Origin of the sequence: Rhodococcus sp. 14-2483-1-2 (assembly GCF_002259405.1) — a bacterium.
Lineage (GTDB): Bacteria > Actinomycetota > Actinomycetes > Mycobacteriales > Mycobacteriaceae > Rhodococcoides.
Genome location: NZ_NPFW01000023.1, coordinates 287,413 through 459,466 on the forward strand (window position 1 = coordinate 287,413; position 172,054 = coordinate 459,466).

The following is a 172,054-nucleotide window of genomic DNA, read 5'->3' on the forward strand; positions in this document are numbered from 1 at the left end:
GCGGCAGAGGAGTGCTGTCCTGCGGGAGGACGTGCCACAGAGCAAAAAAGACGGCTTGCCCGGCAACTGCCAGATCCTGGCTGGGCGCGCGCCATTCTCCCGAGCGCCTGACCGAGCCCGAGTCTGCGGCGGCATCGATTTCGATTGCTTCTTGATGAAAATCGATCGCGGCACGCCGCCGAAGACGGAAGCAGTGGTAGCAACCAGTCTGGCCGGGGGCGAAGACCGGTCCGATGACGCTGCGGTGCCCGTCGTAGGGCAACACTTGCATCCAATCCACACCTGTGGACAGCGCCCAGCGATTGACATCACTCAGTGCGCGGGCGTACGGCGAACCGGGGGCCACGAGCACGTGCGCTCCAACCCACCGCTCCTTGCCTTCGGCGAGGGCCGCAGGACCCTCCCTCTCCGAGAGCCGATCGACCGAGCCGACACCACTCGTGACGAGCAGCGAGGCAATGGCCTCGGCCAGCGGTCCGTCACCGATAACGACAAAGTTTGCTGAGGCAAGGCGATCGTCGATTTCGTCCAGTGTGAGGGCGGGTCCGGCTGCGACCTCGGCGAGAGCCCGGGCGCTGCGCCGACGCTCGGTACCGTCGACGGCCGTCGAGTCCGATTCGTGCAGTAGGCCGTGCCCCGCAAGCTGGTGCAACGCCTGCAGTACAGCAGCTTCGGCCGGCTCGCCGAGCTCTGACACCAGCTCTGGGACAGTACGTGATCCGTCGAGACGACTGAGCAACTCCGGCAGCAACGTGATGCTCGCCCGACCTTCGAAGACAATCGCGCCCTCGGCGTGTCTCAAAATTACGCGGTCGGAAGTGACTGCGTAGTCCCTCCACGGCTGCAACAGTGGCCGTGTCGGTAGCACAGACTCATTCATTGACGTGGCGCTCTCAGACAAAGACGCTCCTACGGTTGCGGCGTGTGTTCGCGCATGCGGCACCGCCCAATTGACGGGCGACGCAAAGAGATTGTTTGTGCAGAGAATCTTTTAGCGCACACTAGACCCGCGCTGAAATCCCAGAACTCCCGTACGGCAGGCCTTTCCACGCCGATAACGAACGTGGAGCGAATGGTGTAACTACGACTCCGGCCATGAGCAACTGAACTAGATCGCGCCATCCAGGACCGACTGCTGGACATCCCGCTGATGAATCGCGAAACATCCGGTCAGTTGAAGGGATTGCCGCAGCAGGAGCAGCAGCAGACCTTGCTCGATGAACAGCAGAATTTGCAGCTGCAGCAGCACTTGGCTGCGGCTGTGGCAGCTAACGTCTTGGCGCTACCGGTTTCGTATGAACGTAGATCCATCAGGTCCTTGGTTAGAGTGTCGAACATTTCATCCCCACATCAGACGTAGTTGGTGCGGGTTAGACGGCGACCTAACCCATCGCTTCTTAAAGAGAAAGTAATGGTGTGGCCTGTTGCTGTCAAGGGCTTGTGCCGACTTGTTCAGAGTTGTCTTCGCGGCCCCATCTTCACCGACTTCCGTTCTTGTGCAAATCGTTTCGACACCGACAGCCCCGACCCAGGGCTAGCGCGCCCGACAACGCCCTTCCCGCATGCCGGACGGGAAATCCCGCTTTCCGGCGCGGTTGCTATCAATGCCACCGCCTCTACCCTGCCACGGTATAAAGGCCCGGTGATCGACGGTGCAGTTCGAGTACCCCGACGACTACTCCGTATGCGGCGGGTTAGGCAGGCCAACAATGCGGCCGAAGCATTGACCCGCCTTCGCCGATCGCAAATTGCAGCTCGTCGATGCTTACGGCGTCGGAGTCGTCGGCGTGCAGGAGATCCCGCACGGCTACGCCGTCGACGGCGGCGAGACAGCAGTCACGCTGTCGGGACAAGGCGCTACCCCGCAACAGCAGCCACTCGCCCCGGCCTGACTTCCCGGGGTTCGTACGTAGATCCCGTCTTCAACATCGTGTAGAGCACATTTGTTCGACGCCTGGCCAGACGGACCAGCGCCGATCGGTGGTCTTTGCCTTCTGCTCGTTTGCGGTCGTAGTACTCACGCGAAGCTGGTTCACGGAGCGAGGCGAACGACGAAAGGTACAGTGCACGTTTGAGTCTGGTGTTGCCGCCGCGTTGTCGATCCTCACCGCGAATCAAGGTTCCCGAGCGGTGGGTGCGGGGTGCGACGCCCGCGTAAGCGGCGAGGTTTCCGGCACTGTCGAACCGATCGACGTCAACGATCTCCACCAGGATCGTCGCGGCGATCCGAACGCCGACGCCCGGCATCGAGGGCCAGGATCAACCCAGCTGGGTGTTTGTTCAGTTCGGACTCGAACTGCTCCTCGAGTTCGGCGCGGGCACGACGTACCTCGCTCAGCTGCCGCGCAAGGGTTTTCAGTACGAAGTTCGATTTCTCCGCACCCGGCACGATCACGGTCTGCTCGGCCAGTGCGGCGGTGATCGATTCCGCGATCTTGTCCCCGATACGCGGTGCCGACCGCTTCGCGACCCTCCGCAGCTGCGGCGGAATCACCGGCCCGCGCAACGGTCTGAGCTGCGATGAATACCCATTCGCATCGACAGACCAGGGACCACGCTCGTCAGGCCCGAACGCAGGAGGTCCGGGCCGCACCTTCGCCGGGTGTGGCGACATCAAGGATGACAAGGCCAAACCCGGCATCAACAACTCGAGCGGATTCAGCGTGTGCCTGATCACCCAGAGCGAGAACAGCCGCGCAGGTTCTTACCTATCCTGGTTCTTCACCAAGAATAGAGTTATCGAAGGCGACGGTTTCTACATCGAGGCTGGGGCGTAACACCCCGCAACAGCACAACAAGCGGTGTCGGCTGGTCGTCGGATTCTCGGCGACCAGCCGGCGCACTGTCGAGAGGAATAAGCCCTGATGGACACAGCAACTATCTCGGTGTCACACCAGCAGTACGCGATCGTCTCCGATGGCGTGGTGAGCTTGTACGAGGGCGATGGGTCCGCGATGACGACGCCGTCGCGGGGTTATCTGACTGTGACGCCCAGTACCGAGTACGGGTGGAAACGACGGACGGTCAGGTTTGGACGCAGTTCCCGAGTCTGAAAGGCATCCAGTTTCCGTCCAATGTTCTGTACAGGGCGTATCGGCAGTATTCGTCCGGCGGATCGATCGAGCGGCATCGTCTGGAGTTGACACCTCGGTTCATCGTTTCGACGCACGAGGTCGACGAGGGTGACCTTGCCAACGAGATCGGAGATGATGCGCCTTCGGTGTTGGGTCTGCACGTCTTCAGGGAAAACTGACTTCGTCGATGTCCGCCAATGGCACGGGCTCACACTCCTGAGTTTGAGCCCGCATCTTCTGTGAGGGCGCAGCAGACACGTCGCTGCAACCTTGGCTGGGCAGCGGTGGGCCGGTGAGTGTTCTGATCCGCATGACGTCGAGCATGACAGTGGGTGCCGACGGAAACTATTCTCCTGCAACGGCTTTAGGGGAGTCCGGGGCTGCACGGTTCTAGATGTAGAGCAGGTGGGTAGCGGTGCCGTCGAAGCGTTCGAGGTTATCGAGGACACCGGTGTAGTTCCCGGGGCGGCACGCTCCAAGGCTGACGATGAGGGCGCAGGCGCCCGCAGGGCCGGAGCATCGCGGAGTCAGGGGTGGGTAAGGCGGGCACGGGTGACGCAGACTCGATGGCAGCCAGATGCCCGAAAGAACGATGCTCTTCTACGGTGCGGAGCGCAGCGGAGCTCCACTCAGGGGACACCGCAGGTGGCCGGCACCGCCGGCAGGCGGAATGCGCGACCGCTCGTCGATGTCGCCAGATGGCAACCTTCCACCTGTGGAGCACTTCGGGTAACTGTGCGGGAGCGACGGGGACCGACCACGCTCGGTGTCGCGGTAGCGCCGCGAGGCTCGCTGGTGAGGCATACTTCTGCGTGCTCCAACAGGCATGATGCTTCAGACTATTAATAAAACTAGCTATAGTTCGTGCCACGAAGCTGGATAGTTTGCTACGTTCTCGGCATGACAACCAACGAAGACACAGTGGCAGTGTTCACCGGCAAGAGCCTCGACTCGATTCTGGGTGAGGGTGGGTCGCAGTCGTGGAAACTGGATGCAGCGCGAGCCAGGAAGTGCCAGTACGTGGTGTGCACGCAGAATGCACACAACGTCGAGGCGTATGCGGACGGCACCGAGGATCATGGGAGCGCTTTTTTGGTGGGGCGGATTTCTCGGCTGGTTCCCGCGACGGACGATAGGCCCGACCGGTGGAAGATTCAGTTCAGCGAGTACGCCCACATCAGCGTCCCTGATGTCTGGACGGGTGACCGAAATCCGGTGCGGTACACCACGTTGGACGATCTGGGAATCGACCTGGCGGATGCGAATTTCGAGAAATTCGACGATCAGTCCACGAGTACGCAAGCACCGACGACGGAGGTCGCCGCGTTGACGATCCGGCAGGCGAAGGCCGGTCTGGCGAAGACGTACGACGTCGATGTCGACGCCATCGAGATCGTCATCCGCGGATAGCCGAACGTCCGCCTGACTGTCGCAGGCGGCACCGGAACGTGTGTCGACTGCCTTACCCTCGCCCGTACGACGGACTGTGGGCGTCGATGACGAGATCTGTGTAAATAGGTCGGCGCTGGCCGGTAACGTCCGCTCTCATCGACCCAGAAGGGATCCACCGTAAATGGCGACGACGGACGCAGGCGATGTCGAGGTGCTCGTCGGTTACCTCACGGCTGAGATCACTGAGATGCACGCTGCCCCGGACGGATGGCCGGGGCATGTGGAATTGGCGTTGATCGATGCGGTCCTGTCGATCAGAGCGGTCTACGGAGTCTCTGCCGACACGGGCGTACGCGGCGCGATCAAGCGGTACAAGGCCGAGTCCGGCAGGCAAAGTTGGGACGACCTCGGTGTACTGGGCGAGGCCGACCCGCAGTGGCTTCAGACGGTGCTCGGCAATAAGCAGAAGACCGGGGGTGTGCCGAAGGCTGAGGCGATCGTCTCTGCTGCCGGCCGGCTCGCAGCGTCGGGCGCGCGCCACGCATCCGACATCGATCGGGACTCGGCAGCGCAGCGAGCCGCGTACTGCGGAACTCGCGGCTTGGGCCCGGTGACGTGGGACTACTTCCTCATGCTGGTCGGCCACGACGGCGTCAAAGCCGACACTCTCGTCACTCGATTCGTGGTGGAGGCGTTGGGTCGCAGACTCGGGAGCGAAGAAGTCTCACGGCTGGTGACCGACGCTGCGAGGCGAATGGACATGCCGGTGTCGGCACTCGACCACTCGATCTGGCGGCACATGAGTAGACCTCGGAAGAGCTAGTTCCGTTCACCTGTCCGATCGAGGGAGAATTTTCATGGCCATCGATTTCGAGTTCATCGGCATGTCGACCCATCGAGTGCGATGCTGCACGACCACCACGGGACCCGGTATGCGGCCGACGTGGCCGAATGCTCGTCGATCGAGCTCACGAACCGCTTCGACTCACTCGTGACAGCACCGAAGAGTGGCGACGAGCCCTTCACGCAGCAGGGGCAGTCGATCGGATCGGATCTTCACCAGTTCTGGCGTTGGGCGTGCTCGGATCTCATCGGGAACGCCCAACGCGGTGTTCTCGCCGAATACATCGTCGGACTCGCACTCGGATGCGTAGCCGATGGAGTCCGAGTGGAGTGGGATGCTTCTGATCTACTGACCGAAGGGGGAATTCGCGTCGAGGTGAAATCGTCTGCGTACCTGCAAAGTTGGAAGCAGGAGAGGTTGTCGACGATCAGCTTCGGGATCCAGCCAACGAACGGCTGGGACGCGACGACGAACACAATTGCCGCGCAACGGAAGCGGCAGGCCGACGTCTACGTCTTTTGCGTCTTCAAACAGACTGATCGGGCCACCGCTGACCCGCTCGACCTAGACCAGTGGGACTTCTACGTGATGTCCACCCAGCGCCTCAACTCCACGTTCGGGGAGCAGAAGTCGATTGTGTTGAGCAGTCTGCTCTCGCACGATCCCGTCGAATGTTCGTTCTCCGGACTCGCCAGTGCTGTCCAGGCCGCCGCGCGCGAACAATCCTGACTCCGACCGAGCAGGCTTCGTGGCGGCACGCCCCTTCGCACTCGAGGATTCGACACCGGAGCGTCCTGCGTCTGCGGCTCGACCAGGAAGACTCCGCTGGGCCACGACCTCTTCAGTGACCGAAACGCCGAAGAGTCCCCGTGGATGGCGGTTGTCGTCGATGTAAGCGGCATACTCGGTCTGATCGTCCCCGACGTTGAGGTGGTTTCGGTAGTCATGGCGAGTGTGCACGAGGTTATCGAAGCGTTCCGCGGTGAGCCGTCGAATTCGGAGCGGGGCACCAAGTTCGAGCAGCTGATGGTTCGATACTTCGAGCTCGATCCGACGCTGGCGCAGCAGTACGAGCAGGTGTGGCGGTGGATCGACTGGCCCGACCGTCAAGGTAAGGCCGACACCGGCATCGACCTGGTCGCCCGCGAACGCGACACCGGCGACTACACCGCGATCCAGTGCAAGTTCTACGAACCGACCACCACGTTGAGCAAAGGCGATCTCGACTCGTTCTTCACCGCCTCCGGACAAACATTTCCCACCGCCGATGGGGATCGGTCGTTCACCAACCGCGTGATCATCTCCACCACCGACCGGTGGGGAAAGAACGCCGAAGACGCCATCAACCACCAGACCATCCCCGTCCAACGGATCGGTCTGGCCGAGATCGCCGAAGCCCCGATCGACTGGGACATCGCATGGCCGCAGGGCGAACTGACGGTCGAGTTGAGTGAAGCGATCCGCAACGAACCCCGCCCACACCAGGTCGAGGCGATCGACGCTGTCTTCGCCGGATTCTCCGCCGGCAACGACCGCGGGAAACTGATCATGGCCTGCGGAACCGGAAAGACGTTCACCGCACTCAAGATCGCCGAACGCACGGCAGCCGAAGCCGGCGGCAGTGCACGCATCCTGTTCGCCGTCCCCTCCATCTCCCTGCTCTCGCAGACACTCCGAGAGTGGACCGCACAAACCCAGCTCGACATTCGCGCGTTCGCCGTGTGCTCGGACTCGAAAGTCTCCCGCTCCGCCGAGGACTACAGCACCGTCGACGTCGCGATCCCGGTGACCACCGACCCCGACAACCTCGCATCGCACATGGCGCACCGCAAACGCTCCAAAGGACTGACCGTGGTGTTCACCACCTACCAGTCCCTGCCGACGGTCGCTGCGGCGCAAGGACTGGGGGTGGATGCGTTCGATCTGGTGATCTGCGACGAAGCGCATCGCACCACCGGTGTCACCGTCGCCGGCGCGGACGAATCGAACTTCGTCCGCGTCCACGACGCCAAGTTCCTCAAAGCATCACGGCGGCTGTACATGACGGCCACGCCCCGGATCTTCGACGACGCCGTCAAGGAAAAAGCCGCCGACCACTCCGCCGAGTTGTCGTCGATGGACGACATCGACATCTTCGGCCCCGAGATGCACCGATTGTCCTTCGGTGACGCCGTCGAGCGCGGGTTGCTCACCGACTATAAAGTCATCGTGCTCACCGTCGACGAGGACCTCGTCGCAGCCCCTATGCAGAAACAGCTCGCCGGCAACTTCGCCGAACTCCAACTCGACGATGCCTCCAAGATCGTCGGCTGCTGGAACGGTCTCGCTAAGCGCGCCGGCCGCTCCCCTGACGGCGACGGGTTCGCGATCGGCGCACCCCCGATGAAACGGGCCGTGGCGTTCGCCAAGGACATCGCCGCCTCCAAGCAGGTCGCCGAAGTGTTCCCCGACGTAGTCGACGCCTACCGCGCCCTCCTCGAGGAAAACGAGAACGACGGCGAACAGGTCGACGCCACCAACCGAGACCTCGTCGTCTCCGCCCGCCACGTCGACGGCACTTTCAACGCTCTCAAGCGCAACGAGCAACTGTCCTGGCTCAAAGCGCCAGTCCCCGAGGGTGAATGCCGCATCCTGTCCAACGCACGCTGCCTGTCCGAGGGCGTCGACGTCCCGGCCCTCGACGCCGTGTTGTTCCTGCACCCCCGCAACTCCGTCGTCGACGTCGTCCAGTCCGTAGGGCGCGTCATGCGCCTTTCCCCCGGAAAGGACTACGGGTACATCATCCTGCCCGTCGCCGTGCCCGCCGGAGTGTCACCGTCGCAGGCCCTCGCTGACAACCGCCGCTTCAAGGTGGTGTGGCAGGTCCTCAACGCCCTTCGAGCGCATGATGATCGGTTCAACGCGATGGTCAACTCCATCGCCCTCAACGCCACCACAAAACAAGCAAAAGCCGGCCAGGGGAACGATCGCCTCCTCGGCGGACACATCGGCCCGACCACCGACTCCGACGAAACGATCGGCGACGGACACCCCACCCCGGACACGGATCCGAAGCAGGACAACGGCGAAGGTGGCGGTGGTGGGGTGGCGTCGCAGATGGCGTTGTTCGCACTCTCGGAGTGGCAGGAAGCTATCTATGCCCGCATCGTCGACAAGGTCGGCACACGCGTCTACTGGGAACAATGGGCCGCCGACGTCGCCGACATCGCCGCCGCCCAGATCGCCCGCATAAACGCGCTTCTCAGCGGTGCATCCTCCCAAGTGACGGAGCAGTTTGAGAGGTTCCTCACCGGACTACGTGACAACCTCAACGACTCCATCAGCCGCGACGACGCAATCAGCATGCTCAGCCAACACCTGATCACCAAGCCGGTGTTCGATGCCCTGTTCGCCGGCCACGACTTCGCCGCGCACAACCCCGTCTCGATCGTCATGCAGCAGATGCTCGACACTCTCGGCGACGCCAACCTCGAATCGGAGACCAACGGTCTCGACTCGTTCTACGACTCGGTGCGCATCCGGGCCTCCGAAGTGACCAGCGCTGAAGGCAAACAGCAGGTCATCGCCGAGCTGTACGAGCGATTCTTCCGTGTTGCGTTCAAGAAGCAATCCGACGCTCTCGGCATCGTCTACACCCCCGTCGAGATCGTCGACTTCATCCTCCGCGCCGCAGACCACGTCTCGAAGGAGCATTTCGGGAAGGGCCTCACCGACACCGGCGTACATGTCCTCGACCCGTTCACCGGGACCGGCACTTTCCTCACCCGACTCCTGCAATCCGGGCTCATTCTCCCCGGCGACCTTGCACGCAAGTACCGGGAAGAGTTGCACGCCAACGAGATCATGCTTCTCGCGTACTACATTGCGGCAGTCAACATCGAGACCACCTATCACGCTCTGGCTACCCCAAATGGCGAGGACGGGCAGTACGAGTCGTTCGAGGGAATCGTACTCACCGACACGTTCCAGATCTCCGAAGACGGCGACAGTATGGACGCGATCATGTTCCCGCAGAACAACGACCGCATCGTCAAACAGGTCGAAGCCCCGATCAATGTCATCGTAGGTAACCCGCCGTACTCGGTCGGGCAGGACAGCGCCAACGACAACAACGCCAACCTCAGCTACCCCACTCTCGACGCCCGTATCGCCGCGACCTACGCCGGCCGCTCGACGGCGCAGCTCAAGAACAGCCTCTACGACTCCTACTACCGCGCCTACCGATGGGCCACCGACCGCGTCGGCGACCACGGAATAGTCGCATTCGTCTCCAACGGAGGATGGATCGACGGCAACACGGCCGACGGAGTGCGGCTGAGCATGGCCGACGAGTTCGCCCACCTGTGGATTTACAATCTACGCGGTAACCAACGCACAGCCGGCGAACTTTCCCGACGAGAAGGCGGCAAGGTGTTCGGCTCCGGAAGCCGTTCCACCATCGTCATTTTCGTCGGTGTTAAGAACGAAAAGCACACAGGACCCGTACAGATCCACTACCGAGATATCGGCGACTATCTCGACCGCGCCGAAAAACTCCGTCTCGTTGACACGAGCACTATCGAGAACCTCGAATGGCAGAGTGTGCAGCCGAACGCGCATGGCGACTGGATCAGCCAGCGAGACAGTGCTTTCAGCTCATGGCCGGCGATCGCGAGCCGCGGTGCTACGGGAGCCGTCGTCTTCCGAACTTTCTCGGGCGGACTTAAGACCAACCGAGATAGCTGGGTTTACAGCTTCTCCTTGAACTCGCTCCACGAACAGGTCGGCAGGACGCTCACCTTCTATCAAGCGGAACTTCATCGCGCAGAGGCTCAACGGGGGAACGAACGCCTTCAGGACGTGGTGAACCGCGATCCCCAAAGTATCTCGTGGAGCAGCTCGCTGTTGTCATCTATCGACGCGCGCAGGGTCATTCGCGAAGAGACTTCTGCATACCGCGAAAGCGCCTACCGGCCATTCCAAGGAAGCCATGTCTACTTCGACAAGTCCCTGAATGACCGCCCTGGCAGGCTCCCTTCGATGTTCCCAACGCCCCACCACCGGAACTACGGCATCGTTCTGACTGGACCGGCATCACACTTCGACTTCACTCCATTTGCGACCAATCTGATTCCCAACCTGCACCTCCTGGACACTGGTCAGTTCTTCCCTCGCTACACCTACGAACGCATCGACGGTGCTGCGGGCGGCGGGTTCGACTTCGGATCGACGGCCGATACTTTTGGGGTCGATGAGTGGGGTTACCGGCGGGTGGACAACATCACCGATGAGATCCTCGAGGTCTACCGGACCGCGCTTGACGCTTCGGTGACCAAGGATCAGGTTTTCTGGTCGGTGTATGGGCAGCTGCATGTCCCCGGCTACCGGGAGACGTACGCGGCGGATCTGAAGAAAATGCTCCCCCACATCCCCACCCCTGAAAGCTTGGAGCGCTTCACCCAGCTCGCTAACGCCGGCGAGCAGCTCGGCACCCTTCATATGCAGTACGAGGACGTCGATCCCTACCCACTCGATGTCGAGATAAAGGCCGGTGTCGACGAACACGATCGTGAGACATGGCGAGTACAGAAACTGAAGTGGCGCAACAAGGCCGACCACACCGCAATCGTCTACAACTCGAAGGTCAGCCTCACCGGCATTCCACCCGAAGCCGAGGAGTACATGCTCGGTTCGCGGTCAGCGCTGGCATGGATCATCGACCGCTACCAGGTCAAGACCGACAAGCCATCGGGCATCGTGAACGATCCGAACCTATGGTGCGACGAGCACGACAACCCCACCTACATAGTCGAACTGATCAAGAAAGTCACCACCGTCGCCGTCGAGACCATGCGCATCGTTCGCGAACTCGACATCGAGAAGGCTGCCTGATGGTCCGGGCTCAGACAATCCAGATCTATCTACCCGGTGGGGATCCCGCCGGTATTCGGGTCGCGAGCCTGACCACTAGGACTGTCCGGGTCTTCGACATCCCGCGATCGCTGCTGAGCGAATTTGCAAAGCTACCGGCATCGATGCAGGTCGGGGTGTACTACCTGTTCGGAGGTAGCGATGACGAGCGGACCGCGTACATCGGCCAGACCGGGAACGTCGGTAAACGCTTAGGTGAGCATGGCGAGAAGAACTGGACCCGCGCGATGGTTGCAGTGTCGTTGACCAATGAATGGACGTCCACGCACGTCTCCTATCTGGAGTGGTTGTCGATCCGAACCGCCCAACGCGCAGACCGGTACACGCTGACCAATGGCAACGATGCGAGCAACCCGTTCACACCAGCACCGCTCGAGGCGGATTGCCACGAGTTTCTGGACACGATCTCCGTCCTGCTGACCACCCTTGGTGCACCGATCCTCGATTCGATTCGTCCAACGAAGGGTGAATCCAGAGCAGGTGAAGAATCGCCAAACCAGCCTCTGTTCTTCCGTGAGTCCGGATGCGACGCGCAGGGATACTTGACTTCCGAAGGCATTGTTGTGCAACGAGGTTCCCGTGGCCGACCGGATCTACGTGGCGCAGCTACCGAGCGCGTCAGGACTACCCGCGAGTCTCTTATCGCCAGCGGCCGCGCGACGATCGAAGATGACGCTTTCATTTTTCGCGACGACGAGCTCTTCGACAGTCCATCCGCTGCCGGCGCAGTGCTCGTAGGTGGAAGCAACAATGGACGCATCAGCTGGAAGAACGAAGCCGGCGAAGATCTGAACGTGTTAGAGGCCCGTGAGCTGGCCAGCGCTCAGGCGCAGCGTGAGGCGTCACCGGCGAGTGATTCCGTCGAGGTCGGAGCGGGAGTGCCAACCGCGTAGTTCTCCCCTCAGCTCTAGGATTGCGTAAAATGGCGGTACAGGGTTCGCCGACTCACTCCGAGGATTTCAGCTATGTCGCCGATAGTGCTGCCCTGGTTACGCATTCGGGTTGCCTCCCGCTTCTTGGTGACCGTGAGCGCGGGTGGGCGACCGCCGACCTTCCCTCGCTCGCGGGCTGCGGCGAGGCCTGCGTGTGTGCGTTCGCGGAGAAGTTGTCGCTCGAAGCTGGCGAGTGCACCGAAGATGTGGAAGATGAGTTCTCCGCCGGCGGTGGTGGTATCGATCTGTTCGGTGACCGATGCGAACGCCACTCCCCTGGCCTTGAGGTCTGCGATGAGCTCGATGAGATGGGGAAGGTTGCGGCCGAGCCGGTCGAGTCGCCAGACTGTGAGCACGTCACCGGGCAGGAGAATGTCGAGCAGTTCCGTCAACGCCGGCCGGGTGGTGGTGGACCCGCTCGCAGTGTCGGTGAAGATACGTTCGCAACCGAAAGCTCTCAGCGCGTCGCTCTGTAGATCGAGGTTCTGTTCAGCGGTCGAGACTCTGGCGTACCCGTATTTGTGGCCCACAGCGGTCAACTGTGCCACAACTCATCTATTCAATGGTTCTGACACGCCAAGGTTTAGCCTACGTTTTTGACACCATCCAGCGGCTGGTCGCTCGGTCGGCCGATTGTCAGTTTCAGAAGTCGACTGCACTGTTTCAGAAGTGGACTGCACTAATCACCTCTCGCGACCGCTAGGGCGTCTCGTTCTTCCCGCGCGAGGGTGAGGTTGCTGTAGAGGGCGGATCGTTTCAATCCGGTGTTCTTGCAGAGTGTTTCGATCTTGAACTGCCGTGTTTCGTATACCTGGAGTAGGTATGCCCGCTCTTCAGGGGTCAGGGTATGCGGCCGGCCCTTCATCTTGCCGGCCGCTGCTGCGGCCGCGATCGCGTCGCGGGTGCGGGCTCGGATCAGGTCGGACTCGAATTCGGCCATGAGACCCAGCATCCCGATGAACATTTTGCCCATGGGATCAGCTGGGTCGTAGACCTTGCCGTCGATCAATAGTGCCACTCCCCTGGCGGCGAGGCGGTTCACGGTTTCGTGGAGGTCTCCGGCTGATCGAGAAAGTCTGTCGAGTTTGGTGACGCAGAATTCGTCGCCTTCACGGCTGGCGTTGATGGCGTTTTCGAGTCCGGGGCGTTTCGCTTGACGGCCGCTGACAGCGTGGTCGATATAAACCCGATCGCGTTCGACACCGATCTTGGCGAGCAGACCAATTTGGACGGAGGTGTCCTGTCTGGCGGTGCTGCACCGCGCGTACCCGATCTTCATGCTCCTCCGGCCTGCTGGACTCGATCTGTCCAGTAGAGACTACGGGAAGCCGGACCAATCAAGTGGACACTTCCAGCGGACGGTTCAGCTGAGAGAACGTCGTGGTCAATCACTCTCAGTAGCCCGTTCGCACTCGTCCGGTATGACGATGGTCAAAACGCACACTCGAACCCGTAGAAGACAACTCAGCCGCATGTCGATGAAATCGGCGAGACTCGGCCACTGGATCCCGTCAGCGGTGTCGCTGCGCAGCCCTATGCTCTCGAGCATGACCTTCACCGCGCTGCACCGTGTCCTGGGTTTGCCGCCGGGACCGTTGACCGATGCCATGCTCGACGAAGCGGTAGGCGCAGGTGCAGCCGAGACCGACGATCTTGACTGGAAGTCAGAGCTCCCGCCCATGAAGGGCCTGTCACAGACGGACTTCCCGAAAGATGTTGCTGCAATGGCGAACAGCGGTGGCGGCGTCATCGTGTTCGGCGTTCGTGAGACGCAGAAGGCCGCAACCGAACGAGTCGACGTGGGCGATCTCGACGAGGCCTACGAACGCTCCTTGAGGAGCGCTGCAATCACCGGTATCTCGCCACCGGTGTTCGGGCTGAACGTGCACCGCATCGGAACCGACCCGCGGGCCGTCGTGGTGGAAGTTCCCGCGAGTATCGACGGACCGCACCTGATCTACAGGAACGACTACTTCGGAGCTCCGATCAGAAACGACTCGGACACCGTCTGGATGAAAGAGCGCCAGATCGAGGCGATGTACCGGGCTCGCTTCGATGAGCGCCGACATGCCACCGAGACGTTGGACGCGCTCTACAGCGAGGCGGCAGCGGGTCGTAACTTCGGTGAGCGTGCCTGGCTGATCGCAGTTGCTCACCCGCGCATCCCTCGCTTCCGCGAACGACTGACTCGTGAGGAAGCTCGAGCCGTGTTGGCCGAGGCAGAGGAGCTGACCCTGACTTATGCCGATCGCAATGGCGTCCACCCGATGGAGAACGTCGACCGCACCAACCTGCGTCCTGGTTTGCGTCGCTGGGTGGCCGTGAACACGGCAACAGGTGAACGCTCGACCTGGAAAGAAGCATGGATCAGCATCCACCATGATGGTTCTGTAACGGTCGCCACCGCTGCCGGCGCGCATCGCATGAGCATGGACGGTTACCGCGAGGGCTGGCAGATCGAGTCCTCCGCCGTCGAATGCGCCATTGCTGATCTGATGGCACTGGTGAGAAAGGCCGCGAAGGCGACCGACAACGACGAGTACGACTTACGCCTGGGGATCGAGTGGACAGGTGAGCAGCCGCTGACGCTCCTAACCGAAGACGCCAGCGGCCGAACCTACAACGGCGTTTCGATCCCTCTGCACCGTTACACGCCGGTCGAGACCACCGTAAACGCAGCAGAGCCAGAGGCGGACTTTCACTGGCACGTTCACGACTTTGCTCAGGACTGCGTGAATCAAGGGGGTATCTCAAACGTGTTGCGCATCCGGCCGCCTGCCCATGATGGGTCGGCGTAGCGGGATCTCACCGCAAGCGATCTCTACGTTGCCCGCCAAGCGACGCCGCTTACGCAGTCGTACAGCGATTTTGCGAGCCCGGTCCTGCTCAGCCCGGCTGGCCGTAGGAGACCAGCGCCACCAGGACGCGATCGATGAAGTCTCCGACTTTGTCGGGTCGCTGATCGGGAGCTTCGACCGAATGCAGAGTGAAGTCCTTCTTTCCGCTGAAGGTAAAGGTGGCTCGTCGAGTCCATTGGGTCACTCGCCGCGATACCTCGTCGTAGTGCTGGTCCTCGATGGCGATGTCGACTTGTTTGAGTTCGGACAGCGGTATCACCGCACCGGTGATGGCAACGTTCGAGTCATCGTTGCTTCCCTCGCAGGTCAACACCCCGTACTGGGATCCGTTCAGCCACGTGACCGTATGAATCCCATGTTCGGAGTTGGTGTAGCCGACGGCATGTGCGCTGGGGTGAACGTGACGACGTGCGACATTCAAGAACACCCGGGGGATGGTGGCGGTATTGTCGTCGAAGACTTTGCGCTTCCAGTCCCGCAGTGCGTGATCAGGATCGTTTTCGGTCATCGGGTCCCTTCCCCTCATATCTGTCATCTGTCATTATGGACGATAGACATTGCAGTCGGGAAGGGCAACAAACACCCAATGGACGAGACCACAACCAAAGCAACATTGGCCGATCTACTGCGCCAGGCCATTGATGACCGCACCGGAGCCCCGCTGCGCGACATCCAGGCCCTCGTTGAGGCCGAAGAGGCAGCCAGGCCACGGGGAATGTCACTGAACCGCAGTACCGCATCCCAGATTTTGCGCGGTGCCTACCGCGGGACCCCATCTGCCGCCACCGTGCGTGCGATCGGTTGGCTGGCCGGCGTTACCGAGCAAGTGGCGTTCGCAGCGGCCGGCCAACCGACACCTGGCCGCCCGCTGGCCGACGAACTCCCAGCCTCCACAGACACGCTCAACGACCGCGAGCGAGCCGTCGTGATCGACGTCGTCCGAGCGCTACTCGCACAGCGCCAAAACACCGACGCGTGGAAAGCCATTACCGCCGAAGCCTTCGGTCAGATAGTCGACGACTTGGTGACTGTCCAGCAGACCCTCGACGACGTTGCTAGTGAAAAAGACGCAGCCCAAATCATCAATGCCGCAACCAATGAGCTGACAAACGTAATCGCTCGTACCCGCCGGCTCGCTGAACGGTGCGCAACCGAGCAAGCAACCCCCGCCTCCACCAACTGAATTGCCACGACAGCCAGCATGGGCCGTCTCGTTCCCAGCTGGGGCGGCAGAACGCCGTCGTTGTCTACTGCCGAACTCGGCCTTCTAGCCGGGTGCCAGCCGTCAGGCAGCCCGCCACCGTAGCGGTGGACTCTGGGTGAATCGCTTAGAGCCAGCTCACGCCCATTGGTCGTCCATGCCACACCGGAAGGCACCACCATGACCCAACACCGATGGAACCACAACACCCACTACTACGACATCGTTCTCGACGCGGCACCACCCACCGCGCACGCCGCCCTGGACGTCGGTACCGGCGACGGTCTACTGGCCGTCCAACTCGCCGAGAAGATCCCCGAAGTCATCGGCATTGATTCTGACGCCGACATCGTCAACCACGCTCGGTCCAACACCTCCGCCGACATCACCTGGATGACCGGCGACGCCCTCACCACCGCCTTGCCCACAGCGCACTTCGACCTCGTCGCCGCCGTCGCGACCGTACATCACTTCCCCGATCTAGCAGCTGGCCTGCAGCGCCTCGCAGACCTCACCGCCCCCGGTGGCGTGCTGGTCGTGATCGGCTGCGCCCGTAGTTCAACCCTGTCCGATTATGCCTTCGAGGCCGTTGGGATTGTGCAACATCAGGTTCTTTCACGCACTCGAGGCTTCTGGCAACACAACGCCCCCGTTCGCATGCAGTTTCCGCACACCTACACCGAGGTCAAACAGATCGCGGCGACGGTGCTACCAGGCATGACGTGGCGCAGGCTCCCTCTCTGGCGATACGCCATTACTTGGAGCAAGGCGAAGTAGCAGCACACGCACGCCCGTGTGGTCCACTGCTCCGGCCGCTTAGTGAGCAGCCGAAAACCGTGTAGGAGGACGTTCGGCTTCTACGCGGCCTCAGTCAGTCGGCGACGTCGCGGTTCGCGTTCAATATGCGGTCGACTTCTTTGCGTACTGCGGCGTGATGGAAGCCACCGAGATTCGTCGCTCTTGCGATTCGATCGGCCAGCTCCTGGAACAACTCAAGTGTCGCGGTGAGGGCCTGGCCGCTGTCGTCGCCGAACATGGCCCAGCACCCGACAAGGCGGGCCTGTATGTCTTGGTCCATCCACTGGCGCATTCGCGTGCCCAGATACCGCACATCGCGTGTCGTTCCGTACCGGATGTTGTGATCCCATTCGATCATCCGCAACAGCTCGGATTTGAGGTCCGCATCCCGTGTGATGACGGACCACGGTTCTTCTCGCACAATGGCTTTCGCTGCCATCAGCGCAGCAGCCGAAGCCCAGTTGCAACACTCGTCGAACTGTCCCTGGTCTGGGAGATTGGGCTCGTGCGCACGCAGTGAAAAGGATACGGTCAGATCGTCCTTGTCGAGAAGGACCTGGAACGGCCGATCGTATTCGCCGGCCGCTTCGACTGCGTTCACCAGTGTGAAGTCGAGCTTGCCACCAACGTAGTAGACTAGGCGTGTCGGCTGGTCGTCTCCGTTCTCCAACCGTTCCACGGCGAGCACGTCACCGAGGTCGAGCCACCAGGAATCGTCGTTCTCCAGCGATTCTGCGTTTCGGACATACAGTTCGAGGTCCCGGTCCGACAGCGGATGTTGCGCCTGCGTTGCGGCGGATCCAGTGAGAACGACGGCCCTGACATTGTCGTTCTGCATCGCCCAGGTCAGTACCGATCGGACAGCCAAGTCATAGTCCACGGTCTCATTATCCGTATGCGCGGCGCGATTACGTTCGCCCCGCAGGAGTTCGATGTTCAGGCCGGTTCAGGGTTGGCATCGAGCCACAGTTTCCGCTCTAGATTCAGTTGCCTTGCCATGTGTCGACCTTCATCGCTCCCGTATCGGGGTCGACTTGGATGTATGAGGCGTGCGATAGGTCTATTCGGAGTTGAGCAGCATCGGGATGGTCCTCGTCTATGCGGTCGACGTATATTTCCGCCTGGCCCGAGAGCTTTGCGTCCACCGGCATCCCGTCCGTTCCCGCTGCGGTGAGTGTTGCTGCGTGCAGGGCCACGCGGGGATCCCGCTGGATGTCCGCAAGTTTTCGCGAACCGTGCATCATGCCGAGCTGGATTTCACCGTCCAGAAATGCGATCTCGATGCCACTGACGCGAGGGGAACCGTCTGCGCGAAGAGTGGCCAGCACGTGGTCGCGCCCTTGCTCGAATCGTGCCCGGATCAAGCCCGCTAGCTCTGGCCGATCGCGCTCGAAGTCCGCCCAGGTTGCCATTTGTACGTACTACTCCCGCGTTCGTAGGTGCAAGCAAGGTGCCGGTCCAGTCTCGATATAGCTTGCTTGAGACGTCAAGGCTAGAAGCCGTATTCGATCGAAGGTCAGCGCCAGACACGCCCCGCAGTATGCACACCGCGCACCGCCCCCAGCGACGAAATGTTCGACGAGGCACCCCCACCGGTGCCCCTGATACCGCGAACGCTGCTTTCCGCTGTTTGGCAACCGGCGATATCCGATCGCTCAGTTTGCCTCGCCGAGTGATTCGGTTGTCGGTCCACGTTCCCACTGCGTCGCTGTGATCTCGTAAAGCACCTCCCCATGATCCGCGCCGGGCAGCGGGTCCTGCCACTCGCGGACCTGTGTGCGCACGTAGTCCATCCCGATCTTGCTCATCACACCCCTAGACGCGTAATTGACCGCCATCGTCTCGGCCCAGATACGTTGCAGTCCGAGCGTGCCGAATCCGTAGTCGAGCAGCAACAAGGCCCCCTCTGTAGCCAGTCCCTTCCTCCAATGCTTCCGCATCACCCGCCAGCCGATCTCGGCCTGATCGGTGCTCACGGGCGCGTCAGTTGCCGAACCACTACGGCCGAGGTCCCACCAGCCGAGAAAAGTGCCGCCCTCGAAGCCGACCCACCACCCGAGCCCCACTTGATCGGCAACACGGTCGGCGCATCGGGGTGCCCAGAATTCATCGATCTCCTGGGACGTTCGTGCTCGCCCCAGGAGGAACTCCATCACCAAGGGGTCTGAGTCGAGGCCGTGCAGCAAGGGCAAGTGCTGCAGGGTCATTGGGCGCAATTCGATCCTGGACGAGTTCAGCACCGGGCGGCTCATCACCTTATCCTCACCTGCCGTCCGGTGCAGCGCCAGCGAGATGTGTCCGCAACGGATCAGTCGCGGCTAGGTCGCGGTACGAAGAGAGCTTCGATAGCAGGTCGTGAGCTGCTGGCTCTAGTCGGATATGTCCTTGAAGTAGCGTGCGACCGGCCACCGCTCGAAACCGTCGGACTCGTAGGTTCGGCGGGCGGCAGTGTGGCCGGGGTCGTCACCTGTCTCAACCATTACCATCTGCATGCCAGCGGACTTCGCGCGAGCTGTGGAGTGATGCATCAGCAGACGACCAACTCCTTGACGCTGCCAATCAGGATCGACGGCAAGTACGTAGATTTCGCCCATGGTGTCCTCCGGATGTAGCCGTGTGCAGACCCACCCCACCAGCGTCGAACCGTCGATCGCGACATCTATGTTCTCCGGTTCCTGCGCGAGAACCGTTGCCAGATCGTCGTATTGACGCTTTCTCCACCCTTCTGGATAGAAGGATTGATAGACGAAAGTCGGTACAGCGCCCTCGAGGAGTAAGAACACCGGCCCCCACGCGCGAAGGGCAACATCGAGGGCTCCAGCTTGATGATTTGTCTCAAATGGGACGATTCGCAACACACCTCGAACCTAGCCTCATCAGGCCACGGACTCGAATGAATTACGTCGACTGGCCCCCTGTGCGCCCCGCCCCAGGTCGCCCGGCACACTGAACCGACCATGGACGAAGACTGGCGACAATGGCCCCTGGTGAGGGTGCCGTCGAGTTAACCTCCACAGGAGGTAGGCAAACCAGTACTAAGATCTCGGCGTCTTTACCCGCTGATTGATCACCCGCGGGCGCGGCCATCACGTCGCGGCCGTGTCGGTACGGACAATGCCCGATTTCGCATCCTCTAGTCCAGTCGAATGCCCAGCTCTACGAAGGCATAGGCCAGGTCATCGATGTCTTCTTCGGTGCGGCACCCCGTTCGAGCGAATCCGAACAGAGATCGGGCGGCGTCGCTGTCGACGCGAGCGGCGGCGACAGCGGCATCGATCGCCGCAATCACACCGTCCCAAGCGCTGCGGGCGGGTACCGGACTGAGAGACCCCGTCGGAGGGGTCCCCGGATCGACCGGCTCGTACCGTCGCGGGCGCAGCAGGCAGGCGTCAGCTCCGCTCGCGGTTATCTCATCGTTCTCCACCGCGATGATCGCGGTCGCGGCAGCAAACAAAACCTTCGCTTGCTCGTCCCACGGCAGTTGCTCGAACGGAACCCACGATGTCCGCAGCGGGCGGGAACAACCGGTGGACTTCCAGATCGCGCTCAGTGGCTTCGCCCACCATCCGGTGCGAACCAGCGGTGTCGATACCTCATCGACGACGGTGCGCAGCAGCCTGAACCACACTGCTGCATGAACACGGCCCGCGACGAGCTCGACCGACCCGCTCGTCATGGCGGCGGCTGTGCGCCGGTCGATTTCTGCGACGACTGCTGGTACCGGTATCGGTGGTGCGTGTTCGTCCGAGCCTGCTGGTGTTCTGTCCCAGAAAACCAGTCTCCCGGGTATCACAGCGCAGAATTCCAGTCGACAGTGATGTTTCGTGCAGCTGGTCAACATCGGGTACTGCTGAGCCATCGTGACCGCGATATCGGCGTCTGTGTCGAGGTCGTCGATGCATAAGGGGCATGCCCGCGTATCGAGCTTGCTCACCCAGGGAAGCCACGTGCCAGCGGGCGGTGCGCGTCGACGTCGATCAGCCATCGCCAGTCCCGGTGGCAGTAGGACAGAGAACTGATGGACGTAGGTGTCGAAGTCGCATTCCCCGGGGTCGGTGCTGTCGAGCAGCCAGGGCGTGCAGCCCGCCAACGTCATCTCCCGCAGCCGGTCGGCCGTACAGGAGCTTCTCTGGGCAAGCGCGAATAGCACCGGCTCGGGTGTGTGTCGGTCCAGGTTCACGCCCGAGGTATCGACACCGAGCCCGTCGAGAAGGTCCGCTGTATTGATCAACGAATACAGTGCGCTGGTTCGGGCCAGCCACGACATCAGAGTCTCACCAGGTAGTGGTTGCGGGTGCAGCGGCCACCGCGGATGTGCACTGTGGTCGAGCGCTGTATGCGCTGCAGGAGTATCGGCTGGTGTCATGCCAGGTGCCGTTCGAAGTGGCGGCGGCGTTCGGTGGGCCCGGAGTAGGCGGTCTGGGTCAACACCTGCGAGGTGATTGATTCCTCTCCGGCTTCTATTGCGGTCACTGCGGCCGCGGTCAATAGCGTGGCCAGTTCGCCGATGGTGCCCTCACACCGGGTGAGGAGGTAATCGGTCATCTCTGCCGATGTCAGGTGCGAGGGCGCACGCAACGGGAAGCTGGCGGTGAAGCTCGCCAGCAGGGAGCGGGTGTCTGTGTCGTTGGTCCAGATCGGCAGCGTCATGGGGTGAAAACGGTTCTCCAACTGTGTATCGCTGCGGATGGCGAGGTACGCCTCGCGGGTGCCGACTCCAACGAGAGGAATGCGCAGTTCGTTGCCGAGGAACCGCAACAGGTTCAGGAATTCTCGGCGTACGTTGTCGCGGCCGGCGAGGACGTTGTGCAGCTCGTCGATGATCAGCATCCGAACCCCGGTCGCTCGTAGCAGCGTGATCGCTTGCTGTTCGAGTTCGTGGACTCGGCTCCGTGGCCGGATCGGCGTTCCGAGTGCAGCGAGCATCGCCAGGTAGAACCGTGCGGGTGCTGGGTCCGGGGGCATCTGCATACACAACACCGGTATCTGCTCGCGATCGGGCAAGCTGACAGTGGGGTGTGCGCGGCGGAACTTCTCAACGATCATCGACTTGCCGTTGTTCGTCGGTCCGATTAGAAGCAGGTTCGGCATGCGTTGTCGATCCGGCCACCCCAGCAGCGTCTCGAGATGCTCGATCACCGACCGTGCACGCGGATACCCGATCCACCGTTCGGTGCGAATGTGCCTGATACGTTGCGCTGCAGGCAGAACCGCGATCGATCTGACCGAACTTCGCAGGTGGGTGAGATCCATACGATCAACGTCGATGTCGTCGCCGATACGGTCGGTGCCGTGGCCTGCCGAGGCGTTTCGGGGGTCGTTGTTCACCGTTTCACCACTCTTCGATGTCGTCGAATAGTGGAACCGACACGTCGTCGGTGCCTTGGCAGGGCTCGGGCGGGCTCTGCGCGGCCGGTGGTGTGGCGATGCTGCTCAGATGAGAGCGGCGGGTACGATTACGGCGGGCTCGCTTGGTGTCCCTCTGTGCGGACGTGGCTATCTGACGCATCTGCTCGATCATCGCGAACAGCGAGTGTTCGTCGATGCTCGCTCGGCCATGTTCCCGAAGGCGAGTGATCGCTGCCCGGTGTTCCCACGACGTCACCGCCGGATGCGACATCGTCCGGTACGGCACCTCGACATACCCGCTGCCACTGTCGGGGTCCAGGACCCACACCCTGCTCAGATCTCGTGGATCACGGCGGATCACAAACTGGCCCAGCTTCTCTCGCCTGGCGATCCATGGTTTCAGAGCATTGGCGAAGTACTGGATGTGGTCGATGACGAACCCTGTCCGGGTCAGGCGGCGCCGCATGACCGGAAGGAAGTCCACCAGGAATGCGGTCTCGTCCACCACTGTTGACGTCGACAGAGCAGTGTCGGCGTCGGTGCTGCTGGCCCACTGCGCAGCCGGGCTCCGGCTCAGGCCGGTGTGCACGTCCGCGTGATACGCCGCGATCGCCAGGATCAGCCAGCGTTCCAATTCTCGTAAGGTCAGTGCTGCTGCGCCCTCCGAGTCGTAGCTGCCCCGCTGCATTGGGTTCGAGAACGTGGTGCCGGGCAGTTCGTGGACCTGGGTCATGACGGTGCCGATGATGCGTTCGACGATCCCGCCGTAATGCGGCCGGCCGGGTGGTCGGTAGCCGAGGTCGATGCCGTGTTGCTCGCAACCACGCTGGAGCGCTTCGCTTTTGAACTCAGAGGCATTGTCGACGTACAAGCGGTGCGGCTTTCCGGCCATCGGCCACCGCACATCCGCGCCGAGGCCCAGTGCGTCGATCCATACGCTCTTGTCCGAGCACACCCTGCCCAGACACAATCCGACCGACACTGCGGACGGAGGATCGAGTGTGACGACGAACCCTGGCACGCAGCGGCTGAAGACATCGATGGCAATCGTGAGATAAGGACGTCCGATCGGTGCCCGGTCGTATTCGTCGACGATCATCAGATCGACCACGGTGTGATCGATTTGGACTTGCTGAAGAAAGGCCGTCACTGGCGGCGGGACGTCGCCGGCGGATTGCCGCGATCGGGCGGCGTCCGGTCCGCCACGAGAGCGTGCGACGCGGCCCGGGTGCATTGCTGCGATCCGCGCGTTGACTGTGTTGCGGGCTGGAATCGGCAGTCCAGCGCGGTGGCAGGCCAGCGCGATACGACGATGCAGTGCGGCGACACTGAGTTTCTGTCGAGCCAGAAACTCACGGTTGATGTGCTCGGCGATCACGTCTTCCACCTCGGCCGACACGCGGAAGTGTCCGCGCCCACCTGCAGGAGCGGACACCAACAGATCGGTAACCGACCCTCCCCCATTCCGGAGCCTGGACAACAGCACGTACACACGCCGCGGCGAGACCCCCAACTGCTGCGCTGCATCCTCGACCGCAGCGGCACCGATCGAGCCTCGATCCGACAGCCCGCTCAGCACTTCAAACCGCGCCCGTGCCGGCTCCCACTGCTCGGCCGACGCGGTCAAGACACCCGCCTCTACGACGTCGAACTTGTCCGCATCCATCTCAGCCTCCGAACACCCAACCCAGGTGACCGATTGTGAAGCCCACTCCTGCACTCAGAATGTCAGAAGACGACTTCAATCAGAGGTGAAACCCCAGGAAAACATGACGCCCACTTCTGAAACTGACACGGATTGTCAGTTTCAGAAGACGACTGCACGATGTCAGAAGATGACTTCACTCCGCTATCTCTGCAAACATTTTCTAGTCACCTCAGGTGCGCCGCGACTGACTGCCCTTCTGCATGCAGACATTACGAACCTGTCGTTACGGTTCGTTGTTCGTTAGCTCCCTGCGGTGGGTGACCCGCGCTCTGGCGGCGAGGACCGAGAGGAGCGAACGACACAGCGTCTGCGCTCAGCGTGTGAAGAGTACGACATGTTCGGCCTCGGCGGCTATCTGCTGTGCAGTTGCTCGAATGTGGACAGGCCCGGTTCGGTTGCGGTCACCTTGCGCGTTTGGCGGTCAGCTGGATCGGGTTGACGTTGCACCAACGCGTGTCACCGAGAACATATCTTCAACCGGGACGTTGAGGGCCGAAGCCAGCCTCATGGCTACGTCGAGCGACGGCCCGCGAGATTCACGTTCGAGTTCGCCAATCGTATATGCGCTGACACCGGACAGTTCTGCGAGCTCAACTCGACTCAGCCCAAGCTCGGTGCGTAATTGTCGCAGGCAGCATTTCATTGACTTCATCAATTGACTTTGACTGTTCTGCGGGTAAGTTCTCGACCCTCCGCTGTCCGTTCCTCGGCCAGTTGATGCACGCCAAAATCATTGCCAGACCGAGCAACCTCCCGTACCAATTCATCGAGCCTGGCCAGGGGCATGACCGGTGTTTGATACCAATACCTCCCACCTGGCAAAAACAATCGGCCTGATCCAACTTTAAACAGGCGTTGGACACCCTCTGACCGAACCTCAAGCAGCTCGGCTCGCCTTAAGTCGATCAGGTCGATATTTCGCCACACAATTCTTGAGCGTATCTTCGCCCAACCCTGACAGAACTCAGCTCTAAATAAGTATCGCCGCACAAAAATTATGCCTGCCCATACTGCGCTCACCAATGCAGAATAACGCAGATCGAAACGCGGGATAAGCTGCGTCGCGACAAACGACATCGCCGTGACAGTCGTGGTCGCTAGCAAAATGTCGCCAATCACTGCGGCGAGGTAAGCTCGCATATCTGGACGTCTGAGCTTCATGCTCAATACAACCATTGGAACTGAGAATCGCGAGACCAGGTCCAGCGCTCGGACCGTCGGAACCAGTGGGAGTACCATCGTCTCCGCACCGTGCTTCGTTCCACCGATCCCGCTGACGATCGCGTCGACTCGACTGAATGTGAAACCAAAAAAGGATGGCGATTTGATCTCCAAGCCGACGACATCCGCAAACGCGACTGCGATTTCTCGCTGAGCATATAAACCGCGAATAGAGGTGAACTCGCCGGCTCCGATTTCGGCCCGCAGGTTATAATTTTGACAAAACGACGACAATATACTGAACGCCACTAGAATCACGAACAAGGAAACACCGGCGGTCAACCAACCGGAAAATGACGCAATACTACTAATGAACAATTTGATATACTGCACAGCCTCGGTGCCACCAAACAATTCCGTAACTGCGAAATAGATTGCGATCGCCAGTGCCAAACCGGGGATGCTGATAATGTTGGCCCCGGACCAGCGATTTTCGAATTGAAATTCATGGGCACTCTCAGATGTGCGCCTGCCCTCTGTTGCATGGGCCACGGCCACCTCAACCACGCGTGCATCTACGGAACCGATCCCTACGAGGCGCATCGCGCATGCGTCCCCGCCGGCAGCTCGTCCCGAGATACGAAGCTCACGAAGGCCCAGCGTGCGGTGAATGACCGTCGAGGTGACACGCACCGTGCTCACGTTAGCCAGCGTCAACGAAAGCCGTCTTCGGTGGAGACCTCCTACGTGAAGCTGTATCGTCTCGTTGCTGATGCCCCAGCGGGTGAAAAACCAACGCCAGACCGACACGACTCCTACCAACACGCCAGGTATAAGGGAAATAAGCGCATGCCCTTGAACGATCCCGAAAACCAAAAATGCAAGGATTAGCGGCGAGACGACGATCAGGCCTCGAAGTAGGAATCCGACCAGCGCAGCGGTGGGCAGTCGTTGTGTCGTCTGGGAATTGTTCATTGCCCGGCCTCCCGGACTGCAAGGCGATGCATGATCTCAAGTTTCAGTGATTCTGCGGCCTCCGGAGCAAACCCCGGTATCGTTACGGTGCCGAACGACGATCCTGTACGTATAAGCACCCTTGCAAGCCCTAGCGACATTTCAACCGGTCCTTGGTGGACCTCAACAGCCTGTACCCGGATCAGGGGAAGGCATTTATACTTATGGAACCACAATCCAGATTTGTACTCCGCTGTCACCCCACTAACCGACCATCTTGTGGATGCGAGCCGTCGGAATAGGTAATACCAACCCAGAAGAAACACGGCAAAGCAGGCAAGTAGCCCAGAGATGATCGAGACTGCGGGACTGAAGTCCAACCAGTTGAGCAGAATCAAGATCGTCGCAATTCCAGTGATTAGAACTGCAATGTACAATCTGCGATGCCACAGTTTCAAAACATCAGCATTCACGGGTAGCCAATCAGTGTTCACGCCGCACCGGCCCCAATCTGCGCGTCGTCGATGACAAACTGGCTGCCTCGGTAAATATCAGCGATGACCCCTGTGACGTCTTGTAACGTGCATCGTTCGATCGCGCCGACGAACGAACTCAACGAGTCCGAACATCCCGAGTCCACTAGGAATCCGCACGTCGCGTCAAGATACTCATTCATCCCACCAACTGTGGAGTACAGGATTTTCACCGCTTCCACCTTCGCCCTCGATAGATCGGACTCTACGAACTGGTGTGATCCGACAGCGTCGATAGCTGCTCTGATTTCGCGGTTACGATGTTCGGCCGCTGCATCGCTGACAAGATCAAACTCTATGAGCAAGACATTGCCGTTTTGCGTGGATTCGACAGTAGACACACAAGAATGCGGTCGTAGACCAACTTCTTCGAGACTGCGCTCGATCAAGGATTGGGTAGGGCTGTTCACCATGAATTCGGCAATTCGGTTCACGATGTAACGTGGGTCTTGTGCAGAGTATACTCCAGTAGCGGCAACCACGACCTTAGCTTGCACTATTCTCGCCGGCCTCCACGCTGTTATTCTTAGAACCGGGCAGCATCTTCTGCGATACGGCAATCAGAACCACCATAACTATGGTCGACAGGATCCACGGCGTGTTGAATGCAAAGATGGCTATTAGATATAGCACGACGATGGCCAACCGAGAAACGATTTGTGGATTCATTGTTTACACTCCATTTCACAGGGCCTCAAGGGAATATCGCGCCTAGAGCGCCCATAACTATTGTGGTCGCAGATAGCCCGCCAGTTCCGAAGGCAGCGGCTGCGGAGATACCTACGAGCACGTCCTCTCGTGACGGTGTCGGTGGCTCAACTGTTTTGGTAGCGAACTTGAATGGGAGCGACCACATCACATCGATCGCCCCTCCATAGCCCCGCGTCAAGACTCCAAACGAGTTATCGCCACGATCAGATCGACCATCCAGAAGGAAACTCTCTTCGAGGTCTTTGGCAGCCAGCGTCAAAACCCGATCGTCGAACTCGATGCCGACTCGGTAAGAGCGCTTGAGGAGTCTCGCTCGACCTGGGTTCAGGGTGATGGTTCTGCCATCGATTGCAGCCTGCACGGCTGAGGCAGTTCGTGTACCGATCGGCGTCTTTTTGTGGGTACGCTCGCCTACACGAGAGATTTTGACAGTGGTGTGCGGACTTTCCTGGTACGCAGCCTCGACCTCGCCGTCGCTGTAATGCAGATTGACCTGACCGTAAAGAAGCGTGTCGATCACCATTGATTCGATGCTTTGGTCTTCGTTCTCGTTCAAGCGTTCCATGATTTAACTCCTGTCACATTTCCGCCGACAACTACAAATTTCGTTTCTCTCCATTTTACGTCCGAAGCCTCGTTTTTGCATTGGTAATTGTGCGAGTTCAGTGTATAACGGGAGTTCTTTATCGCGTCGCAGATGACTCTGACACGCGCGTCAGAATGTGATGGTTCCAAAGTCGGCCATGTAGCCACGAGATCCCCTATTTGGCGAGCGGGTTCGGGCACGTCGCGGAAGGTGGGGCTATTCACACGCGGGTCTTGCCGCAGACTATCACCCGATTCGTATCGAAGCCTCGACACGAGGGTTACGACGTCGCAGAACCAGGCCACAACCTCTTGGGATGTTTCCCCAAGGCAGCTGACGGCCAGTATCGCCAGATCTGCATCGCCGCTGACTGCGACCAGCGCACCCCGTTCGGAAAACCACGAAAACCATCTTCCGTGCTTGCTTCTCTCGGCTACTTCCGTCTCGATTGCGATGAACGTCCGATCGGTGTCCAGCGTGTCCAGGTGGCTCAACCGAACTACGAAACGTAGCTCCACGTCGTTCGTGGAACGATCGATAGCAATGTGCATCGGCAGATCGATGTGGTCTCGAAGCTCTGCGATATCAATGGACAACATGACCCCTTTCGGCGACCCCGACCCAGGTCGGCGACTGAGAGATCAGTCCGGCGACCAGTCGCATTAACCGGCCTGCCAGCGCTATGCTCGCAACTTTATCTCGCGCACCTCGCTGCAGGTGTGGGTGCTCGGGTATGCCTAGTGCTTTGCCGCGATTGGCAAGGACGGTCCGCTGGTGAATGTGCTGAGTAGCGCGAGATTCGTAGATACGTCTGATTCGGTCGATATAGGTCAGGAATTCGCTCGAATCGGCGTCGGAGAACGAGGTCAAGAGTGTCAGCGTGGCATCGAGTACGGTGTCTACGTCGCGACGCATGCTCTCGATCGAAGCTGGACTCTTGCCGTCTACAGCTATTACGAAATAGTCGGTATTCCGCGCCGTGTACAGCTCCCCGAACTGACCGGCTCTGAACATAATCGTCGCGGCAGAAGTGTCGCGCTTCAGGCCCGGCAAGACCACCCTCGTGAGAATGTGGCGGAGGTCTTCCAGATCTCTCAGGCATCCGGGGGAATGGGCCGTAACGCGCCAACCGAAGTAACACGAAGACACCACCGCGGAGGCATCTCCTCGCGGTACGTCCCCTCGATTACTTGAAATCGAAAGATCCTCGAGTTGCGTTTCGGTGATGCTGGTGTTCGTCTCAAACCCCTGTCCGCCTATGTCGCAGGACGCTGTGCAGTGCACTTTCGGTGTGCTCCATGTTGCGCCGACGGCCTTCGAGACGGCGTCGGCGGTATAACGGCCAATGACCATCCGATCACCGAACCCCCAATCGGTCCCCTCCCCATAGGCCAGAAGAAGGCGTGGCAGCAACTGGTCGATCGCCACGTTCTTCGGGTCCGACTCGGCAAGAAGGATTTCGTCATGAATTTTGCCGAGTTCATGGTGCAAAAACTCGTTGGTCAGATCTACCCATTCGATATCGACGATTGGCGCTGTTATGGAATGATCGAGATACAGAATGAACTCGGTCTGGTAATGCAATGTCTTCGCGGTGGAGAACACAAGGTTTTTTCCAAGGCGAGCCTTCATCGATTCCAAAGCCCAGTGTTCTCTGATGTGCGCGAACCCAACACCGTGTGAGAGGTCATCACACGAGCCGCCTTCGATAATGACCGAAAGTATCAGACCGTTTTGCGACCTGCGGGCCTGGTAGGCGGGATAGCTGAGGTCGAGGAGCTGTTGACTTGTACTCATGCCGCACCAGCGAGCAGGTTGGATGACAGGTCGTCAGGGTCGATTCGGTGCGATAGACACGAGGCGCGGATTGCCTTGTGGAGCGGGATGGCGGTACTCAGGTGATCGATGACTGCGTGGGCTAGTGCTTGGCAACGATGCTGGCCGAAGCTCAAAAGTTCGGCACCCGGATCACGCCCGGGTTCGTCAGCCACGCGAAGCCCCGTCGATATGTAGCGACAAAGCGAGGAACCCGTGGTGAGATGAGGTCTGTGGTCCTCAAGGAGAGCGCTCACGGCAGTGAGCAAATTCGGATGTACGTCTTCGACGTAAAGGACAATGGCGTCATTACGTGGGTAACTTACAGAGTCCGATAGGATTTTCGCATCGAAGGATATCGTGGCGTTGTCGAGGTACTTGACCGTCTCGACAAAAATCGAGTACGCAGCGTCTGCATTGCTGACCGAGATGTAAACTCTTTTGTCTTTCGCTTTCATCGCGAAAGGATTCAAAGAGTGGCGTCCGTAAATGTAAAAGTATCCGGGAGATACAGCACCGGAGTGGTGAACAATCGCTATGTCGACCTCCGTGTCTCGTTGGGCTGTAACGTTAGAAGACGACGCACGCACCCTCAACCCCCCTTCGGAATATGTTATCGAATCCCGATCGATCGACAACAACTGTCGAGTGATGTTGAACCGACGGCTGCTGTACTGCTCCGCTAATCTGGTTGACAGATCGGACCTTTGATTTTCCTTCTTCCCCAATGCCATCGCATGCCCGCCGCGGTCAGGATGCCGGGCCGCCGCTGTGCCCGCGTGCATCAGCCCGTAGAGGTCGTAGGCCAGCCGCACGCGCAAGTCACGAGCGGGCCCTTCGTACTTGACGTTGTTCAGCTCGAACAGCAGACCGCCTTCGGTAAGGTGCCCGGGTTCGATCAGTGCCGACAACAGCTTGGCAGCACCTGCTGCATCCAAAGTTGCGTTCATTCAGACCTCATCTCGAGACCGAAATCTGGCAAAAACTGTTCTGGATCCACGATGAGGGCGTGCCCGATGCCTGCCAACGCTCTCGCCGCCGGGGCAGTCGCGATCAGCCCTTCTGAGCTGGTCACGAGACGATCGAATTGGTGCCACCCTGCGTACCGCACGATCGATGCTCTGAGCGCCCTCGAATCGCGGATCGATCCAAGACTCTGCGCACGGCCGAAATAGCCATGCACAAATGCGCGGATCAGCGCCGAAGCGCGGGAAACGCCAGTAGCTACTAGGTCGTCGATGTCGTTCTCGATGCGGCCCGATTTGGAGTACAGGGCACCGATGACGGTGACGTTGAGGATGTCACCCGCCAAAGAGCCGAGGTCACGCGCAATCGAGCCGTATCCGAATTCCTCCCAATCGATTATCCAGCACGTGTTCTCAGCGTCGGGGGCAGCGAGGAGCTGATCAAGCCTGAGGTCTCCATGAATGGTCGACATCGGTACGTGTGTTTTCTCGGTGTCTCCCAGCAATAGATCAACACACGCCAAGCGGAGTTCTTCCTGCCGATGGATAATCGTCCAAGCCTCGAGCTGTGCCGCGGACATACCGTGAAAGATCTCCACGTCGATCGCGTCGGCCCCAAAGCTGGAGGGGAGTGGACTCGCTGCGTTGTGGCGGGATCGTTCGCTCTGACCGCGGTGATGCAGCCACGCAAGCCCTGACCCCACACCCTCCAGCATTTTCGTGTCGAGCTCGCCGGCGACCGCCAATTGCTGTCCGGTACGCCCCTCGTGAATCGCCGGATAGGCCTGGATGTATCCATCGGCTGACATGGCGAGTGGGCGGATGACGGGTAAATCGGTGTCGTAGAAGTCTGCGTCCAACCAATCGAAAAATGTCATAGTTCGCGAAGGGCCCCTGCTCTGGTCGCCCAACTCTTTCTTGACAAACAACCCCTGTCCGGTGTTGGTTGACCCCAACCAGTTCAAGTTGCGCCCCGATAGCTGAACAGGGGTAATCATGTCACCGAATCCGAGCTGCGCGACCAATGCTGCGGCAGTTGGGTGTGAGGCGAGGTCGTCGGCCGCGTACAGGACTCGGTGATCGCCGACCTCTAGGAGACTGTCTGCCACGATATTCCTTTCAGGAGCTGTGAGACATCATCGGGTAGATCCATCTGTGCGGTCATAAACGAGGTGATGTAATCCAAGGCGTGAAGCACCTGTCGGTGGGCTGCATATCGCTCGACAGTGTCCCGATCGCAGTCGACAGCAGCTGCGAGTACCACCGAGCTCAGACACGACCCTGCTTGCTGGTCGGAGCTGATACCCCCCGGCTTCGACTCCAATTCCCTGACCTCTCCGAGGAGATGTCCCCAGTCGAACTCACGCATACCGACACCACAATCTTCACCGGAGAGCAGCATCGTCCCCGCGCCAGCCGCTGCGTAAGTGAGAGCAAGCGATGGCGCACCATGCAGAACGTGGCGGTCATCTGAATGATCTGCCGGATACATATCGGCGTCCATCTGCGCAAAATAGGAGCCGGGAATGAGGTCGCAGACTAGCTTTGACGTCCAACTCGTCCCACCCGACAGCTCTTGCCCGTACCGTGTCAACCTGCGCATCCATGGTCGAAGACGGCCCGCGTCGCGCGTCCCAGTTGATTCTCGAGGCTTTGCGTGGTGGAGGTCCTGAAGCGTCTGGCATACCGAAACAAGCGCACTCTCGACCGTGCAGTGATTGTCTCCATCTTGGCTGTGTGTGTACCCGGCAGGGACCACGTAACGGAACTCGTTTCCTCGTTGCGTACCAATCAATACGCCGTGGGTGGACCCCATTTCGCCAGGAAGCGAACCACAGTCCGCGTATTCGTCGAACCGGAGTCGCGTAATCTCAAGTGTCTGATCAGGTTTACGTGAGTGGACCGCGACCAAGTTGTTGCTGAATCCAGCGTATTCAACTACCTCCATCATTTGCCCCATGCGGAAGTTGCTTCTGGAACGCTTTCAAGCACATCCATAAAGCTGATGATCCCTCCTGTGGACGGTGCATTGAGCGCGTGACTGTGAGCCATCTCAGTCGGCTGTAGACGCACTCGAGGGTCTGAGGTCAGGGTGTGTGCTGACGTTGCGAAGGCGCGTGATTCTGCGCCACCGGGGGGTAACGATGGAGCGATGTGAATAGGTGCCTGGGTACACTGCAACGCAAGCATCATGGGAGTGTCGGACGCCCCACCGGCGAACCGCGTCACGAAATTTAGAGTGGCTGGGTACACGATTACGCAGTCAGGCCACACTGTTAGATCGACGTGTTCAGCCATATGCACTTCGGACCAATCATCTATTACGACGGTTTCGCAATGCAACGCGCAAGCGTCAGGGGTCACAAAGCGGAGGGCTGTCCTCGTCAACACCACTTTGACGTCGGCATACGGTCTCACGAGACGCAGCGCGTGCAGATTCAAAACTGTCGTTGCCGCTGAGCCTGCGCCGGTTACATACAATAATATTTTCATGAAAGTCCATATCGGACCGGGCAATCGAGTAACCGCCCGGTCCGATATTGATTCGACTAGCAGACCCGCTTGATGGTGTTTCCGATGTTCGGAGTGCCACCCGCGATCCCAGCTGCGCACTGGGTCGAAGAGCGCGCCGAAATCATCGTGGCGCGCATCAGCAAGATCGCCAATGCGGGTGTGGACGCGGGAGCCGATGCGCCTGCGATGCCGTTGGAGGCTAGTTCTTCGTCGGAGGTGTAGGTCTTGTACGCTGTAGCGAGCGACATTCTTTGTGCCTTTCACGAAATCGGACGGACTGTTTTCAATCCGGGTTCTACCGTAATGCTGGATTATTCTGTTCGGTGCGGAAAATTGAATGGTGTCCGCATCTGAGACATTTACCGTCTCATTCTGGGACGGGTGCAGTGCAACCTGGGGCCCGTTCATACATTTTCCAAGCCGTATTTTTCAATTTTTCGGTAAAGCGATGACCGCGCAATTCCGAGGCTTGCGGCTGCTTGAGCTCGGTTTCCAGCACATTCGGTAAGCACAGAGAGAATTGCCGATCGTTCAGCTTCCCTGATCCGCCCGCAGCCTCCACCTTTTTCGTCAACCGATGTGGCCGCACTGCTCGGACGCGACACATCGGTTCGGGAGGTGAGACTTACCAGGATCCCGATCCGCTCGGACCTTGTTTCAACCGGCCTGACCCGCAGGGTAACCCGTTGGCCCGCAGCAGTATCGAGATGCACAGTTCGGGTCCGTGGCAGGTTGCCGGTACTCAGGTAGCGCCTCAACTCCTCGATCTCTCTCGCACTCAGGAGCTGTCTCATCGCAATGTTGGTAATTTCGATCGACAATCCAATCGCAGCACAAGCAACGTGATCACTGTCCGAGTTACCTCGGTAGGCTGCAACCAGCATGTTCGCTTCCTCGTCTCGAGTAGCGGACATTTCTGTCTGAATATTCCTAGCGGTCTGAACAGTGATGTTGTACAACAGATTGGTTGCCCGGTCAGCGCGACACACCAGACCTACCAACCCCTCGACCTCACCCGTTCTCGGATGAAATACAGGCGCTGCGTAGGTAGAAAAGTTGCTTAGTGAACTGTGATAGTTCTGCGGACCGTGCAGATGCGCTGGACGGCCAAGACGTAGGGCGATTCCGATCGCTGATGTTCCGATGTTGTCCTCACGGTGCAGCCGTCCAGGCGACATGCCGATCACATCAAAGTCTTTACTGGACGCTCTGTCGGCATCTGTTTTCAACAAGATCAATCCCTGATGATCCGCGAACAACATACGAAACGATTCTCCACGACCGTATGCCACCACCGAATCAAGTTCCGCAGCTGCGGCAGCTGCCACTTCGGTGTGTCTGTCACCTCTACCGAAATGCCTTGGCAACGCAGGTCCAGTCGGGGCAATCCCCGCAGACAGGGACCGCCGCCATGATTCGAGAACAACGCGAGGAAGTATCTCGTCCAAAGTTGCAGGTTCGACTTCCGAGTGTATGAATCTAGTCTTCGCTCGCACGATCGACTCGTGCTGCAAGGCGGTGTGCACGTATTGCTCCTCACTCACGATATCCACATCGGGCTGCTGGCTTGAAAGGGTCGTATCCTGCAAAGGGCGCGAAGGCCGGGTCATCGACAGTCAGAGCATGGGAACCGCGAGGATCCCTGGGTAACGGCTGGGAGTACGCACTAGGTCAAGGTCGGTCGAAGCATGTTTCGCAGACCGCCGAAAAGTTACATCCGAATTCCCGATGTAACGCCGTTTGATTCGCTTCAAATGGGCCATGGCGATCCCATTCTCAAGGTATGCCCGCAGAAGCCGGCCTGTACGTACGAGAGCTCCAAGACATCGTTGTTCGAGACTCCGCCCCGCAGGAACCGGCACAGAACCCTTGACGGAGAACCCCGTAAACGGACTACTCAGTAGCATTGAGATGCTTGACCAACAAATGACCACGACATGATCATTGGGGTGAGAACGATCGATCGCTACGCTTGTCACGTCAACGGGAAAGCGGTTGACTACGAGGTCGCAAGGTGGTAAGGGGCCACGGCGTCGAGCGCCCCGGAGATCCAGTGACGCCGGTCCTACCGGCCCCAGCTTGGAACCAGCCACCGCGAACCTTGAACTCCCTGGCCGCCTCGGATTCTTTGAGCATGTCAGATGTAGCGCTTTTGTCTGAAGCAACCACCAGCACCCTTTCCAGGCTGTGGTTCGACAGCGCTTGGTTGGACAAGATTTCTGGAACTACCTTGCAGAGCCTGTTAGCAGTCATCCCCGGCCTCATGGACTATGTAAGCCACCGCAGCAGGACTCGCAGGATCGACAATGCACTGCGGCAGTGCGTCGATATTGGACTCGAAGTGTCCGCGACTACCATCGATGCCCTCGTCAGACAGGGCTCTGGGATTCACGTGGCAACGGCGCTCGCCGCAGCAGCAAGCGTGGTTCATGGCGACCACCGTTCTGCATACGCGAAGCTCACACGCTGCTGGGGTGCCCAACCCGACGCTGCCCTCGACGCACTGTTCAATTCAGGACCGGAAGCGTTGTTGTCAGATCCCGCCTCCTTCGTCACACACGCAGCACGCATGGTCGAGACCAACACCGGCAATGAAAACTCTCTGCACAGAACCGTTGGTTCGGGGATTCTCGTCCACAAACTGACTAAGATGGAAGGAGCCCCTCCAATCGCGACCTCCCACGAAACACCCCAACGCAGCTCCGCTTTCTCATACCGAAGTGCCGCCATCGGCGTCATCTTGAACAGCGACGATATAGCTGAGTCCGTTCGCTACCGGTCCAATTTGGAGTCGAGTTCACTACTGCAACGCAACGAAATTTGGTCGATGGCCTCGTACAGTACGGACCTAATCCAAACGTCAGACTTCTCGATTCCCTCGACTCTGTCTCTGAGCGACACGGCAAATATCGTATTGTCCGACGTAAATAGCAGAAGCGAAGCCTACCTCCATTACCTCATCACAGCCGCAATCCCCGCAGTTCTGGCCCATGACCCCAAATTCGGGCACGCGAAAGCCCGACTGATAGAAGCTCTAGAGCTAAGAATAGACCATGGTATTTCAGATAGAAATGCACTCACCGCTTGTATTGCACTGCTGAAACGAATTTCCTGAACCTCCAAACCAAAGGATGCCAATGCTGGGTGACACCGAAATTTCGTCAAGGTATCAACGAAACGCGGCCTACTGGACAAAGATTGTTCGAGACGGTTTGGACACATTTCAAACAGACCTGACAGATCCTGCTCTGCTCGACCTCATCGGGCACTGCACAGGACTCAATGTACTGGACGCCGGTTGCGGCGAAGGATACCTGAGCAGGGAACTTATCAAACGTGGATGCGGCCAGGTGTACGGCGTCGATACGTGCGAAGAGCTCGTAACAGCGGCTCGAAACCACCCTGACTCCGGTGGAGCACGTGCCACCTTCTACCACGCAGACGTCGCACAGATCCCCTTGCCTGACGCCAGTGTCGACCTCGTGGTAGTAAACAGACTACCCAACGGTATTGCGGATCCATCTCGACGATTCACCGAATTTCGCCGCGTGCTAAATGAGCAAGGAAAAATGATTGTAATGTCTATGCACCCCTGCTTCTATGCAGCGCGCACCGATAGAGAAGACATTGAAAGCAACACCTCGATCGACGACTATTTCGGAATCAGAACGGTCGAACAACATTTTCAGGTAGCAGGCCGTAAATCACCCGTGGAATCATTCCAGCAATTTTTTTCCCTTGAGGAATATCTGGGAATGATCACAAGCGCAGGATTTGCGATAACCACACTTCGAGAACCCAGACCGACCGCACAACAACGCGCGTCGGACGACTTCTGGAACCAAAATTTCACGCGCCCATTGTTCATGTTGATCGAGTGCGTGCCTCTCAACGCCGTCTTTCGAGGCCAAACCACGACGGGCGCGCGCCCTTCTCCCACTGTTACATCATAGCGTCGACGTTCCCGGGTTCCTACGCGTGAACCGCCTGCTGAAGTAGGGATCGTCAACTGTGGATCCCACTGCAGGGACGAGGATGCGGGGAGGCATTACGAGCTGCGCTCCGCCGGTATGAAGCGTGTCGTCGCTGACGCCCGAAGGCCGCACTGGGGGATCTCGGTCTTGCCTTGTCAAGATCGAAGGGCTCGAAGTCCTCGAAGCAGCCTAGAAGCCGGCCATCCAGGCGGCCTCGGCGTCCGTCTTCGCCACCTGGCGTACGGAGGTAGTAGGCAGCCTGGATGGCCGCCGGCGCACACCCCCACGAGACCTCGACACTGGCCAGCCTCTTGGTCAGCAGCATCGAAGGCGCAATCACCCCCCGTACCGCAGCGCCAAATCAATTCAGTCACTCGCCGACGTTAGATCCTGGCTCTCCATGGTTTTGCACAGACGATAGCGCCTCCCCAGCAGGAGAGCTGAACTGGTTCAGCGGGCGCGCTGTGCACCCGCCAACAGCGCACACGAGGACGAGCCCCCTCGAATCACCTGGCCGCGGACAGATCGCATGTGCAATTTACGCAGAGCTCACGTGCGACTCCCTGACACACCGACCAGCATCCGATCGTTTCATGGGCGAAGCCGGAGATCTCGGCCTGGTCGAACGCTCCTGGTCCACGCTCGTGTCTTGCATCGGTTTTATGTACCAGCCCTGCTCAGCGTCGCCTGCCGAGCATGGCCGCGCGGGTATGTCAGCAGTGATCGTCGTCTTCGGGGACATCGAGAAGTTCAGAGAGCGCAGCAAGTAGAGACGTTGCTCGGTCTTCGACGTCGTCGAGGACCGACGTGAGCGATCCGAGATGTGCATGGGCGGCGGCACGAGCTGCGATTCCTCGTTCGTAGTACTGCGTATCCAGATGCACTGCTGGCGAATATGATTCGCTTTCATCAAGCGCGATACCGGACTCGATCGAACTGCCGGTTGCTCGCGCCGGCAGAAGGTGGTCGGGTGCAGCATCACGCAGATGCGCTGCGACGATGTCAGCGACAGCGTGGGCGCTGATCGTAGGAGCGATCAAGGGGGTGTGGCCCCATCGATCGATCGATGTCAGCAGCGGCCTACCACCGTGCGAGAGAACGTTCGTGTCGTACCCGATCAGCGCTGTCTCGTTGCCCGGCCGCAGCCGTTCACCCAGCATGGTCGTGCTTGGGTACCGGTTCAGAAAGCCGAGAACTTCGCACCACCGTCGCAGCACGAGAACCGGTGATACCCCAGCTACTGCGACAGCAGGCGGAGTACGTGTGCTGCTTCCGTTAGCTGTGCCGAGGTGCAGGATATCGTCGGTCAGGTCCCAGGTGACGTCACCGACCCGTAGATCCGCGATGTACGAGTACGGCACACCCGTGGATGCGAGCACCAGTATCAGTGCATCGCGGCGCGCGAACATTGCTGCAGGCCAACCAGATACCGGAAGCTGGGCGACGATCGCCCCGAGTCTCGATGCGAGCTCGTTCAACCGCGCAGTGCGTGTGGTGTCGATGGCGGCACGGACGGTCTCACTTCGACCCGGCGAGGAGTGACCGAACCTGTCGTGCAAGGCACCGATGACGGCGACACGTCTGCGGTGTGTGGTGTTCGCGGCGGGGTGCGCGCCGAGAAAGAACGCCAGTGTCTGCGGCGTTGCCGGCAACGCCGACAGATCATGGGCAGTGCACCAGTCCTCGAACAGCGTCCAGGTGTGCAGATCCCTCTGCAGGAGCATCGATGTGGCCGGCATTAGCGGGTCAGAGTCCGAGATCGGTGACGGCATTACCGAGCAGCGGTGCGTTCTCGCGGGCGTACATCTCGACCATGCCAGGTGTGACGTGCCCGGTTTGCCGCATGATCGCGTGGGCGTCTGCTCCGTTGCGGAAGGCTTGGGTGACGAACCCGGCACGCAGCGAATGTCCACCGAGCTGGGCGACAGTGTCGGGGTCGTAGCCGGCGTGAGCGGCGCGGCGGCGGATCGCCGCATGGACTGCCGCCCCGGATAGGGCGGTTTCGGAGAGGTTGCCGTTCTTGCGAACAGACCGAAACAGCGGAGACCGCTTGTCGGCAGTGGGCAGGGTGCCGCGACAGAGATGGGAGTCGAATTGTGCTGCGCGGGTCAGTAACCGAATGACGGCGACTCTGCCGCCGGTGTCGAACGCGGCGACGATCTGCAGCCAGCGCACCCACGCGCAGACCGGGCAGGATTCGTGGCGACCGGTGAACGGGAGTGCCTTCACGGTTCCGGTGCCATCCTGATCGGTCTTGGACTTACGGATTCGTACGTGCGCGCCGTCGAGGCGGTCGCGGCGGACATCGCGACATTCCAACGCGACGAGTTCGCTACGACGAAACGCGCCGGTGTAGCCCATCAGCAGCAGCGCGGTGTCGCGGCGTTCGAGCACCTCCGACGCCCACCCGGCCGCACTGCGTCGTGCGTGGTCGACGATCGTGGTGATGTCGGAGGTCAGCAGCGGCGCACGGGGGTTGCGGGGCCGCTCCCCCGCCGACGCGTAGTCCCGGCGGATACCTGCGAAGGTGGCGCGCACCATTTCGTGCGCGGCGGGGTTGTCGTGGCCGGCCCCGCGGTGGCGGTCGGCGATCGCGGCGACCCATTTGCCGAACGTCGACGGCGCGTACGCCCGCGTCCCGTCGACGGTGACAGTGTCGGCCGCGGCCACGAGATAGGCAGCCACCGTCGCCGGATGCGCAGGCAACGCGTGGTGCCCGGCGACGGCACACCAGGTCTCGAATCGTCGCCACGCCGAGGTGTAGGCCCGCCGGGTGCCGGCGGAGCGGGATGCGGCCATCGAGCGCTCGATTCGAGCGGCAACTTCCGGCGGGAGATCAGGGAACACCGCCGCACCACCCGACACGACAGCCGGAACCGTGTTCGAGCCGTCCGCGAGCTGGTGTTCTGTCATGGGCAGGACTGTAGCGAGCACCTCCGACACGGTTTTCGGACCGAAAACACGCTCACCTGGCGTTTCCTCAGGGACGGTGCGGGAAGGAAAATTCTCGTTAGTCACCGCACACAAACCGTGGGTGACTACACACGTCCGTCGAGGTCGGCTGAAAAGCGTGAAGAACGCGCGGCGATCTCGCGTGCTTCAGGCCCAGTCCAGTCGGATACCGAGCTCCAAGAAGGCGTAGGCCAGCTCGTCGACGTCGTCTTCGGTGCGGCATCCAGTACGAGCGAATCCGAACAGCGAACGGGCGGCGTCGCTGTTGACCCGCGCCTCTGCGACAGCAGCGTCGATCGCGGCCACCACATCGTCCCAGGCACTGTGAGCGCGTGCCTGGAAGTGGGATCTCGTCGGCGCGGTCCCCGGATCGACCGGTTCGTACGGTCGTGGTTGCAGCAGGCAAGCATCGGCTCCGCCGGCGAATATCTGATCGTTCTCGACTGCGATTATCGCCGTCGCGGCGGCAGCCAGGACTGCAGCTTGCCCGTCCCAGCTCAGGTTCTCGAACGGAACCCGCGATGTCTGAAGCGGCCGAGAACGACCGGTCGACTCCCAGATCGCCCGCAATCCTCTCGCCCACCACCCGGCATGAATTAACGGTGTCACAACTTCGTCGACGACGGTGCGAAGCAGCCGGAACCACACCGCTGCATGAACACGGCCGACGCCGAGCTCGACCGATCCGTTCGTCAGCGCGGCGACACTGCGTCTGTCGATTTCGGCAACGGCCGCCGGTACCGGTAAAGGTGGTGCGTGGTCGTCCGAACCGGCTGGTGTCCTCTCCCAGAAGATCAACCTGCCGGGTATGACCGTACAGAACTCGAGTCGGCAGAGATGCTTCGTGCAGCTGGTCAGCATCGGGTACTGATGAGCCATCGTGACGACGATGTCGGCGTCGGTGTCGAGGGCGTCGATACATAGAGGGCATGCCCGCGTGGTCAGCGCGCTCACCCACGGAAGCCATGTGCCGACGGGCGGTCTGCGTCGATATCGATCCGGCACCGCCAAGCCCGGCGGCAGGAGGACCGAGAACTGGTGGACGTAGGTGTCGAAGTCGCACTCGGTGGGGTCGGTGCTGTCGAGTAGCCAGGGCGTGTATCCAGCCAAGGTCATCTCCCGCAGCCGATCCACGGTGCACGCGCCTTTCCCGGCGAGCGCGGTCAACACCGGCTCGGGTATAAAGCGGTCGAGATCGACACCGGTGGTGTCGAGACCGAGCGAATCGAGAAGGTCGGCGCGGGTGATCATCGAATACAGTTCGCTGGTCCGGGCCAGCCACGACGACACGGTTTCACCGGGCAGCGGTTGCGGATGTAAGGGCCACGGCCGATGCTCGCCGTCATCGAACTCTCCCTGCGCTGCAGAAATATTGGTGCGTGTCATGCCAAACTGCGTTCGAAAAGTCGGCGGCGCTCGGTCGGACCGGAGTAAGAAGTCCTCGTCAGCACCTGCGCGGTGATCGCTTCCTCCCCGGACTCGACGGCGGTCACTGCGGCTGCGGTCAACAGCGTCGCCAGTTCCCCGATGGTGCCTTCGCACCGGGTCAGGAGGTAGTCGGTCATCTCCGTCGGGGTCAGGTGCGACCGCGTACGCAGCGGGAAGCTGGCGGTGAAGCTCGCCAACAGGGAACGGGTATCGGGGTCGTTGGTCCAGATCGGCAAGGTGATGGGGTGGAAGCGGTTCTCCAACTGCGCATCGCTGCGGATAGCGAGGTACGCCTCGCGGGTGCCGACTCCGACGAGCGGGATCCGCAGTTCGTTGCCGAGGAACCTGAGCAGGTTGAGGAATTCTCGGCGCACGCTGTCGCGGCCGGCAAGAACGTTGTGCAGCTCGTCGATGATCACCATCCGAACCCCGGTCGCGCGCAACAACCTCACCGCTTGCTGTTCGAGTTCGTGGACTCGGCCGCGCGGGCGCACCGGAGTTCCGAGAGCCGCAAGCATCGCCAGGTAGAACCGCGCCGGTGCTGGATCGGGCGGCATCTGCATGCACAGCACCGGAATCTGCTCGCGATCGGGCAAGCTGACGGCGGGGTGCGTGCGGCGAAATTTCTCGATGATCATCGACTTGCCGTTGTTCGTCGGTCCGATGAGAAGCAGGTTCGGCATTCGTTGTCGATCCGGCCAGTCCAGCAGAGTCTCCAGATGCTCGATCACCGCTCGTGCGCGCGGATACCCGATCCACCGTTCGGTGCGAATGTGCCTGATGCGTTGCGCTGCAGGCAGGACCGCGATCGCCCTGACTGCACTGCGCAGGTGTGTGAGGTCCGCGCTGTCGACCTCGGACTCGTCTCTGCTGCCGACATCGCCGTCGTCGTCTGCCGGGACGTGTGTGGAATCGTTGTTCATCGGTTCACCATTCTTCGATGTCGTCGAAGGCCGGAGCGGCATCGTGGTCGGTGCCGAGACCAGCGTTCGGGGGACACGGCACCGTCGCTGGTGTTGCGACGCTGGTTAGATGGGTTCGACGGTTGCGGTTACGTCGAGCCCGTCTGGTGTCTTTCTGCGCCGATGTTGTGATCTCGCGCATCTTCTCGATCATCGAGAACAGTGCGTGTTCATCGATGTTCGATCGGCCGTCCTCGCGCAGTCGTGTCACTGCTGCCCGGTGTTCCCACAAGGTCACCGCCGGATGCGACATCGTTCGATACGGAACTTCGATGTATCCGCCGCCGCTATCGGGGTCCAGGACCCACACCCTGCTCAGATCTCGTGGGTCCCGCCGGATCACGAACCGACCCAACCTCTCTCGCCGCGCGACCCACGGTTTCAGCGCGTTCGAAAAGTACTGGATGTGATCGATGACGAACCCGGCGCGGGTCAGGCGACGCCGTATGACAGGAAGGAAGTCCACCAGGAACGCGGTCTCGTCGACCACTGTCGCCGGCAGCGCGCCACCAGCCTCGGTACCGCTGTTCCACCGCGCAGCCGGGCTCTGCCGCAGGCCGGTGTGTACATCTGCGTGATACGCAGCGACCGCCAATACCAGCCAGCGTTCCACTTCACGTAACGTCAACGCTGCCTTGCCATCCGAGTCGTAACTACCCCGCTGCGTTGGGTTCGAGAACGTCGTCCCGGGTAACTCGTGGACACGGGTCATGACAGTGCCGATGATGCGTTCGACAATCCCCCCCGTAGTGGGGACGCCCAGGGGGCCTGTAGTCGAGGGCGATGCCATGTTGCTCGCAGCCTCGTTGGAGGGCTTCGCTTTTGAACTCGGACGCGTTGTCGACATACAAGCGGCCCGGTTTACCGGCCATCGGCCACCGCATATCCTCACCGAGCCCCAGTGTGTCGATCCACACGCTTTTGTCCGAACACACACGGCCCAGACACAGCCCGACCGACACTGCCGACGGTGGGTCGAGTGTCACCACGAACCCGGGTATGCAGCGGCTGAATACGTCGATGGCAAGCGTGAGGTACGGGCGCCCGATCGGTGCCCGATCGTGTTCGTCGACGATCATCAGATCGACCACTGTGTGATCAATCTGGACCTGCTCGAGGACAGCTGTGACCTGCGGTGGTTGATCGCCTGCGGACTGCCGGGACCTGGCGGCGTCCGGGCCGCCGCGTGATCGGGCGACCCGTCCAGGGTGCAGTGCCGCGATCCGTGCGTTCACGGTGTTTCGGGCGGGGACCGGCAGGCCGGCCCGATGGCAGGCCAGCGCGATACGACGATGTAGTGCAGCGACACTGAGTTTCTGGCGATCCAAGAAGTGGCGGTTGATGTGCTCGCCAATGACCTCTTCGACGTCGGCCGAGACGCGGGGGCGGCCGCGCCCACCTGCAGGAGCGGAGATCGGTAGATCGGTGACCGCCCCTCCCCCACTGCGAAGTCTGGACAGCATCTCGTACACCTGCCGCTGCGAAACCCCCAGCTGCTGCGCCGCATCTTCGACCACTGCGGTACCGATCGAGGATCGATCCACGAGCTCCACGAGTACGGCGAACCGCGAACGTGCCTGCGCCCATTGCTCGGCCGACGCGGTCAGGACGCCAGCCTCTACGACGTCGAACTTGTCCGCATCCATAGCAGCCTCCGAACACCCGAGCCCAGGTGGCCGATCGTGAAGTCCACTTCTGCACTCAGAATGTCAGAAGACGACTGCAATCGGAGGTGAAACCCCAGCAACCCATGCAGCCCACTTCTGAAACTGACAGTGTGGGTGGAGACGGCGAGTGGGGCGACGACGTCTCGGCCGGAGTTGTCGGACCTGTTCTCGCATCTGCGGTACGGGGATACTCTGGTGGTGTGGCGGCTCGATCGTCTCGGGCGATCACTCCCCCACCTTTTGCAGACTGTCGAGGATCTCGAATCCGACGGTGTGGGGTTTCGGTCGTTGACTGAGTCGATCGGCACGACCACGTCGGGTGGAAAGTTGATCTATTCGATTTTCGGAGCGTTGGCGGAGTTCGAGCGCAACCTGATCCGTGAACGAACTCAGCTCGGGTTAGCGGCCGCGCGTGCACAGGGCCGCTTGGGTGGTCGGCCGCGAGCGATGTCGGACGCGAAGATCAACCAGGCCAAGCGAATGCGGGCCGGCGGCATGTCATTGGCCGACATCCGAGACGTCGCGGGCGTCTCACGGTCAACGCTGTATCGGTACCTGAAATAGTTCGAGCGCGAACGCTTACACCAACTCACGAACGCAATAACCGCCCGACCATGCGGCCGGGCGGTTATTGTTCTATCGTTTGTCTCCGGGGGGAGGCTTACGCCAACGAGGCCCAGAGCTAGTGATACAAACTATAGATGTCACAGACGACGAGCGCAACCGGCGACGCAGTCAAGACCTCTACGGCGGTCAGGCAGGCTCTGTCGGTCGCGCGAATGACCACTTATGACGCTGCCGCGTCGGGCGATAGTGGCCTTGCTCTGGACCTTTACCGTTGGAACGCGGAAGTCAGCGGTGCATTCATGACCCCGCTGCATATATGCGAAGTAGCTACGCGGAACGCCGTCTCGGAAGTTCTCGAAGGACTCTATGGGCCGCAGTGGCCGTGGTCACGAGGCTTTGAGCAGAGCCTCCCGCGCCCGAGCCGCGGGTATAAACCCCTTCAGGATCTACTGAACGCACGACGCGGACAGCCGACGTTGGGCAAAGTTATCCCGGAGCTGAAGTTCGTGTTCTGGCAGAAGATGTTCACCGGTCGTAACGACGCCCGCTTGTGGATACCTGCCCTCAGACACACCTTTCCGAACATCGGCACTACACAATCGGTACGGCAACAGCGGCATGGAATCTACGACGACCTCGAGCAGATCCGGAAGTTGCGTAACCGCATCGCTCACCACGAACCTATCTTCAGCCGGGACCTTGCGCAGGACCTCGCGGTCATCTCAAAGCTGTTGGGTCTTCGGTCATCCGAGAGCGAGCTATGGCTCGGTCAGATAGAAACGGTAACGGGACTGCTATCGAACCGACCCTGCTGAAATCTCGGTTGAGAGCTGGCTTCGAGGGTCTTCGACACCGAGTCACGCAGGCCCGGTCGCGGTAGGTCCTCGCGATGAATGGCGGCGAGGCGGACGGCCGTGACCGCTGGTGCTCGGTGTTTCGAGTGGTTCGTGTGCAACGTCAGCAGCGCCATCGGGTGATCGTGCGAGCTCACCGTCCGGTGGAAGGGTTGGAGCCTTTCGATGCGCTTGATCAAACTCGCTACCCCGTTGCAGAGAGGGAGGCCCGTTCTTTGCGCGGCTTTTCAGCCATGTGCTGAATGCATCGTAGGTCTGCGCCGCCGGCATCTCGACGACCTTGGCTGCCTTCTCGTCGAGTGTGCCATCGCGGTACTCGACCTCGGCGAACAAGGTGTGCTCGATCGCGTTTCGTAGAACGACCAGGGCGTCGGCGACCAGGAGGACGATCTTGCGCGGCATCGGCGACATGCTCACTACGACAGTCTGACTGTGCGTGATCATCGGCACCTCTCGCAGCTGGATGGTTCCTTCCGGCTGCGTCTGATAGTCGAAGAGAAGGCTGGCGACTTCTCCGATGAGCTCGTCGGCGTGTGCGAGCGTCGCAGCCACGGCCAGATGGTGGTCGGGCAGCCATGCGTAGCTCGAACTCAGCCTGGGTCCTTCTGAATCGGCGTTGTATGTGGAGTCAATGCTCCGCCGGCCCTCACGGAAACCGCGGCGAATCGGTGTAACAGTTAGTTCCTGCAGCGGTCCTGCCCGTTGGACGCGGCGCTCCGGAGACTTGCTCGCGACTTGCAGTGGCTGCGATCCCAGCCCGCACTAGATGGAGGTGAATAACGTTCGGCAGGAGGGGGTGCTGTCATCATTTGGGTGAGGATGAGCGGTCCACCCAAGCGCTTGCCAGAACCCATCTGATGTTTTGCCAAGAGACATCGCAACGACGGGCTCACCGAAACGCTGGGCAATCCCCTGCAACAGCCTTTCGCCCGTATCCACTGCCCGAATTGCGAAGGTCGACGCGAACTTCGATGAGGTCAATTTCGGTAGCACCACCAGGAGGGCAGACCCACGATGTGTAGCCCCGGTACTCACCGGATCCCGGAAGCACCTTGGCGCGCGCCACCTCGATGTCTCCATCCAAGAAGCGGCAGTATGCAACTGGACTCTTCACGCCGCCAGCTACCCGAAGGCGACCCGCTCCTCATGCTTACACGGGAGGAAGACGTGGAAATACACGCCCTGCATCAACGAGGCTGGAAGATCGCCGACATCGCGCGCCGTACCGGCCGCGACCGCAAGACCATCAGGTCCTACCTCAACGGGACCACCACCCCTGGAGTGCGTAACGCAGCATCCCCGACCCCTTCGAGGTGTTCCTGGCCTACGTCATCGCACGCTTGATCGACGACCCGCACCTGCGGGTCCGCACGTTGTGCGACGAGCTCGAAGACGTCGGCTATGCGATGTCGTATCAAACGTTGCACCGCAAGATCCGTGAACTGAAACTCCGTCCGATCTGCCAGGCCTGCCTCACCGTCACCGCCACCGTCACCGTCACCGCCACCGAGCGCAGTCATCGATCACCCGCCAGGTGAAGAGACACAATGGGATTGGGTCGACCTACCGAACCCGCTCGCGTCTTGGGAGTGGGGCTCGATGGCGCATCTGTTCGTCGGAACCTTGGCGTGCTCGGGCAAATGGCGCGGGTCCTCGCGCCGAACATGACCCAACCCCACGTCGTCGACGGACTCGACCGCATCTGCCGAGGCCTCGGCGGGGTCAGTCGGGTGTGGCGGTTCGATCGGATGGCGACGGTCGCCTAAGCTCGATGAGACGGGCCTCCGGGTCCGTGTCTGAGCCGTAGACGATTTGGCGAAGCATCTCGAAGACGGTGTTCATGCGCGATTCGGTGCCCACGAATTCGCGCTCGCGCAGGCCCTTGACCCAGCCGAGGGCGCGCTCGATGGCCAGGGTTGCGTCGTAGTGCGGCTCGTCACTTCCGACGACATAGTACTTGCGCAGCCATCGCCTGTCCGAGGAGTACCAATCGGCAAGATAGTCCTTTGCCGTCCTTGGGTAGGTTCCGTCCCCTAGGCGCTGATTTAGTGCGTACAGCTCGTCGTCGAGCCGGTTCACCAGATCGGTCTCGGCAATCTCCCGGACGTTTTCGTCGACGAAGATTGCGCCTAGGAACGACATGACCAGTGGCGCGTTTGCAGCGCTCAGCAGCCGCCAGGCGGGATTGAGCCGCTGGAGCGACGCGATCTCATCGTGCTGCATGACGCCTATAGTGCCGCGGCCCTCCGACATCCGCAGCCGTTATACAAGGCTGCGTCTACTTATTCGTGGTGGACCCCGCCATGACTGCGGCACGCAAGCCGGTGATCTCACCCTGCAGAGCGATACAGCTCGTGCCTGATCGTCAGCCAGCTGCCGGGATTTCGCGTGCTTGCGCTGGGAAGTCTGAGCCTCCTCGATCCAAATATCGCGGATAGCGCGCAAGTCGGCAAGCGCTGCCTGCGCTGCCAGGAGCTTCTCCTGAGCTTGCTCGGCAAAGACCCGCGCCGCGGCGGCCGTTCTCTCTGTCACCACGGCCGATTCCATCGCTGACTTCATCGCGTCATTCGCGGCCATCAGCTCGTCAGGCGCAGTGTGAGCTCGGTGTTATCCGGCGCGGCACCGCAATCACGAACGCTGGCAACATAACCCAACCGCGAAGGGTACCGCCCGCATCTGGTTCTACGTCCAGGACCGAACGGTGTTCTTGGATCAGGTGCACACAAGCCACCCGAACGAGACAAAGTAGTAGCTCGTACCAGCAACGGACACCCGACATCTGGAACAACACCATCGGTTCTACACCGCCAGGTAACTGCAGGTCCGAGTTCAAGCCCTAACCGTTCGAACCCTGGGTCCAGTGAATGGGAGTCAAGTGACGGGTGTCGAAGAATTTCAGCGATGCGTCCCTACAGCGAAGGCGCGCCGCGGTGGGTTACAGCCCTCTCCAGCGCTGTAGCCCGGTTCGCGTTGTACGTCCACGTCTCAGCTCAATCTGGTCGGGCCGGCCGGATTTCATCCGACAGATCGTTCATATGCCACTGAATCGGCCAGGTATAGAAACTCGACCGAGCAAGTTGCGACTAAGTTGTCCCGCGCGCTAAACCCCTAGCCCAGTCATCAAGCTTGCCAAGGTGGTCCGCATCTTCTGCCCGTTGGCGATCTCGGCCAACACATTCGGATCGCAGCGTCGATTCACACCGTCTCCTAAGTGAGGATAGAGACACCTAGTGGTGTTCAGTGCCAGGTGACGTCGATGCTGTCGATGGCGTCGAAGTGGAATCCGAATTGGTCACTGTAGTCGTCGAATCCCTTGTTTTCTGGGTAGTCGAGGGTGGCGTGCCGTTCGAGGATGGCTACGACTCGGGCTTGGTCGTCGGTGGCGAGGGCTTCTGCCATCGCACGTGATTCTTCTTCGGAGAACGGGGTCTCGGAGTTGCCGAAATCGAGTGTGCGGGTGCGGTAGTCGTAGCCTTGTTCGTCTCCGTTGCGTACGTGCACGCGGCCGGTGACCGAGATGGTTGCGATTTTGGTGGTGCCGTCGGGTTTGAGGATCCCGGCCGTGTGCATGACGTTTTTCGCTTTGGCCGAAACCAGTTTGGATTTGGCGTCGTTGCGCAGTTCGTTGGTCTGGCCGGACTGATATTTGCGGACCGCCGAGGGGCTGCGGCCTATCTGTGCCGCAACGGAATTGATGCCACCGAGACGGTTGATTGCACCGCGGCGTTGGGCTCGTTCGGCGACGTCTGCGTGCGGGATGCGTCCTTGTTGCGCCCAGCGGCGCAAGGTTCGGTTCGAGGGCGGAGTTCGGCCGGCATCGATGGCAGCTTGCCGCAAGCCTTCGCTGCCGATCTGGGTCCGCAGCTCTCGCACGGACACTTTCGAGGTCAGCCCTTTGAGCCCTCTGCTGGTTTCCTGCGAGTGAGCGACTCCGGCCGCGGCCGCGGCCGCGATCTTGACCTTCATGCCGTCGATGCCGGTCGTGCTCTTCTGCGGGGTCGATGTCGACCGTGGCTTGGGAAGATGCAGCGCCATCTACTGCCCCTGCTCGTCGAGCTCGTCGAGCTCGTCGATGGAGGCTTCGTCGACGTCGGCAGTCGGGTGGTTGGCGTAGGCCGCGGCGATCGCAAGTCTGACCTCGTGGGTGGTCTCGGCCGACGCAAAGGCAAGGATCATCTCGTCGGTGAGTGGCACGTGCTTTTCCAGGGTCATTTTTCCTAGCTGAGGGCCGTCGTCGGCGACGTTCTGTCCCTCCCCCACTAGATACACCCAGGAGTCGGTCATGGTGCGGATAGGCCAACGTCCGGTCTCGCTGGCGATGCGCATCGCGATCCGCCTTCCACGCCATCGACTGTGGGCCATGATTGCGGCCCGCCACAGTGGTTGGTGGTGATGCTGCATCCGGGTGGCGGTCCACATGTCCGGGTTGACCATCCGTCCGACGTAGCCCTTGTAGCAGGCACCGAGGAAACGTTTCATGGGAGCGTCACCGGTCTCGACCGCGGTGTTGCGGGCTGCTCGTAGGACCTTCGCCCACTTGTCGAGGGCGCGGCCCTGCTCGGGGTAGACCCACGCCTGATCGATGTCGAGGTCGTCGATGTCCAGGCCCATGCCGCCGTCGACGACCGGGGAGCACAGGCCATCGAGGCTGACGGTGGTGATCCACGTATGCACCGGCCGATCGCGGCGTATCTCGGGGTGCGGCAGCGGCAGTTTGGCGGGCAGGGAGTATTGGTCGGCCGCGGGCAATGTCACCCGCCAGAGTCCGAACGCCATCGGCGCGTTCCTCGCCGCGGCTACCGCGTCGTCGCCGGTCAGGTGGCGCGGGGTGCCGTAGCCGAGAGAGAGCATTCCTGCCGATGCCAGGTAGGCGGCGCGCTGGTCGATCGTCACCAGCGACTCGACGTCGTCGAGGTCGTCGGAATCGAGCAGTCGTGACCAGCCGGCTGCGGGCTCGAGGTCACCGCGGGGCAGGTCGGTGATCGGCGGGAGTGTGCCGGCGGTGGTGACGGCAATTCCTTTGCCGGTGCGCAGACGCTCGCGGCGGATCTTGTCGACGATGGCGGCAGCGGTTCGGGCCGGAGTCGGGCCGGGCAGAGTGTCGAGGTGGCGGACGGACCATGCCAGGCGCCGACCGAGTTCCCTCGCGGCAGCGTGATCGTCGTCGGGCAGGTAGGTGCCGGCGGTCGGGCTGCCGAGGATTCCCATGTCTCCGACCCGGTTTCCCCAGCCGAAGTCTTTGTTCCAGTAGGTCCAGACGTAGGGCTCGAGGAGGACGTCGACCATCTGTGTCGCATTCCCGACCCGGCGCGTCAGATGGGTGACGAAGCCGGGGTCCCCGCGCAGTTCCCAGCCTGCGGCGATCAGCGGTGGGAGGGTCGCGGCGATCGCTTTCGTGAGGTCTTCTGCGGCACGCACGCGCAGCTGCTCGAGGTCGTCGACGTCGTCCTCGTTGCCGGGGTCGATAGTCCATCCGAGCTGTGCACAGGACTCAACGCCGACGAACCAGATTTGCGCGGTCAATCCGTGCGGTGTGAGTGCTGCCCAGGCAATCAGTTTCACCAGATTGTCGACCGATTCCACCGGACCGGTCAGTCGCTCTCCCGAGGGGCTGTAGGTGCCGGCGGCGGTGACGATTATGGCGTGACCGTCCGCATCGGCGCTGACTGCCAACGATTCCCATGACCTCTCCGAGCTAGTTGCTTCGGTGCCAGAACTTGGGGTCTCGTTCGGGTTCTCTTCGTCGGAGGGGTCGAGATCGTTGTGGTCAGGCTTCGGTTCAGGTGCGCTGGACGATTCTCCTGGGGTCGACTTGGGGGCCTGTGACATCTCTGATGCTGAAACTTTTGGGGATGCGTCGTCGTTGACGACGCCGGCGGGGTCGACTGGGTCGACGGCGATTTCGAACAAGGGCATTTGCCCGTCAGCGGGTGCGAAAAGCTTGCCGTCCTCTTCCGCTGCCATCGAGGGTTCCTTCCCTGAACATGTTGCGCGCCTGTACGAGTGGGTATTGTGTGACACATCTAGATGCCGACTGGGGAGTCTCTTGGCTAGAGCGGCGCACATTTCTGGAAGCTGCTCAGCGTGGCGCTGGGGACCGCGGACGGCGGCGCTGCCCCTATGCGAGCACTGACAGTCGTGCACGTTCGTCGAGCATGCGGGCCGACTCGACTTCGACGGTCTGGGATCGACCGCCACACTGCTGAGCTGTCTCCTTCTGTAGCTCGAACCAGTCCGCGAGGTGAGCAGAGACCGCTGAGGCGTCGACTCCAAGCTCTTCGGCAACATCGCCGTAGGACCAATCGGGGTGTTCCAAGTAGACAAGCACGGTCGCCCACACAGGCGGAGTGAGACCTCCACTCTCGAGTGATGGATGTGTACGCGGTGTGGAGCCCAACGCGTCCTCCCTTGATTGCGGCTGTTCGCCGCCGGCTCGCACTTTCAATGCCTGGTACGTGCGAGGCGCACGCAGGATGACCATCAGTACTTCTGTCATCGCGAGGAGAAATACTGGTGCTACAGCGGCGATTCCGGCCGCTACAGCAGAGGGTAGTGCGTCTGGTTCGAGAATTGCATGGTAGCTATTGCCGAGAATCGATGCGCCGGCAGCGGTGATGAGAACTACCTGGATCAATCGTCGCCCACCTACTGTTTGGCGGTCTGTGTGCTGGGAAAGACCGAGCGCAATCACCGTCGTGGCCACAATCGCGCCGTCGATGACCACAGGAAGTAGCCACGCTAGCCGGGGATCGGTTCCGGCCAACACGGCCAAGTCTCGGAGTGCTGCGAACGACAGCCAGAACGACGACAGGGCAATGATGCTCGTCAGTGTGATGCCGGTGATCAGCGCCGTGTTCAGGACGTATGGGTGCGTCGTGCCCGTTGGTGAAGGTATGACGTCGTCTCCATTGTCGCTGCGAACGTTCACGCGAGTTCCGTTCAGGTTGTTGTTGATAGACATTCGAGTGACATCGATGAACGCAGGTCGATCATGGGACTCGAACGTTGGATCGGTCATCGCCCGACCCCGGTAGGTGAGCGCATGTCGGTTCAACGGAGGTTGGTGTGCGGTTGAGTTTGGTTGACCTTCAATCAACTTCGAGGTACAAGCGTAGTGCCTGCTCAACAAGCGCACTTCTACTGCCTGCCCCCCAATCGGTGGCCAGTTGGTCCAGAACCGCCGCATCGGTGTCGATTACACCGGCAAGTGGGACACGCGCCCGTGGTGCACTGTGGCGGCGACGGGTGGGGCGTCCCACTTCTGCTCTTCGGAACAATCCTGTATTTGGCACGGGGGCAGATCTGGACCAGTAGGCCTTCAGATCATCGGCGTGGTGCTCGACGGCGTCGAGCACCACCTGACCGTAGGAACGTGCGGTAGCTGGATTAGCACCTCGTTCGGAGAGCGTTAGCGAACGGAGTGCGCTGTAAATCTCCTCTGGTAGCGCAACTTCGGGTGGAGCGACACGGTTCGTATTGGTTGAGGCGTCCCGTTTGGTTGTCTTACGTCGCGCGTCCGCACGTCTCGACGCGGTTTGCTTGCTTCCGGCTTCGGTTCGCGCAGAATCGGTCTGGGTTGATTCTCCATGTGAGGCAGGTTCGTTTGGGGTGTCGGTCGGTAATTGCGACCGGTCGAGTTCACCGAGCTCGTTCGATGTGGCCTGATCCTGAGCTCCCCCAGCTGCCAACTCGGCCGGAGCGCCTTCGTTACCTTCAGCATCACCATTGGAGTCGGCCTGAGCAGACTTTGCCTGCGCGGGCTTTAGGACATCGACCGAAGAACCTTGGCTGTTGCTGCCAGCCGCTGCGGCATCACGAACAAGATTGAGTGGCGGAAGCAGGTCATCAAGGTCGTCGAGTGCGTTCGGGTCGAACGCAGCGCGACGTTTCCTGGCGCTCATGCAACACCGCCCTCGACGCGATTGCGCTCGGCGTTTGCCACTCGACCGAGGATCTCCCGAGTCAACGCCTGATAGTCGGCCGCGAGACCGGAGGGATCCCTGGACCACAACCGATCTGCCGCCTTACCCTTTTGCCGCAAGCGCTGGAGGCGGTTCTTCTGATCCGTTTCCGCAACTTCCACCAGCTCGAGCGGTGTGAGGTGACGCGTGCGAAGGTCGACGGCCGCAGCACGGTCGGATCTGATGAACGTCTCGAAGGGATCCGCCCCGCTTCCTTCGAGTAGGTCGTGGACCTGGTCGAACACCTCGCGATTTCGAGCTGTTGCTCGAGGATTCGTATCGAAGAGCACAACACCCAGCAATTGAATCTCCGATCCACTCTTCCTGGCGCGCAGGTAGCGCTTTGCGAGCAACTCGACGCCGGACAGGCTGGCATCGTCGTCTTTGGTCGGCACGAGAAGGTACCTGGCCGTGCCCAGCAACGCCTCGAGCAATGGAGCGTCACCGGGACCGGAATCGATGAGAACCAGGTCGTACTGTTCAGCTTCTCGCAAATCGTTCAGAGTCCGAACCAGGTTGCCGCGCAAATCGATTCCAGTCTGCTGAGCAGTAGCAGCTACAGAAGTGACCACTGCGAGCGCGGGTCCACCAGGAATCACGTCCAAGTTGGGGCGCACTTCTTTCATCGGTGTGAGCGGCTCCGCGAACTGCAGCGCCATGCTGAGGCCACGCCCGTTGTCCCCCGCGACACCCAGATCCGAGGAACTGACATTCGCCTGCTGGTCGGCGTCGACCACCAACACGCGCCGTCCTGCAGCAGCGACCATGCCTGCCACGGCAGACACGATAGAACTCTTACCGACACCACCCTTCTGGTTGGCGACCAGCACTGTCCGCGAAGCTCCTATTGCAGTCACGCGGCTGAGAGTACCGCACAGAAGCCTGAAGCGCAGCCTTTGACGCGTTCTGATGATGCGCTCTACACACGGTCTTGGATCCAGTCGGCATTACGGCTATGAACATGGTCCTCGCAATGACCGTAAATCCGTCTTTTTAAACAGCCTTCTACACAGCTTGTCATACAGTCGGGTATACGACGTTGCGTCAAGCTCGGCAACCGGCGTTATTGAAGGCCCTGTACGCGACCATGGTTGTAGCCATAGCTACGTCCATACCATCGCTCTGATGTAGCGCGTTATCACCAGCCTGACATACGAGAAGTCTTACGGCCATACAAATAGTCATTTGACACCCCTTAACTAGGTACAGCACTGCAGCCGATTTAATGCTCAATGCACAGCACTTACTCCGGTCCTGGACACAGCCCTATCCACCTGCCATACCAACCACCCTGCGTATGCCCATGCATATGGGCTTGCGTATGGGCTTACGACTGGCCGGGACCCTGACTCAGTATAAGTGCACGTCAGAGGCGGCGTCGAGGTCATATAGCCAACTGGGCTAGGTCGAACTGCCGAACACTACAAACCATGTCGAGAACTCTACCCAAGTAAGTTCGAGGCGCATACGCGAACGATCATCCGAACCGGGACTGTCAGCAATCGACTCCTCGCCCCGCCACGCTTGGATCGCGAGGCCACCACGGAAACGGAGGTAAGACTACTTGTCGGCAAGCCACAGACAGTGAGAGGGGCTGATACACGGACTGGCCAGCCGTCAGACTAGGGGAGGGGTTTCGCTACCCTCTTGCACGGTGCGGTCAAAGATTTCGAGTGCGGACCGCGACGCTCGACCGGGCAGGCCACCTCCCCTGACACGCGCTCCAAGCGCAATCTCCGCGCCTCGATCAGCCCCGATCGACGGCCATTCAAAACAACACCTCACCGAGCACTGACCCTGGAGTTAGTTGGTCAACTTCCGCTCTTTGATGACGAGACCGACTTTTTCACGAACCGACCCGCCTATGACACCGCGTCCCTCCACGCCTTTCGCATAACCGTACATATAGCCGTACACCTACCCGTACATACAGCCATACCTACACCCATGCACTCACCCATACGTAGACCCATACGTAGACCATCTCAGTTGAGTGCTGTGGTCACCCGCGCGGATGACCAGACAGTCGAATAGCCCTAGGACTCCGAACACGCACCTGTTTCGTCACTGTGACAGCGCGGCCGTTCATCACTGACGCCCACCGAAACTCCGCACCGTGTTGACGCCATCAGTGTCATCAACTGATCGCCCGCACCAACGATCCGGAAAGATGCTAGGCGATGACCGGGGCTCTTTTTGTAGCATCACGAAAAAATCAGATGCTTTGGTTCAGGAGAGTGAGAAACGCATTCGTTGACGAAGTGGGCACCATAGAGCGTGAGCGGTGATGCGCGTCGATAATGAACACCATGCCGAGCCGTCTGACTGAGCCTGACCATCAACTCGTGTGGTCGCGTGCCATATTCGTTGAGGAAGCATCCAAACTGCTTAGCCGCAAGGAGCGCAGAGACTGGACCGACCGTTGCCAACTGCTCCTTGAGGACGCATTTGTCGGTGGATACAGTGACGGCCCTGCGGTCGCCTTCAGAACGGTCGGAGAAGAAGCGAACACTCTGTCAGGCGGGTTTGGTGATCCATGGTCTTCGTCTCGTCCACAAGCAACCTCCGCCAAAGCACCTCGGCGGATTTTCACCCCAGAGCAGGAGTACCTCAAAGATCTCATGACCCGGGCCGACCAGCTCCTGGAGGACAGCCAACCTCGTCGACCATACTGGCGTGAACGCAAGGCAGGCCCAGCAGATAGATCTGCGATCAGGCTCAGCAGCTCCGCGGTAGTTCGCGAGTTCATTGACCTCATCGACGAACTGAGCCAGAAAGGCTACTTCGAGAAGAACTTCGGCAGCGACTGCCCGGACGAAGAATCGTACGTCGACCCCAACAACGTGCTGTGGAAAAAACTGGGCGTGGATACCCTTTGGCCACTCGATCGATCTGCGCTAAATGAAGATCTTGACATGTTCTTCGACGTGGTCGAGGTCCTTCATGACCTCATCGCGCGTCCGCTGACTCGCTCCATGCACGGGTATGCCGGGTGTAGTTGGCATTACGGGAACTTCGATGTCAGCTCCGGACGCGGCGTTTACATCTGGCGCGTCAACAGAATCTTCGACAACAGCACCCTCGGATTGCGGCTTGCGGAAAATGGGGACGATTCTGGTCGACTGGTCACCACAACCGATGACGGGCGCGCTGCGCTAACATCGGCAGTTTCGGTACGTAAAGACGATGGACCAGCGGACCAGGTCCGACACGCTTTAGAGTTGTTCCGAAGTAGAGGCTCAGATCGAAACTCAAAGCGGTCAGCGATAGCCGTGCTCGCATTGGTCTTGGAAGAGCGGCGGCGCGGCGTCATCGCAGAATCCATGGGATCCGATGATCGAGGGGCATTATTCAACATTGCCAACAACTTTCATATCAGACACCAGGATGCGAAACAGCGTCGGGACTACGACGACTTCTACCTCGATTGGATCTTCTGGGTCTACCTCGCCTCAATCGAACTTACGAATCGCGTCCTGGATGAACAGAGCGCCGCTGCAGGGCATCAGCCTCAAGGGTAAGAATTCAATGCACCCGCGAGCCAACACACTCGGTCGCGGGCCGTCTGGGATCTGGTCGGCCTTCGCTAACGTCCGTTAAGATACCTGGGCGGTGCGGTAACTGTGATTCAAGAAGGGCCGGCGTACGTCATGAGGTGCTCGTCGGCTACGAAGCCCTTGCACGCTGTCCACAGCATCCTAAGGTCGACCCCAGCGTGGTGTTCTCAATATCGCCACTGAACGAGGCGCAATCGAAGAGGTCGACTGGGCCTACCGCCGAAGCCCTTAGGCGCGCCTCATCGGTAAAGATATCTCTCGTGCTGTCCGTCGTCAGTTCGCCGGCCACGCCTCGCTCGATTTCGGCTTCTCCAGCTCGACGTGGCTACGGCCACCGAGGCAAAGATCTGGTTGCCATCGCACGCAGCGGAACAAACACTCCGCGAACGGTGGTTCTCGCCGAGGACCTCGGATCAAACCCGCAATCGATGGCACCGCACTGTGACTCATGCATACCCAAGGACTCATCTGGTCTCCCGCCGCGGCCTGGTTGCGTTCGCCATCCCCGGAATGGCGGCCTTCATCCGCCGCCAACTCGACGCACCGGTCATTTGACCTACACAGCAGGAATAGAACTGGGTCAAGTCGAGCACACCGCAAATAGGCGGTGACAAAGTGGCTGATCACACCATCACGGTGAATCACGGCCGACAATGACAGCCCCGAGCTGATCATGCAACAACTCGAGTGCCTCTGCTGTCGGATCCCTGTCCCTTGGACCTTCTGCCACTACGGACGCCAGATATCTGTCGAGGTCGGAGTCGAAGTCACCCACGTGCTGCTGTAGCGGAAACTCTCGTTCAGGAGCGATGTCAGGCGGAGGGGGGCCAAACCTTCTGTCCAGCCAGACTTGCCAAAGCAGTCGCTCAGCACGGTGTCGGATAACCCGGTCGGTGGCGACCGTCACGAGGCCGTGGGCGAACGCTACGTCGTCCAACGAACGCTTGCCGAGGGCGAGGGTTGTGCCATCGCGCTGAATCAACCCAGAGACAATGAGGTCCATCAGAATCGCGTAACCGGTGGACTGCTTGAGATGTGCGCGCGTCAGTACATCTTCGACGTTGTTGGCCAGTCCGGCACTGATCAATTCGTATGCGGCGCGGCCACGCAACCCCAGGACGCTCCACGCTGGATGTACTGGTTCGACCCGTGCTCGTACCAGATGAGCAGAGTCCGGCTCTGAGGTTACTGGCGTGGTCAGCGCGTAGCGATCGGCATCTCGGCCAGTCCCGTGGGCGACGAGCAGTACAGGTGAACCTGGCGCATCTCGGAGCACTCTCAGTGCGGCCCACACTGAATCTTCAGACAGCAACCCTGCTGCATGAGACAAGCTCCGGCCTCCGATAGCAACTACGGGCACGCCCTCGACCAATTCTCCGGCCAGAGCGGATCCGTAGGCAAGTGCTTGCACGACAGCTTGTAGGGCCGGGCGGTTCCTTCCTGAGAATTCTCGGTCGATCCACAGTAGTGCTCGTGCAAGCCAGTTGGTTCGAACTAGATCTTTCAGGAAGGAACCGTCACCCCCTGTGTGCTTGTTCTTGTGTTGTATTACATGGAATTGGTGTGCGTTGGCAGCTGCCCAGGTCAGAGCTTTGTTTACGTCGCGTTCGATAGCGGCTGGGGTTTGTTTACCGTAACGGTCGTATGCGGCGCTCACACCTGGCCATTGGTCTGTGCTGATGGCTTCGCTGATGTCTGCGGTGCTGGCACCGCGAAGGACTGCATGGGTGATGACGGATTGACGTGCTTCGGATTTGGTGCGCCATCTTGGGTCTAGTTTTCCGGCTGTCGCGAAGTGTTCGACGGCAGCCGGCATTGGGGTGGCACGGTGGAAACGGGGATGTAGGCGACGTTCCTTGCCTGCACCGATGAGTCGTTCGTCTTGAATCAGCGAGGCTGTTACTGCTGCTACCGGGGTGAGGTGTCGACGTTCTGTACCGCCTCCCAGCATGGCGACCAGACGGGCTACAACGCCCGGCTCGGACCGGTCATTGAAAGCGGCAATGGCATCGTCGAGTGGGCCATCGAGTCGTCGGTGGCCGCCTTCGCGACATTGGGAGCCGGGTGGAGTGATGCAGCCGGTGGCAGCATTGAGCATCGGAGTGCAGTCGAACGTAACGAGCCGGTCGGCCAGAAGGCTCATCAATTCGCGAAGATTGTCTACGCGCAGTGGTGCATTGGCTGCCAACGGAACCAATACGTGGCGGCCGCCGCTGGTGGAACGATCTGTAACCGTTCGTGCGCCGCACTCGTGAAGCCATGAGAGGACGAGTTCGACATCAGCGTCCACCTGAGCAGGAGAGCTGTGTTTGGCGTCGAAGTCCAAGGCCAACATAGTGGTGCGGCCGCGGGCGTAGATGGGCACAGCGGCAGGTACTGCCGGCCTGCGGTTGGTCAAAGTGCGCGCGGTATCGAAATTTCCGGCTTCATCGCACACACGCATGGACCGCCGAGCGGCCACGAGCGGAGACAGAGATGTCCAAATGTCGTCGGGCGACGACATCGACGGGTCGACACGTGCACTAAATCTTGTACCTATATCAGGGCGCGATGTACCCTGAGACCTGTCCAGCAAGACAGTCCCTTTCGTGGGGAAGCGCAACACCGGGAATCGAGTTGGTAGCTCGGTTCTTCGATCTCGAGAACCCTCGGCCTGCACGCCGGGGGTTTTTCGTTTCTAAGGTGCTGCGTAGATGCAGTTCTACAAACCCACTGTTGGTCAGTGGGTCATTGTCTACGCGGTTAGTGGCAGCACCCCCTGGTCGTGGACCCGGTTGAGTTCGAGCGCAAGGTCCTCTCGATCACTGGCAATTGCCAGTAGGTCGGAGACGTATTGGCTGAGAGAAGTAGCACCGGCAGAACTGCGCTGAGCCTCCAGCGACTTGATCAGCTCCGAGGGGAGTCTGACGGTCAACGGCTTCCGGTCACCCTTACTGGGCATCGGCATGACGCGCCTCCTTCTGACTGGCTAAGTTCGGTCCCGAGCTGCCTGTCATCCTGATGCAGAATCAGGATGAGCTGTGGATGACACGCCGAGCGGGACCAGCAAATTACACATTTGTCATTCGACTGTCTGACTGCAGGTGACCGCCACCTGCAAGGGGATTGCATGATGCTCGCTCGCTGTATGCGTGAAGTACCCCGCATCGTCGGCACCGGGCGTTCGCGGCGCGTCTCTGGAGCTCTGCCTGCCTCGTTGCTTGTTCGGCCATCCGAGCACGATCGGCGTCCACTTTCAGTTCGGTCGGTGTGGATTTCGACCAGTTCATACGCACGAGTCTCGACCGCAGGAACGCAGCCGGGTCAGTGATCGTCGACGGCCAGACCCATCCGCGCTGCTGCGTGTCTTCGGTCAGTGCGCGAGCGATATCGCGGCCGGACCAGCGTGTGGTGTCAACAGCGCAACTGTCGAGAACATCGCAGATGATCCCGACATGGCGAGCTTTGTTCAGCGCCGGGGCGTGGGCAAGGAGCTGCCCAGCCGCGCGCTGTAGGTGAAGCGGTCGGGGGTCCGTTCCCGGTTTGTTCGTTGTGCCCGTGCGCATTTGTGCGCGCATTGGTGAGTACTTCGAAAAGAAAGATCTAGGAGAAGATCCCCCGGAGGGGGATAGGGGGTCACGACTCAGTTTCTGTGGATGAATTGCATCGGCCGCGATCCGTGCTCGGTATGCGGCAGTCCGGCGTGCCGCGCGGGTGATTTTCTTGGCGGCGGTGGCGCACGCAGGTGCGGCCGCAGCGCGCACCATATCGGCAGGGGAGCTGAGAGCCCACACCGACGCAGCCCGGATCTGTCGCCGTCCATGGTGAGCTTCAGCGGCCATCGCCTCCAGCGTGGTGAGGTACCGGCCGCGTACCAATTCCACGGCCACGCCAAGAGTCGTGAGAACTCTGCGTGCACGTTTGACTACCGTGTCGCTCACCCCGGCCCGCTGAGCGATCGTCGTCCGCGCAGCTGTGACACCGCGCCCGGTGCGGGTTTCGGCAAGCCCGGCGTGGACGACCGCGACTGCGAACGTCGCCTCTGTGCTGACGCTATTGGACTTGCAGAGCTCGGCCCCGGTGTCCGAGTGCAGGAGCGCACGAACTTGCCGCTGCCATTGCGCGCGCCCGGACCAGGCAGGTACCCGTCCGCAGTGGCCAGGCTCGACGGGAATTGCCCACGAGTTCCCGCGTTGAGCGCTCTCGGCGTTGAGGGTCTCGACTCGTTCGACATTGGCAATCGCGGTTCGGACAGCTTTGTCCCACGCATTGTCGTCAGCTGTCGTCGGGAACGACAGAAAGTCGGCGGCGGCGCTCGAATGCGACGCGCCGAAAATAGAAGCAGCTTGATCTGTTGCTGATTCAGGGTATGCGCTACCCTGAGACATACCACGCATTGGTAAGTCCCTTTCGGGGGATAGCACGAACCGGTAGTCGAAGCGTCAACTTCGTCTACCAGCCCAAGACAACTGAAAATGTCGAAAACCCCGGCCAGGGTTTTCTTTGATTCCGACACCCCCTCCAGTCACGGTGGGGGTTTTGTCGTTCTTGGGGGTGGTTCGCGCTGTGCAGTTATGTAATTGCTGGGGCCGCTCTCGTTCAGGTCACATCGGGCACTGCGCGGGCCGTCCTCTCTGGTGGGTAGACATATGCACTCGACATCCAAGCTCGAGAACCTCCACTGCCGGGGGAGGCGCACCGTGAGCAGCGGGGACTGCCTCCGAGGGCCGATCAGTGCAGCTGGTGGTGGGTGCGCCGCCGCCGAACACAGCGATGAACCCACCGACAAGGCCCGCGGCACCCAACAGCGCTGCCGCCCACATCCCGCTCATCCGACCTGGCCTGCTGCCGTCGACGGACCCTGCGGAGTCGATCCGCACACGGTGCGTGCGGCCTCGACGTCGCCGGTGGTGACCGCGAGCTCGTAGGCATCGGCGACAGTCAGATAGCGGGTGGCGTAGTCGCAGCCGAACGCGGCGTTCGGAGGTAGCCAGGTATCGAGCCCAGAATCGGACTTGGAGTTGTTCGCGGGCCCGTCGACGGCGAGCAGGTTCAATGCCGTGTCGTTGGCGAATGCGGTTCTGCGATCGATCGGCCAACTCGCAGCACCGGCGTTCCACGCTCTCGACAACGGAAAGACGTGATCGATCTGCACCGCGGCCGAGGTATCCCGGCCCGACGTGAAGTCGATGACCGCTCCGGTGTACGGGTCCGCCAGCGTTCCGGAGACGACTTTGCAGTCCCGAGTACCGGGTTTGAACGTCACGTTCGTCAGCTGTGCGCCCAGGACATCGTTGCGGGTGTCGCAGCCGTTGTGCGAGGACGGGGCTGCGCTGTCGTCGGTCCAGGCCGGACCGAACACGCATGCCTCGTGCCTACCGGTCTTCTTCTCCGTTCCGCAGCCGCGGTCGTACCCGTCGACATCGGGCAACGCATCGACCACGCGCAACCCGGCGATCAGGTCTTCGAGCGAAGTGCCTCCCGGAGACCTGTCCGAGACCACATCCGCCCAAGGGGCCTCTCGTGGCGCTGGTGTGGACGAGGCAGCGACTGGGCCGATCGCTGTCGTCGATGCTTGCGAGGTTGTCCATGGCGACCACTGCTGCACTACGACCGCAGCAGTTGCTACAGCGACGAGGCCGAGCGCGCTGCGTCGACCGAGGCTGGGTGCACTCATGATGCGGCTCTCTCGTGGATCGCGTGCGCGCCGGCCGGGACGGGGACGGTGCCGCGAACGTCGACGCGGGAAAAGTGCGCGGGGTAATCGGTGAGGGTGTGGGCGAGGAGCGCTATGAGCAGTGCTCGGCCCACAGCAGGGGAGTGGGCGTGCAGAAGCGCGTCGAACGCGGCGACTGAGACTTCCAGGCCCACGGCAGGTCGTCCATGGAGCCACTCGAGGGCATCGGTGGCGATCTCGATGATGGTGTCGAGTGCCTCGAACACACCTCGGTCGCAGGCAGGGGCGTTGGTCGCCCTGTCGGCAGGGGTGGGGTCGTGATCGCCGATCGCGGACATGACCGCTGCATCGACGGCCTGCCATTGCTGCTGCAGCTGAGCGTATTCGTCGTCGGAGTCCGTGTGAGTCGACCCGGTGGGTAGGGCCGACATCGTTCGGCACAGTTTCGCGACCGCGAGGCACAGCTCGCGGTGACCGGTTGCGATGGTGGCCATGCCCCACAGGGGTGAGTCGAGGATCTGCGCGTACCACTGCCAGCGCGCTGCCGGGTGGTCCGGCACGAGGCTGTCCACCCATCCGGCGGCGAGTGCACCGACCCATTCACGTGCGGGCAGACGGCCCCACAACAGGTCGCAGGTGCGCTGGTCGACGTGGTCGATGTCGGAGTGCAGCATCGCCGCCGTGGTGGGGTCCGAGAACGCTGTTGTCGGCAGCAGGGGGCCGCAGGCCTCCAGTAGCGCTGTGGCCGTTGGGGTTCCTGCCGGCGGGATCAATTGGTTCGGACTGGCCAGCGGACGAGCCCGCAGCTCTCGGTCGCCGTGGTCGCCGACAATCTCGACGATCGTCCATCGGCGCTGGTGTCGATCGAGCACGACCGGATATGCACCGACTGCTGCGATCAGGGCAGTGATGTCGGCGACGGTGCACAACCATGCGGCGGCGTCGGCCGGCGTCGGTGTTGGAATCAGGGTCGGGGTGCTCTGGTGTTCGTTCACAGCTCACGCTCCTGGGCGTCCGATACGGCTGATGGGGTTGGCTGGGTGCCGGTAGTGCGGTGGGTGTGGGCGGTGCGTTTGTCGGCGGTAATACGTCGGCGATCGACGCGTCCCCGGCCGAGGGCTACGGGTTGGTGCCCGAGGTGAAAGAGATCGGTCTCGTCTCCGGTGCGGTGCGGGCAGGTGAAGATGGTCAACCCTTTGCCGCGGTGGTGTTTGCGAACCGCCTTGGCGTCGGATCGCGTGTGGTAGCCCCGGTGACCGCAATCGGTGCACCAGATCCAGCGGGAAGCAGGCTTGTGCGCGCGGGGGCTTTGGGCGCTCATGCGGACACCCGCTCGATCTGCAAGTTCAGCCAGTCCGACAGCCAGTCGATGGCGTTGCGGCCCGCGTTGTCGACGACCATCGACCCGTAGGACTGGTGGGCACCGGAGGCGAAGAACGTCGCAGCGGTGAGGCCGTCGCTGACCAGGGTGGCCAGATCATCGGCCCCCGGCGAAGCAGCCATCTGCGTCAGCGAGCCGGTCAGACCCGCCAGGTCCAATTTCTCCGCGCTGTCGGTGATCGAGGTGACCGCCGGGTTCGACTGCTGCCCCAACAGCTGTGGGGAGGTCTTGGAAACCTTGCCGGTCAGCATCCCCACCGCGACCGAGGCGAGATCGAGGCCGAGGGGGACCAGTCCGGTCATCGCCGCGGCTGCACCGGCAAGGTCCGGAACGCCGCCGGGCGGGGGGAGCAGCTTCTCCACTGCCTTCCACGCAACCTCTTGGATTCCCCCGACGATGTTGGCCAGCTTGATCACATCGACCTTCGACAGAATGTTGACCACCATCGCCGCGATCTGGGTGTACCCGGACGGATCCGGAATGACGGACAGGACCTGAGAAACCCAGGACAGATCGACACCGGACGCCATCTTCACCAACGGCGCGAACTGGTTGTTCAGGTCGCCGGCGATCTGGTGCGCGCCGCGGGCATCGAGCGCTGCGACCCGTGCCGGGAGCTTGGAGAGTCCGTCGAGGATCGCGGGAACGTTCAACGAGGTCACCCCCGTCGCGACGTTGAGGGCCTGATCGAGCACCACAGACGGTTTGAGAGTCGAAAGCACCGGAAGCGCCGACGAGAGTGCATCGGTGTTGGTTCCGTTCAACGGCGCGATCTGACCGGTCAACTTCACAGCTGCGTCCAGAAGCCCGTCCGCCTGTGTGGCGGCGGAGCCACCTGCAGTACTCGTCGACGCCAGTTTCGACGCAGACGAGGCGATGGACGTCGCAGTCGCGGCAGCACCGGACAGATCACTGCGGGCGGCACCGTCGAGAACCGTCGCGGCATTGCGCTGAGCGCTGCCGGCCGGAGCGGCGGCAAGACTGCTGGTCGCCGCAGAGTTCGCAGCCCCACTCGAGATCAGCTCAGCCAACGGAGAGACGGTGTTGGCCACCGAGGTCGCAGCCTGAGCGACCGAGGCGGGATCGACCGTGCCCGTGGACAACTGATCGCGCAGGGAATTGACCTGGGTGCCCAGGGCAGGCAAATCGGCCTTGGAGAAATCCGAGGTCAGCGCCGCAGCCAACCGTCCGGCATCCGGGCCGGCCGAGCTGGGCACAGACGTCCCGGCCGTGCCCGTACCGCTCTCGGCTGATGTACCGGTCGTGGTCTTGGACAAGACGCTGCCCAAAGTCCCCAACACGGGGTTGGTGCCCTTCTTGATCGAGCAGTACATGTCGGCGGGGTCGCAGATCGACGCCACCCGACCGGACAACGCACCCATTCCGGCAGGGCGAGGGTCGGCGATTCCGTTTCCGGAGGCGCGGGGGCCGACGGTGGCCTCACCGGTGGTGCCCGAACCTGGATCGGCGAGCAGGCCTACAGCAAGTACCTTCTCGGCCGGGACAGGGCCACCGCCGTTACCGATCTGCGAGGCGAGATCTCCGACGATGTCCGCGCCCTGGGAGTACCCGGTCAAGGTGTAGTAGGTGTTCGGGCACGATGCCGCGATTCCCTTGAGAACGTCTGTGGCACGGCCGGTTCCATCGGTTTTCGAGTCACCGTAGGTGTGACCGTTGTCGAACGCCCGGGCCAAGTAGGGGAGCGTGTAGACCTGAGCATTCGAGTTGCGGCCGGAGATGGCATTCGCGATCGGGGCCAGCATCCCGACCGGCACCGCCGGGTCGGCATTCTCGCTGGTCTCCCACGTTCCGGGAACGAACAGATTGAACGTCCCCCCGCACGAGCTCGACGGAGCAGGCGCAGCTGACGCCTGCCCTGCAGACGTCACCGACCCGACCACTACCGCGACTGTGAGCGCGATGGACCACAGCACGTAATGCGCTGCACCCAAACGCTTTACGGACCGAACTTGAGGAAGAAGGGATGCTGATCCGATCACAGTGCTCTCCTGGCTACGAGGGGCTCGACGTGCAGAGTGCGAACCGGTGCCGACCCCGGCACCGTGTAGACGCGGCCATCGGCGAGCGTCAGCTCGAGATAGCCGGTCTGCGGGGAATCGGGCAATCCCATGAGCGACTGCACGCGGGCCGCGCACCGAGGGGCGTACGCGGCCATCTCCGCCGAAGTGGCACGCAGATTCAACGGCGTCTCGATCCAGGTCCCCGGCTGCAGATCGACTACCCGCATGTCCTGACCGGGCAACCACGCCGCCCGGTCTCGTTCACGACGCCGGGAGAGCCGAGCGATCACGGAGTCGAAGGCGATGGCAGACGCGACGAAAACGACCAGTGCCCATCCGGCCCCGATCTTCGTGGACCATGTCAACGCTGCGAGCGCGGCGACGACGAGCGCGAACACCGTTTGCGCTCGTACCGCCCCGAACGCGGTCTCCACCCGTAGCGGTGCACGCCGCAGCGGAACAGCATCGGCTATGGTGGGAGCTGGAATGCCGAACTCGGCTGTTACCGGTGCTGTGGGTAGCGCGGTGGCCCCCAACGCACACCGGACCTGTTCTTCGGTCAGGGGAGCACCGGACCCACACCGTGCGCAGACCAACATGGGTGCACCGGATGCATCGACTTCGAGTTTCGACAGCGGCCCGTGCGCTGCGTGTCGGCAATACGCGGTCGGCATATCCGGGTTGAGCTGCATAGCGACCACCGCTGCGGCAATCTCTGACTGCAGACTCTCGTTCATCGCTCAGCCTGTGCGCTGCGGGCCGAGCCGTCGACCGAATCAGACCCGCGTGCGAGAACAGCGCGAGCGAACTCACCCAATTCACGTATCTGCTCGATCGTGACCGTCTCCGGGAACCGGACAGCTTCGTTGGCCAGGGTTACCAGGTGCTCGCGGCTGATCGTCTCGCTGTGGCCGGTCATGAGGCGATGCCAGTCGCCATGACAGGTGAACGACGACCCCATGCCCGGTTGTGCCGCTTCCAGGTCCGCACAGTGGCGGCATCGACGGCGTTTCCATGCTCGTCGTAGATGGTCCCGGCCCACACCATCGACGCAGCAGCGCCGGCCTGGGCGTCACGCTCGCATTTCGCGAAAATTGGGCACCCCACGCACTGCTCCGCCGCAGCAATCAGTTCGGACGGCCGCGCTACATCGACATCCCACGACCCCGGGCTCTCGGCGCAGGGAAGTGTTGGGGGGTAATCCTGAGGTACTGAGGTGCGTGGAACTGGGCGCGCAGATCGCGCGCCGACTAACGTGTTCATTGCAGTTGTCCTTTGCTGGGTGCTGCATTAGAAGCCAATGGGGCTCCAACCCCGGCTTCGTCCGCTGACCCACCGTTTAGGGACGGTGGGCTGGTGGGAAGGCCCTTCGGCTTCTAGTCGGGGGGCCTTTCTGATTTCACTTTTCTCTCCTCGAAGGTCGCCCGTTTGAACTCAGGTCGCGTGGTTAACTGTGCACGTTCTAATTGAACGGCTTGAGTGGATGTTAGGGGAGTTGCTGCATGGTGTCCAGACATGACGCTGAGGGACATGTTGTGAGCCGTCGTGTGCTCCGCGGCTTCAGGCCGGATCTCTTGGCTGATCGACGGAAAACGTCGGGCCTGTCGATCTCCGAACTCGCGCGGCTCGCTGAAATCGGGAAAACCACCTTGCGGCAGTGGGAAGAGGGTGCCGTATCCCCGCAGGTCGATCTGCTGGCACGAACCATGCAGGTCTTGGACGGCAAAATCGGAGACGTCGTCGTCGTACCCGAAAACGAGCGATACCCAGGAGACCTGCGCATCCTCAGAGGACTTCTGCAGCCCACTCTCGGTCTGCGAGCGGGAGTGAGCACATCGACCGTTGCTTTGGTTGAACGCGGTCAAATTGGGCTGACCGATTCCACTGCCACCAAGTTGGCGGCAGCGCTCGATCTTCCCGTTGAGGAGTATCGCACCGCGTACGAGCGCGTCAGACATCGTCCACGAGACTCCGCAGTCTGACTTGTCTCTCGTCCACCGATAGCCACCAACACGTGGGATTGGGCCGCGAGGAACTTGGGTCCATGGTGCCGGCGACTCGCACGCTGCATGCTGCGCATCCCGAGATTTCATTGAGCATCTCGCGTATCGACTAACGATCGCATCGACCGCCGTGGCTGTGAAGCCACAAAGATTGCAACCGTGCCCTCACGTCTGATGTCTACCGTCATGAAATGCTGGCTGAGTAGCCTCCTGAGGCCTTCCTCTGTGTCATCGACATTTCCGAAAGCTCCCGTCCGATTGCACACACCCATCACGATTCGTCCCAGCGCATTGTGCTTTTCGGAAGCACCCAAAACTGTTGCGCCGAAAAGCGTTCCGTCGTCTACAAGTAACGAGGCCAGATTCTCTATCGCAATGTCCTTTTCAGCCATTGGGCCAGGAAGGCAATGTAGGACGTAGTTCGCCGCCACCGACTGGAAGCGCACCGACGGGAGTGTTTCGCATCGTAAAATATCGGCATTGTATTCGACACTCAGCGTTGCAGGCAGGCGACGTTTGACGAATGACAGTGCGGACCTATTGGGGTCGATCAGCGCAAGAGACTCCCACTGCTTCCGGGGCAACCTCTTCAGGAAATAACCCGAACCCACACCAACCTCGGCATGCCGCACGCTAACGCGTTGACGGTAGAGCTCGCTGATCGTCTTCTTGCGGCAACCCCACGCAAATGGAGATGTGAAATTGAGCACAAATGCGTCATACAGGCGAAGTGCGATCCCGCTGTACGGAGAGGCGCTCAACGGAACTGGTATCGCGACGGAACGCCTTGACATTATGGCTGACATTGTCACTCACTCCTGACGACACTTACGCATGGTTCGACTACCACAGAAGCATCGCCGGGTGGGACTCAACCCGAACGAATACTCAGACTAACAATCTGAGCGCACGGTTACGGTAAGACAACACTCAGGCGGAGTCAACTCATATCGGCATCCGTTATGCGCACAACTGCCGAGGCCGGATAGACGCCCTGAATGCGAGCTACATCAACAGACACTTCGTGCCATCGTTGATCGACCCCCCAGACGCGTAGCTCTCCCTCGACGCGGCCCGCGCTTCCAGCTTTGTCGAGAATTTGAGTCCAGCGTCGAATCAGCCCGCGATCAGAGGGGTGCACTCTGAATCGCATTGTCGTCGAGTCCACCCAAAACTGCTCAGGCACTTTATGGTTAAACCATCTGACGATCTGTACGGGAGCGGGCCAGACTGGGTCCCAGATCACTGTTGCAACCCAGCCGTCCATGTCCTTCATGAGGACGCCGAATGCGGCGTACTCGGCGATCTGCTCCGGGTGGTCGTATTGGGTCACATCCCATGTCACTCCCGCCCAGACTACGTGACCGTCACGCTTGAGGATCTGGGTCGCGGCCTGGAGCATCACAAGGTCATCGACCTGTCCGATGCCCTGTCTGCGGATCGCAAGCCGTAAGCGGTGCCGGCTTCCCTCCTGCTGTTCTTCCAGGAACCTCGCGGACTCCGACTGCTGTACAGCGACCGCGTTGTCGACAGTCTCGTGGACCGGATACTCGTTGCCCACCACCCACTCTGGATGCCCATAGATATCTGGGATGCCGGGACCGTAGATAACGACAAAGGCATCACCGTCCAGCCGCCATTCCCAAGCTCCGGTCGGAACATGAGAGGAAGCGGTCTCACCGGCCAGCCCCACCCAGACCCACACGGCGTGAACGTGGCCAGTTCCCGAAACTACCGGTTCAGCGATTGATGTCATCTTCTGTCCGCGATGAGTCAGGTCTTCTGTTTGATCCTGAGCGGTGGTAATAGCCTTCATGACCGGTTTGACAATGAGGTTCAGCCGAATGGGCTTAGGAAACGTAAGCCGGTCCACTCTTTGAAATCCTGAATTGGAAGGCGTCTCGGCGGGGTCTCTTCCGTACGCGATTACCACCAAATCGTTGGGGTCGTACGTTCCAATCAGATACCATTCCCCTGAAGTGCGCGAACGGTTTTCGGGTGACGTAAAGGCTGTATCAGGCACTACCGTGCACCCTGTTGACGGCCGAACATTCTGCTGTTGATGGCTACTAACAAGGCGTGGTCCGAGTCGAACGGACCCCCGAGATCGCGGCGAGTACGTTGTTCATGCGCAGATGGGGGAGTGATCGGCTCGCGCAGAGAAGTGCTAGAGGCGAATTCTCTTACGCCTTTGACAACCATCTCCGGCGCAGTGAATTGATCGAAAACAAGGCGTATATTGTTGGGTCGCTGACTCTCCCAAATCCGGCATTGCGTGTTCATGGTCCACGTAATGTCGTCGATGACTTCCGCGAGGGTCTCATCGACAAATAGCCTGCAAGCTTGAGGGGAGTCCGCGCCACTCTGAATGATTCTGGTATCGGGCGACTGTATCGATTGCGGGATATCGATGCGAACGACGTAAGTTGCGCCGATAGCTATAAGCGATTCATATGCCTCAATCGAGTACACATCCGTCATGCTTCACAACCCTCCGACTGTCCAACTTGGCTGCAGGTTACCAGTGAGTATTGCACCACTAAATCGAACCAGGTGGTCCGTGTACTTGGAATACCGCCGAGGTTTATCGAATTTGACGAAATGCAGCTTCTGCATACGAAAGTGCTTCGGCGTACCTGGTTCGGACCGCATTTTCGTCGGCGAATCGGTTTGGTTCGCCACGTTGGGTGACCCGGTCTTGGTAATACGTGACGGTTGCGTCACCCAAGCTTGCCGGTCGTATGTCGGTGGTCTGGACTGCGATGGCGTAGTCGACCGGGTCGTCCGTTGTGAGGTTCAGATCGTGACCTCGCTGGTAGAAGCGGTTGATCGCACCTGTGATGTACGGGGCTTCGTTCCGCTGGGCGCGGTATCGGCCTGCGCCGGGAACCACGACCGCAGGACTCTTCCATCCGAACAGATCTTCCGAAGTCCCGTCGAGAGCTGCCCACCACGTGACCTCGCCGTACGAAGCAGTGAGGGCTGCGAGTACGGCCGTGTCGCTTTCGTTGCGCTCGCGGCCGATGTCGATAATTCGGGTGACGGTGTCTTTCTTCCAGTTGTTGACGTCGTACTCGAAGGGATCGAGTTCGGGCGTGGCTTCGACGCTGCTGGTGGCGGTATCGGGGGCGGCAGGTGCGGTGTCTTCGCCGCATGCTGTCAACGCCGACGCCGTGATCGCCACAGCTACGAACAGGCCGAGCGCCGCTGAGGATCTGTGCTGAATCTGCATGTGCCGTCCTGTCTTGTCGTAGTCGAGTGGTCAGTAGCGTAGTTCGTCGATCAACCAGCCCGTGTCGGTGCGGACGAGGGTCAACCAGATGGTGGTCTCCGGTTCGACTCGCGTGGTTGTGGTCTCGGTGGTTGTGGTCTCGGTGGTTGTGGTCTCGGTGGTGGCGGTCTGGGTGATGGTGGCGACGCGGTGGGCGGTGTTGTCGGTGTCGGGTGGGCAGCCGGAGCAGCCGATGGTGGTGTCGGCGATGATGCGAGCGTGTTCGGTGGCCCAGTTCTCCCATTGCAGGCTGGGGGGCACGTCCGTCCCGGTGTTGGTGGTGATCAGGTCGGTGAGGCGGGGTGTGAAGTACTCGGCCGCGCGCCGGAATGCGTCGTTCGGGCTCGTGTCGAGACCCGGAGTCCAGGTGTGGGCGATTGTCATCGCCTGTGCTGCAACAGCATCGGGTGTTCCCGACTCCATCGGATCGGGTGCAGTGTTGGTCGCAGAGCTTTCTGTCGGTTCCGGGGCCGTCGTCGACGGCTGTGTGGGTGCGGGTGTGGCGGTGGTGTCGTCCATGGAGTTGTGCCGCCAGAGCGCGGCCGCGAAGACGACTAGCATGATGAGGCCGCAGACGGCCGCGAGCTTTCGGTAGGTCATAGGACTCGGCGCGCTTTCATGTCGGAGCGGACGGGGGATTGTTTGACGACGTCACCTGTTTGGGGGGCTTCGATCATCTGCCCTCCGCCTAGGGCTAGGGCGACGTGCCCTGGCCCGGTGGATTGGAAATTGCCGAACAGTAGATCTCCGGGGCCTGCCTGGTCGACGGGAATCTCGGTGCCGACGGTCCATTGCTGTTCGGAGGTGCGCGGCAACGTGACCCGTCCGCCGGTGCCCGAGTAGATGGCGTAGCTGGTCAGGCCTGAACAGTCGAATCCGCCGCCGCTGGGGCCGTTGATGTTTCCTCCGCCCCAGACGTAGGGCAGCCCGAGGTGTTGACGGGCTGCGGTGATGACCTGTGGGCCAGCTGGGGATGCAGGGGAGGCGATGAACGCTCCGCCTGCGTTGGGGTCGGTGAATTCTGCTTCGTAGGCAAGGACTTTGGCTACGTAGGGTTTTGTCTCGTTCTCGTAGTCGGGGTGTCCGGATGGCATGCCGCCGGAGCTTTTGACGGCACCGGATCCGGCGTTGTACGCGGCAATGTAGAGGGACTTGGGGTCGCCTTTGACTGATCCGTCTGCGATCCAGGCGTCGATCTGAGCGGCGTTGTCGCACATGTAATGGCCCTGTGCCATCACCGCGTCGCCGATGTCGGAACGGGAGATGACGCCGTTGCCGTCCTCGTCTTTGCCGTAGCTTGCCCAGGTGGAGTCGATGAACTGGGTGTACCCGCGGGCACCGGATGGACTGGTCTGGACGCGAAATCCGCTTTCTGCTTTGGTGTCTGCGGCCAGCAAGGCTGGGCTGATTTGTGGGCACAGTGATCCTGCTTTGCGGAACCATTCCTCGAATTCCTTCGGTACGGAGCCTGCTTTGAGCTGGCCCGCGCCTGGGGTGCCGAAGCCGTTGTTGGTGCAGCCGGCCGATGCCGACGCCAAACGTACGGCCGCTGTCGAGGTGGCGGCGTCGGGACCGGCCGGTTGAGAGGCTGAGGGGGCGGGTGCGCCGTCCGGTGCCGGAGCACCGGAGAGTGGCCCCATCGGGTCGATCGCTGCGCCGCCGGTGAGTTTGCCGCCGGGCCAGTACTCGAAGTGCAGGTGTGCACCGGTGGATCCTCCGGCATTACCGATCTCGGCGATGTGTTGTCCGGCGGTGACCTTGTCGCCGGGTTTGACGTGAATGCCATTCGGCCACATGTGTCCATAGACCGTGGAGACGGCGCTGCCGTTGACGAGGGAGTCGATGACGATCCAATTTTCGAAACCCACTCCGGGGCCTTCTCCGGACGATCCCGCGAGGATGACAGTGCCGTCGAGGGCGGAGTAGACCGGGGTTCCTTCCGGTCCGGCGAAGTCGACGCCGCGGTGCATGGTCCCCCATCGTGGCCCGAATCCAGAGGTAACCGTGGTGGTTCCGGGTGCAGTGGGTAGCCGGATCGGAGCGGATTCGGTGAGATCTGTTGCGGCAGAGGGAGTGCCGTTGCCGGTGGAGCCGCGACCGGGACTGTCGGCGGAGGTGCTGCGGGTGGTGGGTATGCACGGGTGGGGTAGGTCGATCACAGCGCCGGTAGTGCATGCAGACAACACTCCTGCGGTCACCGACAGAGCCAGAGCGACTGCTGCGCAACGTGTTCGGGTAGCGATCGCGAGGTTGGTCATGGGCGGGCTCCGGGCAGGGGCGTGTCGAGATCCGGAATTGGGATAGGTCCGGGAACGGGGGCGGGGGCGAACGTCGGCGCGGGTTGTGTCGACGGAGGTGAGGGAATGGCCGGGGCTGGCGCGGGCGTGGTGCTGGGCAGTACCGACGCGGATGTCGTGGCGGGCCGGCTCGGTGACGGAGGCGTTGTGGCGGGACGAGGTGTGGTGGTCGACGGCGCGGGTAGCGCGGTAAGGTCGATGGTCGGCAGCGGTGACTTCAGTTGCCAGCGGTCATCGGTCTCGGTGAGTGTGGCGGTCAGTGTGCCGGCGCTGGTGTCGATCGCTACTCGTGTACCGGCTTCACCTGAGGTGCGGGTGGTGCGGGTGGGTCCGAGAATGGTCACTGGCGCGGTCGGGCGTGCGCCGGCGATGCGGTCGGTGATGTTGCCGGGGTCTGTGACTGTCGACAGGCGCACCGTCCACTGAGTCGGGGTAGCGGCGGTGTCGAGGAATACGTGTGCGTAGAACATCGCGGCGCGGGCCGGGGTGTCGGTGACCGACGTCGACGAGAGTCCTAGAACCTCGGACTCGGTGACCTCGGCTACCGCCGAGGGTGCCGGGGTGGTCGATGAGGCTGAGTCGGCTGCCACTGTCTCGGTAGCGGAGCTGACTGTGCCGCCTGTAACGGCGGTGATCACGCCGCGGATGGCGACCAAAGCGACCACGATGATGAGCAGTCCGAGTGCCAGTCGAGCCGGGCTGCGGAGGGCCCAGCTTCGTATGGCGGTGGTGATCGGATTGGCGGTGTGCCTCATCGCGAGCTCACGTCGGTGACGGCCGGTCGTCGCCAGGACTGCGGTGACCCAACTGCGCACGGTCGAGGTGCGCGCGGCCGAGTTGATCTCGTTCGAGTACAGCGGTGCCGCTGCTCGGACGAGTGCTCGCAGAAGCTGGTTGTGCGCGAGTAACGCTCACCCACGGTCTTCCGGTACCCGAATTGCTTGTTTGTGCCTCAGATGAGCTGTCAGGCCGGTAGACGGTGACCGGTGCAATGACTGCCCCCGCTCCGCCGCTCCACCGATCACGAGTGGGCTGCGGAACATACAGTTCTGCACCGTCGCCGGTAGAGGCCAGGTCGTAGCCATCGGTGAACGGCTGACCATTCGAGTCGACGGTGGTGTCGCCGCGTAAACCATGTACCGAGGAATGGTCGAAACGGGTGGACACCGAGGACAGGTCGATACCGGGCAACCGGGTGCCGGCGACATCGTCGAGTGGGGCCTTACGCAGATCTGCGGTCACCGAACTGCTCCGACCTGGAGCGTGCAGTGCTGCCATCTGCGCTTCCCGGGAGCGGATGCGATAGTCGTCGGTGCGAGCCTCAGCTTTTGCGCGTCCCTCCTGTCGAACGTGCGCGATATTGGGGTTGATCAGCGAATCCCATTGCCCACCGAAACCTTTCGAGGCGTTCTGATGACCACTGCGGCCCAGCTCGATCGCCTTCTCCGCAATACCCATCGCAGGATTGGCGATCATCGACCCGGCTGTGATCAGGTTCTGCTTCCACGATCCGTGGCGTCGACCGTGCAATGCACCGCCGATCGCTCCGCGACTGTTCTGGGTGATGGTCTGCGAGAGTCGTTTGAACGGGCGCATCACCATCCAGAACACTGCGGTGAGGATGATCAAGAACCACAATCGCCACGTCCCGTCGACCTGGACCGCGTCGTCATAGAGCTTGATCAGGGCGAACAGATAGATCGACATGATCACTGCGGCGGCGAACGCCCACAGATAGATCGAACCGACGATCCGCCCGATGCGGGCGAGCAACGACCCGGAAACCACGGCCATCGGAATCCACACCGGCGCGGTCAATACAGCCAACCGAATCGCCAGTAACGCAGATATTTTCAGCACCGACGCGCCGATCCACAACAATGACGGCATGGCGGTCTTGACCATCGACAGGAACCCGATGGAGACGCGCGAGGAGTCTTTTCCCTGAAAGGTGTAGTAAGACAGGCCATTTTCTTCGAGCGGCGCGACCACCTGATCCTGGAACATCTTCTTCTTCGCCTCGTCGATCTCCTTCTGCGCGGAATTGTCATCCTTGATGCGCTGTTGTTCGTCGTAGGTGTAGGCCAACGACATTCGCAGCGTCGGCCACAATTTCGCCATGGTCTCTTCGCTGGCGTTGGAGCCGAAATAGCCTTTCCGAATATCGGGATTGATGATGTGGTCAGTGATCACCAACCGCGGATCTTGATCGGGACCGCCGACTCCAGCGGCCTCGAAGATCTGGCCCTGGGTGTCGGTGACGAACGACATCAAGGTGTTGTCAGCAATGGAGATCGCCTTCTGTGGCGCTCCGACCATCAACCCGCCGAGCGCGAGACCGGCGGCACCGATCGCGAGCTGCCGGGTGACACCAGCGGCATCCGACCGCAATGCCCGGTAGAGCACGATCAAGCCCGCCACACCGATACCGATACCGAGCCAGGGCCCGAAGATCGCCGGCCGCAGTGCATCCGACATGGCATACACGATGCCGTCGAACTGAGCGATCGCGCCCTGACGTCCGTTCTGCTCCCCTTCGGCGGGCGTATTGGCCTGGTCGTCGAGCCAGAACGCGGCCGCGGCGAACGATTGACCGATGGTGAGGAAAGTGTTGCCGAGGTCGGTCTTGCTGCGCACCAACGACACTCCGGTGATGTCTTCACCGCAACCGAGGTCGTAGGTGTACCACTTGAGCCCGGCCCATCCATGGGTGCCGTATCCGGTGCCGTCGAAACCAGGTCCGGTCGGAGCCTCAGCAGACGACGAGTCGAACACCGCCTGTGGGGTGGCGTTCGGTGACTGCGGGGCGGGGACTTCCTTGCACTCGAACCCGTCCGCCCACGCCGCCGGAGCGGGACCGAACACCAACGACAACCCCAGCAGTGCCGCCACCACGGCCAAACGCACCAGCTTCAATACCAGGGGCACACGCCGTAAGCCCGCGCCGTCGCAGTACGACTGTGGCGATCTTGTGAACGCTCGTGGCATGAAGTGTCCTTCGGCAGGTGCGGCAGTCGGTCGGATGGGAGACAAGGCCGAAAAGGGGCCAGGGTCAGTGGGCTTTGGCGCGCGAGTCCAGGACAGCGGCGACGTGGGCGAGGTGGGTGAAATGGGTCCAGGAGGTCCGCACGAGCTCGATGTCTCCGCCGAGCCGCACCAGGTAGGTCCGGGCCTGGTCGGTGCCGTCTCGCTCGGCTCGCTGCCGGCGGGCCTCGTTGGTCCGCTTGTCGTAGGTGCTCGACCGGCCTCCGCCGAGACGGTCGAAGACAGCCTCGAATCCTTCGTCGGTGTCGAGCCCGAGCAGCTTCAGTGCATTCTCCCGAGCGCCGGCCGACGAACCGATACGGCCGATGATGATCTCGTCGGTCTGCTGCGATTGGTCCTGGTCACTGTTTCCCTCGGCCAGATTCAGGAAGTCCGCCGCGAGCTGGGAGAGCACGAACGCCCGCACCCGAAACTTGCGGTTGTCGCGGGACAGACGCATGTTCAGGGTGCGCCCGGCCGCGGACTGGTTCAGATACCGGTTCTCGTCGAGGAACAGCAACTTCGCCAACGCAGGAGGCTTGTCGTAGACCAGACGCATCGCCAACCATGCCGCAAGCCTGATCAGCGGGGTCGCCATGCGTTCGGTGGCGGTCTGGCGACTGGGATCGCCGCTGTCGTCGATCTGCAGACCGGGCATGGTCAGGATCGTCACGCGGGAATCGGCAATCGCGGAGTAGGTGTGATCGCTCGGCCCAGCGCTCTCGCCGCGGAAGAGAACCTGCGCGGCAGCGAGTTTGGACATGGTGCGAAGTTGGCGTCCTGCCCGCCCGGCCGCAGCACGTACCTCGGCCGAGGCGACGGCCGAACCGGGCTCCGCGGAACTTCCGTCGTTGATGCCGGTGCCGGAGGGCACGGCCGCGAGGTGGTCGAGTTGGTCGAGAACGTCGTCGAGGGCGTTGTACGGTCCGCCGCCGACAGCGTCGATAGCGGTACGGATGGCGTCCTTGGTGTCGCGGTCGGTGCGGTCGTCGGAGTCGAGCATGTCCAGCAGCACCGATTCGGCGAGTTCTTTGCGTTCGGCTTCGGCAGCCTCGCACGCGGCGCGGTAGGCGCGGGCGGCGGAGGCACGGGGATCGGGGGTGTCGGCGTAGGCCGGGTGATCGCTTCGGTAGGCAGCATCGTCGGGGTTCGGCTCTGCCACGACCTGGTAGACGTTGAGCAGGCCTCGCCGTGCACCGCTGCCAGTGAGTTCGTAGACGGTGGTGAACGGTGCCAGCTCGGGCAGGTGGGCGAGCTTCTGCAACCTGCCCGACGGGTCGAGGATCACCGCGTGCGCACCCATCCGCACGGCTTGGTAGGTCAGCATCCCGGCGAGGTGGGTCTTGCCGGCACCCTGGGTTCCTACGATCGGCGTCAGCCCTGATTTGTCGAAGAAGTCGTGCGCGGCGTACAGGTTCCAGCAGACCGGCCTGGCGCTGATGGAGGCCGTCTCGCCGAGATAGACACCTTCCTCGTCACCGATGCGGTCGGAAGCAGCGGATTGGCCTGCAGAGGCGGTGATCACGCTCATGCGCCGCTTGTGGGCGGTGTTGGCGATGGCCTCGCCCGGCATGAACTCCTTGAGCAGATGGAATTGACCGTTCTCGACGACAAGTTCGATGTTGGGTCCGTAGCGTTTCTGTAGCGAGGAGACCCGGTCGCGCACCTGCTGAGGGGAGTTGCCCGACACCGCCACGCGCCACCATCCCGACACTCTGGTCGAGAGTGGGCCGCCGTTGCGCATCTCGGTCTCGAGCTGACGGGAGAGCTTGTGCTGCGAGGCCAGGGAATCGGGAGGTGTCTCGTCGTGCTCGACCGTGTAATGCCGGTACTGCGATTCGATGGCGTTGCGTTGTTTGCGGATTTCAGCGAGGGTTTCCTCGCGGGTGTGCAGGGTCAACCGCTCGGACCATTCGATCGGTACTCCGATCTCGTCGCCCTGGATCTGCCACGGCGAGGCCTGCTCCGGTATCGGCAGTGCCGCCATGCGGCCGACAGTCAGGACGGTGACGTACGAGCGGTGATTGCGGCCGTCGACCTGAGTTTCGACGACCGTGTGACCATCGCCCGGTGTGTAGGTCATCTCGGAAATTTCGCTCAGTGCGGGCAGGTCCTCGAACGCCCACCCCGCGGGTGCACCTGCAGGGGCCGGATCGGACAAGGCGGTGCCGACCGCGGCCGATCGCCGCAGAAGGTAGTCCATCGCAGCTGCGTCAGCGGGAATGGCTTCGACACCGGGGGAGAGCATGACGCGCTCGAGGTCGACGATGTATTCGGCGGCTGCAGCCTGTTCGTCGCGCAGCACCTGCTCGGACCACTGTGCGAGACGCCGACCCAGCCAAGGAACGCCGGCGGACATGTCGGCGGCGTCGACGATGGCACGGGCCATAAGCGAACGCCGGTGCAGCTCGATGCCCCAGTATCGCCGTTTACGGGTCGGGGACCCGTCGAGCATCGCCATTTGGTGCCCGACCAGATAGTCCCCCCACGGCAGCCCTTCGGGGGTGTCGGGCAAGGGATTCTCGGCCAGCGCAGCATGTGCCTGCGCCCAGTCGGTGACCGGCCACGGTTCGAGCACCGTCCGCCGATGCAATCGTGTGACACCTTTGGCGCGTAGCTCGGCGAGCACGAGCGCTTCGTCACGGATGAACTGGGCTTGTTCGGTCATCGGACGCATGTTCCAGGTGCCGGGGGACTGGACGAACCAGATCGTGGCGTGAGTATCGGTGACGGTGACGTTGCCGAGTACAGCCCGCAGCCGCCAGCGCATCGACTTCTTCAACCGTGCTCGTCCACCCGGCTGTTCGCTGGCACGGGCATCCGAGGAGTGTGCACCGGCCTGCTTGCCTGTCTTGCGAGCGCGGCGACGTTGCGCACGACTGAGCTTGTCCGACGGCGCGTCCTGTTCGTTGCCGGCGACGCCGTCGTCGGTATACGCGATCGGGGCAGAGTGCTGCGCGAGAGCGGAATTCGACCACGCGTACTCGGCGTCTGCGCCGGAATCTCGGAATCGGCCCTCGCGCCGGCCCTGTTGGCGCTCGGTGGCCCGGTTGTCGGTATCGGCGGTGTGGAGACCGGCGTTCTGCGCGGCACGTAACCACGACGCGGGAAGCACCGGCGGCAAAGCACCGGGCGGTGGCACCAAATCGGGGCGGTCATAGCGATCGTTGGGGTAGGTCACCGGGAGGCCGCTTTCTCGCTGCTACGTGTAGGTGTGGGGTCGATGCGGATACGTGCGAGCTGTTCCGAGAGCGCCACAGTGTGTGCCTGGCGCGTGGACCGTTTCGTCGATTCCGGCCGCGGTGAGGTCAGGTCGTTGAACGCTGAGCGCACCATCGAGGTGGTTGTTCGTTCGTGGCCGAGGTATTCCAGGGATCTGCGCGTGAGCCAGTAGGTGGCCCCGCCCCATGCCGTGAGAGTCCACGTGTTGATCGGCAGACTGATGATCGGATACAGCACCAGATACATGCCGAAGGCGACCACTGCACCGAACCCGACGGCTTGATGTCGTATCGGCCGGGGAAAGGCTCTCCCCGGTGGCCCGAGGTAGTGCTGGTCCACGCGGAACATTTCGTCGTCGGTCTCGATCACGATGCGCTCACTTCCACCGATGGGGTGTGGGGTGTGGGGTCGATGGCAAGCGGAAATCGTTATCCGCGACGTTCTTTGATGGCACGACGGATGGCTATGACAAGTGCGACGCCGATGACGACGCCGCCGAGGATGGTCATGACAGACATAGGGTTCTTCGCTCTCTGCGGTCAGGGATCGGGGAATGGCGCTGTGCTGCTGTACTCAGAGGCCGGGGACGATCAGCCGTGCCAGCGCTGTACCGGTGTTCAAGGCAATGTCGGGTCGGGCGGAGAACCCGAACCACATCAACCCCATCGTCGACAACGCCACCACCGTCACCACACCCGACCAATTGGACTTCATGCCCTTGGTCAGAAGCACGATCGCACCGAGCCCCAACAGTGGCGGGAGAACCTGCGACTGGAGGAACGTTCCGACGCCCTTGGTCTCGATCCCGCCCCCTCCGTCCCGAGCCTGCGCGAGGACAGACACGCCGGTGTCGATGGATTCGCTGACACCCACCGTGGAATGCACGGCGTGTGCCGCGTCGAGAAGTTGGTAGAACATGGCCGCTCCCAATTGGATTCGAATAGCTCTGCAACCACGACCGTGACAGGGAACCCACCCGACACCAAGAACACGTGCACGCGCTCGGGCGTGTCGCGCACAACGGTGCGGCCCGTGGCGGGATGGGATGTGTACGGGGGGTGCGCATTCGGAGATGTGCACGTGAAGGAAACCTGCGGTGGTTGGTGATGCGCACTTGGAGGGCAGTTGTCATGCCGCGCGCCCCGGCCAGAAACCAGTCGGTCGAGCCGAGGTGTGGCGTTCTGTATTGGAGCGCGTTGTGTGTGAGTGCTGCAACGGACGCGGGCAATGGCCGGGCCGTGAACGTCACCTGCGTCCGTCTCGGATCGTCGTCGGCGCGGCCTGCGGCGTATGTGAAGTCGGCGGTGCGTGTACCCGTGCGGGGCTACGCTGTCGGCCTCGACCCCTAGGAACTGTTGAGTCAGTTCGGGTTAGCACTGGCGCGCTGTCGCGAACTACGCCGGTGTCCGGCATGGGAGTCAACGGCGCGGACGTGGGTGTGCGTAGACGGTGAGCACGGGAGTGGGAACCGGGCCGTGCACGACGCGTGTGCACAGGGGTGGATTCGGCGGCGGTGCAAGCCTCCCCCTTCGGGGATCACTCCCCCCGGCGTTCCTTGGGGGGAGTGTAATTCCAAAACAGCGCTCGCGAAACCTCTTTGGGCAACACCCAGGTCAGCAGGGCGTCGGCCGAGGTGCCGCCAAGGGTACGCCCGACTGCGCAGCATGGGTGCGTTCGGTGCCTGCCACGGGCTTGCGCAACCGTGAAATCGTTGTGTCGCGAACTGGGTGCGGCGGTGTGCGCACCACATGTGCACCCCCATCTGACCGCATGTATTTCCACAACGTACCCAGCGTGTGCACCGCAGTGCGGACGCGGTGTGCACACCCCAACGAGACGATCGAAAAGCGTTCTGCAAAGGCAGGTTCGCCCTCCGCGTGGCGGTAGCGAAGACCGCGACACGCCCGACCGCGTGCACACGTTCTTGGTGTCGAGTTGCTTTGCGGTTTCACTGGTGCCCAGTTCGATGTTCCGCTCGGACACGCCCCGATGTGGCCCAGCGGTTCGGTTGCGAGATTCGAGAGAGGAGCGGGGCATGGCATCGAAGGACCCAGTGGGCGCGTTCTTTCAGGACCTGTTCGGTGACCAGAAGCGCAGCCCTGTCAGCTCCCGATCCAAATCCGCCAACAGCAAAGAGCCGAGTTGGATTCGCCCGTACGTTCCGCTGTCTGCATTCGCGGCCGGGCTCGCGGTGTTGGTGTGGTGGGCACCGAATGTGTTGACAACCCCCAACATCACCGACATGTATCCCGGTTCGATCACGCTCGCAGAAACCCTCAGCGAGATGCGATCACGAATGATCGCGGTAGTGATGATCGCAGTTGTCTTCGATGCAGTGCGCGTGGTCCGCCGTCGCCACAGGCGAGTGTTCGCAGCGGTCTGCGCCCAAACCACCGGGCGAACCCCGCAAGCAATCCGCCTGGCACCAAAAACATCTCGACACTCGACGCCACGCGCTCAGATTTCCTTGGACCCAGGTTCGGTGATTGATGAAAAGAAGCTCGGCTACCTCCGGTCTGCCGTCACCGCCCTGTACGACGGTGTCCCGCCCGAGACACGAGCACGAGCACGTGCCGTTGCCGTGGTCGACATCGTCGTCGGTGGTCGCCTGAGCAGTTGGACCGGTGGCCGCAGCGAAGCATGGGCAACCCTGGGGCAGTGGGAATACCGTGTCGACTACGCGGCGGCAAAGGCGTCGATCTCGATCACCCGGACACTGATTGCACCGGACCTGCGCAGCGAGCGACACATCATGATCGCCGACCTGTTCAGCGACGGAAAGACACTCAAAGACGCCCATGTCTTGGTCACGGATACGGGCGAGGACGGCGACGACGTGGGATTCGAGATTTCCTACAAGCGGACCTTCGCCTCCGGCGACAAGGCAAACCGCAGCAAACTGACCGGCTCGCTACTGGAAGCGCTCGGTGACCACCCGTCCGGACAACTGTGGCGGGTGCAGTGGCTCAAGGATCGCCCGGCCATCACAGTGGCGCTACGTGCACCGTTGCCGACGATGATCCTGCACCGCGCCGCAGTCATGGCATCGCAGCTTCCGGTGCCTGCTCTCGACGACCGAGGAATCGGCCCGCAGGATCTGGCGTGGCCCTTGGGAGAGGCTGCCCTCGGCGCTGGCGCATCGAGCGGAGCGGACGGCAAGTCCGGTGCACTGTCGCTGAGCAAGGCGACGGCACTGTCCGGTCGGCGTATGCACATTCCCTATGCCACTGCCGAAGTGGACGACGAACTGGTTGTCGCGTACTGGAACATTTCCTCGAAATCGAACGCCCCACACATGCTCGTCGTCGGCCCGACCGGTGGTGGCAAGACCGTTCTGCTCACAACCTTGATCACCGAGCTGTCGCTGCGCGGGGTGGCCTCGATCCTGGTCGATCCCAAACGGATCGAACTTCATCAGTTCCTCGGCTACCGAGGTGTTGCCGCGGTCGTCTTCGACGCTCTGCGCGCAGCGCTGCTTATCGAAGCGCTGTATGCGGAGATGATCACCCGGACCCGCTACATGCAGAAGCACCGCATCGACGGCGGTGAGATGCCGCCGCTGGTGGTGATCCTCGACGAGTTCTTCATCCTTTCCGCCGCCTGGTCGCACCTGAAAGCCAACGGCAACGACATGGAGAAAGAGATCATCAAGCGCGCCGACCCATTGGGCCGGATCGGACAGCTGGTTGCCTTGGCTCGCTCGACCGGAATCCGGCTCGGACTCGGTGTGCAGCGCCCCGACGCGCAACTGTTCGGTAAGGACGCAGGCGGCGTGCGCGACAACTTCCAGTCCCGGGCATCGCTTGGACGGATGAGCACCGACGGAAACATCATGGTCTGGGCCATCGCGTCGGCAGGTGACGGTGTCGACACGTCCATCGCAGGGCGCGGAACTGTCGGCGTCGGTGGGGAACCGGCGGTCGGACAGGTGTGGTTCACCCCCAGCGTCGACACGCACTCGGCGGTGCGCGGGAAGCTCAGCGCCGAACACCTCTCGGCGGTGGAGTCGCTGCTCCCCGACTCCGACGCCCCGGTGTATTGCTTCTCCGACGAGCTGGCGGTCTACCTCGCTGACGAGCACGCTCTCGTCGAGGTGATGGGTGCCGATGTGCATGAGCCGATCGCGGTCACGGCCGGCACGTCCCGCGCGGAGATCGAGGGACGCTACGCGCTGGCTGATTCCATCGCAGACGGCGTCGCCGTCGACAGCCTGGAGCCGGGAATGTCGATCGTCCTCGAGCTACCCGGAAGCGCCGAGCCGCGCGTTGTCGACGTTCTCGCAGTCGACGTCGTGCGACCTGTTGTCCGGTCGGGCCGCGAGTCGGGGTACCGGGTCGAGGACGAAGGCGAAGTGCGCGTGCAGGTCGCCGCCGAGTCCGGTGGTTCCCGCCGGACAGTCGATGTCATCACCTACAGCGGCCTCGACACCGTCATGCTCGCCGCCCCCGAACTCGCCCCGACCCCCACCTGATCCAACCGACCGACCCTCACGGGTCACCGCACACCCATCCAGTTGAAAACCGAGAAAGGCACCCAACAATGGCCGCACGACAGATCGAACGAGCAGTACTCCTCAACCGTGAAGACATCGACACCATCAACGCGCCCTTCGTCAGCAAGGGACGCTCCGATCCGTTGATCAAGGCGTTCGGAGCGGCGCTGCGCAAGTCTGCACCGGAATGGCTTCGTAACCTGAGCCCCGACGGCGACACCATCTCCACACCACGGCTCGAAGAACTACGCGCGGGGATCGAACGCCGCCGAGCCCTGATCGACCTACTGCCCGACGGCGAAGAGAAAGACGCCAACCTTGCACCCCTGTCCGAGCTGGAGCAGTTGGTGCGCGAGCTGCTCGGTGAACTCGACGGCGGGATCGGGGAGTCGGTGGCCTCGTGATGACAGCAACACCGATCAGGGTCGCCATCGACTCATCGGGTCTGCACGCGACAGCCCAAGTTCTCGACGGGCCGCAACCGAGTGTCGATCTACGCGGCGCGGACAACGACGCACTGATGACAGCGGTGTTCGAGCACGCGAACGCTCAAGCGCGTGCAACGGGCACGACGGTGACGTTGGAGATCGACGCTGGACCCGAGACCGCACCGGTGCGTGTGGAAGTCGACCCCGACCAGAGCGTGCGCACCGTCGCCACGGGTCTGTCCGAACATCGAGAGCCAGCCACCACCGGGATGGGTACCGCAGCCACCCGCCCCGCCTCACGCCCCTCATCGGTGGTGCGCGTCCCCGGCGACGCTCCACCTCCCGACCCTGAGCCACCACCACACGAGGCACCGCGACGACGTTTCGACAGCGAGGACTCCGACCGTCGGCCCGCAACGCGCCAACCGCGCCCGACCTCGGAGCACTACTCCCCACACCACGACACCATCGGCACCGCGCCGCAGGCGTCGGCAGCAAGCCTTCGAGGCGTGGTGCCGACAGGCCCTGCGCGCCGGGGAATGCGGGGGCGGCTCAACGCTGCCCTCGGACTCAAGCTCACAGCCAGTGTCGACGAGCAAGGCGTACGGGCAGCGGAGTCGACGATCTCCGGCCCGGTCCCGGACAGGGCGGTTGTCTCGGTGATCAACGTCAAAGGCGGGGTCGGCAAGACCCCGCTCAGCTTGGCTCTCGCCTCTCAGATGGCGACCCACCGTGGACCGGGAACCGTTGCCGCGGTCGATCTGGGGGAGTCGAACAACTCGTTCGCCGACCGGATCGTCACCCCAGGTCATCCGAACTACGGCACGGTCGGCTTGCTCGACCTGCACGAGAACACCGGCGGGGCGATCACCTCGGCGATGTTGAGCCGTTACTTGACGCGTCAACCGTCCGGTGAGGACGTTCTCATCGGACGCGACGATGTCGGGTTCGACCTCGGCTTCGACGACGCCGACGCACTGGCCACGCTGTTGTCGCATTTTCGGGATCTGCTGGTTGTCGATACCGGCAACGGAGAGAACGCCGGCCGCTGGCAGTGGGCAGTCGCGACGGCTCAGGTCGTACTCATTCCGGTACCGCTCCGCGCCGACGTCGTCGCGGTCGCTCGCCGCATGATCGGGCGTATCGCGGCCCGCCGACCCCACGGGCTCGCCGGGGTCATGGTGATCATCACCGACGGACCAGGAGACACCCCGGACATCGAAGCCGACCAGATCGAACAGCTCACCCGAGGCGACGGCATCGAGGTCGTGCTCCGCATGCCGTACGAGCCGGTCTTCGCCTCCGGCCAGCCGATCACCTCCGCCAGTCTCGCTCTTCCCACCCGAGATGCACTGACGCGTCTGGGAGCACACGTCATCACCGCGCTGACCGGACCGAGGACGACATGACCCAGCCGAGCACACCCCACGCACAACGCGCGCCACGCAGCATCGCGCGGCCGATCCACAGCCCTGAGGGCTCCGTCACCGACCTGAACGCGGTAGCTACGACTCGATACGAGAGAACGTGCGCCGTGCTGCAGGAACGGGCGGCGATGGACTGATTCGGTCGACCACCCGAGGCGATAGCTCTCGCTGTCGATTGGTGGTCACCCACGACGAACAACCCTGTCCAGAAGGGACATTCGATACCCATGCAACCACCGACAGCTACCACCGCCTCACCGAACTACGCACTCTCGGCTGACCGCGTCGATGAGCGAACCGCAGCAGACGGTCGCCACCATTTCCGCGACGAACTCCCTCGACCCCGCCCCGGAGTCGGCCGGCATCGTCGACGACCGGCCTCTCGCGTCGGTGTGGCGATGTTGGTCGCCGCCGCCGCCACTGCGGCCGGTCTCGTTCTGGCCCCCGTCGCCTCTGCCGATCCCGGCCAGGGCGGAGTCACCGGCGGCACCGCCGGACAGGGCGGCGTCACCGGAGGGAACAGCGGTCAAGGTGGAGTGACTGGAGGCGGCAACCCCGCACCCGCACCGGCACCGGCTCCGGAACCGGAAATCATTCCGGCCCAGAACCAGAACTACCTGCCGGGCTACACCGCATCCCCCACCGTTCAGGAATACGGCTACCGGTCCTACAACACCGACTACAGCAGCGATTCCTACGCCGCCGACTACGACACGGCCTACTACGCCGCGCCCACCGCGCCGACAGTGACCACCGACGCCCCGGACGCCGGCCCCGCAGCCGCACCCGAGCCCGCACCGGCACCGATTCCGACGGTGCAGAAGAAAGTCATCCGTCCGGTCAAAGCACCGGAGAACACGGTGATCATCGGCGGAACCGCCTACGCACGTCCGGATTTCGTGGACCCAGTGTTCGCCGACCAGTTCAACAACACCACCCAGGCGATCCAGGCCGACGGTGCCAACGCTCTGATGAACGCCGGTCTCGCCGACGCACCACAAGCTGATCGTCTCGCGGCCGGCACCGCGGCCGGCGCACTGACCGGTGCCGCGGCCGGATTCGCGGTCGGTCTCGTCCCCGGAGCAGCGATCACCGCGGGTGGCGCTGCGATCGGTGCAGGACTGGGAGTCGCAGCCACCCCAGTGCTCACGCCCGCGATCGTGTGGGCCGGTCCGATCGGCTACGTCTTCGTACCGGGTGCTGCAGCTCTCGCCGGTGCTGGTGTCGGCGCAGCGATCTCCGCGCCGATCGTGGCCACCACCACCGCTGTCGGTGCCGGCGTGGGAGCGCTGATCGGGGCCGCAGCAGCCGGCGGCGAGAACGCCGTCATCGACGAACCCGCGGTCATCGACGAACCCGCGCCGTTGCCGGCACCCGCGCCTGAGGCAGCCCCTGCGCCCTCAGCGTCCCCTGCGCCCTCAGCGTCCCCCGCACCATTGGCTGACATCACCCCGGCCATTCCGGGGGCTGCACAGGCCGTAGAGACCGCCCAGAGCACGATCGAGCAGGCAGTCCAGCAGGCCCCCGCAGCGGTCGAGACCGTGCGGGATGCGGCAGCGTCGACACCGGCAGGCAGTCAGGTGCTCGAGGCGGTCGATACGGCCGACACTCAGAATGCACCCGCGATCGACCAGGCGCGCTCGGCGATCGACGCCGCCATCGCCGGTCTGCCCATCTGACCCCAGCAGCACCCGGTCAGATATCGAGACCGCCACCGGGTCCCCGCTCCACGCTCCCCGCCGCAGAACGGGGACCCGGCGGCACCCGCGCTGGACCGGACTACACCCACACCCCCTGGGACGGTCCGGCCCAGCGCCCACCCAAGTTCCATTCTTCTTCTCGACGACGAGGTGACCGATCCCGATGCGCCGCACCACCCGCCACCCCGCAGTAACCGACCTCCTCCACGACGCTGCCCCTACGTCGTCGACGTCGGCCACGCAGCCCGGCCGCAAACGACTGCGCCGAACACCCGTACTCGTGGCAGGAGTCGTGGTGGCGATAGCGGTGGGCACCGGATTCGGTGTATCGGCACTGACCGCCGACGACACGACAGCACCCGAGACAAACACCGTCGATAACGCTATGCCGGAACAAGATTCGGGACTCCCTGTACTGAACCTGCCTTCCGCTGAACCCACCACCACCGCCGCTACCACCACGGCTACGGCTACGCCGACCGCCGAAGCCAGCATCGGCGGCGACTGCGCGGCCGAACGAGGCGACCAGAAGAGCGGTGCCGGAGTGATCCGTGCGTTCCAGTACGCCTACTACATCCGCCGCGACGGAGCCGCCGCACGGGCATTGGCGACACCGACATCGTCGGTCCTCGATGCCGCAGGCCTTCAACAGAACATCGACGCCGTCCCAGCCGGGGCCACCTACTGCCTGGCGATCACCGACGTCGACGCCACGATCCACCTCGCCCGCATGACAGTCCTGCAGCCCGGCCAACCCCCGAACTCGTTCACCCAGACCATCACCACCGAAAACCTCGACGGCACATGGTTCGTCGCCACATTCCAACAATGACCACCCAGCCAACCGACAACGACGACAGCGAAAGGAGGCGAGAGAAGAGACATGTGGATCTACCAACAGATCTGGTGGCTTCCGAGCGTGCTGCTCAGCTGGCTCCAATAGTCCGCTGAACACGGACACACCGAATACGCCCCCACCACAACCCCCGAAAGGACACACGATGACCGACGCCACTACGGAACTCGTGCACATCGGCACCGGTCATCGTGCCCACCGGCACTGCTTCACCAGAGCAGTGCCGGTGGTCGCAGCACTCGCGATCGCAGCAACAGCAGGCTGCAGCTCGCCCAGCGATGACCGACCAGCGACCGTTACCCAACCCTGGACAGGGGTCTCGGTGACCGGCAACGCCCTCGACCTCGCCGCGATCGTCGCCGGCACCACCGACCCCGACGGCACCGACCGCAGCGGCCTGAGCGTGATCACACCCGCAATCGCCGCCGACCGCGTGCACGCCAGCTGCACCGACGCCTCGGCCGCACACCTCGATATCGACGACTGGCACATCGAAATCAGCACCGACACCGTCACCGTCGACAACACCAGCCGCGGCCTACCAGCGTCCGAACTGCACACCACACCGATCGAAGGAGCCGACCAGGCGGTCACCTGGCACCCGGACGGGCGCGTAGACATCACCGCAGCCGCCGACACACCCGCCGCCTGGAACACCCACGGCCGGATCTACATCGGAGCCACCATCGCCTGCCCTTCATGACCTACAACACGACCTGAGCGGAGAAGTGGCAATCGTTGTTACAGAGAGGATTACGTGAATGAGTCTCGGCCCCCACGCCGGTCGTAGCCATCTAGGCCGTCCGTACCGCCCCCGCCGCCCCGACACAACAGTCGATCGACCACAGGCCGCACCCCTTGGGTTTGCTCGATACGGAACAGCTCGCCCCCCGCTCGACCGCCGATCGGTCTCGGACTATTCAGAGCAGGCCGGTGATCTGCAGTCGACGACCGAGCGTATCCACCGAACTCTGTTCAGTCACTACAGAAAAGGCTGACCATGACTGCTCGCAATCTCACTGCCCGCTTAGGTCCGGTCGCTGCCGTTGTCGCCGATCTACAGCTCGCGTCGAGTGCACCTGTCGTACCCGATCCCGATGCCATTGTGACCGCCGCGACGCCCCCGGAGCAGGTCGTCTCGATGATTGTCGACGCGCAGAATCAGTGCCGCATCGCGTTCGGCCACGACTGTGACGACATCGACGTCGAGAACGCAGCGGCGGAGGCCCTCCGCGTCGTCGACGCACTCGTATCAGGGCAATCGTGCGGCTACACCCTGAGCAAGCGGGAACGCAGCGAAGGCATCCGCACCGCTCGGGTGTACGGCATCGCCCGCAACACGTTCCTCGACGTCACCGGCATCGTCACACCAATCGATATGTTCCGTCGTGTCGCCCAGCTGATTCTCTGGATTGCGCTGCTCGTCGCGACGTCGGCCGCGTTCAATAACGTTGGCTGGTCGAACATGCTGCGTCGCGGCGGCGTCTCGGCCGACGCGTTCACCTCATCGTTCTTGGCAGTGCTGCAGGAGAACCTTGTGGTGGTCGACCTCGTCGGCGTCGGCTGCCTCGCCCTGTCGATTGCGCTGGCAATAGCGACGGTTCGAGCGCGTCCCGCTGTCATCCGGATCGGCGTCCTGATCGTCGACATGGGGCCACGGGTGCTGGCAGGTCTGGCCGTCGCAACGGTGATCGGGCTGGCCATCGTTCACGGGCCTCGATACATCACCGGGATCTATCAATTCGGTGCTCAGAACTGACGAGATGTCCTCGAACTTGCGACTCGTTCAACGATTGTCGTTCGTCTGATCTGTCGCAAAAGAAATTGAGCATCAGTCGATATGAGAGGAGCCAGCTATGCCGCGTCTGATGTCCGTCGCCCTCACCACCGACCAGGTGCTCGACCGGAGCAAAACCGTCACACGGCGAGCCGGTTGGACGGCGCTCTCTGTCGGAGATCGGGTCACCCTGTGCCGCAAAGTGATGGGCCGACGTGCGGGGGAACCACTCGACCGGATCGTCACGGTCGACGTGGTGTCCGTCCGCCGAGAGCGACTCGACACTGTCACCGCCGAAGATGTCGCCGCCGAGGGCTTTCCCGACATGACCCCCGAGCAGTTCGTCGACTTCTTCTGCGCCGCCCACCCCGCGATCGGCCCTGCCGACCTGGTCACCCGAATCGAATGGTCCTATCCCACAGACGAAGTAGAGGAGCGATGATGTGGGCGGCCGTGGTAGCAGGGTGGGCGTTGGTGTCAGTGCTCATCGCGGTCACCGCGGGTAGGGCCATCGACGCTGCGGAGTGCGCTCGAATCACCGACGGCGCTCACGCCGCGGCCTGCGCCGGATGTGGTGCCGCGATGAAGGGCCGCATCGCCGGGTGGAGCATCGTCGTCGACGAGAACTACTGCCCTGACTGTGCTGCGGTGCGTGAAGACACTTGGGGATACCGATGATTCGGCCGTTACCAGCCCATATCGACAGCGATCATCAGATCATCACCACGCTGATCGGCCGCGCTACACACCTTCCCGCCGGCGATCCGCGTGCGCGTCGTTTGGCCACCGAGGCGCTGGCGCTCGCAGGGGCAGTCGGGCTGCCGCTGCTGATCGAAGAGGCCGAGGGAGTTCTCGGCCGTATCGACCACGACACCACCTGCTTGTGGTGCAACGAGATCCCAGGTGCGCAGACCCCGACCGAATCGTTCTGGTGCTGTAATTGATCCGAATTCGAGTGCTAGGCAGCAGGCCTTCTGAACTGGTGAAACGACACGTCCCGCAAATCCCCGGCCGCAGCTTGTTCCCGACCCGACCGTAAGCGAGAGTCTGACCAACGTCATTCTTCCTGCGTTCTCCGCCGCATCAGTCATCATCCTCGTCCGCCATTGCCTTACCCATCCTGTACGACACGTAAGCTGCGACGATCAGCCAGAGCAAGACCAGGGCTGACAGCCCTGCTGGGAGGTACGGGATCTCCACCTTGCCGTCGCTTGCCTTCGAGTTGTAGATGCCCAAGCAAATCACTGCGCCGACCAGCACCACACCTAAGCCGAGCCCGGCGAGCGGATTTATCTCGCTACCGGTCATCTGAATCCACAGCCACTTAAAGAACGGTTCCTCACGGGACTTGTTGAGGCGGTCCAGCTTCCGAATCTCGCGTGCGACCGAGACCTCGATCACCGCTCTTTGAGCGGGGTCGTCCAGCTTGCCGACGATGTCGACCAGAGACTTGAGATTGTCGTGCGGCGTTTTCCGCGCATTCCGAGTCGCAACCCACCCCGCGAACAGGCCCACCATCAGCGGGATCAGGACCTTCAGCACCTCGAGCATGTCGCAGATCATGCCCTGGAACACCCTCAGCGGGATAGCTCAGTCGGTAGAGCGCCTGTCTCATACGCAGGATGCTGCGGGTTCGAGTCCCGCTCCGGCGACCACCCCCTTGCCCCGCCCATCCCCGGCTGTCGATCCGCGCGGCGCAGCAGAAATCCGGCAGAGGGTGGCTCGAACCGTTCGTGTCGGTGCCGTCGGGAAGACTCCATATCGAGATGACCGCGAATAACGGGTGTGTGGAGGAGCGTCGCATGGTGAGGGCTACGTCGGGCGAAATCCTCTGCGGTGCGTCCGTCGACGAGGTGCGCACATGGGCGCGGGGGATGGTCGCTCCGGGCGCAGCGGTCATCGTCGATGTCGAAACCACCGATCTCGACGGTGCCGTGATCGAGGTCGCTGTCATCGACGCGTCCTCCGGTGATGTCCTGCTCGACACCCTGGTAGACCCGGGACCTGTCCGAATAGCACCCGAAGCGGCTGCTGTGCACGGCATTTCAGCAGTCGACCTTCTTTACGCCCCTCCCTGGTGCGACGTAGCTTGGCGGATGTGTGCGGCAGTGTCGGGGCGGGTGATCCTGGCCTACAACGCAGACTTCGACCACGGCCGCATCGCTGCGGCTTGCCACCGAGCGAATGTCGTATGCGACATGACCGATCGTGCCCGGTGGCAGTGTGTGATGGCTGCACGATCCGTGGCCGCAGGAACGCGCCTCAGGCTCGCAGGCGGTCACCGGGCCCTCTCGGACGCGCACGCCACCCGTAGCGTCCTGCTCGGGCTCGCAGAGGGCCGCGCAGCCGCCTAGCGCCGTGCGTTCGGACCACACCGCATCACGCGCTCGCTCGGAGCTGTCGAATGCCGGTTTCCGATAGAGGCAACGACACACACTGAGCGTGTATTGTTCGGGTATGCACACTCATCCGACAACCTCTACCGATCGGCTCTGACATGGTCGGCAAGAACCTGTTGACGACCGCCGAAGCTTTGGCCCTGATCGAAGAGGTGTCAGGCTCGGCGATCAAGCCGGACACCTTCTACAGCTACAGCAAGCGCGGCCAAGGGCCAGCCCCGAAAGAGAAGGTCGGGCGAACGGTGCTGTGGGACAAGAAAGAAATCGAGAATTGGGCGCGGAATCGACCGGGCCGCGGCACCAGAACCGATCTCACCCGCACACGATCCGGACGACAAGACGACCGCCCTAGCACGTAGGCAGTCGCGGATTCGCGACGAGCTGGCCGCGAACGTGAAGGGCAGCACACAGATGACCGGACAAACAACGGAGAGCAGGTCACATCAACGTCAAGTGGTCATGCACCCCAGTGGGTGCGATACCCAACGAGAGCATCCACGCGCAGTGATTCGATCGAGAAGGTAGGACATCACCGATGGCGTTCTGGTGGGCGAGCCAGGGAAGCAACTACCCGGCCGCGATCGCGCAAGGCTCGTTGTGGACGTGCGTCAACGTCAACGGCCGGCTGCCGCAGGATCGAGCATTGCTCCAGCAGATACGTCCGGGCGACATCGTCTTTCACCACTATCGCGAGTATCTGCGCGCAGTCAGTACCGCGAGCTCGCGGTACAGGGAGGCATCGCGGCCACCGGACTACCCGACCGAGCACGAAAACCTCGACGACGGCTGGCAGGTGGACGTCGAACCGATCGTCACCGACCTGCAGCTGCATTTCAGCCGAGTCGCCGAGCTGCTACCCCACGGGAAACCTGGACCGCTCAACAAGAACGGCGTCCCGCAGCAGAAATACCTGTCGGCTCTGACCACCGAGCAAGGGAGTGCACTGCTACGTGAACTGGGCCTGCTCGACTCCGTCGACACGGACGACGATCACGGTGTCGGCACCGAGTGGCCCATAGCGGCCACCGACGTCGCAGGATGGACTGCGCGTCGGGTCGAGCAGACCGCGCTGCGTCTGAGCCTGTTCGAGGGACGTACGGACGGGGAGTGCGGGATCTGCGGTCGGACTCTGCCGGCCTCGTTGCTGGTGGCCGGACACATCAAGCCTCGCGCCCTGTGCACCGACGCAGAGCGCCTCGACTTCCCCTCGGTGGCGATGTTGACGTGCACCCTCGGGTGCGACGCCTTGTTCGAAAACCGCTACATCACAGTCGATTCGAGCGGGACCATCGTCCCAGGGCGTGCATCCGAACATCCCGCGGTTGCTGAGTCCGTCTCTGCGCTGGCAGGGCTGCGCTGCCTCGCCTACACCGAAGCGCGAGAGGTCTACTTCAACGCTCACCGCGATCTGACGTTCGTCGGCGTCGGCAACAGCACGGTGGCAGCGAGCGTGGCTCTGTAGTCGGTGGCTCCAGGCGGTCGTGGACGTGTCGTTTCCGCTGGTGGACGCTATCGGCTCTGCACGGTCTCGAGGCGGCGGGCAACAGCGTCCGCCGGCACCAGCCAGCGAGTGCCGACGCGGCGTGCCGCCAGGTTCTGGGTGGTGATGAGCTTGTGCACGGCCTGACGGGAGATTCCGAGCTGCTCGGCTGCCTGGGCGGGGGTGAGCATGGGCGCGTCCACGCGGTCGACCATGCGGTCGTAGTCCTCGGTGGTCAGTACCCGCAGTGAGCGCGCCCCCCACGGGGTGGTGTCGAGGATGGCCAGTGCCGTCGTGCTCGCCTGCTTGAGGCCGGTTGCGGGGATGGTGAAGGTGACCTCGGTCCACCCGAAGTCCGATCGAGCCACGGCACCGGCGTAGTCGGCCACCAACTCGATCGCGCTGTCGGCAGCGTCTTCTCCGTACGGCACATCGAGCTCGGCTACGACGTTGTATGTCGTGGTGGTCATCGCTGGTGCTCCTCTCGCTTCGTGGGTGGTGTCGAGCTGTGCGACGATCACGGTGGCCGGGTCGGGGATGCTAGGTCCATCCCCGACCCGGCCACCGGTCACCGTGTTGGCGGCCACTGAAAGCCTGCTCGCTTTAACGGAGCCAACGCGTTCCGGAAGGAACGGCGGTCACTCGCCGATCCGGAGAACGTCGTGATCCGCACGCCGTCCTTGTAGATCATCGGGTGGCCACCCTTCGAGATCCGCACCGTGAAGCCTTGCCGCTCCAGCTCCTGCAGAACCTTCCGTGTGTCCTTGTCCATCTTCTCACCTCCCCATCTGTTTGTAAACCAAATGCTATCGTTAAGGTTGACAAACGTCAACCTAAAAACGGCGCGAGTTTCGGATCTGAGGAATATATGTCCGCAGCTCGAGTGTGTTCGTTGACGCGGTTGACGCATCGTGCGCCGACGGGGATGATGGGGTCATGTCAGCACCACGAATCGATGTCGAGTCCGACGCCCTGGTCGAGCGCATGACCGGGGTGTTTGCATCCACGCTCGGTGACGCCGTGGGTGCCGACGATGTCGACTACGTCAAGGACGGAATCGTTCACGTGCTCAGTGGCCTTCGAGCGCGCCGTGCATGGGCCGAGCGTGTCGGTGACATCCTCACCGCGACCCAGACTCGCGAGCTGGCGGGATGGGCCACCCGCCAGGCGCTGCACAAGGCTGTCGGCGAATCTCGGGTACTGCGACTGACGGGAAGTAACGGCGAATATGGCTACGCCGCTGCGACATTCACCGATCAGCGACCGGCGAAACCGATTCTCGGTATCCCGGATGTTCTGCGGGCTTGGTCCGGCAGTGATCCCCGAGGCTGGGCGACGGCGTCGTGGTTGACCACAGCGCAGCCCGAACTCGGTGGGCGCACACCCCGCCAGGCGTTGATCGACGGCGACGATGTCCCCTCGGTCGTGCGAGCTGCTCGGCAAGCCGCCGACGCGTACGCCGCGTGAGCGCCGAGCGCGCCACGAACCACCTGTCCGAACCGAACCCGCCAGCGCAGCTGGCCGGGTTCCCGACGCACACGTATTCGGCCGGCACCGTGTTCGTCCGGTCGCACAGCAGTGGTCTCGGTCCGTGGTGGTTCGCGAGCAACGGTGCCGGCCGTTTCGACCTGGCCGGCACCCACGGCACCTGTTACGTCGCCGAAGACGAAGTGGTCACCCTGCTGGAGAAGTTCGGTGGCATGAAGTCGGTGCCGGACTACTCGATCGAAGAGGTGTCCATCTCGTCGGTGTCGTCGGCAGGCGATCTCGTCGTTGCCGACCTGACCAGCAACAAAGCAGCGGCGTACGGGGTCACCGCCGAAATCTTCGACACCTCCGACTACCCCTTGACGCAGCGGTGGGCGGCATCGCTGCTCGCGGCCGGCTTCACAGGAGTGCGGTACTGGGCTCGGCACGACCTCGAGCACGACCACCGCGCCGTGGCGATCTTCGATTCCGCCGGTGCCCGCGCGGATTCGGCGACTCACAGCGTGAACTCGACCGATGCGCTCGTCGACCGAACCGACCTCCTGGAGCGATGGCAGAAAGAGACCGGCGTCACGGTCCTCGTCGTCCCGCCGCTGTAGTTCTTTGTACTGCCGCCATGGGAGCCGCTAACCGCGACTCGGGGTAGTTCTCGAGGGTGTGGGCTGCACGGGTGTCTCGATCAATGCGTGATGGGCTGCATCGCGTACCCAGCTTGTGATCCTGTCGAGGGTCTCGGATGGCAGGTGCCACCGTTGCCAATACAGGGGGATGGTGACGTTGTGGTCGGGGTCGAGGTGCACGAGTGTCCCGTCGGCGAGGTCGCGCGCGATTTGTCCTTCCGGTAGCACGCCCCACCCGAGCCCGAGTCGAGCTGCAGTCAGGAATTCTCGGTTCGATGGGAGGTAGTGGATCGGGGGCTCGCGGTGCGCTTTGATCTTGCGTAGATAGGCGTGTTGTAGGTCGTCTTTTTTGTCGAATCGCAGCATCGGGAGGCGGCTGGGATCGCAGTAGTCGGCGTCGGCGTCGCGGATTAGTGAGGGTGCGCACGCGGGCCAATAGACCATGGCTCCGAGGGGTTCGACCGTGCAGCCAGGTGCTGCGGTGCGTGAGGTCGTCACGGCGGCCATGACCGCGCCTTGACGCAGTAGAGCGTCTGTGTGGTCCTGATCTTCGATGTGGAGGTCCAGCAGTATTCGTCGGTCGACGGCTATCGCTTTCATCACCGGTTGGAACCACGTCGAGACCGAGTCGGCATTGATGGCCAGCGAAAAACGCAGTGGTGCAGCAGTATTCGTTGTCGTGGAGCCGCCGCGGAGCTCGGCGTCGGCGTCGACGGTGAGGACTTCGATCTGTCGCGCGAGTCGGAGCAGAGCTTGCCCGTTTCTGGTGGGTAGTACCGGCCTGGTTCGCTGCAGCAGCGCGGCCCCCGACGCTCGCTCGAGCGAAGTAACACGTTGGCTGACAGCAGAAGACGAGATGTGCAACGCCGTTGCAGCCCCCTCGAACGACCCGGAATCGCAGATGGCGGCCAGTGTGGCGAGCTGATCGTGGTTGTACATCCACAAATACTAAACCTAGATCAGCGGTACTTAGGAAACGTGCATTGAAACCGGGGTGGTCGTACCGTTCTCGCCGTGAACAACCCCGTTCTGGCCTATCTCCCTGTCGCTATCGTCTTCGGAATAATTCCAGGCCCTGACGTCATGCTGGCGGTCAAGCATTCGCTGACCGGCGGTGTGCGTCACGGCGTCGCCGTCGCGTTGGGTGCGGCGACCGGGTCGATGGCGTGGGGCATCGCTGCGGCCGTGGGGCTGGCATCTTTGCTCACCAGCGTCCCCGGGGCATTCGACGCGGTACGTATCGCAGGTGCCGCCTACCTGGTGTACCTGGGAATCGAGAGCATCTGGCAACGGAAGGGCAGCTTCACCGACGTCGATGCCGCGACTTACAGTGCGCACCAGCCGAAGTGGTCGCGGGCCTTCATGACCGGTTTCGTCGCAGACCTGCTGAACCCGAAAATGGGTGCGTTCTACCTGGCGGTCCTTCCTCAGTTCATTCCGCGCGACGGGAACGTCTTCGTGTGGTCCATGCTGCTCATGTCGATCGAGTTCGTGGTGGCGCTGATATGTCTGTCCTCGTACGCACTTCTCGCCTCGTCCGCTCGCCGGTTCCTGGAGAAGGGCCGCGTGGGGGCCTGGCTCGAGCGTGGACTGGGTGTTGTTCTGGTGGGCTTCGGCGTCCGGCTGGCCTTCGAGTAGACACTCCCGCCGTCCGAGCCCTTCTCCCTTCGCTCTTTCAACTACTTGACCCGAGCTCGACCTGACTGCGTAACGACGCCCGGTCGGGCTCACGCCGCAGCCAGTCCAATCCCGGCAGGTCTTGGCTTTGCCGTGCCCTGACCCGAACTTTCCTGTACCGAAACCGAACATCACGCACACAGAGGGGTACCGATCAATGAGCGAAAAGCTCTGGGGTGGAAGATTCTCCACCGATATCACCGACGATGTACTTCGCTACACGGAGACAGCCGGGCGCGCCGCAGTTCATTATTTGTCGCTGAAGCTGAACGACTGTTGGGACACTGTGAATGACATTGTCGTGTTCCTCCGTGAACACTTCACTCCCGTCGTCTCGATCGAGCAGCTGAAACCCATCGACGAAACAGTTGAACCGTACGGCTGAACCGGCGCTGGCGGACCGTCCAGCAGAAAGTTCGAGGCGCAATCGAACCGCGGCGGTCCGTCCGTGCGGATGACGAACGTGGTGCCCCAGTCTTTCAGTGGGCAGCTTGGAGGCGGGGGTGGCGGCGTAAAGCGGCCAGCTCTGACGTCGCAGCGGACGAATCTTCCGAACTGGTCGGCGCCGATCGCGCATCCGATGTTGTTCGAAGGTGTCATGAATTGAACGGGTTCCACAGTCCCGGGCGGGCTAATTTTCACCAGGTCAGATATCAACTGCATCAGTGATGGTCCCGCGCTCCACGACGCCGCCCCGACGAGTATCACCACGACCCCAGCCGCGCAGGCCTTTCGAGGGATGCGAAGGCGGCGTACCCATCTCCGCAACCACCCCGGAAGTGACGCCCACTTGCGGACTTCGGCTGCGAAATCTACAGCTGGCTGTGGGGTGGCACCCGCATCCTGAGGCGTTGATGATGCGGGTGGGACGTCTTGAATGGAGGTTGGGTTGGACACCACCGACGGTGTGTCCTTCGGCACTCGATTCTGAATGACCGGTGATCTGTCGACGAAAACTTTCCGCGCCGCAGGATTGTCTGTTGATGAGACGGGGGCAGCTCTCGAGGATTGTTCTGCAGACTTCGCCTCCAAACACTCTGTCGGAGTTGTCGGGTCGAGTCGTTTCGCTATCGCCGGCTTCAATGCTCCCTGACGTTCGGCAGTGGCAGTGTCGGAAAAACCCTGTGCACGTAACACTTCCGTCGAAGGGAGTCGATCGGGGGCCATTCCCAGCTTTTCCATAGCTTCGAGTACCTTGTCCACAGTCCAGATGCGCGAATCGGAGGGTAAATACCCCAACGATTGTTCCCAGCGGGCAACATCGGTGATAGACGTGGAAATTGACCGAACCATGTTCTGACGCTTCTTTGGTGGTTCTGGCGTCTCCAGCCGTTTCCCAGGTCGGGGAACCAGCACTACCAGGGCACTGATGAAGTATTTGCCAACGCCACCTCTGGCGAGTGTGTTCTTGATGGCTGTGGCTGATTCCTCTGTCTGCGAAACGGGATTGGCATCGCCATCGTGCAAATACAAGTCCAGCGGGGTTCCGTCCACCAACCACGGCCCCGTCGGATCGGTGGTCACATGACCGCAAACCTCATTTTTTACGCCCTTCACTTCGATTGCAGCAGCCAAATGCGGCGTCCACAGCACGGCGTCGATCTGTTGCGCTTTCCCGGATTGGGTGCGCGAGGCCTGCGCTTCGAACATCACGATGCCTGGCAATGCCAGCGTCGAAAGTACTTGTGCAACGTCCTGCTCGCTAGGCCAGAGTTGGTCGAAGGACCTACGAAACGTGACCAACACCCGACTGCCACCGAACCTCTCCGCTGTCTGAACATATGGAACCAATTCAACATGAGCTCACCGACAGACTCGAACAATCAGTGTCATTACCGGTCTCCACCTGCAGCGATGATCCCGTGCACCCGAAAGATTGGGAAAGTGTCGGAAATATGATCCGTGGCTCGATACGGCGAACTGAGGTCGCCCACGCGTTCCGACCGGCGCGTCGAATGGCCATACGACACAGTCGCAGACCGCCATGGCGGCGCAGCTCCAGAAAGTTATCCACAACCACGTTGGAAGCTTTTTACACGTGCGTAGCGTCCTGCCTCACTGACGACCGGTGAGCAGATCGAAGATAGGAAGAGGAACATGGCCGAACCAGATCCCATCAGAGGCTTCAGCGTTGGTCTGTTCAGCAGCGGTACCTCGAACCGTCGCAGGGACGCCTGCGGCGCTCGGTGCGGACGCCGCAAGAGCCGCGACAGGTCGGGCGACCGCATACGCGGTGCGCCAGCAGAGCCTCAACGCCCACCCGCAACCGACCCCATCAGTGACCCGCAAAACCGAGAGGAACCGCCATGTCCTGCCGCCGCATCTCGCAATCCATCTGTCCCACACCCGCCGATGTCGAAGCACTGCGAGGACCGTTCGTGGCCAAGGGAGCCAACGATCCGGTGATCCTCGAACTGCACACCGTACTGCGGGAATCGACCCCGGAGTGGCTGCCCAAGCTCGACGAGAAAGTGGAGCTCACACACGAACGCCTCGACAACGTCAAACAAGCCGTCTCAGTACGCATGGCCATCATCGAAGCTTTGCCGTCCAGCGAGGCTCAGGAGAAGGCGCTTCAGCAACTTGGGCACACGGACCAGATCGTCGAGGACATGCTCAGCGAACTCGGTGGCGTCGCACTCGGAGCGTCGACTAGATCGTTACCCACCCCAGAGCCCCAACGAGATCACTACTCCGGTATCGCGTGCCGCAGACGTCGCCTGATCGCCCCAGCAGCCCCACAGACCGCCCATACGCCACAAGGGAGCATCTACGACCGAGAGCATGACCAACCGCCACGGAGACGAACTGAAGATCGGACAGAACTGGCTCGACCATCCGGCGCGGACCACCCGCCGCACACTGCGCATCGACCGTTTCGAGGCCGTCGGAACCGCGTACGCCGCAGCGGTGTGCACCGTTGTCTCAGCGTACGACCAGGACACCGGTGTGGTCACCGAACCCGGCCGCGTGGTGAGCATCAAGATCGACAGCCTGCACACCACCGCGACCGGCAAGGGCTACCTGCGAGTGGACACCGACGGCGCGTGACGAACCCCGGCGGCTGGATCGAACCTGTCGGGCCCGACCGGCACCATGACACCTCGATTGCGGATCGACTCGAGGGGCGAGAGATGAAGTCCACGTCGAAGCACGCACGGCACCAGGCATACAACATGCTGTCCTGGATCTGCCTCGTGCTGGTGATCGCGATGTCGGCATACGCAGGAGCGGCCGGGGCGGTACCGATGTGGCTCGCGGTCACCAATGCCATCGTGTTCGGGGCCATCGCCGTACATGCGATCCGCACAACCCGCCGGTGAGCGCACTGTGCCGCACTCTGAGCAGCGAATAGAGGCGCACCTGTAGCGGTGCGATACGCAACGAAAAGCCCCATCCACGTGGACGGGGGCTTTTCGGCTGTCTCCGGCACGCGTCAGGGTGCCGAATTCTGGGGTGAGCTGGGTCAGTGCGCGGCGTCGTAGGCCTCGACGATGCTCTCGGGGATCCGGCCACGATCGCTGATCTGGTAGTCGTTGTCAGCCGCCCACTGCCGGATCGCACGCGTCTGCGCGGGATCACGTCGGGTGGCGGCGGTAGACGTTGTCGGCGTGGACGCCGCGACAGCGGGGGATGGCTTGCGTTTGCGGCCACCGACACGGGTGGCGTGCTGGATGTAGTAATCGAGCTTGCGGTGAAACTCGGTGGCGTTCTTGGTCTTCAAGTCGATTACGTACTCGACGCCGCTGACCGCGAACTCGATCGTCCCGCTCGACTCGTCGTCGATGACCGTGCCGTCAATATCGTCGACCAATTGAGTTGTTACCTGTTTGGCCACAGTGAAAAATCCTCTCATTGAAGAAATACGTTGATGTGTAGACCAGTTTAACGGGCGTGCGAACCAGCCGCTCCGATTGCGAGAGAAGTGGGAGCGCACTGTCGACGTCTCACTGGATTACGGCCCGCCTCGACCCGCACTACGAACAAACGTCAGCCTAGTACGCTGTATTACTTGCCATGCAGATAAGATCTTGCACTTAATAGGAGAGGTAGGCTGTTTTGTCAAGTTTCGCAGTAGGGGATCCATGGGTCTGGCGCGTTCCTGGTTTGAATGGGCCAAGGCGGGCTACTCAGCTTTTGGAAAGAGCTCGTAGAAATGCGGATCGCGGCTTGATCACCGACCTCACTAGTCTAAGTAATGTTTACTCCAACGGGGCAGTGCCGTTCGCGGCGCACCTGGCCTATCTTAGAAAGGACTCGGTCCTAAAGATCGAAATGCGAAATGCCCGTCGATCGTCGCATCCGCTGTATCGAGGATCAGTTGACAGTAGAGTTCGTGCGATCGAGCCGTAGGAGACACTTTGACCCACTCGGTGTGACGTTACGACAACGAATCTGACGCTCAAAAGATTGCAGGAATGTACATGGAGGCTCTGACGGAGCAGGTGCAATGCGAGGAAGGTGTCATTGACGCCATCAACTGGTGCCTGTATGAAGTTATGGATAATGTATTCGCGCACAGTCACGCCGGCTCGGGATTTGTCATGATGCAACTCCACCGATTTGAACGACGCTGTGCCGTAGCCGTCGCTGACACCGGGATAGGAATTCAAAAATCTCTGTGGTGGTCCGAAAGAGCCAAACTGCCTCTAGATGTTCTCAAAGACCCCTCTAATTCGATCGAATACGCGCTTGAGCAAGGTGCAACAAGCAAGGGGGGTGCACATCAGGGGAACGGTCTGTATGGGCTACGCCGCTCTGTCGAAGTTAACGGCAGTTCTCTCAATGTCACTCCCGGATGGGGTCATGGTCGTTTAGGGATGGTGTCAGCGCATTGTCGACCGACCGCTGGCGAGCGTTGCCCGATAAGGAAGATAATGAGTCCACTATTGTAGATTGACAGCTGGACTGCTCTCAGAAGGTGCGAATCGACGAAGCTCTGGGTAGTGCATATCCCATTAATGATCTGCTTGAAACTATTCAAGACGAAAGCAGTGTGTACCGCGTCTCGGTTAGTGAGATAGAAGAATCGCTTGGTTCGAGGAAACGCGGCGCTGAGATTCGCACACGCTTGGAGAATTACCTAAAAGCTGCTGCAGGGCAGCAATTTGTGGTTCTCGATTTCAAGGGTGTTGGGGTAGTTTCATCCAGTTTCGCTGACGAAGTTTTGGGCAAATTGGCGGCGGGAATCGGGGAGTTACAGTTCCGGCGGACGGTATTCATCGATAATGCATCGGTCACCAATCGATCGCTTATCGAGCGCGCTATTGCCCTCCGCATAAGTGAGATGGGTTAGCGAAAGTAATACGTATCGCAGGTGAACCAATCCGCCGTTGTGATAAAATGACCTCTGATTCAAAGTCGCTGATACTTCACCCAATGCCCGGCTAGCTGTAGACCGCTTCGGACACGCTCGATTTCTTTAAATTCGTGCAAGGGTGTTGTCACGGACGCGCTAGTAACTTTGACCCGTCGCCGAGCGCGAGTCGAGATGGCCCGCAGTGGCGGCAGTCCGGTGACTTGGCGGGTTCGTTCTCCACGACCTCGTCGGTCATTGGGTGGTAGGTAACCCAGTGGTCAGCGCTTACATCCGGGTCTGTGAGGCCGCCGATGGTCATGAGCCAATCGTCGACGGCGCGTGATGCAGCGACGGCGTTGAGAGTGATTACGCTCGGTGCGTGGACGGTGTCATCGTCGACATACCGTTGTCGGCGGCGTTGGACCTCACTGGTGGCTTCCTCGGTGAGTCGCGATGCGGGGATCAGGCCGTTGCAGAGTAGACACCCGCTACCTGGGCTGCTCATCCTGGAGACGGAGAAGATGTCCGCAATGTCATTGTCGATAACTGTGACTTTCGAGCCCACTTGTGTGTTGGGAATAAGGTATTGGTGGGTGACGGAGTTGACCAGGCGGCGGGCGAGCGCGGAGTCGGCGGCGAGGAAGATATGATCGCAGTCGGTCAGTAGTGCGGCGTTGTCGGCGTCGACGACTGAGCGCGGTACGGCGGTGATACGTGTCGTTTTTGATGCCTGGTGGGCAACTCTGGCGGCGATCTTCACTTTAGGGGTCGCCAGGCGGGCACCGAGTCGTTGCATCCAACGTGGGCGCGCGTCGTCCTGGAGTACGGGCCAGGTATCGGCTCGGCGGGCACCGACGACACGGGGTAGGTTCGTCGGATCGATTCGGTCCGGGTCGATGAACACGAGTTCTCCTACCCCGAGTCGGGCTAAGTACTCGGCGATGAGCGAGCCAATGCCACCGAGGCCGACTACGGCGACTTTGGAATCGGCCAGGATCGCTTGTCCGCGGTCACCGAAGATACGGGTCTGACGGTCGTATGTCGGATCCGCCGTTCGCGCCGGTACCGGTTCGGGAGTGATGGTCAGCTGGGGCCGCCCTGTTACGCGCAGATGTGTGATGCTGTGGCGGTTACCGTCATCGGTCCAGATATCCCCAGCGACAGCGTTTTTCGCAAATACTAGGGCACCGACGGGGACGCCGTCGTTGATGTCCAGCAGAGCGGGGTACCCGCGTTCATGGGATGACATGTCCGTCCTGGAAAAAGCGACGCCGTCGCGTCCGCCGTGGTTGTGCACCGCGAGGTAGGCGAGGCCTTCCTCCGCACAAGAATCGATGGTGTCGGCGACGAACTCCGCCGTCAGCTTCCGGTAGCCGCGGCTGCCTTCGATGTAGTCGATGCCATCGACTGCCGGCACCACATCATGCACGAGAAGCCTTGTTCCGCGGGCACTTCGGGCGGTACCGCACCGCAGGATCGCACCGTGCTCGTCCCCGTCGCCGGGGAACAGGTGCGCATGCAAAACTGCCCACTGGTCCCCGGTTATTACGACCGACCATGGGCCGTTCACTGTTCGTTCAGCCATTTGAGTACTTTCAGTACCTTCGTTGCGGCCGTGTCGATAGCAGGGTCGAGTCGGTTGCTACGTCGAGATAGCTGTGTTCCGGGCACACCATGGGGGCCCCATGTAACCGATTGGAACCCGTCTCTATGGGCGGCTCCGTCTTTGCGACGAAGGTCAGGTCGTACGAACAGCGGGTACACATCAGCTTCCGGGTACGGAAAGGTGATCTGAAATGCTATCCAGGAGGTCTCCTGCTCGTAGACCGGCCCGAGGTCTACGGCGTTGATCGTGACCCAAGCTCCACCCGCACCGTCGCTGTCGAAAGTGACGGTGCCGTCCGAGAATGTCTGCCTGAGCTCCTCAATCGCCTCCATGATTGCATCGGTCGTCGTCGTGCTCACGAGTTGTCATCCCCATCGTTGGCGCGGAACTCGTCATCGTTGCGGACACGAATCTGCTCGTCGTCGCCGACCGGCTTGAACTTTGGACCGTTCTTGCGGGCAAGGAGGAAATCGGCTTTGATAGGCACCCCCTGATCGACCGCGGACTTCTTGATCGACGCGCCAGTCTGCCGGATGCCATCGAGGACGACGGCACGGCGATTGATGGTGACTCGAATCTCCCTCTTTGGAAGAGGTTTGGTAAAGAACCGATCTCCGTTGACAACGGAAACGAGCTCACCGGCATCGATCGGATCGTCGAGGTCGTCCTGGATGTCCTTCCAGATCCCGTGATCATCAGGAACCGCGGGTGCAGGCAGGGCCCGGAGTTGGCTCTCGGTCAGCACCGCCGTGCGAACTTCGTAGGGAGTCTTGTCGATGTAGATCGTGCGGGGCCGGTCTGTGAAGAACCGCATGTCGTGCGTGAGAGCGACCGGCTCCGTCGGGGAGACTGGGTGATCCTGTGCGCCATCGATATCGAGCCACAGGTTCTCTGGCTGCGGGGAGACGAGTGCACGCAGCTGAGCGCCATTGAGGCGTTGCTCTTTAAGGTCGATCGGTTCGCCGTCGATGTAAATTCGGGCGTTGTCCTTGGGGGCCACGGTGGGCTCCTCTCTGTCTTCTCTGCCGGGCGGTGTTGCCCGTTCGACAGCTATAGACGGGACAACTTGCGTATCGTCCACGGCTCGGTACCTTCGGATCGCGAGGCTACCTAAGGCTTCTGGTGAGAACGTGTTCGATGCAGTGTCTCCACTGCTCGTATTCTGTCTTCTGAGCGCGGTATTGGTAGGCCTCGTGTCCAAGAAGTGTCCGCGCGTAGTCCTCGTCGCCGTTGGTAGTTCGCTCGTGGACATGGGGACGCCAGCGCGGTTCTTGCAGCTCCCGTCGAAGGTCGTCCGGTAGTGGTGCAGTTCGCTCAAGGACTTCGCTGACTGAGATTTTGGCGGCGGTCGCGAGTCGTTCGGCTTCGTCGAGGGCCAATGGTTCGTTGCCCACCTGAATTGCGGTGGCGCGTGACTGCGGCACCTGCAGAGCGCTCAAGATGGTCGTCAACGGGAGGTGTGATTGGGGGATAGAAGTAGCCGCGGCGGCGGCTTGCCACGACGGTGCAGTCTCGAGCACGTCGAGCGCGTCGAACAGGTTGGCGACGGCGAGCGCAGCGCCGGAGGAGATGTGGGGCTCGGCGTGCCCTCTACGAATTCCTGACATCACCTGGTCGTTTGACGTGGCTTCTTTAACAAGCCGGAGCAGGGGCTTGGGGAGCACTGCAATTTCCGCGCCCAGGGTCGCGAAAGGAACCGAGGCTACAGTGTCCGGCCAGACCACAATGGGGCCGTGGAGAGGGCTGGCATCATCCTCGATTACTACGGCCGCAAGATTCTCGACCTTTGGTTCCAAGGTGGCTGGAAACACCACGGCCTGCGCAGCTGCATCGTCGATGCTCTCAACGATGACCACGACGCTGACATCTCGCCAATAGGCCTGACGTAGCTGACCTGGCGCGACGTCATCGGTTGGCTGTGCGCTTCGGAGTAGGCCGCTGTGCCGTTTCGGGCCGATCGGAAAACGTTCGGAGATCGCGAGCCATCGCTCGGATGCATCAGACGGCATGAGAGTCCTCCATCTTCACACGGTCCCGTGACGGGACATCGAGCGAATCGTTCAACACGAGAAAGAGCAGGATTGTCAGAACGTCTCGGCTTCGGCCGTTGTCGCCCGCCAGCTCCGTGAGGCGGGCCCGAAGCTTGCCGATGACGTTGTAGGCGCTGGAGCGCCCGATTCCTAGTTCACTGGCCAATTTTGCCGCGTCTACGCCGACGCGGAGCGCGATGACTTCGTTGTTGCTCAGGAGCGGAAGCAGCTGTCGGGCAAGGTACTCATTGCTGAGTTGCGCCTCGGTGGTATCAGTGCTCTCGAGACTTGGAGTGGTGCCTTCGATGATCTCCCAGTCCACATCGACCGTTGCGGTGAGGGCATCTCCGGTTTCCAAAACTGAGGGAAACCGTTCTGCGCAAATGCGAGTGAGAGTGCTCACGTGCAGTCTGCCTGCTACGACGAGGAGCCGCCGCAGCATCTCTTCCAGCTGACCTACGCGCCCAAGCCTCATGGAGCCGCTTCCAGTCGGGAAGACTACCTCAACCGTGGCTTCGGCTGCGAGTATGTGGAGTTCGGTGTCGGTAACCGGGCGGTCGATGTCCTCGTCGCCAGTGAGGAACCAATAATGTTTCGCCGCTGACGGAGTGAACATATCGGAGCGTTCGAGACGCTTCTCGAGCCGGTTGCGAAGCGCGCCCCAAGGTTGCTTTCGTGTGCGGTCGATAAGCCACCGCTCGACCCATTTGCGTGTCTCTTGTTTGGCGGCTCTGTCATCGGGCAGTGAGGTGATGACGTTGGCGAAGCCAGCACCTTTATCCTCGAAAAAGCCGTTGACGAAGTCGTCCACGTCCCCAGACTCCCGAAGGAGAGGAAATCTGGGAAGTTGTTCTGTGACGACGGTGCGCATCATGTGGAGCGCGGACCGCCCGAGGGATCCGCGGGCGAGCGCTTCGTCGCGGATGAGTGTCGTCGTCACGTCGATGCTCCGTGTTAATACCAGGCGCTCGAACGACTGCCACGCAGCCGGACACGACCTGCGACACGCTGAACGGGTCGAAGAGCCGCGAACTGCGTTGTGACCTCGTCGTAGAGTGTGCCGCTGGTTGTTGGGTCGCCGACGGTCACGAGAATTGCAAACGGTACCTCGGTGGGTGACCCGTCGAGTGCGCCCGCGCGTCGCGCAACATATCGCACTTCGATTCGGGCGTCGTCGACTTCTCCGGCCGGGAAGTTCACCCGGTGATGCCGCAGGGTCTCCCACTTGCCCGCATCGCGTAGGTCTGCCTCGTTCAAACTGGCCGAACTCGACAGTGTTTTGGTCACCGGTTCCTGGCCGCTTGTCCACCCGGATACCAACAAGGTGCGTGCGTCGGTCGAGGTCAAGTCGACGGTACGCGGCTTGTCCGAGGAACCTGACGGAGGCGAGAAACGGAACATGTTTCGGTTCGGCCGCAGAGTGAGCTCAAGAGACGCTGAGGTATATTCGGTCGGCTGGGTTGGTTCCACTGGGGACGCGTAGGCCAGCGTGATCGACATCTTCACCGGCCCAGGGAAGGATCTCGGCAACGGCAGTTGGTAGCCGAGGGTGTCACCGCGAGCAATTTGGTCGACGAACAGTACGTGGACCTCGTCAGGTGTGCAGTCCAGCGCATCAGCGAACGAGAGCGGCAGACGGCCGAAACCAAGTTCGTCCCGTCTCGCCTTATAAGCGCGATGACGCTCGGTGAAGTGGACGGCAAACGCACGAAGTACACTGCTGTTCACTCGAGGGAGCCGCGTGGTGAGATCTGCGAGGGCATGGGTAACTACCGGCGCGGAGAAGCTTGTACCGCTGGCTTCGAGAAAGCTTCCATCGACGCGTAGGACATCGAACAAGCGGCCGTCCACACCACCGAACTGCACTCCCAGCGGCTGGGTACGGCTACCAGGTCGGCCCGGTCCCATTGATGAATACGGTGCCCGTGCCCAGGGCCGGTCCGGGGCAGGTACGTCGCAGGCACCGACAGACACCGCATTGGCCATATCGGCCGGCACCTGAACCCGGTGCAACCCAGTTGCCTGGTCCTCATTTCCGTAGTTGCCGGCTGCGACGACGAAGACAATGTCTCGCTCCCACGCCAGGTGGTCCAGCTCGGCCGTCCACCTGTTCGGCTCCATGTCGTCCTCAACCGCAAGAGTGGGGCCCAAACTCAAGTTCACCAGCTTGTGTCGGTCCTCGGCCAAAGTTTCCTTGATCTGGTCAAGGACCCAATACCCGTCGAGGTCACCCGGGTCATATGGAGGCGGCATGATTCGGAAACTCTCCACCGGCAGAGGCGGTTGCGGAGCCTGTTCACCCGATTTCAGCAATCCATACATCACGGCACCGGTCACACCAGTGCCGTGATCAAGGGCGTCAGCTTCGGCCTCCTCAGGAGTGAGATCGAGAACCGGGATCGGAAACAGCCCTGATGAGTCCGGAGTGTGCACCCCGCCGTCGAATACCGCAACGGTGGTCACATCAGATACTGCGCCACGAGCGGCCGGCGGAGTGACAGGACTTCCACTACGCAGCCCGAAGCTCGGACGCGGCCGAATCGCGGGCATGGGCCGAAGTACTCGCAGAGGATTGAATTGCGCTAGCACAGACACCTGGGTCGACGCTGCACGTATTGGTACGAATGTCAGCCCGCCCACTCGGCGGACGAACTCGCGGTGCACTGCACCGCCCCGCGATTCCACCAACGAGACCCAACGCTCCAACCCGTTGTCGTCGATCGGCATCGGTTCGCCGGACCGCACCGCCCGAGGGTGCAACACCGACTCCCACAGCGAAATCTGTTCCCCCGCGGCGTCGTGATCGGAACCTATTCGGAGAACGGTACTTACGGTGGGCGGTGAGACTTCTTCGAGACGTCGTATCTGAGCGAACGCTTGCTGCGCGCTGCGGTCAGCGCCAGGGGCATCGACTAGCTTCTCGAGCCGTTCGAGGGCCGCATCGTCGAGGGAGAGGATGAGCCGACGCGTACCACTTTGCCGCACCTTGGACGCTGTGCGGAGTTGGCCGACATCGGCGCGTGCGCCTACGGGGACAGCGCCGATGAACCCGAGGAGAGCTTCCGGGTAGTAAGTCGGGGCGAGGTAATTCGGGATCAGCTTAGCTTCGACATAAACTCGGTCCGGCCCCCGAAAAGAGTCCGAAAGCATGTGAATGTCGGCGCGCGTCGAACGAATTTGCGGGAGGAGCCACTCGCGGGCTTGTTCGGACGTGAACGGTTCGTATTTTGGGCCGCCACCAGTCGGAGGGGGTTCGATCTCCAGACGGAGCGCTTCTCCATTGACCAGCAATCGGCGGACACCACTGCCACCGGCACCGCTATCGATCACGCCGTTTCCTTTGCTTGCCGGATGCCGGCGGCGATCGTTGGGTGGCTGACACCTGCGAGTGTCGCGATTGAGCGGTTCGACATAGCCATCCGCTCATGAGCGTAACGCCACAGTTGATTTCGACTCTCACTCGTCGAGAACTGCTCGGTGAGTTGGTTTACCACGACCTGCTCTAGCGCAAGGTCGTGAAGAATCGCCTTCCTGCGGCAAAGCTCCCAGAAGCGCATGATCACAGAATGACTCCGCCCCTCCCACATTGCTGCGGCGAGATCAACTAATTCCGAGGGCACGTCGCCGCGATTGGCGTTGCTCAGAAGCATCTTCCGCTCCGAATCGCCAGGAAGCCGAAAATTCAGTACGCGGTCGAACCGGCGATCAATAGCCTCGTCGAGCAGCTGAGGATGGTTTGTCGCAGCAATCAGCAGACTCGTCTCGGACCACCGGTCGAGCTCAACGAGCATCACGTTGACGACCCGCTTCAGCTCACCGATGTCGGTGTCATCGTCACGTCGTTTGGCGACGGCGTCGAACTCGTCCAAGAATAAAACGCACGGGCCTGACTTCGCGAACTCGAGAACAGACTTGATATTTCGGCCCGAACTACCCAAGTAACTTGAGACAACGGACGCGAGATCCAGAGTAACCAACGGAAGTCCGAGTTGCTGTGCGATCCAACGGCTGGCGAGCGTTTTGCCGACCCCTGGTGGACCAGAAAACAGTACCGTCCGGCTTGCCGAGACACCCGCCCGAGCCAATTCATCGCAACGCACGCGTTCAGCCACGATTTCGCCCAGTTGTGCGATTAGGTGGTCGCTGACCACCAGTTCATCAGCTACCGGCATGGCATCGACATTTGCCAGTGGGTGCGTGCCCTCGGCATCTGCCGGAATTGCGCCGCTGTCGAATCGCAGACCGGTGGAGGGCTGAGCTGCAGACAGTGCTTCGTGGACTGCGACTCGGAATGCTCCAGCATCGGAAACTGTCGGTGGAACCGCACGCATCAGGCGACTGGCAAGCTGACGCACACCAGCTGCATGTCCGCGCGCACCGACACGAACTAGGTCGATCAGTGCCCTTTCGAGTCCGTCCGCTTCCTGGTAAACGACGGACCTTGAGGCTGTCATATTTACCACCATACCGGTTCGTGCGGGTGTTGGTGTCCTTTGTTCTCGGGGTGTTGGTGGGTGAGTTCGTTGCCGGCGGCTCTTTCGGACGCGCCACCGCGGATCTGCCGGCGGGTTCGTCGGTGGGATCGCGCCGGCGGATTGTTGGGGGTCTTTGACGTTCGGTTGGGGTGCCTGGTGGCGTGTGTGCGGTGGTGGGGATCCGGACAGGGTCTGGCTGTTCGATTTCGGTGGGGGTTTCGCTGCTGTTGCAGGTTGTTTAGTGAATAATGTGGCAAGACAACATATTCGACGTGCATGATAAACTGTATCGAATAGCTTTTCAGCACGGACGGGGCGCGTTCGATCCCGATCCCGATCCCGATCCCGATCCCGATCCCGATCCCGATCGCGGATCCAGCGGAGACCTGGAGAAGATGCAACTGATCGACCCAGGCCAAGCAGACCCCCTCGACGCCGCGAGCATCTGTATCGAGGGCCTCGATCTGGTCGTGACGACCGTGCACGGACGCGACGTACCACCGACCCGAGCGCGTGCCCTGCTGGCCCGAAACCGTACGCACGCAAGGGTTCTCGCGATCACGAACGGACATGTGCCCGGTCTCGACCTGACAATTTCCTCGAGGCCTGTCGCGTACGGCGGAATCGAGCAGCAGGGTAGGGGCCGTATCCGGTCGATCACCCTCGAGACCACCGTGCGCGGTCGCGGTATCGCCGAGCGCACCGGCCGCTACACCCTCACCGCGCCCACGTTCGGCGAACAGGGCCTGCGCTGGACCCCGACCAGCGTCGACACGGCAACCGCGCACCGGCCATATGGTCTGGCGGTCGCGCAATGAGCCCCGACCTGTACGAGAACTGGCCCGTCACTTTCGAGCCGCCCACACGCCGCATCGTCGATCCCCCTCAGAGAGTCCTGGTCAGCGTCGCGCTCACCGTGGCTGGCTCGCTCGTCCGGAGGATCCTTCCGTGACGGGGTGCCGCTCAAAGTCCGGTCCGAGGGTCTCTAGCCGCTTCGGTGTTGTTGTACGTAACCGCGCCAAGTGCGTGCGCGTGATGTCGGCGAATGACGAGCCCGACCAGGGGGCGAGTCGTGCATCGTCATGCGCGACATCTAGGAAACGAAATTTGCCTCGATTCGAGTGACCTCCTGGTTACACGTCAACGGGCCATTCGGATCTCGGGTAGCAGATCGGCTGCTCGCGTTCCGTCCGCTCGGAATCGATTGCGTTCGTAAAACTTTCGCGCTCGCTCGTTCTCGTCGGCTACCCACAACTGGGCGCGTCGATCCGCGACCACATAGTCGAGCAGTCGTTGGCCGGTGCCGAACTCGCGGTACCCGTCCGCTACGTACAGGGAATGCAGTTGCAGGGGCCTTGCTGGCAACTTCTCGAACGGATTGCCCGCGTGCGCGAACCCAACCAGGGCACCCGCGTGTTCGGCGACGACGAGCGAGGTGGATGGATCGCAGTTGCGGAGAATGATCGACCACATCTTTTCGCGGCGCTGTACGGCAGCGGAGTCGAAATGGGACTTCGGAAGACGATGTCCATAGGTGGAGAGCCACACTGCCACATGTAATTCCGCCAATTCGACTGCGTCCAAGAGGTCCGGAACCCTCAGCGTCACATCCTGTTCGTTCATACTCTCAACGGTATCGAACACTTGTCGACGCTGTATCGGCCCGTTTGTTGAGATGTCGAGGCATCACGGAAGCGACCGGGCCCTCCGATGTGGTCTTTCAATACGTCTACAACACCTCTGAACACGCGAGAGATCGGAAGGTCTCGCGATGGACGTCAAGGCCCCTGGGCTTCTTCACGCATGGGCGAAAACTGGACGGGGACAGTGGATTTGTTGTAGCTACGGTTTGTTGTTGACCAACTGACCGGTCAGGGCGCGCATGGTTGGTCAGCCTCTGTTGCAGTATTAGGCCTTTTCAAGTATACGGGGAGGGGGTATGGTCCAACATGTCAACAATGTACCCCCGGGGGGTATGCATTCACGATTGAAGGAGCGGACATGATCACCACTAACTACCGAGTCACCGGTATGACGTGCGGGCACTGCGAAGCCTCGGTTCGCGAAGAAGTCAACGCCGTAGCAGGGGTCGGCTCAGTGGAGGCATCGGCGTCGGCGGGAACCCTGACGGTGACAAGCGCAGCCGAGCTCGACCAGAACCAGGTCATCGCCGCTGTTCGCGAGGCCGGATACACGGCCGAACCGCAACCCTCGGACCCGCGCACTGCGTAACCACCGAACTCGGTGGACGGAAGGACTCGCACGATGAACAACCACACACATGCCGGCGACGACACTGGGATGGCCGAGACTGCAGACCCGCACTCGGGCCACGACATGTCCGGGCATCGCGCGCCCCCCTCGGGACGTGGCGAGCACATGGAGCACGGCGGTCACGACGGCCACAGTGGGCATCCCGGCTACGGCGATCACGTCGGTATGTTCCGTCGCCTGTTCTGGATCATGGCGGTCCTCGCAGCCCCGGTCATTCTTGCCTCCGATATGTTCGCGATGCTCGTCGGATACTCACTGCCCGACGCGGCGTGGATTGCCTGGATTTCCCCAGTGCTGGGCACTGTGATGTTCGCGTGGGGTGGCTCGCCGTTCCTCACCGGAGCAATCAGCGAAATCCGTTCACGTGCACCAGGAATGATGATGCTCATCGCCCTCGCGATCACCGTCGCATTCCTTGCATCGATGGGAGCGAGCTTCGGCCTGCTCGATCATCAGCTCGACTTCTGGTGGGAACTGGCCCTGCTGATCGTGATCATGCTGCTCGGACACTGGATCGAAATGCGATCTCTCTCGCAGACCACATCCGCGCTGGATTCGTTGGCAGCACTGCTACCGGACACCGCAGAACGCGTCGACGGCGACGATGTGGTGCCGGTATCCCCGGACCAGCTCCAGCTCGGCGATGTCGTCGTCGTGCGCCCCGGCGGGCGAGTACCAGTCGACGGCATCATCGTCTCCGGCTCGGCGAGCATGGACGAGTCGATGATCACCGGCGAATCACGCACCGTCCGTCGCGGCGACGGCGAGCAGGTCGTCGCCGGCACTGTCGCCACCGACTCCGGTCTCCGAGTCCAGGTCACCGCAGTAGGGGAGGATACCGCCCTCGCTGGCATCGGCCGGTTGGTCGCCGACGCCCAGAACTCGACATCGCGGGCCCAACGGATCGCCGACACCGCAGCCGGATGGTTGTTCTGGTTCGCCCTCGGGGCAGCGGTCATTACCGCCGCCGTGTGGACGCTATTCGGGATGCCCGACGACGCCGTCATCCGCACCGTCACCGTGTTGGTCATCGCCTGCCCGCACGCACTCGGTCTGGCGATCCCGCTGGTGGTTTCCATCGCCACCGAACGCGCCGCCCGCGGCGGCGTCCTGGTCAAGGATCGGCTCGCGCTCGAAACCATGCGCACGGTGGACACCGTGCTCTTCGACAAGACCGGGACCCTCACCAAGGGTGAACCCACCGTCACCGCAATCGAGGTGACGAACGGGCGCACCGCCGACAATGTCCTCGCTTTGGCTGCTGCCGCAGAAGCCGACTCAGAGCACCCACTCGCACGCGCCATCATCGGTGCCGCACGATCACGGAACCTGACCGTCCCGGCGGCCACTGACTTCCAGTCGTCCCCCGCTGTCGGGGTCTCTGCGAATGTCGACGGTACCCGCGTGCAGGTCGGCGGGCCCGCGCTGCTCGAGCAGGAACACGGATCCGAACTTGCTGTCGCCGACCGGTGGCGCGGTGACGGGGCGATCATCCTGCACGTCCTCGCCGACGGTGCCGTGATCGGTGCCCTTGCGCTCGCCGACGAGATCCGGCCCGAATCACGCACCGCGATCGACGCGCTCCACGCCCGCGGAGTCGCGGTGGTGATGATCACCGGTGATGCCGATGCCGTCGCGAAGTCCGTCGCCACCGAGCTCGGTGTGGACCGCTACTTCGCCGGGGTGAAACCGGAAGACAAGTCGCACAGCGTCGCTGAACTCCAGAGTGAAGGACGCACGGTGGCGATGGTCGGCGACGGAGTCAACGACGCCCCAGCGCTCGCGCAAGCCGATGTCGGTATCGCGATCGGGGCCGGCACCGACGTCGCGATCGCATCGGCGGGAGTGATCCTCGCCAGCGACGACCCGAGGTCGGTGTTGTCGGTGATCGAACTCTCGCGCGCCTCGTACCGGAAGATGAAGCAAAACCTCTGGTGGGCAGCGGGATACAACCTGATCTCCGTTCCGCTCGCGGCGGGGGTGCTCGCACCGGTCGGGTTCGTACTGCCGATGTCGATCGGCGCGATCTTGATGTCGCTGTCGACGATCATCGTCGCCGCCAACGCGCAGCTGCTGCGGCGGCTCGATCTCGCACTCGACGCCGTCACCGGCACTCGGAGCGAAGGCAGCCGGGTTGCAGAGTCGCTGGGCGAGCCGCACTTGCGTCACTAATCCCAGTACGTACGCAGTCTTGGAAGTGTCACTGCACGATGGTGAAGGCCGCACTCGTCCGATCGGACCTGGGACATGGAGTCGTTTGCGGCCCCATGCATCGCCGAGCGCGCCCATGCCCACAAGGACTGCAGCAAGTGCCAATGTGTAGACGTCGACGACCCAGGACATCGCGCCGGTACTGCCACCGAGATCGACGGCAATGCCAGGCACCGCGATCGTCGTGATCGTGGCATAGATCAACAACAGGAAAGTTCCGATGCATGCGGCCTCGAGCGGCAGCCATCGACGTGCCGACATGGTCGACCTCCGTAGTCAGGCGATAAGTTCGCCCCAACTATGGAGGTTCAAGTGAACTTGAAGTCAAGCGCCGCTTGGACGTCTACATCGAGCTGTTTGAGCAACCATGGACACTGCATCGGTCGCTCCTGCTTGCACGTCAAGTGATGCTCTAGGACACGTTTCGCGCGCGTGGTGGCTGCGATCTGTGCCTCGAGCGTCGAGACTTGGTCTGCGAGCACTACGTTCGTCACTGCGTCATGCAGTGGCCGGCATCCAGGACGCACCAGCAATGATCCTGAACGAACGCAACGACGTCCTCGCCTGGAACGACCTGGCGACTGCGCTGATCGCAGAACTTCCCGAATGTGCCGGCTGCGCAACGTAACATGGCCTGGCACATCTTCCTCAACCCGCGAGCACCTGAGATTCACCCGGACTGGAACGATGCGGCCCGTACCACGGTCGGCATCTTGCGGATGGCCGCTGGACGCCGTCCCCGAGACACAGCACTCGAACATCTCATCGGCGAACTCACCGTAGGAAACCGGATATTCGCAAAACTGTGGGCCACCCAACACGTCCACGAGAAGACCCATGGACCAAAGAAGTTCCACAACAGCATCATTGGGGAAATCAGCCTCAGCTACGAGACCTTTCACATACCAGCGTCCGATGACCACCACATGCTAGTCATCTACACATCTGCGCCGAACAGTCCAGAACGGGACCTCCTCGACCGGCTGGCGGCGGCCACGACCGCAAGGCGGGAGACGCCAGTCGACGCGTCGACAACATCCTGACCCACCCGCCACATCCAACCGTCCACCCGCCCTCTGGATTCTCCAGCCTCCAACGTGCCCCGACCGATCGGGCGCGTTCGGTCATTGCCACAAGTCCCGCCCGGACTTTCATACCTGTAGCCAGTCATCTCGACGATCTCGTCCCGGCTCTCGCCGCACACCGACCGTCGACATCAGTGATGCGTTGACAGGTTGAGACCAAGGATCGGAGAATGGCAAGGAACATCTCCAGGTCCTATGAGGGTCGTTCGACTGCGTCATCGTCCAAGTTGAACTCGAAGCTGCTATCAGCGACTCCGCACGGTCTCGAGTCTCTGCTGCGCCGAGCCGACAAGGGCATGCGGGGCCGCGCAGACGCTAGTGGCTCCTGCGTGCCCACTTGCTACGCGGTTCGCCACGTACCGGATCGTGATGCACGATCCGGAGTGCGCGCTCGCCTCACAGTGCGGAGGTTCGGGTATCGAAGTCCTCGCGGGCGCGGGCGACATCGTCCATGTTCTCGTCGGCCCAGTTTTTCAGTTGTAGGAACACGCCGACCAATGACATTCCGAGAGCGGTCAATTCGTACTCGACCGTGAGTGGGACAGTGGGGGTGACAGTGCGGGTGAGGAGGCCGTCGCGTTCGAGGTTGCGCAGAGTTTGAGTGAGCATCTTCTGACTGACGCCGGTGATCCGACGCGCCAGCGCGGAATGCCGCGCCCGGCCGTCCATCAACGCGCACAACACCAGGGTCACCCATTTGTCGGCCAGTCGAGACAGGAGCTGTCGGCTGGTGCAGGTGACCAGAAACGAATCGTGTTCGACCGCGGACGTATCAACCGTTGCCGTGTCGTCGTGCAGTGCGTGCATCGTGGATTCCTGCCGCTGGCGAAGTAGGGCACTTTCAGGTACCTACTTCCGAATGGTTCCCTTATCGGTCAGAGTAGCGGACGTCCGGTGTCCCGCAGAGACCAACTATCAGGAGTCCCGTGACCGACAATCCCGCGGCGTGGCGCGACCTCGACAACCGATCCACCAATACAGCATTGAGACCGGTACGGGCCTGGGCCGCCGTCACAGCCCTCGCATTGGCGGTGTTCGCTGTGACCGCCACGGAGATGCTGCCCATCGGGGTCCTGCCTGCGATCTCGGACGACTTGGGGGTCGGTGTAGGTGTCGCAGGTCTGTCCGTCAGCCTGTACGGCATTGTCGCCGGCGTCCTCGCGCCTGTGGCGACCAGGTGGACGCGTGCGGTCGACCGCCGCACCGTGGTGCTGATCATCGTCGCTGTGTTCGTGCTCGGTAACGCTGCGACTGCTCTGGTGACGTCGTATGCGCAGCTTCTGGCGGTGCGGTTCGTGGTCGGGATTGCGCACGGGTTGATATGGTCGGTCGTCGCTGCGGTAGCAGTGCGTCTGGTTCCGCCGCCTCAGCGGGTGCGGGCTACTGCGGTGTCCTTTTCGGGTATCTCACTTGCTCTCGTCTTCGGTGTTCCGGCAGGAACCTGGATGGGGGAGTGGGTGGGGTGGAGAGGGGCGTTCGCGGCCCTCGCCGCTCTGACGGCGGTGGCCGGTGCCGCCGTCGTCGTGTTGTTGCCGGCCTTGCCCGCGTTGCGATCCGCCCAGGCTGCCAGCAGCGTCCGAGATGTTCTGCGGCGCAGTCGAATCAGGCTAGTTCTTCTGATCACCGCAGCGGTGGTGGTCGGAAACTACGCTGCCTATACCTATATCGCGCCCTACCTTCTCGGCGGTGTGGGTGTTTCTTCGGACGTGGTCGGCGGGTACCTGGTGGTCTATGGGATTGCCGGGGTTGCGGGGAACGCGCTAGCGGGGTTCGTGTCCGCGCGCTCGTCGATGATGCTGATGGTGGGTGTTGCCGTCCTGGCCGCCGTGCTGCTGGTTCTCTCTGCTCCGGTGGGTGCACCGAGCGTGTTGGCGTTGGTCGGTGTGTGGGGGCTGTCGTATTCGGCGCTACCGGTGCTGTTGCAGACTGCTGTGTTCGATGCTGCACCGGCCTGTCGCGAAGCGGCGACGTCGTTGTACGTGTTGGTTTTCAACGTCTCGATTGCCGGCGGCGCGTTGGCCGGTGCTGTCGGTATCGATGTGCTCGGACCGATAGCGCCGATGGCTCTCGGTGCGGGTTTCTGTGCGCTCGGGGCCGTTGCAGCTGTCGGTGCGCGCCGGTCGTGACGACAATGCCGGGACGTGATCCCGCCGCCCCGGGCGCGAGCCCTGATGGCCCGCAAGCGCGGCCCTATCCGGACTGAGAGGGAGCGTCCACTGAGGCACCTTTGCATGTGTGGAGCCGGCTGGTCCGGTAGTAGTTGTGTCGTCGACGGCGCGCCTGAATTCACCATCTGATCAGGGTGTAGTTGCGAGTATCGCTTGCATGTCGTGGGTTTCGAGGAGTTGTCGGTAGTTTGCGTCGGGCATTGCGTTGATCAGTAGCCGTCCACTGATGTCGGCTTTGATGTATTCGACGGCGAGCAGGCCTGTGACCGGATTGGTGGTCAGCACTGCTTCCGCTGGTGAGCGGTCGCCGAATTCGGCCACCACGGTGTCGACATCGTCGGCGACGGCCACAGCGAGGCGTCGACCGGACAGCCTCAGTCGTGCACTGGCCCCACATTTGGAGAGGTCGTAGACCTTCGGACCGTGGAGGGTGCGTGGACCGTAGATCGCCACATGCGTCTGCACCCCGCGCTGCGCCGCACGCTCGAGGGCAGGGCCCAGAGCGTCGAGCTCTTCATCCCAGATACCGGCGAACAGCTGCGAGTGCGCAGTATCGACGAGACGCACGAATGCGTCGAGAATCGATTCTCGTGTGTAGAGCGACCACACCAACCCCGCGCGGTCGGCAGCGGGCATGGCATCGAGCTCGTCGATCGCCGCCGCGACATCGGCCTCGAATCGCGCTGCGAGCCCGGTGAGTAAATCGTGGTGCGGAACGGCGCCGTACAGAACAGGTTCTGATCTGTTCACCACAACTGCACCTTTGGTTTCGAGGCGGGCGAGGGTCTCGTACACCTTGGAGGGCGGCATACCTGCTCGCTTACTGACTTCACTGCCGTTCATCGGAGACTGCCCCACCAAAGCGGTGTAGGCCTTGGCTTCGTATTGGGAGAATCCGAGCCGCATCAGCGCCGATTGCAGCTTCGATGTCGGTGTGTCGTTCACACGAGCAGTGTATTCCTCTTGCCCATCTCCTTACTACCCTGGTAGTACTGTTGACGTTACTACCGAAGTAGTGAAATGGAGAATGATGCATACACGTATTTCGTCGGGATCGCCGTGGGAATCATCGGTGGGCTATTCACGTGCCGTGATCGCAGGCGACACCATCTACATCTCGGGCACTGCGGGCGAGGGCCCGGATGTGTACCGGCAGACTCTCTCCGCGCTCGCCTCGGTGACCACGGTCCTCGCCGAGTCGGGGTTCGAATTGTCGGAGGTGGTGCAGAGTCGCCTCGTCGTCGCCGATTTCGAGAATTGGGAAGATGCTGCCCGTGCTCATGGCGAGGTGTACGGCGAGGTCAAGCCGGCATTTTCGTTGGTGCACGCGCTGCCGTTCGTCGACGCGGAGATACTCGTGGAAGTCGAGTGCATCGCGGTACGTCACCGTGCCGTCTGAAAGTGTTGCACGCATTGCTGATTCGGCCATAGATCGCCCACTGACCAGCGCCGAACTTGCAGTATCAGCGGTAGTAGCGGGGATCGCGATCGCCAACGGTTACGCCATCGCACCGGCGTTGGGCGAGGTGGCGGCCGATCTGGAAACATCGTTGACGGTCGTCGGGTTCGTCACCTCCGGATCGCTCGTCGGGTATCTCATCGGCGTGCTGATGCTGGTTCCGCTCGTCGATCGGATGCGGCCCGCTGTAGTGATCGCGGTGCAGTTGCTGGCACTCTCGGCGGCTCTGACGTGTGCTGCGTGGGCTCGCAGCGCTGCGGTGCTGATTGCAGTGTTCGTCCTGATCGGGGCGCTGACCTCGGTGTCGGGGCAGTCCAGTGCAGTGGTCGGCCGCTTGGCCGACCCGGTCAAGCGGGGTACCGCACTCGGCGTCGTCGCGGCCGGGATCTCGGCGGGCATCGTCTCCAGTCGGCTCGTCGGAGGAATACTTGCATCCGCGTGGGGGTGGAGGGCGATGCTGGCGATCTTCGCCGGATGTTGCCTGGTTGCAGCGTCGGCAGCTCTGGCAATCCTGCCGAGAGACGTGCCGTCGGGCGCAGGTCGTCGGCAGTCGGTAGTGCGGACCGCCCCGGCACTGTTGATGCGTCACCGATCGCTGCGGCTGGCGGCCGCGAGTGGAGCACTCTGGTTCTTCGCATTCAATCTCATCTGGGTCGGCTTGTCCCTGGCACTGTCGGCTGAGCCGTATTCATTGAACGCGAGGACTATCGGTCTGTACAGCCTGGCAGGGCTTCTCGGTTTGGCCGCGACATGGCCGGCGGGCAAGCTCACTGACCGTTGGGGAAGCCGCCGAGTCATGCTGGCTTCGTTGAGTGTCGCAGCCATTGCTGCGCTCCTTCTCACCGTGGCCCTCGGCAATCCGGTCTGGACGGCGGTGGCACTCGCTGTATTCGACGCCGGATGCTTCGGTGCCCAGGTCGCGAATCAGGCCGCGGTTGTTGCTGTCGACGACCGTCGCGCGGGCACTCTCCTCGGGGTCTACATGCTGATCTATTACAGCGTAGGTGCGTTGGGAACCGTCGTCGCCAGCATGCTGGCGACCTTCGGCGGCTGGCCTGCAACGACCATGGCCGCTGCCTCAGCTATGGCCGTAGCCACGGCGCTCACGTACCTCTCACCACGCATCCGTCCGGTATCCGCACGACCCTGATCATGAACCCGACTCGCCCCAGGGGGCACGCGCCGCGTACCGGACGACGAGGCTTGTTCACCGACGGCATAGACAGGAGAATCAGCATGACCGCATGGAACCTGGATCGACAACTACATACAGACGAGGGCACCGTGCGATGGTCCACCTTCGGGACCGGTGATCCCATTGTTCTACTTCACGGAACACCGTTCTCGTCGCTGATCTGGAAAGACATCGCTCACGGTCTGGCCCTGACCCGGCAAGTGTATGTGTGGGACATGCTCGGGTTCGGGCAATCCGACAAGAACATCGGCCAGAACGTCGGTTTGGCGAAGCAAGCCGACATCTTCGGCGACCTCCTCGACGAATGGGGTCTGGGCAGCCCGAGCGTGGTAGCCCATGATGTCGGAGGTGCTGTCGCGCTCCGATCGACTCTGTTGGGACGGAGAATGTTTCGTGACTTGACGCTGGTCAACGCGGTCAGCGTCGATGGATGGTCTTCCGGGGGATTCTTCAGCACTGTGAAAAACAATGCTGCAGCGTTCTCGGCCCTTCCCGAGTACCCACACAAGGCATTGGTGACCAGCAAGATCAGCGACGGAAGCCATGTCGGTCTCAGCGCAGGTGTCCTCGACGCGTTCGTCGACCCATGGACCGGCACTGCAGGTCAGGATGCTTTTTACCGGCAGTACGAGCAAGCCGACGAAACCGACACCGACGAGTTCCATGAATTACTGGGTGATCTCGCGACACCGACAACGATCCTGTGGGGCCGACGCGATCGATGGCTCGACGCAGACTACGCGCTGAGACTCCGTAAGCGTTTGCCTCGCAGTAATTTTCACTGGATCGACGACAGTGGACACATGGTGCAGCACGATGCCCCCGCTCGACTCCTTGCACACTTGCTCACGCCACCGGATCAGGCAGCATCGTCCCCCTCGACAGTCACGCTCCAGCAACAGTGACAAATAGGCGAGAAATCCGAAGGTCTCGCGATGGACGATCTGCCCGACGTTCGACTGGCCTGCAGCGGATTGACCTTTTCGCGGTTTCGCGCACTGTTGCCTCGTGAATGACCACTGTTGGCCGCGTCGTATTCAGCTAGCAGTCGACTTCGGTGTTGCTGCGTTCAGGGGTCGAGCGCCGAGTTGGCGATGGTTCCGTCGATTTGAGCGGTGATCGCCGCTCGGAGGTCGAAAGCTGCGGAATGCTGCGGCCATCGCGGCAGCATGCCGGCGACGGTGGGTGCAGACTCTGCGATGGCGGCAGGGTCGATCTTTTCGAACCACGAGCGTTCGTCGTCGGGGCGTGTGGCGAGCTCGGCCTGCCACATCAGTTCGGAGGTGGCGAGGTACCACGTCGACCGCCAGAGCGACAGTGCTCGTAGCTCGGTCATGCCGGTTTCGAGCGCCGCTGCAAGAAAGCGATCGGCCAGCGCGAGAGCCGGTGTGCCGACGGTTGTTCCGGTCCGGAGGATGGGCACGATCCACGAGATGCATGAGAGTTGCCGGTGCATGTCCATGACGATCTCGACCATGCGTTCTCGCGGCGACCCCGTGGGTGTGGCCCATTCGATCTCGGTCGCGATGTCGGTGAGCACCAATGACAGGAGTTCGGATTTATTGGCCACGTGGTAGTAGAGCGTCATCGGCTTCGATCCGAGTTCGACGGCGAGGCGACGCATCCTCAGCCCTGCGACACCGTCGCGTTCGAGCATCCTGCGCGCGGCGGAGACGATGGCTGCCCGGTCGACGGTGCTGTTCGCGGGCATCGGTTCACCTACTTGTCGTAGCTCTTGCAGTTCAGGGGTGAGCCTACTACCGTCTCGTACGCGTACGAACAGTCGTACGCGTACGACATTGGAAAGGCGCGATCATGACCGATCCCGAGGTGGCTGCGGGCGAGCTCGCGAACGGCATTGGCCGGTCGGCGGCGTGCTCATCGAGTCGGGGTCGAGTCAGACGGTACTCCTGCGCATATCCGAGAGTGCGGACGAGTCGGGGGTCATTCCTGCACCCGCTCGATGAGCCACTGCCGCCGTACACACCTTGACGCGTTGTAGCGGCCTTAGCTAGATCGACTCTTCCGGTCCTCTGCGTGCTACTCGTTCTCGGATTGTTTGGTTCCGCTGCGTGCGCCTCTGACGGGTCGATACCGAATGTCGGGGTGGCACCTTGTTCAGTGCCAGGGTTGAACAACAGCCGCTAGAGCAGGTCCATGAGTGCCATACGTTCGGCAGGATCGAGTGGTCTGAGCAGATCGCACTTGCGCGGCTTTAATGTCCTCGTCGAGTTGGGGCAGCTTGTCCCGGCCGTTCGGCGTCACCGTGATCACGTTGCGGCGCTTGTCCGGTGTGTCGGGTTCGTGGTGCGCGAGCCCTTCTTCGGTAATCCGGTCCAGGAGTTCGACGAGGTCACCGCGATCGATCGCGAACCGACGGGCGAGTCCGGCCTGGCTCGCGGGGCCACTTTCCTCGAGGGAGGCGAGAACGGCGTGGTTGCTGCGACGTCCACTGTGTTCGAGGTGCGACGCTACAACTCGGTTAGCGTGCATCGCAACATGGTTGAGCACCCAGCTCGGCAACCTTCGCACCCGCTCCGCCGGCTCACTGGTGGCCATGGCGCGGTCCGTGCTGCGTTCGCCATCGATGGTGTCGAGTGGCGTGCTGAAGGGTCGTCGCGGCGACTCGGGTCGTCCTCAATCCTCATGATCTGACGCCGAGTGCTGTCATGACGGTTCCGAACTTGGTGATCGTTTCGCGGAGTTCCGCATCGGGATCGGACTCTGCGACGATGCCGCCTCCTGCGTAGGCCGTGATCGTGCGACGGCTCTGCCCGATCTCTATACACCGGATCGAGACCATCCACTCGCCGTCGCCGTCGGCTGTGCACCAGCCGACGGCACCGGCGTAGAAGCCTCGCTCACCTTCGAGTTCGTCGATGATCTCGTACGCGAGGTCGGTCGGTGTACCGCAGACCGCAGGTGTCGGATGCAGGGCCAGCACCAGATCCAGAGCCGTTGTGTCGAGGCTTCGCAGAGTGCCTCGAACAGGTGTGCCGAGGTGCCAGAGTTGTGGAGTGGTCGTCAGTGTCGGGCCAGAGGGAACGTCGAGTTCTGTGCACAGTGGAGCGAGAGTATCGCGGATGGCGTCGACGACGAATGCGTGTTCGCGCAGGTCCTTCGCGGACTCGGCCAATTCCCGTCCGCGCCGCCGGTCCTGGTCGGGATCGGCGTAGCGCGGGGCAGACCCAGCAAGGGGATGACAGGAGATGGTGCGTCCCTCGCGCAGGATCAGCACCTCCGGGCTCGAACCTACGAGAGCCCTCCCGGCATAGGATCCGCCGGCAGCCGACAGGTCGACATGAAATCCGTTGCCCGATGGGTTTCCAGCAACCAGAGCGGCAAGGATGGACACTGGATCGACGCTGCCGCGGGCGACCAGTTCGAGTGTTCTCGCGAGCACCACCTTCTGCAAAGCCGAATTGCCATCGCGGAGCACGTTCACTGCTGCCCGCACTCGGTCTACATGCGCACCCGCATCGGATACGGACACATCGAAGTGGGGAAGAGCATTCGCACCCTGGTTCGGCGACCAGATTGCGGGTGACGACGACCAGTCGCTCGCCCCGTAGAGAGCGCATGCCTCGCCCCGAGCGAAGGGCAGGGCACCGGCCACGATTCCCACGTCGTTCGAACGAAGCGCACTGGACGCTGCCGTGACATCACGGTACTGCGCGAGCGATTGCGAGATCGACACCGTTCCGTGAGGACGCGAGAGCACGAAACGTCCGGGACCCGAACGTATCCGATCCACATCGCTGGTAGTTATGCGCGCACGAGCGTTCATGACGTCTTCGTCTTCGGGTCCTCGGCCACACCGGAGCGCTCGATCACGACAGTTGGGCCAGGAGAGTCCGCTTGTCGATCTTGCCGACCGCAGTTACGGGAAGTGCAGCGACAATTCGGATTTCGTCGGGTTGTTTGAAGGTGGCCAATCCTCGGTCGGAGAGGAACCGTCGCACCGCAGGGAGGTCGAGTTCGTGTCCGTCGACGACCATTGCCGCGCAGATGCGTTCGCCCAGATCGGGGTCGGGTAACCCGAGGACGGCAACCTGTCTCACTCCGGGATGCGCAAGCAGGTTCTCTTCCACGTCGTCGGCTGCGACGTTTTCACCACCTCGCACGATGGTGTCCTTGATGCGGCCGGTCACCACGAGGTGCCCGGATGACATACGCCGCACAAGGTCGCCGCTTCGAAAGAAGCCATCGGTGGTGAACGATCGGGCGTTGTGTTCCTCTGCGCGGTAGTAGCCGCGAATCGTGTAGGGACCCCGGACCAACAGTTCGCCCTCCACCCCATCGGGTACGTCCGAACCTCGTTCGTCGACAATGCGCACGACGTCGTACTCGCTCATCGGCCGGCCCTGTGTCCGAGTGACAGTCGTCGCGTCGTCTTCGGCTCGGGTGTAGCACACCAATCCTTCGGCCATTCCGAACACCTGCTGAACCGCACCACCGAACGCAGCATTCGCGGCGACGGCATCGGGCTCGGCAAGTTTGGCACCGCCTACCTGCATCAACCGCAGCGGCGACACGTCAGCGGATTCCCAGTCGGTAGCGGCGGTCCATACCTGTGCCAGCGCGGGAACCAACGCCACAACGGTGACTCCGTATCGGGCGATCAGCTCGAAAGCGTATTCGGGAGAGGCGTTCTGGGTAAAAATCGCGTGCCCGCCCACAGACAGTATGCCGAGGAACCCGGGGCAGGCCAGCGGAAAGTTGTGCGCAGCAGGCAACACGACGAGGTAGGTGTCTTGATCATCGAGTGCCGCTGCGGCGCAGCTTCTTTCGATGTTGTACCGATAGTCGTTGTGGGTGCGCGGGATGAGTTTCGGGAGGCCGGTCGTCCCGCCCGACACCAGGAACAGTGCCGGGGTGTCGGATCGAGAGCGCATATCGGTCGGAAAGCTCGGATCTCCGTCCGGCACCCTGATGAACACGCCGGGATCGCCTTCGACGAGCACGATATCGACGGACGGAACGCGTTCGACGAGCTCCGCGGCGAGCACGCGGTAGTCGAAACCAGCGGCGACATCGTGGCAGATATAAGCACGGGCGCCCGACACCGAAGCCAGATGGGAGATTTCGTTTATTCGATGTGCAGGAAGCGCCAACACCGGTACAACTCCCGCGCGCAATGATCCGAGGAGTGTCACGGCGAACGCGACCGAGTTCTGATACTGGACGACCACTCGGTCGCCCGGGCGCAGCCCAACATCGCGTAAGCCGGCCGCTCGCCGTCGCGTGGCGTTGTCGAGCTGCTCGTAGGTGAGAGTCGTGACGTCATCGGTAACCGCGGGCGAGTGCGGTGCCTGCGCGAGGCTCGACGAGACGATAGTCCACAGTGGCGCGTCGGAGAAGATTCCGAGTTCGCGGTACTTCAGCTCGTCTTCGGCGCGGTGCGGGTCGAACCCGTCGAGCAGATCCACTGTCGCCTCTCTCACGTTTCGCATGCCCGCTATGTTAGCTTAGGGTTACCTCATTCATTTGTCGGGTTTTTGTGCGCGGTGCCACGTTCCATTTCAGGTCGATGTTCGATCGGAAATCAGAGCCGCACCCGAGAGGAACGTGCAGCTGTGTCCGTAGTGCTTTCGCCCATATCGGTCGGTTCCGGCGAGATTCTCGATTCTGTTCGTCGTACCGGATTGCAGGTTCCGTGACGACTTCGTGGTCGACGGCGGCCAATGTCGGAAACACGCGATCGAGGTCGGGGAGTAGCGAGGTGACTGCAGTAATCGAGTTCGAAGGCGACCGCGACAGCACGGACGGTATGCACGGTGCACGAGTGTGCGCCGCGTGGGCCGCAGCGGAGAAGACCGCCGACTACGTGGTCTACGAGCGCCACGGCCGATGGGTGTACGCAAGCGGGTCGCGAGCGTCGATCATTCTGCGACGCAGCGATGTTCGCACTGTCACCGCAGAGGGCGTACGAGTGGCGCCGTGGTCGGGCCGACCCGCACTGGCATTGGCAGCAGCGTTCGCAGAGCTCGGGTTGACCGACTGGCGCGCGTATGGCTGGCTCGGCTTCGATTTCGGTGCGCCCAGCCTGGGAGTCGCCGAGCACGTGGACGCGTCGTCCGTGCTCGCACACCTACTGGTACCCGAATTCGAAGCATGGGTGGGATCGGACGGAATCAGCTTCGCGGGAGCCGACTCCGAAACCGAGCGCAGACTGACCGAGCTCGCCGCGTCGGTGCCCGACGAATCGGTTCGGACACGCGCAGTGGACGTCGACGTCGACGACACGGGTTTCCGGGACACCGTTGCGCAGGCGATCTCCGAGATCCGTTCCGGCCGCTACGAAAAAGTGATCTTGTCTCGAAAGATCATCGTGCCGTTCGAGGTGGACCTACCCAGGACCTACGTACAGGGCCGCATGTCCAACAGTCCGGCACGTTCGTTCCTGATTCGTATCGGTGGGCTGGAAGCCGCTGGCTTCAGCCCCGAGCTGGTGGGGTCGGTCGACGCGGACCGCACCCTCATCGCCGAGCCGCTTGCCGGCACCAGGGCATTCGGGCGAAGCCCCGAACTCGACCTCATTGCACGTGAGGACCTGTTGTCGGACGCCAAAGAGATCGCCGAGCATGCGGTGTCCGTCCGCACCGCGTTCTCCGAAGTGGACGGCGTAGCCACGCAGGGTACGACGGCCGTCACCACGTTCATGGTTGTTCGCGAGCGCGGAAGCGTCCAACACTTGGCCTCGACGGTGCGTGGAACCCTCGCGAACGATGCTGGGCCGTGGGACGGGATCGAAGCAGTGTTTCCGGCGGTCACGGCATCCGGTGTCCCGAAATCCGAAGCCGTCGAGGCAATCTATCGTTTGGAAGGCAACGCTCGCGGGTTGTATTCCGGGGCCGTGGTCACTGCATCCTCGAACGGTGAGGTAGAGGCGGCGCTTGCACTCCGAACGGTGTTCCGCGAGGACGGCACGGCCTGGATCAGGGCGGGTGCAGGCATAGTCGCGCAGTCGAACCCCGATCGAGAGTTCGAGGAAACCTGCGAGAAACTTGCCAGTGTCGCACCGCACCTCGTCGAACGCACGGTCTCCGAGAGGTCGAACAAATGACGATCGACCACCGTCGTCAACGGATGTGGTTGTTGCACAAACTCGCCCCACAAGACATCGCGCTCAACCTCGGACTGGCATTGGAGCTGACCGGTGCCCTCGACATCACCTCGTTGGACAATGCAGTGCGGCTCGTGGCCGGCACCCACCCTGTCCTGCGGACCGTCTACACCGAGGATCTCGACGGTAATCCGGTTGCCCGAATCGAGGAACACGGCGTGGGGCTAGTCTCCGTCGGACGCATCGAGTCGCAGGACCGACTTGAGATCGTGGTTCGCCGCGAATTCGCCCACGTCTTCGATCTGGAACGCGAACACTCGATACGCGTCAGCATCGTCGAGTGTGAACCCTCGAAGCACGTGCTGGTCGTCGTGGCGCACCATATCGCGTGGGACGACGGGTGTTGGGCACCGTACCTATCCTCGCTGACCGACGCATATCAGGGGCACGGTCTCGTATCACCTATCGAATTCGTTTGCGAAACAGGCTCATCTGCGTCGGTCGAATATTGGAACGAGAAGCTCGGAAACGTCCCGGAATCGATCGAGTTCCCCGGTGAAAACGGACTGACGCGCTCCGCGCGAAGCGATTCCGCGATCGTCCGGTCGACCATGAGCGCATCGTCGACAGCCGCGCTCGTGGCCGCCTCCGAGACGACGCACTCGTCGGTCTTCGAGATCCTTTTGGCGATCTTCGAGATCGTCGTGTCGAGGTACTGCCGTGCCCGCGAGTTCACGATCGCCGTGCCGATCGACAATCGGGACGATTCACTGTCCGTCGGCCGAATCGGTTATGTCGGAAACACTCTCGTTCTACGCGCGACGATCGACCCGCACCGGTCGATCGGGGAGGTGCTGCACGCGGTGTCCCACGACCATCGGCAGGCTCGACGACACGCCGATGTCGAGCTCGACGACATCGTGCGACGGGTCAATCCGGATCGCGCTGGAGGCACCAACTCCGCTGTACGACTCTGCTTCTCGGAAAGAAGCACTCTGACGGCACTGTTCGAGCCTGCTGGTGTGCACGCGCGGGTTCTCACCTCGGATGTGGGCTGTACTCAGGTTCCGCTGAGTCTGGAGTTCGAGATGGGGGAGGAGTGCGTGCTGCGTCTCGAGTACCAGACCGACGTACTGGCCGAAGCCGTGGTCCTGAACATTCTCGGTTCCGTTCGGCGTGTTCTGGACGCCTTCTTACTCGGTGGTACACGAACACCCGTAGCTGACGTCCCACTGTGGACAGAGCCCGAACGGGATGCGATCCTCGCGCGCTCGCGCGGCATTGCTCGCCCCGTCGAACCGAAGACACTTGTCGAACTCTGTGCAGAACAACTGATCTCGACGCCGAATGCCGACGCTGTCGTCGACGACGCCATCTCTCTGTCGTACCGGGAGCTGGACCGCCGATCGACGACGATGGCGCACTGGTTGATCAGCGAAGGCGTGGAGCCGGGTTCGACTGTGGCGACGTTGTTTTCGCACTCCGTGGAACTCGTTGTCGCGGCCCTGGGGATCCTGAAGGCCGGTGCGGTGTACCTCCCACTCGACAGGACCCTTCCGCTGGACAGACTGCAGTACATTCTCGACGACGCGGGGGCAACGGCAGTGCTCGGTGATACGGCAGGACTCGACGTGGGCGACGCGCGCCCACTCGGCGCGAGTGGTTCCCACGTCGGCAAGACCGACCTCCCTTCGGTGCATCCAGGTGCCCCCGCCTACATGGTCTATACGTCTGCGTCGACAGGGCCGCCCAAAGGCGTGGTGGTCTCGCATGCGGCCATCGTCGAATACCTCGAGTGGATCATCGACAACGGCCGACTGGGCATCGGTGATTCGGTTCTTCAGGTCGCGTCACCGGGGTTCGACGTCAGTATCGGAGAGATCTTCGGGTGTCTGGGATCCGGTGCGCGACTGGTGGTCCCACGTCAGGGCGGACTGTCCGACGTCGGATATCTGACCGACGTGCTGCGGGCGCGAGACATCTCGTCGATGCACTTCGTGCCCTCCCTGCTGGCGACGTTTCTGACATTGCCGGGGGTCGATCGGTGGACGTCGCTTCGCCGAGTTCCCGTGGGAGGTGAGCCTTTACCCGGGCCGCTCGCCGATCAGTTCAACGCGATGTTCGACGCCCGTCTGTACAACTTCTACGGCCCCACCGAGACGACCTTGGCAGCAACCCAGTACGAGGTGACATCGGTCCAAGGCGCATGCGTGGTGCCCATCGGAACTCCGAAGGACAACACCCAGGTCTACGTACTCGACGAACGAATGCGTCCGGTCGGACTCGGAGTGATCGGTGAACTCTACGTCGGCGGAACGCAACTGGCGCTGGGTTACCACGGCAGGCAGGCTCTGACGTCGGAGCGGTTCGTCGCCGACCCGTTCTCGACGGGTGGGCGTCTCTACCGAACGGGCGATCTCGGCCGATGGTCTCGTGACAGCGGGCTTGAGTTCATCGGCCGCGTGGACCAACAGGTAAAGATCCGCGGATTCCGCATCGAGCGCAGTGAGGTCGAGGCCGTCATCGCGTTGATCGCCGACGTCGATCAGGTCTTCGTCGACGTGGTGGATCACCCCGTTCGAGGCACTGTGCTGGTGGCCTACGTGGTCACCGACCAGGACTCAGCGTTGGAACACCGAGTTCGGACGGAGGCCGCAGCGTTGCTTCCCGGCTACATGATTCCCGAGCGAGTCGTGACGGTCGATCGGATCCCTGTCACCACGAACGGCAAACTCGACCGTGCGTCGTTGCCCTGCCCCGAGTTCGAGACGGTCGCCTCCGGTCGCGCTCCGAGGACGGACACCGAGGCGGCGCTCGCCGCGATGTTCGCATCGCTCGTCGGTGTCGACTCCGTCGACGTCGACGATTCGTTCTTCGATGTCGGAGGACACTCGCTGTCCGCGGTGAGACTCACCGCCCGGATACGAGCGGAATTCTGCGTGGACATACCGGTGCGAGAGGTGTTCTCGTCACCGACCGTCACTGCCTTGGCCGAGATGATCGACCTCGCCGTGGTGCGACTGCGTCGTCCACCCTCTGCCCTGCGGCCCCCGATCGTTCCGGTCGACGACGACCTCCGCTCTCCGTTGTCGATCTCTCAGATCGAGATCTGGCTGGCCCACCTCGATACCGTCGACGACACCGACAACCTGGTGTTCGGAGCCGAGATCACCGGACCGGTCGACATCGACGCACTCGAGAAGGCGCTTGCCGACCTCGTCCGACGGCACCGGATCCTGGCCACGTCGTTCCCCTCCGACGACGGGGTCCCTGTTCGTCGATACCTCGACGAGAGCCCGACTGTTGCTCGGTCTCGCTCGAACGTACCGAGCGAACAGCTGCTGTGGCGAGCAGCGCAGTGCCGGATAGAAATCACCACCGGCCTACCCATCCGCGCCGAGTTGGTGGTTCGTTCACCGGCGGAGTCGCTGCTGATCCTCGTCGTGCACCACATCGCGTGTGACAGCTGGTCGGCACCGATCCTGTTCGCGGACTTGGCTACCGCGTATCGAGCACGATGTGCGGGGTCGCCGCCGATGTGGTCACCTCTCGTACACCAGTACCCGGACTTCGCGGCATGGCAGGCTCGCCTACCGTCGCTGGCCGAACAGGCCGAATACTGGAGAACCGAACTTCCCTCGGAGCCGCAGTACGTGCCTGGTCCACCGGCCTCTGTGCGAGCAGTGGATCTGGCCCCCGATCCGCTCCTCATGGAACAGTTCGACTCGCTTGCCGCGCAGGTCGATGACGCCGTTGCTGCAGCAATTCTCGTCACGACCGCGCTGGTGGCGGCCCTGTCCGGGGCCGACGACATCGTCGTCCGGACCCCCATACCGGGTCACGTTCCTACGGCTGCGGACGGGATGGTCGGCCCCCTCGTCAACAAGATCGCGGTCCGGACCCGTATGACCGGATCCGAGGACGTAGCCACAGTCCTGACTCACATTGCCGAGCGGATCTCGGCCGGGTTGGACCACAACGACGTATCACCAGGTTTCGAGGCGTCGCATGGGCCGACGGCGGTACTGGGGCGAACGTCCGGACCGCGGGTTAGATTCGGTCTTTCCGGTGTTCTGTCGACGCTGCCCAGCGTTCATCCTGCCGGTACGACCGACCTGACAGTCACGTTCGACCACGATCCCGCCGGATTGGCCTGTCGGATCGAGTTTTCCGAGAGTCGGTACACGAGCGAGCAGCTCACGTCGCTACTGCCCCGGATCGTCGCCGACCTCGCCGAACACCCCTATCGGCAGATCGGTGGCGCGTTGTCGCGTGCCGTACCGAAAGCGAGTACACGATGAAGACACCGTTGCTGGTCGTGATCGGCGGCGGCCCGAAGGCGTTGGCCGTCGCCGCGAAAGCGAAGGTCCTCGGCGATCTCGGTCTCCCCGCGCCACGGGTGACGATCGTCGAGAAACACGGTATCGGTGCCAACTGGACCGTCGTAGGAGGCTGGACCGACGGCACTCATCGGCTCGGCACCAATCCGGAGAAGGATCTCGGATTCCCCTACCGTTCCGTGGATTTCAGAGGATTCAACCGTCATGTAGACCATTCCATGAGTCGATTTTCCTGGAGCTCGCACCTCATCGCGGCCGGAACGTTCGGCGAGTGGATCGACAGGGGCCGCCCGGCACCACGTCATCGTGAATGGGCGCGGTATCTTCAGTGGTCAGCACAGCAGGCCGACGCCGAGGTGGTCCTGGCCGAAGCCGAACAGTTGTCGATCGTCGACGATCGCTGGGTGATCCGCTGCGGCGGTGCCACCGAGGAGCCGCTCGTCGCCGACGCCGTGATGATCACCGGTCCTGGTGCGGCGCACAGTGACTGGGAGCACCTCGGAGATCGCATCGCCGGCCCCTCGAAGTTCTGGAACCAGGTCGCAGATCGCTCGGTTCCCGTCGTGAACCGAGCGGCGGTCATCGGCGCAGGAGAGACGGCGGGCGCGATCCTGCACCAGATGAGCACTCTCGACGCGATGAGTATCTCCGTAATCGCGCCGCGCGCAAGTCTGTTCACCCGAGGCGAGGGATACTTCGAGAACAGTGTGTTCACGGACAGCGTGCGGTGGAACGCCCTCAGCCTGGTGCAGCGGCGCGAGTTGATCAATCGAGCGGATCGGGGTGTGTTGTCCACCCGCGTAATGGAAGAGCTGCGTCTGGACACCAGGGTCGGTCATGTCGAAGGCCGAGTGAGCGGCGTACAGGCCGTCGGAGACCATGTCACAGTCGGGATCGACACTGCCAGTGGGTACGTCAGCCAGAACTTCGACTATGTCATCGATGCACGGGGTGGAAGAGACCTGTGGATGCTCGATCTCCTCGACGAATCTGCCCGTGATCGACTCGAACTCGCGATCGGTGGGCCTGCGACGTCCGAGCGAGTACAGATGTCGATCGAACGGTCCATGGCGGTCGACGGACTCGGTCCCGCCCTGTTCCTCCCCTCGCTCGCCGCGTTACGGCAGGGACCCGGTTTCCCCAACCTCAGTTGCCTCGGTCTTCTGTCCGACCGTGTCTGCGCTGGGCTCATGGAATCGACAACGCTCACAACATCACTGACGAACGGAGCAAGAAGTTGATCAGCAAGGACGACGTGCGGGCGGTGGTGTCGGAGGAGATCGGGATGGATTCCGGTTCGTTCGGCGACCACGACGATCTGGTCGGGCTCGGCATGCACTCGCTCAAGCTCATGAAGATCGCGGGCCGGTGGCGCAAACTCGGGCATCAGGTGAACTACTCCGAACTGGCGTTGGCACCGACGGTCGAGGCGTGGGCAGCGCTGCTCGGCGCGCCAGACGAGAAGCCGACGACGACCGAAACCGTGGACGACGAGAGCGACCCGGAGTTCGGGCTCGCCACGATGCAGCACGCATACTGGGTCGGCAGGCAGAGCGGTCTGAGTCTCGGCGGAGTCGCTGCGCATCTCTACGTCGAATTCGACGGCACCGGAATCGACGTCGATCGGCTCGGCCGCGCCGTCCAACGAGTAATCACTCGCCACGAGATGCTGCGAGTCGCCCTCACCGACAACGGAACTCAACGGATCCTTGCCGAAGCCCCGTCTCGGGTCTGGTCTGTCCAGGACTTGTCTTGCCTGGAACCCGATGCGGCAGAGCAGGTGCTGACGCAGACCCGCGAGGTCAAGAGTCACCAGTTCATGGACGTCGGAGCCGGCCAGGTCGTCGATTTCAGCGTGAGCGTGCTGCCGGAAGGCCGGCACCGCGTACACGTGGACGTCGACATGCTCGCCGCCGACGCCATGAGCTACCGACGCATCCTTGCCGATCTCGCCGAACTCTATGCAGCCGACGCCGATACGCTCCCGCCGATCGACTACACGTATCGACGGTACCTGGCGGACAGGGAACGCGCGGCAGACCGTACTGTGCTCGAGCGCGACCGGAGATGGTGGCGCGATCGGATCGACACGTTGCCCGACATCCCGTCACTACCGACGATCCCGGAAGTGGACCGCGCCGACGTCGGACGTAGTGTGCGCCTGCACCATCTGCTCGACGCCGCGCAGAAGAAGCGCCTGCACGAGGTTGCGTTCGGTCACGGGCTCACGCCGGCCGCAGTGTTGGGCGGGATGTTCTGCGAGGTACTCGCCGAATGGTCGACCTCGCGACACCTTCTCCTCAACGTGCCGCTGTTCAACCGAGAGCAGTTGCACCCAGCTGTCGATCAGGTCGTGGGTGACTTCACCAATTCGGTGCTTCTCGACGTCGATCTCACCGACGCACAGTCCGCACTCACGCGGGCTCGGCAGTTCCAGCACACTCTTCACACGGCCGCGTCGCACAGTGCGTACGAGGGCCTGAACGTGCTCCGAGACCTCGGACGAAACCGGGGCGGTCCCATCACTCCCTCCGTCGTCTTCACATCGGGTCTCGGTCTCGGAGAACTGTTCTCCGAGCGCGTGACCGACGTGTTCGGAGAACCGGTCTGGATCCTGTCGCAAGGACCACAGGTCGATCTGGACGCGCAGGTGGTCGAGACCGGCGGTGGAATCCTCGTCAACTGGGACGTGCGCCGCGACGCGCTGCCTGCAGGCGTGATCGAGACGATGTTCGCACGCTACGTCGAGCTGATCGAGAACGTACTCGATGTGGCATTCGACTGGACTTCGGTCGCACCGGTCCGGTTACCGGCCGCGCAGTCGGCGCGCCGCACGCAAGCGAATGCCGGCGTTTCGGCGAGCCTGGCATCCCGCACCCTTCATGACGCCTTCTTCGACGTAGCCCTTGCCCGCCCCGATCGGATCGCACTGCGGTGGGGCGATGGCGAGTCGTACACCTACGGCGAACTGGCCACCGATGCCCTGCGGGTCGCGCAGTGCCTGGCCGCTGCCGGGGTGGTGCCGGGCGACACCGTGGCCGTTGTGGTTCCCAAGGGGCACCGCCAGGTCCTGGCGGTGCTGGGTGTGCTTGCGGCGGGCGGCGTCTACCTTCCCATCGGCGTCGATCAGCCACTCGAGCGGACGTCGAAGATCGTCGAATGTGGCAGCGTCCGGATCGCGGTCGTCGACGGCGGTACCGAGCTGCCCCACACGACTCCGCGACTGGAACTCGTCGATGCTCTTCGCGCGGCGCCCGCTACAGCTCGCGCGGTCGTCTCACCGGAATCGATTGCGTACGTGCTGTTCACATCGGGATCGACAGGGGAGCCCAAGGGCGTCGAGGTGCCACATACCGCCGCGGCCGCCACGATCGACGCCATCATCGGCCATTTCGATCTGACTGCGGACGATTGCCTCATCGGGCTCTCCGCGCTCGAATTCGACCTGTCCGTGTTCGATATCTTCGCTCCGTTGGGGATCGGTGGGACGCTCGCCTGTGTGGAGGCCTCGGTCAACCGTGATGCGCAGGCGTGGAGCGCGCTGATCCACAGGTTCTCGGTCACCGTCGTCAATGCAGCTCCGGGATTGATCACGATGCTCGCGGACACGGCATCCACCGCCGAGATCTCCAGTGTGCGGTTGATTCTCACCGGAGGCGACCGCGTCGACGCAGCGGTGGCTCGACGCCTACGAGCAGCGGTCCCCGGCCTCCGGTTCGTCGGACTCGGCGGTACGACCGAGACCGCGATCCACTCGACGATCTGTGAGGTCACCGCGCAGTCGCCGGAGTGGACGTACCTGCCCTACGGCAGGCCGATGAGCGGGGTCGCGTGTCGGGTGGTCAACTCGCGAGGTGAGGATTGCCCCGACTGGGTACGGGGCGAAATCTGGATCGGCGGACGCGGCGTCGCCCACGGGTATCGAGGCGACCCCGAACGCACAGCCGATCGGTTCGTCTCCTATGGCGGACAACGGTGGTACCGCACCGGGGACATAGGACGCTACCTGCCGGACGGCACCCTCGATTTCGTCGGCCGCGCCGATAATCAGACCAAGGTTCGTGGCTACCGAGTGGAGCTCGGCGAAATCGAGGTGGCGATGAGGCAGCTGGCCGGCGTCGACACCGCCGTGGCCGCAGTGATCGGTGTCGGTGCCTCCGCGAGAATCGTGGCAGCCGCACATGGGCACGCTCTGGATTCGGAGACGATTACGAAGGGTCTGTCGGTGAAGCTGCCGAACTACATGCTCCCCGATTCGGTGACGATCCTGGACGTCGTGCCGGTCACCGGGAACGGCAAAGTGGATCGCGCCGACATACTCGGCGTACTCCGAGAATCGGCGGAGAGCGCGGTGCGGGCGTCGTTCGTGCCGGCAGCCGACGACGTGGAGGCCGCGTTGGCGTACCTCATGGAGCAGATCCTCGAGGTCGAGTCACTCGGTGTGGAAACCGACTTCTTCGAGGCAGGCGGAAACTCCATCATGGCAACGATTTTCGTCGCCAAGGTTCGAGGCATGCTGTTGGTCACCGACATCACGATCAGCGACGTGTTCGACAGCCGAACCGTGCGTGTACTGGCCGAACGCCTGCGCATGCAGGACGCAGGAGGGCAGCTCGAGCGAGTAGCGGGGATACTCGTCGAGATAGCGAGCTGATCCAGATGTGAGGTCACTCGTCGAGCAGTGTCGCCAACTCACGAAGGTCGACGGCACCGAGGACATCCTGAGGCGCAACGGTGTAACCGGCGCGCCGAAGGGTGGTCACGAGGTCCATGACCCCGAGGCTGTCCAATGCTAGATCGGCGAGGCTGTCGGTCACGCCGAACCCTGTTGCCTGCACCAGAATCTTCTCCGCGACGGTGACCGGCTCCGCCGCAGTGTCGGCCGATGCGGCCCGGTCGAGTATCTTCGTCACCGCCGAGGTGTCCAGTTTGTCGTTGCGATTGAGCGGGATCGCGGCCACGTGAACCACGACTGTCGGAATCATGAAGTGCGGCAGTCGTTTCGCGAGAGCTGCACGCAGATGCGCAGTGGACGCACCCGAGACGACGAGTGCCGCGAGACGTGTACGACCTCTGCGTACGTCCACGACGACCTCGGCAGCCCGCACCTCGTCCAACTGCCGGAGAGCTGCAGCCACCTCACCGGGTTCGACTCGGTATCCATTGATCTTCGCCTGGTTGTCACCGCGCCCGAGGTACACCAGACCTGGATCGGTGTCCAAGCGCACCAGATCACCGGTGCGGTAACGCCGTCGACCGTTCTCGGCGGCGACGAACGTGCTTGCGGTGAGTGACGCCATGCCTAGATACCCAGTGGCCACTTGCGGGCCTGCCAGATACAGCTCGCCGACGCCACCGGTGGGAACCGGTCTCAGACGGTGATCGAGCACTGAGGCGGTCATGCGATCGAGTGGACCACCGATGGTGGTACGGGCATGGTCGGCAACGTCCGCCATCGATGCGTCGACAGTGGCCTCGGTCGGGCCGTAGAAGTTGAGAACGCGAGTGCCGGACAGGCATTTCAATCGCTGCCAGGTATCGACCGAGATCGCCTCACCGCCCAGGCCCAGGATCTTCAGTGGGCACGTCTGGGCACCCGGTACACCCGCGAGCAGCCCGGCGGCCGCGAGTCGAAGAAACATCGACGGCGAGAACTCCATGAAGTCCACTGCACTGTCGATGACGAACTCCACGAGTCGGGCAGGATCGGCGCGTACCTCCTCGGACACGAGTACCACCGTGTGTCCGCTCAGCAGCGCGATCGTCGGCTGCCACGCGGCGTCGAATCCGGTCGACCAGTTGTGCCCCACCCGTAGGGAACGTCTCAGTGTCGAGGAGGTAGGGCGATAGACCTGACGGTCGTGGTGACGCCACAGAGAAAGTAGGGCGGAGTGAGACGTGAGTACGCCCTTCGGTACGCCGGTCGTGCCGGAGGTGAATATTGCGTACAGCGGTGCCGACGGATGAGCGGGATTCGGCAGCGCGAGAACGGGTCCCGAGCCGATGCGACCGGCGGTATCGGGCGTTGCGATTGCGACCACCGTTGTGGCTCCCTGGTCCGCCAGCAGCAGTCGAGCATCGGAGAGCTCGAGTATCTGCTCGATTCGAGCCCGCGGAGTCGCGGGGTCCAGGTGCACACAGAATGCACCGGCCGCGGCGATTGCGAACGGGGCGTACAGAACTCGACGATCCCGTCCGAGCGCGACCGCGACCGCATCACCCGGGCGAACACCCACCGAAACGAGGTCCGAAGCGAGCGCATCGACGGCGGCTCCGAAGTCGGCGAAGGTCTGCGTTCCGAGGTCGTCGACGACGGCAATCTCGTTCGGCGTCCGGGCGACGACCTCGCGCAGGACTTCGGTGACCGATCGATCGATTCGTCCGTCACCTGCGGGGCCGGTCGTCACAGCGTGATCTCCGTCGATCGAGGTGTCCACCGACGCGAGGCTCGTTGCCTGCGTGAGTCGTTCGACGACGAGGAGGAATCTGGATGCGAGATCGTCCGGTGAGAACCGATCCAACAGGTCGGGACGAATCTCGACACGCACGATGATCTCGTCGTCGACGACGATGGGCATGACGACAACAGGGAAGTGACTGAGGGAGTCAACGCGCCCGGTCACCAGTCGAGCCGAGCCCGGTAGATCGATGACGGTGTCCATGCCTACCATGGGCATGTTCTCGAACACGAGCAGAGTGTCGAAGACGGCCTCGACGCCTGCTACGCGTGCTATGCGGCCCAAACCGATGTGCTCGTGTCTACGGAGGAGCGAGATCCGCTGCTGTAACGCACTTCCGGCGTCACGAGGAGAGTCCTCGCCCAGGCGAACCCGCACCGGCATCGTCGCGATCAGGGCACCGACCATTCGCTCGACGTTCGGCAGGGACGGGTCTCGGCCGTTCGTCGTCTGAGCGAACACGACATCGTCGCGGGAGACGAGCGAGGAGAGAATGCGCGCCCAGGCGAGTTGGAACACGGTGTTGGTCGTGAGCCCGTGCTGACGCGCCCAGGAATGCAGTGCCGCGCTCCGAACTCCGCCGAGGCGGGCCTCCCCGGTCACCGGCAACTGCGCGTCGGACGGAGTCGGCGGCGCGAGAGCAGGCATCGATTCGAGGCCGGCGAATTCCGCTGTCCAGGCGCGCACGGCTGCGTCGTCGTCACGGGAAGCGATCCAGGCAGCATGTTCACGGATCTGCGGTGGCGGCGGAAGAGTCGCGCCCGCACCCTGCAGCAGTGCGACGAGATCGGCGAACAGTACAGGCACCGACCAGCCATCGACGACGACGTGGTGAACGACGAAGACGAGTTCGAAATCGCCGTCACCGACCCGCGCTGCGACCACCCGAGCGAGGGGTCCGCGTTCGAGGTCGAACCGGCGGGTTCCCTCGGCCGACCAGCGTGCCCTCGCTCGCGCTGCGGGATCCGGATCGGACTCGTAATCGACTTCTTCCCAGCCGATCTCCGGTTCCGTAGGCACGACGAGGACCGGGTGTGGCAGACCCTCTGCGACGACCCGTCCGGCGAGATGCGGATAGCGTGAGACCAGACCGTCCACTGCGATGTGGACGGAGTCGAGGGAGCGCATCCCCTCGATCCGCACCGAGAACGTGACGTTGTACGGATCGATTCCCGCGGCACTTGCGCTTACGAGGTAGATGCTGCGCTGCAGCGGTGACAGCGCGACGATATCGGCGAAATCAGCGGTCATATTCTTCGCTCCACGAGTCGATGTGCGTGTCGAAGGAAACTGACGACGCCGGGATTACTTAACTAAGCCTATGCTAATCTCCTCAGCTGTACGTGTCGCTCGATCATGCGGCGCGGCATCGTCGCGGGAGATCCGAAATGTCCGAGTCAAATGTTCGAGCTCTGCCGAAGAGTGCCGGGAGGCAGCACAGTTCACGAACCTCGCCCGCCGGTGTGGTTCGTGTTCCGCTGTCGCTGACACAGCAAGCCGTGGTTCGAGCAGAACGATCGAACGGTCCCGCCCGATCGCATACGACCGTAGCGTGGGAGATCGCTCCTGCTCCCGATCACGAACGGCTGGAGCGAGCGTGCGTACGGCTGCTCGAGAACGCGGAGATCCTGCGCACCGTCTACCCGATGGATCGACGGCTTCCCTACCAACAGGTGGTCGATATTCCGACCCCGCTCGTCGACGTCGTGGACGTTCCGTATGCACCTGGTGAACCCTCGGCACCGTTCGATCTGGCGACGCAGATCCCCGTCCGAATGCGACTGCATCCGTCCGCGACCGGAGCCGTGCTGGCGTTGACCGTTCACCGCATCGCTGCCGACGAGGCGTCGACAGCGCTGATCGCCGAAACCATTGCACGTGGCTATAATTCGGACGACGAAGACAGCCCGCCAGCGCAATATCGCGACTTCTCGGCGTATCAGATCAGAGCCTCCGCAGCAGCCGACGATGCCGACCTCACGTACTGGACCGACCGACTCTCGGACGCTCCGGCGGGCTTCATCGCGCTGGCGACGAACTCGGAACAAGGCGAGTTCGTGTGGGAACGAGTTCTCGATCTGCCCTGCCTCGAGGCAGTGGATCCTACGTACGATGCACTGACGGCCACTGCCATTGCGGTACATCGCGAATGGGGTGTTTCGGACATCTCGATCGGGGTGCTCGACGCTGCGCGCGAATCACTGACCCGGTCGGTGATCGGCAATTTCGCCAACCACCTGATCTGTCGAATCGAGGTCGACGACACACGCACTCGGCACGAGGTTCTCGCTCACGTCACAGAGCGTCTGGATGCTGCGCGAGAACATGATTCGACCCGCATCGAGCGAGTCGGAGCGATTGTGTCCGAGGAATCTCGCACACGTGGGGTCTCACCATTTCAGGTAGTAGTCGAGATTCGCCCCGCAGGCCCACCGCAACTGCGCCTGGACGGGCACCGCGCAGAACCGATCGATCATCGAAGCGGTGTGCCGGCGGGAGTGGACTTGGCCGTCTCCATCGCATCGACCGGTGACGGCTGGGCGGTATGGATCGGGACCTCGCGGGCGTTGCGCGGCGTCGAGAATATCGAGGGTTTCATAGCACGGTTTCGCGAACTCCTCGACGGTGGTCCGCCGCCGGCGCGGCGTTCGCCTTCGGGACGGTGGGCGGTCGTTCGAGGTCGGGCCGTGGACGTCGACGGCGTCGAATCTGCCCTCGCTGCAATGGAGGGGGTGGCACCAGCGGTGGTCGAAGCACGGAGAACTGCCGACGACATACGTCTCGACGCGTACGTGACCGGCAACGCAGCCTCGGCCGACGCTGCGCTCGATGCGTTGAGGACATGTCTGCCCGCGGCAGCGGTCCCGGCGACAGTGACGGGTCTGGCAAGGCTGCCGCTCACTGCTTCCGGTGACGTCGACCGCGACGCACTCCCGGAGCCCGAACCCGAGCGGCAATCGGGATTCGGCGGTCCGGCTCGCACGGCGACGGAGGAAGCCGTCGTCGCTGCATTGCGGGACGTTCTGGCGCTCGACGAGAACATGGCGATCGGGCGCGAAGACAGTTTCTTCGGACTCGGCGGTGACAGCCTCGCGGCGCTGCGTCTCGTATCGGCTTTGAAGCGTTCGGGATTCGTCGTCGAGGCGCACATGGTGTTCGCGGCTCCTGTGGTAGCGGAATTGGCCGCTCACATGGACAGCGAAGCCAGGGGCGAATTCCCGGCGGCGGTTCCGGCAGAGGTGGCACCGATGGCCACATCCGGTCTCGACGAGGCTTCGCTGGATGCGCTGCGCAGGCGTCTTTCGTCTCGGTAATTTTCTGCACCAACCGTTTTGAGTTGAAAGTCTCTGCAGTGGAGAGACGACACCGCGTGGGTATATTAGGTTAGGCTTCCTTGATCTTATCCGGGGTTTCACAGAAGGAAATGTCTATGCGATCGTTGGACGCTGTAGAAGCCGCGCTGCGGCTTCGTCTCCTGGATGAAGGCATGGACACCGGCGGTGGAGTAGTCCCGACCCGCTCGGATCCGGATCGCGCCCTACTGTCGGCCGCGCAGCAGGGAGTGTGGACCTACCAGCAACTGGTACCGGGCAGTGTGGTCTACAACTTGTGCCTGGCCCTGACATTCGACGGTCTCGTCGACGATCTCGCCCTCGAACAGGCGTTCTCTGCGGTCGTCGAGCGTCACGAAATCCTGCGCACCACATACCATTCCGATGCATCCGGGGTGCCGTTTCAGCGAATTCACCAGCACCTCCCCTACCGTTCCGATCGTGTCGATCTCGGCGATGGCGTCGATGCAGCGCAGCGCTACCGGGACCTTGTAGACACTCTCGTCGCCGAACCGCTCGACCTCGAGGCCGACCCGTCTCTACGCCTGACCGTGGCGCGGATGGGCGACAACCGCACCGTCGCAATCGTGCTGATGCAGCACATCGCCTGGGACGGCATGACTCTGCAGGCATTGTCTCGCGACATCGAGCGTTTCTATCGTCTGGCGCTCGACGGAAAGCTCACGGTGGAACCGCTCGCGTTGCAAGTGGCGGACTTCGCGGAATGGGAGATCGCCGAGTACCGACGAACGGACTGGACACAGGCCATCTCGTTCTGGAAGAACACGTGGACTCCGGAACTGGATGCGTTGCAATTGCCCTACGACCGCCGTCCTGCGCAGGCCTCGTCGCGAGGAGCCCGTCTCGATCGCAGCCTGAACGCCTCGGCTGCAACACATCTGCGTGGGCTCAGTAGCCGACTTCGAGCAACTCCGTTCGAGGTGTTTCTGGCCGTGTACTACATCGCCCTGCGTCAGATCACCGGTCAACACGACATCGTCGTGGGCACCACCGTCGCCAATCGTGAAGCTGCGGGCCAGGAGCTGTTGATCGGCAATCTGAGCAACATGGTCGCCCTCCGTTTCGTCTCCGACGATGATCGCACGTTCGCCGAGTTGGTCGATCACATCCATCGGGTCGATGCCGAGGTGTTCCGGCACAAGCGATTCCCGTACGAGGACGTGGTGCGAATCGCCAAGCGCGTCAATCCGACCGTCGGCACCCAGTTGTTCGACACGATGGTGCTCTTCCTCGACCAGAAGATCGACGGGCCGGTCCTGCCGGGCTGCACCACCAGCTGGGAGCTCGTCGACAACGGATCGGCGTTGCTGCCTGTCGCCGTCGAGACATTCTTGCTGAGCGACCGTGTCGACGTACAGATCACATTCCAGACCGACCTGTTCGACCCCGAGACGATCGAGCGCCTGCACGAGTACATAGAGCAGGTGCTCACGCACGCGACGGTGTCCACGACGGTCGGGGAGCTGGCCGAGTTGTCGAGAGCAGATTCTGCTCGCATCGACCGGTGGACGTCGGGACCACCGATGGACATCACCCCGACCACCGTCGACGCCATGACGCGTGAGGCTGCGCAGACCTATCCGGATCGAATCGCGGTCGTATTCGGCGAGGTGGAACTGACGTACGCGCAATTCGACTCCGCAGTCAATCGATTCGCACGCACGTTGATCGCTCGTGGAGTACGACCCGGTGATTTCGTCGCGGTACACGCCGACCGTAGCGAGTGGCTCGCCGTTGTCGTGGCCGGCCTCCTGCGCGCCGGCGGCGTCTACGTTCCCATCGATCCCGACTACCCGGCCGAGAGGGTCGAGTACATCGTCGACGACGCAGAGCCGACCGTCGTGGTCAGACACCTCGTCGACGAACGCACGCCACCCTCACTCGACGTTCCGGTGTTGGATCTCGGAGATCCCGCGGTGCTCGCCGAGATCGAGGCCACCGACGGAACATCGGTGCGCGCCGACGAGGTGGAACGACCGACGGTTCCCGACGAGCCTGCATACCTGATCTACACCTCCGGAACCACGGGCAAGCCCAAAGGTGTCGTCATCGATCATCGTGCGGTCAGCAACCGAGTTCAGTGGATGCGCAACCACTTCGGCATGATCGAAACCGAGCGCGTTCTGCAGAAGACGCCGATCGGTTTCGACGTGTCGGTGTGCGAGATCATCGCTGCGGTCTCGTCGGGAGCGTCGTTGGTTCTGGCGCAGCCCGGCTGGTGGTGGATGGATGCCCACGCCCTCACCGATTTCATCGAGAAGTATCGAATCACCGTGCTCTCGTTCGTTCCGACGATGCTCCGAGCATTTCTCGACGCCGGCACAGGTGATGAGAGATTGCGGTCCGTGCGCTTTCTGTTCTGTGGTGGAGAGGCCGTCTCGCCTTGGCTGGCGGAGGAGGCCGGACGCGCATTCGACTGTCCTGTCATCGGTCTCTACGGTCCGAGCGAAGCAACCATGGACATCACGTACGAGGATTTCAGCGGGATCACCGACGACTCGCAGTTCCGCTCGTCGCTGATCGGTGTCCCCGAGTCGAACTCGAGCGTCTGGGTCCTGGACTCCGCGCTCCGCCGTGTTCCCCAGGGCGTGACGGCCGAATTGTACGTCGGTGGAGTGCAATTGGCGATCGGCTATCACGAGCGCCCCGGCTTGACGGCGGGCGCGTTCGTCGCCAACCCGTTCTCCGCACCCGGAGATCGCATGTACCGTACCGGTGATCTGGTGCGGTGGAGTTCGACCGGGCGTCTCGAGTTCATCGGCCGCGCCGACGACCAGGTGAAGATTCGTGGCCACCGGATCGAGCTCGGCGAGATCGGCACCGTTCTGCGCCAGGTTCCTGGCGTGATGTCCGCTGCAGCAACGGCGATTCCGCGGGCGACCGGTCCGGTTCTCGCTGCCTACTACATCGCGGACACCGGTGCCGAGGAGATCTCGGACGAGCAGCACGCGGACAACATCAAGAGCTACCTGGCGCACAGGTTGCCGAGCTACATGGTGCCGTCGATCCTGGTGAAGATGGCGTCGCTGCCCTTCACCTCGAACGGGAAGCTCGATCACAAAGCGTTGCCGATCCCCGACTTCGGCGACAGATCGGGAACCGGGCGTCCGCTGCAGGGCGAGACCGAACACATCGTTGCCGAGATAGTACGGTCCACCCTCGATATCCCAGAATCCACCGCGATGGCCGCAGACGACGACTTCCTCTCCCTCGGCGGAGACTCGATCAGTGCCATCCGCATGGCCGCAGCACTCAAGAAACGCGGGCTCCACGTCAGTACCAAGGCACTGTTCGAGGCGAGAACCATTGGGCTGATCGCTGCGGCCACCGAGCAGATCGCACCGAGCGACGCTCGGCCGCTCTCCCCGGTCGAGAGCGAATACGGTGAAATTCCGCTTGGACCCGTCGCTTCCATGCTGATCGACAAGGTCACGGACTACGCAGGCTACTGCCAGGCGACGGCCGTCGTCACTCCTGCCGGCTCAACTGCAGAGCGCCTCGCGGAGGTGTTGGACGCAGTGGTGGCCGCTCATCCGATGCTGTCGGCCTCGGTCGTCGTCGGCGCACACGGACACCCGGTCTTCTCGGTACCGGAGGACCCGGTGGCACCTGCACTCACCGAGGTTGTTCTCCGACCCGGCGCCACCATGAAAGAAACACTGGCAGAACAACTCCGAGCAGCGGGTGGCCGAATGGACCCCGCGGCCGGTCACATGGTCGAGGCCGTGTGGGTGCATGACGACAGCGAGTTCGGGCGATTGTTGCTGGTGATCCATCACCTGGTGATCGACGGCGTCTCATGGCGCATCATCGGTGACGACCTTCGTCGATTCTGGTCCGCAGACACCGTCACCCCACCGCGCAGCACTTCTGTGACGGCATGGAACACGAGCGTCGCCGAGATCGCGCGATCGCCGCAGTTCACCGAACAACTCGACTTCTGGCGAGGACAGGACATCCCCGAACCTGCACTGGGAACGCGGCCGTTCGACCCCGCCGTCGACAGAGTGTCGACCGTTCGCGAAGTGACCGTGACCCTCGGAGTGGAGGAGACGACAGCCCTCACCGACACCGTCGCGCGGGCTTTCCGATGCGAACTCGTCGACATTCAGCTCGCGGCGCTGTTGCTCGCTGTCCGGCGTCACCGTGGGGACGGCCCGTTGTCGGTGAACCTCGAGCGTCACGGACGCGAGGAATCGCTCTTCTGCGACGCCGATCTGTCCGACACCGTCGGGTGGTTCACGTCGATCTACCCGGTCACGTTCACCGACACCGCAACCGACATGGTCGAGGCGGTGAAGTCGGTGAAGGAGCAGTTGCTGTCCTTCCCCGACGCCGGGATCGGCTGGGGTCTGCTGCGCTGGTCGAACGACGACACTCGGCCCCTGCTGGCCGAGCGCGCAGAGCCTCGGATCAGCTTCAACTACATGGGTCGGTTCGCGGTCGGGGACGAGCAGACGCGCGAATGGGGACCGGCACCCGAGTTTCCGTACCTGACGGGCTATGCCGACGAGAACATGCCTGCCGCCGCAATCCTCGATGTCAATACGGTGACCCTCGTCGACGGAAACGATGCGCGGCTCGAAGCGTCGTTCCGATTCCCCGGCGGGATCCTCTCGACCCACGCTGCCCGGGAGATCGCCGACGGTTGGGTGAGCGCGCTGGCCGAGATCACCGCCGAACTGGGCCGGGACCGCCGCCTGTACCTCACTCCAAGCGATGTTCTCGCCGACGGCGTCACCCAGCTCGATCTCGACGACTGGCAGCGGCAGTACAGCGACGTGGTGGAGGTCTACCCGTTGGCACCGATGCAGGAGGCGATGTATCTCGCCGGGATCACCAGCGCAGAGAAGGACATCTACTCGGTCCAGATGTTGATCGGGGTGCGCGGAGAGCTCGACACTCCGAGACTCGTCGAATCGATGAACCTCGTCGCCGGCAGGTATCCCAATCTCAGGGTGTCCATCGGGGTGTCGCGAGCCGGCACACCGCTCGGCATCGTGCCCGCACACGTGAAACTCGACGTGCACGAGCTGGATCTGACGAACGACGTCGCCGACGTGCCGGCGGCCCTCCAGAGCGTGCTCGACGAGGACATGGCGCGCCCATTCGATGTTGCGGCAGGCCCGTTGCTGCGGGCGATGGTCGTTCACCTTCCCGAGAACGAGCACCTCATGGTGCTGACGGCTCATCACATCATTTCGGACGGATGGTCGGGTCAGTTGATGCCCGGTGAGGTGTTCGTCGATTACGCCACCCGTGTCGGATCCGACGCTCTGCCACCGTCGACGGCGTTCGCCGAGTTCCTCACGCTGATTCGCGATCGACGCGACGCCGCCGAACAAGCCTGGGCTCGATACCTCGAACCTGTCGAGGAACCGACGATCGTGGCACCCGATCACGCGTCGGGTGAGATGCCCGTCGATCACGAGTTCGAGATCGATGCCGACATCGTCGAACGTCTGCGGGTGGTGGCCACGGATGGGGCGAGCACGCTGAGCTCGGTCTGCCAGCTCGCATGGGCACATGTACTGCGACAGTTCACCGGCCAGAATCGGATCGTGTTCGGCGAAGTGGTAGCGGGCCGCCCGACCGACATCGACGACATCGACAGCGCCATCGGGTCCTTCGCGAACACGGTACCGCGAGTGTTCGACATGGCCGACGACCGTACCTGGCGACAGCATCTGGACGTCGTCCAACGCCAGCGCGTGGAACTGATGGATTACGAACAGTATTCGATCACCGAAGCGCACAAGGTCACCGGTGTACGGAGATTGTTCGACACGATGATCGCCTTCCAGTCCTACCCCTCAGGCCGCGCCGAGATGGAACGTCTCCTGGCGCGACGCGGACTCGACCTGGTCTCGTTCAGTGCGCGGGGCGAATCCGAACATGCGTTGCGGCTCACAGTGTTTCCCGGTGACGGTCTTCGGATCGTCCTGTCCTATGCGGCCGACTCCTTCGACATGTTCGACGTGGAGATCATCCAGTCCGCCTACTCGGCCACGTTGCGGTCGATCGCGGAGCACCCGGACGCGCGGCTCGCCGACGCCGCAGTGCTCGACGAGAACGATCAGGCGTACCTGACCATGCGCCGCACGTGGTGACGCGTTCGCACTTCCGACAAGGAGAAGACATGTCCACCGCACTCGGTTGGATCAGGCAGTTTCACACACCGGTGTCGGCGTCCGCACCGCCGCTCGTGATCTGTCCGCACGCAGGGACAGGGGCATCGGCGTACCGGGCGTTCTCCGAGCAATTCAGCCGATACTTCGACGTCGTGGCGTTGCAGTATCCCGGCCGGCATGACCGCATCGGTGAGCCAGCCGCTGGGTCGGTCGGCGAACTCGGCGAGGAAGCGCTGGCCGAGTTCACGGAGTCGCCGCACAACCGTGGACGGGGTGTGACCGTGTTCGGGCACAGCATGGGCGCACTCGTCGCGTTCGAGTTCGTTCGCGCTGCCGAAGCCGCCGGAATTCCGGTTCGTCTTCTGGCCGTGTCGGCGGCGGTTCCGCCCGGCCGACAGGCAGACCGAGCGCCGCACCCGACCGACGAGGACGAGATTCTCGACCGACTCGTCGCGCTGGGTGGCACGGGTACCGAAATTCTGGCCAGCCGCGACATCATGCGCATGGCGATCCCTGCACTCACCGCCGACTACCGCGTCGTCGACACGTACTCCTGCCCAGAGAACGCGACCGTCGACGCCCCCGTGCTGGCGCTCGGTGGCGACGCCGATCCGATTGTCGGCGTCGGTGATCTCTACGGTTGGGAAGCGCACACCACCGCCGGGGTCACGGTCTCGCTCTTCGACGGCGAACATTTCTACCTGAACGACAACGTGGAATCCATCGCCGAATTGCTCGCTGTACCGGAGCGCACCGACGTCGCGGAGATCGCCCGATGACGTTGCCTCGCAGCGATACCGGTACGTATGCCGACGACGATGTCGTCGTAGTCGGCATGGCCGTCGAAGCACCGGGCGGAGTGTCGACGGTCGACCAGTTCTGGGAGGTACTCCACGCCGAACGAGAGACGATCGGGCGGTTCCCGCGCGATCGGGGATGGCGGTTGGACCGGCTCGCGTCACTGGGGCGCACCGAAGGGTGGCGAACCGTCTCCGACGCCGGTGGATTCCTCGACGAGGCAGCAGCTTTCGACCCTCGATTCTTCGGGATCACACCGCGTGAGGCGATCGCAATGGACCCTCAGCAACGGGTGGGTCTGCGCGTCGCGTGGCGTGCACTGGAGAACTCCGGTATCGATCCCGAGTCGATCGACGGTGACGAGATGGGCTGCTTCATGGGTGCCATGATCACCGAATACGGCCCCTCGATGTCTACAGTCAACGAGCACAACGGATATCAGCTGTCGGGAAGCTCGCTCAGTGCTGTCGCAGGCCGCATCTCTCACGTCCTCGGATCCCTCGGCCCCTGCCTGACCGTCGATACCGGATGCGCGGCGTCGTTGACCGCGGTGCATCTGGCCGCCAACTCGATCCGACTGGGGGAGTGCGACTGGGCCGTGGCGGGCGGAGTGACCGTCATGGGCTCGGAGATGATGTTCGTCGAGTTCGCCAAGAACAACGCGTTGTCGGTGGACGGCCACTGTCGTTCGTACACGGCATCGGCCAGCGGAACCGTGTGGTCCGAGGGTGCCGGGGTCGTCGTCCTCGAACGCGCCTCACGCGCACGCCTGGCGGGCCACCGAATCCACGGGTGCATCCGCGGGTCGGCGACCAACCACAACGGGTCCGGTGCCGCGCTCGCAGTGCCACGAGGGGAGTCGCAGGTTCGACTGATCGACCGAACGCTCCGCGTCGCAGGCGTTCGCGCGGAACAGGTCTCGCTGATCGAGGGCCACGGCACCGGAACGCAGGTGGGTGACCCGATCGAGTTGAACGCTCTCGCTCGCACCTACGGCGCCGCAGCATCGGCCGCCGGCACCCGCGTCGATGTCGGGTCCTGCAAATCCAACTTCGGTCACACTCAAGCTGCAGCAGGTGTTCTCGGATTGATCAAGGTACTCGCCTGTGCCGACCGTGGCGAACTGGTACCGACGTTGCACGCAGACGACCCGACGGACGAAATCGACTGGGACCGATCCGGTTTGAGGCTCGTCGAGAAGGTTCGACCGTGGCCCGCGGAGGGCGGTGTTCGGCACGGTGCGGTATCGGCGTTCGGAATCGGCGGAAGCAACGCGCACCTCGTCGTCGCCGTCGACGAGAAGGAGTACGCGCGTGCCTAGTCATATCCTTCCCGACGGATCGATACCGGTGCTGGTGTCGGCGCACAGCGGCGATCTCCTACGAGACGAGGCGCGCGCGATCGCGGACTACCTTCGCGCCGACCCGAGCGTGTCGCCGACCGACGTGGCGTCGACGCTTTTCCGAACCCGATCCGCCAGAAGACACCGCGCCCTGGTGATGGCAACGGACACCGCAGCGCTGCGCGCGAGCCTCGAGTCGATCGTCGCGGGTAACCCCGACTCGGCAGTGGTGATGGGCGAACGGCCTGCGACGACCCGTCGAACCGCGTTCGTCTTCCCCGGTCAAGGTAGCCAGCGGTTCGGAATGGGCCGGGTGTTCTACGAGTTGTCTCCCGCATATCGCAACGTCGTCGACGCGTCCGAAGATCTCCTGGTCGACGAGTTCGACATCTCCGTGCGCAGCTTTCTACTCGGTGAAGGTACGGACGACAGCGTGCGCATCGTGCAGCCCGCACTGGCGTCGCACATGATCGGGATCGCGCGAATGTGGCAGGCGGTCGGTATCTTTCCCGACGCGACCGTCGGCCATTCACAGGGCGAGATCGCCGCTGCGTACATCAGCGGAGCCCTCACGTGGCAGGACGCGTTGCGTACGGCCGCGATCAGAAGCGAACTCGTCGCGGAGTTCCCGCCGAGCGACTACTCGATGGGATTTCTGGGCATCCGCCGAGATCGAGCCGAAGCTCTGATGGCCCGACGCAGCGGCTGGGCCGAGTTGACAGTCGTCAATTCACCGAGTGCCATCTGCGTCGCGGGCGACGCGGCGACCGTTCGGGACATCGTCGAGAGCGTCAGCGGCTCCGGCAGTTTCGCCAAGGAAATCGGTGTGAGCTACCCCGCGCACACGTCCGCGATCGTTCGGGTACGGGATCGATTGCAGAGCAGGTTGCACGACGCATGCTCCGCCACGCGGTTCACCGAGCCGGAAATCCCCTGCTACAGCTCGACGCTCGGCGGCGAGAGAATCACCTCGGAGATCGATCAGGGCGAGTACTGGTACCTCAACTTGCGCAACGTCGTTCGATTCGATCTTGCGGTCGAAGCGATGGCGGATGCGGGTGTCGACACGTTCGTGGAGATGTCCGATCACCCGGCCCTGCAGTTGGCCGTCGAAGACACATTGGGGGCCTCCGAGGGCCGACTCGTGGTAGGCACGTCACGTCGTACGGCGGCCACCCTGACCGAGTTCTCGCGTGCAGTGGCGGCCGTCGCGGTCGACAACGAGAACTTTCGGTTCGATGCGCTCCGAGACCCCTCGGACTCCGAGGTGCGGCTGCCCTTGCGAGGTTTCCCCAACAGCCGAATGAATCAGAAGCGGTACTGGGCCGACCGGTCGGTGGAGACCGCGCCCGTCCCGGTGCGCCACCCGGTCCCGGAGCGTCTCGTCGAGGCCTGGGAACCGCTCACGCGACGCAGATTGACCAACCCGCAGAGAGTGGCGATCCTCGATCACAGCGGACGATGCGGTGAGCTCGCGGAGCAATTGGCGGCACAAGCGGTGCGCCACGGTGCCACCGCTGTGGTCGGCGATCGCAGCAACGATGAGGCGGGGTTCGATGCCGTCGTCGCATTGATGCCCCCGCTGGAGGGCATGGACGCCGAGCAGGCGTCCGAGGCTCTAGGCGAAATGCTGGAGCAACATTCGGAGTGGCTGAAACCCGCTGGTGCGCCGAACTTCTGGGTCGTCACGGTCGGCGGTCAGGCCGTGTTGCCCGACGATGTACCGCACCTGCTGCACAGTGCGGTAGGGATCGCTGCGCGGTCGCTGGGGTCCGAGCACATCGGCACCACGTTCCGGCATCTCGACATCGAGGACGGTGCCCTCACCCCGAAGCTCGCCGCCGCGATGATGTCCGCGCTGCACACCGCCGGAGAAGCGGAACTCGCTCTGCGCGAGGGGAAGCTGTACGCACAGCGCCTGGTGCATGCCCCCGCCGCGACCGACTTCGGAGACCTCAGCGAGGTGGTGATCGTCGGCGGTACCGGCAGTGTCGGTCGCGCGGTCGCCGAGCGTCTCGCTCGCGAAGGGGCCGGCCGGATCACGCTGGTCAACCGACGCGGCGGACGGTCGGGGATCGCGAACGTGGCCGTGGAGGCGTGCGACATCACCGATCCCGAGGCTGTTGCCGCATTCGCCGCGAAGCGAGCCGGACGCCCGGCCACCCTCCTCGTTCACGCCGCTGTCGACTACGTCCACGCCTCGGGTGCCGATATCGATCGCGCCGCGGTCGCCAGGGCCTGCGCCGCCAAACTCATCGGGATCGAGACGGTGGCCGGAGGCCTCGAGTTGGCACCGAACTGCCGAATCCTGCTGTGCTCGTCGGTATCTGCGACGTTCGGTGGCCCAGGATTGGCCGTGTACTCCTCGACGAACCGAATGCTCGACGCCTTGGCGCACCGGATGCGAGCACGCGGTCTCGATGCGGTGTCCGTGCAATGGGGCGTCTGGGCCGACGACAGTCGCACAGACGCCCATTATCACGCACTGATCGCGAGATCTGCGGAGGCTGGAATCCTCCCCATGGAGCCCGAGGACGCCCTGAACGTCGGCTTCACGGCCGAGTCGCGCAACAGCCTTGCGCTGGGCGCGGACTGGTCGACGATCGGGTCGATCTGCGAGCTCCTCGGTGTGGCGTCCTTGCTTCCCCGACGCGGCGAATCCGTCGAGGACACACCTGTGGTCGAGGCCAGCACCTCGCTTGCACCGTCGTCGAACGCACCGGACCTACGTTCGCTCCTGGGCCGCATCATGGGCTTGGCCGACGACGACCATCTCGACCCGACCACGCCGTTGGTCGCCCTCGGTATGGATTCGATTCAGGCACTGGACTTTCACAAGAGTGTGAAGACGGCGCTGCACCGCGAGATACCGGTGTCAGCGTTGTTGGCCGGCGCTTCGTTCGACGACGTGACCTCTCTGGTCACCACCTGACCACGTACTACCCCTTCGAGAAGTGGAGTGTTCCCATGTCCGACACCATCAGCCCTGAGCTGGAAGCAATCCTTCGTGAAGAACTGCAGGTCGACACCTCACGAATAGACCGGACCTCACACCTGATCGATGAGGTCGGCCTCGATTCCGTCGGCTTCGCGGTGGGCATGGTCGCCATCGAGGAAAAGCTCGGCGTGACACTGTCGGAAGAGGAGTTGATGAGCTGCAATACCGTGGCAGACCTCGAAGACGCTGTGCTGGCCAAGCGCGGATGAACGAGCTCAGCGCGCTTGCTGCCGCTGTCAGGACCTCGATGACCGAATCCAACGGCGAATTGGTCGTGTTCGATTCGACATCGAAGCAGTGGTGCCGGCATCCGTGGCAGGACGTCCATGCCCGCGCCGAGCAGATGGCCAGGGAAATTGCGAAGGACCCGAGCCCGCTCGGGCTGATCGGCGACCCTGGCTTCGATGTGATCGCGGCGATCCAAGGTGCCTGGTTGGCAGGGACCGCAGTGACGATTGCGCCCGGTCCCATCCGCGGTGCCGACACCGTGCGGTGGGCCGAGACGACCGTTGCGCGATATGAAGCCATGGGCGTGCGGACCGTACTCGGCAACGGCGAGCAACTCGAGCTGCTGGCATCGGTGTCGAGTTCTCTGACGGTGGTGCCGGCGACCGACTTCTGCACGCAAGACGGAGGATTGGGCATCGAGCGGAGAACTCCCACCGGCCCGGCAATTCTCCAGAGCACCGCCGGGTCGACGGGTGAGCCACGCACCGCGGTGTTGTCGCCCGACGCCGTACTGGCCAATGCGCAGGGGCTGTTGCAGCGGTTGGAGGTGGACGGCCGGACCGACATCGGGTTCACCTGGCTGCCGCTCTATCACGACATGGGACTAGCGTTCCTCACTGCCAACATGGTCAGCGGAATGTCGACGTGGATCGTGTCCAATTCCGCCTTCGCGGCAGCGCCCTTCAAGTGGCTGGACTGGCTGACCGAATCCAGGGCGACCGTCACCGCTGCACCGAACTTCGCATACGACATCGTCGGTCGATACGGGAAGTTCCTGAAAGACGTGGACATGTCGGCGATTCGCGTGGCGATCAGTGGGGGAGAACCCATCGACGCCAAGGCATTCGACGTGTTTCTCGAACAGACGGCTCGCTTCGGCTTCGACCCGGGAGCAGCCGCGCCCGCGTACGGCATGGCCGAGTCCACGTGTGCGATCACCATGCCCGCTGCAGGCGACGGCGCACGTTACGACGAGGTCCAGGTCGACGGTGCCACGAGGCGGTACGCAGTGCTGGGGGAGCCCATCGACGGGATGGAGATTCGCGTGGTGGAGGCGTCGACTCGGGCACCGTCGGTCTCCGGACGAGAGGTCGGTGAAATCGAAGCGCGCGGAACGTCGATGATGTCCGGCTATCTCGGTCACCCACCGCTGGCGCAGGACGAATGGTTCAGGACCGGCGACCTCGGCTACCTCGTCGACGGCCGATTGGTCATCTGCGGACGAACCAAGGAGCTGGTCATCGTCGCCGGCCGAAACCTGTTTCCGATCGAGATCGAGCGAGCCGCTGCCGAGGTCGAGGGTGTCCGAAGCGGTGGCGTCGTCGCGATGGCGCGGGAGAACACGGCCCGGCCCGGGCTGGTGATGGTCGCGGAATACAGGGGTACAGACCAGGAATCGGCGCGCAGCGCCGTCATCGGCGCGGTGGCGTCGGCATGCGGAATCGTTCCGGGCGACGTGGTGTTCGTCGAAGCTGGAACTCTCCCCCGCACCACGTCGGGCAAACTACGTCGCCTCGAGGTCAAGAGGCTCGTCGAAACGGGGGCGCTGGCATGAACGATCCCGACTACCGCGCACTGTTGGCCGAAGTCTTCGACGATGAGATCCGCCGATGGACGTCCGAGGCGGAGGAAGCCGAGAGCTTCCCTCGCAAACTCCTGGAACGACTCGGCGAACAGGGCGTGTTCGAGGCGAAGTGGGCACACGGGGCCACTCCGGATGTCCCCAAGCTGCTCGAACTGGCCTACCAGCTGGGTAAGCTGGGCTCGGCGGGGATCAGTGTCGGTGTGAGCCTCCACGATTCCGCCATCGCAATCCTGCAGCGGTTCGGTCGCACAGAACTCCTCAAATCTGTTGCAGCACAAGCTATTCGAGGTGAAGCGGTGCTGTGTCTCGCCGCGTCGGAATCCTCAGGAGGGTCCGACCTCCAGATCGTCGAAACCGAGGTGACCACCGAACTGGACGGATTCCGCGTCCGTGGCCGTAAGAAATTCGTGTCACTCTCGCCCATCGCCGATTACATCCTCGTGGTCGCACGCAGTGTCGATCACAATGCATCCAGTCGTCACGGCAACGTCGTGCTGATCCTCGTGCCGACCACACAGGTGACGATCGAGTCGCCGTACCGCAAAGTGAGTGCTGGACCGCTGGACACGGCCGCGGTCGAGATGGACACATGGGTGCCCGCGGACAATCTCATCGCACGGTCGGGCACAGGACTTGCAGCGGTGAGCTGGGGACTGGCCCACGAGAGACTGTCGATCGCCGGTCAGGTTGCAGCATCGTGCAACCACGTACTGGGAATCACGCTGGCGCGCATGAAGAGTCGAACACAGTTCGGGCAGCGGTTGTTCGATCATCAAGCGCTTCGTTTCCGGGTGGCCGATCTGCAGGCGCGTGTGGACATCCTTCGATACGCACTGAACGGCGTCGCGGCCGAGGGCAAGCTCGACCTGCGAACCGCTGCCGCCCTGAAAGTGTCCGCCGCACGGCTGGGCGAAGAAGTGATGAGCGAATGCATGCACATCTTCGGCGGATCCGGCTTTCTCGCAGACGAGACCCCGATCGGCCGATGGTGGCGGGACATGAAACTCGCGCGGGTGGGCGGCGGAACCGACGAGGTGCTGTGGGAACTCGTCGCCAACGCCATGAAGCCCGATCACGATGGGTACGAGGCGTTGGCGCGGACGATCAGCTGACCGACCCGAGAATCCCTCAGCTCATATCCGGAACATCGTCGGGTGTGCGTGGCACGACGAACAACGCGATACGACGGTCGGCCCGCATGTCGAGTTCGCCCAGGAACACGCCACCCGCGTACTCGGACAACCGACGCATGACGGTGTTGCGGTAGTCGGGCTCGAAGACGATGCGACGACACTTCGGGTCGAGCTCGAACACACTCGCGATGATCTTGGGTAGTAGCAGAGCTCCGAATCCTTTGTTCACGACCGACAGTTCGGCTATCGCCGCATGCATTCCGATGTCATGCGGATCCGACGGGTAGACGCCGGCGATCTGGTCCTTGGCCGCGCGATAGATCTCGAGGTAGCCGATGTCCTTGCCCTTGAACGACCCGATCAGCGGCCTGGAGTACGAACCGTCGAGCTGCGCTTGCAGGTGGGCGTGCCACCTCTCCCGCGGCCAGTCGTACTCCCAGGCCTCGGCCAGGTGGGGTCGGTTCATCCACTCGGTGACCATCTCGGTGTCAGGAGCGGACGGCGACGAAATGTCCGTCTGGGCAACCCGAATCGAATACGGCTCGGGAACGACGGGGATGGGCGGAGCGGGAACAGCGCGAACATCGTCACCGATGTCGCGGAGTTCGCGGGCGAGGACAGGGAAGGTTTCGGTCACGGTTGTCGAAGTCCTTGCTCGGGTGCGGGGTATGCGCAGGTAGGTGCCGAAATCGAACATCGAGAGGACTGTGCGAGCTTCGGGTACCATGCGTCCGTAACCAAGGATAGCCTTCACTATGGCCGGATGGCCACTACACGAATACCCGCAGCGCAACGAAAGCCGCGGACAGAGAGACGGACAGACGATGTCGAGCACACACGACACCGAGGGACAGCGCCAAGGGCGCAGCCTCGATATCCCCACTATTCTTGCGTCGGCCGGGATTTCGGCCATCGTGTCGGCGCTCATCGTCACCATCGGTGTCGTCGGAACAGTCATGGTTCACGGCAATCGAGACGAATCGGTGACTGCTGCGCAGCCTACTGTCGTGAATTTGGCGCCGCAGGCCGCAACGGCGGCCCAGGCGGTCCCTGCGCCCGCGGCCGCGCCGGCGGCCGCGCCGGCGGCACCGACGGCGGCGGCACCCGCACCGGCCGAGCAGGTCGCCCCGAGCGGCGGGGGAGCAGGCGTGGGCGCGGCACCTACTGCTACACAGCAAGAACCTCAGCAGACGGCGGTGCCCGAGCAGGCGCAGGTGCCGGCGCCCGCCGCGCTCAGCCCTGGACAACTCAACACCAAGATCAACACCATCATGAACGTCGGCGGGGATCGCTTCGCGCGCGCGGACGAGATCGAGGGCGGTGAAGCCGCATTGCCCAGTGTGGATGCCGTCGCCGCGTTCATCAACGTCGCAGGCGGTGCCTTCACCTACGAGATGGCAGGACCTGTCGAACTGAACGGACAGACCATGAGCGCGACTCTCGTGATGTCGTTGGCCGGCAGCGGTACTCGCTCACAGCAGCTGGCCTGGATCTGGGCCGGCGACAAATGGAAGCTGTCCAACTCGAGTGTGTGCGGCATCGCCTCGTACGCGATGCTCCCGTGCTCCGTCTGACCCGAAAGGACACCGGATCAATCGTGCGTGACAAGACGCTGACCGCTGCGGTATTGACGTGCGTGGCCTTACTCCTCGGAGGGTGCACGTCCGCTTCCGAAGAGCCCGCAGCCGCACCGGTCGTGATCAACCTGCCCGACGGCAGGCAGGTCACGGTCGACGGCACCCCTGCGAGAATAGTCACCCTGGGAGGGCAGTGGACGGACGTCGCGCTGTCCTACGGAATCACTCCCGTCGGGTACTACGACGCACTCGAAGTCACCACCGGTGACCCTGCACCGTGGTTCGGCAACCGGCTGGCCGAGTCGACGGCAATCGATCCGAGCGGGGACATCGTCGAACAGATCGCGGCGCTGGAACCGGACCTGATCGTCGCTCCAGGGTTCGCCGCGCAGGCATCGCAATTCGACAAGCTCGCCCAGATCGCACCCACCATCGACAAGATCAGCGGTGAACAGATCGACCCGTGGGAGGACATGGTGACTCTGATGGGTGTCATCCTGCACGAGCCGGACAAGGGCCGCGAGATCGTCGCCGGCGTCGACGCCGACATCGCTGATCTCGCCGCCGAGTATCCGGGACTGTCGGGCAAGAGTTACGCGTTCGCGTTCATGTACGGGCCGGACCAGATCCAGGCGTTCGGTAGTGCGACCGACGGTGCGGCACAACTGTTCTCCTCGCTCGGCCTCGTCGTCGCTCCGGCACTCGCCGAGGAGTCGGCGAGAACCGGGCAGCCGCGATTCCCGATCAGTACCGAGAACGTGCCCCTGCTGAACTCCGACATCCTCGTCATCAGCGCGAGCACTCCCGAGCTCGAGGACCGACTCGTCGGACTGCCGAGCTACGGAAACCTCGACGCCGTGAAAAATGCTGCCGTGTCGCTGCTTTCGCAGACCGACATCACCGCGATCAACGAACCTTCGCCGACCTCGATCCCGTACGTATTCGACAAGATGCGGCCGGCGCTCGAGGCCGCTGCCACCGAGTGAGTCCCTTACTTTCGACGGGTCATCAGAATCAGAACCGATCCGAACACCACCGTCATGCCGATCGCCCAAGCACTCGCGGCGAGCACCGCACCCGAATCTGCTGCACCAGAGGCAAAGCCGCGCATCACCTCGACGATCTTGGAAATCGGATTGGCTTCCGCGATCGGTTCGGCCCATCCTGGTAAGTCGCCGAGTTTCACGAATCCGGTGGACAGAAACGAGAAAACCAGCAGGACAGCACTGAGGGCTGCGTTGACGGCCTCCGCGGAACTCATCCATTCTGCGACCGCGAGCATGAACCATGCGAGTCCGAACCCGTAGACGAGCGGAAACGTCAGGAAGCCAAGCACATCGAGTAGGTCGGCCTTCGGGCCGAAACGGAACCCGAGAGCGAATGCGACGGCAGTGACGACGACGGAGGTCATCAGGTTGCGTACGAGGTCCGCGATGGCTCGCCCGGCGAACGGGGCGATCGGCGACACAGGAAGTGTCTGCATACGATTGCGAAAGCCCGAGATTCGATCCGTGTGCGCGTCGATGGCGGTACCGAGAGTGGCGAAGGTGGTGCCCATCGCGATGAACAGTGGAGTGCTGTAGTCCACGTACTCGGAGAATCCTGCGCCGGGCATCACGACCTCGGCGAAGCTGACGCTGAGGAACAGCATCAGAATGACGGGGAACCCGATGGCAGCCATGGGCGTCGTCGGGGACCGTCGCATCAGTGTGAACGCGCGACGCGTCATCAGCGCGGTGTCGAGCATCAGGCTCGCCCGCGGAATATCGGTGGTGGTCATCGAATCCTTCCGAATGCTCGTGATCCTGCATAGCCGCCGACCATCACCAATGCTGCGCACCATGCGAACGCGATGAGAACGGTGCTCGTGGCACCCGCGGTACCTGCTGTCGACAGCGCTCGAAGCCCATCCGCGACGCGGGTGACCGGCTGCTGTTCGACGACGGGTTCGAGCCAATCCGGGTACGCGCTGGTCGGTACGAAGCAATTGGAGAGCAGCAGCAGCGGGTAGTAGAGGAGCCCCCCGACCGACTGTGCGGTGTCCGCTTTGGCGATCGCATATCCGATTGCCAGGTACAGCAACGATGTTGCGGCACCGAACGACAACGCCAACAGGAAGAACAACGCGGCAGTCAGCACGCCGTTCTCGAACCGGAATCCGAGCCCGTACCCGGCGAGCAGAAGGACGACGATGCTGATCAACGATCGCACGAGCTCACCGACCAGCAGCGAGAGCACCGGGGCCGACCGGGCGACGGGCATGGATCGAAGCCGATTCACCATGCCGCCGGCCGCGTCCTCCGCGGCCCACACCGACGCCGACATGGCGCTGAAGAACATAGCTTGAATGACGACGGCGGGAAGCAGATATTGGGCATAGTCGATGCCCAGGCGTTCCATCGGAATTCGGAAGACCGCATAGAACAGAAGCGTGAAGATCAGGGGGAGAACCAGGGCACCGACGATCGACGCAGGCCTGCGGGACATCAGGCGGAGGTGACGGCCCGCCAGCCAGAGTGTGTCCCCGACAGTCGAGGGGTGCACCGACGTCGAGGTGCTCACGTAGGCACCTCGATCCTGGTGGAACCGGTCAGGGCGAGGAAGACGTCGTCGAGACTCGGCTCCTGGAAACCGATTTCGGCGACGGCGATGTTGTTCTCGTCCAACAAGCGGACGACGTCGACGAGGGTGTCCGAGCCCTCTGCCGGAATTCCCAATGTATCGTCATCGGCGGGAGTCACCGGCCACCGCGTGCTCAATACCGTTCGTGCGCGGTCCGATTCGCCGTGCACGCGCACTCGGACGGAGCTGCCGCCGATTCTGGTCTTCAGCTCCGACGACGTCCCCGCGGCGATGACTCGGCCGTGATCGATGACGACGATGTCGTCCGCGAGCTCGTCGGCTTCGGCCAGGTACTGCGTCGTCAGCACGATCGTGACTCCCGACGCCTTGAGAGTTCGGACAACCTCCCACAGTGCATTTCGGCTTCGGGGATCCAAGCCGGTCGTCGGCTCGTCGAGGAAGAGCACTCTCGGGCTTCCGACCATGGACGCCGCGAGATCGAGGCGACGTTTCATACCTCCGGAGAACGTTCCGCTGTGTCGGTCCGCCGCGTCGGAGAGCCCGAATTCTTCCAACAGTTCGTCGGCTCGTATCCGAGCCCGCCTGCCGCCGAGTTTGAGCAGTCGCCCGAAGAGCACGAGATTCTCACGGGCCGTGAGGTTGTCGTCCAAAGCTGCGAATTGACCCGTGAGGCCGATTCGTGAACGAACTGCGCCCGGGTCGGTGGTCACGTCGATTCCGTCGACTCGTGCGACACCGCCGTCCGGGCGAACCAGAGTGGTCAACACGTTGATCGTGGTTGTCTTCCCGGCCCCGTTGGGTCCCAACAGGCCGAGAATGTTTCCCTCGTGCACCGTGAGATCCACGCCTTGGAGTGCTTTGACCTCTCCGAACGATTTCGTCAAGTTCTCTACGTAGACCATGGCCTCGCGGCCGAGGTTGTCCAGGTGAGTCATGCGGCCTCCCTTCAGAGCAATGCGGGCAGTCCTTCACTGGAACAGCAGGAATGTTAGGTAACCCTGCCCTCATAACCTACAGCACAGAGGCCTCCGTCACGTAGGTGAAGCGACGCCGCACGCTCAGGTGACCAGACAAACAGACTCACCGGTTCAACAAGCTGAGGCTAACCTTGCTTGGATGTGTGAAGATATGACGGATCGGCGGGTCACCCCGCGAACTGCCATGAAGAGTGAGTGCAGATGACGGTTCGAAGCGGACCACTCGCAGCAGGCGAAGCTGGAAATCGCCTTCCGCGGACGGTGGCGAAACAGAAGAAGAAAGAGGAGGCCGACGCGCGACGAGAGATCCTGGCTCCGGTACGCACCGCGCTGAACACAGCAAGCGTGATCGTCGCGGTCGCCTCGGTCTGCGCGGTGGTTCCGTTCGTCCTGATAGTCGAACTGTGCCGGGAGCTGCTGAGCGAAGAGGTCGACACCACCCGGGTCTCGCAGTTGTTGAGTGCCGCCGTGATCACACTCGGACTCCGGATCGTTCTGCAGGCCGTAGCGATGACCCTGTCGCACCTCACCGACGCAGGCTTCCAACTGTCCGTCAGGCGCGCACTCGCCGAAAAACTGACCCGAGTTCCCCTCGGATGGTTCGACTCGCACAACTCCGGCGAAGTGAAGCGCTACCTACAGGACGACGTCGAGGCACTGCACTACCTCGTCGCCCATGCGCGGCTCGAGTTCGTCGGTGCCGTCGTCGTTCCGATCGTGACACTCATGTACCTCTTCAGCGTCGAATGGCGTCTCGCACTGCTGTTGCTAGTTCCTCTGATCGTGTACGCAATCTTGTTGAGTCGCATGATGGATCAGAGCAGCCGCGATCGACTCGCGGTCTACAACCGATGGGAACGCACTGCGCAGTCGACGACGATCGAATACGTCGACGGCATTCAGGTCGTCCGCGCATTCGGCCAGGCCGGAAAGGCGCACAGCGCTTTTCAAGACGCGATCGACGGCCAGGCGAAGAGTCTCGGACGCTTCAAAGTTCCCATGATCCGATTGCAGGCGATCGCCGACATCGTCGTATCCCCCGTTTTCGTCATGCTGGTGATCGTCCTCGGAGGATCGGTGGGCGTCACGCAAGAGTGGATCGCACCGATCGACGTGTTGCCCTTCCTGCTCGTCGGTCTGGGTCTCGGTAGTGCTGTCATGGGACTCGGATACAGCAGTCAGACCCTGCGCGAAGGCGCGGTGGCCGCGTCGAGACTCCATGGCGTTCAGCGGGAAGCCGAGTTGCCGTTCTCCGATACCGACGCCGCACCCGGGCAGGACAGAACCGTCCGATTCGACGCCGTGGACTTCGGCTACCGTGCGGACCACCAGGTGTTGCGCGGCGTCACCGTGGAACTGGTGCCAGGTACCATCACTGCACTCGTCGGACCTTCCGGTTCGGGCAAGTCCACACTGGCGGCACTACTGCCACGCTTCTACGACGTCGACAGTGGCCGGATCACCATCGGCGGAGTCGACATCCGTGACTTCAGCTCCGAAGAGCTTTATTGGACAGTCGGTTTCGTGTTCCAGGACGTCCGCCTCATCGAAGGCAGCATTCGCGAGAACCTGTTGATCGCGCGACCCGATGCCGACCAGTCCATGCTCGAAGCCGCTGCGCGTGCCGCTCAGATCCACGACCGCATTGCCGACCTGCCTCGTGGATACGACTCCGAGATCGGTGTGGATGCAAGCCTCTCCGGTGGTGAAGCGCAACGACTGTCGATAGCGCGGACCTTGCTCGCCGACACCCCGGTACTGGTTCTCGATGAAGCAACCGCGTTCGCCGACCCGGAATCGGAAGCGGCGGTGCAGGATGCGTTGGCGACACTGGTCGCGGGACGGACGGTGTTGGTGATCGCACATCGCCTGCACACCATCACCGGCGTCGACCAGATCCTGGTTCTGGAAAACGGCGCAATAGTCGAACGAGGTGTCCACGACGATCTGAAATCCGCTGGCGGACAGTACCAACGCTTGTGGGAGATTAACGAACTGGCGCTGAACGCAATCTCACGTGTCATGCTGAAGGGAACTTCATGATAGACAAGGCCTTCCGGCTCGTTCCGGACGAATACGCCACCCTCACTCCGCGTTTGATCACGGTCACCGTTGCGCAGGCCCTGTCCCAAGCGGCCGCCTATTGCCTCCTGGTACCGGTCCTGGAGGCACTGTTCGACGGGGATACCGGCAGGGCGTGGTTCTGGACGGCGATCATGGCCGGGGTGGTCGCAGCGATGGGCATTCTCACGTTCACGCAGGCGACTCTCGGACTGAAGATTGCAGTGGGTATGCAACTCGGACTGCAGACCCGTCTCGGCGACAAGCTCAATTCACTACCGCTGGGGTGGTTCGAGACCCGCAATGCTGCCCAGTTGTCACGCATCGTGGTGGACGACGTTCGTGAGATTCAAGGTGCCGTGGCATATCTCAGCGCCAAACTGATCACCAGCATTCTCGTCCCTCTCGGCGTGGCCTGCGGAATGCTGTTCGTCGACTGGAGGATTGCGGTCGCAATGCTGATTGCCGCACCGGTACTGTTCGCGGTCAATCGGTTGGGCAACCGGGCGTACCTCCGCGCCGACGAGCGCACCCACGTCGCTGCTGCCGAAGCGGATACTCGCGTCGTCGAATTTGCGCAGGCACAACCGATCCTGCGGGCGTTCGGAGCGGTGGGCAGCGGAAACCGCGCGCTCGACTCCGCCTTGGAAGCGCAGAAGAACGCTGCGGTACGCAACGTGGCCTCGGCGGTTACCGGGGTGATCGTGTTCGGACTGGTGGTACAGGCGGTGTTCCTCGCACTGACGTACGTGGTGGTCGGACAGGTCACCGGCGGTTCGGTGTCCGCGGCAGCAGCCGTCGCATTGGTGGCGGTGAGTGCTCGCTTCATCGAACCGCTGAACCAGGCGGCACAGATCGGCAATGCCCTACGGTCTGCGTCGGCCTCGGTCGACCGCGCCTCCGATCTCTTGGCCGAACCCGTCCTGCCGGAGCATCGTTCGTCCGTTGTGCTCGGTGCACCGGAAGTCGCGTTCGAGTCGGTCTCGTTCGGGTACGACGTGGAAAAACCGGTCGTCTCGGACGTCAGCTTCACGGTCGCGCCTGGTACGACCACGGCGATCGTCGGGCCGAGCGGTGCAGGTAAGACAACGCTTCTACGGCTCGTCGCACGCTACGCCGACGTCGACTCGGGGTCGATCCGAGTAGGTGGCCATGACGTACGTGCACAATCTGCGGAGACGCTGCTGGACCAGCTGTCGCTGGTCTTTCAGAACGTCTACCTGTTCGACCGTTCGATCGCGGAGAACATCCGTATCGGTCGCCCCGACGCCTCGGACGAGGACGTCCACCGAGCCGGTTCGATTGCTCGCGTCGACGAGATCACCGACCGACTACCCGACGGGTACGACAGCCCTGTCGGCGAGGGGGGTACGACGCTGTCCGGCGGCGAACGTCAGCGCGTGTCGATCGCGCGGGCACTGCTCAAGGACGCACCCATCGTCTTGCTCGACGAGGCGACCAGCGCCTTGGATCCGCACAGCGAAGCCGTCGTGATCCGCGGTATCCACGAACTGACGAAGAACAAGACGGTCATCGTCGTCGCGCACCGATTGGTCACTATCGCTCATGCAGACCAGATTCTGTTCCTCGACGGCGGGCGGATAGTCGAACGCGGCACTCATGACGAACTTCTCGCGTTGGGCGGCCGCTATGCAGACTTCTGGAACGAGCGCTCACGATCGCGTGGGTGGAGGTTGAATACGGTTACAGCCTGACCTGACGATCGGTCGATTCGACCGCCTACTTCCAATACGCCTGCGACTTGATCGAATCCTTGGTGAAGCCGTGAACTGTCCTCAGCGTCTTGACGATCGATCGTGTCGTCCTCCCGTCACATGCGACCCAGGCGAAGGCACCCGGCTGGGGGGACAGTTCTTCGGCTGCCTCACGCAGCAGTCGGCCGTCGTCGATTCGTTGCAGCCAGGTCACCTGAGTATCGGCACCGGCATGAACGGGCAGGGTAGCGTCCGATTCGTACTGCCATTCCAACCACACCTTCGCCGGCGTTCCACCGATCGCATCGAGAATGGTGTTGACTGCGGGCATTGATGCTGTGTCACCGAATATCACGAACTCCGACGGCATAGGGTCGGGGATGGCGAAGGTCGACCCGTTGCGACCCTTCATCAAGGTGGCCTCGAGAACATCGCCCGGCTCGGCCGTTTCGGCCCACTTCGACGCGGGGCCGTAGTGCACAGCGAACTCGATGGCGAAGGTGTCGTCTTCGGGGTTCTGCTGCACCAGGGTGTAGCCGCGTTGGCTCTCCTTGCCGTTACCGTCGTCGAACCACACTCGCACCCATTGCGCCGGGTGAACCGGATGGTTCTTCAACAAACCACCGCCGGTGAAATGGACACGGATGTACTTGTCGGTAACCGATTCTTTCGACGTCACGGTCAACTTGTAGTCGTCCGTCTTGTACGCCTTCATGATGATGCCCTCGACGCCTCTACCCATAACCGTAGGCTACCCTAATTCGGCGGGTCGACGAGCTAGGTGTTCTTCCCGGGGACGTTGTGGACGGTCAGTTGCTCGATGGGTGACTTGCCGCCGATGCCGGTGTGGGGTCGGTGGTGATTGTAGTGATGGATCCAGTCTTGGTAGGTCGCCGCTCTGGCTTCGTCGGAGAGATAGGTGTTCGCGTAGGCCCATTCCTGGTTGAGGGTTCGGTTGAACCGTTCGACCTTGCCGTTGGTCTGCGGCCGGTACGGCCTGGTTCGCTTGTGCTTGATCCCAGGGCCCAGGGTCTGCGCGAACAGTGTTGAGCGGTAACAGGATCCGTTGTCGGTCAGCACACGCGCGACCGTGATGTCATGGGCTGCGAAGTAGGCTTTGGCGCGCTCGAAGAACCCCGAGGCGGTTTCTTTGCGTTCGTCACCGAGAATCTGAAGAATACGCGAGCCGGCTGTGATCGTCGACGGCGTGATGGACGTAGGAGTAGCCGCGGCCCTGTTTCTTGTTGTGCCGCTTTCCGATCGCGCGGCCGAGCTTGCGATGTCCGCCGCCGTCGGGGATTCGGCCGAGCTTTTTGATGCCGATGTGGATCAGATCACCGGGAGCGGGATGCTCGTAGCGATGCGGCTGCGGGCGTCGTACAGCAAGTCCGGTGTTCTGGTCGAGGTGGCGAAGCAGCGGCATCTTGTAGCGGCGTAGGACCGCTGAGACGGTGCTGTGCGGCATGTGCAGGTGGTAGCCGATGCGGTGGTCCCCACCGGCGGAGGAAGCGCAGGTTGATGACTCGGCGTTCGGTGCGGGTCGGTGTCCGGTTCGGGTTGTGGTGGGGTCTGCTCGAGCGATCGGCCATTGCCGTCGCGCCGCCGGTGCGGTAGCGGTCGGCCCATTTCTTGGCTGTGGTCGGTGAAACCTGGAATCGTTCGGCCGCTCGGCGGATCGACCATCCGTCGTCGACGATCGATGTCGCGAGTTTCAATCGCCCCTTCGGGGTGAGCAAGGCATTAGCGTGTGACACGAGGACCTCTCGGTTGTCGGTGCAGTTGTGGTAACCACACCGATACCGGAGGTCCTCACCTATCTGTCGCTGCCACGCCGTCCACAACGTCCCTGCTCATTACAGCTAGGCGGCCTGCCATTCGTAACGCGAAATAGATGAATCAGGTGCACTTCCACATTCACTCGTCGATTTCGTGAATCTGGTCGAAGCGAACGAGGCCAGGTGTAAATTCGAGACGGTGTATGCACCGACGTGGCAACAACTCACGGCGCGCAATACTGCGGCGACCGACCTCATCCTGTCGGGCTCGCTGCACGTCGTCGGTGAGATCGACACGGGCTTCGTCGACGATCATTTCGAGTTCCGCCACGGCCGGGGTGACCGCTGGTGGGTCGAACGCAACGGCGAGATCGTCTACGCATCGTCGAGCTCCACCGACACGGTCCCCGTCGCCCGCATCGATGGACAGATGGTCCACCAACGCACCACGAGCCTGATCCGTCTCGGCGCACTGTTCACTCCGCGAGATCTCTTCGGCCCGCGATCGCTCCTGACCCGGCGGACACCAGCTCAGCATGTCGCTCATGGCCCGACAGTGGTCGACCACGCTGGCCGTCCGGCCTGGTCGACCGAGTTGACGTCGCCCACTGGACTCATTACGACAATGGTCATCGACGATGAAACTGGCCTCATCTTGAGCCTGAGCAGTCGCGATCATGGTCAGTCGCTTCACCTCGACAATCTGACCGAACACGCCGAACTTTCCGATGGTCAATTCGTATGGGACGGCGACACCATCGAATCGAATGATCTGAGGAGCTTCCGACTGTCCTGGTAGCTCACCGCCCAGTGGCTCTGTCCGGTCCGTCTCGCCACCCTGTACAGACGCAGTTAGCACATTGCTCAATAGTCGATTTTCTCTTCGTCGATGCCGTTGAGATTCAGCCGTTCGATGTTCTCCAGGTCTTGGTCGCCTCGCACTGGGCATACGGCAGGAATCCACATCGAGAAGCGATCGGCCGGAGGTGGCTCGATCTTGTACGACGAGGTGTTGTTCGCCGTGTCGGACGAAACTTCTTCGATCGACATGTGCGGATGCCGCATGACGTATTGGGGTGCTGGAACCTCGGCACCGCCGACGTTCCGTGTGGCGGGAGCCGCGACGATGACCTGTGGGGGCTTCCCGAGAGGTGCGGTGACGCTCACTGACCCCAGTGCGCTGTGCACAAGGTGTCCTTCCATCATCAAACGGACGCGGCGTAGCAAGACGCGATCTGTGTCGAAAAACTTTCCGATACACGGATCGAAGACCTGCTCGACTATGTGTTCAACAGCGACAATGTCCGCTACGGTCTCCTCGATTACCACCAGCTCGTTCTTCATGTCGTCGGAAAATGAGGGTGCATCGAGCCGCATCAAACGGTGTTCACCGATTTCGAACGTGAGCGCAGCCGCACTATGGACTTTGAGCATGAATCGCGTAGCGGCGAGCTTGAGTTCGTTGCTGGTCTCAATGGTGTCCCAGCCGATATAGCGCGCCGCGGTCAACTGGCCGTCTCGCTGCTCGAACGCAAACTTGAACACTGCGCTTCCGGCAACCAGCACGTCCCATTCGAGAGAGTCGGATTCTCTGTGTCGCCGGACCACAGCTGCGTCGAACGACATCAACGCTTCATCGGACTCATCTCTTAGAACTACACGAACCTGGTTTGCAGGTTCCTGTCGGAGCAGGTCAGTGACAGTGAACGCGCTCCACTGGTCCGATAAGCTGATCGCCTCACGAAGATCGGGTAGGTCATCCACCTCGGACGCTACGAACATGCGTCCTTCCTCGGTCAGTTCGGTGACACCGACGACAACCTCGTCGTCCCACGCTTCCGCATCCACCGTTAGCAATCCGTCTGCCCGCAGTGAGGTGATCAAGTCCAGGGTTGTGACTGTCAAAGCTGCCATGTGCGAGAACACGCGCACAGCTGCGGCGTACCGCTCGCTCATCGAGAATGCCAGGGCCTCCTTTTTCGCGCCTTGAGCGTCAGCGTGGACTAGATCCGCATACAGCCACGCTGCAGCGAGTTGAGTGTCCGAGACCCGTGGGGTTGCCGAGCTTCCATCGAGTCGCGCGGACTGCAACGCGTACGCCTGAATCTGAGTGCCTTGGATCTCTGCGTCGTCCCATGCTGCTCTGAGCGCTTCGATTCGGGACCGCAGTTCGTCGTCGACCTCACTAAGCAGTTCGCTCAGTGCGTCGAAAACTTTTACGTAGTAGACGGGCTCGGTTCTGACAGTCAGGGGACGCACTCGTGACGCGAGGGACTCGAAAACTTCTTCGTCTTTTGGAAGACGTCGCGTTATCGTCATCTTCCCTGCCATGTCCAGATGGCCGTCGAAGCCACCGTGTGCCTGTTGAAGCAGGTTGTCCCAGTCCGCAACTAGAGAATGTGCTTGCACGCGCCGAGCACGCAGCACGAAGCGGCTGAGGGTATCGCTCCCAGCTTGTCGTCGATCGCCGTCCGAACTCGGTGTCTTGGTCTTTTTGCCCACGGATCTATGATCCGCTCCCCAGCGCTCCAACTCGCCGCCGGGCCGCACCCTCACGTTGATTGAGCAGCCTCAGGTGTGCGATTAGGCGGCTTTACGGCCCGCTTGGCGCTACCGAGCCCGTGCCGGGGCGTCCCCGACCCTCCTGAGCACGGGCTCGGGTGTCCACGGGCGTTCTGGTGGCTGTTTTAGTACCCCCTCGTGTCGGTTCTGCTCAGTGGGCCGTTCCGTCCTCGGCGTCTTCGTCCTCACCGTCGCTGTCGTCGTCTGCGTGCGCCCAGGGGAGGGTGGTGGCTGCGATGGTGTCGATGATCGTGGCGAGGTTGTGGTGTCCTGTCAGGTTCGCGGTGAGGGCGGCGAGCTGCAGGGTCTCGAGGGTGAGCGCGATCGCGTCGCGGGTGTGGGCTCGGCGCTTGGTTTCGGCCCTCTGAAGTGCGGTGATGACACGCCCCCCTTTCTCGGGTGGGGTGTAGATCTCCCGCGTCGGCCGTCGGTTGGGGGCCGGTGTACTGGGTGTGGTGGCGGTGGTGTGTCTGGTGGTCGGTGGGTGTTGTTTGTGGTGGGGGCCGGCGGAATGGTGGGTGGTGGTTTGGGTGCTGTGAGCTGGGGTGATGACATGTCCCCTTTGGGGGTTGGGTCGGTGATCTTGAGTCCTGGTGGGGTGGAGGCTCGGTGGTGGTGTTTCTTGTGGTGTTCTGCGGAATGTGTTGTGCCGTAATGGTTATGCGCCGACCTTGGTGTTTCGCTCGAATAGTGTTGCAGTGCAACAGGTATCGGAATATGATTGATGGCAAAGGTGTTTCCGATGCTTCGCGCATGCAACCTTCGCAAGATAGTCGTATTCCATTGCGTAGTAATGAGAGTGGGCATATTTTGGTGTGTGCTGGTCCTTGCTTCGTGGAGTGTGTTGGGGTAGCATGAGTACATGATGATTCGACGGGTTCGAGGAGCAGCCGCGGTGAGGTTGACGACGCGCGCAGCGCAACCCCGGGTGTTCGGTGTCGGTGAGTCCGCTTCGGTTGTGACGTTGAATCATATTGAAGAGCAGCCTGATTCGATTCTGAGTGGAGCGCAGCGACACGATGGTCGGCGGCATAATTGGAGCACCGTCGAGCCGCGTAGCGGCTCCCTGGTGGGGAGCGCAGCGACCCGCCCCGTTCCGGTGAGCGAAGCGAGCCGGGGAGCGC

147 protein-coding genes, 1 tRNA gene and 2 pseudogenes (1 of these 150 cut by a window edge) are annotated in these 172,054 nt (G+C 62.3%); 64 read left to right on the forward strand and 86 right to left on the reverse strand.

What is annotated here, in order from left to right; genetic code table 11:
- Both CH295_RS26585 and CH295_RS28020 read right to left on the reverse strand, forming a co-directional pair.
- Positions 1-697, reverse strand: the 5' portion of a protein-coding gene (locus tag CH295_RS26585; RefSeq protein WP_170946102.1) for a TOMM precursor leader peptide-binding protein. The gene continues 260 nt to the left of window position 1, outside the view; the window shows 697 of its 957 coding nt (coding positions 1-697); the start codon lies at positions 695-697; its stop codon lies beyond the left edge, outside the window.
- A gap of 411 nt (positions 698-1,108) precedes the next feature.
- The gene (locus tag CH295_RS28020; protein ID WP_170946103.1) at positions 1,109-1,249 is read right to left on the reverse strand and encodes a hypothetical protein; all 141 of its coding nucleotides are present in this window, start codon (positions 1,247-1,249) and stop codon (positions 1,109-1,111) included.
- A gap of 499 nt (positions 1,250-1,748) precedes the next feature.
- On the opposite strand from CH295_RS28020, the gene CH295_RS28025 reads away from it, so the two are divergent.
- Positions 1,749-1,892 (forward strand): hypothetical protein, encoded by a 144-nt coding sequence (locus CH295_RS28025; RefSeq protein WP_170946072.1) that lies wholly within the window; start codon positions 1,749-1,751, stop codon positions 1,890-1,892.
- Here CH295_RS28025 and CH295_RS26590 read toward each other — a convergent pair.
- Both CH295_RS26590 and CH295_RS28030 read right to left on the reverse strand, forming a co-directional pair.
- Positions 1,858-2,247 (reverse strand): transposase, encoded by a 390-nt coding sequence (locus tag CH295_RS26590; protein WP_094742441.1) that lies wholly within the window; start codon positions 2,245-2,247, stop codon positions 1,858-1,860. The two genes, CH295_RS28025 and CH295_RS26590, sit on opposite strands and share 35 nt — an antisense overlap.
- Positions 2,195-2,494: a hypothetical protein gene (locus CH295_RS28030; RefSeq protein ID WP_170946104.1), complete on the reverse strand. Its 300-nt coding sequence runs from the start codon at positions 2,492-2,494 to the stop codon at positions 2,195-2,197. The genes CH295_RS26590 and CH295_RS28030 overlap by 53 nt, the downstream gene beginning before the upstream one ends.
- Between CH295_RS28030 and CH295_RS28625 the strand changes: the two genes are divergently transcribed.
- The 6 genes from CH295_RS28625 (at position 2,418) to CH295_RS26625 (ending at position 12,113) form a co-directional block, all read left to right on the forward strand.
- Complete coding sequence (locus CH295_RS28625) at positions 2,418-2,777, forward strand: NucA/NucB deoxyribonuclease domain-containing protein (protein WP_141217101.1); 360 nt, start codon at positions 2,418-2,420, stop codon at positions 2,775-2,777. The two genes, CH295_RS28030 and CH295_RS28625, sit on opposite strands and share 77 nt — an antisense overlap.
- A 1,197-nt stretch (positions 2,778-3,974) precedes the next feature.
- Entirely contained in the window at positions 3,975-4,484 is a 510-nt protein-coding gene (locus CH295_RS26605) for a hypothetical protein (RefSeq protein ID WP_052057729.1), read from the forward strand.
- Positions 4,485-4,647: 163 nt separating this feature from the next.
- Positions 4,648-5,289 (forward strand): DUF8548 family protein, encoded by a 642-nt coding sequence (locus tag CH295_RS26610; protein ID WP_052057730.1) that lies wholly within the window; start codon positions 4,648-4,650, stop codon positions 5,287-5,289.
- Between the two features lie 81 nt (positions 5,290-5,370).
- Positions 5,371-6,039 carry a hypothetical protein gene (locus tag CH295_RS28630; protein WP_080734182.1) on the forward strand — a complete coding sequence of 223 codons (669 nt, stop codon included), beginning with the start codon at positions 5,371-5,373 and terminating at the stop codon, positions 6,037-6,039.
- A 216-nt stretch (positions 6,040-6,255) separates the two neighbouring features.
- Entirely contained in the window at positions 6,256-11,181 is a 4,926-nt protein-coding gene (locus CH295_RS26620; RefSeq protein WP_094742570.1) for a DEAD/DEAH box helicase, read from the forward strand.
- Positions 11,181-12,113: a GIY-YIG nuclease family protein gene (locus CH295_RS26625; RefSeq protein ID WP_094742444.1), complete on the forward strand. Its 933-nt coding sequence runs from the start codon at positions 11,181-11,183 to the stop codon at positions 12,111-12,113. The genes CH295_RS26620 and CH295_RS26625 overlap by 1 nt, the downstream gene beginning before the upstream one ends.
- Positions 12,114-12,127: 14 nt before the next feature.
- Here CH295_RS26625 and CH295_RS26630 read toward each other — a convergent pair whose 3' ends face one another.
- Positions 12,128-12,700 (reverse strand): recombinase family protein, encoded by a 573-nt coding sequence (locus CH295_RS26630; RefSeq protein ID WP_502694549.1) that lies wholly within the window; start codon positions 12,698-12,700, stop codon positions 12,128-12,130.
- Between the two features lie 131 nt (positions 12,701-12,831).
- Positions 12,832-13,431 carry a recombinase family protein gene (locus CH295_RS26635; protein ID WP_094742445.1) on the reverse strand — a complete coding sequence of 200 codons (600 nt, stop codon included), beginning with the start codon at positions 13,429-13,431 and terminating at the stop codon, positions 12,832-12,834.
- A gap of 328 nt (positions 13,432-13,759) precedes the next feature.
- Between CH295_RS26635 and CH295_RS26640 the strand changes: the two genes are divergently transcribed.
- Positions 13,760-14,950 carry an AlbA family DNA-binding domain-containing protein gene (locus CH295_RS26640; protein ID WP_252342207.1) on the forward strand — a complete coding sequence of 397 codons (1,191 nt, stop codon included), beginning with the start codon at positions 13,760-13,762 and terminating at the stop codon, positions 14,948-14,950.
- An 88-nt stretch (positions 14,951-15,038) separates the two neighbouring features.
- Here CH295_RS26640 and CH295_RS26645 read toward each other — a convergent pair whose 3' ends face one another.
- A complete protein-coding gene (locus CH295_RS26645) occupies positions 15,039-15,518 on the reverse strand; it encodes a hypothetical protein (RefSeq protein ID WP_094742447.1) in 480 nt (159 codons plus the stop codon).
- A gap of 78 nt (positions 15,519-15,596) precedes the next feature.
- On the opposite strand from CH295_RS26645, the gene CH295_RS26650 reads away from it, so the two are divergent.
- Complete coding sequence (locus CH295_RS26650) at positions 15,597-16,193, forward strand: hypothetical protein (protein WP_094742448.1); 597 nt, start codon at positions 15,597-15,599, stop codon at positions 16,191-16,193.
- Between the two features lie 198 nt (positions 16,194-16,391).
- Entirely contained in the window at positions 16,392-16,988 is a 597-nt protein-coding gene (locus tag CH295_RS26655) for a class I SAM-dependent methyltransferase (RefSeq protein ID WP_094742449.1), read from the forward strand.
- A gap of 94 nt (positions 16,989-17,082) precedes the next feature.
- Here the strand turns inward: CH295_RS26655 and CH295_RS26660 are convergent, their stop codons facing one another.
- The 19 genes from CH295_RS26660 to CH295_RS26745 all read right to left on the reverse strand — a co-directional run bounded on the left by CH295_RS26660 (position 17,083) and on the right by CH295_RS26745 (position 34,915).
- Entirely contained in the window at positions 17,083-17,889 is an 807-nt protein-coding gene (locus CH295_RS26660) for an aminoglycoside 6-adenylyltransferase (RefSeq protein WP_288143202.1), read from the reverse strand.
- 103 nt (positions 17,890-17,992) lie between these two features.
- Positions 17,993-18,421, reverse strand: a complete 429-nt coding sequence (locus CH295_RS26665) for a pyridoxamine 5'-phosphate oxidase family protein (protein WP_094742450.1) — start codon at positions 18,419-18,421, stop codon at positions 17,993-17,995.
- Positions 18,422-18,664: 243 nt separating this feature from the next.
- Positions 18,665-19,261 carry a GNAT family N-acetyltransferase gene (locus CH295_RS26670; protein ID WP_141217102.1) on the reverse strand — a complete coding sequence of 199 codons (597 nt, stop codon included), beginning with the start codon at positions 19,259-19,261 and terminating at the stop codon, positions 18,665-18,667.
- A 117-nt stretch (positions 19,262-19,378) separates the two neighbouring features.
- Positions 19,379-19,867, reverse strand: coding sequence for a GNAT family N-acetyltransferase (locus CH295_RS26675; protein ID WP_252342208.1), 489 nt, complete (start codon positions 19,865-19,867; stop codon positions 19,379-19,381).
- Positions 19,868-20,142: 275 nt separating this feature from the next.
- Positions 20,143-21,375, reverse strand: coding sequence for a TniQ family protein (locus tag CH295_RS26680; protein ID WP_252342209.1), 1,233 nt, complete (start codon positions 21,373-21,375; stop codon positions 20,143-20,145).
- The gene (locus tag CH295_RS26685) at positions 21,372-22,337 is read right to left on the reverse strand and encodes a TniB family NTP-binding protein (RefSeq protein WP_252342210.1); all 966 of its coding nucleotides are present in this window, start codon (positions 22,335-22,337) and stop codon (positions 21,372-21,374) included. The genes CH295_RS26680 and CH295_RS26685 overlap by 4 nt, the downstream gene beginning before the upstream one ends.
- A 4-nt stretch (positions 22,338-22,341) precedes the next feature.
- Positions 22,342-24,024, reverse strand: coding sequence for a TnsB C-terminal domain-containing protein (locus CH295_RS26690; protein ID WP_252342211.1), 1,683 nt, complete (start codon positions 24,022-24,024; stop codon positions 22,342-22,344).
- Positions 24,025-24,487: 463 nt separating this feature from the next.
- Complete coding sequence (locus CH295_RS28555; RefSeq protein WP_212556225.1) at positions 24,488-24,718, reverse strand: helix-turn-helix transcriptional regulator; 231 nt, start codon at positions 24,716-24,718, stop codon at positions 24,488-24,490.
- The gene (locus CH295_RS26700) at positions 24,718-26,202 is read right to left on the reverse strand and encodes a PH domain-containing protein (protein WP_094742452.1); all 1,485 of its coding nucleotides are present in this window, start codon (positions 26,200-26,202) and stop codon (positions 24,718-24,720) included. The genes CH295_RS28555 and CH295_RS26700 overlap by 1 nt, the downstream gene beginning before the upstream one ends.
- Complete coding sequence (locus tag CH295_RS28560; RefSeq protein WP_094742453.1) at positions 26,199-26,675, reverse strand: PH domain-containing protein; 477 nt, start codon at positions 26,673-26,675, stop codon at positions 26,199-26,201. The genes CH295_RS26700 and CH295_RS28560 overlap by 4 nt, the downstream gene beginning before the upstream one ends.
- Positions 26,672-27,148, reverse strand: coding sequence for a hypothetical protein (locus CH295_RS26710; RefSeq protein WP_141217103.1), 477 nt, complete (start codon positions 27,146-27,148; stop codon positions 26,672-26,674). The genes CH295_RS28560 and CH295_RS26710 overlap by 4 nt, the downstream gene beginning before the upstream one ends.
- Before the next feature lie 260 nt (positions 27,149-27,408).
- Positions 27,409-27,990, reverse strand: a complete 582-nt coding sequence (locus CH295_RS26715) for a hypothetical protein (RefSeq protein WP_141217104.1) — start codon at positions 27,988-27,990, stop codon at positions 27,409-27,411.
- Positions 27,978-28,610 (reverse strand): hypothetical protein, encoded by a 633-nt coding sequence (locus CH295_RS27610; protein ID WP_141217105.1) that lies wholly within the window; start codon positions 28,608-28,610, stop codon positions 27,978-27,980. Before CH295_RS27610 ends, CH295_RS26715 begins: the two co-directional genes overlap by 13 nt.
- On the reverse strand, positions 28,597-29,808 hold the full coding sequence (locus tag CH295_RS26720; protein ID WP_094742456.1) for a hypothetical protein: 1,212 nt from the start codon (positions 29,806-29,808) through the stop codon (positions 28,597-28,599). The genes CH295_RS27610 and CH295_RS26720 overlap by 14 nt, the downstream gene beginning before the upstream one ends.
- Positions 29,805-30,776, reverse strand: a complete 972-nt coding sequence (locus CH295_RS26725) for a T3SS effector HopA1 family protein (RefSeq protein ID WP_094742457.1) — start codon at positions 30,774-30,776, stop codon at positions 29,805-29,807. Before CH295_RS26725 ends, CH295_RS26720 begins: the two co-directional genes overlap by 4 nt.
- Complete coding sequence (locus CH295_RS26730; RefSeq protein WP_094742458.1) at positions 30,773-31,900, reverse strand: phosphotransferase; 1,128 nt, start codon at positions 31,898-31,900, stop codon at positions 30,773-30,775. Before CH295_RS26730 ends, CH295_RS26725 begins: the two co-directional genes overlap by 4 nt.
- 838 nt (positions 31,901-32,738) lie before the next feature.
- Positions 32,739-33,284, reverse strand: a complete 546-nt coding sequence (locus CH295_RS28565) for a flavoprotein (RefSeq protein ID WP_141217106.1) — start codon at positions 33,282-33,284, stop codon at positions 32,739-32,741.
- A gap of 56 nt (positions 33,285-33,340) precedes the next feature.
- Positions 33,341-33,553 carry a hypothetical protein gene (locus CH295_RS27620; RefSeq protein WP_139318138.1) on the reverse strand — a complete coding sequence of 71 codons (213 nt, stop codon included), beginning with the start codon at positions 33,551-33,553 and terminating at the stop codon, positions 33,341-33,343.
- Positions 33,554-33,709: 156 nt separating this feature from the next.
- Complete coding sequence (locus CH295_RS26745; RefSeq protein ID WP_094742461.1) at positions 33,710-34,915, reverse strand: helix-turn-helix domain-containing protein; 1,206 nt, start codon at positions 34,913-34,915, stop codon at positions 33,710-33,712.
- A gap of 524 nt (positions 34,916-35,439) precedes the next feature.
- Between CH295_RS26745 and CH295_RS26750 the strand changes: the two genes are divergently transcribed.
- Together CH295_RS26750 and CH295_RS26755 are read left to right on the forward strand one after the other, a co-directional pair.
- Positions 35,440-36,420, forward strand: coding sequence for a hypothetical protein (locus CH295_RS26750; protein ID WP_094742462.1), 981 nt, complete (start codon positions 35,440-35,442; stop codon positions 36,418-36,420).
- A 22-nt stretch (positions 36,421-36,442) separates the two neighbouring features.
- On the forward strand, positions 36,443-37,258 hold the full coding sequence (locus CH295_RS26755) for a class I SAM-dependent methyltransferase (protein WP_170946106.1): 816 nt from the start codon (positions 36,443-36,445) through the stop codon (positions 37,256-37,258).
- 734 nt (positions 37,259-37,992) lie between these two features.
- Here CH295_RS26755 and CH295_RS26760 read toward each other — a convergent pair.
- The 6 genes from CH295_RS26760 to CH295_RS28640 all read right to left on the reverse strand — a co-directional run bounded on the left by CH295_RS26760 (position 37,993) and on the right by CH295_RS28640 (position 44,267).
- The gene (locus CH295_RS26760; protein WP_094742464.1) at positions 37,993-39,018 is read right to left on the reverse strand and encodes a hypothetical protein; all 1,026 of its coding nucleotides are present in this window, start codon (positions 39,016-39,018) and stop codon (positions 37,993-37,995) included.
- Between the two features lie 7 nt (positions 39,019-39,025).
- Positions 39,026-40,192 (reverse strand): site-specific integrase, encoded by a 1,167-nt coding sequence (locus CH295_RS26765; RefSeq protein ID WP_094742465.1) that lies wholly within the window; start codon positions 40,190-40,192, stop codon positions 39,026-39,028.
- 186 nt (positions 40,193-40,378) lie between these two features.
- Positions 40,379-41,617, reverse strand: coding sequence for a TniQ family protein (locus CH295_RS26770; protein ID WP_252342212.1), 1,239 nt, complete (start codon positions 41,615-41,617; stop codon positions 40,379-40,381).
- Positions 41,614-42,582: a TniB family NTP-binding protein gene (locus CH295_RS26775; RefSeq protein ID WP_252342213.1), complete on the reverse strand. Its 969-nt coding sequence runs from the start codon at positions 42,580-42,582 to the stop codon at positions 41,614-41,616. Before CH295_RS26775 ends, CH295_RS26770 begins: the two co-directional genes overlap by 4 nt.
- Before the next feature lie 4 nt (positions 42,583-42,586).
- A complete protein-coding gene (locus CH295_RS28635; protein WP_252342214.1) occupies positions 42,587-43,234 on the reverse strand; it encodes a Mu transposase C-terminal domain-containing protein in 648 nt (215 codons plus the stop codon).
- Between the two features lie 40 nt (positions 43,235-43,274).
- Positions 43,275-44,267 (reverse strand): TnsB C-terminal domain-containing protein, encoded by a 993-nt coding sequence (locus CH295_RS28640; protein ID WP_252342215.1) that lies wholly within the window; start codon positions 44,265-44,267, stop codon positions 43,275-43,277.
- 117 nt (positions 44,268-44,384) lie between these two features.
- Between CH295_RS28640 and CH295_RS26785 the strand changes: the two genes are divergently transcribed.
- Together CH295_RS26785 and CH295_RS26790 are read left to right on the forward strand one after the other, a co-directional pair.
- Positions 44,385-44,852, forward strand: a complete 468-nt coding sequence (locus CH295_RS26785; protein ID WP_094742466.1) for a recombinase family protein — start codon at positions 44,385-44,387, stop codon at positions 44,850-44,852.
- A gap of 137 nt (positions 44,853-44,989) precedes the next feature.
- The gene (locus CH295_RS26790) at positions 44,990-45,670 is read left to right on the forward strand and encodes a hypothetical protein (protein ID WP_094742467.1); all 681 of its coding nucleotides are present in this window, start codon (positions 44,990-44,992) and stop codon (positions 45,668-45,670) included.
- Between the two features lie 42 nt (positions 45,671-45,712).
- Here CH295_RS26790 and CH295_RS26795 read toward each other — a convergent pair whose 3' ends face one another.
- Positions 45,713-46,261, reverse strand: coding sequence for a hypothetical protein (locus CH295_RS26795; protein ID WP_094742468.1), 549 nt, complete (start codon positions 46,259-46,261; stop codon positions 45,713-45,715).
- Between the two features lie 594 nt (positions 46,262-46,855).
- Between CH295_RS26795 and CH295_RS26800 the strand changes: the two are divergent.
- Positions 46,856-47,469, forward strand: a pseudogene (locus tag CH295_RS26800) (transposase); the annotation flags it as partial.
- Here CH295_RS26800 and CH295_RS26805 read toward each other — a convergent pair.
- The 6 genes from CH295_RS26805 to CH295_RS26835 form a co-directional block, all read right to left on the reverse strand.
- Complete coding sequence (locus CH295_RS26805) at positions 47,432-47,962, reverse strand: DUF3375 family protein (RefSeq protein WP_353955497.1); 531 nt, start codon at positions 47,960-47,962, stop codon at positions 47,432-47,434. The pseudogene CH295_RS26800 and the gene CH295_RS26805 sit on opposite strands and share 38 nt — an antisense overlap.
- 984 nt (positions 47,963-48,946) lie before the next feature.
- Complete coding sequence (locus CH295_RS26815; protein WP_094742471.1) at positions 48,947-49,744, reverse strand: hypothetical protein; 798 nt, start codon at positions 49,742-49,744, stop codon at positions 48,947-48,949.
- A complete protein-coding gene (locus tag CH295_RS26820) occupies positions 49,745-51,673 on the reverse strand; it encodes a hypothetical protein (protein WP_094742472.1) in 1,929 nt (642 codons plus the stop codon).
- 154 nt (positions 51,674-51,827) lie between these two features.
- Positions 51,828-52,844, reverse strand: coding sequence for a DUF2637 domain-containing protein (locus CH295_RS26825; protein WP_252342216.1), 1,017 nt, complete (start codon positions 52,842-52,844; stop codon positions 51,828-51,830).
- Positions 52,798-53,610: a hypothetical protein gene (locus CH295_RS26830; RefSeq protein WP_094742473.1), complete on the reverse strand. Its 813-nt coding sequence runs from the start codon at positions 53,608-53,610 to the stop codon at positions 52,798-52,800. Before CH295_RS26830 ends, CH295_RS26825 begins: the two co-directional genes overlap by 47 nt.
- Positions 53,607-54,527, reverse strand: a complete 921-nt coding sequence (locus tag CH295_RS26835) for a ParA family protein (RefSeq protein ID WP_252342217.1) — start codon at positions 54,525-54,527, stop codon at positions 53,607-53,609. Before CH295_RS26835 ends, CH295_RS26830 begins: the two co-directional genes overlap by 4 nt.
- A gap of 1,452 nt (positions 54,528-55,979) precedes the next feature.
- Here CH295_RS26835 and CH295_RS26840 point away from each other — a divergent pair.
- Positions 55,980-57,191: a hypothetical protein gene (locus tag CH295_RS26840; RefSeq protein WP_094742579.1), complete on the forward strand. Its 1,212-nt coding sequence runs from the start codon at positions 55,980-55,982 to the stop codon at positions 57,189-57,191.
- A gap of 667 nt (positions 57,192-57,858) precedes the next feature.
- Here CH295_RS26840 and CH295_RS27625 read toward each other — a convergent pair.
- The 8 genes from CH295_RS27625 to CH295_RS26885 form a co-directional block, all read right to left on the reverse strand.
- The gene (locus tag CH295_RS27625; protein WP_141217107.1) at positions 57,859-59,553 is read right to left on the reverse strand and encodes a hypothetical protein; all 1,695 of its coding nucleotides are present in this window, start codon (positions 59,551-59,553) and stop codon (positions 57,859-57,861) included.
- Positions 59,554-59,961: 408 nt separating this feature from the next.
- On the reverse strand, positions 59,962-60,174 hold the full coding sequence (locus tag CH295_RS26855; RefSeq protein WP_094742477.1) for a hypothetical protein: 213 nt from the start codon (positions 60,172-60,174) through the stop codon (positions 59,962-59,964).
- Between the two features lie 1,860 nt (positions 60,175-62,034).
- Positions 62,035-62,883: an HNH endonuclease family protein gene (locus CH295_RS26860; RefSeq protein ID WP_094742478.1), complete on the reverse strand. Its 849-nt coding sequence runs from the start codon at positions 62,881-62,883 to the stop codon at positions 62,035-62,037.
- Complete coding sequence (locus CH295_RS26865; protein ID WP_094742479.1) at positions 62,880-63,878, reverse strand: hypothetical protein; 999 nt, start codon at positions 63,876-63,878, stop codon at positions 62,880-62,882. Before CH295_RS26865 ends, CH295_RS26860 begins: the two co-directional genes overlap by 4 nt.
- On the reverse strand, positions 63,875-64,204 hold the full coding sequence (locus CH295_RS26870) for a hypothetical protein (RefSeq protein WP_252342218.1): 330 nt from the start codon (positions 64,202-64,204) through the stop codon (positions 63,875-63,877). Before CH295_RS26870 ends, CH295_RS26865 begins: the two co-directional genes overlap by 4 nt.
- Positions 64,201-66,198, reverse strand: a complete 1,998-nt coding sequence (locus CH295_RS26875; protein ID WP_502694550.1) for a cutinase family protein — start codon at positions 66,196-66,198, stop codon at positions 64,201-64,203. The genes CH295_RS26870 and CH295_RS26875 overlap by 4 nt, the downstream gene beginning before the upstream one ends.
- Before the next feature lie 62 nt (positions 66,199-66,260).
- Positions 66,261-67,022 carry a hypothetical protein gene (locus tag CH295_RS26880; protein ID WP_094742480.1) on the reverse strand — a complete coding sequence of 254 codons (762 nt, stop codon included), beginning with the start codon at positions 67,020-67,022 and terminating at the stop codon, positions 66,261-66,263.
- Positions 67,019-67,204: a hypothetical protein gene (locus CH295_RS26885; RefSeq protein WP_094742481.1), complete on the reverse strand. Its 186-nt coding sequence runs from the start codon at positions 67,202-67,204 to the stop codon at positions 67,019-67,021. Before CH295_RS26885 ends, CH295_RS26880 begins: the two co-directional genes overlap by 4 nt.
- 583 nt (positions 67,205-67,787) lie before the next feature.
- On the opposite strand from CH295_RS26885, the gene CH295_RS26890 reads away from it, so the two are divergent.
- Complete coding sequence (locus CH295_RS26890) at positions 67,788-68,267, forward strand: helix-turn-helix domain-containing protein (protein WP_094742482.1); 480 nt, start codon at positions 67,788-67,790, stop codon at positions 68,265-68,267.
- Between the two features lie 107 nt (positions 68,268-68,374).
- On the opposite strand, the gene CH295_RS27630 is transcribed toward CH295_RS26890, so the two are convergent.
- The 11 genes from CH295_RS27630 to CH295_RS26940 form a co-directional block, all read right to left on the reverse strand.
- The gene (locus CH295_RS27630; protein WP_141217108.1) at positions 68,375-69,049 is read right to left on the reverse strand and encodes a class I SAM-dependent methyltransferase; all 675 of its coding nucleotides are present in this window, start codon (positions 69,047-69,049) and stop codon (positions 68,375-68,377) included.
- Positions 69,050-69,228: 179 nt separating this feature from the next.
- The gene (locus CH295_RS26895) at positions 69,229-70,311 is read right to left on the reverse strand and encodes a GAF domain-containing protein (RefSeq protein WP_141217109.1); all 1,083 of its coding nucleotides are present in this window, start codon (positions 70,309-70,311) and stop codon (positions 69,229-69,231) included.
- Entirely contained in the window at positions 70,311-70,769 is a 459-nt protein-coding gene (locus CH295_RS26900) for a hypothetical protein (protein WP_094742484.1), read from the reverse strand. The genes CH295_RS26895 and CH295_RS26900 overlap by 1 nt, the downstream gene beginning before the upstream one ends.
- Positions 70,770-70,872: 103 nt before the next feature.
- The gene (locus CH295_RS26905; RefSeq protein WP_094742485.1) at positions 70,873-71,520 is read right to left on the reverse strand and encodes a hypothetical protein; all 648 of its coding nucleotides are present in this window, start codon (positions 71,518-71,520) and stop codon (positions 70,873-70,875) included.
- A gap of 30 nt (positions 71,521-71,550) precedes the next feature.
- Positions 71,551-72,159, reverse strand: a complete 609-nt coding sequence (locus CH295_RS26910) for a hypothetical protein (RefSeq protein WP_094742486.1) — start codon at positions 72,157-72,159, stop codon at positions 71,551-71,553.
- Positions 72,156-73,817 carry a peptidoglycan DD-metalloendopeptidase family protein gene (locus CH295_RS26915; RefSeq protein ID WP_094742487.1) on the reverse strand — a complete coding sequence of 554 codons (1,662 nt, stop codon included), beginning with the start codon at positions 73,815-73,817 and terminating at the stop codon, positions 72,156-72,158. The genes CH295_RS26910 and CH295_RS26915 overlap by 4 nt, the downstream gene beginning before the upstream one ends.
- The gene (locus CH295_RS28465; protein ID WP_141217110.1) at positions 73,814-74,611 is read right to left on the reverse strand and encodes a hypothetical protein; all 798 of its coding nucleotides are present in this window, start codon (positions 74,609-74,611) and stop codon (positions 73,814-73,816) included. The genes CH295_RS26915 and CH295_RS28465 overlap by 4 nt, the downstream gene beginning before the upstream one ends.
- Before the next feature lie 7 nt (positions 74,612-74,618).
- A complete protein-coding gene (locus tag CH295_RS26925) occupies positions 74,619-76,784 on the reverse strand; it encodes a hypothetical protein (RefSeq protein WP_094742489.1) in 2,166 nt (721 codons plus the stop codon).
- Positions 76,785-76,908: 124 nt separating this feature from the next.
- Positions 76,909-80,061 carry an ATP-binding protein gene (locus CH295_RS26930; protein ID WP_094742490.1) on the reverse strand — a complete coding sequence of 1,051 codons (3,153 nt, stop codon included), beginning with the start codon at positions 80,059-80,061 and terminating at the stop codon, positions 76,909-76,911.
- Positions 80,058-80,471 carry a hypothetical protein gene (locus CH295_RS26935; protein WP_094742491.1) on the reverse strand — a complete coding sequence of 138 codons (414 nt, stop codon included), beginning with the start codon at positions 80,469-80,471 and terminating at the stop codon, positions 80,058-80,060. Before CH295_RS26935 ends, CH295_RS26930 begins: the two co-directional genes overlap by 4 nt.
- A 204-nt stretch (positions 80,472-80,675) precedes the next feature.
- The gene (locus CH295_RS26940) at positions 80,676-81,020 is read right to left on the reverse strand and encodes a hypothetical protein (RefSeq protein WP_094742492.1); all 345 of its coding nucleotides are present in this window, start codon (positions 81,018-81,020) and stop codon (positions 80,676-80,678) included.
- 1,117 nt (positions 81,021-82,137) lie between these two features.
- Here CH295_RS26940 and CH295_RS26945 point away from each other — a divergent pair.
- The 10 genes from CH295_RS26945 (at position 82,138) to CH295_RS26990 (ending at position 91,726) form a co-directional block, all read left to right on the forward strand.
- Positions 82,138-84,573, forward strand: coding sequence for an FtsK/SpoIIIE domain-containing protein (locus CH295_RS26945; protein ID WP_170946107.1), 2,436 nt, complete (start codon positions 82,138-82,140; stop codon positions 84,571-84,573).
- Positions 84,574-84,641: 68 nt separating this feature from the next.
- On the forward strand, positions 84,642-84,998 hold the full coding sequence (locus CH295_RS26950; RefSeq protein ID WP_094742494.1) for a hypothetical protein: 357 nt from the start codon (positions 84,642-84,644) through the stop codon (positions 84,996-84,998).
- Positions 84,998-86,431: a CpaE/TadZ family protein gene (locus CH295_RS26955; RefSeq protein WP_094742495.1), complete on the forward strand. Its 1,434-nt coding sequence runs from the start codon at positions 84,998-85,000 to the stop codon at positions 86,429-86,431. The genes CH295_RS26950 and CH295_RS26955 overlap by 1 nt, the downstream gene beginning before the upstream one ends.
- A gap of 245 nt (positions 86,432-86,676) precedes the next feature.
- On the forward strand, positions 86,677-88,128 hold the full coding sequence (locus tag CH295_RS26960) for a hypothetical protein (RefSeq protein WP_094742496.1): 1,452 nt from the start codon (positions 86,677-86,679) through the stop codon (positions 88,126-88,128).
- A gap of 184 nt (positions 88,129-88,312) precedes the next feature.
- Positions 88,313-88,981: a DUF8176 domain-containing protein gene (locus tag CH295_RS26965; protein WP_094742497.1), complete on the forward strand. Its 669-nt coding sequence runs from the start codon at positions 88,313-88,315 to the stop codon at positions 88,979-88,981.
- 169 nt (positions 88,982-89,150) lie between these two features.
- Entirely contained in the window at positions 89,151-89,708 is a 558-nt protein-coding gene (locus tag CH295_RS26970; RefSeq protein ID WP_094742498.1) for a hypothetical protein, read from the forward strand.
- Positions 89,709-90,005: 297 nt separating this feature from the next.
- The gene (locus CH295_RS26975; protein ID WP_094742499.1) at positions 90,006-90,764 is read left to right on the forward strand and encodes a hypothetical protein; all 759 of its coding nucleotides are present in this window, start codon (positions 90,006-90,008) and stop codon (positions 90,762-90,764) included.
- 97 nt (positions 90,765-90,861) lie between these two features.
- Entirely contained in the window at positions 90,862-91,224 is a 363-nt protein-coding gene (locus CH295_RS26980) for an ASCH domain-containing protein (RefSeq protein ID WP_094742500.1), read from the forward strand.
- The gene (locus CH295_RS26985) at positions 91,221-91,460 is read left to right on the forward strand and encodes a hypothetical protein (protein WP_094742501.1); all 240 of its coding nucleotides are present in this window, start codon (positions 91,221-91,223) and stop codon (positions 91,458-91,460) included. Before CH295_RS26980 ends, CH295_RS26985 begins: the two co-directional genes overlap by 4 nt.
- On the forward strand, positions 91,457-91,726 hold the full coding sequence (locus CH295_RS26990; RefSeq protein WP_094742502.1) for a hypothetical protein: 270 nt from the start codon (positions 91,457-91,459) through the stop codon (positions 91,724-91,726). The genes CH295_RS26985 and CH295_RS26990 overlap by 4 nt, the downstream gene beginning before the upstream one ends.
- A gap of 139 nt (positions 91,727-91,865) precedes the next feature.
- Here the strand turns inward: CH295_RS26990 and CH295_RS26995 are convergent, their stop codons facing one another.
- Positions 91,866-92,333 carry a hypothetical protein gene (locus CH295_RS26995; protein WP_141217112.1) on the reverse strand — a complete coding sequence of 156 codons (468 nt, stop codon included), beginning with the start codon at positions 92,331-92,333 and terminating at the stop codon, positions 91,866-91,868.
- A 31-nt stretch (positions 92,334-92,364) separates the two neighbouring features.
- Between CH295_RS26995 and CH295_RS27000 the strand changes: the two genes are divergently transcribed.
- The 4 genes from CH295_RS27000 to CH295_RS27015 all read left to right on the forward strand — a co-directional run bounded on the left by CH295_RS27000 (position 92,365) and on the right by CH295_RS27015 (position 94,643).
- Positions 92,365-92,437, forward strand: a tRNA-Met gene (locus CH295_RS27000).
- A gap of 147 nt (positions 92,438-92,584) precedes the next feature.
- The gene (locus tag CH295_RS27005) at positions 92,585-93,136 is read left to right on the forward strand and encodes a 3'-5' exonuclease (RefSeq protein WP_252342219.1); all 552 of its coding nucleotides are present in this window, start codon (positions 92,585-92,587) and stop codon (positions 93,134-93,136) included.
- A gap of 143 nt (positions 93,137-93,279) precedes the next feature.
- The gene (locus CH295_RS27010) at positions 93,280-93,540 is read left to right on the forward strand and encodes a helix-turn-helix transcriptional regulator (protein ID WP_094742505.1); all 261 of its coding nucleotides are present in this window, start codon (positions 93,280-93,282) and stop codon (positions 93,538-93,540) included.
- 176 nt (positions 93,541-93,716) lie between these two features.
- Positions 93,717-94,643, forward strand: coding sequence for a hypothetical protein (locus CH295_RS27015; protein WP_094742506.1), 927 nt, complete (start codon positions 93,717-93,719; stop codon positions 94,641-94,643).
- A 47-nt stretch (positions 94,644-94,690) separates the two neighbouring features.
- Here the strand turns inward: CH295_RS27015 and CH295_RS27020 are convergent, their stop codons facing one another.
- Both CH295_RS27020 and CH295_RS27025 read right to left on the reverse strand, forming a co-directional pair.
- Positions 94,691-95,131: a helix-turn-helix domain-containing protein gene (locus tag CH295_RS27020; RefSeq protein WP_094742581.1), complete on the reverse strand. Its 441-nt coding sequence runs from the start codon at positions 95,129-95,131 to the stop codon at positions 94,691-94,693.
- A gap of 98 nt (positions 95,132-95,229) precedes the next feature.
- Positions 95,230-95,433: a hypothetical protein gene (locus tag CH295_RS27025; protein ID WP_032367224.1), complete on the reverse strand. Its 204-nt coding sequence runs from the start codon at positions 95,431-95,433 to the stop codon at positions 95,230-95,232.
- A gap of 164 nt (positions 95,434-95,597) precedes the next feature.
- On the opposite strand from CH295_RS27025, the gene CH295_RS27030 reads away from it, so the two are divergent.
- Positions 95,598-96,128, forward strand: coding sequence for a hypothetical protein (locus tag CH295_RS27030; protein WP_094742508.1), 531 nt, complete (start codon positions 95,598-95,600; stop codon positions 96,126-96,128).
- Entirely contained in the window at positions 96,125-96,748 is a 624-nt protein-coding gene (locus CH295_RS27035) for an RES family NAD+ phosphorylase (RefSeq protein ID WP_094742509.1), read from the forward strand. The genes CH295_RS27030 and CH295_RS27035 overlap by 4 nt, the downstream gene beginning before the upstream one ends.
- Positions 96,749-96,775: 27 nt before the next feature.
- On the opposite strand, the gene CH295_RS27040 is transcribed toward CH295_RS27035, so the two are convergent.
- On the reverse strand, positions 96,776-97,708 hold the full coding sequence (locus CH295_RS27040; RefSeq protein WP_094742510.1) for a LysR family transcriptional regulator ArgP: 933 nt from the start codon (positions 97,706-97,708) through the stop codon (positions 96,776-96,778).
- A gap of 75 nt (positions 97,709-97,783) precedes the next feature.
- Between CH295_RS27040 and CH295_RS27045 the strand changes: the two genes are divergently transcribed.
- On the forward strand, positions 97,784-98,407 hold the full coding sequence (locus CH295_RS27045) for a LysE family translocator (protein ID WP_037152750.1): 624 nt from the start codon (positions 97,784-97,786) through the stop codon (positions 98,405-98,407).
- Between the two features lie 288 nt (positions 98,408-98,695).
- Here the strand turns inward: CH295_RS27045 and CH295_RS27050 are convergent, their stop codons facing one another.
- Entirely contained in the window at positions 98,696-100,192 is a 1,497-nt protein-coding gene (locus CH295_RS27050; protein WP_170946108.1) for a nuclease-related domain-containing protein, read from the reverse strand.
- Between the two features lie 1,038 nt (positions 100,193-101,230).
- Between CH295_RS27050 and CH295_RS28035 the strand changes: the two genes are divergently transcribed.
- Positions 101,231-101,497, forward strand: a complete 267-nt coding sequence (locus CH295_RS28035) for a hypothetical protein (protein ID WP_170946109.1) — start codon at positions 101,231-101,233, stop codon at positions 101,495-101,497.
- Positions 101,494-101,769: a hypothetical protein gene (locus CH295_RS28040; RefSeq protein ID WP_170946110.1), complete on the forward strand. Its 276-nt coding sequence runs from the start codon at positions 101,494-101,496 to the stop codon at positions 101,767-101,769. Before CH295_RS28035 ends, CH295_RS28040 begins: the two co-directional genes overlap by 4 nt.
- A 143-nt stretch (positions 101,770-101,912) precedes the next feature.
- Here the strand turns inward: CH295_RS28040 and CH295_RS27060 are convergent, their stop codons facing one another.
- Positions 101,913-102,284 carry a histone-like nucleoid-structuring protein Lsr2 gene (locus tag CH295_RS27060; protein WP_094742512.1) on the reverse strand — a complete coding sequence of 124 codons (372 nt, stop codon included), beginning with the start codon at positions 102,282-102,284 and terminating at the stop codon, positions 101,913-101,915.
- A 586-nt stretch (positions 102,285-102,870) separates the two neighbouring features.
- Between CH295_RS27060 and CH295_RS28575 the strand changes: the two genes are divergently transcribed.
- Both CH295_RS28575 and CH295_RS27065 read left to right on the forward strand, forming a co-directional pair.
- Positions 102,871-103,341, forward strand: coding sequence for an ATP-binding protein (locus CH295_RS28575; protein WP_353955498.1), 471 nt, complete (start codon positions 102,871-102,873; stop codon positions 103,339-103,341).
- Positions 103,342-103,367: 26 nt separating this feature from the next.
- Positions 103,368-103,742, forward strand: coding sequence for an STAS-like domain-containing protein (locus CH295_RS27065; RefSeq protein ID WP_170946111.1), 375 nt, complete (start codon positions 103,368-103,370; stop codon positions 103,740-103,742).
- A 148-nt stretch (positions 103,743-103,890) separates the two neighbouring features.
- On the opposite strand, the gene CH295_RS27070 is transcribed toward CH295_RS27065, so the two are convergent.
- The 7 genes from CH295_RS27070 to CH295_RS27100 all read right to left on the reverse strand — a co-directional run bounded on the left by CH295_RS27070 (position 103,891) and on the right by CH295_RS27100 (position 111,835).
- Positions 103,891-105,330 carry a ThiF family adenylyltransferase gene (locus CH295_RS27070; protein ID WP_094742514.1) on the reverse strand — a complete coding sequence of 480 codons (1,440 nt, stop codon included), beginning with the start codon at positions 105,328-105,330 and terminating at the stop codon, positions 103,891-103,893.
- Positions 105,312-105,710: a hypothetical protein gene (locus CH295_RS27075; RefSeq protein WP_252342220.1), complete on the reverse strand. Its 399-nt coding sequence runs from the start codon at positions 105,708-105,710 to the stop codon at positions 105,312-105,314. Before CH295_RS27075 ends, CH295_RS27070 begins: the two co-directional genes overlap by 19 nt.
- Positions 105,707-106,351 (reverse strand): multiubiquitin domain-containing protein, encoded by a 645-nt coding sequence (locus CH295_RS27080; protein ID WP_094742515.1) that lies wholly within the window; start codon positions 106,349-106,351, stop codon positions 105,707-105,709. Before CH295_RS27080 ends, CH295_RS27075 begins: the two co-directional genes overlap by 4 nt.
- 106 nt (positions 106,352-106,457) lie before the next feature.
- Positions 106,458-107,360 (reverse strand): hypothetical protein, encoded by a 903-nt coding sequence (locus CH295_RS27085; protein WP_141217114.1) that lies wholly within the window; start codon positions 107,358-107,360, stop codon positions 106,458-106,460.
- On the reverse strand, positions 107,350-108,321 hold the full coding sequence (locus CH295_RS28395; protein ID WP_252342221.1) for a hypothetical protein: 972 nt from the start codon (positions 108,319-108,321) through the stop codon (positions 107,350-107,352). The genes CH295_RS27085 and CH295_RS28395 overlap by 11 nt, the downstream gene beginning before the upstream one ends.
- A gap of 14 nt (positions 108,322-108,335) precedes the next feature.
- Positions 108,336-109,844 carry a S8 family peptidase gene (locus tag CH295_RS27095; protein ID WP_170946112.1) on the reverse strand — a complete coding sequence of 503 codons (1,509 nt, stop codon included), beginning with the start codon at positions 109,842-109,844 and terminating at the stop codon, positions 108,336-108,338.
- Positions 109,845-110,707: 863 nt separating this feature from the next.
- A complete protein-coding gene (locus CH295_RS27100; protein ID WP_170946113.1) occupies positions 110,708-111,835 on the reverse strand; it encodes an AAA family ATPase in 1,128 nt (375 codons plus the stop codon).
- 293 nt (positions 111,836-112,128) lie between these two features.
- Here CH295_RS27100 and imuA' point away from each other — a divergent pair, with 293 nt between their 5' ends.
- Positions 112,129-112,674: a DnaE2-dependent mutagenesis accessory factor ImuA' gene (gene imuA' / locus CH295_RS27105; protein WP_252342222.1), complete on the forward strand. Its 546-nt coding sequence runs from the start codon at positions 112,129-112,131 to the stop codon at positions 112,672-112,674.
- A gap of 322 nt (positions 112,675-112,996) precedes the next feature.
- On the opposite strand, the gene CH295_RS27110 is transcribed toward imuA', so the two are convergent.
- Positions 112,997-113,479 carry a GNAT family N-acetyltransferase gene (locus tag CH295_RS27110; RefSeq protein WP_094742519.1) on the reverse strand — a complete coding sequence of 161 codons (483 nt, stop codon included), beginning with the start codon at positions 113,477-113,479 and terminating at the stop codon, positions 112,997-112,999.
- Positions 113,480-113,857: 378 nt separating this feature from the next.
- Between CH295_RS27110 and CH295_RS27115 the strand changes: the two genes are divergently transcribed.
- The 4 genes from CH295_RS27115 to CH295_RS27135 all read left to right on the forward strand — a co-directional run bounded on the left by CH295_RS27115 (position 113,858) and on the right by CH295_RS27135 (position 117,384).
- Complete coding sequence (locus CH295_RS27115) at positions 113,858-114,088, forward strand: heavy-metal-associated domain-containing protein (protein ID WP_094742520.1); 231 nt, start codon at positions 113,858-113,860, stop codon at positions 114,086-114,088.
- 33 nt (positions 114,089-114,121) lie between these two features.
- On the forward strand, positions 114,122-116,302 hold the full coding sequence (locus CH295_RS27120) for a heavy metal translocating P-type ATPase (protein ID WP_094742521.1): 2,181 nt from the start codon (positions 114,122-114,124) through the stop codon (positions 116,300-116,302).
- A 406-nt stretch (positions 116,303-116,708) separates the two neighbouring features.
- Positions 116,709-116,969, forward strand: coding sequence for an MmyB family transcriptional regulator (locus tag CH295_RS28470; RefSeq protein ID WP_288143203.1), 261 nt, complete (start codon positions 116,709-116,711; stop codon positions 116,967-116,969).
- Between the two features lies 1 nt (position 116,970).
- Positions 116,971-117,384, forward strand: coding sequence for an MmyB family transcriptional regulator (locus CH295_RS27135; protein WP_094742522.1), 414 nt, complete (start codon positions 116,971-116,973; stop codon positions 117,382-117,384).
- Positions 117,385-117,822: 438 nt separating this feature from the next.
- Here the strand turns inward: CH295_RS27135 and CH295_RS27140 are convergent, their stop codons facing one another.
- Complete coding sequence (locus tag CH295_RS27140) at positions 117,823-118,233, reverse strand: winged helix-turn-helix transcriptional regulator (protein ID WP_094742523.1); 411 nt, start codon at positions 118,231-118,233, stop codon at positions 117,823-117,825.
- 119 nt (positions 118,234-118,352) lie between these two features.
- On the opposite strand from CH295_RS27140, the gene CH295_RS27145 reads away from it, so the two are divergent.
- On the forward strand, positions 118,353-119,552 hold the full coding sequence (locus CH295_RS27145) for an MFS transporter (RefSeq protein ID WP_094742524.1): 1,200 nt from the start codon (positions 118,353-118,355) through the stop codon (positions 119,550-119,552).
- 171 nt (positions 119,553-119,723) lie between these two features.
- Here the strand turns inward: CH295_RS27145 and CH295_RS27150 are convergent, their stop codons facing one another.
- Positions 119,724-120,539: a TrmB family transcriptional regulator gene (locus CH295_RS27150; RefSeq protein ID WP_212556226.1), complete on the reverse strand. Its 816-nt coding sequence runs from the start codon at positions 120,537-120,539 to the stop codon at positions 119,724-119,726.
- Between the two features lie 85 nt (positions 120,540-120,624).
- On the opposite strand from CH295_RS27150, the gene CH295_RS27155 reads away from it, so the two are divergent.
- The 3 genes from CH295_RS27155 (at position 120,625) to CH295_RS27165 (ending at position 123,153) form a co-directional block, all read left to right on the forward strand.
- On the forward strand, positions 120,625-120,993 hold the full coding sequence (locus CH295_RS27155) for a Rid family hydrolase (RefSeq protein WP_094742584.1): 369 nt from the start codon (positions 120,625-120,627) through the stop codon (positions 120,991-120,993).
- Complete coding sequence (locus tag CH295_RS27160) at positions 120,983-122,203, forward strand: MFS transporter (protein WP_170946115.1); 1,221 nt, start codon at positions 120,983-120,985, stop codon at positions 122,201-122,203. The genes CH295_RS27155 and CH295_RS27160 overlap by 11 nt, the downstream gene beginning before the upstream one ends.
- A gap of 86 nt (positions 122,204-122,289) precedes the next feature.
- Positions 122,290-123,153 (forward strand): alpha/beta fold hydrolase, encoded by an 864-nt coding sequence (locus CH295_RS27165; protein ID WP_094742527.1) that lies wholly within the window; start codon positions 122,290-122,292, stop codon positions 123,151-123,153.
- Positions 123,154-123,317: 164 nt separating this feature from the next.
- Here the strand turns inward: CH295_RS27165 and CH295_RS27170 are convergent, their stop codons facing one another.
- The 4 genes from CH295_RS27170 to CH295_RS27185 all read right to left on the reverse strand — a co-directional run bounded on the left by CH295_RS27170 (position 123,318) and on the right by CH295_RS27185 (position 127,701).
- Positions 123,318-123,959 (reverse strand): TetR/AcrR family transcriptional regulator, encoded by a 642-nt coding sequence (locus CH295_RS27170; RefSeq protein WP_094742528.1) that lies wholly within the window; start codon positions 123,957-123,959, stop codon positions 123,318-123,320.
- Between the two features lie 407 nt (positions 123,960-124,366).
- Complete coding sequence (locus CH295_RS27175) at positions 124,367-124,741, reverse strand: MarR family winged helix-turn-helix transcriptional regulator (protein ID WP_212556227.1); 375 nt, start codon at positions 124,739-124,741, stop codon at positions 124,367-124,369.
- A gap of 151 nt (positions 124,742-124,892) precedes the next feature.
- Positions 124,893-125,969 (reverse strand): isochorismate synthase, encoded by a 1,077-nt coding sequence (locus CH295_RS27180; RefSeq protein WP_252342224.1) that lies wholly within the window; start codon positions 125,967-125,969, stop codon positions 124,893-124,895.
- A gap of 109 nt (positions 125,970-126,078) precedes the next feature.
- Positions 126,079-127,701 carry a (2,3-dihydroxybenzoyl)adenylate synthase gene (locus tag CH295_RS27185; RefSeq protein WP_094742530.1) on the reverse strand — a complete coding sequence of 541 codons (1,623 nt, stop codon included), beginning with the start codon at positions 127,699-127,701 and terminating at the stop codon, positions 126,079-126,081.
- 269 nt (positions 127,702-127,970) lie between these two features.
- Between CH295_RS27185 and CH295_RS27190 the strand changes: the two genes are divergently transcribed.
- From CH295_RS27190 to CH295_RS27205, 4 genes are read left to right on the forward strand one after another with little or no spacing between them, the layout of a single operon-like run.
- Complete coding sequence (locus CH295_RS27190; RefSeq protein WP_252342225.1) at positions 127,971-129,314, forward strand: salicylate synthase; 1,344 nt, start codon at positions 127,971-127,973, stop codon at positions 129,312-129,314.
- Positions 129,311-133,615 (forward strand): non-ribosomal peptide synthetase, encoded by a 4,305-nt coding sequence (locus CH295_RS27195; protein ID WP_094742531.1) that lies wholly within the window; start codon positions 129,311-129,313, stop codon positions 133,613-133,615. Before CH295_RS27190 ends, CH295_RS27195 begins: the two co-directional genes overlap by 4 nt.
- Positions 133,612-134,895, forward strand: a complete 1,284-nt coding sequence (locus tag CH295_RS27200) for a SidA/IucD/PvdA family monooxygenase (RefSeq protein ID WP_094742532.1) — start codon at positions 133,612-133,614, stop codon at positions 134,893-134,895. Before CH295_RS27195 ends, CH295_RS27200 begins: the two co-directional genes overlap by 4 nt.
- Complete coding sequence (locus CH295_RS27205) at positions 134,892-138,308, forward strand: non-ribosomal peptide synthetase (RefSeq protein WP_094742533.1); 3,417 nt, start codon at positions 134,892-134,894, stop codon at positions 138,306-138,308. The genes CH295_RS27200 and CH295_RS27205 overlap by 4 nt, the downstream gene beginning before the upstream one ends.
- A gap of 13 nt (positions 138,309-138,321) precedes the next feature.
- Here the strand turns inward: CH295_RS27205 and CH295_RS27210 are convergent, their stop codons facing one another.
- Complete coding sequence (locus tag CH295_RS27210) at positions 138,322-141,363, reverse strand: AMP-binding protein (protein ID WP_094742534.1); 3,042 nt, start codon at positions 141,361-141,363, stop codon at positions 138,322-138,324.
- 137 nt (positions 141,364-141,500) lie between these two features.
- On the opposite strand from CH295_RS27210, the gene CH295_RS27215 reads away from it, so the two are divergent.
- From CH295_RS27215 to CH295_RS27250, 8 genes are all read left to right on the forward strand, one after another.
- Positions 141,501-143,426 (forward strand): condensation domain-containing protein, encoded by a 1,926-nt coding sequence (locus CH295_RS27215; RefSeq protein WP_094742535.1) that lies wholly within the window; start codon positions 141,501-141,503, stop codon positions 143,424-143,426.
- A 116-nt stretch (positions 143,427-143,542) separates the two neighbouring features.
- Positions 143,543-149,575 carry a non-ribosomal peptide synthetase gene (locus tag CH295_RS27220; protein ID WP_094742536.1) on the forward strand — a complete coding sequence of 2,011 codons (6,033 nt, stop codon included), beginning with the start codon at positions 143,543-143,545 and terminating at the stop codon, positions 149,573-149,575.
- 29 nt (positions 149,576-149,604) lie between these two features.
- Positions 149,605-150,375: a thioesterase II family protein gene (locus CH295_RS27225; protein ID WP_094742586.1), complete on the forward strand. Its 771-nt coding sequence runs from the start codon at positions 149,605-149,607 to the stop codon at positions 150,373-150,375.
- On the forward strand, positions 150,372-151,715 hold the full coding sequence (locus CH295_RS27230; RefSeq protein WP_094742537.1) for a beta-ketoacyl [acyl carrier protein] synthase domain-containing protein: 1,344 nt from the start codon (positions 150,372-150,374) through the stop codon (positions 151,713-151,715). Before CH295_RS27225 ends, CH295_RS27230 begins: the two co-directional genes overlap by 4 nt.
- Positions 151,708-154,668, forward strand: a complete 2,961-nt coding sequence (locus tag CH295_RS27235) for an acyltransferase domain-containing protein (protein WP_141217117.1) — start codon at positions 151,708-151,710, stop codon at positions 154,666-154,668. The genes CH295_RS27230 and CH295_RS27235 overlap by 8 nt, the downstream gene beginning before the upstream one ends.
- 35 nt (positions 154,669-154,703) lie before the next feature.
- Positions 154,704-154,943, forward strand: coding sequence for an acyl carrier protein (locus CH295_RS27240; RefSeq protein WP_094742539.1), 240 nt, complete (start codon positions 154,704-154,706; stop codon positions 154,941-154,943).
- Positions 154,940-156,517: a long-chain-fatty acid--ACP ligase MbtM gene (mbtM, locus tag CH295_RS27245; RefSeq protein WP_094742540.1), complete on the forward strand. Its 1,578-nt coding sequence runs from the start codon at positions 154,940-154,942 to the stop codon at positions 156,515-156,517. Before CH295_RS27240 ends, mbtM begins: the two co-directional genes overlap by 4 nt.
- On the forward strand, positions 156,514-157,659 hold the full coding sequence (locus tag CH295_RS27250) for an acyl-CoA dehydrogenase family protein (RefSeq protein ID WP_094742541.1): 1,146 nt from the start codon (positions 156,514-156,516) through the stop codon (positions 157,657-157,659). Before mbtM ends, CH295_RS27250 begins: the two co-directional genes overlap by 4 nt.
- Positions 157,660-157,675: 16 nt before the next feature.
- Here the strand turns inward: CH295_RS27250 and CH295_RS27255 are convergent, their stop codons facing one another.
- Positions 157,676-158,317: a GNAT family N-acetyltransferase gene (locus tag CH295_RS27255; protein WP_252342227.1), complete on the reverse strand. Its 642-nt coding sequence runs from the start codon at positions 158,315-158,317 to the stop codon at positions 157,676-157,678.
- A 187-nt stretch (positions 158,318-158,504) separates the two neighbouring features.
- Here CH295_RS27255 and CH295_RS27260 point away from each other — a divergent pair, with 187 nt between their 5' ends.
- Both CH295_RS27260 and CH295_RS27265 read left to right on the forward strand, forming a co-directional pair.
- The gene (locus CH295_RS27260; RefSeq protein ID WP_094742542.1) at positions 158,505-159,254 is read left to right on the forward strand and encodes an MTB12 C-terminal domain-containing protein; all 750 of its coding nucleotides are present in this window, start codon (positions 158,505-158,507) and stop codon (positions 159,252-159,254) included.
- Between the two features lie 20 nt (positions 159,255-159,274).
- Complete coding sequence (locus CH295_RS27265) at positions 159,275-160,243, forward strand: ABC transporter substrate-binding protein (protein ID WP_502694551.1); 969 nt, start codon at positions 159,275-159,277, stop codon at positions 160,241-160,243.
- A 5-nt stretch (positions 160,244-160,248) separates the two neighbouring features.
- On the opposite strand, the gene CH295_RS27270 is transcribed toward CH295_RS27265, so the two are convergent.
- From CH295_RS27270 to CH295_RS27280, 3 genes are read right to left on the reverse strand one after another with little or no spacing between them, the layout of a single operon-like run.
- Entirely contained in the window at positions 160,249-161,037 is a 789-nt protein-coding gene (locus tag CH295_RS27270; RefSeq protein ID WP_252342229.1) for an ABC transporter permease, read from the reverse strand.
- Positions 161,034-161,819, reverse strand: coding sequence for an ABC transporter permease (locus CH295_RS27275; RefSeq protein WP_252342230.1), 786 nt, complete (start codon positions 161,817-161,819; stop codon positions 161,034-161,036). Before CH295_RS27275 ends, CH295_RS27270 begins: the two co-directional genes overlap by 4 nt.
- On the reverse strand, positions 161,816-162,775 hold the full coding sequence (locus tag CH295_RS27280; protein ID WP_252342231.1) for an ATP-binding cassette domain-containing protein: 960 nt from the start codon (positions 162,773-162,775) through the stop codon (positions 161,816-161,818). Before CH295_RS27280 ends, CH295_RS27275 begins: the two co-directional genes overlap by 4 nt.
- Before the next feature lie 243 nt (positions 162,776-163,018).
- On the opposite strand from CH295_RS27280, the gene CH295_RS27285 reads away from it, so the two are divergent.
- Positions 163,019-164,860, forward strand: coding sequence for an ABC transporter ATP-binding protein (locus CH295_RS27285; RefSeq protein ID WP_094742591.1), 1,842 nt, complete (start codon positions 163,019-163,021; stop codon positions 164,858-164,860).
- Positions 164,857-166,593, forward strand: coding sequence for an ABC transporter ATP-binding protein (locus CH295_RS27290; RefSeq protein WP_094742544.1), 1,737 nt, complete (start codon positions 164,857-164,859; stop codon positions 166,591-166,593). The genes CH295_RS27285 and CH295_RS27290 overlap by 4 nt, the downstream gene beginning before the upstream one ends.
- Before the next feature lie 25 nt (positions 166,594-166,618).
- On the opposite strand, the gene CH295_RS27295 is transcribed toward CH295_RS27290, so the two are convergent.
- Positions 166,619-167,335: a siderophore-interacting protein gene (locus CH295_RS27295; protein WP_094742545.1), complete on the reverse strand. Its 717-nt coding sequence runs from the start codon at positions 167,333-167,335 to the stop codon at positions 166,619-166,621.
- Between the two features lie 35 nt (positions 167,336-167,370).
- Positions 167,371-168,347, reverse strand: a pseudogene (locus CH295_RS27300) (IS481 family transposase).
- Between the two features lie 220 nt (positions 168,348-168,567).
- Here CH295_RS27300 and CH295_RS27305 point away from each other — a divergent pair.
- Positions 168,568-169,167, forward strand: coding sequence for a hypothetical protein (locus CH295_RS27305; RefSeq protein WP_141217118.1), 600 nt, complete (start codon positions 168,568-168,570; stop codon positions 169,165-169,167).
- A 65-nt stretch (positions 169,168-169,232) separates the two neighbouring features.
- Here CH295_RS27305 and CH295_RS27310 read toward each other — a convergent pair whose 3' ends face one another.
- Positions 169,233-170,870, reverse strand: a complete 1,638-nt coding sequence (locus CH295_RS27310) for a hypothetical protein (RefSeq protein ID WP_141217119.1) — start codon at positions 170,868-170,870, stop codon at positions 169,233-169,235.
- Positions 170,871-172,054: the final 1,184 nt, after the last annotated feature.

Bases quoted from the DNA above. Each gene is read 5' to 3' on its own strand.
- CH295_RS26720 (WP_094742456.1), bottom strand. From the start codon at position 29,808: ATGAGTACAAGTCAACAGCTCCTCGACCTCAGCTATCCCGCCTACCAG.
- CH295_RS26820 (WP_094742472.1), bottom strand. From the start codon at position 51,673: ATGGCAGCGGAAGAGGACGGCAAGCTTTTCGCACCCGCTGACGGGCAA.
- CH295_RS26690 (WP_252342211.1), bottom strand. From the start codon at position 24,024: ATGGATGCGGACAAGTTCGACGTCGTAGAGGCGGGTGTCTTGACCGCG.
- CH295_RS26635 (WP_094742445.1), bottom strand. From the start codon at position 13,431: ATGAAGATCGGGTACGCGCGGTGCAGCACCGCCAGACAGGACACCTCC.
- CH295_RS27610 (WP_141217105.1), bottom strand. From the start codon at position 28,610: ATGTTGTCCATTGATATCGCAGAGCTTCGAGACCACATCGATCTGCCG.
- CH295_RS26770 (WP_252342212.1), bottom strand. From the start codon at position 41,617: ATGACACGCACCAATATTTCTGCAGCGCAGGGAGAGTTCGATGACGGC.
- CH295_RS27175 (WP_212556227.1), bottom strand. From the start codon at position 124,741: ATGCACGCTAACCGAGTTGTAGCGTCGCACCTCGAACACAGTGGACGT.
- CH295_RS27040 (WP_094742510.1), bottom strand. From the start codon at position 97,708: ATGTACAACCACGATCAGCTCGCCACACTGGCCGCCATCTGCGATTCC.
- CH295_RS27030 (WP_094742508.1), top strand. From the start codon at position 95,598: ATGTCAGCACCACGAATCGATGTCGAGTCCGACGCCCTGGTCGAGCGC.
- CH295_RS26950 (WP_094742494.1), top strand. From the start codon at position 84,642: ATGGCCGCACGACAGATCGAACGAGCAGTACTCCTCAACCGTGAAGAC.
- CH295_RS26715 (WP_141217104.1), bottom strand. From the start codon at position 27,990: ATGGAACGCTTGAACGAGAACGAAGACCAAAGCATCGAATCAATGGTG.
- CH295_RS26750 (WP_094742462.1), top strand. From the start codon at position 35,440: ATGTCAGATGTAGCGCTTTTGTCTGAAGCAACCACCAGCACCCTTTCC.
- CH295_RS27220 (WP_094742536.1), top strand. From the start codon at position 143,543: ATGCGATCGTTGGACGCTGTAGAAGCCGCGCTGCGGCTTCGTCTCCTG.
- CH295_RS28640 (WP_252342215.1), bottom strand. From the start codon at position 44,267: ATGGATGCGGACAAGTTCGACGTCGTAGAGGCTGGCGTCCTGACCGCG.
- CH295_RS26610 (WP_052057730.1), top strand. From the start codon at position 4,648: ATGGCGACGACGGACGCAGGCGATGTCGAGGTGCTCGTCGGTTACCTC.
- CH295_RS27005 (WP_252342219.1), top strand. From the start codon at position 92,585: ATGGTGAGGGCTACGTCGGGCGAAATCCTCTGCGGTGCGTCCGTCGAC.
- CH295_RS26970 (WP_094742498.1), top strand. From the start codon at position 89,151: ATGACCGACGCCACTACGGAACTCGTGCACATCGGCACCGGTCATCGT.
- CH295_RS27165 (WP_094742527.1), top strand. From the start codon at position 122,290: ATGACCGCATGGAACCTGGATCGACAACTACATACAGACGAGGGCACC.
- CH295_RS26855 (WP_094742477.1), bottom strand. From the start codon at position 60,174: ATGCCGATGCCCAGTAAGGGTGACCGGAAGCCGTTGACCGTCAGACTC.
- CH295_RS27285 (WP_094742591.1), top strand. From the start codon at position 163,019: ATGACGGTTCGAAGCGGACCACTCGCAGCAGGCGAAGCTGGAAATCGC.
- CH295_RS27260 (WP_094742542.1), top strand. From the start codon at position 158,505: ATGTCGAGCACACACGACACCGAGGGACAGCGCCAAGGGCGCAGCCTC.
- CH295_RS26900 (WP_094742484.1), bottom strand. From the start codon at position 70,769: ATGACGGATGTGTACTCGATTGAGGCATATGAATCGCTTATAGCTATC.
- CH295_RS26650 (WP_094742448.1), top strand. From the start codon at position 15,597: ATGGACGAGACCACAACCAAAGCAACATTGGCCGATCTACTGCGCCAG.
- CH295_RS28630 (WP_080734182.1), top strand. From the start codon at position 5,371: ATGCTGCACGACCACCACGGGACCCGGTATGCGGCCGACGTGGCCGAA.
- CH295_RS27135 (WP_094742522.1), top strand. From the start codon at position 116,971: ATGGCCTGGCACATCTTCCTCAACCCGCGAGCACCTGAGATTCACCCG.
- CH295_RS26885 (WP_094742481.1), bottom strand. From the start codon at position 67,204: ATGACCGGCCACAGCGAGACGATCAGCCGCGAGCACCTGGTAACCCTG.
- CH295_RS26880 (WP_094742480.1), bottom strand. From the start codon at position 67,022: ATGAACGAGAGTCTGCAGTCAGAGATTGCCGCAGCGGTGGTCGCTATG.
- CH295_RS26890 (WP_094742482.1), top strand. From the start codon at position 67,788: ATGGTGTCCAGACATGACGCTGAGGGACATGTTGTGAGCCGTCGTGTG.
- CH295_RS26755 (WP_170946106.1), top strand. From the start codon at position 36,443: ATGCTGGGTGACACCGAAATTTCGTCAAGGTATCAACGAAACGCGGCC.
- CH295_RS27295 (WP_094742545.1), bottom strand. From the start codon at position 167,335: ATGGGTAGAGGCGTCGAGGGCATCATCATGAAGGCGTACAAGACGGAC.
- CH295_RS26905 (WP_094742485.1), bottom strand. From the start codon at position 71,520: ATGCAGATTCAGCACAGATCCTCAGCGGCGCTCGGCCTGTTCGTAGCT.
- CH295_RS28555 (WP_212556225.1), bottom strand. From the start codon at position 24,718: ATGAAGTCAATGAAATGCTGCCTGCGACAATTACGCACCGAGCTTGGG.
- CH295_RS26870 (WP_252342218.1), bottom strand. From the start codon at position 64,204: ATGAGCGCCCAAAGCCCCCGCGCGCACAAGCCTGCTTCCCGCTGGATC.
- CH295_RS26625 (WP_094742444.1), top strand. From the start codon at position 11,181: ATGGTCCGGGCTCAGACAATCCAGATCTATCTACCCGGTGGGGATCCC.
- CH295_RS26765 (WP_094742465.1), bottom strand. From the start codon at position 40,192: ATGACAGAACACCAGCTCGCGGACGGCTCGAACACGGTTCCGGCTGTC.
- CH295_RS26645 (WP_094742447.1), bottom strand. From the start codon at position 15,518: ATGACCGAAAACGATCCTGATCACGCACTGCGGGACTGGAAGCGCAAA.
- CH295_RS27200 (WP_094742532.1), top strand. From the start codon at position 133,612: ATGAAGACACCGTTGCTGGTCGTGATCGGCGGCGGCCCGAAGGCGTTG.
- CH295_RS26665 (WP_094742450.1), bottom strand. From the start codon at position 18,421: ATGGCAACCTGGGCGGACTTCGAGCGCGATCGGCCAGAGCTAGCGGGC.
- CH295_RS28465 (WP_141217110.1), bottom strand. From the start codon at position 74,611: ATGAGGCACACCGCCAATCCGATCACCACCGCCATACGAAGCTGGGCC.
- CH295_RS26605 (WP_052057729.1), top strand. From the start codon at position 3,975: ATGACAACCAACGAAGACACAGTGGCAGTGTTCACCGGCAAGAGCCTC.
- CH295_RS27155 (WP_094742584.1), top strand. From the start codon at position 120,625: ATGCATACACGTATTTCGTCGGGATCGCCGTGGGAATCATCGGTGGGC.
- CH295_RS27120 (WP_094742521.1), top strand. From the start codon at position 114,122: ATGAACAACCACACACATGCCGGCGACGACACTGGGATGGCCGAGACT.
- CH295_RS27215 (WP_094742535.1), top strand. From the start codon at position 141,501: ATGTCCGAGTCAAATGTTCGAGCTCTGCCGAAGAGTGCCGGGAGGCAG.
- CH295_RS27115 (WP_094742520.1), top strand. From the start codon at position 113,858: ATGATCACCACTAACTACCGAGTCACCGGTATGACGTGCGGGCACTGC.
- CH295_RS27100 (WP_170946113.1), bottom strand. From the start codon at position 111,835: ATGACAGCCTCAAGGTCCGTCGTTTACCAGGAAGCGGACGGACTCGAA.
- CH295_RS27225 (WP_094742586.1), top strand. From the start codon at position 149,605: ATGTCCACCGCACTCGGTTGGATCAGGCAGTTTCACACACCGGTGTCG.
- CH295_RS26790 (WP_094742467.1), top strand. From the start codon at position 44,990: ATGTCACAGACGACGAGCGCAACCGGCGACGCAGTCAAGACCTCTACG.
- CH295_RS26760 (WP_094742464.1), bottom strand. From the start codon at position 39,018: ATGCCGGCCACATCGATGCTCCTGCAGAGGGATCTGCACACCTGGACG.
- CH295_RS26945 (WP_170946107.1), top strand. From the start codon at position 82,138: ATGGCATCGAAGGACCCAGTGGGCGCGTTCTTTCAGGACCTGTTCGGT.
- CH295_RS28035 (WP_170946109.1), top strand. From the start codon at position 101,231: ATGACCAACCGCCACGGAGACGAACTGAAGATCGGACAGAACTGGCTC.
- CH295_RS26620 (WP_094742570.1), top strand. From the start codon at position 6,256: ATGGCGAGTGTGCACGAGGTTATCGAAGCGTTCCGCGGTGAGCCGTCG.
- CH295_RS26670 (WP_141217102.1), bottom strand. From the start codon at position 19,261: ATGAGCCGCCCGGTGCTGAACTCGTCCAGGATCGAATTGCGCCCAATG.
- CH295_RS27240 (WP_094742539.1), top strand. From the start codon at position 154,704: ATGTCCGACACCATCAGCCCTGAGCTGGAAGCAATCCTTCGTGAAGAA.
- CH295_RS26990 (WP_094742502.1), top strand. From the start codon at position 91,457: ATGATTCGGCCGTTACCAGCCCATATCGACAGCGATCATCAGATCATC.
- CH295_RS27280 (WP_252342231.1), bottom strand. From the start codon at position 162,775: ATGACTCACCTGGACAACCTCGGCCGCGAGGCCATGGTCTACGTAGAG.
- CH295_RS26680 (WP_252342209.1), bottom strand. From the start codon at position 21,375: ATGACACCAGCCGATACTCCTGCAGCGCATACAGCGCTCGACCACAGT.
- CH295_RS27025 (WP_032367224.1), bottom strand. From the start codon at position 95,433: ATGGACAAGGACACACGGAAGGTTCTGCAGGAGCTGGAGCGGCAAGGC.
- CH295_RS26910 (WP_094742486.1), bottom strand. From the start codon at position 72,159: ATGACCTACCGAAAGCTCGCGGCCGTCTGCGGCCTCATCATGCTAGTC.
- CH295_RS27230 (WP_094742537.1), top strand. From the start codon at position 150,372: ATGACGTTGCCTCGCAGCGATACCGGTACGTATGCCGACGACGATGTC.
- CH295_RS26960 (WP_094742496.1), top strand. From the start codon at position 86,677: ATGCAACCACCGACAGCTACCACCGCCTCACCGAACTACGCACTCTCG.
- CH295_RS27020 (WP_094742581.1), bottom strand. From the start codon at position 95,131: ATGACCACCACGACATACAACGTCGTAGCCGAGCTCGATGTGCCGTAC.
- CH295_RS27185 (WP_094742530.1), bottom strand. From the start codon at position 127,701: ATGCGAAACGTGAGAGAGGCGACAGTGGATCTGCTCGACGGGTTCGAC.
- CH295_RS26995 (WP_141217112.1), bottom strand. From the start codon at position 92,333: ATGCTCGAGGTGCTGAAGGTCCTGATCCCGCTGATGGTGGGCCTGTTC.
- CH295_RS27195 (WP_094742531.1), top strand. From the start codon at position 129,311: ATGACGATCGACCACCGTCGTCAACGGATGTGGTTGTTGCACAAACTC.
- CH295_RS26980 (WP_094742500.1), top strand. From the start codon at position 90,862: ATGCCGCGTCTGATGTCCGTCGCCCTCACCACCGACCAGGTGCTCGAC.
- CH295_RS26985 (WP_094742501.1), top strand. From the start codon at position 91,221: ATGATGTGGGCGGCCGTGGTAGCAGGGTGGGCGTTGGTGTCAGTGCTC.
- CH295_RS26640 (WP_252342207.1), top strand. From the start codon at position 13,760: ATGCTCGACGAAGCGGTAGGCGCAGGTGCAGCCGAGACCGACGATCTT.
- CH295_RS26775 (WP_252342213.1), bottom strand. From the start codon at position 42,582: ATGAACAACGATTCCACACACGTCCCGGCAGACGACGACGGCGATGTC.
- CH295_RS28565 (WP_141217106.1), bottom strand. From the start codon at position 33,284: ATGAAAATATTATTGTATGTAACCGGCGCAGGCTCAGCGGCAACGACA.
- mbtM (WP_094742540.1), top strand. From the start codon at position 154,940: ATGAACGAGCTCAGCGCGCTTGCTGCCGCTGTCAGGACCTCGATGACC.
- CH295_RS26725 (WP_094742457.1), bottom strand. From the start codon at position 30,776: ATGAACGCAACTTTGGATGCAGCAGGTGCTGCCAAGCTGTTGTCGGCA.
- CH295_RS26590 (WP_094742441.1), bottom strand. From the start codon at position 2,247: ATGCCGGGCGTCGGCGTTCGGATCGCCGCGACGATCCTGGTGGAGATC.
- CH295_RS26745 (WP_094742461.1), bottom strand. From the start codon at position 34,915: ATGACCCGGCCTTCGCGCCCTTTGCAGGATACGACCCTTTCAAGCCAG.
- CH295_RS27070 (WP_094742514.1), bottom strand. From the start codon at position 105,330: ATGGCTGAACGAACAGTGAACGGCCCATGGTCGGTCGTAATAACCGGG.
- CH295_RS26940 (WP_094742492.1), bottom strand. From the start codon at position 81,020: ATGTTCTACCAACTTCTCGACGCGGCACACGCCGTGCATTCCACGGTG.
- CH295_RS27085 (WP_141217114.1), bottom strand. From the start codon at position 107,360: ATGCCGTCTGATGCATCCGAGCGATGGCTCGCGATCTCCGAACGTTTT.
- CH295_RS26860 (WP_094742478.1), bottom strand. From the start codon at position 62,883: ATGAGTGCACCCAGCCTCGGTCGACGCAGCGCGCTCGGCCTCGTCGCT.
- CH295_RS27140 (WP_094742523.1), bottom strand. From the start codon at position 118,233: ATGCACGCACTGCACGACGACACGGCAACGGTTGATACGTCCGCGGTC.
- CH295_RS26830 (WP_094742473.1), bottom strand. From the start codon at position 53,610: ATGAGCGCCAGGAAACGTCGCGCTGCGTTCGACCCGAACGCACTCGAC.
- CH295_RS27170 (WP_094742528.1), bottom strand. From the start codon at position 123,959: ATGCCCGCGAACAGCACCGTCGACCGGGCAGCCATCGTCTCCGCCGCG.
- CH295_RS28575 (WP_353955498.1), top strand. From the start codon at position 102,871: ATGGAGGCTCTGACGGAGCAGGTGCAATGCGAGGAAGGTGTCATTGAC.
- CH295_RS26840 (WP_094742579.1), top strand. From the start codon at position 55,980: ATGCCGAGCCGTCTGACTGAGCCTGACCATCAACTCGTGTGGTCGCGT.
- CH295_RS26700 (WP_094742452.1), bottom strand. From the start codon at position 26,202: ATGAACAATTCCCAGACGACACAACGACTGCCCACCGCTGCGCTGGTC.
- CH295_RS27010 (WP_094742505.1), top strand. From the start codon at position 93,280: ATGGTCGGCAAGAACCTGTTGACGACCGCCGAAGCTTTGGCCCTGATC.
- CH295_RS27015 (WP_094742506.1), top strand. From the start codon at position 93,717: ATGGCGTTCTGGTGGGCGAGCCAGGGAAGCAACTACCCGGCCGCGATC.
- CH295_RS26955 (WP_094742495.1), top strand. From the start codon at position 84,998: ATGACAGCAACACCGATCAGGGTCGCCATCGACTCATCGGGTCTGCAC.
- CH295_RS26965 (WP_094742497.1), top strand. From the start codon at position 88,313: ATGCGCCGCACCACCCGCCACCCCGCAGTAACCGACCTCCTCCACGAC.
- CH295_RS26915 (WP_094742487.1), bottom strand. From the start codon at position 73,817: ATGACCAACCTCGCGATCGCTACCCGAACACGTTGCGCAGCAGTCGCT.
- CH295_RS26975 (WP_094742499.1), top strand. From the start codon at position 90,006: ATGACTGCTCGCAATCTCACTGCCCGCTTAGGTCCGGTCGCTGCCGTT.
- CH295_RS26805 (WP_353955497.1), bottom strand. From the start codon at position 47,962: ATGTCGGAGGGCCGCGGCACTATAGGCGTCATGCAGCACGATGAGATC.
- CH295_RS27110 (WP_094742519.1), bottom strand. From the start codon at position 113,479: ATGAACGAACAGGATGTGACGCTGAGGGTTCCGGACCTCTTGGACGCA.
- CH295_RS27250 (WP_094742541.1), top strand. From the start codon at position 156,514: ATGAACGATCCCGACTACCGCGCACTGTTGGCCGAAGTCTTCGACGAT.
- CH295_RS27270 (WP_252342229.1), bottom strand. From the start codon at position 161,037: ATGACCACCACCGATATTCCGCGGGCGAGCCTGATGCTCGACACCGCG.
- CH295_RS27290 (WP_094742544.1), top strand. From the start codon at position 164,857: ATGATAGACAAGGCCTTCCGGCTCGTTCCGGACGAATACGCCACCCTC.
- CH295_RS28470 (WP_288143203.1), top strand. From the start codon at position 116,709: ATGGACACTGCATCGGTCGCTCCTGCTTGCACGTCAAGTGATGCTCTA.
- CH295_RS26655 (WP_094742449.1), top strand. From the start codon at position 16,392: ATGACCCAACACCGATGGAACCACAACACCCACTACTACGACATCGTT.
- CH295_RS27210 (WP_094742534.1), bottom strand. From the start codon at position 141,363: ATGACCGCTGATTTCGCCGATATCGTCGCGCTGTCACCGCTGCAGCGC.
- CH295_RS26815 (WP_094742471.1), bottom strand. From the start codon at position 49,744: ATGGCGCTGCATCTTCCCAAGCCACGGTCGACATCGACCCCGCAGAAG.
- CH295_RS27620 (WP_139318138.1), bottom strand. From the start codon at position 33,553: ATGTCGCTCGCTACAGCGTACAAGACCTACACCTCCGACGAAGAACTA.